The organism is Xanthomonas hawaiiensis, from assembly GCF_031834635.1.
GTDB classification, from domain to species: Bacteria; Pseudomonadota; Gammaproteobacteria; order Xanthomonadales; family Xanthomonadaceae; genus Xanthomonas_A; species Xanthomonas_A sacchari.
In genome coordinates, this window is record NZ_CP115873.1 from 1 (window position 1) to 170,000 (window position 170,000).

The following is a 170,000-nucleotide window of genomic DNA, read 5'->3' on the forward strand; positions in this document are numbered from 1 at the left end:
ATGGATGCTTGGCCCCGTTGCCTGGAACGTCTGGAAGCCGAATTTCCAGCCGAGGACGTTCACACTTGGTTGAAACCGCTGCAAGCCGAACAGCGCCATGACAACAGCATGGTGCTGTACGCCCCGAACGCCTTCATCGTCGAGCAGGTGCGCGAGCGCTACCTGCCGCGCATCCGCGAACTGCTGACCTATTTCGCCGGCAGCGGCGAGGTGCTGCTGCAGGTCGGGTCGCGCCCGCGCGCACCGGAACCGGCCGCCGCACCGCCCAGCGAGACCGCGGCGGCGCGTACCCCGGCGCCGCCGTTGCTGGAGCCGTTCGCCGGCAACCTCGATTCGCACTACACCTTCGCCAACTTCGTCGAAGGCCGCAGCAACCAGCTCGGCCTGGCCGCGGCGGTGCAGGCCGCGCAGAAGCCCGGCGACCGCGCGCACAACCCGCTGCTGCTGTACGGCGGCACCGGCCTGGGCAAGACCCACCTGATGTTCGCCGCCGGCAACGCCATGCGCGAGCAGAATCCGAACGCGCGGGTGATGTACTTGCGCTCGGAGCAGTTCTTCAGCGCGATGATCCGTGCGCTGCAGGACAAGACCATGGACCAGTTCAAGCGCCAGTTCCAGCAGGTGGACGCGCTGCTGATCGACGACATCCAGTTCTTCGCCGGCAAGGACCGCACCCAGGAAGAGTTCTTCCACACCTTCAACGCGCTGTTCGACGGCCGCCAGCAGATCATCCTGACCTGCGACCGCTATCCGCGCGAGGTCGAGGGCCTGGAGCCGCGGCTGAAGTCGCGCCTGGCCTGGGGCCTGTCGGTGGCGATCGATCCGCCCGATTTCGAGACCCGCGCGGCGATCGTGCTGGCCAAGGCGCGCGAGCGCGGCGCGGAGATCCCCGACGACGTGGCGTTCCTGATCGCCAAGAAGATGCGCTCGAACGTGCGCGACCTGGAAGGCGCGCTCAACACGCTGGCGGCACGCGCCAACTTCACCGGCCGCGCGATCACCACCGAGTTCGCCCAGGAGACCCTGCGCGACCTGCTGCGCGCGCAGCAGCAGGCGATCGGCATCCCCAACATCCAGAAGACCGTGGCCGACTACTACGGCCTGCAGATCAAGGATCTGCTGTCCAAGCGGCGCACGCGCTCGCTGGCGCGGCCGCGGCAGGTGGCGATGGCACTGACCAAGGAACTGACCGAACACAGCCTGCCGGAGATCGGCGATGCGTTCGCCGGGCGCGACCACACCACCGTGCTGCACGCCTGCCGCCAGATCAAGCACCTGATGGAGACCGACGGCAAGCTCCGCGAAGACTGGGACAAGCTGATCCGCAAGTTGAGCGAGTGAGCACGGAGAGGAACGAGGAGACAAGCTGATCCGCAAGCTCAGCGAGTAGTGCGGCGGCCAAGGTGGAGGACGCCGGATAAATCGGTGCATGACTTCGCGACAAATCCGGGAGAAACTGTGGATAAAGCGTGACGCGGCGGCGACGGCAAAACTATCCACAGGTTTCCCCACCCGTTCCGGGACAGTAGTACACGGGATTGGGAGCGTTAAAAACGCTTTGTATTCAGTGGCTTGCGCTACATTTGCACCGAATTTCGCTCTACCATCACCACCAAGCTTTTGATTTATTCCACATCTTTTAAAGCATAGGGGCACGGAACCACATGCGTTTCACACTGCAGCGCGAAGCCTTCCTCAAGCCATTGGCGCAAGTCGTCAATGTGGTCGAACGCCGCCAGACCTTGCCGGTTCTGGCCAACTTCCTGGTGCAGGTGCAGGGCGGCCAGCTGTCGCTGACCGGTACCGATCTGGAAGTGGAAATGGTCTCGCGCATTGCGGTCGACGATGCCCAGGACGGCGAAACCACGATCCCGGCGCGCAAGCTGTTCGAGATCGTGCGTGCGCTGCCTGACGGCAGCAAGGTCACCGTGTCCCAGTCCGGTGACAAGATCACCGTGCAGGCCGGGCGCAGTCGCTTCACTCTGGCCACGTTGCCGGCCAACGACTTCCCCTCGGTCGACGAAGTGGAAGCCACCGAGCGCGTGGTGGTGCCGGAAGCGGCGTTGAAGGAGCTGATCGAGCGCACCGCGTTCGCGATGGCGCAGCAGGACGTGCGTTATTACCTCAATGGCCTGCTGTTCGACCTGCGCGACCAGACCCTGCGCTGCGTGGCCACCGACGGCCATCGCCTGGCGCTATGCGAGACCGAGCTGGAGAACGCCGGCGGCGCCAAGCGCCAGATCATCGTGCCGCGCAAGGGCGTGACCGAGCTGCAGCGCCTGCTGGAAGGCGGCGAGCGCGAAGTCGAGCTGGAGGTCGGCCGCGCCCACGTGCGGGTCAAGCGCGACGATGTCACCTTCACTTCCAAGCTGATCGACGGCCGCTTCCCCGATTACGAAGCGGTGATCCCGATCGGTGCGGACCGCGAGGTCAAGCTGGATCGCGAAACCCTGCGCGCGGCGCTGCAGCGTGCGGCGATCCTGTCCAACGAGAAGTACCGCGGCGTGCGCGTGGAAGTCTCGCCGGGCCAGCTGAAGATCAGCGCGCACAACCCGGAGCAGGAAGAGGCGCAGGAAGAAGTCGAAGCCGACACCAAGGTCAGCGACCTGGCGATCGGCTTCAACGTGAACTACCTGCTCGACGCGCTGTCCGCGCTGCGCGAGGAGTTCGTGGTGATCCAGCTGCGCGACGCCAACTCGTCGGCGCTGGTCCGCGAAGCCAGCAGCGCCCGCTCGCGTCACGTGGTGATGCCGCTGCGTCTCTGACGTCCCCGCTTCGTGTTCCACGTGGAACACGTGCGAAAGCAACCCGGCCTTGTGCCGGGTTTTCTTTTTGGGGCGTTGGACGACCGGTTCTGTTCCTGCGAAGGCGCCTAATGCTTGCTTCCGGGCACGTCGCCCGTCGAACGACAGGTGGTGTCGGAGCGTCTGCACCGCCGCGCATAGCCAGATCGGTAGCGCAGGCGTATCGCGGTGCAGCTTGGTGGTGGTGGCCCGCCCGCTTCGTACTGCGTCGCAGCGGGAACCACAGATCGGCATAGGAGCTTGCTTCGCTGGGAACGCCCTTCTGTTCTCCGGTCAGGCCTACTCCGCATCATCCCATGGTGGCTCCCACGCGGCGCCTTGCCCGGTCCAGTGAGACGGCACTCGCGCCGCCCTGACAGTGGTGCCTGCCCATGCCCCGGCACCCGCAGACCGTTTTGGGTATGCTGCCGCCCTGCCCCGACTTCGATCTGCGTGCGCCCGGTGCGAGCGCCTTCGCCTCCTATCCCCGCATGCATGTCTCCCGTCTCGATTTCCACCATCTGCGCCGGTTCGCGACGCTCGAGCTGGCGCCCGCGCCCGGGCTGAACCTGATCACCGGCGACAACGGCGCCGGCAAGACCACCGTGCTCGAGGCGATGCACTTGATGGCCTACGGCCGCAGCTTCCGTGGCCGCGTGCGCGATGGACTGGTCCGGCAGGGGCAGGATGCGTTGGACGTCTTCGTCGAATGGCAGGAACAGGCGGGCGACCCTGGCATGACCCGTCGGCGCCGTGCCGGGCTGCGCCACAGTGGCCAGGAATGGCGTGGCCGCCTCGACGGCCAGGACGTCGCCCATCTCGGTACGCTGTGCGCGGCCTTGGCGGTGGTCACCTTCGAGCCAGGCAGCCATCTCCTGGTCAGCGGGGGCGGCGAGCCCAGGCGTCGCTTCGTCGATTGGGGCTTGTTCCACGTGGAACCTGATTTCCTGTCCCTCTGGCGGCGCTACGCTCGCGCGCTCAAACAGCGCAATGCCCTGCTCAAGAGCGGTGGCAGCGGCGCGGCGCTGGATGCCTGGGACCACGAGCTGGCCGAGTCCGGCGAGCCGCTGACCTCGCGTCGCCAGGACTACCTGGACCGCCTGCTGCAGCGTCTGCTCGCCCTCGCCCCGGATCTTGCGCCAGCGCTGGGTATCGCGCATTTGCAGTTCGCGCCCGGCTGGCGGCGCCAGGAGGTGTCGCTGGCCGACGCGCTGCTGCTCAACCGCGAACGCGACCGCCAGCTCGGCTACACCTCGGCCGGTCCGCACCGGGCCGACTGGAGCCTGAGCTTTGCCGAAATTCCCGGCCGCGACGCGCTTTCCCGCGGCCAGGCCAAACTCACCGCCCTGGCCTGCCTGCTGGCCCAGGCCGAGGACTACGCCGAGCAGCGTGGCGAGTGGCCGGTGATCGCCCTGGACGACCTGGCCTCGGAACTGGACCGCCACCATCAGGCCCGCGTGCTGGAGCGGCTGCGTGCCGGGCCGGCGCAAGTCTTCGTCACCGCCACCGAAACCCCGCAGGCGCTGGCCGGTGCCGACCTGCCGATCGCGCGGTTCCACGTGGAACATGGGCAGATCCTGGCCGTCTCCTAGGCTGCCGCGGGTCCGGTGGCCCGGGCTGCTATAATTTCCGCCAATCCCCTATCCAGCGGCGCGAACCGGCCCCCGCCTGTCTTCGCCGCCTCGTGGAGCCTACGGCACCCGCATGACCGACGAACAGAACACCCCGCCCAGCAACGGCAACTACGACGCCAACAGCATCACCGCCCTGGAAGGGCTGGAGGCGGTCCGCAAGCGGCCCGGCATGTACATCGGCGACGTCCATGACGGCACCGGCCTGCATCACATGGTGTTCGAGGTCGTCGACAACTCCATCGACGAAGCCCTGGCCGGGCACGCGGACCATGTCGCCGTGACCATTCACGCCGATGGCTCGGTCTCGGTGTCCGACAACGGCCGTGGCATCCCGGTCGGCAAGCACGCGCAGATGAGCGCCAAGCTCGGTCGCGAGGTTTCGGCGGCCGAGGTGGTGATGACCGTGCTGCACGCCGGCGGCAAGTTCGACGACAACAGCTACAAGGTGTCCGGCGGCCTGCATGGCGTGGGCGTCAGCGTGGTCAATGCGCTGTCGGAGAAGCTGCTGCTGGACGTGTTCCAGGGCGGTTCCCACTACCAGCAGGAATTCAGCAACGGCGCGGCCGTCGCCCCGCTGGTCAAGCTCGGCGAGACCACCAAGCGCGGCACCACCGTGCGCTTCTGGCCGTCGGTGGTGGCCTTCCACAACAACGTGGAATTCCACTACGACATCCTGGCCCGCCGACTGCGCGAGCTGTCCTTCCTCAATTCCGGGGTCAAGATTGTGCTCGCCGACGAGCGCGGCGAGGGCCGGCGCGACGACTTCCACTACGAGGGCGGCATCCGCAGCTTCGTCGAGCACCTGGCGCAGCTGAAGACCCCGCTGCACCCGAACGTGATCTCGGTCACCGGCGAGCACAACGGCATCACTGTGGACGTGGCGCTGCAGTGGACCGACTCCTACCAGGAGACGATGTACTGCTTCACCAACAACATCCCGCAGAAGGACGGCGGCACCCACCTGGCCGGCTTCCGCGGCGCGCTCACCCGCGTGCTCAACACCTACATCGAGCAGAACGGCATCGCCAAGCAGGCCAAGATCAACCTGACCGGCGACGACATGCGCGAAGGCATGATCGCGGTGCTGTCGGTGAAGGTGCCGGACCCGAGCTTCTCCAGCCAGACCAAGGAAAAGCTGGTCAGTTCCGACGTGCGCCCGGCGGTGGAGAACGCCTTCGGCGCGCGCCTGGAAGAGTTCCTGCAGGAAAACCCGAACGAGGCCAAGGCGATCGCCGGCAAGATCGTCGATGCCGCCCGCGCCCGCGAGGCCGCGCGCAAGGCAAGGGACCTCACCCGTCGCAAGGGCGCGCTGGACATCGCCGGCCTGCCCGGCAAGCTGGCCGACTGCCAGGAAAAGGATCCGGCGCTGTCGGAGCTGTTCATCGTCGAGGGTGACTCGGCAGGCGGCTCGGCCAAGCAGGGCCGCAACCGCAAGAACCAGGCGGTGCTGCCGCTGCGCGGCAAGATCCTCAACGTCGAGCGCGCGCGTTTCGACCGGATGCTGTCCTCCGACCAGGTCGGCACGCTGATCACCGCGCTGGGTACCGGCATCGGCCGCGACGAGTACAACCCGGACAAGCTGCGCTACCACCGCATCATCATCATGACCGACGCCGACGTCGACGGCGCGCACATCCGCACCCTGCTGCTGACCTTCTTCTACCGGCAGATGCCGGAGCTGATCGAGCGCGGCTACGTCTACATCGGCCTGCCGCCGCTGTACCGGCTCAAGCAGGGCAAGCAGGAGCTGTACCTGAAGGACGACAACGCGCTCAACGCCTACCTGGCCAGCAGCGCGGTCGAAGGCGCGGCACTGGTCCCGGCCAGCAACGAGCCGCCGATCACCGGCGCGGCGCTGGAGAAGCTGCTGCTGCTGTTCGCCAGCGCCAACGAGGCGGTGGCGCGCAATGCGCACCGCTACGACCCGGCGCTGCTGAGCGCGCTGATCGACCTGCCGCCGCTGGACGTGGCCCAGCTGGAAAGCGAGGGCGACACGCATCCGAGCCTGGACGCGCTGCAGGCGGTGCTCAACCGCGGCAGCCTGGGCTCGGCGCGCTACGCGCTGTCCTTCGAACGCGGCAGCGAGCAGAAGCCGGCGATGTTGAAGGTAATCCGTCGCCACATGGGCGAAGAACTCACCAGCTGGGTGCCGATGGCCGCGTTCGAGAGCGGCGAACTGCGGGCCTTGCGCGAGGTCGCGCTGGCCCTGCACGGGCTGGTGCGCGAGGGTGCGCAGATCGTGCGCGGCAACAAGACCCAGGCCATCGCCAGCTTCGCCCAGGCGCATGCCTGGCTGTTCGAGGAAGCCAAGAAGGGCCGCCAGATCCAGCGCTTCAAGGGCCTGGGCGAAATGAACGCCGAGCAGTTGTGGGAGACCACGGTGAACCCGGACACGCGCCGTCTGTTGCAGGTGCGCATCGAGGATGCGGTCGCCGCCGACCAGATCTTCAGCACCCTGATGGGCGATGTGGTCGAACCGCGCCGCGACTTCATCGAAGAGAACGCGCTGAAGGTCGCCAATCTCGACATCTGACCGTGGCGGTGCCCGTCCCCGGCCCCCGTGCCGGGGCGGACGTCCCGCTGCGCCTTCCGCCTGCTTCCGCCCAGGACCGCGATGACCGCACCGCCGTTGCCCGCCGCCCCGCTGCCGTTGCCGTCCGCGCCGCCGGCCCGCCCGCGCCGGCCGATCCTCGGGTTCTTCCTCGACGTGCTGCTGGCGGCGGTGGTGCTGCTGGCGGTGAGCGTGCTGAGCGGCCTGGTCTGGGGCGTGATCCGCGGCGTCCAGCTGGCGATGGAACTGAAGGCGCACGGCATCCCCGCCGATCGTCTGGCATCGGTGGTGGCGCAGCGGGTCGGCCAGCCGGGCGCGCTGGCGCAGCTGCTGATCGCCCTGGTCAGCACGCTCTCCGCGGCGCTGCTGTTGTACTTCCTGCGCCGCCCGGCCAGCGCCGCCGAGCGCCGTGCCTCGTGGCAGGCGGCGAGCACGCGGTCGACCTGGGGCTGGGTGCTGCTGGTCGCGGTCGGGGTGTTCGTCGGCAGCGCGGTGATCTCCGCGCTGGCGGCGCAGATCGGCATCAAGCCGGTGCCGACCAACCTGCCGTTGATGCAGGACGCGATGGCGCAGATGCCGCTGTTCCTGATCGTGTTCGCCGTGGTGATCGCCCCGGCCTACGAGGAACTGCTGTTCCGCCGCGTGCTGTTCGGGCGGCTGTGGGACGCAGGCCGGCCGCGGTTGGGCATGCTGCTCAGCGGCGCCGCCTTCGCCCTGGTGCACGAAGTGCCGGGGACCACTGGCAACAGCCTGGCCGCGACTGCGCAGCTGTGGCTGGTCTACGGCGGCATGGGCGCGGCGTTCGCCTGGTTGTACAAGCGCACCGGCACCTTGTGGGCGCCGATCGCCGCACATGGCCTCAATAACGCCATCGCGGTCGCCGGGCTGTGGTTTGGCGCAACCTGAAGGTTTGTTTGACGAAATGTTAAGACACGGCCCTCCACACTGCGACGCGTGTCAGGAGGGGGGACCGTATGAAGCAAGTGGTACTTGGCGCGTCGCTCGCGATGCTGCTGGCAGCGTGTGCGACGACGACATCGCCAACCGGGCGTACCCAGGTCGTCGGCGGCATCTCGCAACAACAACTCGACCAGATGGGCGCGCAGGCGTTCGCCGAGGCCAAGGCCAAGGAACAGCTGGATACCGATCCCAAGCGCAACGCCTACGTGCGCTGTGTGGTCAACGCGCTGGTCGCGCAATTGCCTGACCAATGGCGCGGCACCGGCTGGGAAACCGCGCTGTTCAACGACAAGGAACCCAACGCCTTCGCCCTGCCCGGCGGCAAGGTCGGGGTCAACAGCGGCATCTTCAGCGTGGCCAAGAACCAGGACCAGCTCGCCGCCGTGCTCGGCCACGAGATCGGCCACGTCATCTCGCGTCATCACGAAGAACGCATCACCCGCCAACTCGGCGCGCAGGCGGGCCTGAGCGTGATCGGCGCGCTGGCCGGCGCGCGTTATGGCCAGGGCGCGGCCGACACCGTCGGCCAGGTCGGCGGCATGACCGCGCAGACGCTGTTCCTGCTGCCCGGCTCGCGCCAACAGGAAGCCGAAGCCGACGTCGTCGGCCAGCGCCTGATGGCGCAGGCCGGCTTCGATCCGGCGCAGGCGGTGGAACTGTGGAAGAACATGATGGCCGCCGGCGGCGAGCGTCCGCCGCAGTGGTTGTCCACCCACCCCGATCCCAGTGCCCGCATCGGCGAGCTGCAGCGCGACGTCGCTGCGCTGGAACCGGTGTACGCGCAGGCGCGCAGTGCCGGCAGGACGCCCAAGTGCGGCTGAGTCGGGCGTCGTCCCTGCGCCGGCCGCCGGCACTGTCACAGAAAACGCATCCAAAAACGTTTTCACGGCGTACAGGTTTCTGATAGGTTTGCTGGCTCGGCCGAGGAATGGCCGCTCCGTCTTCCGTGCCGCTCCGGGCGGTATCCACCGAGGTGACCCATGAAATTCCGCATTCGCAAGCAAGCGTTGTTGTCCCTGGTGATCGCCGCCGCCCTCGGTGGCGCGGTGGTGACCGATGCCGCTGCGCAGAGCGATCGCACCGATCACCGTTCCTCGCGCAATGCCAAGAACGAGAAGGCGGCGGTGCTGTTCCCCAATGCCGAGCGCAAGGAACCCAACGGCAAGCCCTCTTCCAAGCTCGGCAGTAAGCTGCAGAAGCTGATCGACACCTACAACAAGGGCGAGGACTACGCGTCGGTGCGCAGCCAGGCCGATGAGATCCTGGGCAACAGCGGCGCCAACGAATACGACAAGTCGGTCGCCGCGCAGCTGGCCGCGCAGGCCGCCTACAACCTCGACGACAGCAAGGCCGCGCAGGCGTACCTGAAGCAGGCGATCCAGTTCAACGGCCTGGACAACAACGGCCACTACCAGTCGATGCTGATGCTGGCGCAGTTGCAGCTGCAGGACGACCAGACCGCGGAAGGCCTGGCCACCCTGGACAAGTTCCTGGCCGAAACCAAGTCGACCCGCCCGGAAGACCTGATCCTCAAGGGCCAGGCCCTGTACCAGGCGCAGCGCTACCAGGAAGCGATCCCCGCGCTGAAGCAAGCCATCGCCGCGTCGCCGGAACCGAAGGACAGCTGGAACCAGCTGCTGATGGCGTCCTACGCCGAGGCCGGCCAGACCGGCGAGGCGGTCAAGGCCGCCGAGGCGCTGGCGGCCAAGTCGCCCAACGACAAGAAGGCCCAGCTCAACCTGGCCAGCATGTACATGCAGGCCGACCAGATGGACAAGGCCGCGGCGGTGATGGACAAGCTGCGTACCTCCGGTCAGCTGACCGACGAGAAGGAATACAAGCAGCTGTACTCGATCTACGCCAACACCGACGGCCATGAGAAGGACGTCATCGCGGTCATCAACGAAGGCATGCAGAAGGGCATTCTGAAGCCGGACTACCAGACCTACCTGGCGCTGGCGCAGTCGTACTACTACACCGACCAGCTGCCGCAGGCGATCGAGAACTGGCAGAAGGCCGCGCCGCTGTCCAAGGACGGCGAAACCTACCTCAACCTGGCCAAGGTGCTGCATTCGGAAGGCCGTGTGGCCGAGGCCAAGCAGGCGGCGCAGCAGGCGCTGGCCAAGGGCGTCAAAAAGCCGGAAGACGCCAAGAAGATCATCAACCTGAAGTAGCACGCAAAAAAAGCCCCCGATTGCCAGTGCTGAAAGTAGTGCAGGTAACAGGGATTGGTATAAGCTTGGAGGTTCCTGCGGTGTCATCGCCGCGTGAACTTGGGTCCCGCTCCACCGCGGAATCCGCCCCCCTTTAATCGAGTCATTGGCGCATGACGGAACAACTGGTCATCCATCGGCATTACGACAAAGATGACGCCTCCGGCCTCAGCTGGCCGCGCATCATCGGTATTGCCTTCGTAATCGCGCTGCACCTTGCAGCGCTGATGTTGCTGCTGATTCCGGCCGTTGCGCCCAAGGCGGTGGCGGAGAAGGAACGCAACATCATGGTCACCCTGGTGGACGCACCGCCGCCGCCTCCCCCGCCGCCGCCGCCGCCGCCGAAGCCGCCGGAAACCCCGCCGCCGCCGGTGAAGAACCTGGCGCCGCCGAAGCCGACCCCGCTGCCGCCGCCGCCGGAAGCCCCGGTGATCGACGTCCCGACGCCGCGCGACACGGACATCGCCACGCCGCCGTCGCCGCCTGCGCCGCCGGCCGCACCCTCCGACATCAGCGCTAGCGTCGACATCTCGTCGAAGAACATGAACCCGCCGAAGTACCCGCCGGCTGCATTCCGGTCGGGCGCGCAGGGCGAGGTGATCCTGATCATCGACGTCGACGCCAGTGGTAACGTCACGAACGTTGCCGTCGAGAAATCCAGCCGCAACCGCGACCTGGACCGCGCCGCCATGGAAGCAGCGCGCAAGTGGCGGTTCAATGCCGCTGTCGTCAATGGACAGAAGACCGCCGGCCGCGTCCGCGTCCCGGTCAACTTCGCGCTGAACTGATACAAAGGTTGCGCGGACCGGCGCACCGCCGGTCCGCAAGCCCTGTCTACTCTTTGCACCACCCTCATCACCACCACACACAACAAAGGTAAGCGTCATGCTGCAGGAAATTTTCATCGCCGCTGCTGCGGGGGGCAACAACGCATCGAACGCCCTGTCGCAGATGGGCTTCGAGCACCTGATCACCGAAATGACCTCCAAGCCGGGTGACTTCGCCGTCTCCTGGGTGGTGCTCATCACCCTGATCATCATGTCCGCCTCGTCCTGGTACTGGACGATCATCAACATCTTCCGCGCCACCCGTCTGAAGAGCCAGGCCGACCGCGTCACCAGCCTGTTCTGGGACACCCCGAACGCCCAGGACGCCATCCGTGCGATGGAAGAGCAGCCGGCCTCCGAGCCGTTCTCGAAGATCGCCCTGGACGCTGCGCAGGCCGCCGCGCACCACCAGCGCGCCGAAGCCGGCACCGGCACCGGCCTGGGCGAGACCCTGAGCCGTTCGGAGTTCGTCGACCGTGCCCTGCGTCAGGCCGTGACCCGCGAGAGCACCAAGCTGCAGTCGGGCATGACCCTGCTGGCGACCGTCGGTGCGACCGCGCCGTTCGTCGGTCTGCTGGGTACCGTGTGGGGCATCTACGGCGCGCTGATCAAGATCGGTGCCACCGGCTCGGCCTCGATCGACGCCGTCGCCGGCCCGGTCGGTGAAGCGCTGATCATGACCGCGATCGGTCTGTTCGTCGCGATCCCGGCCGTGTTCGCCTTCAACTTCTTCAGCAAGGTCAACAGCTCGGTGATCGCCAAGTTCGACACCTTCGCTCACGACCTGCACGACTTCTTCGCCACCGGTTCGCGCGTTCGCTGATCCCGGCTAAGTCGTCCACGCAACGTTAACGGAGCCCGTTATGGCTTTCAGTAGTGGTAACAGCGGCGGCCCCATGGCCGACATCAACGTCACGCCCCTCGTGGACGTGATGCTGGTGCTGCTGATCATCTTCATCATCACGGCACCGCTGATGTCCCACAAGGTCAAGGTGGAGCTGCCCCAAGCCAACTTGAAGCAGGATCCGGACAAGGACGACAAGCGTTCGAATCCGATCACCCTGGCGGTCAAGGAGGATGGGTCGCTGTACTGGAACGATGAGCCGATCTCCAAGGAAGCCCTGGAGTCGCGCTTCTCGACCGCTGCACAGCAGACCCCGCAGCCGCCGCTCAACCTGCGTGGCGACCGCACCACCAAGATGCGCACGATCAACGAGATCACCAAGATCGCGCAGAGTCAGGGCATGCTGGACGTCGGCTTCGTTGCGACCAAAGAGAAGGGGAACTGAGCCATGGCGTTCAGCTCAGGAGGCGGCCGTGGTCCCATGGCCGACATCAACGTCACGCCGCTGGTCGACGTGATGCTGGTGCTGTTGATCATCTTCATCGTGACCGCGCCGATCATGACGTACCCGATCGACGTGGATCTGCCGCAGCGGGTCATCAACCCGCCGCCGCAGTTGCGCGATCCGCCGCCGCCGATCGATCTGCGGATCGATGCGTCGAACCAGGTGTTCTGGAACAACAGCCCGGTGGCAGTGACTGCGCTCCCGCAGATGATGGAAAACGAAGTCCAGCGCGATCCGACCAACCAGCCGGAACTGCGCATCGATGCCAATCCGGATTCCGAGTACGAAGTGATGGCCAAGGTGCTGGCCGCCGCCAAGAACTCGGACATGAAGAAGATCGGCTTCGTGCAGCAATAAGCTTCACCGCAATCCGTTTCACCGCAACACCTCAGTCATGACGCGACTGCAAACGCCACCGGCAACGGTGGCGTTTTTTTTGTGCGTGCACGGTTGGCTGCCCGGCCTGTTTGCGACGATGCCGGTCCGCGGTCCGGCGTGTCGTCGGCCTGGTCGGACCCGCTTTGCGCTCGCCTGCCGGCCTGAGCAGTCCGATGCGGGACCACGCCGAACCCGCCCCGCCTGTCGGTGCCCCTCGCATCCCGCCGTGCCACGGGTGTAGGCTGCTGGCGCGACACCACCACACCCACAGGAGGCTGGCCATGGCGTTCAGTGCTGCAGGGAATCGGGGACCGCTGGCGGAGATCAATGTCACCCCGCTGGTCGATGTGATGCTGGTGCTGTTGATCATTTTCATCGTCACCGCGCCGATGCTGACGCGGACGATCACCATGGACCTGCCACAGCGGACGCCGGCACTCTCCAGGCCCTTGCCGCCGCCGGACCCGATCCAGTTGCGCCTGGACGCCAGTGGTCAGTTGTTCTGGAATGCCGCGCCGCTGGCCTTGCGCGATCTGCAGCCGCGGCTGCAGGAGGCGATGGCGCAGGCGGCCGGCAATCCGGCCGAGCTGCGCATCGATGCCAGCCCGGACGCCGACTACGAGGCCATGGCCAAGGTGCTGGCGGCGGCCAAGAATGCCGACGTCCAGCGCATCGGTTTCGTGCAGTAAGCAGCGGCCCGCTGGACCGCCATGTTGCGACGCCACCGACAAGGTGGCGGCGTGCGCCGCTCGTCGCCCCGTTTGAGGGCGGCAGTGCAAGACGCCCGATGACAAGCGTGCGCTGTTTGCGACAGCCTTGCGGAATGCGATCGCTGCGCCAGCAAAGCGCGCCTACTCCAGCACGGCGCCTGCCTCGCAGTGTCCGTCAGGCTCCGCGTGCGCCGGCCAGCACCGCCAGATACGCCTTCACCGTGGCGTCGAGCCCGGCGTAGAGCGCCTCGCCGATCAGCGCGTGGCCGATCGACACTTCCAGCACCTCCGGGACCGAGGCCAGGAACGCGCCGAGATTGGCTTGGGCCAGATCGTGGCCGGCGTTGACGCCCAGCCCGGCGGCCTGCGCGCGGCGTGCGGCGGCGGCGAACGGCGCTGCCGCGGCGCTGTCGCCCTGCTCCCACGCGGCGGCATAGGGACCGGTGTACAGCTCGATGCGGTCGGCGCCCAGTTCGGCCGCCACCGCCAGGTCGGGATTGTCGGCATCGACGAACAGGCTGACCCGGCAGCCCAGCGACTTCAGCTCAGCGATCAGCGGGTGCAGGCGGTCGCTGTCGCGGCCGAAGTCGAAGCCATGGTCGGAGGTGAGCTGGCCGTCGCCGTCGGGCACCAGGGTGGCCTGCGCCGGACGCGTCTGCGCGCACAGCGCGATCAGCCCGGGATAGCCTGGCCGCGGTGGCGCGAACGGGTTGCCCTCGATGTTGAATTCGACGCCGCGCTCGCGGGTCAGTTCGGCCAGCGCCAGCACGTCCTCGGCATGGATGTGGCGCCGGTCCGGGCGCGGGTGCACGGTGATGCCGTGCGCGCCGGCGTCCAGGCAGGCACGCGCGGCCTCGAGCACGCTGGGCAGGTCGCCGCCGCGCGAATTGCGCAGCACCGCGATCTTGTTGACGTTGACGCTGAGCTTGGTCATCGACGGCGTGCCGCTTACGGCGCCGCGGCGTCGTCGCTGGCGGCAGCCGCGGCGCGGCGCGCCTCGGCCTGCTCGCGCAGCCGGCGCAGTTCGGCCGGGTCGATCATCGGCATCGCGTCGCGCTGGCTGGCGTCGCCGATCTTGGCCACGTACCAGCCGCGTGCCCAGGCCAGCAGAAAGGCCAGCGCGGCCAGCAGGCTCACCACCAGCAACCACATGTGCGGCGTCGTGAACGCCAGAACGAAAGCACCCAGCGCGAGCGGCAGAAAGAGCCAGTACATGACGATCTCCCCAAGGATGGCGCAGTGTAGCGCCGCCGGGCGTGCCGGTTCCACGTGGTGCGGCGGTCGGCGCGCGCCGGCCCCGGCGCCGTGGTGCCGCGCTTACAGCAGCGGCGAGGTCAGCCGCGCCACCGCTTCCGGCAGCCGATAGCGCCACAGCGAGCGCTTGCGGTCGTCGCGCACGCGCACCGCATCGGCCATCTCCCCTTCCAGCAGCTCGGCCAGCTGCTTGGTCAGCCCGCGATCGCGGAACAGCGTGGCGACCTCGAAATTGAGCCGGAAACTGCGGTTGTCGAAGTTGGCGCTGCCGACCAGGCACAGGTCTTCGTCGGTGATCAGCGCCTTGGTGTGCAGCATGCGCGGGCCGTACTCGTAGATCCGCACGCCGGCCTGCAGCAGTTCGTCGAAGTACGAGCGCGCAGCCAGCGTTACCAGCCGCGAGTCGCTGCGCTTGGGCACCAGCAGGCGCACGTCCAGCCCGCCCAGCGCCGCCGAGGTCAGCGCCATGCGCGCGGCCTCGCCTGGCACGAAGTACGGCGTGACCAGCCACACCCGCCGCTGCGCCTCGTAGATCGAGGCGACCTGCAGGCGATGGATGCTCTCCCACGACGAATCCGGCCCCGACACCAGCACCTGCGCCTGGATGCCGCCGTCGTCGCGGCTGGGCATGTCGCTGGGCCAGATCCGCGCCATGTCGAAGGCATCGCGGCCCTGGCGGGTGGCGTACAGCCAGTCCTCCACGAACACCAGCTGCAGGCTGCGCACCACGTGGCCTTCGCAGCGCAGGTGCAGGTCGCGGTAGGCATCGGCGCGCAGCGCCTCGTTCTCCTCGTCGGTGACGTTGATGCCGCCGGTGAAAGCGATGCGGCCGTCGATCACCACGATCTTGCGGTGGGTGCGCAGGTTGACCCAGGGCCGCTTGAACTTGAACGGCCGCAGCAACTGGGTGGGATGGAACCAGGCGACCTCGGCACCGGCCTCCAGCAGCGGCCGCAGGAAGCGCTTGCGCACCTGCGAGGAGCCGACCGCATCCAGCAGCAGGCGCACCCGCACGCCGGCGCGGGCGCGCTCGACCAGCGCGTCGCGGATGCGCGTGCCGGTGCGGTCGGGATTGAAGATGTAGTACTCCAGGTGCACGTGGTGCTGCGCGTCGCCGATGTCGCGCACGATCGCGTCGTAGGTGGCGGCGCCGTCGACCAGCCACTGCACGGCGGTGGCCGAACTCGGCGCCAGGCCGGTGGTGGCCTGGGCGATCTTGGCCAGCTCGGTGCAGTCGGCATCCGGCGGACACACGCTGCTGTAGTGCTCCATGCCCGAGCGGGAGCGGCCGCGGCGCAGGCGCTGCCGCTTCACCTTCTGTGGGCCCAGCAGGTAGTAGATAACGAAGCCCAGATAGGGCAAGGCGGCCAGCGACAGTACCCAGCTCAGCGTCGCAGCCGGCTCGCGCTTCTGCAGCACGATCCAGCCGCTCAACCACAGGATGTACAGCAGGTAGGCGGCGGTGAGGTAGGCGCCGATGTGGGGGATGCCGGTCAGCCGGTCCCAGGTGTTCTGCAGAGTCGCGATCACGAGCATCGGCGGATTCTAGAGGGTGGCGCGGAGATTGCGGCGAAGGCGATGCCGGCTGGGCATGGAGGCGACCGGCCCGATCGCGTGCGGCGGCCGTCCGGCTCGCTGGCGGCACATCGTTCTGCGAACCGGCATCGCACTGCACGGTGTATGACACGCGCTCGCGGCAGCGGGATGACGCCTGCCGTGCCGCGTACGCGGGCGACGGCGTACCGGTTCGGCGGAAACCGGCGTCGACGCGCCGGGCCACCGTGAAGCGCGACCTGCGGCGCTGATAGCGTCTGCGATGCCTGACCACGCCTGGGACGCGGTCACGCGGCATGTGCCGGCCTGAAAGATTCAGCGCCGCGGCGGACGCCGTCGCATCCGCCGAGACCGCCGGCGCGTAGCCTATGCCGATGAGCACTGCCATCAAGGGCCGCGGCGCCGGCAGCCACCTGCCCGGTCGTTTCGAACGGACCATCAGCCAGGCCGAGGACGACGGCTGGCATCCCGACGACAGCGAGGAATTCGCCGCTCCGCGCCTGCGCACGCAGGTGAGCGAGGAGACCGCGCGCAGCATCATCAGCCGCAACCAGTCGCCGGACGTGGGATTCGCGCAGTCGGTCAATCCGTACCGTGGCTGCGAGCACGGCTGCAGCTACTGCTTCGCCCGGCCCAGCCATGCCTATCTGAACCTGTCGCCGGGGCTGGACTTCGAGACGCGGCTGTTCGCCAAGACCAATGCCCCGGAGCTGTTGCGCCGCGAGCTGGCCAAGCCTGGCTACGTGCCCAGCCCGATCGCGCTGGGCATCAACACCGACGCCTACCAGCCGATCGAGCGCAAGCTGCAGCTGACCCGGCGCCTGATCGAGGTCTTCGCCGAGACCCGCCATCCGTTCTCGCTGATCACCAAGAACGCGCTGGTCGAGCGCGACCTGGACCTGCTGGCGCCGCTGGCCCGCGACAACCTGGTCAGCGTGCACTTCTCGGTGACCTCGCTGGATCCGCGGCTGTCGGCCAGGCTGGAGCCGCGCGCCTCGGCGCCGCACGCGCGTCTGCGCGCGATGCGCGCCCTGCATGAGGCCGGGATTCCGGTCGGCGTGATGGTGGCGCCGGTGATCCCGTGGATCAACGACCACGCGCTGGAAGCGGTGCTGGAGGCGGCCCGCGACGCCGGTGCCGAGTCCGCCGGCTACGTGCTGCTGCGCCTGCCGCACGAGGTGGCGCCGCTGTTCCGCGACTGGCTGCAGGCGCACCATCCCGACCGCGCCGCGCACGTGATGAGCACGGTGCAGCAACTGCGCGGCGGCAAGGACTACGACAGCACCTTCGGCAAGCGCATGCGCGGCGAAGGCGTCTACGCCGACCTGCTGGCGCGGCGCTTCGCCCTGGCGCACAAGCGGCTGGGCTATACCGAGTCGCCGCGCCGCCGCCTGGACTGCAGCCACTTCGTCAAACCGCAGCCGCCGCGCCCGCCGTCGCCGCAGGGGGTGTTGTTTTGAGCGGGGATTGGGGATTCGGGATTGGGGATTCGCAAGAGCGGCATGGCGCGGCGCTGCGAGGCAGCCGTTGCAATTCAGCCCTCAGGAACGCCGCTTTTACGAATCCCCATTCCCCGTTTCCTATTCCCTGCCGTAAAGCGCCTGGGCCGACTGGAACAGGATCCAGCTCGTGGCGATGAACTTGTCGCCGCGCTGCGGGCGGTTGCCGCGGTGGGTGTGGGTGAAGGCGGTCGGGGCGATCAGCAGGCTGCCGGCGCGCGGGGCGATCTTGCGGCGCTGGAACAGGAATTCGGTCTCGCCCTCGTCGAAATCGTCGTTGAGGTACAGGGTCCACAGCAGGTGCCGGTGCAAGGTCTCGGCGCCGGGATCGCGCGGGTACAGCTCGCAGTGCCAATACGGGTAGCCGCCCTCGCCCGCTTCGTACCACTGCAGGTTGATCGCGCCCGGGCGCAGGCAGGTGCGCGCCAGGTTGGACAGCGCCGCGTCGTCGAGCAGGGCGAAGTCCTCGGCGCCGAGCCGGTGCGGCTGGCCGTCCGCGCCCGGCACCTGCAGCATCAGCGGCGAGATCAGGGTCTGCGGGTACTTGCGCAGATAGCCGAGCAAGCCGCCGAACACCGCCTGCTGCAGCCGCTGTTCCACGTCGCGCCATGGCTCCAGGCCGCTGATGCGCAGGTCGCGGCTGCGCTTGAGCTCGGGAAACACGCCGCTGCCGACCTCGCCGGGCCGCAACTGGGTGCTGCCGCGCAGGCGCCGCAGGATGGCCGCGCAGTCCTCGCGGGACATGGCGCCCTCGAACACTTCGATGAAATCGGGATGCGTGTCGGACATCGCGCGACCTTACCAGCGATTTCGCGCAGGTGCAGCCGCAGCGAAGCGGCCGCGAGCCGCGGATGTCGTCGCTGGTGGACCGCATCACCGCAGCGGCACCTCCGGATCGGGCTTGCGCGGTCGGCGACATCGGCGAGGACGGCGTCCATGCCACCCAGCCGCGCGGCCATGCGTGAGCGGGCCACGCGCTGCCGCGGCGGATGCCTAGCGCGTGTCAGCCGGCGCTGGATTGCCGCGGATCGCGATGCCCAGCAGCGCCAGCCACACTGCCAGCGCCAGCAGGGTGGGCAGTTCGAAGCGACTGGAGTTGTACAGGGTGAAACTCCGGGCGGCGAAGAACAACAGCGTCCACAGCGCCAGGTTGATCAGCACGATGCGCTTTCGCCAGCGGTGGCGCGTGAACAGCGCGATGACGGTGGGCATCAGCGCGACCGGTGCGGTGGCGAAGAAGAACAGCACGACGAGGGTCTGGTTCATGGGTTTCCTCCTGCCCGGTACGGCCAGGTGTATGCGACGACGGGCAGCGATCAGCGCACTCCGTGCATGCCCCGGACTGCCGCTACCCTAGCGCAGTCCAGCATTCGCGCAGGGTCTGCCGCCCTGCCCCACTCGCCATGGCGGCGCGATCGACGCAGATGGGCCGGGTCTCTTCGCATAGGGGCACGTACGGATGTGGGAATCGGCGCGGGCGGGTGCAACGGAGCGTCTTGGGCAGCGCTAGAAGTAGCCGCCCTGTGCTTCCTGCCAGATCCGGTAGCCCTCGAGCTCTTCCTCGGTCACCGAGGACTGTTGGACGAAATGAAGATCCCAACCGGCGAAAGAAGCTCTGGAAATTGGAAGGTGGCCCATGCCCAAGGGCTCGTCATCGCGTCGATTGTCGCCAGCGAGATACAGCGTGGACGTGTCGACCGCCCTGGGCGGCACTGGATAGATGTTGCTATAGACGCGCACATGCACGCCATCCGCGTCCAGCTTGAGAATCTTGAGCAGCACATAGCCCCCCTCCGGCCGACTGGTCGCGTAGAGACCTCCCTCCCGCCACGAGTCGGCCGCCACTGGCGAAGCAGCGACAAACAATGCGAACAGAGCGGCAAGCCATCGTTTGAACATGGTCGGTCTCCTGATACTTGAACGCCCGCAACTGCACGGAATGACGGTGTTCACTGCGCGATGGGGTCGCCCAGCGTCTCGCAAGTTTCGGTACCGCTGACGCAATCAATGGGTATCGAAGCCACGGCTCCGCTCACGCCTCGCCTGGATACCTCGATGCCGCCATGCATCAGGCAGAGCGCCGACGCGACGCCTTGCGCGAAGGAGAGCGAAGTCAGTTCATACGCCCCACCGATCCGAGGCGCGGGATGGGTCACTTCCTGCCCGCGCCATCGGCCGCTGTGCCGCTCAGCCGTTTGCCGCGTCGTGTTCCACGTGATACCGCACCGCCTCGGCCACCTCGTTCCTGGAGCCCAGGAACACCGGCACGCGCTGGTGCAGCTGTTCCGGCTGCAGGCCGAGGATGCGTGCGCGGCCGGTGCTTGCGGCGCCGCCGGCCTGCTCCACCAGCATGCCCATCGGGTTGGCTTCGTACATCAGCCGCAGCTTGCCGGCCTTGCCCGGGTCCTTCTTGTCCCAGGGATAGATGAAGATGCCGCCGCGGGTGAGGATGCGGTGCACGTCGGCGACCATGCTGGCGATCCAGCGCATGTTGAAGTTCTTGCCGCGCACGCCTTCGCTGCCGGCCAGCAGGTCGGCCACGTACTGCTGCATCGGCGCCTCCCAGTGGCGCTGGTTGGACATGTTGATCGCGAACTCGGCGGTGTCCTCGGGGATGCGCATGTCGGCCTGGGTCAGCAGGAAGCTGCCCTCCTCGCGCTCCAGGGTGAAGGCGTGGGTACCGTGGCCCAGGGTCAGCACCAGCATCGTGCTGGGGCCGTAGATGCAGTAGCCGGCGGCGACCTGCGCGGTGCCCGGCTGCAGGAAGTGCTCGTCGCCGGGTGTGTCGGTGCCTGGGGGCGCGCGCAGCACCGAGAAGATGGTGCCGACCGAGACGTTGACGTCGATGTTGGAACTGCCGTCCAGCGGATCGAACAGCAGCAGGAAATCGCCGCTGGGGTATTTGTCGGGCACCGGCTGGCAGTGATCCATTTCCTCCGAGGCGCAGGCGGCGAGGTGACCGCCCCAGGCGTTGGCTTCGAGCAGGATGTCGTTGCTGAGCACGTCCAGCTTCTTCTGCGCTTCGCCCTGCACGTTGCCGGTGCCGGCATCGCCGAGCACGCCGCCGAGGGCGCCCTTGCTGACCGCGATGGAGATGCGCTTGCAGGCGCGGGACACGATCGTGATGAGCTGGCGCAGTTCCGGGCCGATACGCCCGGCATGCTGTTCTTCGATCAGGAAGCGGGTCAGCGACGTTCGCGACATGGGCAGGACGGCCTTGCGTGAGAAAGGGGACCGCCATTGTCGCGGGTTGCGCGGTAGATTTCGATCAACGGCGTTCTGCGAGCCTGCCTGCGCGACCGACGCGGCCGCCCCGCAGGCACAAAAAAGCCGGAAGCGCAGGCGCTTCCGGCTCGATGCGGGACCGCGGGGACTCAGCCCTTGTGCACGGTCGCCACCGCCTGGGTCACGTAGTCCAGGTTCTTCTGGCTCAGCGCGGCCACGCAGATGCGGCCGGTGCCGACGGCGTAGATGCCGAACTCCTCGCGCAACCGGTCCACCTGCGCCTTGCTCAGGCCGGAGTAGGAGAACATGCCGGCCTGCTGCTGGATGAAGCCGAACTCCGGCGCGCCCAGGGCGGCCAGCTTCTGCACCATGCCGGCGCGCAGGGAGTGGATGCGCTCGCGCATCTCGGTCAGCTCCTGCTCCCACATCGCGCGCAGCTCCGGGCTGTTGAGCACCCCGGCGACCAGTGCGGCGCCATGCGTGGACGGGCTGGAGTAGATGGTGCGGATGATGCGCTTGACCTGCGACTGCACCGCCTTGCTCTCGGCGGCGTTGGCCGAGACCACCGACAGCGCGCCGACGCGCTCGCCGTACAGCGAGAACGACTTGGAGTAGGAACTGGCGACCACGTAGTTGTCGATGCCGACCTCGGCCAACAGGCGCACCGCGTAGGCGTCGGCGTCGATGCCCTTGTCGAAGCCCTGGTAGGCGATGTCCACGAACGGGAACAGGTTGCGTTCCTTCAGCAGCTCGGCCACGGTGCGCCACTGCGCCTGGCTCAGGTCGGCGCCGGTCGGGTTGTGGCAGCAGGCGTGCAGCAGCACCACGCTGCCGGGGGCGAGCGCGCGCAGGTCGGCGAGCATGCCGTCGAAGTTCAGGCCGTGGCTGGCCGGATCGAAATAGGTGTAGTCGACCACGTCGAAGCCGGCGGCGGTGAACACCGCGCGGTGGTTCTCCCAGCTCGGGTTGCTGATGGCGATGGTCGAGGTGGACAGCAGCTTCTTCAGCAGGTCCGCGCCCACGCGCAGCGCGCCGCTGCCGCCGACGGTCTGCGAGGTGGCGACGCGGCCGGCGGCCAGCAGTGGCGACTCGGCGCCGAACAGCAGTTTCTGCGTGGCCAGGTCGTAGGCGGGCAGGCCGTCGATCGGCAGGTAGCCGCGCGGCTTGGCCTCCTGCGCCAGCTGCTGTTCGATCTGCTGCACGGCGCGCAGCAGCGGGATGCGGCCGTTTTCGTCGTAGTAGATGCCCACGCCCAGGTTGACCTTGGTCGGGCGGGAGTCGGCGTTGTAGGCCTCGGTCAGGCCCAGGATCGGGTCGCCTGGGACCTGTTCCACGTTTGCAAAGAAGGACACGGCGGTACTCGTTCGGTGGCGGAGGTGGGGGCCGGAAGGACCGGAGCCGGCACGGTCAAACACCTCATCCTAACAAACGCTGCCGCGCTTGGCCGGTGCGGTCGGGCGGCAGTTGGGCGATGATGGGCCATGTCTTCTTCCCTGCCCTCCGCCCTGCTCTGCGGGGCCTGCGCCCTGGCGCTGTCGTCCCTGGTCCACGCCGCGCCCGGCGAGGAGCCGGCCACCACCCTGCCCGCGTTGCAGGTCCAGGCCGCCCGCGTCGGCGGCGTGGCCGATTTCGACCTGCCGGCGTCGCTGACTACCACCGGCCTGGGCGACAGCGACCGCCTCGGCATACAGGCGTCCGAGGCGCTGGTCGGGGTGCCCGGCCTGCTCGCGCGCGACCGCCAGAACTATGCGCAGGACACCCAGCTGTCGATCCGCGGCTTCGGCGCGCGCTCGGCGTTCGGCGTGCGCGGCGTGCGCCTGCTGCTGGACGGCATCCCGGCGACGATGCCGGACGGCCAGGGCCAGCTGTCCAACTTCAACCTGTTCGGCAGCGAGCGGGTCGAGGTGCTGCGCGGGCCGTTCTCGGCGCTGTACGGCAACTCCTCCGGCGGCGTGGTGCAGCTGTGGAGCGCCGAAGGCCAGCCGGACGATCCGTGGCGGCTGCGCAGCGCGATCGGCAGCCACGGCACCGCGGCGCTCAGCGCGCAGGCGCTGGGCCAGCAAGGCGAGGTCCACTACAACCTGGCCGCCACCCATTTCAGCACCGACGGCTACCGCGACCACAGCCACGCCCAGCGCACCACCTTCAACGCCAAGCTCGGCATCGACCTGGCGCCGGGGCGTCGCCTGGACCTGCTGCTCAACGCGCTGGAGGCGCCCGATGCGCAGGATCCGCTGGGCCTGAGCCGCGCCCAGGCCGCTGCCGACCCGCGCCAGGCCACCGCCGCGGCCAGCCAGTTCGACACCCGCAAGTCCACCCGCCAGGTGCAGGCCGGCGCCATCTTCACCCAGCAGGTGGACCAGCAGACCTGGCGCCTGATGGGCTACGCCGGGCGCCGCGACGTCACCCAGTACCTCTCGGTCCCGGTGGGCGCGCAGAGCAATCCGCTCAACGCCGGCGGGGTGATCGACCTGGACGGCGACTACGGCGGCCTCGACGCGCGCTGGGCCTGGCAGGGCCAGCTGGCCGGCCGCCCGTTCCAGTTCACCGTCGGCGCCAACGCCGACCGCCAGCAACAGCACCGCACCGGCTACGAGAACTTCGTCGGCAGCACGCTCGGGGTGAAGGGCCGGCTGCGCCGCGACCAGCAGGACCGCGTGGAGAACGTGGACCAGTTCGCCCAGGCCTGGTGGCAGTTCGCCGAGCGCTGGTCGCTGCTCGCTGGCCTGCGCCACAGCCAGGTGCGGTTCCGCTCGGACGATGCCTACATCGTCGGCCGCAATCCCGACGACAGCGGCCGCACCGACTATGCCGCGACCACCCCGGTGGCCGGGCTGGTGTTCCGCGTCGCCGACGACCTGCGCCTCTACGCTTCGGCCGGACGCGGGTTCGAGACCCCGACCTTCAACGAGCTGGGCTACCGCCGCGACGGCGGCGCCGGCCTGGCGCTGGACCTGGCCGCGGCGCGCAGCCAGAACCTGGAACTGGGCGCGAAGTGGCGCAACGCCGCCGGCGCCAGCTGGGACGCGGCGCTGTTCCGCGCCAGCACCGACGACGAACTGGCAGTGGCCAGCAACACCAATGGCCGCAGCACCTACCGCAATATCGGCCGCACCCGCCGCCAGGGCGCCGAGACCAGCCTGACCCTGCCGCTGGGCGACAGCGCACAACTGCAACTGGCCTACACCTGGCTGCAGGCGACGGTGCGCCAGGCCTACCTGACCTGCGCGAGCAGCGGCTGCGCGACGCCTACCGCGGTGGTGGCCGCCGGCACCCGCCTGCCCGGCGTGCCGCAGCAGCAACTGTTCGCGCGCTGGCAGTGGCAGCCGCGTGCCTGGCAGTTCGCGGTCGAGGGCGTGGCCGCCGGCGACACCGTGGTCAACGACCTGGCCAGCGAGGCCGCGCCCGGCTACGCCCTGCTCAACCTGGAAGCGGCGCGGCGCTGGACCACCGCGCACGGCACCCTGCGCACCTTCGCGCGCATCGACAACGCGTTCGATCGCCGCTACATCGGCTCGGTCATCGTCAACGACGGCAATGGCCGTTACTACGAGCCGGGGCCGGATCGCAGCTATACGGTTGGGTTGCAGTGGGACTTGCCGCACTGAGCCGGTCGTAGGAGAGAACATCTACCAGCTTCATCCCAGCGCGGAGCTGTGCTGGCATTTCCGTGATCGCCCCTACCAGGGGGCGGCACCATGCGACGCGGAGTTCCTGTTCGTCGGCCTCGATGCGAACTACGCGGCCGATATCGCATTGCGCCCGGTGTTTGCGCAGGTGCTGGACTATCACCGCGATGGCGTCGGCTTCTGGCAGCGGCAAGGCGTACACCATCCATTCCTGCTGCCGCAGTACCGTGGCGGCGGTCGCCGCTACCACCGCAATTTCGCACGCCTGGGCTTTCTTCCGCAGGAGGCGGCGCAGGTCAGCTTCGTCGAGTTGCTGCATGTGCCGACCGTCGGGCGCAGCAATCTGGTGGTGGCGGATCTGGATCTTGACCATTTGCGCATGATCGACGCCGCCATGCGTAGTGGTCGCGCACACCACGTGTTCATGCCGGCCACCGTCGTGCGCGTGCTGCGCGCAACCCGGCTGTTTTCCTGGCTGCCTGCGCGCCCGAGCGCAGGTGACCTGTTGCCGCTGCTGTTCGCCGATACGCAGCGACGGATCTACCAGTCTCTGCACCTGTCCAACTACGGCAAGTTCCAGGCTCAGCTCGATCGCGAGGCGGACGCGGTGGCACGCCTGCTGCGGCAGCGCCGGGAGCGCCTGCCCTGACCTGGCCGCGGATCCTGCCGCAAACCGTGGCATGCCCGCTTCACAAGCCGCCGTCGGCGACGCTTAGACGCAGGGAGGGCAGCGCCGCATGGATCGTCCATGCCGGCGTCGATGTCGCGGAGGGATTGCCGTGGAAGACAAGCTCGACCGGTTGCTGCGCGACGTCGCCCGCCTCAAGCAGGCGCTGCAGACGCAGAAGACCCCGTCCGAGCGCGCGTTCCGGCTCCTGGAGAAGATGCTGGCCCCATTGGCGATGGCGGTGTTGGCCTTCTACGGCAATGCCGCCGCGGACAAGATTTCCGCAGGCCAGTTGGCGCTGGCAAAGCTCAGCGTGGAAGACAAGAACCGTGAGTTTGCGCGCTCGTTGCAGAGCAAGTACGTGGAACTCTTCTACGCCGACATCACCTCGGACGATCCGCTGCGGCAAGGCCACGCGCTGGGCCTGCTGCGCCTGATGGATCCACCGCTGGCGCTGCAACTGGCGGCGTTCGTCGCGTCCAGCCCCGCGGCGCCGCCGGGGCTCAAGGCGCAGGCCGAAGCCACCGGCCGGCAACTCCGGCGCGAACCCCGCGCGCCGCCGCAGCCGCCGTCCACGGCGGCGGCTGCGCCGTCGGCACCGGCACGGCCGCGATGAGCCGGGCCGATGGCGGGTGCGCGCCGCTCAACGTTGAAGCCGATGTCCAGGCCGCCGAAGCGCGTGTTCGCCAGCGCGACCAACGCCTGCGCATCGGCCTCCTCGCGGACATCGCCGGCCAGCCGCGCGGCCAGGCCGCCCGTCCTCGATCTCTGCGGCGAGCGTGCAGCAGCGTACCGCGGCGCGCGCCCAGCACCACGCAGGCGCCTTCGCGCGCGAATAGGTGCGCCGTGGCATGTCCGGTGCGGTCGCGTCGCGGCTGAAGCCGCTCCTACGAGACGTGCGGCGCAGCCGGACGGCGAAACGCGATCTCAGCGCGTCCCCAACTGCAGCCGCCGGTACAGCGTGCTGCGGCTGATGCCGAGCCGGCGTGCGGCCTGCGAGACGTTGCCGTTGCAGGCATCCAGGGCCTGGCGCATGGCGCCGAGCGCGAGACTGTCGAGGTCGGCATCGGGCAACGGCGTCGCTGTGGCGTCGTTGCCGCCCTGCTCTGCCGCGCGCACGCCGGGCAGATAGGCAGGCAAGGCATCGGTATCGACCAGCGCGTCCGGCTCGCTCAACGCCACCAGCGTGCGCAGACAGGCCACCAGCTGGCGCAGGTTGCCCGGCCACGCATAGGCGCCCAGCGTCGCCAGGGCGGCCTCGGTCAGGCGCCTGCCCTGGCCAAGCCGCGTCCACAGCTCGGCGACCAGCGTGCGCCGGTCCGGATGCGCGCGCAGCGCAGGCACCTGCACGCAGTGGTGGGCGATGCGGTAGTACAGGTCGGGGCGGAAGCGCTGCTCGGCCATCGCCGCGTCCAGGTCGCGGTGGGTGGCGCAGATCAGCGCGAAATCCAGTTTCACCGGCTTGCCGCCGCCCAGCGGCAGCAATTCGCGTTCCTGCAGCACGCGCAGCAGCCGCGGCTGCAGGGCCAGCGGCATGTCGCCGATCTCGTCCAGGAACAGCACGCCGCCATCGGCCTGGCGCAGCAGACCCGGGTTGCCGTGCTTGCGCGCCCCGGTGAAGGCGCCGTCCTCGTAGCCGAACAGTTCCGCCTCGATCAGCCCTTCCGGCAGCGCCGCGCAGTTGACCGCCACGAACGGGCGCCCGGCGCGCGCGCTGCGCCGGTGCAGCTCGCGCGCGAACACTTCCTTGCCGGTGCCGGTCTCGCCCTGCACCAGCACCGGCAGTTGCGCGTCGAGCACGCGCCGCGCGCGTTCCAGCGCCAACTCCTGTGCGGCGTCGAACAGCGGTGCGTCGGACGCCGCCGCGGCCGAGGGCCGCGACGACGCAGTCACCGTGATCGGCGCCTGCTGCGGGCGTCGCCGCGGCCGGTCGTCGGCCGGGCTGTCGATGCGTCCATGCAGCGCCCGCCCCTGCAGATCGAACACGCTACCCTGCTGGCGCAGCCGCGACAGCGGCTCCTCGAACAGCGCTTCGTAGGGCGCGCGGCCGAGTTCGTGGCGTTCCAGTCCGAACAGCCGCAGCCCGGCCTGGTTGGCCGCCACCAGGCGGCCGTTGCGGAACGCCAGCAGCGCTTCGCGCGCGGTACCGAGCAGCGCCGGGTCGTGGTGCACGCGCAGCAGCTCGCAGCCGGCAATGCCGTCGTCGAAATAGCGGTGCTCGATGTTGGCCACGGCCATCCGCGCCAGCGCCAGCGCGTGCATGTGCTGCACGCTGGCGTCGCCGGAGATGTCGAGCACGCCGGCCAGGCGGCCGTAGGGATCGAAGATCGGCACCGCGGCGCAACTGAGGATCTGGTGCGGGGCGAAATAGTGCTCGCCACCGCGTACTTCCACCGAGCGGCTTTCGACGATCGCCGTGCCGATCGCATTGGTGCCGACCTGGGGTTCGCTCCAGCAGGCGCCCGGCATCAGCGCCACCCTGCCCGCCTTGTCGAGGAAGCGCGGGCTGCCTTCGGCGTCGAGGATCCAGCCGGCCTCGTCGGTGAGCAGCACGATGCTGCCGGTGGCCGCGGCGTCGCCGGCCAGGCCTTCCAGTTCGGCGCGGGCCAGCCGCCACAGCCGCTCGTGCGCCTCGCGCAGGGCGCGCAGGCGCGAGGCTTCCAACGGCTCGATCGCCGGCTTGGCGTCCGCGGCCAGGCCCAGGCGCTGGCAGCGCTGCCACGACTGCAGGATGGTGTCGGGCACCTGCCCGACCGGCGCGCCGCCGCGTTCGAAGAAGGCCCGGCGGGCCTGGCCGAGTTGGTGTTGCGAAGGGTGCTGCGCCATGTCCGGCTCCGCTGTCGCAGATTGCGACACCTGGTGATACGGGTGTTCCGATAAACAGCACATCCGCCGGCGCGGCGCAATCGACAGACGTGACGCGACGCAGCAAAACCGCATGGGGTGCGTCGATGCGTCGCGGTGCGACCGCGTGACGCGGCGCAGCACGCAAAACCTGGCATCGGACTTGCGCATGTGCAGCTACCCGGACGGGCCTGCCCGTCCTTCTCGACCGCCGAAGGAGAACACGATGAACGCCGTCAGCACCGCCAAGCCGCATGCCACCGATCCGCAGTCCATCTTCAAGTCGCGCTACGGCAACTTCATCGGCGGCAAGTGGGTGGAGCCGAAGAGCGGGCAGTACTTCGACAACAGCACGCCGATCACCGGCAAGGTGTTCACTGCGGTGGCGCGCTCCAACGCCGAGGACATCGAGGCCGCGCTGGACGCCGCGCATGCCGCCAAGGACGCCTGGGGCAAGACCTCCAGCACCGAGCGCAGCAACGTGCTGCTGAAGATCGCCGACCGCATCGAGCAGAACCTGGAGCTGCTGGCCTATGCCGAGACCTGGGACAACGGCAAGCCGGTGCGCGAGACGCTCAATGCCGACGTGCCGCTGTGCGTGGACCACTTCCGCTACTTCGCCGGTGCGGTGCGCGCGCAGGAAGGCGGCATCTCCGAGATCGACCACGACACCATCGCCTACCACTTCCACGAGCCGCTCGGCGTGGTCGGCCAGATCATTCCGTGGAACTTCCCGCTGCTGATGGCGTGCTGGAAGCTGGCGCCGGCGCTGGCCGCGGGCAACTGCGTGGTGATGAAGCCGGCCGAGCAGACCCCGGCCTCGATCCTGGTGCTGATGGAGGTGATCGGTGACCTGCTGCCGCCGGGCGTGCTCAACGTGGTCAACGGCTTCGGCCTGGAGGCGGGCAAGCCGCTGGCCAGCAATCCGCGCATCGCCAAGATCGCCTTCACCGGCGAGACCACCACCGGCCGGCTGATCATGCAGTACGCCAGCCAGAACCTGATCCCGGTGACGCTGGAGCTGGGCGGCAAGTCGCCGAACATCTTCTTCGCCGACGTGATGGCCGAGGACGACGATTTCCTCGACAAGGCGGTGGAAGGTTTCGTGCTGTTCGCCTTCAACCAGGGGGAGGTCTGCACCTGTCCGTCGCGCGCGCTGATCCAGGAATCGATCTACGAGAGGTTCATGGAGAAGGCGCTCAAGCGGGTGGCGGCGATCAAGCAGGGCAACCCGCTCGATCCCAACACCATGGTCGGCGCGCAGGCCTCCAGCGAGCAGTTGGAGAAGATCCTGTCCTATATCGACATCGGCAAGCAGGAGGGCGCCGAGGTGCTGATCGGCGGCGAGCGCAACGCGCTGGACGGCGAGCTGGCCGGCGGCTTCTACGTCCAGCCGACGGTGTTCAAGGGCCACAACAAGATGCGCGTGTTCCAGGAGGAGATCTTCGGCCCGGTGGTGTCGGTGACCACCTTCAAGGACGAGGCCGAGGCGCTGGCCATCGCCAACGACACGCTGTACGGACTGGGCGCCGGCGTGTGGAGCCGCGATGCGGCGCGGCTGTACCGCATGGGCCGCGCGATCCAGGCCGGACGGGTGTGGACCAACTGCTACCACGCCTATCCGGCGCATGCGGCGTTCGGCGGCTACAAGCAGTCGGGCATCGGCCGCGAGAACCACAAGATGATGCTCGACCACTACCAGCAGACCAAGAACCTGCTGGTCAGCTACTCGCCGAAGGCGCTGGGTTTCTTCTGACCCGCGGGGCCAGGGCGACGGCACGCTGCCGGCGTGCCGTCGCCCGCCTGCGAACTGATCTGGATCAAGGCACTCCGTCGCCGGTCGCGCGATGGTGACAGTACCCGTTTTTCTCAGGAGCGTTGCAATGGACAAGACGATGAAAGCCGCCGTGGTGCGGGAATTCGGCAAGCCGCTGGCGATCGAGGAAGTGGCGGTGCCGCGTCCGCAGGCAGGCGACATCCTGGTCAAGATCGAAGCCTGCGGCGTGTGCCACACCGACCTGCACGCGGCCGAAGGCGACTGGCCGGTGAAGCCGAACCCGCCGTTCATTCCCGGCCACGAGGGTGTAGGCCATGTGGTGGCGGTGGGCGCTGGCGTGGGCCACGTCAGGGAAGGCGATCGTGTCGGCATTCCGTGGCTGTACTCGGCCTGCGGCCATTGCGAGCACTGCCTGGGCGGCTGGGAAACCCTGTGCGAAACCCAGCAGAACACCGGCTACTCGGTCAACGGCGGCTTCGCCGAATACGCCCTGGCCAATGCCAACTACGTCGGCCACCTGCCGAAGAACATCGGCTTCGTCGAGGTCGCGCCGATCCTGTGCGCCGGCGTCACCGTGTACAAGGGCCTGAAGGTCACCGACACCCGGCCCGGCAACTGGGTGGTGATCTCCGGCATCGGCGGCCTCGGCCACATGGCGGTGCAGTACGCCAAGGCGATGGGCCTGAACGTGGCAGCGGTGGACGTGGACGACGCCAAGCTGGCGCTGGCCACGCGCCTGGGGGCGACGGTGACGGTGAATGCGCGCACCACCGATCCGGTGGCGTACCTGAAGAAGGAGATAGGCGGTGCGCACGGTGCGCTGGTCACCGCGGTCTCGCCCAAGGCGTTCGAGCAGGCGATCGGCATGGTCCGCCGCGGCGGCACCGTCTCGCTTAACGGGTTGCCGCCGGGCCAGTTCCCGCTGGACATCTTCGGCATGGTGCTCAATGGCGTGACCGTGCGCGGTTCGATCGTCGGCACGCGGCTGGACCTGCAGGAGTCGCTGGAGTTCGCCGAGCAGGGCAAGGTCGCCGCGACCGTGGCCACCGACACCCTGGACAACGTCAACGACGTGTTCGCACGCATGCATGCCGGCAAGATCGAAGGCCGCATCGTGCTGGACATGGCCGCCTGATGGACGCGTCCGCGCCCGCAGCCGATGCCGCGTTGCCGCCGCAGGTGCTGGCGACGCTGCCGGCGCTGCAGTTGATCGCGAAGCTGCGGGCGCGGCACGGCGCGCTGCTGTTCCACCAGTCCGGCGGTTGCTGCGACGGTTCCTCGCCGATGTGCTATCCGCAGGACGACTTCATCGTCGGCGACCGCGACGTGCTGCTGGGCGAGATCGGGCAGGCGCCGTTCTACATCAGCCCGTCGCAGTTCGCCTACTGGAAGCACACGCAGCTGATCATCGACGTCGTGCCCGGGCGCGGTGGCATGTTCTCGCTGGAGAACGGCGAGGGCGTGCGCTTCCTGGTGCGCTCGCGCCTGTTCACCGACAGCGAGTACGCCGCGCTGGAGGCGGCGGGGAAGGTGTAATGGACTGTGTAGGAGCGGCTTGAGCCGCGACGGGCGTTACCGGTATCGCCCGTCGCGGCTAAAAGCCGCTCCTACAGGTGTGATGCATCGCGTCGGCGGTGCCCTTGGCGGCCTAGGACGCCTTCGGCGCCTTCGCCGGCACGAATGGCGACACCGGGTCGCTGGCGGGGAAGGTTTCTTCCAGGGCTTCGTCCTGGTTGGCGTCGGCATGCCGTCCGTGCGCGCTGTCGGGCGTGGAATGCGCCGGCGTGTCGGGCGGGGCAGGACGGTCCTCGCCGGTGCGTGGCTCGTGTTCGACGATGGTCTCGGGGCGGTCGCCGGCACCGCGGTCTTCGCTGCGTTGCGTCTCGCGTTTGCCGCGCTGCTCGCCGGGGACGGGCGCGGCGTGGCGCAGCGGATCGGTGGGCGTGGACATGTCCGGTTCCTCCAGAGGAATGGCGGAGGCCCAGTTCACCGCCGCGGCGGTGAAGCCATTGCGAATCGCAGCCCTTGCACGCGTCGGTCACGAACCGCTAACGGGGCGGGCGCTACTGCTGCGCATCCCCCGCCGCCGTTGCCGCCCGGAGCCCTGCCATGCGCCCCAGCGACCGCCCCGATCCGCTGCTGTTCAACGCCCATCTCGACCCTCTGCCGAGCGTGCCGCCGCCGCGCCGCCGTGGTGCCGCGCTGCGCCCGCAGGATGCGCCGGACTACCGCCGCTACAGCCTGGCCGACTACCGCCAGCGCCGTGCCCGCCATCGCACCCCATGGCGCGACCTGTGCCCGGCCTATGCCTTCGCCCTGCAGACCCACGCCCGCGGCTGGCCGCGTGGGCCGGAGGCCGAGACCGATGGCGAACTGGCCGCGCATTGGGACCTGGTGCGCGGCGACTCGCGGCTGGACTGGCACCAGGCGCGGCAGGTGGTCGAGGACGCCTGGCAGGCGCTGGACCACTTGCCGGCGCAGGCGACCGGCATGGAGCCGCACTGATGCCGCGCCCGATCTGGACCGGCACGCTGTCCTTCGGCCTGCTCAACGTGCCGGTGTCGCTGATGTCCGGCGAACGGCGCATCGATCTGCACTTCCGCATGCTCGATGCGCGCGACAAGCGCCCGATCCGCTTCGAGCGGGTCAATGCCGACACCGGCGAGGAAGTGCCGTGGAAGGACATCGTCAAGGCCTACGAATACAGCAAGGGCAACTACGTGGTGGTCGAGCAGCAGGACATCGCCTCGGCCGCGCCGGAAAGCCACGAGACGGTGGAAGTGGAGGCCTTCGTCGATGCATCCGAGATCGACCTGCGCTACTTCGAGAAGCCCTACGTGCTGGTGCCCGGCAAGAAGGCCGAGAAGGGCTATGTGCTGCTGCGCGAGACCCTGCGCAATACCGGCAAGGTCGGCATTGCGCGGGTGGTGATCCGCACCCGCGAATACCTGTCGGCGGTGATGCCGCTGCAGGACGCGCTGGTGCTGATCCTGTTGCGCTATCCGCAGGAGCTGGTCGACCTGGACGACTACACGCTGCCCAGCGGCAAGGCCGCCGACTACCGGATCAGCGCCAAGGAAACCGAGATGGCGGCGCAGTTGATCGACTCGATGTCCGGGCGCTGGGATCCCGATTCCTACCACGACGAATTCCGCGAGCGGCTGCACGCGGTGATCCAGAAGCGGATCAAGGCGCAGGAGGGCACCACCCAGGTCGACGAGGATGCCGAGGCGCCGCAGCGCGAGGACGCCACCACCAACGTGGTCGACTTCATGTCGCTGCTGCAGAAGAGCCTGGATGCCAAGAAGCGCACGCCGGCAAGGCAGGACGAGCGCGTGCCGGTGCGCAAGACCGCGGCGAAGAAGAGCGGCAAGCCGGCCAAGAGCGCAGCCGGCAAGGCCAAGAAGGCGACGCGCGCCAAGCCGGCGGCGGCCAAGGCCAAGCCGGCCGCGCGCAAGGCGCCGGCGCGGCGCAAGGCCGGGTAGGGCAGGCCGGTCGCGGCGGCGCCAGGGCCGCCGCGACCGGCGCTACGCCGCGACCATCCCCTCGCGCGTCACCTGCGCCAGCGACTCGCGCGAGATCGCGGCGATCGACCTGGCGCCGGTCAGGGTCATCGCCACCTGCATCTCCTTCTCGATCAGGCCCAGCAGATGCTCCACGCCGGCCTGGCCGGCGGCGGCCAGCGCGTAGACGAAGGCGCGGCCGAGCAGCACGGTGTCTGCGCCCAGCGCCAGCATGCGCACCACGTCCAGGCCGTTGCGCACGCCGGAGTCGGCCAGGATCTTCAGCTCGCCCTTCACCGCATCGGCGATCGCCGGCAACGCCCGCGCGCTGGACAGCACGCCGTCGAGCTGGCGCCCGCCATGGTTGGAAACGACGATGCCGTCGGCGCCGAACCGCACCGCATCGCGCGCATCGTCCGGATCGAGAATGCCCTTGATCACCATCGGCCCGGTCCAGAACTCGCGGATCCACTCCAGGTCCTTCCACGAAATCGACGGATCGAAGTTGGCGCCGAGCCAGCCGATGTAGTCGGCCAGCCCGGTGGGGTGGCCGCGGTAGGTGGAGATGTTGCCCAGGTCGTGCGGGCGCCCGCGCAGGCCCACGTCCCACGCCCAGCGCGGATGGGTGACGGCCTGCAGCATGCGCCGTAGCGGCGCGTTGGGGCCGCTCATGCCCGAATGCGCGTCGCGGTAGCGCGCGCCCGGCACCGGCATGTCCACGGTGAACACCAGGGTGGTGACGCCCGCCGCCTTGGCCCGCTCCAGCGCGTTGCGCATGAAACCGCGGTCCTTGAGCACGTACAGCTGGAACCACATCGGCCGGTCGATCGCCGGCGCCACTTCCTCGATCGGGCACACCGACACCGTGGACAGGGTGAACGGCACGCCCTTGGCCGCTGCCGCCCTGGCCGCCTGCACCTCGCCGCGGCGCGCGTACATGCCGGTCAGGCCCACCGGCCCCAGCGCCACCGGCAAGGCCAGGCGTTCGCCGAACAGCTCGGTGTGCAGGTCCAGCGCCGACATGTCGCGCAGCACGCGCTGGCGCAGGGCGATGTCGCTCAGGTCGGACACGTTGCGGCGCAGGGTGTGCTCGGCATAGGCGCCGCCGTCGATGTAGTGGAACAGGAACGGCGGCAACTGGCGCTGCGCGGCGGCACGGTAGTCGGTGGCGGCGGAAATGATCATCGGGGCAGGGCGGTCAGGGAGAGGAGGGGAGGCGCGAGGCACGGGCGCGGCGCGCATCGTCCTCGTCGAGGGTGCGCAGCGCGCTGTGCACGAATTCCAGGTGGGCGTGCGCGGCGGCGCGGGCGCGTTCGGGGTCGCCGGCCAGGATCGCGTCGCGCAACGCGCGGTGCTGGGCGAGAAGGGCAGAGAAGATGCGCGGCGATTCGAAAAGCTGCTGCCGGCTCTGCGAGATGTTGGCCTGCAGCAGGTCGAACAGCCCGCGCATCACCTGCAGCAGCACCCGGTTGTGGGTGGCCTCGGCGATGGCCAGGTGGAAGTCGGCGTCGGCGTGCGCCTGGGCGGCGGCATCGGCCTGCGCATGGGTCTGCAGCAGCGCCTCGTAGGCCGCCTCGATGCGCGCGCGGTCGTCGTCGGTGGCGCGCAGCGCCGCATGCCAGGCGGTGGCGCCTTCCAGCGCATGGCGGGCTTCCAGCACGTCGAAGCGGTACTCCGGGTCGGCGTGCAGCAGCGGCAGGAACGGCTGCAGCGGCGCCACCACCTGGTCCTCCGGGGTCGGAGGCCGTTGCACGTAGGTGCCGCCGCCCACGCGCGCCCGCAACAGCCCCTGGCTGGCGAGCTGGGCGATGGCCTCGCGCAGCACCGGGCGGGACACGCCCAGTTCCGCGGCCAGGGCGCGCTCGGCGGGCAGGCGCGCATCGACCGCCAGGCCGCGTTGCGCGATCAGTGCGCGCAACTGGGCGGCGACCCGGTCGCTGAGCCGGGCAGGAGGCTCGGCCGCGGCGTCGGTGCTGGCGGCAACGGATGTATTGGTCATACCAATTGCATGAAGGCAGATCGCGTGGTCTGGCCATTAGGCGCCACGTTTCACGCAACGTCAATTACCACAGCAACATGTGGTGCATAATTGGTCATACCAATCAGAACATCCGATAGCGCGCCATCGCCGCGGCCAGCACCACCAGGACTGCCACCAGGGCCAGTTCCAGCCCGAGCAGACGCTGCAGCGTGCGCACCTGTGCGGGCGGCGGCGCCCAGTCCGGCTGCTGCCGCGCCTGCCGGCGCCAGCGAAGCAGGCGCAGCGTCGGCACCAGCGAGAGCAGGCCGATCGCCGCAAAGGTGCCGAGCTTGGCCCAGAACCAGGGGTTGTGCAGGTAGTTGTCGGCGCCCTTGAGTCCGTAGCGCACGCGCAGCGCGCCGATCGCCAGGATCAGCAGCGCGGCCACACCGTACGTGGCGTCGATGCGGACCAGCCGCGTCAGCTGGATGCGTTGCAGCGGCGTGCGCAGCAGGGCCCATTCCGCCACCAGCGCGGCGATCAGCAGCAGCATCGCCAGGTGGTGCAGGGCGGCCAGCAGCAGGTCAACGGTGCCCATAGGCGCGGCCTCACCACACCCACGGCAGCAGCCGCCAGCTGTGCGCGGCGTAGTCCGGGTAGTCCTCGGGGAAGGCCTGGGTCAGCATCGCTTCCTCCACCCGGATGCGGCGCAGGAATGCCCAGGTCACCGGCAGCACGATCGCCAGCAGCGACAGCACGTTGCCCATGCCCAGCGCCAGCCCGTAGAACGCCAGCAGCGCGCCGGTGTAGGAGGGGTGGCGCAGCCACCGATAGGGGCCGGCAGTGATCAGCGCATGGCCTGGCTGGATGCCCACGTCCACGGTGAACTGCCGGCCCAGCACCGCAATGGCCCACAGCCGGAACGCCAGCCCGCCGACAACCATCGCTGTCCCGATCCACAGCAGCGGCAGGCGCCAGCCGAACGGCCAGCGACCGACGCCCAGCACGCTCAGCATCACGGCCACGAAGATCGCCGCGTACAGCACTGTCCACAGCATGCGCAGCGTGCCGCCATCGCGCGCAGGATCGTCCTGGCTGCGGCGCCGACGGCCAATGAACACTTCCACCGCCCACCACGCGGCGCAGGCGATCCAGAACAGCAGGTGCGACAGGTCGAGGTTCAGCATCGCAGACTCCTTCACTCAATGCGGCAGAACGGCGGGCAACGCCGACAGGATGACCAACCAGTGCAGGATGAGCCCGGGCCACAGCCGCCGGCAGATCAAGAACAACACGCAGAACACCAGTCCCCACGTGAAGAACCACCCAAACTGGCTGAGGGACTTCAGCCCGTGCTGCGCAACGAACGCCAGGGAAGCCAGCAGGCACGCAACGACGATCCCCGCACCGCGGCGACGCAACCCTTGCAACGCGAAGCCGCGGTACACCAGCTCTTCGCACAGGCCGCCCAGCAGGCCCATCACCACGTAGATCAGCCGCGCCTGCAGCGTGCGCGGCGTCAGGTTCGCCAGATCGGACAGTTGTGCCGGATCGGCCGCGGGACCATGCGCCAGTGCCCACTCCACACCGCCGATCAGGGCGAAGGCCACCCCGAGGTATGCCGCGATCAACCACGCCGTGCCGCGACTGCCGAACGACCAGCCGATGTCCCGCCAGGACCAGCCCGCTTTCCTCAGCGCCAAGCGCAACAACGCGATTTGAACGGCGTACCAGCAAGCGGCGAGCAAGAAGACGACCGCCTGCGCGTCCCAGTGCGCCGCCTCCATTGCGGGGCGCTGCAACAGCAGCAGCGACACCAGGAACGAACCGAGCGGAAAGCCAAGCAGGACGGCAAGCAGCGCTGCGGTCGACATGGGGTGGCGGGGCATCGTGGCGGCCATGCGAGGCACTCGGGAAGGTCTGCAGGAGGACGCTCCCAGCATCCGCCGCCGATCGGATTGCTGGCATGGCCGGTCGTCATGATCATGACCTGCCGGAAGTCACGACCTGCCGCCAGCCCATTGCCACTTGCGTCAGGGCGGGCGAGCATCGCCCCATGCACCCGATCCTGCGCGAGTTCTTCGAGCCGCTCAATATCGCTGGCCTGATCACGATCGTGGCGGTGGCGCTATCGTTCGGCTTCGAAGCCGACGGCAGCGCGCTGCGGTGGTGGCTGCTGGGCGGCTTCGCCGGGCTGTTCATCGCCTACGACTGGCTCAAGGCACGTGCGGTGCTGCCGGACGCGGCGCTGTGCGTGCAGGCGGTGCTGGCGTTGTGGCTGGTCTACCTGGAGCCGCGCGCCGGTACGGCGCCGGTGCTGCTGGTCATGCTGGTGGCGCACGCGGCCATGCGCTGGCGGCCGGCGGTGGTGCTGACCTTCGGCCTGGCGATCAATGTCGGCCTGTACCTGATGCTGGACATGGTGGGCGTCAAGCGGCAGTGGCTGGTGGTCGCCATCTACGCGAGCTTCCAGGCATTTTCCGCGCTGGTCGCTTACTACGCGCGCAACGCCGAGCGCACGCGTGATGCGCTGGCCCTGGTCAATGCCGACCTGCTGGCCACGCGCGCGCTGCTCGCCGAGAGCGCGCGCGATGCCGAACGCCTGCGCGTGGCACGCGAACTGCACGATGTGGCCGGGCACAAGCTCACCGCGATGAAGCTCAACCTGCGCGTGCTGGCCGGCGACCCGGCCCTGGCCGCGCGCAACGAGGTGCATATCGCCCAGCAACTGTCCAGCGAGCTGCTGGACGACATTCGCAGTGTGGTCCAGGCGTTGCGCGATACGCGGGGGCTGGACCTGCACACCGCGCTGCGCGCGCTGGCCGCGCCGCTGCCGCGTCCCGCGTTGGCGCTGGACATCGCCGCCGATGCCACCGTCACCGATCCGGCCCTGGCCGAGACCCTGCTGCGCGTGGTGCAGGAAGCCTTGACCAATACCGCCCGGCACACCGACGCCGATACGCTGCACGTGCGCCTGGCACGCGACGGCCAGGCGTTGCTGCTGCGCATCGAGGACAACGGCCGGCACGCCGCGCGCCTGCGCGAAGGCAACGGCCTGTCCGGCATGCGCGAGCGCATCGCCGCCGCGCACGGCTGCCTGGACATCGGTTTCACCCCGCACGGCGCGCTGCGCCTGACCGCCAGGATCCCCGCATGACCCAACTCGCATCCATCACCGTCGCGCTGGCCGACGACCAGGCGCTGGTGCGCGCCGGGCTGCGCGCCCTGCTGCAGCAGCAGGGCATCGCGGTCGCATTCGAGGTCAGCGATGGCGCCGAGCTGATCGAACGGTTGGCAACCGAGCCGGTGGACGTGGTGCTCAGCGACATCCGCATGCCCGGCGTGGACGGTATCGAAGCCTTGACCCGGTTGCGCGCGAGCGGGAATGGCACGCCGCTGCTGCTGCTCACCACCTTCGACGACTCGGACCTGCTGCTGCGCGCCACCGCCGCCGGCGCACAGGGCTTCCTGCTCAAGGATGCCGCCCCCGAGGACCTGCGCGAGGCGATCGCGCGCGTGGCCGCCGGCGAGACCCTGCTGCAGCCGGTCAGCACCGACCCAGTGCGCGCGCGCTACCGCTACCGCGACGAGGACGCCCCGCGCGACACCTTCAGCGAACGCGAAGTGGCGATCCTGCGCCTGCTCGCCGGCGGCTACTCGAACAAGGAGATCGCGCGCAGCCTGTTCCTGGCCGAGGGCACGGTGAAGAACTACGTGTCCACCATCCTCGACAAGCTCGGCACCCGCGACCGCACCCGCGCCGTGCTCAAGGCGATCACCTTGCGCATCATCTGATGCGCGCATAGACGGTAGCGCGGCGACGGCCGGCGACAGCGCGTCGGGACTGAAGTCCCTCCCACACTGTCTCCATCCGACACAGCGGCGCCGTCGCCCGTCGTAGGAGTGGCTTCAGCCGCGACGCGACAGCACCCGAACCCGCCCGCCCACTGCCAACTCCATACCCCGCCGTCTGCTGCCACCGGGACTTCTGCACACCCGCCGCAGACATTAAGATGCCGCGGGCATTGTGCCGACGAGGAATTCACGTTGATCATCCATCCGAAAGTCCGCGGTTTCATCTGCACCACCACGCATCCGCTCGGCTGCGAGCGCAACGTGCTCGAGCAGATCGCCGCCACGCGCGCGCGCGGCGTGCGCCACGATGGCCCAAAGAACGTGCTGGTGATCGGCGCGTCCAGCGGCTACGGCCTGGCCTCGCGCATCACCGCCGCCTTCGGTTTCGGCGCCGCCACCCTCGGCGTGTTCTTCGAGAAGCCCGGCAGCGAGAAGAAGGCCGGTACCGCCGGCTGGTACAACGCCGCCGCCTTCGATAAGCAGGCAAAGGCCGCCGGCCTGTACAGCAAGTCGATCAATGGCGACGCCTTCTCCGACGAGGCGCGCGCCAAGGTCATCGAACTGATCAAGCAGGACATGGGCGGCCAGGTCGATCTGGTGGTCTATTCGCTGGCCTCGCCGGTGCGCAAGCTGCCGGGCACCGGCGAAGTGAAGCGCTCGGCGCTCAAGCCGATCGGCCAGACCTACACCGCCACCGCCATCGACACCAACAAGGACGCCATCATCGAGGCCTCGATCGAGCCGGCCACCGAGCAGGAGATCGAAGACACCGTCACCGTGATGGGTGGTCAGGACTGGGAACTGTGGATCGATGCGCTGGACGCGGCCGGCGTGCTCGCCCCGGGCGCGCGCACTGTCGCCTTCAGCTACATCGGCACCGAGATCACATGGCCGATCTACTGGCACGGCGCACTCGGCAAGGCCAAGGTCGACCTCGACCAGACCGCGCAGCGCCTGCACGCGCGCCTGCAGCCGCAGGGCGGCGCGGCCAACGTGGCGGTGCTGAAATCGGTGGTGACCCAGGCCAGCGCGGCGATCCCGGTGATGCCGCTGTACATCTCCATGGTCTACAAGATCATGAAGGAAAAGGGCCTGCACGAAGGCACCATCGAACAGGCCGACCGCCTGTTCCGCGAGCGCCTGTACCGCGAGGACGGCCAGCCGGCCGCCACCGACGACGAGAACCGCCTGCGCCTGGACGACTGGGAACTGCGCGACGACGTGCAGGACGCCTGCAAGGCGCTGTGGCCGCAGGTGACCACCGAGAACCTGTTCCAGCTCACCGACTACGCCGGCTACAAGCACGAGTTCCTCAAGCTGTTCGGCTTCGAACGCCAGGACGTGGACTACGACGCCGACGTCGACCCGGACGTCAAGTTCGATTGCGTGGAGCTCTGAGGGGCGGGGATTCGGGAGTGGGGATTCGGGAGTCGTCGTGATCCCGGATCCTGGAGAGAACATGCGGCCGGCAGCGATGTCGGCCGTTTTCTTTCGTACCTCGCATCGCCAACGTTCGATGCCGGTCGCGGCTGAAGCCGCTCCTACGAGAGCACGCGCTGCACCCGTAGGAGCGGCTTCAGCCGCGACAAGCGAAGCCGCGATGCCTGAACCGCCAGCACACCATCAAGCCTAAAAGCCGCCACATCGCAACGCTAATCCGGAAGCAGACCCCGCAGCGCCAGCGCCTCTACGATTCCCCACTCCCCATTCCCCACTCCCGGCTCTTCACCGCCTCACATCGAACCGCGTCGCCCCCACGCAGGCCCGCACCTCGGCCTCGCTCAGCGCCAGCACGTCGCCCGGCAGCGTGTGCTTGAGGCAGCCGGCGGCCAGGCCGAAGCGGATCGTCGCGCTGTCGTCCCAGCCCTGGCTCAAGCCGTGCAACACGCCGGCGGCGAAGGCGTCGCCGCCGCCGATGCGGTCGACGATGCCGCTCAGCTCCTCGGCCGGCGCCTGCGCCACGCTGCCGTCGCGGCGCAGCAGCATCGCGCCCAGGCTGTGCCGGTCGACGCTGTGCGCCACGCGCTGGGTGCAGGCCATCGCCTGCAGCTGCGGGAACGCGGCGAAGGCATCGCGCGCGCCCGCTTCCACCCGCGCCTGCACGCTGTCCTGCGGGTAGCGGTGACCCAGCACCACCTCCAGGTCGCGGTAGTCGGCGAACAGCACGTCCGCCTGGGCCAGCAGCTGCCGCAGGATGCCCGGCGCATCGCCGTTCCAGGCCTCCCACAGCTTGGGCCGGTAGTTGCCGTCGAACGACACCCGCACCCCGGCCGCGCGTGCGGCCTGCGCGGCCGCCAGCGCCGCCGCCGCACCGCGTTCGCCCAGCGCCGGGGTCACTCCGGACAGGTGCAGCCATTGCGCGCTCCCCAGCAGCGCAGGCCAGTCGTGCCGGTCGCCCGCGTCCAGCGCGAAGACCGAGCCGGCGCGGTCGTAGGTGACCTCGCTGGGCCGATGCCCGGCGCCGGTGCTGAGGAAGTACAGGCCCATGCGCCCGGGCGCGAAGCGCACGCCGCTGGTGTCCACGCCATGCCGGCGCAACTCGCCGGCGGCGGCCTGGCCCAGCGGGTTGTCCGGCAGCACGCTGACCACCGAGACGGCGTGGCCGAAATGCGCCAGCGCCACGCCCACGTTGGCCTCGGCGCCACCCACCTGCACCTCCAGGCGCGGGGTCTGCAGCAGGCGTTCGTGGCCGGGCGCGCCCAGGCGCAGCAACAGTTCGCCGAAGCAGACGATGCGGGAAGCGGTCATGGCGGGCGGGTCCGGCGGCCGAAGGGACGCCAAGCATGCCGCGAAACGCGGACCTCGGCCAGAAAAACTGACTAGCGGTGTCATTTTCGTGCGGCAACACGCGTTTCGGCACTGGCCGGCATCGCGATCCTGCGCTATCTCATTGACTCAAAAGACCCTGCAGCCGCCGGTCACTCTGTTGCGCTGCAAGATGCCGCAATGTTTCGCAACTGTTAACGTTGGTTTTGACTAGCGGTGTCATTCGCGACAACGCCCGTAGTTCAACGCCGTCATGGAACCCTTGGGAGGGGAGGACATGCAATCACGTACCGAACGCCGGAAGACACCGGTTACCTTGCTCGCGCTGTCGATCGGCCTGGCCCTGCAGGCCGGTGCGCTGCAGGCGCAGGAGGCGCCAGCGTCCGCGCCGCCCGCCACGGCCTCGGCCGATGCCACCACCGAGCTCGACACCGTCGTCGTCACCGGCTACCGCGCCAGCGTGGAGAAGGCGCTGGACATCAAGCGTGCCGAAAAGGGCATGGTCGACGCCATCGTCGCCGAGGACGTGGGCAAGTTCCCGGATACCAACCTGGCCGAATCGCTGCAGCGCATCCCCGGCGTGGTCATCACCCGCGACGCCGGCGAAGGCCGCAACATCTCCGTGCGCGGCCTCGGCCCGGACTTCACCCGCGTGCGCATCAACGGCATGGAAGCGCTGACCACGGTCGGCGCCAGCGACCAGAGCGGCGGCACCAACCGCGGCCGCGGCTTCGACTTCAACGTGTTCGCCTCGGACCTGTTCACCCAGATGGTGGTGCGCAAGACCGCCTCGGCCGACGTCGAGGAAGGCTCGCTGGGCGCCACGGTCGACCTGCGCACCGCGCGGCCGTTCGACTACGACGGCTTCACCTTCGCCGCCAACGGCCAGGCCACCTACAACGGCATGTCGCAGAAGGCCGATCCGCGCATCGCCGCGCTGGTCGCCAACACCTGGGCCGACGGCACCTTCGGCGCGCTGATGTCGGTGGCCTATTCCGAGCGCCAGGTGCTCGAGGAAGGCAGCGGCACCACGCGCTGGGCCAACGGCCCCAGCAACAACGGCTACAGCCCCACCTCGCCGTTCGCCGCGGCCAACAGCGCCAATGTGTTCAGCCCGCGCATCCCGCGCTACACGCAGATGGAGCACGAGCAGAACCGCCTGGGCGTGACCGGCTCGCTGCAGTGGAAGCCCAACGACAGCACCGAGTTCTCGCTGGACGGCCTGTACTCGAAGATCGACGCCAAGCGCGACGAGCACTACATCGAGGCGATCAGCTTCAGCCGCGGCCGCTCGCAGAACGGCAAGCCGGACATGATCGTGCGCGACGGCTACGTCGACCCGGCCTCCGGCGCGCTGCTATACGGCCGCTTCGACAACACCGACATCCGCTCGGAGAATCGCCACGACGAGTGGAACACGGTCTTCAAGCAGCTCACCCTCAACGGCGAGCACCGCTTCAGCGACACCTTCAAGATCACCGGCGAGATCGGCAGCTCCAGTTCCAAGCACCGGAACCCGATCCAGACCACGATCATCATGGACAAGAACAACGTCGCCGGCTACAGCTACGACTACCGCAACAGCTACACCTCGCCGGTGTTCAACTACGGCATCGACCCGACCGCCGCCAACGGCTGGACCCTGGCCGAAGTGCGCATGCGTCCGCAGTCGGCCAACAACAGCTTCGACACCGGCTCGCTGAACTTCGAGTGGAACCTGGGCACCAACTTCACCCTCAAGGGCGGCGTGCTGGCCAAGAACTACGGCTTCGACACCAAGGAGTTTCGCCGCGCGTCCGAGACCAGCGTGCCGACCTTCGCCACCGGCAACCGCATCGTGCCGGTCGACCTGGTGACGCTGGCCGGGCTCAAGGGCATCGAGGGCACGCCGTCGACCTGGGCGGTACCCGACCTCAACGGCATCGCCGATGCGCTGGGCATCTACAGCGGCACCGGCACCTGGACGCTGACCGAGCGCGCGGTCAACACCCGCAGCGTGGAAGAGAAGGACCGCGGCGCCTGGTTGATGGGCGACTTCGCCTTCGACATCGGCGTGATCCCGTTCTCCGGCAACGTCGGCGTGCGCTACGTGAAGACCAACCAGTCCTCCACCGGCTACGCCCTGGTCGGCTCCAACCTGATCAACACCACGGTCGAGCGCACCTACAACGACACCCTGCCGTCGTTGAACCTGGTCGCCGAGATCACCCCGGACTTCCTGGTCCGCTTCGGCGCTGCCAAGGTGATGACGCGGCCGGGCCTGGGCAGCCTGACCCCGGGCGTGACCGTCGCCGTCGCCGGCGGCGCGCGCACGGTCAGCGGCGGCAATCCGAACCTGGATCCGATCCGCGCCAAGACCGCCGACCTCGGCTTCGAGTGGTACCTGCAGGAAGGCGCGATGCTCGGCCTGGCGCTGTTCTACAAGGACATCGACAGCTTCGTGCAGACCGCGCGCACCATCGCCCCGTACTCCAGCAGCGGCCTGCCGGTCAGCCTGCTCGACGGCACCGGCGCGGCGGCCACCGACGACTTCGTCTTCAGCGTGCCGCTCAACACCCCGGGCGGCAAGCTGAAGGGCGCCGAGTTCAACTACATCCAGCCCTTCACCTTCCTGCCGGGCAAGTGGGCCAACTTCGGCACCCAGCTCAACTACACCTACGTGCAGTCGAAGATCCAGTACGTCACCGGCACCGGCGCGCTGTCGTTCAACACCGACCTTACCGGCCTGTCGAAGAACTCGTACAACGCCACGCTGTTCTACGAAGGCGAGCGCTTCAGCGGCCGTGTGTCGCTGACCCACCGCGACGGCTACCTGACCCAGGTGCCGGCCACGGAGACCGGCTTCGACATGCACGGCATGCGCGGCACCAACGTCGTCGACGCCAAGCTGACCTACAAGATCGACGAGAAGATCGACATCAGCCTGGAAGGCTCGAACCTGACCAATGTGCCGTACTACGAGTGGGTGCAGACCAGCGCGAATGGCGCGCAGTTGCCGCTGACCTACAGCGAGACCGGCCGCCAGTACGCGATCGGGGTGCGTTACAAGTTCTGATGTCTGCGTGCGCCGGTGCCGCGCTGCGGCATCGGCAACGCCCCGCTGCCCGCATACTCGCGGGCCGGGGAGGGAGGTCGTCGCGCGCTGCCATGGCGCGCGCCGATCGCAAAGGAGCGAGATGAAACAGGCAATTCGCAGTGGCGCCGTCGCCGACCACATCGTCGCGGCTGGAGCCGCTCCTACACGCGCACCGGCTCCTCGTAGGAGCGGCTTCAGCCGCGACAGCTGGCCTCGATCGACCACGGCACTCCCCGTGCGCCTGCGCGGCACGCTCCACCGTCTCGTACTGCTGTGCGGACTCGTCTGCCCCACCATCGCGGCCGCCGCCGCGGCTCCCGAACTCCTGTTCCGCGTCTCCGCCGACAAAGGCCTGGACGCCGACGTCGCCCATGGCGACCCCCAACCCAACTTCCGCGACAAGATCGTCCTGGTGCCGACTGGCGTCTCCGGCCAGGCGATCGAATGGGCCGACGACGGCGTGCTGTCCTGGAACGCACCGGGCAACGTCTACACCCAGCGCGGCACGCTGTCGTTCTTCTGGCGCTCGCGCTATCCGGTGGGCGAAGCGCCGTTCGTGATCTTCCGCGTCGGCTACGCCGACCACACCAGCTGGGACATGGCCTGGCTGCGCATCGACTGGAACGGCCACGGCTTCGATGCCTTCGTCACCGACGCCAACCTGGCGCGCACCCGCGTCTCCTTCAAGCTCGACAAGTACCCGTCGCCCAGCGCCTGGACCCACCTGGCCTTCGCCTGGGACGAGACCCGCGGCGTGCGCCTGTACGTGGACGGCAAGGAGGCCGCGCGCGTGGACTGCACGCAGGCCTGCGCCGATGGCGGCTCGCTCGACTTTGACGCCGCGCTCGACCAGCTCGGCCTGGCCGCGCGCGTGCTCGCCCCGCACCAGGTGCAGAGCCGCTACAACTTCCTGCGCGGCAGCGACTTCGACGAGATCCGCGTCTACGACCGCATGCTCGACGCCGCCGGCGTCGCTGCCCTCGCCAAGCAACAGGAACCGCGCAGCGCCGAGGTCGTGCCAGACAGCGCCGCGCGCAACGCCTGGCTGCACCGCTTCGGCTGGGACCACGGCCGCGCACCGCCGGCGCTGGATGCCCCGTCCACGCGCATCCGCAAGGTCGAGTTCGCCGACGCCAAGGATCTCAAGGAATGGATGTGGAAGGCGACAGACGGCATCGCCGAGACCACCTGGCCCGGCGTCTACAACCGCTCGCGCCTGCACGGCCGCAACGACTACTTCCAGCTGCCCGACTGGAACGTCTACGTCGAAGGCGGCAAGGCGCTGGACCTCGCGCTGCCCGACGAACCGTTCAACCGCATCGAACTGCGCGGCGCCGCCTATGGCCAGGCCACCTATGCCGCTGAGGGCGCGACGCCCTCGCCGCTGTTCGCGCGCGCGCAGGGCACCGTGCGCAGCGTCGATCAGTTCGAACGCCGCCGCGGCGGCCACCTGCGTTTCACCAACGTCGCCCAGGAAACCCCGATCCAGGAGATCTGGGCCTACGACGTCGGGGCCGGTGCCGAGCCGGCCAACCCCAGCGCCACGCTGCGCTACACCGTGCGCAGCGACATCGCCCCGGACTACGCCAACCTCGCCGCGCTGCGCGCCTACATCGCCGGGCGCTACCCGCCGGACGAGCGCAGCACCGTGGTCGCGCTGCCGACCAAGGCGCCCTCACGCAAGCGTGCCAACGAAAAGACCGCGGTGCCGCCGCTGCCCATCGTCCACGTGCTCATCCCCTCCAATCTCGGCGACGCACCGGCCGCGCAGCCGCTGATGCGCAGTTGGTCCTACGGATGGGAGAACATGCACGACGGCCTGGACGGCATCGCCATCGACCTGCCGGCACTGCAGCTGCCGGCCACGCACAACGGCCTGATCCCGCTCAACATCCGCGTCAAGGATCCGATCTGGCCCGGCCGCGACATGCTCGACGTGTCGGTGTCGGTCGCGCCCGGGCAGGCGCGCACCCTGTGGCTGGACCTGCGCGACCGCATCCTGACCGACGACAGCCTGATGCTCAGCATCGCCTCGGCGGCGCCCGGCTTCGACGCGCGCGCGCTGGACGGCGCGCAACTGCGCCTGCTGTTCAAGCCGCGCGAGCAGGCCAAGGCCGAGCACATCGCCGACCGCTTCAACCAGGTGAAGGACAACTGGGGCTTCCTGGTCGAGGAACACACCACCTCCAAGCGCCAGCGCCTGTACGCGCGCCTGGATGCCGACATCCACGACCTGCTGCGGGTGGACCCGGACAACGCGCTGGGCCGCCAGTACTGGGCCGACATCAGCTACGGCAACCAGGGCCCGCTGCCGGTGCAGTTGCCGCAGCCGCCCAAGGGCGTGCCGGGCTGGGCGTTCTGGCAACTGGAAGACCTCAAGGCCACGCGCCGCTACATCAACTGGTGGATCGACGAACGCCAGGTCGACTACGGCGATTTCGGCGGCGGCATCTCCGACGATTCCGACCTCACCCAGCAATGGCCCGGCGTCGCCCTGATGGGCGTGGACCCGGACAAGCTCAACGCCTCGCTCACCGCATTGTCCGACGCCAACTACCGCAACGGCATGTTCACCGACGGCCTCTCCACCATCGAGACCGACGAACTGCATTCATACGAGGACGGCATCAACATCAACAGCGAAATGCTCTACCTCAACTGGGGCGACCCGCTGACGGTGGAGCGGCTGATGCGCACGGTGAAGGCCTTCGACCGCATCATCCAGGTCAACCCGCAGGGCCACCTGCTGTTCGCCAGCAACTGGTTCGGCGGACGCAAGGTCTACCGCGAACCGAACTGGCAGTGGCAGAAGCCCTATTCGTTCCCGATCCTGCACCCGGCGCTGCTGCTGGGCGGCTACAACGCCGACCCCAACAGCCGCCGCATCGTCACCGGCCTGGCCGACGGCTACCTGGCCCACGCCTACACCGACGCCAAGGGCCAGTGGGCGCTGCCCAACGAGATCAACTGGGCCACCGGCAAGACCCGCGGCGGCAGCCTGTTCGACGGCAGCGGCGGCCCCGACACCCTGCACACTTTCTGGGCCGCCTACCGCTGGACCGGGGACGCGCGCTACCTCCAGGCCATCGACTACCGCGTCGCCAAGGCCGGCCCGGGCGGCCTGTCCCTGCTCAACGAGAACTTCCTCGACGTGCTCGGCAAGCGCGACAGCTGGGGCGCCAGCCTGGCCAAGACCGCGGCCGACGCCGAGGCCGACGACGCCCCGGACTTCGCCCACCATGTCGCCTGGGAACAGAGCGGCGACCCGCGCTGGCTGGAAACCCTGTACCGCGCCGAGACCCGCGACAAGCTGCAGACCTTCTACATGAACACCGAAGGCCACTGGTGGAGCGATCGCGTCGAATCGCCCACCGTGAACCTGCAGCGCGCCCGCCTCGGCGGCGTCGCCCTCAAGCGCAACCAGACCTACCCCGGCCACACCGTCAGCTGGCGCTTCGCCGATCCGGAAGGCGCGGTGCAGGTAGCGCTGCTGCTGCCGAAGCCGCGGCAGGATCGCTTTACCGTCATCGGCTACAACACCAGCGGCAAGGTGCAGCGGGCGCAGATGACGGGGTGGAATGTCGCGGCCGGGCAGTGGCGGATGCGTGCGGGTGTGGATCGCGATGGCGATGGGAAGATCGACGGCAAGGCCGCCTCACGCGAGTTCGCGTTCGAGAAGAGCGGGGCGGTGGATGTGGAATTCCCGGCCGGTAAGACGGTGGTGATGGAGTTCGAGTTGGTCACGCCGGCTGCGGTGCCGATCGAGCAGCGGCCGGATCTGGGGATTGGACGTGGGGATGTGCGGGTGACTGCGGACGCTATCGAGGTCACCGTGCATAGCCTGGGGCATGTGGATGCGCCGGCGGGGTTTGTGGTGTTGGAGGATGCGCGGGGTCGCGAATTGGCGCGGGCGGCGTTTCCGGCGCTAGTGGCGCCGCGCGATCTGGAACCCAAGACGGCGAATGTGCGGTTGGTGGTGCCGGGAGGAAAGAGCGCAAAGGGAGGACGGGTGCATGTCGTCACCGAGGGCGACGTGGCGGAACTGACCCAGCGGAATAATGTGGTGGATGTGCCCTGATCTAATCGGGCCCACATCAAGATGCGCCCTTGCCTAGCAGGGTGCGCATTCACCTCGGAATGTTCCCGACTGACGGCTGCATTTGTCTCCCCAAAAAGTGTGACGCTGTGCTAGAACAGGGTTGTCTGTGGGGGAGAACGGACTTCCATCGGACCTGATAGGACGGTTGCGCCTGGGGATACGCGGCGTAGCGCGTCCATGTGTAATGAGAGCGCTAGGACGCCACATTTTCTCAGGGGAAATCGATGTTTACCAAAGTCTCGATCATCGCGGCGCTAGCCGGGTTTGCCTTGTGCCTGTCTGCTGCATCTGCGGATGCACGTGTGCGCGCGGCGGGTTCACACCACACGACCAGTCATGGTGGGCATTACGCGTCGGGCCATGGCTCTTCGCATAAGGGTGGCAGCTATCGTAGCCCGGACACCGACAATCAATACCGCCGGCATAAGTACTAGCTCTATAGCTGCGACTTAGAGGCAAAAAGCGTAACCGAGGTCAGACTGAGGTTATCTGGCACTGAAACAACATAATCAACCATTATCGGCGCATGAATAATCCTTTATTGCGGCTTCCCTCACGATATGAAGACCTCGATCCAGCATTTAGAGGCCGCCTCCGACCGAATGCTGACCTTATCGCGCTAGTCCAGCGCTCCTTTCAAAGCATGCGAATGGGGGGCGGCATCCGATTTCTTCCCCTTTATGGAATTAGCGGAGCGGGAAAGAGTTCAGCAGCCTTGGAACTTGAGACCCATCTGCCTGAGTCGAAAGTTGTGCAGTTGAGTCGTGCAGCCATCCAAAGCAGGACTGTTTTGGAACAGGAGATTTCTGACGCACGCTCCCGCCTTCTGCCTGACCAGTTGCTTATAGCGGTGATCGATCAACATGAAGAATCGGTGGCTGAGCGAGGCAATATTCCAACTGCATTCGTAGAGTCTTTGGCGCTGCTGGATCGCGGCACGCTACGCATGACACCGGTGCTTTTCATTTGGCTAACCACCAGTCGAGAGTTTCAGTCTCACCTAGCTGATGCCACGAATCGAAATCAGCGGATCCTAGTTTCGCGAGATTTTTCGCTTTCCGGACCGGAAAGAGTAGAATGGCCGGCCATTATTGAAGATACGTTCCGCTTCCACAATGGTGGTAGAGACTTGGCCGACTATGAGGTCCTTACTTCAGATCTTATCGAAGTTGCTCATGCTGGTCACTCCCTAGGTGAAGCGATTGCGATCACTGGCGAACGGCTTTATGCCTTCAACCCCAGCTTGCACGATCTCTCGCAATACATGGTCGTAATGCTATGGCCGGTATGCGACGGACTTCGTATCCAGCGGGTCCAGCAATTTACAGACGCGCGCCAAGGTTACAAACTGGATTGGAACGCGTGGTATCGAGATCTCAACAACGAAGATAAGAAGCAGCTACCGCTACAAGCTCTAAATCGGGCTCGGCTGTACTTCGACTTACGGCTGGTGCCAATTGCCGCTGCCGATCTCTACCCTCTCTGCCAAGAGCTGGATAACGATTCTTTTCGCTTGCACCGTACGTATTTGGAGCGATTGGGAAATACACACTTTGTTACAATTTTGAAGGATGAATGGAATCCTGACGGGTATGCGCCACTTCGTGAACGTGAATCGCAACGAGCTACTCGCGCTAAGGAGTGGTACGAAACAGTAACTAGCTCGCCCACCCAGCTCGGGCAACGTATTGCGCGAGCGCTCAGAGATATTAACGTGCAAGCACAACATGAAAAAATGGTTGAATCACCGCACTCTCGTGTCCGAGCAGATGTCTTTGTTACTCGACAACCTACGCCTCCGAACGTAATCGTCGAGCTAAAGGCATTCTCGTCGGCAAACACGATGCCATCAACTATTAGCGACGCAATCAAGACCACACTCAGAAGGCATGCACAACTTGCTGGATTCCTTCCGCGGCAGTAGAGAAAACAGACAAGCAGGTGTCAAAGTGCAGTTTTGTTGTGTGCGATACCCGAGGAAGGTTACCTTAATCCTAAGTTCCACTTTTGAATGTGATGGCTTTGAAAGAGCATTACGGCTACAGTTCAGCCAGCAGCCGCGGTTGAGCTTTGTTCGTCGCGTATGAATATGTTCTTATATAAGTATCACTAAATAGTCCGCGCCTGACTCGACAAGCATAATGACTGTTAACCTGAAAATTAAAGATTTGCTTTGTGCCGCCAAGCGCTAAAAAAGGAACTATCATTGCAAACATTCCTTTGGTCATTGCTTCTAGCAGCTATCAGCGCAATAACATTTGTTGCGTACAAGCATCCTTTGAGTTTTCGAAAAAAAGTCAGCCCCGGACTACTGTGGATTATAAGTGGCGTTGCTCTATTTGTATCAGGCTTATTCCTTGGTAGTGTAAGTGCTCTTTCAGAGTCTCTTTTGCTGCATTCCGCCGATAAAGACGGAAAAATGTTGTCTTTCATAGCGGGTCAATTGGCGGGCGACGTAGTGTTCTACAAAACTTCGCTGATCGCGTGTGCCATCTCTTTTTCATATATTCTCTTCCTAAATTTCCTGCCTTTATTTTTAGACTTGCCCATAGAAGAAAAAAATTCAGACATCGGGTCTGGATCAGGAGGTTAGCAATGAAAAAAGTGAAATAAATGGAGAAAATAGCCCGCTGTTGCTGGAGGTGAATGCGAATGTCGGTGAGCAGTTCGTGTGTGATAGCTTCGGCGGTCACTCTGACACTGTTTTCACTCCTTCCAAGTTCTACCTAGGCGAACCAATAGCAGTTAGGCGCCACACACGAATTTCATGGCAACCCAAACCTGGACAGAGAAAGAGTACTTGGAGTACCTGAAGCACGAACGCCAAATGTTCGCGTGGGTTCTTCGCTCTTACGGGTCATACTTACCGGCGGACGCTGACGAAGCGGCAGTTGCACGCTATCCATACGAGGAGCCAAATGATCTACGCGGGCTCATCTTTCATGACGAGGCATGGCACTGGGCTATGCTTCGCATCCACGGAGAAGCCTACTGGCTTGCCAATCCTCAGCTTGAGTCTCCGTCGCAGGAATACCTTGATGCATCATCGTCGTTGGAATCTAATAGTGGCCCCTAATAATCTATTCAAGCCGACGCCGAAGCCACTGCGCGGGTCCGCGTAGCTCAGGCGCTAGGTGCCACATCAGATGCTTAGGCAGCTTTGGGAATCATGGCAGTTCAACCTCGGGCTCGGCTTGGCTAGCCTCGGCGCTGGGCTGCTGGTAGTGTCGCCGTGCCTGCTCGTCCCGTCTTGGCGTCGTAAGCTTCTTCGGTCGAATTTAGATATCGAGGGCGTCGGCATCATCGCGCTGACAGTCGTGTTGGTCGCCGCCGGTTGTTACAACTACTTCGGTGATGGCAATGACAACTGACAACTCATGCAGACTGAACCTGCTCCGCCAGCTGGCACAAATGAAGTGCTGGACGGCGTGAACAAGGTCGTCGCAAACCTGGTAATAGCGCTCGGCGCGCTAGTCGCGCTGGTGGGACTAGTCGGCACGCCGCTCATCTTGCATCAGCTTCCGATCGCCTTGATGTTGCCAAGCGACGGACGGGCTTCCCATCCGTTCCTTCGGGCGGTCCCTGCTGAGCTGCCCTGGCCGGACTATCTGCCTTACCTTTTTCTCCTCCTGGGGGGCGTCATGCTCATCGCTGGCATACTTTCGCGCAGGAGACCTCGCGGCATTGCGACGTAGCCATTCATGCAAAGATAAGCAGCATTGCAGCGACGCTCAAAGTCAGGTGTTAACCTTCATATGTTGAGTCACACCAACTGCCGGGAGATTTGGGAATCGGCACCAAATGGGGCGTCTCTTTGCGCTCTCATCAATGGCGACATCGGCTGGCTGATGTTCTTGCCCTCGCCCGAAGATCCGGGCTTCACTTCACGCAATCCGTCCTATTCCGGTCTGCTTGACGCAATGATCGAATACAAACTCTCCAATGGCCAAGTCGACTCATATCCAGCTTCATGGGCGCTGCCGCTCGCAACGATAGAGCGAGCCCTCGCCTGTTTCCGGGACACGGGCAAGCCACCAACATTCATTTGCTGGCACAACGACTCCGATGATGATTCAGAATCTTGAGTTGCCGCCTAGAGATGCGTTCAAGCGAACCTATGCCCGGAAGGCCGAACATTCAATCATGCGTTTCGGGCGCGAAGGCTGCTTAAATTAGCTGATTTCCCTAACGAATGCCGCCCATGCTGATCCACGCCATTCAAGCCGACATCACCAAGCTCGCGCTCGATGCAATCGTCAACGCCGAGAATTCGTCTTTGCTTGGCGGTGGTGGCGTTGACGGGGCGATCCATCGCGCCGCAGGTCCTGCGTTGGTCCACGAGTGCTGATTGCTCGGTGGATGCAAGACGGGAGAGGCGAAACTCACACGCGGGTATAAGCTGCCAGCACGGTACATCGTCCACACGGTCGGGCCAGTGTGGGGGGGCGGCTCGAACGCGGAGCCCGATCTCCTTGCGTCTTGCTATGGGCGTAGCCTGGAGGTTGCGGCAAGCGCTGGAATCCGTTATCGCGTTTCCCTCCATCAGCACCGGCATCTATGGCTACCCCATCGAAGCCGCCGCCGCAGTGGCAACGACGACAGTGAAGGCCGCTGCGCTTGCACTGGGCTTCGAAGCGGTTGTCTTCTGCTGCTTCTCGGAGTCTGATCTGTACGTATACGAGCGGCTCCTTGCGCAACGTGCGGCCTGACAACGCGCTCAACCCCGACGTACCACGGAAACGGGATCGAAGCGCACTTGTCTTGGAAATGCCCACTGATCCCTGTTCTACTGAACGCAAAGCCAGTAAACATGGTCCGGCCTGGATGAGACGCGGAAGACGCACACGTGACGACGACAGCTGACGACCTCAAAGCCCAACTCGCCCGCCCGGGTGTCATCCTGGAGATCGGCGGATTCCGGCCGCCCGACGATCCACTGGCGAGTTGGTTCGGTCGCGTGAATGTCTGCGCGCCGGGCGAGGCATGGCCGGAGACGGCGGGACGGCCGATGCACGCGCTATGTCAGATCAACGTCAGCGACCTGCCGCTGCGGCCGGCCCGCCTCGCGGATATCGCACTGATTGCGGTGTTCATCGGTCCCGATACGCTCCCGGTCGATACGCCCAACGGGGAAGGGTGGTGTCTGCGGGCCTACGAGCGGCTCGATGAACTGGTCCCGCTGGCGCCACGGAATACCGATTCGCCCATCAGCGCATTTCCGATGCGGCCGCATGTTTTTCATGACGACTACCCGTGCTGGGAGGATGCGCCGATGGATCTGCCGGCAGACATCGAAGCGCGCTACCACGATCTCTTCCGGAACCTGGACGGCTTCAAGCTGGGAGGATGGCCGACGCTGATCCAGGCCGAGATCTTCTGGGCGCCGTTCAAGCGCCATCCCGCGTCGCCGGAATTCGTCTTCCAGATCGACTCCACGGACAAGGGCCGCTGGATGTGGGGCGACGGCGGCGTCGGCTACTTCGGCCGCGGAACGGCGCCCGGCAAGGAGGACGAGTGGGCGCTTGCGTGGCAGTGCTACTAGCGACGCCCGGCGGAGAAGGCTGCGGGACCAGGTGCGCAGTTGATCGAGTGATGCATCAAGCTAGGTCCTAGCAAGACTGCGCGCTATTGTGCGCAGTGCGCCGACAGGTCTACTCTGATCCAGCTGTCTGGTCGATCACATTAGGGGGTGTGATATGAAGTGTGGACTGCTGTCGTTGATCCTGCTGGCGGGTCTTGTGGCGTGTCACTCCGCGCCGTCGCCGCGGCCGGCCATCGCACATGGGGATGGCGCGTCGCCGGACCATCCCGTCGATCTGTCCGCGGCGCATAGCGAAGACGCGGGCATCGCGGCGCAACGCACATGGCTCGATCAGCACTACCCCGGCGCACGCATCAAATCGCAGTCGCTGTTGTTCGAACCGTCGGCCATGGACCTCATCACGATCGTGCTGCCCTCCGGTGAGGAGCGCGAGGTCTATTTCGACATTTCGTCCTACTTTGGGAAGTGGTGAGTGCTGCGATCGTTAGCATGATGCGATGCGCCTGCGTTAGCGCATCCGCATCAAACCCCGTGCAATGATGAAATGCCAACCTCCCCGCTTTACAGATCGATTTAGGCTCCCGCGACATGCAGCGACGTATCCATGCGTTTGGAGCGGCGACCATCTTGGCGTGTGTCGCCGGGTTCATGCTCTTCGGCTATTCGCCGACGCCTTGTGCCTGCGAAATGCCATGGCAACTGGTGTATGCCGCGTCTGGTCTACCGTTCGAGCATCCGTATCGGGCCTATGACGAAGAGCAGTTGCAGCATGGCCTCGACCGCCATCTCGCGGGATCGGTTGTCGTCGGTTCGAGCGATTACTTCCTCGACGCTTGCAAGGAAACCGCGGCACGGCACCTACGGTGCGTCATCGTTACCCAGGAGTCGCTGTTCCGGAATTCGGGCTACGTGATCGAGATGGACACGGATGCGGATGGACGGCTCGAGCGGACGTATGTGACGACCTATTCGGCGTGGCGCTAGCTGTCCGCCGCGGACGAGGGATCGCATGCAGCGACGATTGTTGCCATCTGAGAAATCTTCGTGTCCGATGCCTTGAGAACCGCCATGGCAAAGTCGTGCAACAATGCGCCTCAGCCGCTGGAGAGACCATATGCAAAAGCATCTCGCCGTACTGCTGTTGATCCTGGGCCTTGTCTGCAGCGCGCCCGCGCTCGCCCAATCCTCCAGGTCGCCCTTGCTCGGCAAATGGGTGCTCGATGTCGCGAGCATGCCGGCGCCGCCCGCGCAGCGGCCGAAGAGCGCCTCGCTCACCTACAGTGATGTGGGCAAGGGCAAGTGGCAGACGAATGCCGACATCGTCGGTGGTGATGGGCATGACATCCATGCCGTCGCCATTTATCCGCTAGACGGAACCGCAGCCCCAAGCAAAGGCTACCCGACGGTCGACACCACGGCCGTATGGCTGCCGGCGCCGAACGTGATGGTCGCCGCCTTCTACTTGAAGGGAATGCCACGCACGACGCGCACTTACACCGTCGCCCCTGACGGCAAGACGATGACCGAGACCGTGGTCTGGTTGAACATCAACGGCCAGCCGGCGATCACGATGAACCGCTTCAACCGCGCGCAGTAGCCAGTGACGCGCCGGCAGCGCATGCCATCGCGCTACGCTGCCGGCTGCGGCCGTCAGGCCAAGCACCAATCCCGGCCATGTACGCGGCCGGCAGCGAGCTGAAAAAACGGCGAATACATGAGGACCGCTTGATCCGAGCCTAAGGCGCATCGCACTACAAAGCGACGCAGTCTTTGGATAGACAGGAGCGACATGCGCGTTTGAACGTTTCGTGCGGCGATCTCATCACGGACGAAAAGTCATGCTCCGCGTTCGAGCGCGTGCTCGAGGATCTGCCGGGCATCGAGGACGCAATCAAGCAGCAGATCCTGTCCGGCCTGGACGAAGAAGACTCGGGCCTCATCCAGCCGCCCGTCGCCAGGGACTTCGCTCCCGTCCTCTGCGCTTACCGGGACTAGTTGGTCGCTGACATCGGCCACGACGACCACCTCCAGGAAACGCGGCGCGAGGACGAGACTGGCCCGGATCCTGCCGCGCTCAAGTGGGGAGAAGGCCGTGGTTGGCGCCTCTACTGCGCCAAGAACCTGTTGGCGGCCTGCGAGCACTCGGCTGTCATCGACGAGCCGGTCGTGGTGAGCGTCGGCTAATTGGTACTCGAAGCTGCTTTTACCCTACGCTTGCGCTCGACGACCATGAATGAACTTCAGCGAGTTCATGACTGGTATCGCTCCCAACGAAAAGGGCAGGGCAGAGTGCGATTGTTCCCTGTCTGCGCCCAGACGTACATTCTCACTCTGGGTCCAACCCCGGTTCGCTCCGGTTCGATAACAATCCGGGACCGACCCGGCTTGCCGTCACATTCCAGCTTTCGGAGCGACCCCCTTACTCGGATCCCCGTTCTCCATTGCCATTGCCGCTTGCTGCCGCAGTGGTTCTTCCGCTTGTGACTGCCGGATGGCCTCCACTTGTTGATAGCGTTGTCCCGCGGGTTGCGCGAGCGCATCCGCTGTCGGCATTTCTGCGCGATTCCCATCCGGATCGGGCGATAGGTTGCCGCCGGTTCGCCGAACGAGCAGCATTTCGCCCGCTGCATGCTGTCTGCTTTGCTGATTCAGACCAACCCAGATGTCATCTTCGGCTTTGAAGTTGAAGTTCTTGTCGACCGCAAGCGTTAGCGCGCTAGCGCTCAGCCGATCGCTGTGATCGTCCCATGGCTTGCCGATTTGTCGATCGATCTCGCCAACGCCGGCACGCACTTTTTGTAAGAGGGCATGGTCGGCGTGCCCAGGGTCGGCCGGCGAAAGATAGCCCCCCCGTAGGTCGCTGGTCGACGGCGGTGCTTGCGTAGGCGGTTGCAGGCGTGGACTGGTATCGTCGAATCCCCTTGGTAACGCCAGGCCTTCGACACCGAGTTCCTTGAGATTGACATTGATCTTGGGGGCAGCATGCGTTGGATTGGCGATCCGTGCCGCGCTCAACGCCTGCTGCTCGGCCGTCTCGATGAAGCGTAGCGCGTTGCCGATCTTTTGCTCGGGGTAGCCGGCTGCCTTGTAAAAATATGTCCCCATCGCGTCGACGTTCGCTGGTGTCGGCGCCATCTTCAGGTCGCTACCAAGAGTGAGTCCCGCCTTCGGCGTATACGTTGCTGGGGTTTTGCTCAGATCGACGTCGACATACATCTGCATGTCGTTCGGCGAGGCGTCGTACATCTCCTTGAGGCCGGCGTTTGGATTCCTGCTTCTCACGTATCCAGCCAGCGTATTGAAACCGGCGATCTCCGCACCGACTTCGCGCGAACGTGCGCTTTCGTTATAGGCCTTCAGCACAGGGGTGTAATCATGTGGCGCTGCACCGCGCGCAATCTGTGCGACACTCGCTTGCAGCGTCCTATCCTCTGTCAGACGCGCGTCGCGTGTGACGGCATGGTCGATTTCGTGGCCGAGGGTAAATCGCAGCGAGTTGGCCGTTTGCACATTGCCGGCCGCGGCTGAATTGAGCTGATCGATGGAAACCGCCATGGTTTTGCCGTAGGCGTTATAGGTTCCCAGCGCGCCTGCGGTAGACAAGGGCTCAAACCCGTCCAGGCGATCTTTGGCGATCTGGTCCAGGAAGGTGGCTTTCAGGCCCGGCGTCGTATCGATCAACGTGCGCAGTTGCTTGCCTGGATCGGTCGTACTGGTCTTGTGCGCTGCCTGGTAAGCGTCCAGCATCGCATCCAGTTTTTCCTGTGGCGTCGGCATGTCCGTTCTGCCTTTTATGCGTAGACGTTGATGATCACCATCGACACGCAGGTCTGGCTATCCTTCGGGCTCTCCCGCCCACGCGGATAGACCGTCACCGTGACACTGCCGCGCGAGAAATCCCAGTACTCCTCGGTCCCCAGCCGGTTGCGCATGCGTTTACCGGTGTAACCAGCCGCAGCCAGGGCCTGACTGTAATCTTCGAACGGAACGCAGATCGGTCCCATGTCTGCCTGGGAGTGCGTCTGGTCGTTGAACTGGAACAATAATCGACTCGGCGAATGTCCCGGCTCTTCGGACATCGAGCGCAGTGCGTAGTACCACGTGTCGGTCAACCTGCCGCTGACGCCATAGTCATTGGGGTCGGCGGGATTGATGTCGATATGCAGGCCGGCGTGTTTTTTGATGGCATCGGGTGAGATGTCCTGGCGGCCGTGGATATTCTCGATCAGAACGAGTACGCGCTTGGCGATCTCGCTGGCGCTGTGCGTAGGCGCATTGGATGTGGTCGTCGCGTGGCTGGACATGACGGGATTCTCGGCCGAAACGGAAGTTGGAGAGGTCGTACATGCGGACACGCCGAGCGCGCAAAGAAGCGTCAGCGACCTGCAACCTGAAAACGGAGCGGTAAAGGCGCGCAAAGGTGACCTCTACGTGGAGGAAGCCGGCTTCACGCTAATGCAACGAGCGCCCATCCGCAATTGGCCGCAGTAGACAGCTTAAGTTCGAGTGCAGCGAGGCTGGGACAACGCCAGCGCTCCACGAACAACACTCCGCGGTTACGCATGTATAAACAAAGGCATAGCGAGTGATGAGTGTCAGCGCGATGGCCTTTCCGACGATTGACCTGTATCGCTTGGTGCAGCGAGCATTACGCGGCCGTCGCATGAGCGTTCGTGACACGATTTGGAGCCCCATGACCACATTCCAATTCCAACCCCGCTGGAAGGAAGAACTCGTCTGCACCGGCCCTGGTGGCGAGTTCGTGCTGGACTTCCCGATGGGCGTGCCGACGGTCTACGTACCCACCGAGCATGCCTGGGAGCAGAGTGCACCCGTTTGGGCGCGCGACCTGTGGCCGGTGTTCAGGGCCGAGCTGGAAGCTTGGTGCGGGGCGCGCGACGTACAGTTCTTTCTGGATGGATCGGCCAAGTGCTACTGAGCCATCGCCACGGCCGAGGTGAGAACCACGCCAGCAAGCGGAAGTGCGCGGCTTGATATCCTGGCGCGCCATCGCAGCAAGGTTTCCAATGAGCCAGAGTGCAGAGCGCGCCGACGCGACGAACGTCCCGCTTTACTACCTGATCGCGCCGGAATCGCACGAGGTCCTCGGCCCCTGGGCGGACGCGTTCCCGGCGTACACCGTCGTGGTCGGCTATTCGAGCCTCGGTCACTTCTTTCTGCATGACCCGGCCAGCCAGGATTACGCGGTGCTGCACCCGTTCAAGGCCGCCGGCAAGTCCTATGGCGCGCATGCGTCCACTGTGGCGTTCGAGGCAGCCATTTTGCGCGATCCGGGCTTCGAGGCGTACGTGTTGCGCGGCGACCACGTGCGGGCGATCGCGGCGCGTCTCGGCGCGTTGAAGCCGGGTCAGATCTACATCCCGCAGCCGTATCCGATGCTGGGCGGAACGGAAGCGCCCGAGACGTACGACAAGGGCGATGTGTGGGTGTTCGCGGATCTCGTCGCACAAAGCGTGGGCTTGTGACGTGAACCCGAGCGATTTCGCAAGGCATGGCTGATGGGGATGGCGCGCGCAAGTCGTCGATCGACACGTGTGTTGTGCTTGCTCGTCGGCGCGCTACTTGGTGTTGCCACGCTCTGCATGGGCGTTGATCCTGCGTCGCCGGTACGGTCGGGCGCGTGTGTGCTGCTTGCGATCGGCGCCGGCGTCAATGTGGTCTCCGCGTTCCTGGGCAGCGACGCCTGGCGGAGTCGCTTGATCGGGCTATGGCCGGGCATTTGAAGGCGCGCTTTCGAGAACCCGGACGGCACGACATCGCCGCCCGGATCACATGCAACGCGAAAGCCGCAGACGCTCGCCTCAGTGCTTCGCGGCCTTGCGCCGGTACACACCATTGAAGCTCACATTGGCGCCGCCGCACTGCAGGTTGTCCGAGACCACAAGCAGGTCGCCGACCAGCTGCAGGCGGACCTTGCAGTCGTCCTCGCTCAGCTCCAGCCGGTTGCCTTCCGGAAACCCCCGCGCGGTGACGGCGCCGATGTTCGGGCCGCCCGGCCGGTCTTCGGGGCTCGGGTTGGCGCTGGGCCAGTAGGCATCGCCGTTGGCGGTGATGGTGCCGTCGCCGTTGGCGATCAACTGCAATTCGTTGTCCCCGTCGTGCCATTGGCCGACCCAGGCCTGCGGCTTCGGTGCAGCCGTCGCCGGCAGTGGCTGCACGCTGGACGACGCGACCCAGCCGGCGCTGCCGCCGACCTTGTTGGGGTAGAACGCGCAGACGAAGCCGCCCTGGCGTTGCGCGAGGATCACCGTGTCGTCTTTGACCACATAGGCGCGCTGCCGGCACGCGGTCTCGCCCTTGGCCGGGCAGCCGTCGTCGTCGTTGAGCAGGTACAGGCGCGGCACCGCGACCTTGGCGAGCGAGAACCCGGCCGTGCTCATGGGGAAGCCGCCGTTGCGGCACATCGCCGCGTCCTCGTCCGGCGCCGCGTAGGCCAGTGCGGGAACCGCCAACAAGGCGAGCAGCCAGGTCTTGTGCATTAGAGTCGCTCCAAAGGTGGGGCGACAGTGTGGTCGATGGCGGGTGAACCTGTGGCGAGCGAACCGGCAGGCGCGGGCGTCGTGGCGCCTGCCGGGCATTGCCGCCACGGTGCGCAGTGGTCCAGCCGCACGCCATTCGCGTGGCGTCGCCGACGCGGAAGAACCTGGAAGCTCAAGCGCGGCGACTGGCAGATCGTCGGCCAGGCGCCGCTGCCTGGCGACATCGGAGACCTGCTGACCTTCCACATCGCCGGGGAACTGCACGAGGGCGACAGCTTCGTGCGGATGCTGTCGGTGGACGAGTACGCCCGCTATCGGTCGATGTCGGTGCTTGGATTCGAGCTGGTGCACCGGCTGCTCAGCGGCAGCCAGTGAGCCGTTGACGGCCACCGGCCGCTCGGCGAGCATCGCAGGCAGGCTCAACGCATGGGGCGTAGCCGGCGCCGTACATCACGCTGTTTGGATCAGGTGACACCATGCCCGCAAGCCTGTTGACCGAGGTCGTCCTGCGCCCGCTGCTGGAGATCGTGCTGTACGGGCTGTGCTATGTGGTCGGCATGATCGTGGTGCCGGCGTTCTCGTTCGGCTACTACAGCGTCGAACCGTGGAGCAGCAAGCAGCGCAGGAAATCCGGCAAGCGCAGTGCCTATCTGGCGCCTCGCGTGGTTTCGGCCGACACGGCGGCCTTCTGGGGCGGGTTCGCCCTGGTGGGCTTTGGGCTGTTGGGCTATGCGCTGTGGCAGGCGGCGGGGAGCTGACGCCAAGGCTGGGTGGGGCAAAAGGAGTAGTTGGATCGCCTAGCAGAACAGCCATGACACAGTCCGCGGCACCGTCCTCATCCATGCGCTACATGCGTCATGCAAACCGATTGAGTCCTGGCTGAGCAAGCGGCATCTAGAGTGCCCTTATCTTGCCTCGCCATGCCTCTGCTTCATCCATATCAACATCGCTCTATGAAGGTCTACGTGATGGCAAAGGATTTATACTGCTGGCGTTGCGACAAGGTGGTGGCAATGCTGGACGATGCAGAATGGGAAACCATGGATCCTGCATTGACCGAGTCGCTCTACGATATTCAGGAGCTCCGGCGGCAGAATGGAATCTCCTTGCATGAAGCGCTGGCAATGCCATACGGACAGCGGGCGCGCCAGCTCTATCACGAATTGACCGGGCGGACCGAGACCAATCCGGCCGTGATCTGGCATCATCGCCTGTCCATCTACGGCCCCCCGTGCCACGTCTGCGGAAAGCCATTGCGAACGCCGCGGGCGAAGCTCTGCGCCGCGTGTGGCAAGAGCAAACCCACTTGACCCGCCTGGCTGCACGCGATTGCATCGGGCTTGCCGGTATACGCTGGTGGATGTCGGCGACAAAGGAATACACATACGAGATCCAGAGAGAATCGATGGCGTCCTCGCCGGGGTGAAGGAGGCATGGCAGCGCGATCCTGATCTGCGTCTCGGCCAATTGATGATGATTGTGGTAAAGCCCGAGTTGCCGTGTCGCGAAATGTTCTACATCGAAGACGACGCATTACTGTGGTGTCTGCGGAACGATGCGGATGTGCGTCGCGTCGCATCTAAACGCCGTCGTGATGAAATGCTGACCTTGCGGTGCGCGGTCAGCGAGGCGCTGCACCACATCTGAGACCCAATCGGCATCGCAGGAACACCGCAGGCACGCGACGAGTACGATGGTTATGTCGTGCCGATCTGCAGTCTGCTCTGGCAGGGTGCTGACCATCCGGCGCTGGTCTGTCATCTGCTGCAGCTCAGCGAGCAGGGTATGGGTCTTCCCGCAATGCAAGAACAGGCCGCACGGGCGGTAGACAGATTGCTGGAGTGGCGTGAGATCGCGACAGCCTGAGTAAGGAGCGCTATCCGCGACCTTGGCTATACGGCGCGCCTGTGCCAACGTTGCATGGCGATGCTCGACTCCCTCGCAATCGACTGCACCTGACCCTTATGCCCCATTCCGGTACCTGCTTCATCACCCGACACACGCTGTCAGCGCTGCGCGATCAGATCGACGAACGCCCGGAACTGGAGATGGCGTTGGAGTGCATGATCGAGGTGGAAGAGGAACATTTCCCGGACCCTCCGACCTTTGCGGCGCTGTCGCATCTGGCGCAGTGCACGGCGTGCCAGGCCTGGAGAACCGCCTGGATGGACGCGCAGTTCCCGGAGCGTGTGGTGTGGCGCAAGCGAATCGCTAGCTACTGCTGCAGCAGCATGTTCGCCGCGGTGACCAAGCCGGACAGGACGGTACGGATCGGGTTCGAGCTGTTCCGTGGCGAGGATCCGACCTGGTACCTCAATGACGCGATCTGTGTGCGGTTCTGTCCGTGGTGCGGGCAGCGCCTGCCCGATCAGCCGTTCGAGCCGGATCTGGAGCCCGAGCCGGAGCAAACACCGTGACACTGTGCCGCCGCCGCGGCGCCATGACGGCTTCAGGGCTGCCGCGACGGTCGCTCGTCCTGTGTCTCCTCAACCGGCCTGCTGATCCGTCATACGACCACGCCGCCTGCCGCGTGGAGCCGTCGCCGCATGGCGGTGTGCGATGAAGCAGCGCCTGCTCGCCCTCGCGATCGCGCTGCTGTCCGCCGGTTGGGTGCTGCCGCTGTGGTGCGGTGTCGAGGCGTGGCTGACGTTCTGGCAACGCGGGGGCACGGCGTCGCTGCAGCGTGGTCCTCCTGATGACTCCTTTCCGTACCTGGCCTTCGCCTCGGCCTGCTGCAAGGTCGCCAGCGTCTGGCTTGCCGTTGCAATCGGCATCTGGGCGTATCTGGGCGCGCGTGCCTGTCTACGGCGGATGCGATGAGTTGTCATGCACGCGTGCTGCAATGGGTCCGGCCGGTCGCTGCACCACGGTGTCCGGCCCCGGTGGCCGGGCGTTGCGAGAGACGCCCATGTGCCGCAGGCGGCGGTGCCGGCCGCCACCGCGTTGCATGACGTGCCGCACCGCTGTCCACCTGGACGACCGTGCGTGCGTTACCCTCCTGGACCGCCCATCCGCGCCTGCTCGCCCTGACGCAGCTGCGCCGATGCGTGCGTCCGCCTTCCGATCGTTCGAGAGTCAAGCTGCCGCATGCATCCTGTCATCCACTTCCGCTCCCGCCTGCTCGAGGTGAGCGCCGAGCCGGAGAATCCGATCAATCCGATCCGCGGCAGCTCGCTGCTGGACTGGCTGCGCGTGCGCGTCGGCGACAGCATGGTGCTGTCCGAGCCGGATCCGGAAGATTGGGGTTGGGCCTCCGAAGCGGAATGCCAGGGGCGCACCTACCTGGTCGGCGCCTACGCCGAAGAAGAGGTCGATGGCAACCATACCTGGATGCTGCAGATCGAGAAGGAGCGCTCGTTCTGGGAGCGCCTGCTCGGCCGCCATGCGATGCGCGACGACGATCCGTGCTTTGCGCGGCTGCATGCGCTGATCGCCGCCGAACCGCGGTTCACCGACCTGGTGGTGGAACGCGAACCCTGACGGCCTCCGTTTCGATGGCGGCGCAGCACGCTGCGCGACAGTGGACGCCTGGCTGCAGCACGCCCGCCATCGTGCTTGGGTATGCTCGCAGGTCCGTCTACGTCCGCGTGCCCCGATGCCGAGTCGAACCCTGTCGCTGTTCCCGCTGCTGCTGATCGGCATCGCGCCCGCGCTGATGGCGGCGCCCAAGCACTGCCTGCCGTACGGGCCGACCCAGGTCACCCTGTCCGGCACGCTGGCGCCATCGCCCAACGAGTCCGCGGCGCCCACCGCGCCGCATGCCCATACGCATGCCGACGCCGCAGCGGCAGCGACCCAGGAAGAGGTGCTGATCCTGCCGCAGCCGCTGTGCGTGGCGGCGTCGGCGGACGGGCGCCAGCCGCGGCACGAGCAGGTGCGCCGGTTGCGGCTGGCGGTCACCGCGGACCAGGCGGCGCATCTGCGCGAGGAAGGGAGCGGCCAGGTGGTGCGGGTCACCGGAAGACTGGCGCATGCGCCGGCCGGCCCGGACGCACCGCCGCTGCGCCTGAGCGTGCTTGGGGTGGACAGCGACTGAAGGATGCCCTGGTGACGCGCTTTCGCTGCGATGTAGCGGCATGTGGCGTGGCCTTGTAGGAGCGGCTTCAGCCGCGACGAGCATGCCCGGTAAAAGCCTGTCGCGGCTGAAGCCGCTCCTACGTGGGTGGAGTCCCGGTGAAATCGGATGTCTCCTGTTCCTAGGCATCTGGTTGCTGCGGCCACGCCGGCCGCTGGCGCACGAGGCAGCGCTCGCATTGACGGCGCGCAGTGGCTGACCGAGGATCGCCATGCCGCACCTGGCGGCCCGAGGTGGCAGCGATCCATGAGGGGAATGCGCGTTCTATGTGCGATGAGTCTGTGGCTGAGCGCGTTCGTCGCCATCGCGGACGAGTCGCCGGCGCGCACGGTCCAAACGTTCTATAGCTGGGCGATCGCGCCCGAGCACGCCGACGGAGACGTTGCGCAGGTCCGGCAGCTGCTGGGGCGGGACTTGTTCGCGGCGCTGCAGGCGCAGCGCGCCTACGAGGCGGCCTGCGCCAAACGGGTGCCCGCAGACGTCAAGCCGCATATGCTCGACCAGAGCCCGTTCTTCCTGTGGCCGGACCAGCCGACTGCGCTGGTCTCGACGACCGCCCAAGTCACCGGCAACACCGCGCAGGTGCGCGCCCGCCTGGCCGTCGATAACCAGCAATGGACGGACACGGTGGTGCTCGGCCGCCAGGACGATCGCTGGGTGATCCTCGACATCGCCTGGCAGGAAGGAACGCTCACCCGACGCCTGGCCGAATTTGCCGCACAGCCATGCACGCAGTGACGTCACCAGCGTAAACGGACACAGCGTTCGGATCCCTATCGTTTCTCCGTGCCTGCCTCCACCACGCCAGGAATCGGCGTGACCGCGGGAAACGCATCGCGCAGCAGGTCCACGCCCTGTTGTGCAGCATCGGCTGCGCCAAGTCGATCGGCCGTGGCCGGGGTTCTGCACGGCGTCGTGACGTGCAGAGCCGACCATGTGGCGGGTGCATGCAGGTCCGCGGATGTCCGCTGCAGCGGCTTTGCGCGACGTCGGACGGTCACGCGCCGTCGCCTCGTGCGTCCTGCGCTGCCATTGCAATGGCGGTGCAACACAGACGACATATCGTGCCGCGCTGCGCCATCGTATGGCGCATGCCGTCGCGGGCTGCTGCGCAAGCCGAACGGACTCGATTCTGCGCGCTCACAAGGATCCGACATGCTGCTCTCCTCTCTCTCCCCGCGGCCGCTGACCGCGCGCGCCGCGCCGGCCCGTACCCGCCTGGCGCAGGCCTGCGCCGCCCTGGTGCTGGCCTCGGTCGCCGCCGCCGCCGCCGCGCAGGACAGCGCGCCGTCGCTGGCCGGCAGCGAGACCCGCCCGGCCAATGCCGCCGGCAATGGCGATGCGGCGACCTCGCTGGACACCATCATCGTCACCGCCGAGCACCGCGAGCAGAACCTGCAGGACGTGCCGGTGTCGGTGGGCGTGGTGCAGGGCGAGGCGATGCGCGACTTCACCGCCGGCGGCGACGACACCCTGCTGGCGCTGTCCGGCCGCGTGCCCAGCTTCTACGCCGAGACCACCACCGGCCGCATCTTCCCGCGCTTCTACATCCGCGGCCTGGGCAACATCGACTTCTACCTCGGCGCCTCGCAGCCGGTGTCGATCATCCAGGACGATGTGGTGCTGGAACACGTGGTGCTGAAGTCCAACCCGGTCTACGACGTGGACCAGGTGGAAGTGCTGCGCGGCCCGCAGGGCTCGCTGTTCGGCCGCAACACCACCGCCGGCATCGTCAAGTTCGACAGCATCAAGCCCAGCGACGACTACACCGGCCGGGTCACCGCCAGCTACGGCAGCTACAACACGGTCTCGGTCGACGGCGGCATCGGCGGCCCGATCAACGACGTGCTCTCGTTCCGCGTGTCCACCCTGTACCAGCACCGCGACGACTGGGTGGACAACACCTACAGCGGGCCCAGCGCCGATGGCACGGTCACCCCGAAGAAGGACGCGATGGGCGGCTACGACGACCGCAACGCGCGCCTGCAGCTGCTGCTGAAGCCGAGCGAGAACCTCTCGCTGCTGGGTTCGTTCCATACCCGCGACTACGACGGTACCTCCACCCTGTTCCTGCGCGGCGCGCTGACCAAGGGTTCCAACAAGGTCGACGTGCCGCGTGACCAGGTCGCCTACGACGAGGCCCACGACAACCCGCAGGCGTACAAGACCCACGGCGCCTCGCTGAAGGCGATCTACGACTTCGGCGGCGTGTCGCTGACCTCGATCAGCGCCTACGAGACCACCTCCGGCTACAGCCGCGGCGACACCGATGGCGGCGCTGCGGCCAACTTCCCGGTCAACGGCGTGCCCAACGGCTACGGCCAGTCGATGGGCCAGGTGCGCGACCTGGACCAGTACACCCAGGAACTGCGCCTGGCCAGCGAAGGCGACGCCCCGCTGCAGTGGCAGGCCGGCGCGTTCTACTTCGATGGCAAGGACACCACTGATTTCTACCAGCGCGCCTACTTCCTGCAGACCGCCGCGCGCAATCCCAACAACTGGGTACGCCTGCACAACAGCAACACCTCCTGGGCCGGCTTCGGCCAGCTGACCTACAAGGTCACCGACGCGCTGACCCTGACCGCCGGCGTGCGCCAGACCCGCGACAGCAAGGAGACCAAGCTGCTCAAGACCGCCGACACCGCAGCCGGCGTGGTCACCTACAAGGGCCGCCGCGACGTGCGCCTGGCCGACACCCAGCCGAGCTGGGACCTGAGCGCGATGTACGAGATCAACCCGAACGTCAACGTGTACGCGAAGGTCGCCCGCGGCTTCCGCGGCCCGACCATCCAGGGCCGTTCGGCGGTGTTCAATTCCGACTTCACCACCGCCGATTCGGAAACCATCCTGTCGTGGGAAGCGGGCATCAAGAGCAACCTGTTCGACAACCGTCTGCGCCTGAACGTCACCGGCTTCACCTACACCGTCGACGACATCCAGCTCAACGGCAACGACTCCAACGGCAACGGCGTGCTGTTCAATGCCGACAAGGCCAAGGCCTATGGCATGGAAGCGGACCTGGACTGGCGCCCGATCCCCAACCTGTCGCTGACCGCCGGCCTGAGCCTGCTGCACAGCGAGATCCAGGACAAGCGCGTGTACGCGCAGGTGTGCGGCCTGAACGGCGTGGTGGTGTGCACGGTGAAGGATCCGACCATCCGCATCGGCAGCAACACCTTCGCCCAGATCGACGGCAACCCGCTGCCGAACGCGCCCAAGTACAACGTCAATCTGGCCGCACGCTACGACATCCCGGTCAACGACGGCGGCGCCTTCTTCGTCGCCACCGACTGGAACAAGCAGGGCTACACCAGCTTCGTGCTGTACGACAGCACCGAGTTCACCTCCAACGGCAACTTCGAGGGCGGCCTCAAGCTGGGCTACACCGGCAATTACGGCGCATGGGAAGTGGCGGCGTTCGCCCGCAACATCACCAACGAGAAGAACCTCAAGGGCGTGATCGAGAACTACATGGCGGCCGTGTACAACGAACCGCGCATCGTCGGCGTCTCGTTCAACCTGCACTGGCACTGATCGCAGGCATTGCAGCATACGCGCCGGCAGCACACGCAGGCGCCAGCGGGCGGGAGGGCGAAAGCCCTTCCGCCCGTTTGCGTTTGGCAGCATAAGTTGCCGAGGCTGTAACCATAGCCATAGCCATAGCCGTTGCCGTTGCCGTTGCCGTTGCCGTTGCCGTTGCTTGGCCTTGGCTTTAGCTCTTGATTTACCGGGTCCCCTTCCGAAGCGGCGGCCATCGCGGGGATCCGCGGCAGGGGCAGGATGCCCCTTCCGCGGATCCCCGTGATGGACGCGGACCCGGAGCGCGCAGCGCGGAGGGCGCGAGGCAGGGCGCGCTTTCTTTTGGTTACCTTTTCTTTGCGCGAGCAAAGAAAAGTAACTCGCCGCCAGGCGAAAGCCTTTGCTCTTGCTTCAAGCCAGAGCGCTGGACAAGAACAACCGTAGGAGCGGCTTCAGCCGCGACCTTCGCGGTAAAGCCCGGTCGCGGCTAAAGCCGCTCCTACGACCGCCGCGACCGCCCGCGACCCAACCCCGCAGCCCGAGCAAACCCGCCACCCATCCCAAATCCCATAGCGCCCCCGCCCCCGCTCTGCTAAAGTCCGCGCCCAGCGCTGCCGCGTCCGGCAGCCGGGCACAGCCGCCGCCATGCCTTCAACCGTGCGTCTTTCGGGGGGAGTGGTGCATGCGCGTCGCGCGATCGGTGTTGTCCTTGTCTGTCGTGTCCATCCTGCTGGGCTGGGCGCCCACAACGCGCGCCACTAGCGCCGAGGCCGCGCCTCCCCCCGATCCCACCACCCTCGACCAGATCGTCGTCACCGGCGAGAAGAGCGGCCGCAGCGTGCAGGACACGACCAGCTCGGTCGCCGTCACCACCGAAGCGCGCATCGAGCAGGAGAACCTGCAGAACGCCTACGAGGTGTTCAACCGCACCGCCAACATGGCCCAGACCTATGGCGACGCCGGTTTCAGCATCCGCGGCATCCGCAACATCGACGGCGGCAGCGATGCGCCGCTGGCCACCATCTACCTGGACGGCGCCGCGCTGCCGTGGAAAGCGATCAGCTGGGCGCCGCTGAGCCTGTGGGACCTGCAGCAGGTGGAAGTCCTGCGCGGCCCGCAGTCCACCCTGCAGGGCGAGAATGCCCTGGCCGGCGCGATCGTCCTGCGCAGTGCCGAGCCGACCATGGACTGGCAGGGCAAGCTGCGGGTGCTGGCCTCCGATCCGTCCGACCGCAGCGTGGCCGGTGCGGTCGGCGGCCCGATCGTCGCTGACGAACTGGCGTTCCGCGCCTCGGTGGAGCAGCGCAGCTTCGACGGCTACACCTGGAACCTCACCCGTCAGGCCGCCGACGACGCACAGGTCTCGGCGATCTACCGCGGCAAGCTGCTGTGGACGCCGTCGGCGATCGCCGGGCTGAAGGTGCAACTGGGCTATACCCGCTCGCACCGCACCGGCCCGTACATGTACAGCTACGTGCGCACCGATCTGCCCGACTATTTCGCGCACGGCTATACCACCAACAACACCCCGGACCGCACCCGCAGCGACAGCGATATCGTCACTCTGCAGGCCGACTACGCGCTCTCCGCCGCCTGGTCGCTGTCCTCGGTCAGCGCCTGGAACAAGGTCACCTCGTCCAGCATCTGGGACATGGACCATGGCCCGGACAATGCCGGCTACGCGCGGCGCCAGCTCGACGACACCACCGCCTCGCAGGAACTGCGCCTGCACTACGCCGGCACCGCGGTGCAGGGCCTGCTCGGCGCGTACTGGGCAAGGCACGTGGAAGACAACGACGCGCAACTGCTGAACAACGTCGCCACGCCGACCACCACTATCGCCGGCCTGCTGCGCAGCGCCGGCTTTCCGGCCGCCACCGCCACCGCGATCGCCACCCGCTACGCGCAGGCGCTGCCGGTGATTCCGGTCGACTACGTCAGCGCCAGCCCGACCCGCTCCAGCAACCGCGCGCTGTTCGCCGATGGCCAGTGGCAGGTCGGCAGCGGCTTCTCGCTGCTCGGTGGCCTGCGCTACGACCGCCAGCGCTACGCCATGGCCTCCGACACCAGGGCTGCGTTCGCCGGCCGCTATCCCGACCCGGCCGCCTTCGCCGCCAGCGGCACCGCGTTGTATCGGGCCATCGTCGCGATCAACCAGGGCGTGGCCGGCATCGTGCGCTCGGCCAACGGCGAGGTGGCGTGGAACACGCGCGACTTCGACGCGCTGCTGCCCAAGCTCGGCGTGCGCTACGACTGGAGTCCGGACCTGTCGGCCAGCCTGGTGGTGCAGCGCGGCTACCGCTCCGGCGGCTCCAGCTTCAACTCGGCGCGCAGCCAGGCCTTCCCCTACGATCCGGAATACACCTGGAACTACGAGGCCGCGCTGCGCTCGCAGTGGCTGGACCGGCGCCTGACCCTCAACGCCAACGCCTACTACATCGATTGGAAGGACAAGCAGACCACCGCCTACTTCGGCCTCAACAGCTTCGACTTCAACACCGTCAACGCCGGCCGCGCGCATCTGTACGGCGCCGAGCTGGAGGCCAGTCACCGCCCCAGCGAAGCCTTCGACTGGTACGGCTCGCTGGGCTATGCGCGCACCCGCTACGACAGCTTCGCCACCATCGCCGGCGCCTCGGTCATCGACTACGCCGGCCGCGAGTTCGCCTACGCGCCGCACTGGACCGCGGCGCTGGGCGGCAACTGGCGCTTCGCCGACGGCTGGCTGGCCAACCTCAACGCCAGCTTCCGCGACCGCGTGTACACCGATATCGGCGCCGGCGCCGTGCAGCTGGCGTCGCGCACCGTGGTCAACGCCAAGTTCGGCTACGAGACCCTGGACTGGAGCGCGTGGATCTTCGCCAACAACCTGCTCGACCGGCAGTACGTGCAGTATCGATGGGCCACCGATCCGGTCGCGATCCTGGGCGCGCCGCGCGTGGTCGGCATCGGCTTCGAGGCACGCTGGTGATGGATGCCTTGGCCACCGCCGGCTATCTGCTGGCCGCCGCGCTGGCGGCGCTGGCGTTCTACCTGGCTACAGCACACCAGCGGCTGCGCCCGGCCTGGCGCCGGCACGCGCGCGCGCTGCGCGTGGCCGGCACGCTGCTGTGCGTGGCGGCACTGGGCGCGGCGATCGCGGCGCTGGGCGTGTGGGCCGGCGTCTTCGCTGCGCTGAGCGCGACGATGCTGGCGGCGGTGGCCTTGCCGTATCTGGATGCGTGGCGGCAACTGCATCGAGGGGCTGGCGATGTGGGCTAGGTGGCTGGCGGCGATCGTGCTGGGCCTGCCGCTGGCGGTGGGCGTCATCGGCTTGTGCGTGCTGCTGTGGCCGGGCAATCTGCAGGTGCATACGCTGCCCTGGCTGCTGCTGGTGTTCCCGGTATGGGTCGGCGCGATGTCGCTGGCCTTCGTGTTCCGCAGTGGCGCGCGCGCGTGGCTGTGGCTGGGCGGTGCGACCGTGCTGTGCTACGTGGCGCTGTTCCTGCTCAAGGCCGGCCATCTCGTGCAGGTGACGCCATGAAGGCCGCGACCTTGCGCCAGTTCCTGTCGGCGCACAGCTGGATGGGCCTGCTCGCCGGCATGGCTTTGTTCATCGCCTTCTACGCCGGGGCGATCAACGTGTTCACCCACGACCTGGAGCAGTGGCCGCGGCCGCCGGCGATGCATGCCCCGACGCTGCCGCCGGAGCAGGCCGCGCAGGCGCTGGCCGATGCGGTGCTGGCGCGGCATCCGGCGCTGGCCGAGTCCTACACGCTGATGCTGCCCGGCGAAGGCCGCGCGTTGCCGCAGCTCTATGCGTTCGGGCCGGCCGCACAGCAGGCCTTCGGCGGCATGGTGCAGTTCCAGCCCGGCGCCGATGGGCAACCGGTGCAACTGCCGCAGCGCAGCGGCTTCGTCGATTTCCTGTACGACCTGCATTTCACCGCCGGGCTGCCGCGCACCTTCGGCACCTATCTGTTCGGCGTGGTCTGCCTGCTGTACGGGCTGGCCTTGGTCAGCGGCGTGGTGCTGTACGCGCCGGTGCTGCTCAAGGACCTGTTCGCACTGCGCCGCGGCCGCAACGTCAAGCGCCTGTGGCAGGACGCGCACAACGCCATCGGCATGTTGTCGCTGCCGTTCCACGTGATCTTCGCCTGGTCCGGCGCGGTGCTGACCCTGGGCGTGCTGCTGCTGGCGCCGTTCCAGTACCTGGTGTTCGACGGCAAGCTGATGCAGGTGCTGCAGCCGGACTTCGAACTGGCCCCGCACGTGCAGCCCGCGCATGTGGCCGCACCGATGCTGCCGGTGGCCGAGCTGGTGGCGCGGGCGCGCGCGGCCAATCCCGGCTTCGTGCCGGAGAGCCTGTCCTTCCACGACGCCGGCGACGCCAACGCGCAGGTGGAACTCTACGGCCACCAGGACCAGCGCCAGCTCAACAACCTCGGCGGCGTGGCGCTGCGCGCGGCCGACGGCGCCGTGCTGCGGGTGCTGTCGCCGCAGACCATGTCGCCAGGTGTGGCCGCGCTGCGCGGCCTGCAGACCCTGCACTTCGGCAACTACGGGCGCTGGCCGCTGCAGTGGCTGTACTTCCTGCTCGGGCTGGGCGGCGCATTCCTGTTCTACAGCGGCAACCTGCTGTGGGTGGAAGCGCGGCGCAAGCGCCGCCAGGTCGCGCAGCCATTGCGTACCCACGTGATGGCGCGGTTGACCACTGGCGTGTGCCTGGGCTGCGTGGCCGGGGTGTCGGCGCTGTTCGTGGCCGCGCGCCTGTTGCCGCCGGGGATGGAGCGTGGCGCGTACTACGCGGTGTTCGCGCTCGGCGTGGCCTGGGCACTGTTGCGGCCGACCGCCCGCGGCGCCTACGAACTGCTGCTGGCCTGCGCGGCGCTGACCGCGCTGGTGCCGCTGGCCGGATTGCGCGGCGCCGCCGGCTGGGTAGCGCCGTGGAGCAGCGGCACGCTGCTTGCGATCGATGCCTGCGCGCTGGTGTTGGCCTGGGCCTATTGGCAGATGGCGCGCGCTGCGTACCGTCGTGGGCAGGGCGGCGATCCGTACAGCGTGTGGGCGTTTCCGCCGCCGCGCTGACGCGCCACAGGGCGCGCCATGCGGCGCAGTAGGGTGCCGCTGTCACGCAATCGATCGCTGCGAAAGTGGACAATCGCGCGCCGGTGCTTTTTCATGGTCTCGACGTGGGCACCGCAGCGTCCGCACGAAATGGAGTCGGGTTGCACGACCTGATGTGACCTGCTCCGCACTTCGCGCCGCGCTGCCGTCGACAGGGGACTGCATGCACGAGCGTTACCAGGAGCCACACGACACGCCGCCGGGCGAGGCCTACGCGGCGCAACTGCGCAAGGGATTCGCCGCGCTGCGTTTCGATCCTCCGCTGGAACGGGCGTACCGCCATTACACCGCCACCACGCTGGGCTTCGCGCAGCGCGTGGCGGCCTCGTTGGGCGTGTTGATCGCGCTGCTGCTGTTGGGCTGGGATGCGGTGCATTTCGGCTGGCGCGGCGGTGGCGGCCTGCTCGGCTATGCGATCGCGGTGCGCGCGGCGACCCTGCTGGCGCTGCTGTGGGTGGCGGCGGCGATCCACCGCGCCGACACGCACGGTCCCGGCCTCGCCGCGCTGCTGCTGCTGGTCGGCGGGACCGGGCTGGTGCTGTCGAGCATCGGCTACCCGCCGCAGGAACTGCGCTACGCGGCGGCGGTGATGACCCTGGTGCTGGTGGCCGGCTTCTTCCCGCTGGGCCTGGCGCTGTGGCAGAGCGTGGCGGTGGCCCTGCTGCTGTGCGCGATCAGCGCCGCCGCCGGCCACCTGCTGCTGGACGGCGCGGCCCGGGACGCCTACCTGCGGCTGCAATGGTTGCTGTGGACGGCGGTGCCGGTCGGCGCAGTCGGCGGCTACCTGCGCGAACACTCGCGCCGCGAAGGGTTCCTGCAGCGTCGCGTGCGCGACGACGAGGCCTTGCGCGATGCCCTCACCGGCCTGGGCGACCGCCGCCGTTTCGACGAACACCTGGCGGTGGCGCTGGCCGAGCGCGGGCGCCTGCAGCGCGGCCTGGCGCTGATCCTGGTCGAACTGGACGGATTCGCCGCCCTGGTGCAGCGCGCCGGTGCCGGCGCCGGCGACCGTGCGGTGCTGGAGGTGGCCGAGGCCATGCAATGCCTGCTGCGACCGCTGGACGTGGCCATGCGCATCGGCGCCAACCGCTTCGCGCTGGTGCTGTACGACGCCAGCGGCGCGCACCTGCGCCAGGTGGCGCCGGCGCTGCGCGACATGGTCGAGGTGATGGCGATCGCGCAGGACGCGGCGGATGCGCAGGCGCTGACGGTCAGCGTGGGTGCGCTGCTGGCCACGCCCGAGGACACGCCGGCCACGCTGATGCAGCGCGCCGAGGCCTTGCTGGACGCCGCGCGCGCCGTCGGCAACCGCGTGGTGCTGGCCGAGGACACCGGTTGGTAGCGCAGTGATCCGGCGCAGCAGCCCTCGCGACTGACGCCGCCGCAGCCGCCGCCATTGTGGGAGGGACTTCAGTCCCGACGCCGCACACCCACCGACCTGGGAAGCGCGCTTCTGCCTTCGACGGGCACGCACAGGTGTTTCGTCCACGGCCGCGAACGCAGCGAGCCGTGATCGGCTGGATAAGGCCTCAGAACGTCCCGCGCTGCACGAACGGCACCTGCGCATACAGCCGCCGTTCGCCCCCACGCGGGTCGTGCGCCAAGCGGCTGTCGGTATCGAACAGCATTGTTTCGCGCTGGCCCAGCGAATACGGTTCCCAGCGTGGCAGGCCGGCGTGGTTGGGGTCGCCGTGGCGGGCGAAGGCCAGCAGCGCCGCGCTCATCGCATCGGCCATGCGCTGTGCGTCGGCGCCGTCGCCGGTGCGCGAACCCGGCTGGCGGATGTTGTCGAACACCAGCGGGATGTCCAGGGTGTGGAAGGCGCCGAACTTGCCGCCGTCCAGCGGCGAGCCCCAGTCGAGCTGGTAGACCCAGGTCGGTGCGCCCTGCCGCGCGCGCGCTTCGGCTTCCTCCACCGCGCCGCGCCAGGAGCGGCCGGCGGTGGTGGCGGCGAAGAACACCTCGCTCGGCGTGTAGTGCGGATACAGCCGCCGGTACTCGGCGATCACTACCTGCGGCGACAGGTCCACGTACTGCTCCTGCGCCAGCTTGTCCGGCAAGGCGTCCCAGCTCAGTGCGAAGTTGGCCGGGTCGTGGCCGAGGAAGGCGCGGGTCTCGTCGTGGGTGTTGCCGATCACCATCGGGATGCGCGCCGACTGCGGCGGCGCGTCCGGCCAGAACGGATGCCGGTGCAGTACCTGCGCATCCAGCACCGGGCCCAGGTACAGCGCGGTGTCCTCGGCGCGCGATGGATCGCGGATGCGCGTGGCCTCGAGCACGCGTTGCAGCGGCAGCGTGCGCAGCGCGTCCAGTTGCGAGGGCGCCAGCTGCAGGGCCTGCAGCAGCAACTGCGTGCGCTGGCTGGCGGCACGTGGCCCGGCGGCGGTGACCTGCTGCCCGCTCATCGTCCAGGCGCGGTGGAACAGGCCCTGCGCGGCCGGCATCGCCATCAGCGTGGCGATCTTGGCGCCGCCGCCGGACTGGCCGAACACGGTGACGTTGCCGGCATCGCCGCCGAACTCGGCCGCGTGCGCGCGCACCCACTGCAGCGCCTGCACCAGGTCGAGCTGGCCGACGTTGCCGGAGGCGGCATAGGCCTCGCCCCCGAACGGCGCCAGGTACAGATAGCCGAAGGCGTTGAGGCGATGATTGACGCTGACCACCACCACGTCGCCGCGCTGGCACAGGCGCACGCCGTCGTACAGCGGGTCGCTGCCGGAGCCGTTGTTGTAGGCGCCGCCGTGGATGTAGAACAGGATCGGGCGACGCGCGCCGTCGCGCAGGCCGGGTGTCCAGACGTTGAGGAACAGGCAGTCCTCGCTGACCGGCTCGGAGCCGCGCTGTGGCGCCGATGCGCCGTAGGCGCTGCAGTCGCGCACGCCGTGCCAGGGCCGTTCCTGCAGTGCCGGCTGGAAACGCTGCGGCGCGGTGTCGGCGCCGTAGGGAATGCCCTTGAACGCGTACACGCCCTGCTCGCGCACGCCGCGGATGCGGCCGCTGCGGGTGCGCGCCAGCGGTGCCGCCGGCGTCGGCACCGCCGCGGTCGCGAGACCGGGCAGCGCGCCACTGACGGCCAACGCGCCGAGCGCACTGTCGCGCAGGAAACGGCGGCGACCCTGGTCGTCGGGTGCGGCCGTGGCGGGCGCGGTGGGATGCGGGGCGGGCAGGCGAGGGCGGGCGGTCATGCGTGGATGGACTCCGGATGAGGCGATCGGGGACGCGTGTGCGGCGTGGCAGTGCGATCGCCTGGCGCGGCAGCCCACGGCGCGCAGGCCGCGTGGCTCACTTTCCCCCCGCCGGCGGCGGGACCGGCGCGCGGGCACGTGGATCGTCCTGCACGTTGCGCATCCAGCTCAGTGCCAGTTGCGGCCACGCCGCCAGCGGCAGGCCGGCGATGCCGCGGACACCGAAGCCATGGCCGCCGTGTGCGAACAGGTGCAGTTCGGCCGGTATGCCCGCCTGGCGCAGCGCTTGGTAGAACAGCAGGCTGTTCTCCACCGACACCACCGGGTCGTCCTGCGCCTGCACCAGGAAGGTCGGCGGCATGCCGGCGTGCACGCGGTTCTGCAGCGAGTAGGCGGCCATGGTCGCCGCGTCCGGGTGGCGGCCGAGCAGCCGCAGCCGCGAGCCGGTGTGCGCTGCGGTGCCGCTGCCCATGTCGATGACCGGATACAGCAACAACAGGAAGTCCGGCCGCGCGCTGACGCCGTCGATCGCATCGCGCGCCGGATACACCACGTCGTCGTAGCGGGTGCCTAGGCTGGCGGCGACGTGGCCGCCAGCGGAAAAGCCGATCGCGCCGATGCGGTGCGGGTCCACGCCGTAGTCGGCGGCATGCGCGCGGATCAGGCGCAGCGCGCGCTGCGCATCGGCCAACGGCTGGTCGCGCGCCGCGGCGCCATCGGCGGCCGCATCGGGGAGACGGTAACGCAGCACGAATAGGGTAATGCCTGCCTGTTCGGCGAAGATCGGCACCAGTGCCGTGCCTTCCTTGTCCAGTACCACGCGCGCGTAGCCGCCGCCGGGCGCCACCAGCAGCGCGCTGCCGTTCGGGTGCTTCGGCCGGTACACCACCAGGTAGGGCTGGTAACGGCCGCTGAGCGCGCGGTCGGGCAGGGCCGGGTCGTCGCTGCGCTCGACCAGGTGCGCTTGCTCGGGCCCTGCCGTCGACCCCGGTGCCGGACCGGACCACAGCGGCAGCCGCGCCGCCAGCTCGGCGGCGCTCTCGCTGGCCGGCCGCTCGCCCGCCATGGCCGCGCCGGGAGAAAACGCACAGCACAGCGCGCCGGCCACGGCCAGCACTGCGGTCCAGGCGCGCGTTCCGGGACGGCGGGCAACAGCGACCGGCGGCCGCGCGCTTGCTGCGCGTTGCAGATCCGCGTGGCACGCCTCTTCGTGAAATGGCTGCAGTTTCATTGGTTCCTCGCCGGTCGTGGCATGGGCGCTCAGTCTGCGACACCGTGCGGCACCGCCGTTGCCGTTGTGGTTGCTATGGCCTTTGGCTTCTACCGATTCCCGATTCCCCGCTCTCGATTCCCAGCGCTTTGCCGCACCGCACATTGCCAATGACACCGGTTTACCATATACAACGGCGCAACGCGCTGTCGATGCGCGGCGCAGCAATTCCGATCCCCCACCTTCCATGCGGAGATGCCCTTGAGCCTTCCTTCCGGCCCGTCGCAGACGCCACCGCCCGCGTTGGCCGACATCGCGGCCCGCTTCGTCCAGGCCCGCCGCCAGGGCCGCGCGCTGCCCGATTTCCCCGGTGTCATCCCCGACGATCTGGAGACCGCCTACCGCGTGCAGGACCTGGCGATCGCGCAATGGCCGGACCGTGTGGTCGGCTGGAAGGTCGGCTACATCGCCCCCGAGCGCCGCGACCACTCCGGGGACGAGCGTCTGCTCGGCCCGATCTTCGCCGCTGCGCTGTGGAATGCCACCGGTGGAACAACCGACATTCCGGTGTTCGATGGCGGCTTCGGCGCGGTCGAGGCCGAGTACGTGCTGCGCCTGGACGCCGACGTGCCGGCCGACCAGTTGCACTGGACCGCGGAGCAGGCCGCACAGGTGCCGGCGACGCTGTTCGTCGGGGTCGAGGTGGCGAGCAGCCCGCTGGCCACGATCAACCAACTGGGGCCGCGCGTGGTGATCTCCGATTTCGGCAACAACAACGGCCTGCTGCTGGGGCCGCAGGTGCCGGACTGGACCGCGCTGGACGAGACCGCACTGCGCGCCGAGACCTGGATCGAGGGCCAGTGCGTGGGCACGGGCGGCGCCACCCTGCTGCCGGGCGGGCTGCGCGCGGCGTTCGCCTTCGCGCTGGCGCGCTCGGCCAGGCGCGGCCGGCCGCTGCGGCGCGGCGAGCTGATCGCCACCGGCAACGCCACCGGCATCCACGACATCGCCATCGGCCAGCAGGCGACGATCCGCTTCGACGGCTACGGCGAACTGCATTGCAGGGCGGTCGCAGCCTAGGCTGCGCGCCGACCACGACGCGCGGGAGGGCGCAGCATGATCACTCGTAGACGATTCCTGGGTGCGGGCCTGACCGCGGCGGCCGCGGCCGGCGTGCCGCTGGGCGCGCTGGCGCAGCGCGGCGACACCCGCCTGCTCACCGCCACCGACGTGCACGTGGCCGACTATCCCACCGTGGAGGCGGTGCGCTGGTTCGGGCAGACCCTGGAGCAGCAGACCGGCGGCCGCCTGCGCCTGCGCCAGTACCACTCCGGCCAGCTCGGCCGCGAGGCGGAGGCGATCGACATGGCGCGCTTCGGCGCCATCGACATCACCCGCGTGTATTCCGGCGCACTGAACAACACCTTCCCGCTGACCCAGGCGCTGTGCCTGCCGTACGTGTTCGACTCGGTGGCGCACCTGCGCCGCGCGATCGACGGCCACGTCGGCGACAGCATCCTGCGCAGTTTCGAACAGCGCGACCTGGTGGGGCTGGCGATCTACGACTCCGGCGCGCGCTGCTTCTACAACACCAAGCATCCGCTGCGGCAGCCCAAGGACCTGCATGGACTCAAGCTGCGCGTAGCGAACTCGGACATCTTCCTCAAGCTGATGCGCATGCTCGGCGCCAACCCGACGCCGATGTCGCTGGGCGAGACCTTCTCGGCGATGGAGACGCACATGATCGACGGCGCCGAGAACAATATGCGCAGCTTCCAGTCCAGCCGCCACTTCGAGGCCGCGCACTACTGGTCGCAGAGCGACCACTCCTACGCGCCGGACGTGCTGGTGATGTCGCGGCGCAGCTTCGAGTCGCTGGCGCCGGACGCGCGCGCGCTGGTGCTGGAGACCGCGCGGCAGTCGGTGACGGTGATGCGCCGGCTGTGGGACGCCTCCGAGGCGCAGGCGCGGCAGCAGGTGATCGACTACGGCGTGGCCATCAACGAAGTGGACATGCCGGCCTTCCGCAAGGCCGCCGCGCCGCTGCTGGCCGAGTACCGGCAGCAGCCGGAGATCGAAGCCCTGTACCGCCGCATCCGCGATTTCGCCTGAGCCCATGCCGATGACCGACCACGATCCCGCCCTCCCGGTGCCGCCGCTGCAGCGGCTGCTGGACCGCATCGCCAACCTCGCCATCGGCATCGCCGCCGCCGCCCTGCTCGGGCTGGTGGTGGTGCAGGGCTGGCAGGTGTTCACCCGCTACGTGCTGAACGACTCGCCGAGCTGGACCGAGCCGGTGACGCTGCTGCTGCTGAGCACGGCGATGAGCCTGGGCGCCGCCGCCGGCGTGCACACGCGCCGCCACTTCGGCTTCTTCCTGCTGGCCGAGACGCTGCACGCCACCCTGCGCCGCGTCATCGACCTGCTGCGCCCGCTGCTGGTGGCCGCCATCGGCGCGGTGATCGCGTGGTGGGGCGCGGTGCTGCTGCTGGACGGGCTGGACATCAAGATCGCCGGCGCGCAGATGCCGCAGAGCATCAACTACCTGCCGCTGTCGATCGGCGGCGCGCTGATGAGCGTGTTCGCGCTGTACCAGGCCTGGCGGGTGTTGCGCCCGGGCACCACCGTGGGGAGGAACTGAGCATGGCCATCGCCATCCTGTTGGGATTGTTCGTGGTGCTGCTGCTGATCGGCGTGCCGGTGGCGTATGCGCTGGGCGCGGCGGCGCTGGCCACGCTGCTGTATCTGGACCTGCCGGCGGTGGTGCTGGTGCAGCAGATCTCCGCCGGTAGTGGCTCGGCGTCGCTGATCGCGATCCCGTTGTTCATCTTCGCCGGCGAACTGATGCTGCGCGGCGGCATCTCCGACCGCCTGATCGCGCTGGCGTCCTCGCTGGTGGGGCGCATGCGCGGCGGCCTCGGCCAGGTCAGCGTGCTGTCCTCGCTGTTCTTCGGCGGCGTGTCCGGCTCGGCCATCGCCGACGTCTCGGCGGTCGGCGGCACCATGATTCCGCAGATGATCAACCGCGGCTACGACCGCGACTACGCGGTCAACGTGAGCATGACCGCGGCGCTGGTGGCGCTGTTGGTGCCGCCCTCGCACAACCTGATCCTGTTCTCGGCCGCGGCCGGCGGCGGGCTGTCGATCGCCGACCTGTTCGCCGCCGGCATCGTCCCGGCGCTGCTGATGACCGCGGCGATGATGCTCACCGGCTACGCGGTGGCGCGCTCGCGCGGCTACGGCACCGAGGCGTTCCCGGGCTGGCGCGCGGTGGCGCTGCGCCTGGTCGGCGCGCTGCCGGGCCTGGGCCTGGTCGCGCTGATCTTCGTCGGCATCCGCGCCGGCATCTTCACCGCGGTGGAGAGCGCGGCGATCGCAGTGGTGTACGCGCTGCTGGTCACCGCGCTGCTGTACCGGCAACTGCGCTGGGCCGAGTTCTTCGGCGCGGTGACGCATGCCGCGCGCACCACCGGGGTGATCCTGTTCGTGATCGCCACCGCGGCGGTGTTCGGCTGGCTGCTGGCCTACCTGCAGGTGCCGGCGGCGGCGGTGCACTTCCTGCAGTCCATCGCCCACAGCCAGCACACCGTGCTGCTGATGATCGTGGTGATGCTGCTGCTGCTGGGCATGTTCATGGACCTGGCGCCCAAGATCCTGATCTGCACGCCGATCTTCCTGCCGGTGGCCAAGGCCTACGGCATCGACCCGATCCATTTCGGCCTGGTGATGGTGCTGGCCGGCGGCATCGGCCTGATCACCCCGCCGGTGGGCTCGGTGCTGTTCATCGGCACCTCGATCGGGCAGATCACCGTGGCCCAGAGCATGCGCACCATCTGGCCGTTCTGGCTGGCGGCGCTGTGCGTGCTGCTGATCGTGGCGTTCTTCCCGGAACTGTCGCTGTGGCTGCCGCGCGCGCTGCGCGCCTGAGCCGGGCAGGCGGCGCCGGGTCGCGTCATGGCGGGCCGCCAGCGTGACACGCCTGCCGTTCCGGCCGCGGCAGGCGCCTGGCGTCGACACCGGCGCCAGGCCGGTCGGGTCGGCGCCGATGCGCTGCGTGTACGCCGGTTCCGTGACCGTACGCTGGAGCGAGCATGACACCCAGTAGAATCCCCTCTCTTTCGTCCGGTTTTCCGTCCATGGCGCCGAACAAGCCCCGCCCCGCCGATGCTCCCGCTTCCGCCCACGGCAAGGCCGCGACGATCAACGACATCGCGCGCCTGTCCGGGGTGTCGAAGAAGACCGTGTCGCGCATCATCAACAACTCGCCGCTGGTGCGCAAAGACACCCGCGAGAAGGTCGAGGCGCTGATGCGCGAGGTCGGCTACGCGCCGGATCCGCTGGCGCGCGGGCTGGCGTTCCGCCGCTCGTTCCTGATCGGCATGGTCTACGACAACCCCACCGCGCAGTACATCGTGGACATGCAGTACGGCGCGCTGGACGCGCTGCGCGGCTCCAGCTTCGAACTGGTGGTGCACCCCTGCGACAGCCGCAGCCCCGGCTACATCGAGGGCGTGCGCCGCTTCGTGCAGCAGCAGAAGCTGCACGGGGTGATCCTGGTGCCGCGCGCCTCCGAGGACCAGGCCCTGGCCGACATGCTCGCCGGTATCGGCGTGCGCTACACCCGCATCGCCTCGCTGCCGCTGGACGACACCTCGCAGATGGTGGTCACCCACGACCGCGACGGCGCCGCCGAGGCCGCCGACTACCTGCTGTCGCTGGGCCATCGCGACATCGCCCTGATCACCGGTCCCAGCGCCTACCGCTCCGCGCACGAGCGCACCGCCGGCTTCATCGACGCGCTGACCCGGCGCGGCATCGAACTGCCGCCGGCGCGCATCGTCGAGGCCGGCTACACCTTCGAATCGGGCGTGGCCGCGGCGGAAAAGCTGCTGCTGGGCAAGCAGCGGCCCAGCGCGATCTTCACCGGCAACGACGAAATGGCCGCCGGCGTGTACAAGGTCGCCCTGCGCGCCAACATCAACATCCCGCGCCAGCTCTCGATCATCGGCTACGACGACAGCCCGCTGGCCTCGCGGCTGTGGCCGTCGCTGACCTCGGTGCGCCGGCACACCCGCGACACCGGCCGCACCGCCGCGGCGATGCTGATCCAGCCCGAGGGCACGCCGTCGCTGGCGGTGGCCAGCGTGCGTCCGCACCTGATCGTGCGCGATTCCTGCCAGCCGCCGGAAGACTGAGCGCGGCGCCGCCGGTGTAGACTGCCCGGCGACCGTGCGGACACCGCTCCGCCCATCGAAGGCCCGCTCCGTTCCGGCACCGTCCGCGCGGATCCACGCGGCCTTCCTGCGAGGAACTGCGCCATGTCGTCCCCCGTCCCTGCCGCCGCCGCGGTCCGTTTCGGCCGCCTGGCGCCGACCGTGCCCGTCGCCGACATCCCCCGTGCCGTCGCCTTCTACACGGAACGGCTGGGCTTCCACAGCGTGTTCCAGAACGGCAGCCCGGTCGGCTTCGTGATCCTGAAGAAGGACGACGCCGAACTGCACCTGACACTGCGTCCCGACCACCGTGGCAGCACCAGCAACGTCGCCCACCTGATGGTCGACGACGCCGCGGCCCTGTACGACAGCCTGCAGGCGCAGGGCGTGCGCATCATCAAGGCGATCCGCGACGCCGACTTCGGCCTGCGCTGCTTCGTCTTCGCCGACCCCGACGGCAACCGCATCGACGTCGGCCAGCCGCTGCCGCGCTGAGCCGCTGCGCCGCCCCCGCGGCGCAGTGCCTTCATCCCGAATCCCCGCCCTTCGTGCACTGCGGAATGACACCGGTTTACCAGACCCGCTAGACTGTCCTCCGTGGCGGGCTGCCGCATGCCGTCGCCTGCATTGGAGAGGCCTATGTCCCTGTACTGCAAGACTCACTACGCCACCCATCCCGGCGCGATCAAGGGCGCCAGCAACGACCAGTTGCGCGACCTGTACCTGCTCGACGGCCTGTTCGTGGACGACGCGGTGACCCTGAAGTACACCCACTACGAGCGCTTCGTGCTCGGCGGCGCGGCCCCGCGCACGCGGGCGCTGACGCTGCCGGCGCAGACCGAGCCGGCCTCGGCCGCCTGTCACCCGTTCCTGGAGCGGCGCGAGCTGGGCGTGATCAACGTCGGCGCCGGCAGCGGCACCGTCACCGTCGACGGCACCGCGTATCCGCTGGGCCCGAAGGACGGGCTGTACGTGGCGATGGGCAGCGCCGAGGTGGTGTTCGCCTCCGACGACGCGGCCACGCCAGCGCAGTTCTACCTGGCTTCTACCCCGGCGCATGCGCGCTTTGCCACCAAGCGGCTGTCGATCGCCGAGGCGGTGGCGCTGGACCGCGGCGCACTGGAGACGAGCAACGAGCGCACCATCTACCAGTACATCGTGCCGGCCACCTGCCAGTCCTCGCAGCTGCTGCTGGGCCTGACCGTGCTCAAGCCGGGCAGCGTCTGGAACACCATGCCGCCGCACCTGCACGACCGCCGCAGCGAGGTCTATTTCTACTTCGACCTCGGCGCCAACGACCGCGTCTACCACTTCATGGGCGAGCCGGACGCGCAGCGCCACATCGTGGTGCAGAACAACGAGGCCGTGGTGTCGCCGCCGTGGTCGATCCACATGGGTGCCGGTACCGCCAACTACGCCTTCATCTGGGCGATGGGCGGCGAGAACCTCGACTACACCGACATGCAAGTGCTGGACATCTGCCAGCTCAAGTAGGCCGCCGTCCCGCGCGCCGCTCCCATTCCCGTCGTCCGCAGTCCCTCAAGGAGTCCATGCAATGACCCACCCGTTCAGTCTCGAAGGCAAGGTCGCCCTGGTCACCGGCGCCAACACCGGCCTCGGCCAGGGCATCGCCGTGGCGCTGGCGCAGGCCGGCGCCGACATCGCCGCCGCCGGCATCGCCGCGCCCACCGAGACCGAGGCCAAGGTCACCGCGCTGGGCCGGCGCTTCGTTGCCATCGAGGCCAACCTGATCAGCATCGAGCCGGTGCAGCGCATCCTCGACGAGACCCTGGCCGGCCTCGGCCGCCTCGACATCCTGGTCAACAACGCCGGGTTGATCCGCCGCGCCGATGCGGTGGACTTCAGCGAGCAGGACTGGGACGACGTCATGAACGTCAACATCAAGTCCGCGTTCTTCATGTGCCAGGCCGCCGGCCGCCACTTCATCGCCCAGGGCAGCGGCAAGATCATCAACATCGCCTCGATGCTGTCGTTCCAGGGCGGCATCCGCGTGCCCTCCTACACCGCCAGCAAGTCCGGCATCGCCGGCATCACCCGCCTGCTGGCCAACGAGTGGGGCGCCAAGGGCGTCAACATCAACGCCATCGCCCCGGGCTACATGGCCACCGACAACACCGCGCAGCTGCGCGCCGACGCCGCGCGCAACCAGGCGATCCTGGACCGCATCCCGGCCGGCCGCTGGGGCGTGCCGGAAGACCTGGGCGGCACCGCGGTGTTCCTGGCCAGCAGCGCCTCGGACTACGTCAACGGCACCGTGATCCCGGTCGATGGCGGCTGGCTCGCCCGCTAACCAGAGCGCGTGGCCAACTCCCTTCTCCCTCCGGGAGAAGGTGCCCGTAAGGGCGGATGAGGGTGCGACCACCGCCGAATTATCCCAACCAAACAAATCCCCACCCAAAGGACCCCCCATGAAAATCGCCCTAATGAACGAGTTCAGCCAGGCCGCCAAGAACCCGGTGATCCTGCAACAGCTCAACGACGTCGCCACCGCGCAGGGCCACAGCGTGTTCAACGTCGGCATGGACGGCGACGCCGACCACCGCCTGACCTACATCCACCTGGGCATCTGCGCCGGCCTGCTGCTCAATGCCGGCGCGGTGGACTTCGTGGTCGCCGGCTGCGGCACCGGCCAGGGCGCGATGATGTCGCTCAACGCGCACCCGGGCGTGTTCTGCGGCTACTGCATCGAGCCGACCGACGCCTACCTGTTCGCCCAGGTCAACAACGGCAACGCGCTGGCGCTGGCCTTCGCCAAGGGCTACGGCTGGGGCGCGGAGATCAACGTGCGCTATATCTTCGAGAAGGCCTTCAGCGGCGAGCGCGGCATGGGCTACCCGGCCGAGCGCCGCGAATCGCAGCAGGCCAACGCCGGCATCCTGACCCAGGTCAAGCAGGCCCTGGCCAAGTCCTACCTGGACGGCCTGCGCGCGCTGGACCCGGAACTGGTCAAGCAGGCCGTGGGCGGCCCGCGCTTCCAGCAGTGCTTCTTCGACAACGCCAAGGACGCCGAACTGCGCGCCTTCGTCGCCGGCGTGCTGGGCAAGGCCGACGCTGCGGCGGCCTGAGGTCGCCGAGATACCCGGGCGGGCGCGCCCCGGTTGCTTTCCCGTCAAACGCCCCGCACCTGCGGGGCGTTTGCACGCGGACCTACTGCACCAGCAGCAGGCCTTCCGCCAGCGGATAGTTCCGCTCCGGGCAGGCGATATGCATGCTGTCCACCACGTAGAACGTCTGGCCCAGCTTCTGCTCGGTGCGCACGAGGTAGGTCAGCGTGCCGCGCGGCGCGTACAGCTTGGCGAGGACGCCGTGGCCGACCAGCAAGCGCTTCAGGTCCTTGGCGAAGTTGTTGGCGATGGAGTTGGTCTGGCTCTGCGCGCCGACCTGGCAGGCCATCAGCACGATCTCCTCGAACGACTCCTTGCCCAGTCCCTTGGCCAGCAGTTGCTGCAGGAATGCCTCCGGTGCAAGCCCGGCGAAGACGTTGACGTTGCCGTGCGAATTGATCACCAGGCGCTTGCCGCGCGTCTTGTTGCTGGGCGATAGCGAGGCCGCGTCGAGCAGGGTCAGCGCATGCGATTGGGTTTCGCCGAAGTGGGATTGCAAGGCTTTCAGCTTGGCGCCGCGCTGATCCGCCTGATCGCCGTCCAGGCCGACATAAATGAGCATGAGGATTCTCCCGACGCACAGGAACGCCAACATGCGTTGGGCGGGAGCGTCCGGAAATCCGGGGTGGCCGCGTCGTGGCGCACCGATCTCGCTCGCTGTGCAGCGTAGGGTCGCCGTCGGTGGCCCCGGGATCGGCGCATTGCCGATTCTCCGCTGTGTACTGGCCGATCTCTGGCGGTGCAGTGTGCCGCAGCGCGATGGCGCAGCATCCAGGTCCGGCGACCGAGGCAACGCGGCCCGTGCACGCCTGCATTGCGATGCGCCCGCAAAAAAATCTCTAAAGTTTCACCTGGTGCCGCCGATACCCATCACCTAGCTGGGTCCCGCTGCGTCGCGGGACGACATGGATTTTTCTTTCCCTGCCCTGCGCAGGATGGTCATGGAGCGACATCACTTTTCTGCAGCGCCCGTTTTCCTGCTCTCGCCGATGGCCCGGATCGCGTGGTCCGCACGCACCGCGCATGCCTGTCGCATGCAGCGACGCTGGGCAAGGACGGAGCCGCCGGCGATTGGTTTTTTCGTAGCTGTATCAACAAGGGGTAATCGATGAAGGACAGTGTGATCAAGGGGACCATGGGGTTGGCGCTTGCGTTGGGCCTGGCGGCTTGCGCGACCGAAACCCACCAGAGCGTCAGGCCGCAGACAGTGGCAGCGGCGAGCGTTCCCTATGCCGGCGCGCGGGCGCCGATCGCGGTGGGCAAGTTCGACAACCGCTCGTCCTTCATGCGCGGCCTGTTTTCCGACGGCGCCGATCGTCTGGGCAGCCAGGCCAAGACCATCCTGATCACCCATCTGCAGCAGACCAATCGTTTCCGTGTGCTGGATCGCGACAACATGGGCGAGATCAAGCAGGAAGCGCAGATCAAGGGACAGTCGCAGCAACTCAAGGGCGCCGATTACGTGGTGACGGGCGATGTGACCGAGTTCGGCCGCAAGGAGACCGGCGATACGCAGCTGTTCGGCATTCTCGGCCGCGGCAAGCAGCAGCAGGCCTATGCCAAGGTCAGCCTGAACGTGGTCGATAGCGCGACGTCCGAAGTGGTGTATTCGGTGCAGGGCGGCGGCGAGTACACCTTGTCCAACCGCGAGGTGGTCGGTTTCGGCGGGACCTCCAGCTACGACTCCACGCTCAACGGCAAAGTCCTGGATCTGGCGATCCGCGAGGCTGTCAACAATCTCACCGCCGCGATCGACTCCGGCGCCTGGAAGCCGGTCAAGTGAGCCGCAACGGACCCTCGCACATGAACACCCTCAATGTCCGTACGCGGATCTGGCTCGGCGCCTGCGCGATGCTCGCGCTGGTCGGCTGCGCCCATCAGAGCGCCTCGCTCTACCAGTGGGGCAGCTACCAGGACCAGGTCTACAGCCACTTCAAGGGCGGCAGCCCGGAACAGCAGATCCAGGCGCTGGAAAAGGACCTGCAGGTGATGCAGGCCGCCAACCGCAGGCCGCCGCCGGGACTGCAGGCGCATCTGGGCATGCTGTACGCCGAAACCGGCAACGGTGCCAAAGCGCAGCAGGAGCTCCTCGCCGAGAAGGCGCAGTACCCCGAGTCCGGCACATACATCGATCTGTTGTTGAAGAACGCCAGCAACGCGAGGAGCGCGCAATGAAAAACGTCGCAAGAATGGCCTGCGTGGCCGTGCTCGGTCTGCTGCTGAGCGCCTGCGCGACGCAGCCGATGTCGCGCGATTACAGCGCGTACAAGGCCAGCAAGCCGCGGTCGATCCTGGTCCTGCCGCCGGTCAGTCATGCCCCGGACATCAACGCCAGCCTGAGCGTGCTGTCGGTGACCACGTTGCCGCTGGCCGAAGCGGGCTACTACGTGATGCCGGTGGCGCCGGTCTACGAGACCTTCAAGCAGAACGGCATCACGGTGGCTGACGAGGCGCAGGCGGTCGCGCCGGAGAAGCTGCGCGAGATCTTCGGAGCCGACGCGGCCCTGTACATCACCGTGGAAAAATACGGTGCCGTGTATCAGATCATCAACAGCGTGGTGGTGGTTTCAGCCAACGCCAAGCTGGTGGATCTGCGTACCGGGACGGTGCTGTGGCAGGGCCAGGCGCAGGCGTCGAGCGGCGAAAACCAGAGCAACGCCGGGGGCGGCCTGGTCGGGATGTTGGTGACGGCTGCGATCAATCAGGTCGTCAACCAGGTCACCGACCAAGGGCATCAGATGGGGAACGTGGCCAGCCAGCGTCTGCTGTCCGCCGGCCATCCTGGCGGCTTGTTGTACGGGCCCTACAACCCGAAGTACGGCACCGACTGACCCGGCGCCATGCCCCGTCTCCGTCAGGCGTGGCGGAGACGGGCACTGCCGCACCTCACACGTCGCCGCCGTCCGCCCAGCCTTCGCCGCTGCCGGCATGGAACACGCGGTCCTGCGCCTGCACCTGGCCGGCTGGCAGATGCGCCTGGTCGGCCAGTGCCGCATAGATCGGGGTGAAGTCCGGCGAGGTCGCCTGCATCAGCTGTTCGAAGCTGTCGATGACGAAGTAGGTCTTCTGGTAGGTGTCGATGCGGTAGCGTGTGCGCATGATCCGCTGCAGGTCGAAGCCGATGCGGTTGGGCGCGTCCGATTCCAGCGAGTACAGCGATTCGCCTTTGGAGGACACGATGCCGGCGCCGTAGATGCGCAGGCCGTCGGCCGTGTCGATCAGGCCGAACTCCACCGTGTACCAGTACAGCCGGGTCAGGTTCTGCAGCGCGTCCGGGCCGATGGCGTGCGCCTTCACCCCGCCTCGGCCGTAGGCCTGAATGTAGTCGGCGAACAACGGGTTCATCAGCAACGGCACGTGGCCGAACAGGTCGTGGAACAGGTCCGGCTCGGCGATGTAGTCGATCTGCTCGGGACGGCGGATCCACCAGGTCACCGGGAAGCGGCGGTTGGCCAGGTGGTCGAAGAAGTCCAGTTCCGGCAGCAGCCCTTCGACGCCGACCAGGGTCCAGCCGGTGGTCGCCTGCAGCACCGCGTTGAGGTCGTCGAAGCGCGGTATCGCGTGCGGGGTCATGCCCATCGCGTCCTGCGCCTGCAGGAATTCGTCGCAGGCGCGGCCGACCAGCAACTCGCGCTGGCGCGTGTACAGCGTGCCCCAGGTGGCGTGGTCGTCGGCGCTGTAGCTGTCCCATGGCTGAGTCACCACGGACGTGGTGTAGACCGGCACGTAGCCCTTGTCGGTCTGCTGGTGTTCGACGCGGCGCGGTGCGGTGTCCATGGTCGACGCTCCGGAAAAGGAATAGCCACGATGGTAGGCGCGCCGCCGCGCAATGGGCTTGCGAAGTTGCGCGGATTGGCGCGCTGCGCGCAAGATTGTTGCGTAAACGCCATGTTGCAGAGCAATAAATGACCGGATCGCCGACCTTCGACCGCACCGACCTGCGCCTGCTTGCCCTGCTGCAGCGGGAAGGCCGCGCCAGCAATGCCGAACTGGCCGCGCAGGTGAACCTGTCGCCCTCGGCCTGCCTGCGCCGGGTCCAGCGGCTGGAGGCCGAGGGCGTGGTCGCCGGTTACGCCGCGCGGTTGGTGCCGGCGGCGATCGGCCTGGGCCTGCAGGCCTTCGTCCGCGTGCAGTTGGAAAAGCACGGGCAGAGCGGCATCGCCCATTTCGCCGACAGCGTGCAGGGCTGGGACGAGGTCGTCGCCTGCCATGCGCTGACCGGCGACATGGACTACCTGCTGCACGTCTACGTCCGCGATCTGGCGCACTTCTCCGCGTTCCTGCTGGACAAGTTGCTCAATGCCGCCGGCGTCGCCGACGTCAATTCCAGCTTCGTGCTGCGCACGGTCAAGGACTTCGCCGGCCTGCCGTTGCCGCGCGGCTAGCGGGAGCGCGGCGGATGTGTCGCCACGTGTCGGCGCATGGCCGCCCTTGTTAAGTTGTTGCTAACGATTTACATTTGCGTTCTGCGACGGCCATCCACGGCCACAGCCTCTCCGCCAGCCCTGCCGGGCCAGCCACGCCGGTCTCCGCCGTGGAGTGCGGCTGCGCCTGTCCTTTTCCTGCCACCCGCGGCGCGACCGTGTTGTCCCGCGCCCAACCTTCGCGAGATCGATCCATGCTTTCCTCCGCTCCACGCCGCCTGCTGTCCCTCGCCGTGCTGTCCGTGCTCTCCGCCGCCTCGGCACCGCTGCTTGCCGCCGAAGCCGCGGCCGTCGACGCGGCCGACGTGCAGCCGACCACGCTGGACAAGGTGGAGGTCAGCGGCAGCCCGTCGCGTGCGCAGCCGTCCACCACCACCCGCCTGCCGCTGACGCTGCAGGAGACGCCGCAATCGGTGAGCGTGCTGGGCCAGCAGCGGCTGGAAGAGGAATCGCTGTTCAGCATCAACGACGTCATGCGCAACGTCACCGGCGTCAACGTGTCCTTCTACGACACCCAGCGCCCGCTGTACTTCGCGCGCGGCTTCCAGATCACCGACTTCCAGGTCGACGGCCTGCCCACCTACAGCGGTTCCACCAACCAGGAATACGACATGGTCTTCTACGACCGCGTCGAGGTGATCCGCGGCGCCAACGGCCTGCTCAGCGGCGCCGGCATTCCCTCGGCCACGGTCAACCTGCTGCGCAAGCGCCCCGGCAAGACCTTCGATGCGTCGTTCGCGGCCTCGCTCGGCACCTGGGATTTCCGCCGCACCCAGGCCGACGTCACCGCGCCGTTGAGCGCCGACGGCCGCTTCCGCAGCCGCTTCGTCGCCGCCTGGCAGGACCGCGGCTACTACTACGACCACTACACCGAGCAGAAGATGTCGGGCATGGCGGTGCTGGAAGGCGACCTGACCGACAGCACCACGGTCACCGTCGGCTACCAGCGCCAGGACAACGATCCGGTCGGCTCGACCTGGGGCACGGTGCCGTACTTCTTCGCCGACGGCAGCTTCGCCGACCTGCCGACCTCCACCAACCTGGCGCCGAAGTGGGCGCGCTGGCAGCGCAACACCCGCACCGCCTTCGCCAACCTGGAACAGCGCTTCGGCGACAACTGGTTGCTGAAGGTCAACCTGGCGCGCACCGAGGGCGAGGTCGAGAATCTGCGCGTCTACGGCAGCGGCTATCCCAAGCGCGACGGCAGCGGCATCTACCTGCGTGCCGCCGCCGGGCAGGCCACCGACACCCGCGACGGCCTGGACGTGTACCTGTCCGGCAGCTTCCCGTTGTTCGGCCGCGACCATGACCTGGTGATCGGCGGCAGCTGGCAGGACCTGCAGTCGAACACGCCGACCATGGCGCTGCGCTATCCGGGCGACTGGACCACCTGCGGCCGCGAGCGCTGCTACTACATCCCCAACGTCTACGACTGGCACGGCGACGTGGGCCAGATCACCGCCACCCGCACCGGCGCACGGCGCGAAGCGCGCACCACCCAGCGCGGCGTGTACGCCTCAACCCGGCTGCGCCTGGCCGAGCCGCTGTCGCTGATCGCCGGCGCGCGCCTGAGCTCGTGGCAGACCGGCACCCAGGCCTTCGCCGCCGACGGCAGCTACACCGGCACCAGCGGACGCTACCGGGTCAGCGACGAGGTCACGCCCTACGTCGGCCTGGTCTACGACCTCACCCCGGCCATCTCCACCTACGCCAGCTACACCGAGATCTTCAATCCGCAGAACTACAAGGACAAGGACAACAACCTGCTCGCGCCGGTGCAGGGCTCCAACCTGGAAGCGGGCATCAAGGCGCAGCTGGCCGATGGCCGCGCGCTGCTCAGCGCCGCGGTGTTCGAGGCCAAGCAGGACAACTACGCGGTGCGCGACATGACCCAGCCCGAGGCCTCGCTGCCCGACGGCAGCTCGGCCTACATCGGCGTCGACGGCACCAAGAGCCGCGGCTGGGAAGTGGAATACAACGGCGAACTGCGCCCGGGCTGGACGCTCAATGCCGGCTACACCCGCGCCAAGGTCACCCGCGCACCGACCGACGCGATCTACGCCAACCTGCCGGAGGACTACCTGCAGCTGTCCACCCAGGTGCGCCTGCCCGGCGCCTGGCAGCGCCTGAGCCTGGGCGGCGGCGTGAGCTGGCAGAGCGCGGTGCGCGGCTACAACATCCAGCGCCCGGTCGGCGACGGCAGCGCCGCCACGCGCCCGGTCACCGTGGTGCAGGATCCGTACGCACTGGTGCATTTCAACGCCAACTACCAGCTCAGCACGCAATGGACCGCGACCATGGCAGTGACCAACGCGCTGAACAAGAAGTACTGGGCCAACCTGGACTACCAGAACTACGGCGAGCCGCGCTTCGTCAGCTTCACGTTGCGCTGGCGGTACTGAGCGAAGGCGCATGGCGGGCAAGGACGCCCGTCGCGCAGCCTGACATGGCTGCGGCGGGTGGCCGCTGTGGCGATGCGTGCCGATGGCCGGCACCGCGCGTCTATACTGCCGCCGCCATCATCGGAGGATGCAGATGCGACCCGCTACGCGCCTGGCCCAGTGCTTGTTGCTTGCCGGCATCCTGCCCCTGGCAGGGTCCGCCCAGTCCGGCTCTGCCGACACGCCGGCGTCCACCTCCACCAATGCCCAGGGCTGCGTGCGAAAGCGCCAGCTCGGCCCACAGGATCCGTTCAAGACGCCGCCGCCACTGATGGAGGCATGCCTGGGTCCGTACAAGCTACGCATTCCGGCCAACTACTTCGGCGACCAGATGGGGCCGAACTTCGACGACAGTTTCGGCCTGTACCTGGAGTACCCGTCGCTGCAGCCGTTCGCACCGGGCGAACGCACGCATCTGCGCCTGGATGTGTCCACGCGGACGGTCGATATCGGATACCACTATCTGGATAGTGTGGATGTCCATGAGGCGCTACGCAGGCGCTATACCGGCTATTCCGCGGGCAAGGATAATCCGGCAGAGCATCTGGAGAGCCGTCTCAGGCAAGGCACGATGTATGGGCTGACGCCCTACTATGCGGATCTTCCGAAAGTGTTCGCCTACTACAAGGCAAAGGGATACCGGGCATCCGCGCCCGTGTTCAATGCGGAGGAACACGACGATTGGTACGTCGAACGGGATCCGAATGGCGAAATCCGTACCTTCATCAAATGCACTTCGCACGTGGTCGCCGAAACCGGGGTGGAGTATCGGGACGGAAAGCTGGTGCGTAGCAAGGACGCCGAACTTCCAGAGTGCCATCATATCTTCGCGCTTCCCGAGATCAGGACACTCGTGGAGGTGCGCTACGTGCGTGCTGCATTGCCGGACTGGAAGCGAATCGAGGGTGCGGCCCGCAGCTACCTAGAGAAGTTCATGGTGAGAAAGGATGGGGCGCAGGACAGGTAGTTCTGTAGGCGGACGACAAAGGAGCTCTGGAAATGAGTGGTCTGGACAAGCGCGATATCGAAGTTCTTGGTTACTACGCCGAGCAGGGAAATCGAGAACTTTATTGGAACTACCTCGCAAACAAACAAGGTAACGATGGCTATGGGTTGCTCGCGCTCGGCGTAGTCCGCAACGATAATGCGCCAGGCGCCACCGCAAACGCGTTCGCCGAAAGCCAGGCACGCAGCGACAGTGTCGCGATGAGCGAGCGGCAGTGGAACGAATTCGGCATTGATTTGATGAAGAGCGACTTCGAGAGCCGGCGAGGCTACTTCGACAATGACCAGCCCGCGCAGGCACTGAATCTTCCAGTCAAGGACGTCGAAGCCGTCCACGACGCTACCTTCCAGAAGCATCACATCAATCCCAATGGCTGGACGCCGCGCGAACTGCTCGACGCCGCGCGCCGCCATGGCGGTGAGCCGGAGGCGGAGAAGGTCTGGTCGATGATGCTCGACAACTCCGCGCTTGGCCTGAGCCGCGCCGGCTTCACCATGAACGACGTGCGCAAGTACGACGACGCGCAGCTGGATGCGATGTCCTACATCGGGCGCATGACCGCTGCGCGGGCGCTCGCGCACGAAGCGCGGCCGATCACCGATCCGGAGCGGATCGGTGCGCGGAGCTCCTACTACGAGCGCGATGCGCGGACCGGCGCATGGACCAACTGGATCGATGGCGGCGAGCAGACCATCGCCCATCCGGTGCGCGACCCGCAGCAGATCCGGGAACTCGACGAGACCCGCGCGCTGCGCCTGGAGCGCCAGCAGTTACGCGAGCAGTTCCACCCCGAGGATCCGTATCGCCACCAGCCGATCCTGCGCAGCCCGCAGACGCTGGCCGACGCCGATCCGGTGCAGGCCGGTCCGTCGACCGCCCAAGCTGCCAGCGCGGCCAATCCCACGCAGCCTGGCCATCCGCGCCATGCGCTCTATCAGCAGTGCGCAGCCGGCACGCAAGAACTGGATCGGCAGTTGGGTCGCAGCCCCGATGCGGACAGCGCCTGCATGGCGGCCAGCGTCACCGACCTGGCCGCACGCAACGGTCTGCAGCGGGTGGATCACGTGCTGTTGAGCGAGCACGGGCGCACGACGCAGCCGGGCGAGTTGGTGTTCGTCGTGCAGGGCGATCCGAAGGATCCGGCACACGTACGCGCCCACATGTCCACGGAAGAGGCGATCCGTACGCCGGTCGCGCAGTCCTTCGAGCGGCTTGCCGCGTTCGATCGGCAGCAGGCGTTGGTCCAGGCGCAGCAGGTCGCCCTGCAGCAGGATGTCCACCAGCAGGACGCGCAGCGGCAGAGTGCGACGGTGTCGCGGATCTGAGCGAAGCGAAGCCTGTGGCGCTGCGATCAGGTCCGCAGCGCGTATGGCTGAGGTACCTGCGGCCTCGGCACGAGCCCCAGGTTGGATGAGCCGGCGAGGGGCGTTCGTTTAGAGGCCCCTGGCGCCCGTACCCTCACCCCCCGGCCCCTCTCCCGCGGGGAGAGGGGAGCGAAGCGTCAGTCCTTCGGCTTGCAGGGATCCTCGCGGCGCAGCAGGCGGCCCAGGCGCGAGGGCGGTTCGCACGGTGGCGGCGCCGGTTGCGCGGCCTTTGCCGCCGCCGCCGCGGCGTCGCTGCGCTGCTGCTGCAGTTGCGCCAGCCTGGCCTTGATCTGCGGCATCGCCGCCAGCGCCGCCTTCTCGCCTTCCAGGATCGCGGCGTTGCGCTGGGCGAAGTCGGCGGCGCCGATGTCGTTGACCTTGGGCCGGATCACGATGTCGGCGCGGCCCAGTTCCTGCTGGCCGAGGCGCTGGCCCATGATCGCGATCGATTGGTTGACGGTGCCGAGCATGCTGCCCGGGTTCTTGCCGCTGGCCTTGCTGGAGATGTCCACGGCGACGACGAAGTCGGCGCCGAGCTGGCGTGCGGCGTCCACCGGCACCGGGCTGACCACGCCGCCGTCCACGTAATGGAACTTGCCGATGGCGACGGGTTCGAACACGCCAGGAATGCTGCTGGACGCGCGCACCGCCTGGCCGGCGTTGCCGCGCACGAACACGGTGCGCTCGCCGTCTTCCAGCCGGGTGGCGACCGCGGCGAACGGCTTGGCCAGCTTCTCGATCGGCTTGCCCTTGAGCTGGGCGTTGACGTAGTCCTGCAGCGCCTGGCCCTGCACCAGGCCACCGGAGAACAGGCGCATGTCGCGGATGCTGCTTTCGTCCAGCGCCACCGCCGCCTGCTGCATCTGGAACGCGTCCATGCCGCTGGCGTACAGCGCACCGACCACGCTGCCGGCGCTGGTGCCGGACACCACCGTCGGCTCCAGGCCGTTGGCCTGCAGCATCTTGATCACGCCGATGTGAGCGAAGCCCTTGGCCGCACCGCCGCCCAGGGCGATGCCGATGCGCAGCGGCCTGGCCGCCGGCGCGGGCGCCGATGCAGGCCCGGTCACCACCGGGGCCGGCGGCGCCGGCTTGGGCTCGCCGCCGCAGGCGGCAAGCAGGCCGAACAGGGACAGGGACAGCAGCAGGCGCGGGGAACGGAACACGGTCATGGAAGCGTCGCGGAAAGGAGGAAGGAGCCGGCGCGAGCATAGCGGCATCCTCCTGCACCGCCCACGACTGGAGGTCATGCCACCGGTGTTTCTCGCGCTTCAGCGGAGGTGAGGGTGCCTGTGCTCCTGATGCTGCGAGGCGCTTCGCGCCCGTACCCTCACCCAACCCCTCTCCGGGGGGGAGAGGGGCTGAAGCTCGGCGGCTCAGAAGTTGTTGTCGCCGTCCAGGATGCGGCCGAAGCCGCCCAGCACCGAGCCTTCGCCGCGGTTCTGCCCGCCGCCCTGCGGTGCGGCGGCGAGCATGCGTCCGGCCAGGCGCGAGAATGGCAGCGACTGCAGCCAGACCTTGCCGGGGCCGGTAAGGGTGGCCAGGAACATGCCTTCGCCGCCGAAGAACATGCTCTTGATGCCGCTGACCGGGCGCACGTCCATGTCCACCGAGGCGTGGAACGCGACCACGCAGCCGGTGTCCACGTCCAGGCGTTCGCCGGCGGCCAGTTCGCGCTCGACCACGCAGCCGCCGGCGTGCACGAACACCCAGCCGTCGCCCTCAAGCTTCTGCATGATGAAGCCTTCGCCGCCGAACAGGCCGGTCATGATCTTGCGCTGGAAGTGGATGCCCAGCGACACCCCGCGCGCGCCGGCCAGGAAGCTGTCCTTCTGGCAGATCAGGCGGCCGCCGTGCTGGTCCAGCTTCATCGCCAGCACCGTGCCGAGGTAGGGCGCGGCGAAGGCGACCTTGGCCTTGCCATGGCCCTGGTGGGTGAACACGGTGGTGAACAGGCTCTCGCCGGTGACTAGGCGCTTGCCGGCCGACAGCAGCTTGCCCATCAGCCCACCCTGGTCGGCGCCGGAGCCGTCGCCGAACACGGTGTCCATCCGCACCGCCGCGTCCTTGAACATCAGCGCGCCGGCTTCGGCCACCGCGCTCTCGCCCGGGTCCAGCTCGATCTCCACGAACTGCATCTCGTGGCCGACGATGCGGTAGTCGATCTGGTCGGCGCGGCTGGCGGTGGTGGGCAGCGGCGGCGGGCCCGGCGGCAGGAAGGACGCGCCGCCCTGCAGGGCGGGAATCTGCGCCACCGGCAGCCAGCCGTTCTGGCCCTGGCTCCAGGCCAGCGCCGTGGGATTGTTGCGGGCGAAGACGACCGCGTCGGCATCGTCGAACGGGCCGGAGCGGGTCTGTTCGCTGCCGGTCAGGAAATACCACTGGGTCATCGGTGCAGGTCCTTGGCGGGAAGTCGCGCGAGTCTAGCCTGCCGTCCCGGACCGTTCGCATCTGCCCAAAGACAGGGGGCTGTGCAGGCGGTCCGCACGCCGTGCCTACAGCGCGCTGGCCGGGCGCACCTGCAGGACCCCGGCTTCCGCGGCGCAGTCGCTGGCCGGCACCCGCCCGGCGGCGCGCGCGGCGATGATCTCGCCGCGGGCCGCGGCCAGGTCGGCGCGGAAGGCCGGGTCGTCGTGCAACCGCGCCACCGTGGCCGCGCCAATGAAGCGGCCGGCGAGCACGTCGCTCTGCCAGTGCACGTTGCACACCAGCCGGCTCTCGCCGTAGTTGCGGCCGCGTGCGATCAGCGCGGTTGCGCGTTCCGGCGCGATCTCGCTCAGGGTCAGCGCCCAGGCCCAGCCGATGGCGCTGTGTCCGGACGGATAGGAACCGCTCTGGCGCAGGTCGTCCAGGTCGTCCGGCGTGCAGACCGCCTGCTGGTTGCGCAGGAACGGCCGCGCGCGCTGGTACTGGCGCTTGGCGGCCTTGGTGGCGGCGCTGGCATCGATGCGGCTGCGCTCCAGCAGGGTGTACAGGTGCGGGGTGTGCTGTGCGTCGATCGCCACGCCCAGCGCGCAGGCGAACTGGCTGGCGCCATTGGGAAAGCTCAGATCGGCATCGCGCGCGGCCTGCTGCCAGCGCGCGCTGCCGCGCAGGGCCAGTGCCTCGCGACTGACCCCCAGGTCCAGCGCCTCGCCGGGCGACCCGGCCGCCGGTGGCGCCGGCAGCAGCTGCAGGCTGTCCGGCACCGCCGCGGCCGGCAGATAACCCACCGCCTTGGTGGAGGCCGGCGCCGGCGCACGCAGCGCGGGGCCGCTGCAGGCGGCCAGGGCGAGCGCCAGCACGGCGGCGGCGGAGCGAAAACGACAGGCGGGCGACACGGACATGCGAACTCGGACAGCGACGGCGGACCGGTCAGTGTACGGCGTGGCGCAGGGACAGGTCGCCCGAGGCGGCATGCCGCGGCGTGCGATTGCGCGTAGGAGCGGCTTCAGCCGCGACCGGCCTTCCCGGTAACGCCTGTCGCGGCTGAAGCCGCTCCTACGGATGCAGATTGGCGCATTCTGGAAGCACCCTTCCCGCCTCAGCCCCCGTCACGCTCCTCGCGCGGCGGAAAGCGCAGCACCACCCCGCGCGGCACCGACGGCGGCTGCCACAGCACCGGCACCTGGGCCGGCGGCGGCGGTTCCAGTTCGTCGTCGGCGACGAGGAGGTCGTCGGTGTCTTCCTCGTCCTCCCAGCTGTAGCGCTTGCGCGGCGGCAAAGGATCGCGGTGGCGCAGCAGCAGCGCCGCGACCACCCCGCCCACGGCGCCGCCCAGGTGCGACTGCCAGGACACCCCGTCCTCGTGCGGCAGCACCGTCACCAGCATGCCGCCGTAGAACAGGAAGGCGATCATGCTGGCGGCGATCGCCGCGCGGTCGCGTCGCAACAGCGCCAGCACGAACACCAGGAACAGCAGGCCGTGGGCCACGCCGCTGGCGCCCAGGTGATGGCTGCCGGGATCGCCGAGCCACCAGGCGCCCAGGCCCGAGCCCAGCCACAGCAAGGGCAGACCGGCCAGGGTGGCGCGCGGGTACACGCTGCCGGCCAGGGTACCCAGGATCAGCAGGGCGCCGGCGTTGGCCCCCAGATGCTCAAGCGAGCCGTGCAGCAGCGGTGCGGTGAGTACGCCGAGCAGGCCGGCGGCCGTGTGCGGCGCGACCGCCCAGGGCCGCCAGTCGAACAAGCCCTGGCTGGCGAACACCGCCACCAGCACCGCCACGAAGGCCAGGCTGACATTGAACGCGCGCAGGATCCGCGCGCGGTCGAAGCGGCCCTGCGCCTCGTGCTCGGGCGGGGGCGAAGGGAGCGAAGAGGTGTCCATGTTCCCTGGATGGCGGCGCCCTGCGTCCAAGGCAAGGCGCCGCCGATGGGAGGGACTGGCCGCGGCCGCGGGACAATCCGCGGCCGCGGTGCCAGCGCCGGGTCAGTGCGCCGGCTTGGCCGGGCGCAGCAGGCTCAGCACCACGGTGGCGCCGATCACCACCGCCACCGCCAGCAGCGACACCAGCACCGGGATCTTGTACAGGTCGATGATCAGCATCTTGGTGCCGATGAAGACCAGCACGATCGCCAGGCCGTAGGGCAGCAGGTGGAAGCGGTCGGCCATGCCCGCCAGCAGGAAGAACATCGCGCGCAGGCCCAGCACCGCGAACACGTTGGAGGTCAGCACGATGAACGGGTCGGTGGTGATCGCGAAGATCGCCGGGATGCTGTCCACCGCGAAGATCACGTCGGTGATCGCGATCAGCATCAGCACCGCGAACAGCGGGGTGAACCAGCGCTTGCCTTCCTGGGTCACGCTCAGCGCGTTGCCGTGGTACTGCGGGGTCAGGCGCAGGTGCTTGCGCATGAAGCGCAGCACCGGGTTGGCCTCCAGGTCGGGCTCCTTGCCCGCCGAGAACCACATCTTGATGCCGGTCAGCAGCAGGAACGCGCCGAACACGTACAGCAGCCAGTGGAACTTGGTCAGCAGCACCGAGCCGGCGAAGATCATCACCGCGCGCAGCACGATCGCGCCGAGCACGCCGATCACCAGCACGCGCTGGCGCTGCTCCTCCGGCACCGCGAAGTAGCTCATGATCATCAGGAACACGAAGATGTTGTCGACCGCCAGCGACTTCTCGACCAGGTAGCCGGTCAGGAACTCAAGGCCCAGGCGGTTGCCGGTGGCCACGTCGATGGTCTCGCGCAGGTACCACCACAGGCCCGCGTTGAACGCCAGCGCCAGCGCGATCCAGCCGATGCTCCACCACAGCGCTTCCTTGAAGGTGACCTTGTGCGGACCGCCGTGGCGCATCAGCACCAGGTCCGCCAGCAGCGCCACGACCACCACGATCGCGAAACCGCCCCACAACCACACGTTGCCTATCGTTTCCATTGGGAATTTTCCGTCAGTGAACAGGGAACCTCGGGGCCGCGGTGGCGGAGGCGTTCCGGACGGAGACGACGGATGTCGTCCAGAGGGTGCCTTCGCCACTGCGGCGAAGGTCTCGCTCGCAACCGGCGAACCGGTTGCCGTTGCACCGGAGCCCGCGGGCTCGAATTGACGGCGACAACGTCGGGAGCTACTCCCCTTCTGCGCGCATTCTTGCCGTTGCCGGCGGTGCCGTCAATCGGGGCGGCTACAATGGCATTCATGAATAGTCCCCTGCCCGTTGTCCGCCTCAAGAACGCCTGGCGCTCCAGCCATCCTTGGATCTTCCAGAAACTGGTCGAAAAACCTGCCGCCAAGCCCAAGCCGGGCGCGCTGGTGGACGTGGTCGGGGTGGACGGCGCGTGGGTCGGCCGCGGCTTCTACAACGGCCACTCGCGCATCGCCGTGCGCATCCTCGAGACCCACCCCGACATCGCGGTCGACGAATCGTGGTTCGCGCGCAAGATCGCCGAGGCGGTGTCGCTGCGCCGTGACGTGCTCAAGCTCGACGCGGTCAGCGATGCCTGGCGCGTGGTGCATGCCGAGGGCGACGGCCTGTCCGGCCTGGTGGTGGACCGCTACGGCGACCTGCTGGTGGTGGAGTTCTTCAGCGCCGGCATGTTCCGCCACCGCGAGTGGATCTACGCCGCGCTGCGCGCGCAGTTCCCCGGCGCGCGCTTCTACAGCTTCGCCGAGGAGCACGTGCAGAAGCAGGAGAGCTTCGACTACCGGCCGGTGTCCAGCAGCGGCGAGCGCCCGGAGCCGGCGATCATCAGCGAATACGGCGTGCGCTTCCGCGCCGACCCGGCCGGCGCGCACAAGACCGGCTTCTTCGCTGACCAGCGCGAGAACCGGCAGTGGCTGAGCCAGCAGGTGGAGGGCAAGCGCGTGCTCGACCTGTGCTGCAACACCGGCGGCTTCGCGGTGTACGCCAAGGTCCGCGGCGCCACCGAGGTGGTCGGCGTGGACATCGACGAGGACGTGATCGAGATCGCCAAGGGCAACGCCCGCCTCAACGACGTGCGGCCCAAGTTCGTGCAGGCCGACATCTTCCCGTACCTGCGCGATGCCGCCGCCCGCGGTGACCAGTACGACGTGGTGATCCTGGACCCGGCCAAGATGACCCGCGACCGCGACCAGGTGATCCCGGCGCTGAAGAAGTACCTGGACATGAACAAGCTGGCGCTGGGCGTGGTCGCCCCGGGCGGGCTGTTCGCCACCTTCTCCTGCACTGGCCTGGTCGCCGAGCACGAGTTCCTGGACATGCTGCGCCGCGCCGCCTATTTCTCCGGCCGCACCATCCAGATCCTGAAGGTGGCCGGCGCCGGCGCCGACCACCCGTTCATGGCCCACGTGCAGGAATCGCGCTACCTCAAGGCGGTGTTCTGCCGCGTGCTGGACTAGCGCGCCACGCATGCGCAAGGCCGAGCGGCTGTTCCAGCTGGTCAACCTGATCCGGGTGCGCCAGCCGGTGACGGCCGCCGTGCTCGCCGCCGAGCTGGGCCTGTCGGTGCGCAGCATCTACCGCTACCTCGACGATCTCTCGCTCGGCGGCATCCCGCTCTACGGCGAGGCCGGCATCGGCTATCGCCTGGATCCGGCCTTCGAACTGCCGCCGCTGGCGCTGTCGCGCGAGGAGGTCGAGGCCTTGCACCTGGCGGTGGAGATGCTCGCCTGCAGCGGCGGCGGTCATCTGCAGCCGGCCGCGCGCGCCTTGTTGCACAAGCTGCAGGCCGCCATGCCCGCGCCGGCGCCCACGCCGCGGGTGGCGAGGGCCTTGCGAGCCGTGCCGGTGGCCTTGCCGTGCTGGCAGGCGCTGCACGCCGCCACCGCGCAGCGCCGGAGCGTGCGCCTGCGCTATCGCAGCCTGCAGGGCGAGACCAGCGAGCGCGCGGTGCTGCCGCTGGGGCTGTTCCATTGGGGACAGCACTGGACGCTGGGCAGTTGGTGCGGCCTGCGCGCCGCGTATCGCGATTTCCGCCTGGATCGGATCGAGGCGGTGCAGTCCTGCGCGGCACCGTTGCCGGTCCCGGCACACGTGGCGCTGGACGCGTATCTCCAGCACCAACGCGCGCCCTGGGCGCAGCGCGGGCACTGACACCCCGGTGTCAGCAGGGCCTCCGCAGACTGCCGGCTCCTTCACTCCGGAATGCCCGCATGTCCAACCCCCACTGCGTCCTCGAACTGGCCGTGTTCACCGTCAAGCCCGCTGCGCGCGAGCGCATGCCGGCGCTGCGCCAGCAGCTGCGCGCGGTGCTCGCCGATTTTCCCGGCCTGCTCGATTACCGTGCGTATGCGCCGCTGGACGGCGACGACCAGTTCGTCGACATCGCCTATTGGCGCGACCTGGCCAGCGCGCAGGCGGCTGCCGAGGCCTTCGCCAACGGCGATGCCCGCTTCGCGCCCTATGCCGCGGCCATCGCCGAACTGCAGGTGATGCGGCACCTGGCGCCAGCCTGAGCGTGCGGAGTGCGCCATCATGCCGGCCGCGACTAAGATCGGCCGATGGTTCTCTCGAACGCGCGCATGAAGCGACCCGCCTCGCCCGGTGCGAGGGTGTGGTCGGTCGCCGCACTCGCTGCATGAAGATCGTCATCGCCCCGGACGCGTTCAAGGAAAGCCTGTCCGCGGCGGAGGCGGCCGCGCAGATCGCGGCCGGCTTCCGCAGCGTGTTCCCGGAGGCGCAGTACGTGCTGCTGCCGTTCGCCGACGGCGGCGAGGGCACGGTGGACGCCCTGGTCGCCGCTGGCGGTGGGCGCCGGGTCGCCTGCACCGTGACCGGGCCACTGGGCGCGCCTGTCGCCGCGCAGTTCGGCCTGAGCGAGGACGGCGGCACCGCCCTGATCGAGATGGCCGCGGCCAGCGGGCTGATGCTGGTGCCGCCGCAACAGCGCGATCCACGCCTGACCGGCACCCGCGGGGTCGGCGACCTGATCCTGGCCGCGCTGGATGCCGGCGCGCGCCGCGTGCTGATCGGCATCGGCGGCAGCGCCAGCAACGACGGCGGCGCCGGCATGGTGCAGGCGCTGGGCGTGCGCCTGCTGGACGCGCATGGCCGGGACCTGGTCGCCGGTGGCGCCGCGCTGGGCGCGCTGGCGCGCATCGAGGTGGACGGGCTGGACCCGCGGCTGCGCGACTGTGTCATCGAGGTCGCCTGCGATGTCGACAACCCGCTGACCGGGCCGAGCGGGGCCTCGGCGGTGTTCGGGCCGCAGAAGGGCGCTACGCCGGCGATGGTCGCCCAGCTCGACGCCGGGTTGCAGCACTACGCCGAGGCGATCGAACGCACCTTGGGCGTGGCCGTGGCGCAGCTGCCCGGGGCTGGCGCGGGCGGCGGCATCGGCGCGGCCCTGGTCGCGTTCCTCGGCGCGCGGCTGCGGCCCGGCGTGGAGATCGTCGCGCAGGTGCTGGAGCTGGAGGCGCATCTGGCTGGCGCCGACCTGCTGGTCACCGGCGAGGGCCGCCTGGACGGGCAGAGCGCGCAGGGCAAGGTGCCGGTCGGCCTCGCCCGCATCGCCCGGCGCCACGGCGTGGCGGTGCTGGCCATCGCCGGCGGCCTGGGCGAGGGCGCGGCGGAGCTGCAGGCGCAGGGCATCGACGCGCTGTTCGGCGCGGTGCAGCGGGTGTCCACGCGCGAGGCCGCACTGGCCGACGCCGCCGACGCCCTGCGCCAGGCGGCGCGCAACGTGGCCGCAGCGATCGCGCTGGGCCAGCGCCTGGGCGTCTGCCGGGCGCAATAGCGGCCTTCGCGGTCGCCACGGCGTGGCGGCGCGCTGCAAGCCGCGGTGTTGGCAAGCCTGTGTGGAAGGGACTTCGGTCCCGATGCGATGACCCGTGGTTGCCGTAGGCCCCGCGAGGCCGCTGCCCCGCGCGTCGCGGCTGAAAGCCGCTCCCACTGGTGGGCATGTCGCCAGCGGATGCGCCACGCGCAGGCAAGCCTTGTGGGAGGGACTTCCGTCCCGACGCGATGGCCGGTGGTTACCGCGGGCCCCGGCGAGGCCGCTGCCCCGCGCGTCGCGGCTGAAGCCGCTCCCACAAGTGGGCATGTCGCCAGCGGATGCGCCACGCGCAGGCAAGCCATGTGGGAGGGACTTCAGTCCCGACGTGATGGCCGGCGGCGGTCGCAATGCGGGGAAGGAAGTCCGGCCCAAGCCAGGCGTGGCGTCGGCGCCGGGCCCGCTTTGCCAATCCCGAATCCCCACTCCCAAATCCCGGCTCCCGCACCAAATTGGTGCTCCAGCCCGCGCCCATTTGGCGCACGCCACCCCATTCAGGTAAACTGAAAACGTTTACAACACGGATGCTCCCGCCATGGAAACCCCTAATCTCCCGCAACGCGCGCCACTCAGCCCCAAGTGGCAGTTCCGCTTCGACTTCTTCGACCGCTACGGCGCCCCCTCCACGCCCGAGTACAAGGCCGCGTTCAAGGCGCTACCGTTCATGGAGCGGTTGAAGATCAACATGAACTTCTTCGCCCTGTTCTTCGGCTTCATCTACTTCTTCATCCTCGGCATGTGGCGCAAGGCGCTGGGGCTGATCGGCATCTCGCTGGTGCTGGGCATCGTCGCGGCGTTCCTGCCCGACGTGCTCGGCCGCGGCCTGGGTATCGCCTACTCGCTGCTGGTCGGTATGGCCGCCAACTACGCCTACTACCTGGACCAGCGCAAGGGCAGCGTCAGCTGGAACCCGTTCGAAGGCGTGCGTTGGTGGTAATGGCCGGGCGCAGCGGTGCGGCGCGGGTACGCCGCGCCGCCGCGCTCAGCGCCTGCGCTTCCAGAATTGCCAGGCAGGCGCCGGCTTCGGCGTGACCGCCGCGGCGGTGGCCTGCGCCGCGGCCAGTTGCCCCTGCACGCCGGTCAGCCGCTCCTGCGCATCGAACGCCAGGACGATGCGGGTGTTGCCGCGGGTCGCCACGGTCTGCGCGGATTCGCGCTGCAGCGCAAAGCCCTGGTCGGCCAGGAAGCCGTCGGTCATGGCCCGGTGGTCGAGTTCGAACTGCATCGGCAATTCGCCGAGCAGGCGCAGCACGCGGGCGTCGTCGCAAGGCGCGAAGACCGCGGCCGGCACCTCATCGAGCAGGAAGAACAGCGCGCCGCCGTCGTACGGCGCGCGGTAGTAGCAGCGCCCGCGCAGGGCGCCGGCGAGCAGGGCGACATGGTGGCCGGCATCCTCGCCCATTGCCCAGGACGGGGCGACCAGTTCTTCGATGCCCTCGTGTTCGCCGTACGCGCGCAGCGCGGCCGCGTCGGCCAGCAGCGCCGGCGGCAGGTGGCTGGCGGTGTTGGCCCAGGCCCATAGCCAACTGGCGCTGGCCTCGGCGGCGGTGCCCAGCAACTGCAGCGGAAACGACAGATCCTCGCCGAAGTGCACCCGGCCTTCGCCCAGGTCCACCTGCCAGCGACGCTCGGCCAGTACGTCGGCCAGCGCCAGCTGGCGTGCATAGGCACTGCCGATGTGCCGTGCCAACGCCGCCCGGAATGCCGGACTCATTGCGGGGTCTGCGCGCGCTGCAGCAGGCTGTTGCGGCGGCCGTACAGCAGGTAGGCGACCACGCCCAGCGCGTTCCACAGCCCGAACCAGATCTGCGTGGTATGCGGCAGGCTCCAGAACAGGTACAGGCAGCCGCCGATCGCCAGCGGCCCGACCAGCCACGCCAGCGGCGTGCGGAAGGTGCGGGTGCGGCCGGGTTCGCGGCGGCGCAGGACCAGCATGCACGCGGCCACGGCGATGAAGGCGGCCAGGGTGCCGGCATTGGCCAGTGCGGCGATCTCGTCCAGCCGCGCTACGCCGGCCAGCGCCGCCACCAGCGCCGCGGTGAACAGGGTGGTCGCCACCGGCGTGCCGGTACGCGCGTTGACCTTGGACAGCCCGCGCGGCAGCAGGCCGTCGCGCGACATCACGAAGAAGATCCGGCTCTGCCCGTACAGGAAGGCCAGCAGCACGGTGGGCAGCGCGATCACCGCGACTGCGCCGATCACCGCCGCCGCATCGGGCTGGCCCAACTGGCGCAGGATCAGCGCCAGCGGCTCGGCGCTCGCGCCGAACACGTCGTAGCGCATCGCGCCGACCGCGGCCAGCGCCACCAGGATGTAGATCAAGGTGCAGCCGATCATCGAGCCGACGATGCCGATGGCCAGGTCGCGCTTGGGATTCTTGGTTTCCTCGGCGGCGGTGGAGATCGCATCGAAGCCGTAGAAGGCGAAGAAGATGATCGCCGCCGCGGCCATCACCCCATGCACAGCACCGTCGGCGCTCACCGTCTTGGGGAAGCCGTAGGGCATGAACGGGTGCAGGTTGGCGCTCTGGAACGCCGGCAGCGCCACCGCCACGAAGATGCCCAGCGCGATCAGCTTCAGCACCACCAGCACCGCGTTGAGCGTGGCGCTCTCCTTGGTGCCGGCCATCAGCAGGCCGGCCACGGCGAAGGTGATCAGCACCGCGGGCAGGTTGACGATGCCGCCGGCATGCGGCCCGGCGGTCAGCACCGCCGGCAGGTTCAGGTCCATGCCGGTCTGCGCACTGGCCCAGTGCAGGAAGCCGACGAAATACCCGGACCAGCCCACCGCCACCGTGCTGACCACCAGCGAGTACTCCAGGATCAGGCTCCAGCCCACCACCCAGGCGATCGCCTCGCCGAGCGCGACGTAGCTGTAGGTGTAGGCGCTGCCGGCGGCCGGCATCATCGTCGCCATCTCCGCATAGGCCAGCGCGGCGCAGGCGCAGATCGCCCCGGCCACCGCGAACGACACCAGCACCGCCGGCCCGGCCAGCTGCGCGCCAGTCCCGATCAGGGTGTAGATGCCCGTGCCGACGATCGCGCCGATGCCCAGCGCCACCAGATGCGGCCAGCTCAGCGAGGGGACCAGCCGGCGGCCGGCCTCGTGGACGGTGACCAGATCGAGCGACTTGCGCCGGAACAGGAACGACATGCGGGCCTCGGGGTGCGGAAGTGACAAGCCCGGCAGTGTCGCCGAATGCGGTGCAGCAAAGCTACGCCTGCGGCGCGGCGCTTACGCTGGTGGGAGCAGGGCTGCCGAAAGCTTGCGTTTGGCGTAGTCGAGCTGGAAAGCAAAGGCTTTCGCCTGGCGGCGAGTCACTTTTCTTTGCTTGTGCAAAGAAAAGTAACCAAAAGAAAGCACACCCTGCCTCGCGCCCTCCGCGCTGCGCGCTCCGGGTTCGCGTCCATCCCGGGGATCCGCGGAAGGGGCATCCTGCCCCTGCCGCGGACGGCGCACATCCATGTGCGCCGCCCCTTCGGGGTTTTTCCCCGCGATGGCCGCCGCTTCGGAAGGGAACCCGAACAAGTCAACAGCAACAGCAAGAGCAGAAGCAAAGCTTGCGGGAGCAAACACTGCCTCGTAGGAGTGGCTCCTGTCCCCATTTTGGGATCTGCCCCGACGGGCGTTCGCGATAGCACTTGGCCGCGGCGGACTCCGAAAGGGGACAAGAGCTGTACCGACCGGACGCCAACGCATCCGACTCAGCCGCGGCAAAGGCGAGCGGTCAGCGTTGCCTTACAGCCCCAGCCGCTCCGCCAGCCGCACCAGCTCCGCCAGCGAGCCGACCTCCAGCTTGCGCATCGCATTGCCACGACGCACCTTCACCGTGATCTCGCTGAGCTGCAACCGCGCCGCCACCTGCTTGTTCAACAGGCCCTGCACCACCAGTTCCACCACCTCGCGTTCGCCGGCGCTGAGCCGCGCCCAGCGCGCCTGCAGGTCGGCCTGCGCGGCCTCGGCGGCGCGGCGCGCGCGGTCGCGGGCGATGCCCTGGCCGATCGCATCGAGCAGGTCCTGGTCGCGGAACGGCTTGGTCAGGAACTCGATCGCGCCGTTCTTCATCGCCTCCACGCTCATCGGGATATCGCCGTGGCCGGTGATGAAGATGGTCGGCAGCGCTAGCCCGGCCTCGTGCATGGTGCGGTGGAAGTCCATGCCGCTCTGCCCGGGCATGCGGATGTCCAGCACCAGGCAGCTCGGTGCGTCGGCACGTGGGTGCGCCAGGAATTCGCGGGTGGAGGCGAAGGCATGCACCTGCAGGTCCACCGAGGCGAACAGGTCTTCCAGCGCGGCGCGGATCGAGGCGTCGTCGTCGATCAGGTACACCACCGGGCGGGCAGTCGCGTCGGTGGTCATGGCCGCACTCCGTTGGCGGTGGGCAGGCACACATGGAACACCGCGCCGCAGGGCCGGCCGGGTTCGGCCCAGATGCGCCCGCCGCCGGCCTCGACGATGCTGCGGCTGATGCTCAGGCCGATGCCGATGCCGCCCTGCTTGGTGGTCCAGAACGCATCGAACAGGTGCGCCTGCGCCTGTGCGGACAGGCCTTCGCCGCTGTCGGCCACGCTCAGCCGCACCGAGCGTGCGTCCTCGCGTTCGGTGACGATGCGTAGCGTGCGCTGCGCCGGCGGCGTGGCGGCCATCGCCTCGATCGCGTTGAGCAGCAGGTTGCCGATCACCTGCTGGATCTGCACCGGGTCGGCGGATACCGGCGGCAGTAGCGCCGACAGTTCCGTGTGCGCGCTGACCGCGCTGCGTTCCAGTTCGCCCTGCGATAGCGCCAGCACCTCGTTGACCGCAGCGTTGAGATCGAAGGCGCGCTGCTGCGGCGCCTCGCCGCGGGTCAGGCTGCGCACCCGCGCGATCACCTCGCCAGCGCGTTCGGCGTCGGCGAGGATGCGCGCCAGCGCCGCGCGCGCCTTGTCCAGGTTCGGCGGCTGCTGGTCGAGCCAGCGCTGGCAGGCGTTGCCGCTGGTGACGATGGCCGCCAGCGGCTGGTTGACCTCGTGCGCGATCGAGGCGGTCAGGCTGCCCAGGCTGCGCACCCGCGCCAGCCGCAGCAACTGCGCCTGCGCGGCGTGCGCGGCGGCCTTGGCCCGTTCCATGCGCACCGCGATGGAGGCGGTGACCGCGACCACCACGATGCTGATCGCCGAGTTGATCACGCCGACCCGATAGGCGCCGGCATGGGTGAGATGGAAGCTGAGCACGATCAGCACCACGCACAGCCCGGCCAGCACGCCCAACCCGGCCGGCGCCAGCAGCCGCACCGCGCCGAGGATCGCGACCGTGTAGAACAGCGGCGCGGCCACCGCATAGTCGGTGACCGTGTCGGCGACGAAGATCGCGCCCAGCACCAGGCCCAGCGCGGCCAGGCCGAGCAGGCGGCGATGCGGTGGCAGCGGCTTGAACCAGGCGATCATCGGCGGCGTGGCATCGGAGGGTCGAGGTTAGGCACGGCGGCTCAGGCTTCGGTGCCGGCGTTCCAGAACGCCTGTTGTACACCCGGTTCGCCCTCCAGGCGCTGCACCACCGCATCCAGTTCCTCGGCGCGCACCGCCGTGGCGTACAGCGTGGCGGCGATCTCCACGTCCTGCTGCCCGAACGGATGCTGCTCGACCTCGCGCGCCGGGTAGTGCGCTTCTTCCAGCAGTTCGATCAGCCGCTCGCGCACGTCGCCGTGCACCTCGCGCGCGCAGATCGCATAGAACATGTAGGTGGCTTCCAGCGAGGACTCCTTCAGCGGATGCCGGTTGATCCGGTTCACCATCGGCCGCAGCAGGGTGTTGCTGAGCAGCACGAACATGGCCGCCAGCACCGCCTCGGCGACCAGCCCGGCACCGGCGCAGGCGCCGACCGCGCCCGATCCCCACAGGGTGGCCGCGGTGTTGAGTCCGGTGACGTTGGCGCCTTCCTTCATGATCGCGCCGGCGCCGAGGAAGCCGATGCCGGAGACCACGTAGGCCACCACCTGCACCGCACCCTGGGTACCGCCGTGGATCTCGAACAGGCGGTCGCCGAGCGAGACGAAGATCGCCGCGCCCACCGCGACCAGGGTGTTGGTCCGCAGCCCGGCGGTGCGCTGGCGCACCTGGCGCTCGAAACCGATGATCGCGCCGAGCACGAAGGCGGCGGTGAGGCTCACCAGGGTGTCGAGCAGCGAGCCGAGATTGAACAGGCGCAGGGCTTCCATCAGGGCGCGTTCCGGTAGGCGTGGGGAGCGAGCATGGCGGCTCCGGGGAAGGGTGTGGGCAGGGACAGGGGGCCGATGATGCCGCGGCGAGATGGCAACTCGTGCCGTGGCGGCACGCGCATGCGCCTCAGCGCATGCCGGGCCACCAGGCCAGCGCGGCAAGCCGCCAGTGCGCAGCCGGCGCGTTCGCCCCGGCGTCGTGCAGGCGCCGCTGCGCCGCATGCGGCAAGCGCGCGCGGACCCGGATGCGGTCGGCGACGGACAGCAGCGACAGCGCATCGGCCATGACCCGCGGCGACTGCGCGGACAGGGCCAGGGCGAAGGCGCGCGCGCCGTGGGCGGCGAGCAGGTGGCGCAGCGCCTCGGTGCGGCGCATGGCGACCGCGGCGCGCAGCGCGCGCTGCAGGCAGTGTTGCAGGCGGACACGGCGGGAAAACAGCGAGAACACGAACATGACGACCTCCTTGCGGCGCGTGGCCGGAAAGGACGTCGCAGCGCGCGGGCAACGGGCGTCTTCCGGCTCAGCGCCGGGCAGCGACCAGGCGAGGGGAGCGGTGGGGGACTGCGGCATTGACGCCGCGTCGATGCGGATCGGGGTCCATGCTCGCCTCCGGTGTCAGGGGGAACGGATCGCGCGGCGCGCGACGGTCTGGCGCGGTCGGATGCCGCGGTGCCGCTCACTGGCCGGGCCAGGAGCAGGTGGCGCAAAGCTTGGCATGCGGCCCAGGTGCGCACCAGCCTGCATGAGGCCATGACGGCGATACCAAGGTATATCCGGTCTGGTGCGCCTGCCGGCGCGTGGCGCAGCGATTGAGACGCGGCCGGCTACACTGGCCGCATGCAGAACGATGCCCATTTCCTGATCCTCGCCGGCCTGTTGTGCGCCGTCATCGCCCTGTTGCTGGCCGTGTTGCTGCGCCGGGGCAACCACGCCGCGCTGGAGGCGGCCCTGCGCGAGGAACAGCGCAGCGGCCGCGGCGAACTGCGCGAGCAGCTCGACAGCCTGGCGCGCCAGCAGGACGCGCGCAGCGAAGGCTTCGCCCGCAATCTGGCCGATCTTTCCACCCGCACCGACCAACGCCTGGACCTGCTGCGCGAAGCCCTGACCGAAGACGCACGGCGCGGCCGGGTCGAGGCCGGCGCCGCGCAGCAGCGCATGGCCGAACTGCTGAGCCAGCGCCTGGTCGAGATCCGCGGCCAGCTCGATGCCTTCGGCCAGCAGCAGGACGCGCGCATGGCCCAGTTCGGCCAGCAGCAGGCCGAGTTGATCGCACGCATCGACGCGCAACTGGGCGCGTTGCGCGAGGCGCTGATCGAGGACGCGCGCAAGGGCCGCCAGGAAGGCGCGGAGGCGCAGCAGCGCTTCGCCGACACGCTCGGCCAGCGGCTGGGTGACCTGGTCCAGCGCAACGAGCAGCGGATGGGCGAGATGCGCGCCACTCTGGAAGAGCGACTGAAGGAACTGCAGGCCGACAACGCGGCCAAGCTCGAGCAGATGCGCGGCACCGTCGACGAAAAGTTGCAGACCACCCTCAACACGCGCCTGGATGCCTCGTTCAAGCTGGTGTCCGAGCGGCTCGAGCAGGTCCAGCGCGGCCTGGGCGAGATGCAGCAGCTGGCCACCGGCGTCGGCGACCTCAAGCGCGTGCTGAGCAACGTCAAGAACCGCGGCGGTTGGGGCGAGGTGCAGCTGGAGAACATCCTCGAGCAGACCCTGACCCAGGAGCAGTACGCGCGTGGCGTACGGGTGCGCCCGGAGCGCAACGAGATGGTCGACTTCGCGGTGCGCCTGCCGGGCCGTGGCCACGAGGACACGCCGGTGTGGCTGCCGATCGACGCCAAGTTCCCGCGCGAGGACTACGAGCGCCTGCTCGACGCGCAGGAGCAGGGCGATCCGGAGCTGGTGCAGGCGACGGGCGCGCAACTGGAGCGCGCGATCCGGGTGCAGGCCAAGTCGATCGGCGACAAGTACATCGCCCCGCCGCACACCACCGATTTCGCGGTGATGTTCCTGCCCACCGAGGGCCTGTACGCCGAGACCCTGCGCCGCCCCGGCTTGGCCGACCTGCTGCAGCGCGAGCACCGCATCGTCGTCGCCGGGCCGACCACGATCACCGCCCTGCTCAACAGCCTGCAGATGGGCTTCCGCACGCTCGCCATCGAAAAGCGCTCCAGCGAAGTGTGGGGCGTGCTGGCAGCGGTGAAGAGCGAGTTCGGCAAGTTCGCCGGCATCCTGGAAAAGGCCGAGAAGCAGATCAGCACCGTCGGCAAGAGCCTGGGCGAGGCCAGCCGCAAGACCCGCACCATCGAACGCCGCCTGCGCGGCGTCGAGACCCTGGCCGATGCGCAGGCCGCGCCATTGCTGGAACTGTCCTTGCCCCTGGACGATGCGGAGACCGACGCCGACGCGGAGGAGTCGGCGCGCGACGAACAAGGGTGAGGCCGCGCGGCGAGTGCTCGGGGATCGGGAACTGGGACACAAAGGCCGGCATGCCGTCGGCTGTCGGCGCGCTGAGCAGAGGGCGCGTGGGGGGCGGTCACGTGACACCGGCAGCGACTATGCTGGCGCTTCCTTTCGACCGAGGTAATGCCCCATGTCCGCATCGCTGAGCGCTATTCCGCTGACCCGCATCGATGGCCAGCCGGCCACCCTGGCCGAGTTCGCGGGCAAGGTGTTGCTGATCGTCAACGTCGCCTCCAAGTGTGGCCTCACCGCGCAGTACGCGGGCCTGGAAGCGCTGTACCGCGAGAAGCAGGCCGCGGGGCTGGAAGTGCTCGGTTTCCCGGCCAACGACTTCAAGGGTCAGGAGCCGGGCAGCGAGGCGGAGATCCAGCAGTTCTGCCAGCTCACCTACGATGTGACCTTCCCGATGTTCTCCAAGATCGCGGTCACCGGCGAGGACACCCATCCGCTGTATCGCGCGCTGATCGCCGCGCAGCCGCAGACCGAGGGCGAGGGCCCGATGCGCGAGAAGCTGGCCGGCTACGGCATCGAACCGAATCCGGCGCCGGGCGTGCTGTGGAACTTCGAGAAATTCCTGATCGGCCGCGACGGCCAGGTCCGCGGGCGCTTCGCTCCGGATGTCACCGCCGAGGATCCGCGCCTGCGCGCGGCGATCGACGCGGCGCTGGGGTGACGGTCTGCGGTGTTCGACGCCAAGAGGCGCCGCCTGTGAGCTGGATGCGTCGTTCGGGTTTGCAGATCGTTGTTGGCCGAGCCGAAACGTTGTCGGTGCTCCAGTGATTTTCGGCATCGTCCATCGCGGCTGAAGCTGAGGGCTTCGCCCCGCACCCTCACCCCAACCCCTCTCCCGAGGGGAGAGGGGCCAATGTCCCATGCGAGGCTTGCAGTTCCATCCTTGCCGCTGCCGCTGCCGCTGCCGCTGCTTTTGCTTTGGCCTTGGCTGTTGCTTTTGACTTACCGGGTTCCCTTCCGTAGCGGCGGCCATCGCGGGGAAAAACCCGAAGGGCGGCGTACATGGATGTACGCCGTCCGCGGCAGGGGCAGGATGCCCCTTCCGCGGATCCCCGTGATGGACGCGGACCCGGAGCGCGCAGCGCGGAGGGCGCGGAGGCAGGGCGCGCTTTCTTTTGGTTACCTTTTCTTTGCGCGAGCAAAGAAAAGTAACTCGCCCGAAAGGGCGAAAGCTCTTGCCGTTGCTTGATGTGTTTGTGTCGGACAAGAAGGACCGTAGGAGCGGCTTCAGCCGCGACCCACATGATCGGTAGTGCCTGCCGTGGCTGAAGCCGCCCCTACGCGGTTCAATCAAGAGCAAAGCTTTCGCCTGGCGGCGAGTCACTTTTCTTTGCTTGTGCAAAGAAAAGTAACCAAAAGAAGAGCTTTACCACAGCCGAAGGCTGGTCAAGCACACCCCGCAGCGCGCCCTCCGCGCTTCGCGCTCCAGGTTCGCAGCCACGACGGGCATTTTTCGACGGCACATCCATGTGCCGGCGAAAAACGACGCGCATCCTGCGCGTCGCCCTTCGGGTATTCGCCCGCCGCGGCTGCCGCGCCGAGGGGACCCGATAAATCAGCAGCAACAGCAACAGCAGGAGCAACAGCAGGAGCAACAGCAAAGCCGGTTGCACCCTGTAGTTCGCCGCGACACCGGATCACCTACTGCAAACCGAGCACTCATTCCCGCATCGCGCGGCCCCCACAGACGATGCCAGCAAAAGATGCAGACACAAAAAAAAAACCCGGCCGAGGCCGGGCTTTTCACAGGTGCGAGGTGCGCCGGACTCAGCGACCGCCGCGCCACTCCGGGACCGGCATCGCATCCACCGGCACCGTCGGATTGGTCTCTTCCTCGCGCAGATAGGCCGGCAGATCGTCGTCCTGACGCTTGTGCCCGCGCATGTCGCTCTCGATCTGATAGTTGCGGCGTTGCAGCCACGCATCGCGGGTCAGTTGGTACTCGTCCGGCGCCTGGTCGCGCATGCTGTCCAGCGACAGCAGCTGCGCACGCGTGTCGACCAATTGCAGGCCCTGCAGGCCGACGCGTACCCGGTCCTCCTCGATCTGCTGCAGCGGCGACAGCGGCGCGTCGCCGACCAGGCCGAACGCATCGCGCACCGTGCGCGGGCCGAACAGCGGCAGTTCCAGGTAGCGCGAGCGGCGCCAGCCCCACACGCCCAGGGTCTGGCCGAAGTCCTCGCTGCGGCGCGGCAGGTTGGCGTCGGTGGCCGGGTCGAAGATGCCGCCGATGCCCAGCGTGCTGTTGATCAGGAACCGGCTCAGCGTCTGCCCCGCCTGCAGCGGCCGACCCTGCAGCAACTGGTTGACCATTGTGAGTGGCGAACTGAGGTTGTCGAAGAAGTTAGTCACGCCCAGCCGTACCGGCCGCGGCACCACGTTGACGTAGGCCCGCGCCAGCGGCCGCGCCACACCACGATCGACCACGTTGTTGAAGGCATGCACCTTGCGGTTGAACTTCTCCCACGGATCGTAGCTCTGGGGTGCGGGCACGCCCGCCGGCAGGGTCGGATCGGCGACCGGGTTGTACGGGTCGCCGCCGTACAGCGCGGCGTAGTCGTCCTCGGCGGACGTCGGCGTGCCGTTGGCCGGCGCAGTGCCCGTGGCGTTCGCCGGGGGCGCCGCCGTCGGCGCACTCGCCGAAGCGGCCGGAGCGCCGGCGTCCATGCCCGTGGTGCCGTCCGCGGTGGCCGCCATGGCATTCGCATCGGCAGGCGCGACGCTGTCGCTGGCGGCCGGTGCGGTCTGCGCCACCGGCGGCGGAGGCGGAGGCGGCGTGCGCTTGGGGGCGCCGGCGCAGGCGCCCAGGGCGGCGGCCAGAGTGAGGGAAGTGAGGATACGCAGCACGTTCATGTGTCAGCTCGCCGCAGGGGGAGAGTGGAAATCCAGGGTCGAGGCCAGCCGGTAGGCGGCGCTCAGGTCGGTCAGGCCGGCCGGGGCGCCATGAATGGCGACCTCGGCCTGGCCCTGGGCGCGCAGGCGCGCGGCAAGTTCGGCGAGCAGCGCCAGGCCGGCGCTGTCCACCCGTGACACCGCCCGCAGGTCCAGCGCGCGTGCGCCCGGCAGCGCGCGCAGCGCCGCCGGCCACAACGCGGTGGCGGCGGCACGGTCGAGCACGCCGCTCAGCGCGAGCGTGTCGCCGTCGCGGCGCAGCTGCGGCGCATCACTTGCCACTGTTGCCCGCCGGCGCCGCCTGCAGCGTGCCGTTGCGCAGCTCGGCCGCGACCTCGGCGATCGACTTGTTGCGCAGCGGGGTGTCGAACTGGTTGCGGAAAGTCTGCACGTAGGAGACGCCCTCGACCATCACGTCGAAGATCTTCCAGCCCGCGCCGGTGTTGCGCAGCAGGTAGTCCACCGGCACCGGGTCGCCGCCGCTGCGCAGCAGCTCGGTGGAGACCTTGACACCGCGGCCGCCGGGCAGCGGGGTTTCCGCCTTCACCCGCACCTGCGGCTTGCCTTCGAAGGTCAGCAGCGAGGTGCCGTAGCGCTGCATCAGGTTGTCGGCCATCGCGTCGCCGAACAGCTTGACGTCGGCGTCGGAGGCGCCGCGGCCGTGCACGCCCAGCACCAGGCGGGCGGCGTAGTCGCGGTCGAAGGACTTGTTCATCTCGCTGTCGATGAACTGGCGCAGCGCGGTGGGGTTGCTCTTGAACTCGCTGCGGCGCTGCTCCAGCGTGGTCAGGATGCGCGTGCTGTTCTCCAGCACCACCTTGCTGGCCGAACCGGCCTGGGTGGCGGCGGCGGCCGGCGCGGCGGCCTGGGCCAGGGCGGCGGAGGGCGCGGCCACGGCCAGCGCGGCAGCAAGAGCGGCGGAAAGCAGTTTGATCGTCATGGCTTGGGTTCCGTTGCGGGCGTGGTGGGGTCGGCCGAGGGTGCGGCAGCGGGTGTTGCGTTCTTGTCGCCGCCGGCGCTGCCGCCGCCGAACATGTACTTGCCGACCAGCTGGATCAGGTCCACTGCCGGCTGGGTGAAGGCGATTTCCTGGCCGGGCTTGAGCGTGTCGGGGTCGCCGCCGGGTTGCAGGCCGACATAGCTCTCGCCGAGCAGGCCGCTGGTCAGGATCGCCGCCGAGGTGTCGGCGGGCAGGTCCTTGTACTTGTCGTCGATGGACAGGGTCACCACCGAGTCGAACTTGGTCGGGTCCAGGTCGATCTTGGCGACCTGTCCGATGATGACGCCGCCGATCTTCACCGGCGCCTGCGCGCGCAGCTGGCCGATCTGCGAGAAGCGCGCGACCAGGTCGTAGCGGTGGCCGCCGAAGCCCCACTGGCGGTTGGTGGAAGCCAGCGCCAGCACCAGCAGCGAGGCCAGGCCCAGCAGCAGGAAGGCGCCGACGGCGAACTCGAGACGGGGACCACGGAGAGCCATAACGTGTCTACCTTGTTGATTCAGCGTGGTCGCGGCGCCAGTGCCGCGACCGGGATGTTGCCGCGGGGCCCGCCGTCGCCGGCCGGCTCCGCGTTGGCGCCGCTCAGCGGAACAGCAGCGCCGACATGACGAAATTGAACATCAGCACCAGCAGCGAGGCGTTGACCACGGCGCGGGTGGTGGCCACCGAGGTGCCCTCGATGGTCGGCTCGGCGTGGAAGCCGACATAGGCCGCCACCAGCGCCGCCGTGCCGCCGAACACCGCCGACTTCAGCATCGCCACGCCGAAGTCGTCCCAGAAATCCACGCTGCTCGACAGCGCCGACCAGAACGTGCCGCGGTCCAGGCCGAGCGCGCCGACGGCCTCGAAGTAGCTGGCGCTGATCGCCAGCGAGCAGAAGATGCCGGTCAGCAGCGGCACGGTCAGCACCGCCGCCCAGAAGCGCGGCGCCACCGCCTTGGCCACCGGATCGATCGCCATCAGCTCCAGCGCCTTGATCTGGTCGGTGGCGCGCATCAGGCCGAGCTCGGCGGCGATGGAGCTGCCGGCGCGGCCGATGAACAGCAATGCGGTCAGCACCGGCGCCAGTTCGCGGTACAGCGACAGGCCGAGCAGGGTCGACAGCGCATCGGAGGCGCCGTAGGTCTGCAGCGTGCGGTAGCCCTGCAGGGTCAGCACCAGGCCCACGAAGGCGCCGCCCACCGCGATGATCGGCAGCGAGCGCGCACCGACTTTGTAGATCTCGCGGATCAGCTCGGCGAGCAGGTCGCGGGTCGGCAGCGAGCCGCGCAGCACGGTCAGGAAGAACAGCCCGGCGCGGCCCAGGGAGCGGATCGGGGCAACGATGGCCATCAGGCGGCGCTCCGCGCGCGCTGCGGCGCATCGAACGGGATCGGGCCGTCGGGACGGCCGTGCAGGAACTGCTGCAGCAACGGATCGGTGCTGGCCTGCAGATCCTGCGGAGTGCCGGCAAAGACCACACCGCCGTTGGCGATGGCCACGGCCTGGTCGCAGATCGGCAGGGTCTCGTGGACGTGGTGGCTGACGATGATGCTGGTCAGGCCCAGGGTGTGGTTGAGGCGCTGGATCAGGCTCATGATCATGCCGGAGGCGATCGGATCCAGGCCGGTCAGGGGTTCGTCGTAGATCATCAGCGGCGGGTCCAGGGCCAGCGCCCGCGCCAGCGCCACGCGCCGCGCCATGCCGCCGGACAGCTCGCGCGGCCAGGCATCGGCGGCGGCCAGCAGGCCCACCGCGTGCAGCTTCAATGCGACCAGCCGCTGCAGCACCGGTTCGGGCAGACGGGTGTGGGCGCGCAACGGCAGCGCCACGTTCTCCGCCACGCTGAGGTCGGTCAGCAGGCCGTTGCCCTGCAGCAGCACGCCGATGCTCTTGCGGGTCTCGCGCAGCGCGCGGCTGCCGCGCGGCAATGGCTTGCCGAATACCTCGAGCGTTCCCGCGGCGGGCACCAGTTCGCCGGTCAGGGCGGCCAGCAGCGTGGACTTGCCGCTGCCGGATGGCCCGAGCACGGCGGTGATGCTGCCGCGCGGCACGCTCAGCGAGACGTCGCGCAGGATGGCGCGGCCGCCGCGGTCGATGCGCACGCCCGACAACTGCACCAGATTGGATTCGGAAGACGCCATTGCGGCCTTTAACGAAAATACAACATAGGATCGATCGGTTCGGCTGAACTTAACCGAACTGGCCCGTGCAGTATTGTGGCACCGCGCGGGCCAATGTGCGCGCCCGCTTCGCCCTGTTCATGCAACAGCGTGTCATGCCGCCGCGTCGGTGTGCCACCCGGTAGCGCGCTGGGTGCGCCGCCGCTGCACGCCCGCTGTGGACAAATGCCGGCACAGCGCTTGTGCACGTCGTCACGGCACGCGACGATGCCGGCATGGCGACCGTGCCGAATCACACCTGGAGTCAAGGATGGAGCTGTTGAGCTTGGAGCACTTCGCCGGAAGCGTGAACGAGACGTTCTCGGCGCAGTTGAACGAAGGCGAGGTCGCGTTCGTGCTGGTCGAAGCGCGGCCGCTGCCGACGCCGCCCGCGGCGCGGCGCGCGCCGTTCTCGCTGCTGTTCCGCAACGGCTCGGCGTTCCTGTTTCCGCAGCAGACCTACCAGATGCGCCACCCGCGCCTGGGCGAGATCGGGATCTTCCTGGTGCCGGTCGCGCGCGAACGCGACGGTTTCCTGTATCAGGCCGTGTTCAACTGACCCGCGTGTCCGGCTTCGTGCCGGGGCCATCCCAGCGCATGGCCAGATGGGTCTGGCCGGCCGCGCCGGCAACGAAGCCCAGCCGCGCATAAAGCCGCTGCGCCGCGGGGTTGGCGTGGAGCACGTGCAGTGTCAGTGCGCGCCCGTCCGCATCCGCGAGCGCCTGTGCCTGTGCGATCAACGCACCGCCGATGCCTTGGCCGCGGCAGTCCGGCAGCAGGCTGATATCGACCAGCACGTGCGGATCCGCGCTGCGGTCCAGATACAGCCGGCCCAGCCGCGCGCGTGCGTCTTCCACGATCAGGAAGTCGGCGCCCGCGAAATGCTGCAGATAGTGCGCATGCTGCAGCGCGAACTGCTGGTCGAGGAAGGCGCGCTTGGCCGGTTCCGGCCAGGGCACCGCGGCCAACTCGTCGCGGCGCGTGCTGGCGTACAGCGCGCGCAGCCAGTCCAGGTCCTCTGCCTGCGCAGGACGCAGGACGATGCCGCGCGCCCGCAATGCGGGCGGCGCGGCGAGCCCGGCGTCGCGCTGCGGAAAACCGGGCGACGCGGCGATCGACATCACCCCCTGTCTCAGTTGAAGACCGGATAGTCGCCCTGCAGCGCGATACAGAAGTTCACCGCCAGATACGGCTGCCGGTTCTCGTGCGCCTGGCCGATGCCGGTGGGCATCAACATGGTCGGGGAGAACTGCTTGTCCGGCGCGACCGCCAGGAATGGCCGCTCGCTGGTGAGGTTCAGCGACGACAGCGTCACGCCGCTGGCGGGTGTGCCGGTTTTCTTGGTCGGATCGGACTGCGAAAACGCGTTGACGCCGTGCTGGTGCAGGGGGATCTGCGAACTCTGCAGGCTCACCGAGGCGGAGCCGACGTTGCTGCCCAGCGTATGCGGAGACAGGCCCGGTCCCTGGCCCTGTTGGAAGCCGGCGCGCGCGCAGAAGTTCGGCAGCTGGAACGTGCTGCTGCCGTTGCCGCCGTAGGCGACCCCCAGCAGCGAGAACAGGGTGGTGTTCTGCGCGATCGGCAGCACGGCGCCGTTGCACAAGGCCCAGCCATAGGGGTTGTAGTCGAAGCCGAACAGCTGGATTTCGCCGATGTAAGGTTCGGTCATGAGCGGGTTCCTCCGATGGAGCGGATGCGTGCCGCAGCCGGGTCGGCGCGGCGCATGGATCAGGCCTGCTGCGGGAAGATGCCGGTGGTAGCGATGCAGTACTGCACCGTCAACGTCGGCATGACGTTCTGGTGCGGCTGGCTGCCGCCGGCGTACGACGTGCTCTGCCCGGACATCGCCAACGCGGTGGCACCGTTACTGTCGCTGACGTAGAACAGAGCACCGTTGACTGCTCCCGGGACCAGCCCAGCGGGCGCAGGCGCGGTCGCCGCCGCAGTGGTGGCCTGGGCAGTGTGCGTGTGGGATGGCATCTGCAGGTCGACCAACGTCACCGTCTCGGTGCCGGCGCGCTGGCCGAGCACGTAGTTGTTCAAGCCCGGTCCCTGGCCCTGGTGGATCGGCAGACGGCCGCGCAGGTCCGGCACGCCGAAGGTGCTGGTGCCGTTGCCGCCGTAGGTGGTGCCCAGCAGCAGGTACAGCGGCTCGTATTCGGAGATCTGCAGCAGCGAGCCATCGCATGCCTGCCAGCCCTGGGGGGTGCGGCCGAAGCCGAACATGCGGATTTCGCCGATGAATGGAGTGCCCATGAGGTCCTTCCTGGTCGATGAAGCGCCGCGCGCCGACAGCGCGCCTTGCGCCCGGATGCGGAGACGCCTAGTTGCGCGAAGGGAAGATGCCGGACAGTGCGATGCAGAAATTCAGCGTGGTGTACGGCTGCAGGTTCGGATGCGCCTGGCCGCCGCCGCTGTCGGCGATGGTGGACTGCGCCAGCGGCACCATCGTGCCGGGCGCGGCATACAGCATATGCGGCGTTCCACTACTGGCGATGTTAGTTGCGAACAGGCGTCCGGTCGGTACGCGGTTGTCGCCATTGGCGCTGCTGCAGTCCATGAGGTGCAGATGCGCCGGCAGGTTGTCGCCCACCAGCGTCACCGTCTCCGCACCCGCGGCTTGGCCCATCGGCACCGCGGCAGGTTGCCACGCGGGGTCGACCGACGGTCCATAGCCCATGGGCGTACGCCCGCGCATGTCCGGCAAGCCGAAGGTGGTCTTGCCGTCGCCGCCGTAGCGCGTGCTGAGCAGACTGAACAACGCCTGGTTCTGATTGATCGGCAGCAATTGCCCGTTGCATTGCGCAAAATACTTCGGCGCAAACGCGAAACCGGTCAGCATGATCTGACCGATGAAGAACTCGCTCATGCGGATCTCCCCCCGGAGTTGGTGGCGCCGGACCTCGTGTCGGGCGCCACACTACTTAATCACGACTTGCGCCACATGCAAGCGACGATTTTGCTGAACCAGACAGACGTGACGCATTTATTGCTTTACGCGGTGGCCGACTTGTTGTTCCAATAGACGCGCAACGCGCGTGGCCGATGCTTGTCCGGCCGATATTCCGCGAAGTCCGAGGCACCAGGATGGCTGCCAGCGCCCATGGGGTGGCGCGTTTTGGGGGAATCGAAATATGTCTACGAAATACGCCAATTTTGGTGGTGCGCGTCTGGCTGTGCGTTGCTTGATGGCGTTTGTGCTTCTGGCGGCATCACAGGTCTGCTTGGCCGCCACGTCGACCATCTGTCCGACACCGTTCACCGCCACGATCAATTCGGGCGGCTCGGTGACGTTCGACGTCAGCAACTGCGATGGTCCGTCCAACGGAGGAATGGGGGACGACCCGAGAAACCCTCTTCCGAACAACCAGGGTTCGAGCCCTCACGGGTTCATCAATCTAAGTCCCCAGAGTGGCCAAGGCACACAGACCGTTACGTACACGAACAACGGGGACAACGCGACCTCGGATGTTTTCTACCTGCACGACGAAAATGAAGACGTCGTCACTTTCAATATCACCATCAACCCAACGCGCACCGCCAGCATCGCGGTGTCGCCGTCCAGCGCCAACGAGGACAGCGGTACGGCCTTCGTCTACACGGTGACGCTGAGCCAGACCAACAGTTCGCCGACCACGGTGAACCTGACCCGCAGCGGCACCGCCACCAGCGGGACCGATTACACCGGCGCGGTCAGCAGCGTCGTGGTGCCGGCCAACGCCACCTCCGCCAGTTTCAGCATCACCCCCGTCGCCGACACGACGGTGGAACCCGATGAGACGGCGATCTTCAGCGTGGCCAGCGGCACCGACTATTCTGTCGGCAGCCCGTCCAGCGCCACCGCCACCATCGTCAACGACGATTTCCCGGTCGCCAGCATCACGGTCTCGCCGGCCAGCGTGTACGAAGACGGCGCACCCAACCTGGTCTACACTGTCGCGCTGAGCCAGCCGTCGCCGTCGGCGCTGTCGATCGGCTTCAACGTCGGCGGGACCGCCACCAACGGCACCGACTACGCCACGATCAATTCGCCCTTGGTGATCGCGGCCGGCCAGACCAGCGGCACCATCACCGTCAACCCAACGCCCGACACGACCGTCGAACCCGACGAGACCGTGGTGATCAGCCTCAATGCGGGCAGCGGCTATACGGTGGGCTCGCCGAACAGCGCCACCGGCACCATCCTCAACGACGACCAGCCGGCGCTGTCGATCAACGACGTGTCGCAGAACGAAGGCAATTCCGGCACCACCGCGTTCACCTTCACCGTGTCGCTCAGCCAGCCGGCCGGCACCGGCGGGGTCAGCTTCGACCTCGCCACCGCCGATGGGACCGCGACCGCGGGCACCGATTACATCTCTTCCAGCGTGAACGGGCTGACCATCCCGGCCGGCAGCAGCAGCGCCACCTTCACCGTGCAGGTGATCGGCGACACGCTCAACGAACCCAACGAAACCTTCTACGTCAACGTCACCAATCCCAATGGCGCCACGATCAACCGTGGGCAGGGAGTGGGCACGATCAACAACGACGACGCGCAGCCGTCCCTCTCGATCGGCGACGTCAGCGTCGCCGAAGGCAACAGCGGCACCACCACGGCGACGTTCATCGTCACCCTCAGTGGGGCCAGCGGCCAGACCGTCACGGTCAACTTTGCGACCGCCGACGGCAGCGCCAACGCCGGCAGCGACTATGTCGCCCACTCCGGTACGCTGACCTTCTTGCCCGGCACCACCACGCAGAACGTGGCGGTGACCATCAACGGCGATACCACCGTCGAGCCAGACGAGACGTTCACGGTGAACCTGTCCGGCGCCAGCAACGCCACCATCGCCCGCGCCACCGCGACCGGCACCATCCTCAACGACGATGCGGTGGTGACGATCGCGCCGGCGTCGCTGCCGGCGGCCACCGCCGGCACCAGCTACAGCCAGACCTTGACGGCCAGTGGTGGGACCGCGCCGTATGGCTTCGCGATCACCACCGGCACATTGCCGGTGGGCATGCTGCTGAGTTCCGCCGGCGTGCTGTCCGGCACGCCCAGCGGCAGCGGCAGCTTCAATTTCACCGTGTCCGCGACCGACAGCGGCTCGTCGCCCATCAGCGGTAGCCGTGCCTACACGTTGACGGTGGCGTCGCCGACCGTGACGCTGCCGGCGACGACCCTGCCCAACGGCACCGCCGGTCAGGCCTACAGCGCATCGATCAACCAGGCCAGCGGCGGCATCGCGCCGTACACCTATGCGGTCACTGCCGGCGCTTTACCGGCAGGCGTGACCGTCAACAGTGCGACCGGTGCGCTCAGCGGCACGCCCACCGTGACCGGCAATTTCAGCTTCACCCTGGTCGCGACCGACAGCACCTCCGGAACCCCGGGCCAGGCGGCGCGCAGCTATACGCTGGCGATCGTGGCGCCGACCCTGACCGTCGCCCCGTCCACCCTGCCGTCCGGAACCGCGGGAACCGCCTACAGCCAGACGCTGAGCACCAGTGGCGGGACGGCCCCCTACACCTATGCGCTCAGTTCCGGCGCCTTGCCCACGGGCCTGACCTTGAGCAACGCCGGCATCTTGTCCGGCACCCCGACCGTGGCCGGCAGTTTCACCTTCGTCGTCGGCGTCACCGATGCCGGCAGTTTCGGCGGCTCGCACGCCTACACCCTGTCCATCGTCGCGCCGACCCTGGCCATCACCCCGCCGACCCTGCCGACGGCGGCGATCGGCGCCAGCTACAGCCAGGCGCTGAGCACCAGCGGCGGCACCGCGCCGTACAGCTATGTGCTCAATGCCGGCGCCTTGCCGAGCGGGATGAGCCTGAGCGCAGGTGGCGTGCTGTCCGGTACGCCGACCACGGCCGGCAACTTCGCGTTCACCGTGGGCGTGACCGATGCCAACGCCTTCACGGCGGCGCAGGCGTTCACCCTGACGGTGGCCTCGCCGACGCTGACGCTGTCGCCGCCCGCGCTGCCGGCCGGCACTGCGGGCAGCGCCTACAGCCAGGCACTCAGCGCCACCGGCGGTACCGCGCCCTACAGCTACAGCCTAGCCACCGGCGTACTGCCGGCCGGGCTGAGCCTGAGCGCCGCCGGCGTACTGTCCGGTACCCCGACCCAGGCCGGCAGCTTCGTCTTCACCGCCACCGTCACCGACAGCACCGCCGGCGTCCCCGGCCAGTCCAGCCGCAGCTACACGTTGAGCATCGCCGCGCCGACCCTGACTCCGGGTCAACCGACGCTGCCTGCCGGCACCGCGGGCACGGCGTACAACCAGACCCTGAGCACCAGCGGCGGCACTGCGCCATACAGCTACAGCGTGGTCAGCGGCGCCTTGCCGACCGGGTTGAGCCTGACCTCGGCGGGCGTGCTGTCCGGCACGCCGGGCGCGGCCGGCAGCTTCGCCTTCAGCATCAAAGTCAGCGACGCCAACGGCTTCTCGGCCACGCAGGCCTACACGCTGACCATCGCCTCGGCGGTGCCGGCGCCGGTGGCGGCGAACGACACTGGCGCCACCCTCGTGGATACCGCGCTGACCCTGGCGGTCACCGGCAACGACACCGGCAGCATCGACAGCATCGCCATCGCCACCGCGCCCAGCCACGGCACCGCAACCGTCGATGGGGTGCGCCTGGTGTACACGCCGGCGCCCGGCTACGTGGGCGTGGACAGCGTGCATTACACCGCCATCGGCGCCGGCGGCAGTTCGGCGCCGGCCGTGGTCACCATCACCGTCAACGCCCGCCCCATCGCGGTGTCGGTGACGGTGCCGGCGGTGACCGGGCAGGCGCAGACCCTGGACGTCACCCGTGACGCCTCCGGTGGCCCGTTCGTGGCCGCTGCCGTGGTCGCCGTGCTGCCGGCCAACGCCGGCACCGCGACGATCACCCGGGCAGCGGCCAAGGCCGCCGGCGTGCCGACGGCGGCGGCCGACGACGGCCCGGGCTTCATGCTGACGTTCGTGCCGAACCCGGCCTTCTCCGGCAACGCCACGGTGCGCTTCACCCTGTCCAACGCGTATGCGACCTCGGCCGAGGCGGATATCGTGTTCATGATCGCGCCGCGCCCGGATCCGACCCAGGATGCGCAGGTGCGCGGCCTGATCGACGCGCAGGCCGAATCGACCCGGCGCTTCGCCAAGGCGCAGATCGACAACTTCCAGCGCCGCCTGGAGGCGACCCACCGGGGTGCGCGCGGCTTCGACAACGGCGTGAGCTTCCAGGCCAGCTCGCAGTGCCGCCAGCGCGACCGCACGCTGCAGAGCGATCGCAACCTGGACGCGCAGGCGTGCGACCCGGCCAACCGCGACCTGCGCGACGGCGCCGTGGACGGCGGTGCCGACACCGTGTCGGCAGCGCAGCGCGACACCGCCACCGCAGGCGACCTCGGCCTGTGGGTGGGCGGCGCGATCCGCTCCGGCAGCCTGGACAAGCAATCGCAGCGCGCCGGCGTGGATTTCCAGACCGATGGCCTGAGCCTGGGCGCCGATTACCGCGTCTCCTCGTCCTTTGCATTGGGCGCGGGCGTGGGCTTCGGCCGCGACGACAGCGACGTCGGCCGCGACGGCAGCCATAGCAAGTCGACTGCGTACACGCTGGCGCTGTATGCCAGCTATCACCCGGGCCAGACGCTGTTCTTCGACACCCTGGTCGGCTACCAGCTCCTGTCCTATGACCTGCGCCGCTACGTCACCGACAACGGCGCGCTGGCCGAAGGCGATCGCAGCGGCCACCAGTGGATCGCGTCGCTGTCGGCCGGTGCCGACCTGCAGCGCGGCGATTGGCAGATCACCCCGTACGCGCGGGTGGATGCCGCGCGCGCCACGCTCGATGCCTACAGCGAAGCGGCGATGGCGCCGTATGCGCTGCGCTACGAGGACATGGACGTGGCCACCACCACCGGCAACCTCGGCCTGCGCCTGGAATGGCGCCGGCAGATGTCCTGGGGACGGCTGACGCCGCAGTTCCGGCTCGAGTACCAGCACGACTTCCAGGGCCGTGGCGACGCCACGCTGGGCTATGCCGACATCGTCGGCGGCACCCTGTACCGCACCGGGCAGACCGTGTACGACCACAACCGGCTGATGCTGGGCGTGGGCGTGATGTTCAGCACCGACCAGGGCCTGTCCACGCGCGTGGAATACCGCGGCGTGACCGACGGCGACAGCGGCAGCGACCAGACCTGGATGTTCAACGTAGAGAAGAAGTACTGATGCTTTAAGCCCCTCTCCCGCCGGGAGAGGGGCCGGCGCGAAGCGACTCGCGATGTCTGGGCGCACGAGGCTGCGTCCGTACCCTCATCCGGCCCTGCGGGCCACCTTCTCCCGGTGGGAGAAGGGAACGACTAGCCCCTCTCCCCCCGGGAGAGGGGTTGGGGTGAGGGTCCGGCGCGAAACGACTCGCGATGTCTGGCGCACGAGGCTGCGCCCGTACCCTCATCCGGCCCTGCGGGCCACCTTCTCCCGGCGGGAGAAGGGAACAGCTAGCCCCTCTTCCCCGGGGAGAGGGGTTGGGGTGAGGGTCCGGCGCGAAGCGACTCGCGATGTCTGGGCGCACGAGGCTGCGCCCGTACCCTCATCCGGCCCTGCGGGCCACCTTCTCCCAATGGGAGAAGGGAACAGCTAACCCCTCTCCCCCCGGGAGAGGGGTTGGGGTGAGGGTCCGGCGCGAAGCGACTCGCGATGTCTGGGCGCACGAGGCTGCGCCCGTACCCTCATCCGCCCCTGCGGGCCACCTTCTCCCGGTGGGAGCAGGGAGCGGCTAGCCCCTCTCCCGCCGGGAGAGGGGTTGGGGTGAGGGTCCGGCGCGAAGCGCCTCGCGATGTTTGGGCGCACGAGGCTGAGCCCGTACCCTCATCCGGCCCCGCGGGCCACCTTCTCCCGGCGGGAGAAGGGAAGAGCCTCGCGCAAAAGCGCCGCCTGCCCGCATCCGGCACAATGCCCGGCACATGCCTGCCCCATCCGCGCCCGATTTCCGGCTGTATCCGTCCAACGCGCTGGATACCCTGGCCGCCCTGCTCGCCGAAGAACTGCGCCGGCCGCCGCCGGGGCAGCCCTTGCTGGCGCCGGAGGTGGTGCTGATTCCGCAGGTGGCGATGCGGCGCTGGCTGCAATCCACCCTGGCCGCGGTGCACGGGGTGGCGGCGAACCTGGAATTCCTCACCCCCGGCGAGTTCGTCGCGCGCGCGCTGGAGCGCAACCTCGGCGCGGCGGCCGACGACCTGGATATGGCGACCATGCATTGGCGCCTGTACGCGGCGCTGCAGGGCGAGCTGGGCAGCGACGCGGCGCTGGCGCCGTTGGCCGGCTATCTGGCCGATGGCGATGCGCTCAAGCCATGGAGCCTGGCCGGCGAGCTGAGCAACGTGTTCGAGAAGTACCAGGCCTGGCGTCGCGACTGGCTGCTGCGCTGGGAAGGCGGCGCCGACCCGGACGATCCGCAGGCGCGGCTGTGGCGACGCATCGCCAGCGGCCGCGCGTACCGCGCACGCCGCATCGGCCAATACCTGGACCGCTACGCGCGCCCGGACGGGCCGCTGCCGCAGGGCCTGCCGCGGCGCCTGTTCGCCTTCGCCGTGCTCAACATCTCCCCGGACGTGCTGCGCGTGCTGGCCACGCAGGCGCGCGCCGGCACACTGCACTTCTACCTGCCGACGCCGGCGCAAGGGTACTGGGGCGATCTGCAGACACTGTGGCAGCGCCGCCGCGAGGGTGGGGCGGTGGACCTGTTCGCCGACCACGTGCAGGAGAATCCGCTGCTGCAGGCCTGGGGCGCGGCGGGGCGCGACTTCATGGCGCTGATCGGCGACTACGAAGTGGTGCATCCGCTGGCCGAGATCGCGGTCTACGCCGATCCGCTGGAGTCGGGCCGGCGCGCGCTGGCCGATGGCGGCCTCGGCGACAGCCTGCTGCGGCGCATGCAGAGCGACCTGTTCCACCGCCGCGCGCCGGCGCGGCCGGCGCTGCTGGCCGCGGTGGATCCGCACGATCCCAGCCTGCAGGTGCATGCCTGCCACACCCGCCTGCGCGAACTGCAGGTGTTGCACGATCAATTGCGCGCGCTGCTGGACGACCCGCGCTTCGAGCCGCCGCTGCAGCCGCGCGAGATCGCGGTGCTGTCGCCGGACATCGATCCCTACGTGCCCTACCTGGATGCGGTGTTCGGCGGCCACGCCGGCGACGACGCGCTGCCTTACGCGCTGGCCGACGCCAGCCCGCTGGCCAGCGAGCCGCTGGCCGAGGTGTTCCTGGCGCTGCTCGGCCTGCCGATCGCCCGCTTCGGCCTGCACGAGATCCTGGACCTGCTCGCCAGCGCGCCGATCGCCGAGGCTGCCGGCCTCGACGAGGCCGGGCTGGAACGCCTGCGCGCCTGGCTGCATGCCGCCGGTGCGCGCTGGGGCCTGGACGCGGCGCACCGGCAGCGTCATCAGGCGCCGGCCGACGACGCCTATACCTGGCGCTTCGCCCTGGACCGGCTGCTGCTCGGCCACGCCAGCGGTGCCGAGGACGACATCGACGGCGTGGCGCCGTGGCCGCAGCTGGAAGGCAGTGCGCTGGCCGCGCTGGACACGCTGCTGCGCCTGCTGCGCGTGCTCGATCGCCACCAGGCCGCGCTGGCCGAGCCGATGCCGCCGACGCAGTGGCGCGAAGTGCTGTTAGGCCTGCTCGAGGCGCTGCTGCCGCAGAGTCCGTCGGCGCCGCGCCAGCAGCGCGCGCTGGAGCGGCTGCGCGCGCTGATCGACCAGTTCGCGCGCGACGCCACCCGCGCCGACTACACCGACGCGGTACCGGCCGAGGTGGTGCGCGCGCACTTCGCCGCGGTGCTGGGCGAATCGGACACGCGCGCGCCGCTGCTCACCGGCGGCATCAGCTTCGGCCGCATGGTGCCGATGCGGCTGCTGCCGTTCCGGGTCATCTGCCTGCTGGGCATGAACGACGGCGACTTCCCGCGCCGCGATCCCGCCGCCGGGCTCAACCGCCTCACCGCCGAACTGGGCACCACGCGCCGCCGCCACGGCGACCGTTCGACGCGCGAGGACGATCGCTTCCTGTTCCTCCAACTGTTCGCCTCGGCGCAGGACGTGTTCTACCTGAGCTACCTGGGCGCCGACGCGCGCGACGGCAGCGTGCGTGAACCTTCGCCGCTGGTCGGCGAACTGCTGGCCTGCGCCGCGCAGTACCACGCCGACCCGGCCGCGGCCGCGGCGCTGGTGGTGCGGCATCCGCTGCAGCCGTTCGCTGCCGCTGCGTTCGGCGCCACCAGTGCCGAGGATGCCGACCCGCGCCGTTTCAGTTACCGCCGGCAGTGGCGGCCGGCGGTGGACAGCCTGGTCGGCCAGCGCCAGCCGCTGGCGCCTTGGATCGATGATCTGCCGGCCGCGGCCGACGACGCGCTGCCGGCGCAGCTGTCCATCGACGATGTGCGCCGGTTGCTGGTCGATCCGGCCGGGCAGTTCCTGCGCCAGCGCCTGGGCCTGCGCCTGCCCGATCCGGCGCAGGCCGACAGCGATCTGGAACCGCTGCTGGCGCCCAGCCGCGGGCTCGATCAGTACGGCCTGCAGCAACAGGTGTTCGAGGCGGTGCTGCGCGAGGACACCGACGCCCTGTACGAGCGCCTGCGCGCCCGCGCGCTGCTGCCGTCCGGGCCATTGGGCCGGCGCCAGCTCGACGAGCGGGTGCGCCAGTTGCGCCCGTACGCCGAGGCATTCCGGCAGTGGCGCGGCAGCGCCGACGCGCCGCTGGCGCCGCGGCTGCAGGTGGACCTCGACGGCACCGCGCTGCACGGCCGCCTGCCGGGCTGGTACGCGCCCGGCGTGGCGCGCGTGCAGGTGGGCGCCTTGAGCGGGCGCAGCGCGATCCGCCACGGGCTGGAATGGCTGCTGCTGCGCGCCGCCGGCGAACGCGTGCCCTACGTGCGTTTCTTCGACCACGACGACAGCCTCGGCCCGCATCCGATGGACCGCGAACCGCTGCCCGCCGCGCAGGCGCAACAGGCGCTGGGCGAACTGTTGCAGCTGTATCGCCACGGCCGCCAGGCGCCACTGGCGTTCGCGCCGTACAGCAGCTGGAAGTACTACCAGGCCGCGCGCGCCGACGATCTGGACAAGGCGATCAAGGACGCCGCCGCGCAATGGCAGGCCAGCTTCGGCTGGAGCGAGGCGGACAGCCCGGAACTGCGCCTGGTCGGCCGCGGCCGCGACCCGTTCGCCGATGCGCAGCGCTTCGCCGACTTCGCCGCCACCAGCCAGCGCGTGTTCGGCCTGCTCGAACAGGGCGACGCCGGCCCCGCACTCGATCCCGAGCGGCTGAGCGAGAGCTGGCAACGCTGGCGCGGCACGCAGGAGGACGCCGAATGAGCGCCGCGCCCGACCGCGACCCCTACCTGCAGCTGCCGCTGCACGGCGTGCGCCTGATCGAGGCCAGCGCCGGCACCGGCAAGACCTTCACCCTGGCCACGCTGTTCACCCGCCTGGTGGTCGAACGCGGCCTGCGCCTGGGCCAACTCCTCGCCGTCACCTTCACCGAGGCCGCCACCCAGGAGCTGCGCCGCCGCATCCGCGAGCGCCTGGCGCTGGCGGCGACACTGGTCCCGGACGCCGACGGAAGCCTCGTAGGAGCGGCTTTAGCCGCGACCGACCTGTCGCAACAAACGCCGCACCAAGACCCACCCGACGTCGCCCTCACCCGCGCCATCCTCGCCGCGCACCTGGCCGCCAGCACCGAAACCCCGACCGCCCTGCGCCGGCGCCTGCAGCAGGCCGCCGAGGACATCGACCTCGCCGCCATCTTCACCATCCACGGCTTCTGCGCGCGCGTACTGCGCGAGCATGCGCTGGAAAGCGGCCAGGCCTTCGCCGCGCCGCAATTGCTCACCGACGACCGCGAACTGCTGCGCGACGTCGCCGCCGACCTGTGGCGGCAACGCGCCGCGGATGCGGCGATGGCCGAGGATCTGGTGGCGCTGTGGCCGGGCGGTCCGGACGGCATGGCCATCGATCTGCGCGAACTGGTGCGGCATCCGACCCTGTTGCCGGCGGCGATCGCGCCTGCCCCCGATCCATCGGCCGCACGTAACACCGCTGCACGTGAGTTGGTCGCCGCACTGGGGGCTCACGCGGACCAGGCTTACGATGCCATTGCCGCCGCTTTCGACAACAAGGTATTCGACGGACGCCGTGCGCGTCGCCCAAGTTTCGACAAGGCCTTCGAGCAATTGTGGGAAGGCAGCGCAGAAGCGCATTGGGTGTTCGACGAACGGAGCCATCTCGACAAGCTGTTGCCGTCGCGTTTGCGCGAATTCTGCAAGGACGGAATGCAAGATCGCGTGCCTTCCTCGCCGTTGTTCGCCGCATTGGATGCTTGGCAACAGGCAGATGCACAGGTACGCCATTGGTACATGCAACGTCGCATTTGTCTCTTGCACGCACTGCGCGCCGACGCAGCCGAACGCCTGGCCTATCTCAAGCGCCAGCGCCGCGTGCAGACCTATGACGACCTGGTCGAGGGCGTGGCGCGCGCGCTAGAAGGCCCGCACGGCGACGCCTTGGCGCAGAGGCTGCGCGCGCAGTACGCGGTGGCCCTGGTCGACGAGTTTCAGGACACCGACGACCGCCAGTGGACGATCTTCCGCAAGGTGTTCGCGCCGGACACGGCCAATCCCGCTCCGGCGCAGGACGACGCGGCGATCGCGCCATCGCTGTCCACAGCGGACGACACGCCGCCGCTGCTCGCCCTGATCGGCGATCCCAAGCAGGCCATCTACGGCTTCCGCGGCGGCGACGTGCGCACCTACCTGGCCGCCGCCGCGGACGCCGAACGCGCGCCGCCGCTGGCGCACAACTTCCGCTCGCGCCCCGCGCTGCTGGCGGCGATCGACGCGCTGTACGCGCAGGCCGGCTATGCCGAGGCCTTCCTCACCGACGGCATCGCCTTCCACCCGGTGCAGCCGGGCAGCAAGCGCGTCGATGCCGATCTGCAACGCGGCGGCGCGCCGGCCCCGGCGCTGACCGTGTGGCGCGCGCCGGAACCGCCACCGCCACCGGCCACCGCCAAGGGGCCGGGCAAGCCCAAGCCGTGGAGCGCCGGGCGCGCCCGCGAGCTGTGCACCGTTGCCTGCGTCGCGGCCATCCGCAGCTGGCTGGCCGATGCGCGCGATGGCACTGCGACGTTGCTCGGCCGCCCCGTGCAGGCCGGCGATATCGCGGTGCTGGTGCGCAGCCACGGCGAGGCCACGCGCATCCAGCAGGCGCTGGCCGTTGCCGGCATTCCCGCGGTCGCCGCCGGCCGCCGCAGCCTGTTCGCCACCGACGAGGCGCTGGAACTGCTGGCGCTGCTGCAGGCGCTGCTCGACCCCGGCGACGACGGCCGCCTGCGCGCCGCACTGGCCACCGTGCTGATCGGCGAGGACGCCGCCGCCATTGCCGCACTCGACCACGACGGCGAGCGCCACCGCCGCTGGCAGCAGCAGGCGCTGGACTGGCGCGAGCGCTGGCAGCGCGGCGGCCCGCTGGCGCTGATCGGCGACCTCGGTGCCGCGCACGGGCAACGCCTGCTGGCGCTGGTCGACGGCGAACGCCGCCTCACCAACTACCTGCAACTGGCCGAACTGCTGCAGGAAGCCGACACCCGCGCGCTCGGCCCACATGGCCTGGTCGACTGGCTGGCGCGACGCATCGCCAATGCCGACGACAGCGACGAGGCGCAGCAACTGCGGCTTGAGTCGGATGCGCGCCGCGTGCAGATCGTCACCCTGCACAAGAGCAAGGGCCTGGAATATCCGCTGGTGTTCCTGCCGTACGCCGGCATCGGCCGCAACGAGCGCACCCCCGGTCGCCACTGCGTGGTCCCGGCGCCGCAGGGCGGGCGCCAACTGCAGTGGAACACCGGCCGCAGCGGCGGCGAGTCCGATCCGGCCTGGGACACCGCCGAAGCCGCCTGGAAGCAGGAACAGCGCGCCGAGGACGCGCGCCTGCTCTACGTCGGCCTGACCCGTGCCGAACACGCGCTGTGGATCGCCACCGGTGCGTTCCCACAGCACGAGCGGACAGCGCTGGCGCCGATGCTGCGCGACCTCGACGCCTTGCAGGCCGCCGCTGCTCCCGGCGCCATCGTTATTGACACCACGCCGCCGCCGGCACAACTGCCGCGGCTGCCGCCCGAGCCGGCGCCGCCGGTGCCGCCGGCACGGGTGCCGCAGCGGCGCGTGCTGCCGGAGTGGTGGGTATACAGCTTCACCCAGTTGGCCAACGCCGACGCCGGCAGCGACCCGATGGCCAGCGCCACCGTGCCCAGCAGCGGCGGCAGCGACGAACCCGCCGCCAGCGAGCCGGTCAGCGCCGCGGTGGAGGTGGACATGGTCGATCGCCGCTTCGTCGGCAACCGCTTCGGCGTGGCCATGCACGACGTGTTCGAGCGCTGCGACTTCGCCGCCTGGCGCACCTGGCAGCCTGGCCAGCCGGCGCCGGCCGGCCAGGCCACCGCCATCGTCGAAGCGCTGCAGCGCGGCGGCTATGCCGAGGACGAACTGGAAGACGGCACCGCCATGCTCACCGCGCTGGTCGGCAACACCCTCACCGTGGCCCTGCCGGAAGGCACCTGCCTGGCCGCGGTGCCGGAGGAGCAGCGGCGCAACGAAATGGAATTCCACTTCGCCATGCGCCCGACGCGGGTGGACGCGCTGCTGGTGCTGCTGCACCGCTTCGGCGTGGCCGGCGAGCGCCAGGCGTTCGGCGCGCGGCAGCGCCTGGAGGGACTGATGACCGGCCTGATCGACCTCACCTACCAGCACGACGGCCGCTGGTACGTGCTCGACTACAAGTCCAACCGCCTGCCGGCCTACGACCCCGACGCGCTGGCGCGGGCGATGGCGCACAGCGAATACACCCTGCAGGCGCTGATCTACACCGTGGCCCTGCACCGCTGGCTGCGCTTCCGCCTGGGCGAGGGCTACGACTACGCCCGCGACTTCGGCGGCGTGCGCTACCTGTTCTGCCGCGGCCTGGACGCCGCGCGCGACCCGTCGCCGGGCGTACACGCCTGGCGCTTCGACCCAGACCTGATCGAAGGCGTCGACGCCCTGTTCGCCGGCGCCCCGCTCAAGCCCCTCTCCCCCCGGGAGAGGGGTTGGGGTGAGGGTCCGTCCGCCCACGGAGCCCCAACCCCGTGAGCCACCCCACCCACCTCCTGGCCGCCCGCCACCGCACCGTCGCCCCGCGCACGCTCAAGCCCCTCTCCCCCCGGGAGAGGGGTTGGGGTGAGGGTCCGTCCGCTCACGGAGCAACCACCCCGTGAGCCAATCCAACCTCCTAGCCGCCCTCCACCGCAGCGGCACCCTGCGCACGCTGGACCACGCCTTCGCCCACAGCCTGGCCCGCCTCGACCCGAACACCCCCGATCTGGTGCTGGCCGGCGCCGCCCTGGCCTCGCTGGCAGTGGCCAGCGGCCACGCCGGTCTCGACCCGGCACGCGCCAGCCTCCTGCTCGACAGCCGCGACGGCGCTGCCCCCACGCTGCCCACCGCGGACGACTGGACACGCGCCCTGGCTGCCTCGCGCTGGGTCGCACACCCCGCTGCCGAGGACCCTGCCAGCGCCGACTGCCCACTCGTACTCGAACATGGCCTGCTGTACCTGCGCCGCTACCGCGAGTACGAGCGGCGCCTGGCCCTGGGCCTGCGCCGCCTCGCCGCGCAGCCGCTGCCGCACAGCGACCTCGCCGCCCTCGCGCCCCTGTTCGCCCAGCTCTTCCCTCTCCCCCCGGGAGAGGGTGCCCGCAGGGCGGGTGAGGGTACGACCGCCGCCGACCCATCAGACCGCCAAGCCCAAGCCGCCGCCCTCGCCCTGCGCCGCGCCCTGCTGCTGGTCACCGGCGGCCCCGGCACCGGCAAGACCACCACCATCGCCCGCCTGCTGCTGCTGCGCCTCGCCCAGGCCCGCGCCACCGGCCTGCCACCGCCGCGCATCGCCCTGGCCGCGCCCACCGGTCGCGCTGCCGAGCGCATGGCAGAGAGCCTGCGCGCCGCGGTGGCGCGCGCACTCGCCGACGGCGTCGACCCGCTCCTGGCCGAGGCCCTGCCGGCCGGCGCCAGCACCTTGCATCGCCTGCTCGGCGTCATCCCCGACCTGCCGCGCTTCCGCCACGACGCCGACAACCCGCTGCCGTTCGACCTGATCGTGATCGACGAAGCGTCCATGGTCGACCTGCCGCTGATGTGCAAACTCGTGGAAGCCGTGGCCGACGGCGCGCAACTGATCCTGCTCGGCGATGCCGACCAGTTGCCTTCGGTGGAAGCCGGCGACGTGCTCGCTGCGATCCTGCAGGCCGCCGGCCCGGGCGACGCGTTGCAGCCGGACGACGCGCAGGCGCTGCAGCCGCTGCTCGGCCACAGCGCGGTCGCGCACGACCACGGCGGTCTGGCCGGACACCGCGTGCACCTGCTGCGCGGCTACCGCCAGGCCCAGGATTTCGCCCTGGCACCGCTGGCCGATGCGGTGCGCAGCGGCGACGCCGACGGCACGCTGCGCCTGCTGCGCGACGGCCAGCTCGCCGGCGTGCACTTCCACGATGCCGTCGACGACCCGCTCGCCGCCGGCGGCGACGCCCTGCTCGCGCACTGGCGCGCCCTCGGCGACGCCGACGATCCGGCGCAGGCCCTGCGCGCCGCCGGGCGCCTGCGCCTGCTCACCGCCGTGCGCGCCGGCCCGCAGGGCGCACGCGGACTCAACGCGCGCATCGAACAACTGCTGGCCGAGACCGCCAGTGGCGCGCGCCGCCTCGGCGCCGCCTCGCCCTGGTTCCACGGCCGCCTGCTGCTCATCACCGAGAACAGCTACCGCCACGGCCTGTTCAACGGCGACGTCGGCATCTGCCTGAAGGACGCGCAGGGCACCCTGGTCGCCTGGTTCGACGGCGCCGGCGACGGCCAGGTCCGCGGCTTCCACCCGGCCGCGCTGCCCGCGCACGAGAGCGCCTTCGCCATGACCGTGCACAAGGCCCAGGGCAGCGAGTTCGACGAAGTCTGGCTGCAGTTGCCGGCGCGCGACGCCCGCGTGCTCAGCCGCGAACTGGTCTACACCGGCATCACCCGCGCCCGCCGCGCGCTGCACATCGCCGCCAGCGAACCGGTGCTGCGCGCCGCGCTGGCCCGGCATGCGGCGCGGATCTCGGGGTTGGCGTGGCGGTTGGGTGGGGAGCGCATCGCGGCGTCGCCGGAAGTGGCCCCGCCGGCCGCAGCGCCGATACAGGGGTCGCTGTTCTAGCCATCGGTGCGTCATGCGATGATCCGGCCACCGTCTCGTGTCCGGCCCGCATGCTCAGGATCGTCTTCGCGCTTGTCGCCTTGCTTGCGTCATTCGCTGGCGTTGCCGGCGAGGCGACCCAGGTACCCGCCAGCGCCCGTCCGGTCGCCGTCCTGCTCATCACCGATCCATGGGCAATGGTCATTGGCGCTGACACGCCCTGGTTCGCGCTCTACGACGATGGCCGCGTCATCTTCGTCGAGAAGAACACCGCGGGCGCGTACGCCCACATGACCGCGCGTTTGAGCCCGGCGCAGTTGGCCGACGTCGAGGCCACGCTGCGTGCCTTCATCGCGGAACCGGTTCCGAAGAAGATCGACCTGCGGCCCAATTGGACAGATCAACCCACGTCGCATCTGTTCCTGGATGTGGATGGACGCAAGCTCGTGACCGCCGTACACGGCCTTGGCCATGCCACCGCGGGCGTCGCCTGGCGCCACGCGGGCGAGACGCAGCCCGACGTGTTGCCGGCCAACATCGCCGGCCTGCATCGGTATCTCGCCGACTTCCACGTGGCGAGCGCCACCAAGTGGATCCCCGATCGGCTGGAGGTCATGTTCTGGGACTACAACTACGCACCGGGCGCCTCCATCGTCTGGCCGGCCAGTTGGCCAGGCCTGGAGGACCCCACCACGCTGAAGCGTGGCGATGACTATTCGATCTTCCTGCCAGGCACGCAAGAGCCGGCGCTGATCGCCTTCCTTGCGACCCGCAAGAAGAAGGGCGCGATCGCACTTGGCGGCAGGAAGTGGGCGGTGGACTACCGGCCCGTGTTTCCGCAGTGGCGGGACGCGTTTCGCGAACCATAGCGGCATCCACCAGGCGGCCGGATCGTGCTGGCCGCCACAGGCTCCCAGGCAGGCTAGATGGCCATGACCCCGCCATCGACGAACAGTTCGTGCCCCGCGATGAAGCTGGACGCGTCCGAGGCCAGGAACAGCACCGCCTCCGCGATCTCCTCCGCGTCGCCGAGCCGCCCGAACGGGATCATCTGCTTGAACGCCGCCTCGGCATCGGCATTGGCTTCCAGGTAGGCCTGCATGGCCGGCGTGTGGACCATGCCGGGCGACACCACGTTCACCCGGATGCCGCGGTGCTTCAGGTCGGTGGTCCAGGTGCGCGCAAAGGAGCGGATCGCCGCCTTCGTGGCGCTGTACACGGAGAGCGCGCCGATCCCCTTGCTGCCGGCCACCGAGCCGGCCAGGATCACCGTGCCACCGGTCGTCATCAGCGGCAGCGCCTTCTGCACGGTGAAGACCGTGCCCTTGATGTTGGTCGCCAGCAGGCGCTCCAGGTGCGCGACGTCGATCTCGCCCAACGCCGCCGACTCGGAAACGCCCGCGTTGGCGAACACCACATCCAGCCGGCCATGGTCCTGCCGGATACGCGCATAGAGCCGGTCCATGTCCTCCGCCTCGCCGACATCGCCCTGCACGCCCACCGCGCTGCCGCCGATCTCCGCCACGGCGGCATCCAACCGGTCCTGCCGCCGCCCGGTGATGTAGACCTGCGCGCCTTCCCGCGCAAACGCCTTCGCCGCCACCAGGCCGATGCCGTCGGTGCCGCCGGTGATCGCGACCACCTTGCCGTCGAATCGCTTGTCCATCTCGCTTCCTTTTATAAGTGGAGGATTGCTCCACTTACTATACGGAGGTAGCCTCCGTTTCCACAAGCCACGCCGGAAAGCCCCGTTGACCGCCGACACTCCCCTACGCGCCGATGCCCAGCGAAACCGCGAGCGCCTGCTCGCCGCGGCCGAGGAGGTGTTCCTGGAGCGCGGCGCCGAAGCGTCGATGGAAGACGTCGCCAAGCGCGCCGGCGTGGGCATCGGCACGCTCTATCGGCGTTTCCCCACGCGCGAGTCCTTGTTCGCCGCGGCCTACAGCGGCCGCTTCCTGTCGCTGGCGGCGGCCAGCCACGCACGCGCCAGCACACTCGATGCGCTGGCCGCACTGCGTGCGTATCTTGAGGACTTGGCGCTGCACACGAGCGTCTACCGCGGGCTGGCCATTTCGCTCGGCGCGGTACTGCAGAGCGGCACACCGGGCTGCGAGGCCGTCAGCAAGGAAGGAAAGGAGCTGTTGCGGCGCGCGCAGAAGACCGGCGTCGTCCGCCGGGACGTCTCGTTCGACGATCTCGTCGTCGTCGCCACCGCGACCTCGTTGGCCACCGAGCAACTCCGCTCGCCGAAAACGCGCATCGCACACCTGATCGGGCTGTTCGTCGACGGCATCGCCGCGCCCACGCCGCGTGCCTAGCCGGTAGACCCGCGGCGCGCGGGCGGGGCTTCAGCGATGCTGCGGGTGTGAAGCGTGAGGTCTATCCGCAAGCCGGCAAGAATCTCAGAGATCCGCACCCGTGCGCGTCAGACGCTGCCCGAGCGCAAGCAAGACGATGCTACGCGCCGCGCTAGCGCGACACGCAGTGTGGACTTCAGGCCGGGCGTAGCGTCATCCGAGACGCCGCACGCCGGCGACGCGTTTACTTGGCCGGAACGCGCTGATACTCGTCGCTGCCGGTGTTGAGATGCCCATCGGCCTCGTCGATGGCGAAGTTCACCGTCTCGCCGTCGTTGGTCACCTGCAGCACGCCGTCCTTGTAGATGGCTGGGTAGCTCTCGGTCTTGGGCTTGCGGGTGAAGAAGCGCGGGGTGGTGTTGCGCACCATGAACGACTCCCCGTTGCGCTCGATGTCCATCGTGTCGTCCTTCGACTCCACGTTGACCCAGTGCCCGACGAACTTCTCGCCCTCCACCCTGGCGCAGCCGGTCACCAGCATCGCCGCGGCCAGCGCCGCTCCCATCCACTTCGTCATGTCCCCGCCTCCGGTGTTGGAATCGGGGCGAGGATGCGGTGGGCTGGATGTATGGGAGGTCAAGAATGGGGAGGAGATCACGCCGGGTGCCGGTTGGCGCGAATCCCCCCTCCGCACGCCATTCCGCGTACTGCCGAGGCTGGAGCAGCGTGGAGTTCGGCGCCTGTCACTATGACGGGTTGCGTCATATGACGAGTGCCGTTATGGTGGCTGTGTGATCAGGAGCTTTATCGACAAGGAAGCCGAAAAGATCTGGCGTGGCGAGCGCTCGCGCAGGCTGCCGGCCGATATCCAGCCGGTCGCCCGACGCAAGCTGCGCATGCTCAATGCCGCTGCCAGTCTCGAGGATCTGCGTGTCCCGCCGGCCAATCGGCTGGAAGCGCTGAAAGGCGATCGGCGTGGTCAGCACAGCATCCGCATCAACGACCAATGGCGCATCTGCTTCCGCTGGCACGACGGCGATGTTGCCGAGGTCGCCATCGTCGACTACCACTGATTTCAGGCAACTCATTATGGCATCCCTGCCCAATATCCATCCCGGCGAAGTGCTGCGCGACGAGTTCCTCGTCCCGCTCGGTATCAGCCAGAACGCCCTCGCCCGCGCCACCGGCGTACCGCCGCGTCGCATCAACGAAATCGTGCTGGGCAAGCGCGGCATCACCGCCGACACCGCCGTACGCCTGGCCGCGGCGCTCGGCACGACCGAACGCTTCTGGCTGAGCCTGCAGGCGGACTACGAACTGGAAGAGGCGCATCGCCTGCTTGGCGATCTGCCGGCGAGGATCAAGCGATTGGCGGCTTGAGGCAAGATATTGGACCTGCTGGAAAACCGGGGTCAGAGTGCACTTCTCCTACAGCAGCTTCAGGCATCGTCCGATGGGTCGGCCCCCTTTGGACAAGGTCAGGCTGGTAAAAAAGTGCACTCTGACCCCTGTTTCTTCTTAACCGCGCAGAACGAAAGCTAGCACGCGAACGCAGTACCCATGTAACTCGCCTTCGTCGATGGTAGTGACGTCCGGTGGTGATCCATCATCAGCATGATGGAAGCGTTTTGCGTAATCGTTTAGAGCTCGAAGCTCAGGGACAGTCGGATGAAGAGATGCGAGAGGACTAGGTGCTGTCGATTTCTCGATGCTCGTAATCACTTGGCCAAGCATGGCGTTACGCGGAATCAGAGAAGGGAATTGCTGGTGCAGGCTGGTCTCAAGTACGACGCGTAAACATTTCGCAACATGGCCTCGGTCTAGCCCTTGCTTCGCATCGGCATAATTCGTGAGTACCGCCAGGTCATTCTCGTATTGGCTAGAGCACTCTTTGGCGAGGACAAGGTCTGCGAAGGTGGAGTAATCATTGGTGGCGGGCACGATCTTGCAATAACTCAGTGCGCCGGAATTTTTCGCGAGCGGAAGTTTTTTAAGTTCGTCGTCCAGCGCTTGCAGAAAATAGGGGTCGTGAGCAAGGACGATTAGCTGCTTGCACTTTGTAGCTAAGGCCTTGAGCACTCGAATCGTCGCCGTACGCCGCCGTCGATCCAAACTGCACATTGGATCATCAATTACTATGATTCGATCAGCTAGCTGAGGATCTTGATGCAAGCGAGCGATGAAGAAAGCAAAAGCAAGAGCTCGCTTATCCCCCTCACTTAGTGCATTTCCAAATGCCGCAATCTTGTCGCCAGCGAGCTTTACATCCAATCCTCTCACTTTGAGTTGATAGTTGCTTCTTGGAAGGCCAACGCCACCGCGATAATCAAAGCTGAGAGCTTCAATACGAACTTGCGTTCCGAACCCAGCGAGAAGAGTGTTGATCTCGGTTTGGTAGGTCGAGAGGATGGTCGTCATTAGTATATCGAGAGCTTTGCGTGTCTCCTCCTTTTCATCCGATCTCGCTTTTTTTTCAGCAGAAAGCTGATTAAATTTTTGAAATTCTGCAACAACCATTGGTGTATGGCGAAGTTTGCGGAGTTTCAAATCATCAATCATATTGCGCAGACTCTTGACATCCTCGGTAGCCAACGATCCCTTGTAGGCTTCAATGGCGGTGGCCGCATCTAAGACTCTGCTATTAGCCGTCGATACCAAATCAATTGCCGATGCCCATAGCGTAGCAGCCTGATTTAATTCGTCGGCTGATCCGACAGATTCAAGCGGCTGAAGACCCTTGGACTTTGCGAGAGGCTCTATGAGTGTGCGCAATTGGGCTAATATCGCTCTCATTTCTTGAGCGCAAAACGCAATAGAGGGTGCTTCCACAAATCCTTCCCATCCGTCTATGTGAGCCTGTACTGTTTCAAAAGCTTGCTCAAGCCTAACTGCTACGGCATCTCCTAAGCGAAGGTTAACGTGATCTTCTAGACGAGCTGCTTCGACTTTTAAATCTTCATAAGCCTTGTTGAAGTGTGTGCGATAAGCCTTGATTAGATTGTTATCTTTTATGCTTGATCCGCAGTAGGGACATTCATAGCCTATGTCGAACGCACTGCCCTGCATAAGCCATTGTTCGAATTTTGGATGAGTGCATCTCTTAATTTGGTTTCGAACCTCTTGCTCAGCGGTAGATTCGACCTCGGGCAAACTCTTGGCGAGAATACTGAATAGACTAGTAGCATTGAACACAGGAAGCGCAACCTGAACTGGGACTTTCTTTTTGAATATTTCTTCACGCGCATTTGCGGCTGCAATCCGTTTTTCTAGTAGCGCTATTTGTTCATCAGCGTTCGGCGGCACAGTCAAATTGCTGAATGCGTCGATCGCCATTGCTCCTGCATGTGCTTTCAGCACAGCCATCTGGGTGTTCATCTTTCCCGTGGCATCGGTGAGTTTCTGAGCTGCGTCGTCAACTTTTTTACGCAGCGTGACAGAATTTTCTCCGAGTGCAAACTCCAGGAGACTTGCACGTTGGTCTGTGCTGATCTCGCCGCCAGCGTATACGTTCTTACTAACGAAATCAGCGTCAAAAACCTGCAGATTCGGCATTGGCTTCGACCAAGCTGCCGAGATCAAGCTAACCATGTCACTCGCACCAGCGGTGTTGACAAATTCGAGTTGAACGCTTTGAGCTAGTGTGCCGCCTAGCGTCGCTCTAGCAGAAAGAGCGGCAGCTTGACCGTCTCCGCACGAACGCAAAATGGTAGCCAGCGTCGATTTACCTCGACCATTCTCACCAAAAATCATTGCCACCTGACCAAATGGAGGTGAAGCCCCGGAATCGTGGAATAGGCCAACTCCTTTTACTGTGACAATTTTCTTGAGCATTTTGGTGCCTTCCTTGATATTGAATTAATCGAGCGCTGGACAATAGCTATTGTCTAGGAGAGCTAGTAAGTTTCTTAAGATTTCTTACCCGGCTATCATCTCGCGTACGACGTTGACGCCGACCTGCTGCCGCTTCCAATGTTTGCATTGCGCCCGCGTGCGGCGGCCGTCTTTGCACAGGACTAGGCCGGTCTCTTCGATGGCGTAGCCCTCGCGGCGGAAGGCTTCGCCGACCAGGAGTTCGAATTGGCGCCAGCCCCCGGCGGCCAGGCTTTCCAGGGTGGTGCGCGTGTCCAGCAGGCGGCGGCGATGCCGCGCTTTGAGGAATGAGGTAAGCGCCGCCAGCCAGCAGAGCAGCAGCAGAATCCACGCCATCGGAGCGAATGCGCCTTCCGCTTGCTGGGCGATGGCCTGCGACAGCGCGCCGTCGTGGCGGGAGAACCACCAGGGGATGCCGTCGCGCACTGCGAAGAAGCCGGCGACGCCGGCCATGATTCCCATTGGCCACGGCAACGCCGCCAGCGCATCGAATCCGGTTTTCCCCTGTCTGCGTCCCATGCGACCCCCGTCCCCGGATCGACCATAGACCTGTGCGCGGCAGATGTCTGTACTGTTAACTGTGTCGTCTACAAAACGAGACGCAATTTGCATTTAAGACTGGGTGGTGGCGTCGCGATCGGTAGCCGGATCGCCTGTGCCGATCGGCGAAGCGACGTGTGCGGCAGCGTTCTCGGACGCGCCTGTCCGCCGCCCGTCGCCGCCTTCCGTGGCGCCGAGACGTCCATGCTAGCGTCGCGCTGCCGAGGGTCCGGCGCAGCGTGGGGCAGGGGATGAGCAGCGAGTCGACGCGCCGCCAACTGGCGCCACCACGCACCACGCCAATCGTCCGCCTGGCCTGGTGGCTGCTGTGGCTCGCCCTGGCCCTGTTCGCCGTGGAGTTCGTCCATTCGGTCTATCTGAAGTACGCGTCGCTGCAGTCGCCGGCCTATGCGATGTTCCTGACCCGCCGCGGGTGGCTGTGGTGCCATCTCGGTGGCGGGGCGGTCGGTCTGTTGCTGGGAGCGCTGCAGTTCGCGACGCAGCGGTGGCGGCGTTGGCCGCAGCTGCACCGTTGGGTGGGGCGGGCGTATTTCGCAGGGATGGCGGTGGCGATGATCGGAGTGGTGGGGCTGATCGCCACCTCGCCGGCGCCGCCTTCGATCCGGGTGGCGTTCGCGGCCACGGCGCTGGCGTGGCTGGTCACCGGGTCGGTCGGCTTGGTGGCGATCTGGCGTGGGCAGGTGCTGCGGCACCAGCGCTGGATGGTGCGCGCCTATCTGGCGACGCTTGCGCCGGTGGTGTTCCGGGTGGCGTTGCCGTCGGCGATCAGCCTGGGCCTGACGCCGTCGCCGTGCTTGATCGCGCTGCTGCTGTGGGCGAGTTGGGTGGTGCCGCTGTCGGTGTATGGCGTGGGCCGCGCGGTTGCCGATGCACGGGGCCGACGCAAGCAATCGGCGATGCTGCGGCGTGGCGCCGGCCTCGGCGCGGGGTGATGGCCGGGCGTATGGGATCGTGTGCCGGCCGGTGATTGCCGCGGCCGGTACCGCCAGGCCGATCTGCTGTCATTCCAATCCTGCGTCTGGTGTGCCGGCACTCGCGCACGTGCTGTCGCGCAGCTGCGCACAATGCGCGGTCATCGTCGTCCCAGCATCAGCGCCCACATCGTGCAGCGCCTGCACCGCGCAGAAAAACACTGCCACGCCTGCGCCCAGGCGTGGCAGCCAGCGGGACGGACGATCGCAGGCGCCGGGGGAGGGAGTGCGCTTGCGTTATCGCCCGCCGCGACCTCAGCGGAGCGTGTCGAACAGTTGCTGGCGCACGGCGATGGTGCAGGCGTCTTCGGTGAACAGATGCTCCAGTGCACTGTTGTCGCTGGGCTTGCCGGTACCCAGGTCGAGCACGGTCGCCTGGTTGCTGCCGCGCGCCTTGAACGCGGCGATGGCGGTGGTGGCGTTCTTCAGCGGCACGGTGGCGTCGTTGTCCGAGCCGCACAGCAGGGTCGGGGTGCGCGGCGCCCAGTCGAGCAGGTCGTTGCGCTCCAGGTCGCGCAGGAACGGGTCGTTGGCGTTGCTGGCGAAGTCCTTGTAGAAGCCGGGCTGGAAGTACTGGCGGATCTTGTCCACGCCCGGCAGGGTGTCGCCGAGCACCAGGTCGGTCAGGCTCTGGTTGCCGGGGAACAGCTTCTCCACCTGCTTCGCCCACGGGTCCTGGAACACCTGCGACGGGTCGAGATAGAGGTTCTTGTAGGTGTGCTGCATGCCGACGATGGCGTAGCTGGCCAGGACGATGCCGAAGGTGTTCTCGCCCACGGCGTTGCGGCCGCTCCAGCTGTCGCGGAAGGTCTGGCTGAGCGCATATGGGCCGGAGATCGGCGCGCTGGCGACGAGGTTGAACTCGTTGGACAGGTGCGCTTCGATCTCGCGCTGGGTGGCCATGGCGGCATGCCCGCCCTGCGAGAAGCCGGTCAGCATGACCTTGCCCGACAACGGGGTGTTGAGCCGCTGCAGCACCTGGCGCGCGGCGCGCATCGCATCGATGGTGGCACTGGCCTCGGACGCGGCGTGCAGGTAGGGGTGGAACGCATAGGTGGACTGGCCGATGCCGAGATAGTCGCTGCTCACCACCACATAGCCCTGGGTGGCGAGGTGGGTGACCATGGTGTCGTCGCCCTTGGCGTCGCGGATCTCCTTGGCCTGCTCGGCGCGGCGTTGCGACTCGGTGCCCTGGCTGTAGCTCACCAGCGGGAACGGACCGGGGCACTGGTTGCCGCCGGGCACCAGCAGCGCCGCCGAGGCGGTGGTGGGTTCGCCCTCGACGCCGATGGTGGCGTAGGTGAACTCGGCCACGCGCACGTCGCACCTGGCCTGGTCGGGAGATTGATCGTTGGCCAGCAGCGTGGCGATCGCCTGGCGGGTATAGCTGGTCAGGACATTGCTCTTGAGTACGGTGCCGCGCGCCGGCGCCGCCGTGGCGGCGATGGGCAACAACGCGCCCGCGATGCCGATGAGGGAAAGTGCGTGCAGCGCCAGCCGATTCCGCTGTGTGGCCATGGAAACATCCTCGCAGTGATGCCCGGTCGCCCGGGGTGGGGGAGGGCGCAGACGCTACTATGTCGTCTGCATTATTTTCGCGACACAACGAGATAATGTTTATCTGCGGTATTGATTTGCGTGGCATCCGGTCGCAGGAATCGGCATGCGATGCCGGAAAATCCGGCCGCATGTCAGGGCGATGGCGTGCGATGCGCCACAGTGACGCTGAGGAAATGATGAAACATCCGCTGGTTTTCGCGCGAATTCAGCCGAATCCGGATGTTGTGCGCAGGCGGGGCCTGTGTGGCCGCATTTGTCTACGATTCGCGCACGTGACGTTTCAGGAGTTAATAATCTTGGTTTTAAATATAATCTTAGATTGGCGCGAGATAATCGGGGATATTGTCGTGCGATGTCCTGTGTCGAGGAAGGCTTGGACGGTGACAGGACACGGGCACGACAGTTCGCTGGGTCTGTACGACATGGCGCAACACGGCTGCTTCCGCGATGGCGATCGCTGCGCCGGCAGCACGACCGGCGCGCTGCGGCGAGATGGGGCCGTCCTGCGGCACAAAAAAAGCCGGCGGGCCCATTGGGGCCGCACCGGCTGCATTGCCGGCCCGTGCACGCACGGGCGGCAGCAGTGCCTCAACGCACCTGATACAGCACGGTGGCGCCGGGCTTGGGTTCGAACGCGGGCACGGTCTGCTGCTTCAGCGCGGTGCCCTTGGCGTCCCACACCAGGGTTTCGGACGGGTACTCGTCCTTGCGGGTCATCGCGTCGATCTGTTTGACGATCACGCTGGAGCCGGCGGCGACCTCCGGGTTCCAGGCGAACACGCCGAGCCTGCCGTAGAACACGGCCGGGGCGGTGGCGTCCAGGCGACGGTCCGGGCACATCACCAGGCCGCGGTCGAGCATCACCCGCAGCGCGCCCACCGGCACGGCCTTCACCGTGGGGGATGTGCGCTCGGTGCTGTGGCCGGGGCAGACGTTGGCCGAGCGGGTCAGCATGTCCTCGACCACCTGCCGGTCGGACTGGGCCAGCGCGGGCAGGGCGACGGCGGCGAGGGCGAGCGTTGCGAGGGGGGATTTCCAGGGCATGTCGAGACTCCTTCAATGGAGGAAAGACGCCGAACCGGGCGGTCCGTGCAAGGCAGCGACAGGCGGCCGCGGCGGCGCGGGCAGACTCTAGCAACCGCGCCGGCGGCGAATGCAAAGCGGGCGTGAGGGCCCGGGGAGTGTGGCTGCTTCGAGCGCGGGGCGCTGTGCAGGCTCCGCTTCGCATCGCCTGGGTCGCGGTTGAAACCGCTCCTACAGTCGGCGTATCGCTTTTTGCCTTGTTCAAATGCTGGCATCCCGGTAGGAGCGGCTTCAGCCGCGACGGGCGTTACCGGGAATGCCCATCGTGGCCGAAGCAACTCCTACGGGGGGCGGGTCGCTTGTCCGCTATGCAAGTGCTGTCGGGAGCGCTGACAGATGGTCCCTCCTTGTGAGAGGGACTTCAGTCCCGACTGCAGCGAGGCTGGACGCACCACTCTCCCGCGCGCGCCGGCTCAGCGATATGGCCCTGGCCCGCGCCAGACCAGTTCGCCCTGGTGATAGACCTGCAGCATGGTGATGACCTGGCGGGCATCGCCGATGTCCTTCAACTCTGGCGAGTCCGGCGGCAATGCGCGGCATTTGCCGGAGCCGCGGGTCAGGGCGATCTCCAGCGGGCAGACCATGCGGTACTCGGTGCCGGGCAGCAGGATGAACATCTCCTTCATGCCCTGCTGCTGCCAGGTGCGCAGCTGGCTCTCGCTGCCCAGGTCGTAATAGACCAGGTAGCCGCCGACCTCGAGGCTGGGCTGGGCCGCGTCCATGTCGTGGCGGTTGCCGCGGTTGCCGGGGCCGGCGGCCAGGCCGCTGTTGTCCGGGGCGGTGTCGGTGTCGAGCGCGCCGGGCGGGCGCCCGGTCCAGGTCTGCGGGCGGCGCTCGGTCGGCGGCGGCGGATTGCTGTCGGCGGTCTGCGCCGGGCTCGGTGCCGGGGCGTCCGCGGGCGGGGTGGGCGCCGGCGGTGCCGGGCGCGGTTGCGGCACCGGGGCGGGCGCGGGCGTGTCCGCCGCTTTCGGCGTGTCGACGCGATCGGGCGGCGGCACCGGGTCGTCGGATTGCGCGACCAGGGTGGATTGCACGGTGGTGGTGGCCCGCGTGCGCTTGGGCGCGGCGGACGCCGGCGGCGGGCTGGGCTTGGGCGGCAGCGGCTTCACTGGCTTGTCGCTGTCGCCCAGGAAGTCCACGCGGATCCGGCTGCCGCCGGCCGCGCCCTGCGGCGTGGACATGGTGGGCTTGGCCGCGTACAGCAGGGCGAGCGCCATCAGCACGTGCAGCAGCGCGCTGAGCAGCCAGGCGATCCAGCGCTGCCAGCGTTCGCTGCGGGTCTCGGCCGCGGCGCGCGCGCGGTGCGACGCGCGGCTCATGCCGTCGCGGCGGCGTCGGGGAGGCCAGCCTTCATGCGGTTCCGGGGAGGGGGCGAACGTGGGAGGCCGCCATCGTACCGCCTGCGCCGACTCCGGCCATGACAACCGATGCGATGGCCGGCATCACCCGACACCTGGCGTTCACGCGCTGGGGGCGGCCAGCCCCGCGTCGCCCGCCTGGGCGCACGGCGCGGCCGCCCGCGCGTGGTCAGACGTAGGCGCCGACCTTGAACACTTCCACCGCCTGGGTCAGCTGCGCCGACTGCTCCTCCAGCGATCGCGCCGCGGTGCTGGCTTCTTCGACCAGCGCCACGTTCTGCTGGGTGGTCTCGTCCATGCGCGCGATGGTCTGGTTGACCTGGGCGATGCCGTTGGCCTGTTCGTGCGAGGCGGCGGAGATCTGGCCCATCAGGTCGGTGACGTGCTGCACGCTGGCCACCACCTGGTCCATGGTGGCGCCGGCCTGGTGCACCAGCGTGGCGCCGTGGGCCACACGCTGCACCGAGTCGTCGATCAGGGTCTTGATCTCCTTGGCGGCGCCGGCCGAGCGATGCGCGAGGGTGCCGACTTCCGCGGCCACTACCGCGAAGCCCTTGCCCTGCTCGCCGGCGCGCGCGGCTTCCACCGCGGCGTTGAGGGCGAGGATGTTGGTCTGGAAGGCGATGCCGTCGATCACCGCGATGATGTCGGCGATGCGCCGGGAGGCGGCCTGGATGCCATCCATGGTCTCCACCACCTGGCCGACCACGTCGCGGCCTTCGCCGGCCACGCCGGCCGCGCCCAGCGCCAACTGGTTGGCGCGCTGGGCGTGCTCGGCGTTCTGCTTGACCGTGGACGTCAACTCTTCCATCGAGGCGGCGGTCTCTTCCAGGCTGGCCGCCTGCTGCTCGCTGCGCTTGGCCAGTTCCTGGTTGCCGCTGGCGATGTCCTCGGCGGCGAAGCCGATGCTGTTGGTGGTGCGCTGGATGTGCGCGACGATGTCGGTGAGGCGGTGCACGGTGCTGTTGGCGTCGTCGCGCATGGCGGCGAACACGCCATGGAAGTTGCCGCTCATGCGCACGGTGAGGTCGCCGTCGGCGATGCAGCGCAGCAGCGCGGAGAACTTGGCCAGGTTGGCGTCGGCGGTGGCCATCATGGTGTCGAGGTTCTCGACCATGGTGCGGAAGGCGTGCTCGAACTTCTCCGGTTGGCCGCGGTGGGCGAAGTCGCCGGCGCAGGCGGCTTCGGCCAGGGTCTGGATCTGCACGTTGATCGCGTGCAGGTTCTGCTTGACCTGCTGCATCGCCGCGGTGATCGCGGCCTTCTCGCCGGGGTACTGGGCGATGTCCTGGCTGAGGTCGCCGATGGCGTAGCGGCCCATCACCTCGGTGATGCGCAGCTGGGTCTGCACGTGCGCATCGACCAGGGCATTGGTGTCGGCGACCATGCGCCCGTACTCGCCGGGGAAGCGCTGCACGTCCATGCGGTAGCTGATGGCGCCGGCGTCGTGGCGCGCGGCCATCTCGCGTTGCGCGGAAATCACCTCGTGCAGGCGCCGCTGCATCTGCTGCATGGCGCGCAGCAACTGCCCGGCCTCGTCGTGGGTGGTGGCGGTGTCCGGGCTGCTCAGGTCGCCGGCGCCGATGCGCTCGGCCAGGCCCAGCGCCTGCCGCAGCGGGCGGACCACGCGGCGGGTCAGCAGCAGGGCGATCAGCGTGCCCAGCAGCAGCGCCAGCACGGTGCAGCCGACCATCAGCAGGGCGAAGCCGCGTGCGGTGGCCATCGCCTCCTTGGCGGCCTGGCGGTTCTTGGCTTCCTGCAGGTCGATGAAGGCGTTGATGCTGGCCAGCCAGTCGACGAAGGCCGGGCGCGCCTGCTGCAGCAGCAGCGCCTGCGCCTGCATGTTGTCGCCGGCATCGCGCAGTTGCCGCACCTGCGCGATCAGCGGCATGGTGCGCGCTTCGATGCCCTGGATGCGCTGCAGGATCGCTTTCTCCTGGGCGTCGCTGGAGGCGGCGAGCAGGGCGTCCAGCGGCTGCGCGGCGCGCGCGTAGTCGCCGGCCAGCTTGTCGATGGTCTGTTCGGTCGCCTGGCGGCTGGCCGCATCGTCCAGCAGCACCACGTCGCGCAGGGCGATGGCGCGGTCGTGCACGCTGCCGCGGAAGTTGATCGCGTAGCGCTGCTTGACGCTGTTGACTTCGTTGATGGCGGTGAGCCGCCGGTCGATGCTGTGGACGCGCTGGATGCCGACCACGGTGAGCAGGACCATCAGCACGATGATCGTGAGGAAGCCGAGCGCGAGGCGCTGGCCGATGCGCAGATGCGAAAGGACGTGCATGGGATCGGGGGAGTGGGGGAAGGAAGAGGGATCGACGGTGGGTGACGGCGGACGGGCAGGCAGGTTGCCTGCGCCCGCGTGACGCGCGCATCGCGCTGGTCCCGGGCCGGCGCATGGATAGCGGCGATGCCGGGTCGAACTGAAGGGAAGGCGCCCGGGTGTCTGCGGCGCGGTACGGGGAACGTGACGCGGTGCCTGTCTGCAGCGCCGATGGCGGCGCCCGCATCGGGCAGGGCGCTGGGTTTGCTGCCCGGCAAGACCCGTGTCGTGCGGCGCCACCGCCGCGCGCAGGTGCAGCATGGCCAGGCCATGCCCGGTGCTATGGTCCGCGCATGACCGGCTCCGCCGACCCGATCCGCTTCCAGGCGACCTTGCTGCGTCCGGCCGCACCGCCGGACGCGTCCTGGTGTTTCCTGCTGCTGCCTGCGGCGGCCAGCGCTGCCCTGCCCACACGTGGCCTGGCCAGCGTGGAGGGCCGGCTCGCCGGACACCCGTTCCAGGCCACGTTGCAGCCGGACGGGCGTGGCGGCCACTGGCTGCAGGTCGAGGAGGCGTTGCGGGCGGCCGCGGCGGTCGACGCCGGCACCACGGTGACCCTGGAGATCGCGCCGGTGGCGGTGGAGCCGGAACCCGCGGTGCCCGACGACCTGGCGCGCGCCCTCGCCGCGCATCCGCCCGCACGCGCGGCCTGGCACACGCTGACCGCGGTGGCGCGGCGCGACTGGATCTTCTGGATCGGCGCGGGCAAGCAGGCGCAGACGCGGGTCAAGCGCATCGCCAGCACCTGCGACATGCTCGCCGCGGGCAAGCGGCGGGTCTGCTGCTTCGATCGCTCGGGCATGTACAGCAAGGCCTTCGCCGCGCCGCAGGCGCAGTGAGCTGGATGGTGCGCACGCCCGGCGTGGCCGCCGTCGCGACAGGATCCTCGCACGCGCCTGCCTATACTCCCGCACGTCCATCCATGAGGCCCACCGCATGAGTGCATCCACCTCTTCGTCCGCCGCCGCCGCACCGGGCAGCCTGCGCCGCTCGGTGTCCAACACGCTCAAGGGCTCGGCCGGCAACCTGGTGGAGTGGTACGACGTCTACGTCTATTCGGTGTTCGCCACCTACTTCGAGTCGCAGTTCTTCTCCAAGGAGGACAAGAACGCCACCTTGTACGTGTGGGCCATCTTCGCGGTGACCTTCCTGATGCGGCCGATCGGCGCCTGGTACTTCGGCCGCTTCGCCGACCGCTACGGCCGGCGCATGGCGTTGACGGTGTCGGTGTCGGTGATGGCGGCGTGCTCGTTCCTGATCGCGGTGACGCCCACCGTGGCCAGCATCGGCGGCGCCGCGGCGGTGGTGCTGCTGCTGGCGCGCCTGCTTCAGGGCTTCGCCACCGGTGGCGAGTACGGCACCAGCGCCACCTACATGTCCGAGGCGGCGATCCCGGGGCGGCGCGGCTTCCTGTCCTCGTTCCACTACGTCACCCTGGTCGGTGGTCATGTGCTGGCGCAGGCGGTGCTGTTCGGGATGCTGCACTTCTTCGACAAGGGCCAGATTTCCGAATGGGGCTGGCGCGTGGCCTTCGGCCTGGGCGGCATCGGCGCGCTGGTGGTGTTCTGGCTGCGGCGCACGATGGACGAGTCGCTGACCTCCGAGTCCATCGCCGCGGCCAAGCAGGGCAAGGACACGGCCTCCGGCTCGCTGCGCGAGCTGTTCGTGCACCAGTGGCGCCCGCTGCTGCTGTGCTTCCTGATCACCGCCGGCGGCACCGTGGCGTTCTACACCTACTCGGTGACCGGGCCGAAGATGATCCAGACCGCCTTCGCCGGCGACGACGTCATGGCCGGCACCATCATCAACCTGGCCGCGCTGATCGTGCTGATGCTGATGCAGCCGGTGGGCGGCTGGCTCTCGGACATCATCGGGCGCAAGACCCTGCTGGTGTTCTTCGGCATCGGCGGCGTGCTCTACACCTGGTTCCTGGTGCTGGAACTGCCCAGGCAGAGCGACTGGCTGAGCGCCTTCGCCATCCTCACCGCCGGCTTCGTCATCCTCACCGGCTACACCTCGATCAACGCGGTGGTGAAGGCCGAGCTGTTCCCCACCCACATCCGCGCGCTGGGCGTGGGCCTGGGCTATGCGCTGGCCAATTCGGCCTTCGGCGGCACCGCGCCGCTGCTGTACCAGGCCTCGCTGAAGACCGGCCACGTCACCACCTTCGTCTGGTACGCCACGGCGGTGATCGCGGTGTCGCTGCTGGTGTACGTGTTCTTCCTGACCAACAAGGGCAGCAACTGGCTGGATCACGAAGGCGAGATGCACGCGCGCCGGCGCTGACCGGCGCGGCGCCGGCCCGGGCGATGCGCATGCCGCCCGGGCGCGGAGCAGGCGGACGCTGAACGGCGCACCCGGTATCGGCTGGGTCGCCCCGCCGCGCGGAGGCCGCGCATGCGGCGGCTGCCAGGCGACTCGGGTACCATGCAGCCCCCTCACGGGCGTTCCCCCCATGGCCGATCCAGACAACAGCTCCACTCCCCCGGTGACCCAGGCGCAGGCCGAAGACGCGGTGCGCACCCTGCTGCGCTGGGCCGGCGAGGACCCGACCCGCGAGGGCCTGCTGGACACCCCGCGGCGCGTGGCCGAGGCCTATGGCGACTGGTTCAGCGGCTACCGCGCCGACCCGCGCGAGTACCTGCTGCGCACCTTCGAGGAAGTGGCCGGCTACGACGAGCTGATCGTGCTGCGCGACATCGAGTACGAAAGCCACTGCGAACACCACATGGCGCCGATCATCGGCAAGGTCCACGTCGGCTACCTGCCGCGCGGCAAGGTGGTGGGCATCAGCAAGCTGGCGCGCGTGGTCGAGGCCTATGCACGGCGCTTCCAGGTGCAGGAGAAGATGACCGCGCAGATCGCCCAGTGCATCCAGGACGTGCTGCAGCCGCTGGGCGTGGGCGTGGTGGTGGAGGGCGCGCACGAGTGCATGACCACCCGCGGCATCCACAAGCGCGGCGTCAGCATGGTCACCTCGAAGATGCTCGGCACCTTCCGCGAGGACGCGCGCACCCGCGCCGAGTTCCTGCGCTTCATCGAGCGCGTGCGCTGAATCTGCGGATGCGGTGGCGGTCGGTTCCTGCATGAAGCCGCATGTCCGGATTGCCGGCTATCGCCAGTTGCGCGAACAGCCATTGTGGAAACTGCTCGCCGCCGACCATGCCCCGGAGCTGATCGGCCTGCTGCAGACCCTGCTCGGCGATGCCCAGCGGCGTCTGCCGGCGGACGTGCTGCACGAGCGCCTGCAGCGCCAGCTCGATGCGTTGAAGGACGACCAGCTCTCGCGCGAACTGCCGCGCACCGCGCAGGCCTACGTGGCGCACTGGCTGGCGCAGGGCTGGCTGGAGCGGCGCCTGCCCGAGGGCGATGCGCAGGAAGAATACGAACTGTCGCGGCAGGCGGCGCAGGCCATCCGCTTCATCGCCGGCGTGCGCGACAGTGCCAGCGTGGCTACCGAGAGCCGGCTGTCGCTGGTGATCCAGCAGCTGGTGCAACTGGCCGGGCAGACCGAGACCGATCCGGACGCGCGCCTGGCCGCGCTGCGCGCCGAGCGCGCGCGCCTGGACGCGGAGATCGAGCGCGTGGCCGCGGGCAAGCTGGCCGCGCTGGACGGCAAGCGCGCGCTGGAACGCACCCGCGACATCATCCGCCTGTCCGACGACCTGACCGAGGATTTCCGCCGCGTCCGCGACGATTTCGAGCGGCTCAACCGCGAGTTCCGCGAGCGCATCATCGACGACGAGGGCGCGCGCGGCGACGTGCTGGAGAAGTTGTTCGCTGGCATCGACGTGATCGGCGAGAGCGAGGCCGGGCGCAGTTTCCAGGCGTTCTGGAGCCTGCTCAACGACGCCGAGCAGAGCGTGCAGCTGGATGCGGCGCTGGAGGCGCTGCTGGCGCGCGGTTTCGCCCGCCGCCTGGACCGCCACGAACGCGCCTTCCTGCGCGGGCTCACCGGCACCCTGCTCGAGCGTGGTGGCCAGGTGCACGAGGTGATGCAGCATTTCGCGCGCAGCCTGCGTGGCTTCGTGCAGAGCCGCGGCTACTTGGAACAGCGCCGGCTCAACCAGTTGCTGAAGCAGGCGCAGGGCGAGGCGCTGCAGTTGCGCGACCACCTGCATGCCACCGCTGCCACCGGCTACGTGCTGCCGCTGAGCAGCGCGCGGCTGCGCTCGCCGTCGCAGTGGCGCCTGCACGATCCGCGCAGCCAGCAGGTGGACGGGCGGGTGCAGGCGGCCGAAGCGGCGACGATCTCGCTGGACAGCGTCGGCGACCTGGTGGCGCAGTCGGAGATCGACCTGCGCGGCCTGCGCAACGACCTGCACGACCTGCTCGGCCGGCAGCCGCAACTGAGCATCGGCGACGCGTTGCGGCAGCGCCCGGCGGCGCAGGGCCTGGGCAGCGTGATCGGCTACCTGGCGCTGGGCACCCGCCACGGCGTGGTGGTCGACGGCGAATGGGAAGCGGTGCAATGGGAGGGCGGCGACGGCCAGGTCCGGCGCGCACGCATCCCGCTGGTGTGGTTCACCAAGGAAAAACGCAATGAGCTGGTCTGACGAATTCCACGGCCACGACGCAGACGCCGGCGACGCCGCTGCGGCCACTGCCACTTCCGCTGCGGCCGATGCCGGCGCCGCGTTGTTCGCCGGCGACAGCGGCAGCCTGCCGCTGGAGGCGCGGCGCGCGCTGTGCCAGTTGCTGTCCGGCCCCAGCGTCGATGCCTACCGGCACGGCCCGCTGTGGCAGGCGCTGCTGCGCCACGAGGCCGCGATCCGCCGCGTGCTGAGCGAGCTGTTCCTGGAGCTGGTGCTGGACCGCGACGGCGGCGTGGCGTTCGCGCGCCAGGCCGACATGGGCGAGCTGGAGACCCCGGCGCTGCTGCGCACCGCGCCATTGACCTTCATCGAGTCGGTGCTGCTGCTGTTCCTGCGCCAGCAACTGGCCGAGGCCGACACCCGCGGTGAGCGCGCCGTGGTCGACGAGGCGCAGCTGCTGGAAGTGCTGTCGGTGTACGAGAAGAACGTCTCCACCGACCGCGCCGGTTTCGCGCGGCGGGTGCTGGCGGCGATCGCCAAGATGCGCGACAACCACCTGCTGTCCAAGCTGCGCGGCAGCGAGGATCGCTACGAAGTCTCGCCCGCGCTGAAGCTGCTGTTCTCGGCCGAGGACGTGCAGGCGTTGTCAGCCGCCTACCGCGGTCTGCGCGACGGCGCGGCCGAGGCGGCGCCGTGAGCAGCGTGCACGGCTAGCGGCCGTGTTCGCGCCTGCCGGCGGATGCGCGCCGGCCCTGCGGCCTGCCCTGGGGCCGCTTCCGTTTCCCCGATGAGTTCCCGATGACGTCCCTGTCCGAATCGTCCACCGTCCCCGTCGCTCCGTCCCTGTTCGCCGAGACCCTGGCCGAGCAACGCGCGCAGCAGTACCGCATGCGCCGCCTGCAGGTGCACAACTGGGGCACCTTCAACGGCCTGACCGACGTGCCGATCGCCGAGAAAGGTTTCCTGTTCGTCGGCCGCTCCGGTTCGGGCAAGTCGACCCTGCTCGATGCGATGTCGGCACTGCTGACGCCGCCGAGCATCGTCGACTTCAACGCCGCCGCGCGCGAGGCCGAGCGCAGCGGCCGCGACCGCAGCCTGGTGTCCTACGTGCGTGGCGCCTGGGCCGACCAGCAGGACAGCGCCTCCGGCGAGATCGCCACCCAGTACCTGCGCAAGGGCGCGACCTGGTCGGCGCTGGCGCTGGAGTACCGCAACGCGCAGGGCCAGGCGGTGAGCCTGGTGCGGCTGTTCTGGATCGCCGGCAGCGGCACTGCCGCGGCCGACGTGCGCAAGCATTACATGGTGGTGCCGCGCGGCTTCGACGTGGCCGCCGAGCTTGACGGCTTCGACCTGGATCTGCGCCGGCTCAAGCTGCGCCTGGGCGAGGACGTGCACCACTTCGACAGCTTCGCCGGCTACGCCGAGCGCTTCCGCCACCTGCTCGGCATCGGCAACGAGATGGCGCTGCGGCTGCTGCACAAGACCCAGTCGGCGAAGAACCTGGGCGACCTCAACGCCTTCCTGCGCAGCTTCATGCTCGACGAGCCGCGCACCTTCGAGGCGGCCGACCGCCTGGTCGAGGACTTCGCCGAACTCGACGGCGCCCACCACGCCGTGGTGACCGCGCGGCGCCAGGTCGAAACCCTGACCCCGGCGCGCGACTACCACGCCGAACTGCTGGCGCTGCGGCGCGGCGTCGGCGAACTGCGCGAACTGCAGCTGGGTATCGACGGCTACCGCGAACAGCGCCGCCTGGCCCTGCTGGACGCGCGCCTGCAGGAACTGGACACCCAGGACCGCGGCCTGGCCGGCGAGGAAGGGCAGCGCCGCGAGGCGCTGGACAACCACGAGCAGACCCTGGCCGAGCTGGAGACGCAGCAGCGCGCGCAGGGCGGCGAACAGGTCGAGGCGCTGGAGCGCGAACGCGGCCGCGTCGAGCGCGAGCGCGAAGAGCGCATGCGCCGCCGCAGCCAGGTCGAACAGGCCTGCCGCCAGCTCGGCATGGGCCTGGCAGGCAGCGCCAGCGGCTTCGCCGAGCAGGTGGCGCAGGCGCGCGCGCTGCGCGACGGCGTCGCCGGCGAGGCCAGCAGCCTGGACGAGGCGATCGCCGAGCGCATGGCCGAGCGCCGCGAGGACGAGCGCCGCTTCGCGGTCATCCGTACCGAGATCGAGGCGCTGCTGAAGGCGCCCTCGAGCATTCCCGCGCCGATGCAGGCGTTGCGCGCGCGGTTATGCGCCGAGACCGGGCTGTCCGAAGCGGCCCTGCCGTTCGTCGGCGAGCTGGTGCAGGTGGAGGCCGACCAGGCCGTTTGGCGCGGCGCGATCGAGCGCGTGCTGCACGGTTTTGCGCAGTCGCTGCTGGTCGACGAACGCCACTACGCCAGCGTCGCCGACTGGGTCAACAGGACCCAGCTCGGCACCCGCCTGGTGTACTTCCGGGTCCGCCACAACGCGCCGTTGCAGCAGCGCGAGCCCGATGCCAAGTCGCTGCTGCGCAAGCTGGAGCTGCGCGACCATGCCTATGCGCCGTGGCTGCGCCAGGAACTGGCGCGACGCTTCGACTACACCTGCGTCGATACCGTGGCGCAGCTGCGCGACGCCGAGCGCGCGATTACCCGCGAGGGCCAGGTCAAGCATCCGGGCGATCGCTACGAGAAGGACGACCGCCACGCGGTCGGCGACCGCAAGCGCTGGCTGCTCGGCTACGACAACCGCGACAAGCTCAAGGTGTTCGAGCGCGAGGGCCAGACCCTGGCGCAGCGCATCGCCGCCTGCGATGCCGACGTCGCCGCCCTGCGCAAGCAGCGCGAACAGGACCAGGGCCGGCAACTGGCCGCGCACACCTTGGCCGAGCGCGAGTGGGACGAGATCGACGTCGCGCCCAAGCTGCAGCGCCTGAGCGACATCGCCGAGCAACTGCTGCAGTTGCGCGAGGGCGATACCGCACTGCGCGCGCTGGGCGAGCAGATCGCCACCGTCCGCGCGCGCCGCGACCAGGCGCGCCGTACCTACGAGGACGTGCGCCTGGAGCGCGCGCAGGTGAGCCGCGAGCGCGCGCGGCTGGAAGCGCAGCGCGAGACCTGCGCCGCGCGCGTGGCCACCGCGGTGATCGGCCCGGCGCAGATGGCGGGCCTGGACGCGCGGCTGGCGGCGCTTCCACCGCTGAGCCTAGACAACCTGGAAGCGCATCTGCGCAGCGTCGAGCGCGGCCTCGGCGAACAGCTGGCGCAGAGCCAGGCGCAGGACGCGCGGCTGAGCCAGCAGGTGCTGGACTGCTTCCGCCGTTACTGCCAGCAGTGGCCGGAGGACAGCGGCGATTTCACCGTCAGCCTGGCCAGCGCCGACGATTTCCTGGCGCGCCTGCAGCGCCTGGAGAGCGACGGCCTGCCGCGCCACGAAGGCCGCTTCTTCGACCTGCTGCAGACCCAGAGCAAGAACAACCTGCTGGCCCTGCAGCGCTACACCGCCGAAGCGCACAAGGCGATCAAGCAGCGCATGGACGAGGTCAATGCCAGCCTGGAACAGGTGCCGTTCAACCGAGGCACCCTGCTGACCATCGAGGTCAGCGACCGGCGCCTGCTTGAGGTGCAGGAGTTCCAGCAGCAGTTGCGCGCCGTGCTCGGCCATCAGCAGACCGAGGACCGCGCGTTGGCCGAGGCGCAGTTCGCCATGTTGCGCGGGCTGGTGCAGCGGCTCGGCGCGCAGGAGCCGGAGCTGCGGCGCTGGCGCGAGCAGGTGTTGGACGTGCGCCAGCACGTGGAGTTCGTCGGCGTGGAACTGGACGCGGACAGCCGCGCGCAGGTGGAGATCTACCGCAGCGGCGCCGGCAAGTCCGGCGGCCAGCGGCAGAAGCTGGCCACCACCTGCCTGGCCGCGGCGCTGCGCTACCAGCTCGGCGGCGAGGACGGCGAACTGCCGCGCTACGCCGCGGTGGTGCTGGACGAGGCCTTCGACAAGGCCGACAACGAGTTCACCGCGCTGGCGATGAACATCTTCGAGAACTTCGGCTTCCAGATGGTGGTGGCCACGCCGCTGAAGTCGGTGATGACGCTGGAACCGTTCATCGGCGGCGCCTGCTTCGTCGAGATCAGCGGCCGCCACAACTCCGGCGTGCTGCTGATCGAATACGACGAACAGGCGCACCGGCTGAAGCTGCCCGAGCGCAGCCGCAACGAGGCGGCGGCGCCTGCGGTGGAGCCGGCCGCGGCGGTCGATCAGGCCGACGCCGAACTGCCGCCGCCACTGGTCGCTGACGCAGCGGATGCAACCACGGATGCCGTCGCGGACGCCGTTGCCGCGCCGGCGCGTGCATCCGGCAAGGCGCGCGCTGGCCGCAGTAACAGCGTGCAACAGCCGACCACGCTCAAGACGCCGTCGGCGACGTCAGGCAAACGTGCACGCACTGCTGGCGCGACGCCTGCGGTCAAGGCCCCATCGGCAAAGGCACCACGCAAGTCCGCTGCGGCCGCGGTTGCTGCACTTCCCCCCACGGCAACGCGGTCGGCCGTGCGGTCGCCTTCGGCGAAGACCGCAAAAGCCGCCACAGCCAGCAAACCTGCGAAACCGGTCAAGGTTGCGGCGCGCAAGACGCCTCCGACCGCCAAGCGCCGCGACGGCTGAGCGGTGCTGGCTGCCACGCGCGTGCCCACGGGCATGCGCGCGGCAGCCGCGTTGGGAGGACAGGCACGCCGCAATCGCGCCGCGCCGCGTACTGCATTCAGTGCAACAAGTCCCAACCCATCTTGCCGATCAGCACCACCACCAGCACCAGGAACAACCGCCGGATCAGCGGCGTGCCGCCGCGCAGCGCCAGCCGCGTGCCGGTCACCGCGCCGGCCACGTTGGCCACCGCCATCGGCACCGCCGCAGCCAGCAGGATCTTGCCGCTGGGCACGAAGAAGCACAGCGCCGCCAGGTTGGTGGCCAGGTTCACCACCTTCGACGCAGCCGAAGCGCGCAGGAAATCCAGGCCGAAGAAGCGGATGAACAGGAAGATCAGGAAGCTGCCGGTGCCCGGGCCGAAGAAGCCGTCGTAGAAGCCGATCGCCGCGCCGATCGCCAGCGCGATCGCCAGTTCGCGGCGGCCGATGTGGCGCGGCCGGTGCAGCGCGCCGAAGTCCTTCTTGACCAGCGTGTAGCCCAGCATCGCGATCAGCAGCACCAGGATCAGCGGCCGCACCGCCTGTTTCGGCAACAGGCTCACCGCGGTGGCGCCGAGGAAGGCGAACACGAACGCCGTCGCGGTCGCGTACAGCACCGGCCGCCATGGCAGGCGCACGTGGCGCGCGTAGCGCCAGGCGGCGGTGCCGGTGCCGGCCATGGCGCTGAACTTGTTGGTGCCCAGGACCACCGCCGGCGTCTGTTGCGGCAAGGTCGCGAACAACCCGGGCAACTGGATCAGGCCGCCGCCGCCCACCGCCGCGTCCACCAGCCCGGCGACGAAGGCGATGCACAGCAGCCAGGGCAGTTCGGTGGGGATCGACTCGAGCACGCCGGCGCTCCGTGCAAGGGGCCGCAAGCATAGCCGCCGTCGGCCGCGGCGTGCGCAGCGGCGCGTCAGCCGGCACAATCGGCACATGCCACCGTCTACGCCGCGCCTTGCCGATCCCTGCCCCTGCGGCCGTCCGCGCGACTACGCGCAGTGCTGCGGGCCGTACCACGCCGGTGTCGCGGCGCCGGATGCCGAATCCTTGATGCGCTCGCGCTACAGCGCCTACGTGCGCCAGGACGCCGACTACCTGCGCGCGAGCTGGCATCCTTCGACCTGCCCGGCGGATCTTGCTCTGGATACGCATACCACCTGGCTCGGCCTGACCGTGCAGCGGGTCGTCGACACCGGCGCAGACACCGCCGAGGTCGCCTTCCTGGCGCGCTATCGCATCGGCGGCGGCAGCGCCGTGCGCATGACCGAACACAGCCGTTTCGTACGCGAAGACGGGCGCTGGTACTACCTCGACGCGCTGGACTGAACCGGCGCCCGTCGCGCCAGCGGTGCGTACGACCGCGTTCCGCCCGTTCGTTCGCAAGGCTGTCGTCGGTCCTCTTGCGTTTGGAACGCGCGCTGCGGATAGCGAACGCCATGCCTGCCGCGACCGCGCGTCGCGCGATCTGCCGACAAAGTCACACGCAGACCACTCAGCCGGTCGTGTGCCGTCTTCCGGCCGCACCGCGTGAGCGGGGTGCACACGCGGCGGTTGTTTATGATGTCGGCCCTGCCGTTGGCGAGGATGTTGCGATGATGCGTTTGGCCTGGATCCTGTTGCTGGCGGCCCCGTGCGCGCTCGCGCAGACCCCACCCGCGGCGGTGCCGTCCATGCCCGATCCGGCCTTCGCCAGCTGCGTGGCCGGCCTGCGCACGGCCGCGGCGAAGGCGGGCGTCGCCGAGGCGTCGTTCGATCGCTTCACCGCCGGCCTGCAGCCGGACCCGAGCGTGCTGCCGCTGCTCGACGCCCAGCCCGAGTTCACCACGCCGATCTGGGATTACCTGGCCGGCCTGGTCGACAGCCAGCGCATCGACGATGGCCGCGCCATGCTGGCCGCGCATCGCGACCTGCTCGCGCAGGTGGCGCAGCAGTACGGCGTGGACCCGGAGACCGTGGTCGCGGTGTGGGGCGTGGAGAGCGACTACGGCCGCATCTCCGGCAAGCGCCCGCTGCTGGTGTCGCTGCTGACCCTGTCGTGCGAAGGCCGCCGCCAGCCGTTCTTCCGCAGCGAACTGTTCGCCCTGCTGAAGCTGCTGCAGGCCGGCGACCTGCGGCCCGAGGGCCTGACCGGCTCCTGGGCCGGCGCCTTCGGCCACACCCAGTTCATGCCCAGCACCTACGCCCGCGTCGCCGTGGACGGCGATGGCGATGGCCGTCGCGACCTGGTCGCCAGCATTCCCGATGCGCTGGCCTCCACCGCCAACTACCTCAAGCTGGCCGGCTGGCAGAGCGGTCAGCCGTGGGGGCTGGAGGTGAAGCTGCCGGACGGCTTCGATCCGGCGCTGGCCGGGCGCACCCAGCGTCGGCCGCTGTCGGACTGGCGCGCGCGCGGCCTGACTGCCGCCGATGGCAGCGCGCTGCCGGCGCTGGCCGCGCAGACGCCGGCAGCGGTGCTGATCCCGGCCGGCGTGCATGGCCCGGCGTTCCTGGTGTTCCGCAACTACGACGCGATCTACGCCTACAACGCCGCCGAAAGCTATGCGCTGGCGATCGCGTTGCTGTCCGACCGGCTGCGCGGCAAGCCCGGGCTGGTCGCCGCCTGGCCGACCGACGATCCGGGCCTGGGCCGCCCCGAGCGGCGCGAACTGCAGACCCTGCTGCTGGCGCGCGGCCACGCCATCGGCCAGGCCGACGGCGCCATCGGCACCGCCACCCGCCGCGCGATCCAGGCCGAGCAGCAGCGTCTGGGCCTGCAGCCGGCCGACGGCCGTGCCGGGCAACGCATCCTCGACGCGCTGCGCCGCGAGGCTGGCGGCGCGCCCGCGACCCCCGCGCCGACACCGGCCACGCCGCCGTCGTCGCCGCAATCGCCTGCACCGGCATCGTCGCCCGCACCCGCACCGACGCCGACACCTACAAAGACGCCGTTCGGCGGCACGCCGCCCACCGCGTTCCGGCTGCCGGCCGGCTACCCGGCCTTCGCCCAATCCCCCGCGCCACGGAGCATCCATCCCATGTCCGACGTCCCCGGCCTGAGCACAGGCGACTTCCACGGCTATCCCTCGCTGCTGGTGGAGACCCCGCAGTCCACCGCCGCGATCAGCCTGTTCGGCGGCCAGGTGCTGTCGTTCGTGCCCAAGGGCGGCACCGACGCGCTGTGGCTGTCGCCGGACGCGCAGCCCACGCCGACCCCGATCCGCGGCGGCACCCCGGTGTGCTGGCCGTACTTCGGCCGCCAGGGCCAGGGCGACGCCGTGCCCGCGCACGGCTTCGTGCGCACCGTGCCGTGGCAGCTGCAGGACGCGCGGCGCGAGGCCGACGGCAGCCTGGTGCTGACCCTGGCGCCGCCGGACTTCGACGACCTGCCGCTGCGCCTGCGCATGCAACTGCGCATCGGCGCCACCCTGGAGCAGCGCCTGGTCACCGACAACGTCGGCACCGCGCCGGCCCGCTTCACCCAGGCGCTGCACAACTATTTCCGCGTCGCCGACGCCACCCAGGTGCGCGTGCAGGGCCTGGACGGCCTGGAGTACCTGGACAAGTTCGAGAACTACGCCACCGCGCATCGCCAGCACGGCGACTGGAGCCTGCAGGATCCGCGCGACCCCGGCCGCAGCGACCGCATCTACACCGGCGCCGGCGGCCGCTACACCCTGCTGGACCCGGGCCTGCAGCGCCGCATCGAGATCGCCACCACCGGCAGCCGCACGCTGGTGGCCTGGAACCCGGGCGAGGCCGGCGCGCAGAAGATGGCCGACGTCGGCCCGCACTGGCGTCAGTTCGTGTGCCTGGAAGCGGCCAACGCCGGGCCCGAGGTGATCGAACTGGCCCCGGGTGCCCAGCATGTGCTGCAGCAGACCATCTCCGTCGTGGCGTTGTGACCCCTGGTGGATGGCGGCACCGCGTGCGGCGGACCGGCGGTCGGCATTGGTGACGGCCCCGCCGTGACCGCGGCGCCGGCGCGCCTTGCTGGCGTGCGTCGCGCCGCTGCCTCCGCCGGACCCTCGCCCCCGACCCCTCTCCCGGCGGGAGAGGGGAGTGGCTCGGTGTAGCCGGACGTGCTGCCGACCCAATTGGGCCAGCGCGCAGACGTCAGGGCACCTCCAATCACCGCAGGAAGTATCCCGTAGGAGCGGCTTCAGCCGCGACGGGGCCATCCCGGTAAAGCCCGGTCGCGGCTGAAGCCGCTCCTACCGTGCAATCCGTAGCCGGCCCCGATGGCGCCGGATGCAGGTTATTGGAGGTGCCGTTCAGTCCCAACGCGATGGCCTCTGCGGCGCGGCTTAACCGGCTCGTCGCCTTCCGCCTCCGCGGTGATGCGAGAGAGGCTTCAGCCCGGCGCGCGATCGGCCAGCCTCCCATCGTGGGAGGGACTTCAGTCCCGACGCGATGATCCCGGCCGGTCGCAGTCGGCGCCACGCCTGCGGCGAGCGGTGCAATTGGACTGGCGATGCAAGAGGGGATCGGCCTCCACCTGCAACCGGCCAAGCCGCAGACCCATTGTTTTAGTCCCGACGCGACGATCTCCGCCGTTCGCGATCGGAATCGCGCCGGCCGCACCCAGCCCAGCCACCGCGCTGCGGCAGGCAGGCGGCGCTGTCCACTCCGGCCTCCCGCACCCGCAGCGGCGCCGATTACACTGCCGCGTCCGCCAGGAGGCCTGCCGTGCACGCTCCGACTCCCGCTGTCCGCTCACGCCGCGCCGCGGTCGCCTTCATCTTCGTCACCCTGCTGATCGACGTGCTGTCCTTCGGCGTCATCATTCCGGTGCTGCCCACGCTGGTGCGCGGCTTCACCGGCGGCGATTTCGCCGCCGCGGCCCGCTGGGTCGGCTGGTTCGGCTTCCTGTTCGCCGCCCTGCAGTTCGTCAGTTCGCCGCTGCAGGGCGCGCTGTCCGACCGCTACGGCCGGCGCCCGGTGATCCTGGCCTCGTGCCTGGGGCTGGGCGTGGACTTCATGGTGATGGCGCTGGCGCAGAGCCTGCCGGTGCTGCTGCTGGCGCGCATGGTCTCCGGCGTGTTCTCGGCCAGCTTCACCTCGGCCAACGCCTACATCGCCGACATCACCCCGGCCGACAAGCGCGCCCAGGCCTACGGCATCATCGGCGCCGCGTTCGGCGTCGGCTTCGTGGTCGGTCCGCTGCTCGGCGGCTGGCTCGGCAGCCTGCACCTGCGTGCGCCGTTCTGGTTCGCCGCCGGGCTGGCCCTGCTCAACTTCCTCTACGGTCTGTGGGTGCTGCCCGAGTCGCTGGCGCCGGAGCGGCGCACTGCGCAGGTGGACTGGGCGCACGCCAACCCGTTCGGCGCGCTGCGCCTGCTGCGGCGCTATCCGCAGGTGTTCGCGCTGGCCGCGGTGATCTTCCTGGCCAACCTGGCGCACTACGTCTACCCGAGCATCTTCGTGCTGTTCGCCGACTACCGCTTCGGCTGGGGGCCGAAACAGGTCAGCTGGGTGCTGGCCCTGGTCGGCGTGTGCAGCATCGTGGTCAACGCCGTGCTGGTGGCGCGGGTGGTGCGCCGCTTCGGCGAGCGCGGCGCGCTGCTGTTCGGCCTGGGCTGCGGCGTGATCGGGTTCGCCATCTACAGCGTGGCCGGCAGCGGTGCGCTGTTCCTGCTCGGCGTGCCGATCAGCGCATTGTGGGCGGTGGCCGGGCCGGCCGCGCAGGCGATCGTCACCCGCCACGTCGGCGCCGACGCGCAGGGGCGCATCCAGGGCGCACTGATGAGCCTGGTCAGCCTGGCCGGGGTGATCGGGCCGCTGCTGTACGCATGGGTGTTCGCCGCCTTCATCGGCCCGCATGCGCTGCTGCACTTCCCTGGCGTGCCGTGGTTGCTGGCGGCGCTGCTGCTGGGCGGCGGCTGGATCGTGGCCTGGCGCCGCGCCCGGGTACCCGACGCCGCGGTGGCCGGCGGCTGAGGCGCAGCGCAGGCGGCGCGTCCGGCATGAACGGCTCAGTTTGCGGCATGGACGTCGTCGTCTCCCGCGCGGCCTCGCCTGGCACCGCGCGGTCGCGATTGTTACGCTGTGTCCTCTCTTTCGTCGCGGCCGGCCGGCTGCTGTACCAGTCGCCTGCATGATGTCCCCTCCCGACGGAACCGCCCTGCCGTTGACCGCTGCGCGCCTGCTGCGCGAGGCCACTGCGCAGCAGCACCAGGCCGTGGAAGACCTGCCGGCGATGCGCGCGCTGATGGATCCGGCACTGTCGCTGTCCGCCTACGTGGAGGTGCTGCGTCGCCATCACGCGGTGCTGGCCGGCTGGGAACGGCGCGAAGCGGCCTGGCTGCGCGACTGCGGCGATGCGCCGTGGCGGTACCAGCCGCGCACCCCGTTGCTGGCGCAGGATCTGCATGCCCTGCAGGCAACGCCGCCAGCGCCGCAACCGCCGCCGCCGGCCGCCGACGACGGTACCCGTTGGGGCATGCTCTACGTGGTCGAAGGCTCGCGCCTGGGCGGGCGGGTGATCGCCCGGCACCTGCGGCAGACCCTGTGTGCCGCAGCGCCGGCGCTGTCCTATTTCGAACTCGGCCATGCCGATCCGGCCGCCTGGCGACATTTCCAGCAGCGCCTGGAGCGGGCCTTGCCGAGCGCGCCGCGGCGACAGGCCGCGGTCGACGGCGCCCGTGCCATGTTCGCGCACTTCCATACCCACTTCGCCCTGGAGATCGCCGCATGAGCGACATCGTCGTGCCCCTGGACATGGACGCCTGCGCACGCGAGCCCATCCATATTCCTGGATCGGTGCAGCCGCACGGCGTGCTGTTGGTGATCGAGCCGCAGGACGGGCGCATCGTCCAGGCCAGCGCCAGCGCCGCCGACCTGTTCGGCCGGCCGCTGGACGCCGTGCTCGGACAGCGCTACGACAGCCTGCTCGTGCTGGAGGATCCGCGCACGCGTTTGTTGCCGGACGCAGCCGAACGCAGCGACCTGGCCTATGTCGAAGTGGGCTTCAAGGACGCGGCCGCGACGCAGCGCTGGGTCGGCGCCTGGCATCTGTACCCGGAGCAGTGGCTGCTGGAACTGGAACCGCGCGATGCGCCGCTGGCCGACGCCACCCTGCGCGAAGCGCTGCCGGCGCTGCGCCGGCTGGAGGCCGACCACAGCATCGAGGACGCCTGCCAGCGCGCCGCCAAGAGCCTGCGCAGCCTGATCGGCTACGACCGGGTGATGATCTACCGCTTCGACGACGACTGGAACGGCGACGTGGTCGCCGAGGCGCGCGCGGCGGAGCTGGAGCCGTATCTCGGCCTGCACTATCCGGCCAGCGATATTCCGGCGCAGGCCCGCGCGCTGTACCTGCGCAACCGCGTGCGCCAGATCGCCAACGTCGGCTACGTGCCGTCGCCGATCCAGCCCACCCTGCATCCGCGCCTGCGCGCGCCGGTGGACCTGAGCGACGTCAGCCTGCGCAGCGTCTCGCCGGTGCACCTGGAATACCTGGCCAACATGGGCGTCACCGCCACCCTGGTGGCCTCGATCGTGGTCAACGACGCGCTGTGGGGGCTGATCGCCTGCCACCACTACCGCCCGTATTTCTGCAACCACGAGATGCGCGATGTCGCCGATGCGCTGAGCCGCGCCTTGGCCGGGCGCATCGGCGCGATCACCGCGGTGGCGCGCGCGCGCACCGAGTCGGTGCTGCTGACCGTGCGCGAGAAGTTGATCACCAACTTCAACGACGCCGAGATGCTGACCGCGCCCATGCTCGACGAGATGGCCTCGGACCTGCTCGACGTGGTCGATGCCGACGGCGTGGCGGTGTTCCATGGCGACCACGTCACCCGCCACGGCATGCTCCCGTCGACCGAGGACCTGGCGCGGATCCGCGAACAGATCGAGTCCACCCATCACGAGGCGCTGCGCCACGACGCGGTCGGCGCGCTGCATTCGGATCAGATCGGCGAGACGTTCCCGGCGCTGGCCGATCTGGCGCCGCTGGCGGCCGGCTTCATCTTCGTGCCACTGATGCCGCAGGCGCGTAGCGCCCTGCTGTGGACCCGCCGCGAGCAGGTACGCACGGTCAACTGGGCCGGCAATCCGCAGCTGGCCAAGCTGCAGGACATCGCCGGTTCGCGGCTGTCGCCGCGCAAGAGCTTCGACCTGTGGCAGGAGACCGTGCGCGGCCGCGCATTGCCGTGGTCGCCGATCAGCCTGGAATCGGCGCGCAGCCTGCGGGTGCTGATCGAACTGATGGAACGCAAGCGCTTCCAGCAGGATTTCGCCCTGCTGGAGGCCTCGCTGTCGCGGCTGCGCGAACCGGTGGCGATCGTCGAGCGCGGCGACGGCCCGCGGCCCAGCCGCCTGGCCTTCGTCAACGAGGCCTTCGCCGCGCTGTACGAGCGCGAGGTCGCCGACCTGATCGGTTGCGACCTGGAGCGCCTGTACGCCAGCGATGCCGTGCTGGTCGAGACCCAGCGCATCGACACCCTGCTGCGGCAGGGGCGCGCGGCCTACGTCACCCTGCCGCTGCGCGTGGACGGCAGCACGGCCGTGCACCGCCAGTTCGACTTCGAACCGCTGCCCGATCACTCCGGCGTCGCCAGTCACTGGCTGCTGCAGCTTCGCGACCCGCGCTGAATCCCGACCGGCGGCCGCCCCTCAGCGGGTGCGCCGCCACAGCGCCAGCGTCGCCGCGCCGGCCAGCAGGCCCCACAAGGCCGCGCCGATGCCGAACAACGACAGGCCCGAGGCGGTGACCAGGAACGCGATCAGTGCCGGCTCGCGCTCGTGTTCCTCGCGCAAGGCCGCCGCCAGGCTGTTGCCGATGGTGCCGAACAGCGCGATGCCGGCGATCGCCATCACCAACTCCCGCGGGAAGGCCGCGAACAGCGCGGCCACGGTGGCGCCGAACACGCCGATCAGCACATAGAAGACCCCGGCGAA

Annotated in this window: 150 protein-coding genes and 3 pseudogenes (1 of these 153 running past the window's edge); 98 read left to right on the top strand and 55 right to left on the bottom strand. The window is 68.5% G+C overall.

The features are described from left to right. The 12 genes from dnaA to PG878_RS00060 all read left to right on the top strand — a co-directional run bounded on the left by dnaA (nucleotide 1) and on the right by PG878_RS00060 (nucleotide 13,384). On the top strand, nucleotides 1-1,341 hold the full coding sequence (dnaA, locus tag PG878_RS00005; RefSeq protein ID WP_026144198.1) for a chromosomal replication initiator protein DnaA: 1,341 nt from the start codon (nucleotides 1-3) through the stop codon (nucleotides 1,339-1,341). Nucleotides 1,342-1,664: 323 nt separating this feature from the next. Next, nucleotides 1,665-2,765, top strand: coding sequence for a DNA polymerase III subunit beta (gene dnaN / locus PG878_RS00010; RefSeq protein ID WP_010340416.1), 1,101 nt, complete (start codon nucleotides 1,665-1,667; stop codon nucleotides 2,763-2,765). Between the two features lie 509 nt (nucleotides 2,766-3,274). Then, the gene (recF, locus tag PG878_RS00015; RefSeq protein WP_209030004.1) at nucleotides 3,275-4,375 is read left to right on the top strand and encodes a DNA replication/repair protein RecF; all 1,101 of its coding nucleotides are present in this window, start codon (nucleotides 3,275-3,277) and stop codon (nucleotides 4,373-4,375) included. Nucleotides 4,376-4,487: 112 nt separating this feature from the next. Then, nucleotides 4,488-6,950 carry a DNA topoisomerase (ATP-hydrolyzing) subunit B gene (gene gyrB, locus PG878_RS00020; protein ID WP_209030003.1) on the top strand — a complete coding sequence of 821 codons (2,463 nt, stop codon included), beginning with the start codon at nucleotides 4,488-4,490 and terminating at the stop codon, nucleotides 6,948-6,950. A gap of 81 nt (nucleotides 6,951-7,031) precedes the next feature. Further along, nucleotides 7,032-7,874, top strand: a complete 843-nt coding sequence (locus tag PG878_RS00025; RefSeq protein ID WP_209030002.1) for a CPBP family intramembrane glutamic endopeptidase — start codon at nucleotides 7,032-7,034, stop codon at nucleotides 7,872-7,874. A 68-nt stretch (nucleotides 7,875-7,942) separates the two neighbouring features. Continuing rightward, nucleotides 7,943-8,749, top strand: coding sequence for a M48 family metallopeptidase (locus PG878_RS00030; protein WP_209030001.1), 807 nt, complete (start codon nucleotides 7,943-7,945; stop codon nucleotides 8,747-8,749). Between the two features lie 159 nt (nucleotides 8,750-8,908). Next, on the top strand, nucleotides 8,909-10,102 hold the full coding sequence (locus PG878_RS00035) for a tetratricopeptide repeat protein (protein ID WP_010340411.1): 1,194 nt from the start codon (nucleotides 8,909-8,911) through the stop codon (nucleotides 10,100-10,102). A 152-nt stretch (nucleotides 10,103-10,254) separates the two neighbouring features. Further along, entirely contained in the window at nucleotides 10,255-10,929 is a 675-nt protein-coding gene (locus tag PG878_RS00040) for an energy transducer TonB (protein ID WP_010340410.1), read from the top strand. A 97-nt stretch (nucleotides 10,930-11,026) separates the two neighbouring features. Next, nucleotides 11,027-11,791 (top strand): TonB-system energizer ExbB, encoded by a 765-nt coding sequence (gene exbB / locus PG878_RS00045; RefSeq protein WP_010340667.1) that lies wholly within the window; start codon nucleotides 11,027-11,029, stop codon nucleotides 11,789-11,791. Between the two features lie 40 nt (nucleotides 11,792-11,831). Continuing rightward, nucleotides 11,832-12,257 (top strand): ExbD/TolR family protein, encoded by a 426-nt coding sequence (locus tag PG878_RS00050; protein WP_010340666.1) that lies wholly within the window; start codon nucleotides 11,832-11,834, stop codon nucleotides 12,255-12,257. A 3-nt stretch (nucleotides 12,258-12,260) separates the two neighbouring features. Beyond that, nucleotides 12,261-12,674, top strand: coding sequence for an ExbD/TolR family protein (locus tag PG878_RS00055; RefSeq protein WP_026143210.1), 414 nt, complete (start codon nucleotides 12,261-12,263; stop codon nucleotides 12,672-12,674). 302 nt (nucleotides 12,675-12,976) lie between these two features. Beyond that, nucleotides 12,977-13,384, top strand: coding sequence for an ExbD/TolR family protein (locus PG878_RS00060; RefSeq protein ID WP_209030000.1), 408 nt, complete (start codon nucleotides 12,977-12,979; stop codon nucleotides 13,382-13,384). 196 nt (nucleotides 13,385-13,580) lie between these two features. Here the strand turns inward: PG878_RS00060 and PG878_RS00065 are convergent, their stop codons facing one another. From PG878_RS00065 to cls, 3 genes are all read right to left on the bottom strand, one after another. Continuing rightward, nucleotides 13,581-14,339, bottom strand: a complete 759-nt coding sequence (locus PG878_RS00065; RefSeq protein ID WP_209029999.1) for a pyridoxine 5'-phosphate synthase — start codon at nucleotides 14,337-14,339, stop codon at nucleotides 13,581-13,583. A gap of 14 nt (nucleotides 14,340-14,353) precedes the next feature. After that, a complete protein-coding gene (locus PG878_RS00070; protein WP_010340662.1) occupies nucleotides 14,354-14,620 on the bottom strand; it encodes a hypothetical protein in 267 nt (88 codons plus the stop codon). Nucleotides 14,621-14,722: 102 nt separating this feature from the next. Next, complete coding sequence (gene cls / locus PG878_RS00075) at nucleotides 14,723-16,195, bottom strand: cardiolipin synthase (protein ID WP_209029998.1); 1,473 nt, start codon at nucleotides 16,193-16,195, stop codon at nucleotides 14,723-14,725. A 392-nt stretch (nucleotides 16,196-16,587) separates the two neighbouring features. Here cls and PG878_RS00080 point away from each other — a divergent pair, with 392 nt between their 5' ends. Next, nucleotides 16,588-17,673, top strand: a complete 1,086-nt coding sequence (locus PG878_RS00080) for a PA0069 family radical SAM protein (RefSeq protein WP_209029997.1) — start codon at nucleotides 16,588-16,590, stop codon at nucleotides 17,671-17,673. Nucleotides 17,674-17,793: 120 nt separating this feature from the next. On the opposite strand, the gene PG878_RS00085 is transcribed toward PG878_RS00080, so the two are convergent. From PG878_RS00085 to PG878_RS00105, 5 genes are all read right to left on the bottom strand, one after another. Further along, a complete protein-coding gene (locus PG878_RS00085; protein ID WP_209029996.1) occupies nucleotides 17,794-18,501 on the bottom strand; it encodes a 2OG-Fe(II) oxygenase in 708 nt (235 codons plus the stop codon). Nucleotides 18,502-18,705: 204 nt separating this feature from the next. Further along, nucleotides 18,706-18,978 carry a hypothetical protein gene (locus PG878_RS00090; protein WP_019799074.1) on the bottom strand — a complete coding sequence of 91 codons (273 nt, stop codon included), beginning with the start codon at nucleotides 18,976-18,978 and terminating at the stop codon, nucleotides 18,706-18,708. 240 nt (nucleotides 18,979-19,218) lie between these two features. Next, the gene (locus PG878_RS00095) at nucleotides 19,219-19,611 is read right to left on the bottom strand and encodes a hypothetical protein (protein WP_209029995.1); all 393 of its coding nucleotides are present in this window, start codon (nucleotides 19,609-19,611) and stop codon (nucleotides 19,219-19,221) included. A 288-nt stretch (nucleotides 19,612-19,899) separates the two neighbouring features. After that, nucleotides 19,900-20,916, bottom strand: a complete 1,017-nt coding sequence (locus PG878_RS00100; RefSeq protein ID WP_209029994.1) for a class 1 fructose-bisphosphatase — start codon at nucleotides 20,914-20,916, stop codon at nucleotides 19,900-19,902. A gap of 170 nt (nucleotides 20,917-21,086) precedes the next feature. Continuing rightward, nucleotides 21,087-22,289 (bottom strand): amino acid aminotransferase, encoded by a 1,203-nt coding sequence (locus tag PG878_RS00105; RefSeq protein ID WP_209029993.1) that lies wholly within the window; start codon nucleotides 22,287-22,289, stop codon nucleotides 21,087-21,089. A 129-nt stretch (nucleotides 22,290-22,418) separates the two neighbouring features. Here PG878_RS00105 and PG878_RS00110 point away from each other — a divergent pair, with 129 nt between their 5' ends. The 3 genes from PG878_RS00110 (at nucleotide 22,419) to PG878_RS00120 (ending at nucleotide 25,849) form a co-directional block, all read left to right on the top strand. Then, a complete protein-coding gene (locus PG878_RS00110) occupies nucleotides 22,419-24,545 on the top strand; it encodes a TonB-dependent receptor family protein (RefSeq protein ID WP_209029992.1) in 2,127 nt (708 codons plus the stop codon). Then, a complete protein-coding gene (locus PG878_RS00115; protein WP_209029991.1) occupies nucleotides 24,517-25,215 on the top strand; it encodes a hypothetical protein in 699 nt (232 codons plus the stop codon). The genes PG878_RS00110 and PG878_RS00115 overlap by 29 nt, the downstream gene beginning before the upstream one ends. Before the next feature lie 130 nt (nucleotides 25,216-25,345). Further along, nucleotides 25,346-25,849 carry a hypothetical protein gene (locus PG878_RS00120; protein ID WP_209029990.1) on the top strand — a complete coding sequence of 168 codons (504 nt, stop codon included), beginning with the start codon at nucleotides 25,346-25,348 and terminating at the stop codon, nucleotides 25,847-25,849. Nucleotides 25,850-26,160: 311 nt separating this feature from the next. On the opposite strand, the gene PG878_RS00125 is transcribed toward PG878_RS00120, so the two are convergent. Then, on the bottom strand, nucleotides 26,161-28,059 hold the full coding sequence (locus PG878_RS00125) for a sigma-54-dependent Fis family transcriptional regulator (protein ID WP_209029989.1): 1,899 nt from the start codon (nucleotides 28,057-28,059) through the stop codon (nucleotides 26,161-26,163). A 244-nt stretch (nucleotides 28,060-28,303) separates the two neighbouring features. On the opposite strand from PG878_RS00125, the gene adh reads away from it, so the two are divergent. The 3 genes from adh to PG878_RS00140 all read left to right on the top strand — a co-directional run bounded on the left by adh (nucleotide 28,304) and on the right by PG878_RS00140 (nucleotide 31,390). Further along, entirely contained in the window at nucleotides 28,304-29,833 is a 1,530-nt protein-coding gene (adh, locus tag PG878_RS00130; protein ID WP_209029988.1) for an aldehyde dehydrogenase, read from the top strand. Between the two features lie 127 nt (nucleotides 29,834-29,960). Beyond that, on the top strand, nucleotides 29,961-30,989 hold the full coding sequence (adhP, locus tag PG878_RS00135) for an alcohol dehydrogenase AdhP (protein WP_209029987.1): 1,029 nt from the start codon (nucleotides 29,961-29,963) through the stop codon (nucleotides 30,987-30,989). Then, on the top strand, nucleotides 30,989-31,390 hold the full coding sequence (locus PG878_RS00140; RefSeq protein WP_209029986.1) for a DUF779 domain-containing protein: 402 nt from the start codon (nucleotides 30,989-30,991) through the stop codon (nucleotides 31,388-31,390). The genes adhP and PG878_RS00140 overlap by 1 nt, the downstream gene beginning before the upstream one ends. A 112-nt stretch (nucleotides 31,391-31,502) precedes the next feature. Here the strand turns inward: PG878_RS00140 and PG878_RS00145 are convergent, their stop codons facing one another. After that, nucleotides 31,503-31,805, bottom strand: a complete 303-nt coding sequence (locus tag PG878_RS00145; RefSeq protein WP_209029985.1) for a hypothetical protein — start codon at nucleotides 31,803-31,805, stop codon at nucleotides 31,503-31,505. Nucleotides 31,806-31,963: 158 nt separating this feature from the next. On the opposite strand from PG878_RS00145, the gene PG878_RS00150 reads away from it, so the two are divergent. Further along, nucleotides 31,964-32,359, top strand: a complete 396-nt coding sequence (locus PG878_RS00150; RefSeq protein WP_209029984.1) for a hypothetical protein — start codon at nucleotides 31,964-31,966, stop codon at nucleotides 32,357-32,359. Further along, on the top strand, nucleotides 32,359-33,339 hold the full coding sequence (gene ku / locus PG878_RS00155) for a non-homologous end joining protein Ku (RefSeq protein WP_209029983.1): 981 nt from the start codon (nucleotides 32,359-32,361) through the stop codon (nucleotides 33,337-33,339). The genes PG878_RS00150 and ku overlap by 1 nt, the downstream gene beginning before the upstream one ends. Nucleotides 33,340-33,381: 42 nt before the next feature. On the opposite strand, the gene lldD is transcribed toward ku, so the two are convergent. The 5 genes from lldD to PG878_RS00180 all read right to left on the bottom strand — a co-directional run bounded on the left by lldD (nucleotide 33,382) and on the right by PG878_RS00180 (nucleotide 37,218). Then, on the bottom strand, nucleotides 33,382-34,542 hold the full coding sequence (gene lldD / locus PG878_RS00160; RefSeq protein ID WP_209029982.1) for an FMN-dependent L-lactate dehydrogenase LldD: 1,161 nt from the start codon (nucleotides 34,540-34,542) through the stop codon (nucleotides 33,382-33,384). A 13-nt stretch (nucleotides 34,543-34,555) separates the two neighbouring features. After that, complete coding sequence (gene lldR / locus PG878_RS00165; protein ID WP_209029981.1) at nucleotides 34,556-35,356, bottom strand: transcriptional regulator LldR; 801 nt, start codon at nucleotides 35,354-35,356, stop codon at nucleotides 34,556-34,558. Between the two features lie 103 nt (nucleotides 35,357-35,459). Continuing rightward, nucleotides 35,460-35,915, bottom strand: a complete 456-nt coding sequence (locus tag PG878_RS00170) for a DUF2214 family protein (protein ID WP_209029980.1) — start codon at nucleotides 35,913-35,915, stop codon at nucleotides 35,460-35,462. 10 nt (nucleotides 35,916-35,925) lie between these two features. Beyond that, on the bottom strand, nucleotides 35,926-36,504 hold the full coding sequence (locus PG878_RS00175; RefSeq protein ID WP_209029979.1) for a methyltransferase family protein: 579 nt from the start codon (nucleotides 36,502-36,504) through the stop codon (nucleotides 35,926-35,928). A 15-nt stretch (nucleotides 36,505-36,519) separates the two neighbouring features. After that, nucleotides 36,520-37,218, bottom strand: coding sequence for a CPBP family intramembrane glutamic endopeptidase (locus PG878_RS00180; protein ID WP_244663615.1), 699 nt, complete (start codon nucleotides 37,216-37,218; stop codon nucleotides 36,520-36,522). A 56-nt stretch (nucleotides 37,219-37,274) separates the two neighbouring features. Between PG878_RS00180 and PG878_RS00185 the strand changes: the two genes are divergently transcribed. From PG878_RS00185 to fabV, 3 genes are all read left to right on the top strand, one after another. Further along, entirely contained in the window at nucleotides 37,275-38,474 is a 1,200-nt protein-coding gene (locus tag PG878_RS00185; RefSeq protein WP_425611793.1) for a sensor histidine kinase, read from the top strand. Continuing rightward, the gene (locus PG878_RS00190) at nucleotides 38,471-39,112 is read left to right on the top strand and encodes a response regulator transcription factor (RefSeq protein ID WP_209029977.1); all 642 of its coding nucleotides are present in this window, start codon (nucleotides 38,471-38,473) and stop codon (nucleotides 39,110-39,112) included. Before PG878_RS00185 ends, PG878_RS00190 begins: the two co-directional genes overlap by 4 nt. Nucleotides 39,113-39,364: 252 nt before the next feature. After that, complete coding sequence (gene fabV / locus PG878_RS00195) at nucleotides 39,365-40,570, top strand: enoyl-ACP reductase FabV (protein ID WP_209029976.1); 1,206 nt, start codon at nucleotides 39,365-39,367, stop codon at nucleotides 40,568-40,570. Between the two features lie 327 nt (nucleotides 40,571-40,897). On the opposite strand, the gene PG878_RS00200 is transcribed toward fabV, so the two are convergent. Continuing rightward, complete coding sequence (locus PG878_RS00200; RefSeq protein WP_209029975.1) at nucleotides 40,898-41,920, bottom strand: sugar kinase; 1,023 nt, start codon at nucleotides 41,918-41,920, stop codon at nucleotides 40,898-40,900. Between the two features lie 295 nt (nucleotides 41,921-42,215). On the opposite strand from PG878_RS00200, the gene PG878_RS00205 reads away from it, so the two are divergent. The 13 genes and pseudogenes from PG878_RS00205 to PG878_RS00265 all read left to right on the top strand — a co-directional run bounded on the left by PG878_RS00205 (nucleotide 42,216) and on the right by PG878_RS00265 (nucleotide 56,839). Continuing rightward, nucleotides 42,216-44,993, top strand: a complete 2,778-nt coding sequence (locus tag PG878_RS00205; protein WP_209029974.1) for a TonB-dependent receptor — start codon at nucleotides 42,216-42,218, stop codon at nucleotides 44,991-44,993. A 262-nt stretch (nucleotides 44,994-45,255) separates the two neighbouring features. Next, a complete protein-coding gene (locus tag PG878_RS00210) occupies nucleotides 45,256-49,092 on the top strand; it encodes a LamG-like jellyroll fold domain-containing protein (protein WP_425611794.1) in 3,837 nt (1,278 codons plus the stop codon). 245 nt (nucleotides 49,093-49,337) lie between these two features. Continuing rightward, nucleotides 49,338-49,547 (top strand): hypothetical protein, encoded by a 210-nt coding sequence (locus PG878_RS00215; protein WP_209029973.1) that lies wholly within the window; start codon nucleotides 49,338-49,340, stop codon nucleotides 49,545-49,547. Nucleotides 49,548-49,639: 92 nt separating this feature from the next. Next, nucleotides 49,640-51,037, top strand: a complete 1,398-nt coding sequence (locus PG878_RS00220; RefSeq protein WP_209029972.1) for an ATP-binding protein — start codon at nucleotides 49,640-49,642, stop codon at nucleotides 51,035-51,037. Between the two features lie 282 nt (nucleotides 51,038-51,319). After that, nucleotides 51,320-51,706, top strand: coding sequence for a hypothetical protein (locus PG878_RS00225; RefSeq protein WP_209029971.1), 387 nt, complete (start codon nucleotides 51,320-51,322; stop codon nucleotides 51,704-51,706). A gap of 1,162 nt (nucleotides 51,707-52,868) precedes the next feature. Next, on the top strand, nucleotides 52,869-53,198 hold the full coding sequence (locus PG878_RS00230) for a hypothetical protein (protein ID WP_209029969.1): 330 nt from the start codon (nucleotides 52,869-52,871) through the stop codon (nucleotides 53,196-53,198). Between the two features lie 116 nt (nucleotides 53,199-53,314). After that, a pseudogene (locus tag PG878_RS00235) lies at nucleotides 53,315-53,822 on the top strand (O-acetyl-ADP-ribose deacetylase). Between the two features lie 137 nt (nucleotides 53,823-53,959). Next, nucleotides 53,960-54,655, top strand: coding sequence for a DUF1963 domain-containing protein (locus tag PG878_RS00240; protein WP_311186000.1), 696 nt, complete (start codon nucleotides 53,960-53,962; stop codon nucleotides 54,653-54,655). A 175-nt stretch (nucleotides 54,656-54,830) separates the two neighbouring features. Further along, nucleotides 54,831-55,127 (top strand): hypothetical protein, encoded by a 297-nt coding sequence (locus PG878_RS00245; protein WP_209029968.1) that lies wholly within the window; start codon nucleotides 54,831-54,833, stop codon nucleotides 55,125-55,127. A gap of 116 nt (nucleotides 55,128-55,243) precedes the next feature. Continuing rightward, nucleotides 55,244-55,639 carry a hypothetical protein gene (locus tag PG878_RS00250; RefSeq protein WP_209029967.1) on the top strand — a complete coding sequence of 132 codons (396 nt, stop codon included), beginning with the start codon at nucleotides 55,244-55,246 and terminating at the stop codon, nucleotides 55,637-55,639. 130 nt (nucleotides 55,640-55,769) lie between these two features. Beyond that, nucleotides 55,770-56,252, top strand: a complete 483-nt coding sequence (locus PG878_RS00255) for a hypothetical protein (RefSeq protein ID WP_209029966.1) — start codon at nucleotides 55,770-55,772, stop codon at nucleotides 56,250-56,252. A 200-nt stretch (nucleotides 56,253-56,452) separates the two neighbouring features. Further along, the gene (locus tag PG878_RS00260) at nucleotides 56,453-56,650 is read left to right on the top strand and encodes a hypothetical protein (RefSeq protein WP_209029965.1); all 198 of its coding nucleotides are present in this window, start codon (nucleotides 56,453-56,455) and stop codon (nucleotides 56,648-56,650) included. Continuing rightward, nucleotides 56,651-56,839: a hypothetical protein gene (locus PG878_RS00265; protein WP_311186001.1), complete on the top strand. Its 189-nt coding sequence runs from the start codon at nucleotides 56,651-56,653 to the stop codon at nucleotides 56,837-56,839. It begins immediately after the preceding gene. 207 nt (nucleotides 56,840-57,046) lie between these two features. Here the strand turns inward: PG878_RS00265 and PG878_RS00270 are convergent, their stop codons facing one another. Both PG878_RS00270 and PG878_RS00275 read right to left on the bottom strand, forming a co-directional pair. Next, nucleotides 57,047-58,432: an XVIPCD domain-containing protein gene (locus PG878_RS00270; RefSeq protein ID WP_209029964.1), complete on the bottom strand. Its 1,386-nt coding sequence runs from the start codon at nucleotides 58,430-58,432 to the stop codon at nucleotides 57,047-57,049. A 14-nt stretch (nucleotides 58,433-58,446) separates the two neighbouring features. Next, nucleotides 58,447-58,959 carry a hypothetical protein gene (locus PG878_RS00275; RefSeq protein WP_209029963.1) on the bottom strand — a complete coding sequence of 171 codons (513 nt, stop codon included), beginning with the start codon at nucleotides 58,957-58,959 and terminating at the stop codon, nucleotides 58,447-58,449. A 389-nt stretch (nucleotides 58,960-59,348) separates the two neighbouring features. Between PG878_RS00275 and PG878_RS00280 the strand changes: the two genes are divergently transcribed. Next, nucleotides 59,349-59,594, top strand: coding sequence for a hypothetical protein (locus PG878_RS00280; protein WP_209029962.1), 246 nt, complete (start codon nucleotides 59,349-59,351; stop codon nucleotides 59,592-59,594). An 88-nt stretch (nucleotides 59,595-59,682) separates the two neighbouring features. Then, on the top strand, nucleotides 59,683-60,141 hold the full coding sequence (locus PG878_RS00285) for a T6SS immunity protein Tdi1 domain-containing protein (protein ID WP_244672484.1): 459 nt from the start codon (nucleotides 59,683-59,685) through the stop codon (nucleotides 60,139-60,141). Nucleotides 60,142-60,477: 336 nt separating this feature from the next. Here PG878_RS00285 and PG878_RS00290 read toward each other — a convergent pair whose 3' ends face one another. Continuing rightward, the gene (locus PG878_RS00290) at nucleotides 60,478-61,155 is read right to left on the bottom strand and encodes a hypothetical protein (RefSeq protein WP_209029961.1); all 678 of its coding nucleotides are present in this window, start codon (nucleotides 61,153-61,155) and stop codon (nucleotides 60,478-60,480) included. An 81-nt stretch (nucleotides 61,156-61,236) separates the two neighbouring features. Here PG878_RS00290 and PG878_RS00295 point away from each other — a divergent pair, with 81 nt between their 5' ends. From PG878_RS00295 to PG878_RS00365, 15 genes are all read left to right on the top strand, one after another. After that, entirely contained in the window at nucleotides 61,237-61,530 is a 294-nt protein-coding gene (locus tag PG878_RS00295; protein WP_244672483.1) for a hypothetical protein, read from the top strand. A gap of 101 nt (nucleotides 61,531-61,631) precedes the next feature. Continuing rightward, nucleotides 61,632-61,913, top strand: coding sequence for a hypothetical protein (locus PG878_RS00300; protein WP_209029960.1), 282 nt, complete (start codon nucleotides 61,632-61,634; stop codon nucleotides 61,911-61,913). Between the two features lie 195 nt (nucleotides 61,914-62,108). Then, on the top strand, nucleotides 62,109-62,465 hold the full coding sequence (locus PG878_RS00305; RefSeq protein ID WP_209029959.1) for a hypothetical protein: 357 nt from the start codon (nucleotides 62,109-62,111) through the stop codon (nucleotides 62,463-62,465). Between the two features lie 46 nt (nucleotides 62,466-62,511). Next, on the top strand, nucleotides 62,512-62,802 hold the full coding sequence (locus tag PG878_RS00310; protein ID WP_209029958.1) for a hypothetical protein: 291 nt from the start codon (nucleotides 62,512-62,514) through the stop codon (nucleotides 62,800-62,802). Nucleotides 62,803-63,062: 260 nt separating this feature from the next. Continuing rightward, nucleotides 63,063-63,572 (top strand): hypothetical protein, encoded by a 510-nt coding sequence (locus PG878_RS00315; protein ID WP_311186002.1) that lies wholly within the window; start codon nucleotides 63,063-63,065, stop codon nucleotides 63,570-63,572. Nucleotides 63,573-63,714: 142 nt separating this feature from the next. After that, complete coding sequence (locus tag PG878_RS00320) at nucleotides 63,715-63,975, top strand: hypothetical protein (protein WP_209029957.1); 261 nt, start codon at nucleotides 63,715-63,717, stop codon at nucleotides 63,973-63,975. A 267-nt stretch (nucleotides 63,976-64,242) separates the two neighbouring features. After that, nucleotides 64,243-64,635 carry a hypothetical protein gene (locus tag PG878_RS00325; RefSeq protein WP_209029956.1) on the top strand — a complete coding sequence of 131 codons (393 nt, stop codon included), beginning with the start codon at nucleotides 64,243-64,245 and terminating at the stop codon, nucleotides 64,633-64,635. Between the two features lie 115 nt (nucleotides 64,636-64,750). Further along, a complete protein-coding gene (locus PG878_RS00330; RefSeq protein WP_209029955.1) occupies nucleotides 64,751-65,191 on the top strand; it encodes a hypothetical protein in 441 nt (146 codons plus the stop codon). 312 nt (nucleotides 65,192-65,503) lie between these two features. Further along, a complete protein-coding gene (locus PG878_RS00335) occupies nucleotides 65,504-65,968 on the top strand; it encodes a DUF3828 domain-containing protein (protein ID WP_244672482.1) in 465 nt (154 codons plus the stop codon). Nucleotides 65,969-66,385: 417 nt separating this feature from the next. Beyond that, nucleotides 66,386-68,764: a TonB-dependent receptor gene (locus PG878_RS00340; protein WP_209029954.1), complete on the top strand. Its 2,379-nt coding sequence runs from the start codon at nucleotides 66,386-66,388 to the stop codon at nucleotides 68,762-68,764. Nucleotides 68,765-69,467: 703 nt separating this feature from the next. Continuing rightward, entirely contained in the window at nucleotides 69,468-71,720 is a 2,253-nt protein-coding gene (locus PG878_RS00345; RefSeq protein WP_311186055.1) for a TonB-dependent receptor, read from the top strand. Continuing rightward, on the top strand, nucleotides 71,720-72,010 hold the full coding sequence (locus PG878_RS00350) for a hypothetical protein (protein WP_209029953.1): 291 nt from the start codon (nucleotides 71,720-71,722) through the stop codon (nucleotides 72,008-72,010). The genes PG878_RS00345 and PG878_RS00350 overlap by 1 nt, the downstream gene beginning before the upstream one ends. Further along, nucleotides 72,000-72,272, top strand: a complete 273-nt coding sequence (locus tag PG878_RS00355; RefSeq protein ID WP_209029952.1) for a hypothetical protein — start codon at nucleotides 72,000-72,002, stop codon at nucleotides 72,270-72,272. Before PG878_RS00350 ends, PG878_RS00355 begins: the two co-directional genes overlap by 11 nt. Continuing rightward, on the top strand, nucleotides 72,269-73,816 hold the full coding sequence (locus tag PG878_RS00360) for a PepSY-associated TM helix domain-containing protein (RefSeq protein WP_209029951.1): 1,548 nt from the start codon (nucleotides 72,269-72,271) through the stop codon (nucleotides 73,814-73,816). Before PG878_RS00355 ends, PG878_RS00360 begins: the two co-directional genes overlap by 4 nt. 202 nt (nucleotides 73,817-74,018) lie before the next feature. Further along, entirely contained in the window at nucleotides 74,019-75,197 is a 1,179-nt protein-coding gene (locus tag PG878_RS00365) for a GGDEF domain-containing protein (protein WP_209029950.1), read from the top strand. 187 nt (nucleotides 75,198-75,384) lie between these two features. Here PG878_RS00365 and PG878_RS00370 read toward each other — a convergent pair whose 3' ends face one another. Together PG878_RS00370 and PG878_RS00375 are read right to left on the bottom strand one after the other, a co-directional pair. Then, nucleotides 75,385-77,040 (bottom strand): carboxylesterase/lipase family protein, encoded by a 1,656-nt coding sequence (locus tag PG878_RS00370; RefSeq protein ID WP_209029949.1) that lies wholly within the window; start codon nucleotides 77,038-77,040, stop codon nucleotides 75,385-75,387. A 97-nt stretch (nucleotides 77,041-77,137) separates the two neighbouring features. Next, nucleotides 77,138-78,157, bottom strand: coding sequence for an alpha/beta hydrolase (locus PG878_RS00375; protein ID WP_425611753.1), 1,020 nt, complete (start codon nucleotides 78,155-78,157; stop codon nucleotides 77,138-77,140). Nucleotides 78,158-78,505: 348 nt separating this feature from the next. On the opposite strand from PG878_RS00375, the gene PG878_RS00380 reads away from it, so the two are divergent. The 9 genes from PG878_RS00380 (at nucleotide 78,506) to PG878_RS00420 (ending at nucleotide 86,549) form a co-directional block, all read left to right on the top strand. Further along, nucleotides 78,506-79,330, top strand: coding sequence for a 2-keto-4-pentenoate hydratase (locus PG878_RS00380; RefSeq protein ID WP_209029948.1), 825 nt, complete (start codon nucleotides 78,506-78,508; stop codon nucleotides 79,328-79,330). A 36-nt stretch (nucleotides 79,331-79,366) separates the two neighbouring features. Next, nucleotides 79,367-80,362 carry a TRAP transporter substrate-binding protein gene (locus PG878_RS00385; protein WP_209029947.1) on the top strand — a complete coding sequence of 332 codons (996 nt, stop codon included), beginning with the start codon at nucleotides 79,367-79,369 and terminating at the stop codon, nucleotides 80,360-80,362. 10 nt (nucleotides 80,363-80,372) lie between these two features. Then, on the top strand, nucleotides 80,373-80,891 hold the full coding sequence (locus PG878_RS00390; RefSeq protein ID WP_209029946.1) for a TRAP transporter small permease: 519 nt from the start codon (nucleotides 80,373-80,375) through the stop codon (nucleotides 80,889-80,891). 2 nt (nucleotides 80,892-80,893) lie between these two features. Continuing rightward, complete coding sequence (locus PG878_RS00395) at nucleotides 80,894-82,177, top strand: TRAP transporter large permease (RefSeq protein ID WP_209029945.1); 1,284 nt, start codon at nucleotides 80,894-80,896, stop codon at nucleotides 82,175-82,177. 209 nt (nucleotides 82,178-82,386) lie between these two features. Continuing rightward, entirely contained in the window at nucleotides 82,387-83,445 is a 1,059-nt protein-coding gene (locus tag PG878_RS00400) for a LacI family DNA-binding transcriptional regulator (RefSeq protein ID WP_010343057.1), read from the top strand. 123 nt (nucleotides 83,446-83,568) lie between these two features. After that, nucleotides 83,569-83,958: a VOC family protein gene (locus tag PG878_RS00405; protein WP_209029944.1), complete on the top strand. Its 390-nt coding sequence runs from the start codon at nucleotides 83,569-83,571 to the stop codon at nucleotides 83,956-83,958. 144 nt (nucleotides 83,959-84,102) lie between these two features. After that, nucleotides 84,103-84,957 (top strand): 5-dehydro-4-deoxy-D-glucuronate isomerase, encoded by an 855-nt coding sequence (gene kduI / locus PG878_RS00410; protein ID WP_209029943.1) that lies wholly within the window; start codon nucleotides 84,103-84,105, stop codon nucleotides 84,955-84,957. Nucleotides 84,958-85,018: 61 nt separating this feature from the next. Then, nucleotides 85,019-85,774: a 2-dehydro-3-deoxy-D-gluconate 5-dehydrogenase KduD gene (gene kduD / locus PG878_RS00415; protein ID WP_010343054.1), complete on the top strand. Its 756-nt coding sequence runs from the start codon at nucleotides 85,019-85,021 to the stop codon at nucleotides 85,772-85,774. A gap of 118 nt (nucleotides 85,775-85,892) precedes the next feature. Next, nucleotides 85,893-86,549 (top strand): RpiB/LacA/LacB family sugar-phosphate isomerase, encoded by a 657-nt coding sequence (locus PG878_RS00420; protein ID WP_209029942.1) that lies wholly within the window; start codon nucleotides 85,893-85,895, stop codon nucleotides 86,547-86,549. An 82-nt stretch (nucleotides 86,550-86,631) separates the two neighbouring features. Here the strand turns inward: PG878_RS00420 and PG878_RS00425 are convergent, their stop codons facing one another. Next, nucleotides 86,632-87,150: a hypothetical protein gene (locus PG878_RS00425; RefSeq protein ID WP_209029941.1), complete on the bottom strand. Its 519-nt coding sequence runs from the start codon at nucleotides 87,148-87,150 to the stop codon at nucleotides 86,632-86,634. 546 nt (nucleotides 87,151-87,696) lie between these two features. Between PG878_RS00425 and PG878_RS00430 the strand changes: the two genes are divergently transcribed. Genes PG878_RS00430 through PG878_RS00440 form a run of 3 tightly spaced genes read left to right on the top strand, consistent with a single transcriptional unit; the run spans nucleotide 87,697 to nucleotide 89,419 of the window. Next, on the top strand, nucleotides 87,697-88,371 hold the full coding sequence (locus tag PG878_RS00430; protein ID WP_209029940.1) for a CsgG/HfaB family protein: 675 nt from the start codon (nucleotides 87,697-87,699) through the stop codon (nucleotides 88,369-88,371). Nucleotides 88,372-88,391: 20 nt separating this feature from the next. Next, nucleotides 88,392-88,763 carry a DUF4810 domain-containing protein gene (locus PG878_RS00435; RefSeq protein ID WP_209029939.1) on the top strand — a complete coding sequence of 124 codons (372 nt, stop codon included), beginning with the start codon at nucleotides 88,392-88,394 and terminating at the stop codon, nucleotides 88,761-88,763. Next, on the top strand, nucleotides 88,760-89,419 hold the full coding sequence (locus PG878_RS00440; protein ID WP_311186005.1) for a DUF799 domain-containing protein: 660 nt from the start codon (nucleotides 88,760-88,762) through the stop codon (nucleotides 89,417-89,419). Before PG878_RS00435 ends, PG878_RS00440 begins: the two co-directional genes overlap by 4 nt. A gap of 55 nt (nucleotides 89,420-89,474) precedes the next feature. On the opposite strand, the gene phhA is transcribed toward PG878_RS00440, so the two are convergent. Next, nucleotides 89,475-90,365 (bottom strand): phenylalanine 4-monooxygenase, encoded by an 891-nt coding sequence (gene phhA, locus PG878_RS00445; protein ID WP_209029937.1) that lies wholly within the window; start codon nucleotides 90,363-90,365, stop codon nucleotides 89,475-89,477. A gap of 128 nt (nucleotides 90,366-90,493) precedes the next feature. Here phhA and PG878_RS00450 point away from each other — a divergent pair, with 128 nt between their 5' ends. The 4 genes from PG878_RS00450 to PG878_RS00465 all read left to right on the top strand — a co-directional run bounded on the left by PG878_RS00450 (nucleotide 90,494) and on the right by PG878_RS00465 (nucleotide 95,784). Then, complete coding sequence (locus PG878_RS00450; protein WP_010343045.1) at nucleotides 90,494-90,973, top strand: Lrp/AsnC family transcriptional regulator; 480 nt, start codon at nucleotides 90,494-90,496, stop codon at nucleotides 90,971-90,973. Nucleotides 90,974-91,206: 233 nt separating this feature from the next. Continuing rightward, a complete protein-coding gene (locus tag PG878_RS00455) occupies nucleotides 91,207-93,414 on the top strand; it encodes a TonB-dependent siderophore receptor (protein WP_209029936.1) in 2,208 nt (735 codons plus the stop codon). Between the two features lie 133 nt (nucleotides 93,415-93,547). Further along, on the top strand, nucleotides 93,548-94,420 hold the full coding sequence (locus tag PG878_RS00460) for a hypothetical protein (protein WP_209030271.1): 873 nt from the start codon (nucleotides 93,548-93,550) through the stop codon (nucleotides 94,418-94,420). A gap of 32 nt (nucleotides 94,421-94,452) precedes the next feature. After that, the gene (locus tag PG878_RS00465; RefSeq protein WP_244672479.1) at nucleotides 94,453-95,784 is read left to right on the top strand and encodes an XVIPCD domain-containing protein; all 1,332 of its coding nucleotides are present in this window, start codon (nucleotides 94,453-94,455) and stop codon (nucleotides 95,782-95,784) included. Between the two features lie 176 nt (nucleotides 95,785-95,960). Here the strand turns inward: PG878_RS00465 and PG878_RS00470 are convergent, their stop codons facing one another. The 5 genes from PG878_RS00470 to PG878_RS00490 form a co-directional block, all read right to left on the bottom strand. Continuing rightward, a complete protein-coding gene (locus PG878_RS00470; protein ID WP_209029935.1) occupies nucleotides 95,961-96,995 on the bottom strand; it encodes a patatin-like phospholipase family protein in 1,035 nt (344 codons plus the stop codon). A 204-nt stretch (nucleotides 96,996-97,199) separates the two neighbouring features. Then, nucleotides 97,200-98,213: a TIGR00266 family protein gene (locus PG878_RS00475; RefSeq protein WP_209029934.1), complete on the bottom strand. Its 1,014-nt coding sequence runs from the start codon at nucleotides 98,211-98,213 to the stop codon at nucleotides 97,200-97,202. A gap of 105 nt (nucleotides 98,214-98,318) precedes the next feature. Then, nucleotides 98,319-99,149 carry an acid phosphatase gene (locus PG878_RS00480; RefSeq protein WP_209029933.1) on the bottom strand — a complete coding sequence of 277 codons (831 nt, stop codon included), beginning with the start codon at nucleotides 99,147-99,149 and terminating at the stop codon, nucleotides 98,319-98,321. A 197-nt stretch (nucleotides 99,150-99,346) separates the two neighbouring features. Then, nucleotides 99,347-100,129, bottom strand: coding sequence for a rhomboid family intramembrane serine protease (locus PG878_RS00485; RefSeq protein ID WP_209029932.1), 783 nt, complete (start codon nucleotides 100,127-100,129; stop codon nucleotides 99,347-99,349). A gap of 102 nt (nucleotides 100,130-100,231) precedes the next feature. Then, nucleotides 100,232-101,185: a TerC family protein gene (locus PG878_RS00490; RefSeq protein WP_010343036.1), complete on the bottom strand. Its 954-nt coding sequence runs from the start codon at nucleotides 101,183-101,185 to the stop codon at nucleotides 100,232-100,234. Nucleotides 101,186-101,443: 258 nt separating this feature from the next. Between PG878_RS00490 and PG878_RS00495 the strand changes: the two genes are divergently transcribed. The 5 genes from PG878_RS00495 (at nucleotide 101,444) to PG878_RS00515 (ending at nucleotide 105,934) form a co-directional block, all read left to right on the top strand. Beyond that, the gene (locus PG878_RS00495) at nucleotides 101,444-102,625 is read left to right on the top strand and encodes a class I SAM-dependent rRNA methyltransferase (protein ID WP_048491948.1); all 1,182 of its coding nucleotides are present in this window, start codon (nucleotides 101,444-101,446) and stop codon (nucleotides 102,623-102,625) included. 10 nt (nucleotides 102,626-102,635) lie between these two features. Further along, the gene (locus PG878_RS00500) at nucleotides 102,636-103,319 is read left to right on the top strand and encodes a helix-turn-helix transcriptional regulator (RefSeq protein ID WP_209029931.1); all 684 of its coding nucleotides are present in this window, start codon (nucleotides 102,636-102,638) and stop codon (nucleotides 103,317-103,319) included. Between the two features lie 59 nt (nucleotides 103,320-103,378). Further along, nucleotides 103,379-103,681, top strand: coding sequence for an antibiotic biosynthesis monooxygenase family protein (locus tag PG878_RS00505; RefSeq protein WP_209029930.1), 303 nt, complete (start codon nucleotides 103,379-103,381; stop codon nucleotides 103,679-103,681). Between the two features lie 122 nt (nucleotides 103,682-103,803). Beyond that, nucleotides 103,804-104,961, top strand: coding sequence for a glycerate kinase (locus PG878_RS00510; RefSeq protein ID WP_209029929.1), 1,158 nt, complete (start codon nucleotides 103,804-103,806; stop codon nucleotides 104,959-104,961). Nucleotides 104,962-105,532: 571 nt separating this feature from the next. Further along, a complete protein-coding gene (locus PG878_RS00515; RefSeq protein WP_209029928.1) occupies nucleotides 105,533-105,934 on the top strand; it encodes a DUF2628 domain-containing protein in 402 nt (133 codons plus the stop codon). Between the two features lie 45 nt (nucleotides 105,935-105,979). On the opposite strand, the gene PG878_RS00520 is transcribed toward PG878_RS00515, so the two are convergent. The 6 genes from PG878_RS00520 to PG878_RS00545 all read right to left on the bottom strand — a co-directional run bounded on the left by PG878_RS00520 (nucleotide 105,980) and on the right by PG878_RS00545 (nucleotide 111,647). Next, nucleotides 105,980-106,711, bottom strand: coding sequence for a DUF6882 domain-containing protein (locus PG878_RS00520; protein ID WP_209029927.1), 732 nt, complete (start codon nucleotides 106,709-106,711; stop codon nucleotides 105,980-105,982). Further along, nucleotides 106,708-108,150, bottom strand: a complete 1,443-nt coding sequence (locus PG878_RS00525; RefSeq protein ID WP_209029926.1) for an amino acid permease — start codon at nucleotides 108,148-108,150, stop codon at nucleotides 106,708-106,710. Before PG878_RS00525 ends, PG878_RS00520 begins: the two co-directional genes overlap by 4 nt. Before the next feature lie 585 nt (nucleotides 108,151-108,735). Continuing rightward, a complete protein-coding gene (locus tag PG878_RS00530) occupies nucleotides 108,736-109,356 on the bottom strand; it encodes a response regulator transcription factor (RefSeq protein ID WP_209029925.1) in 621 nt (206 codons plus the stop codon). Beyond that, the gene (locus PG878_RS00535) at nucleotides 109,353-110,423 is read right to left on the bottom strand and encodes a sensor histidine kinase (RefSeq protein ID WP_209029924.1); all 1,071 of its coding nucleotides are present in this window, start codon (nucleotides 110,421-110,423) and stop codon (nucleotides 109,353-109,355) included. The genes PG878_RS00530 and PG878_RS00535 overlap by 4 nt, the downstream gene beginning before the upstream one ends. 41 nt (nucleotides 110,424-110,464) lie before the next feature. Continuing rightward, on the bottom strand, nucleotides 110,465-111,193 hold the full coding sequence (locus PG878_RS00540) for an MgtC/SapB family protein (protein ID WP_209029923.1): 729 nt from the start codon (nucleotides 111,191-111,193) through the stop codon (nucleotides 110,465-110,467). A gap of 127 nt (nucleotides 111,194-111,320) precedes the next feature. Then, nucleotides 111,321-111,647 (bottom strand): hypothetical protein, encoded by a 327-nt coding sequence (locus tag PG878_RS00545; protein WP_209029922.1) that lies wholly within the window; start codon nucleotides 111,645-111,647, stop codon nucleotides 111,321-111,323. 384 nt (nucleotides 111,648-112,031) lie between these two features. Here PG878_RS00545 and PG878_RS00550 point away from each other — a divergent pair, with 384 nt between their 5' ends. Together PG878_RS00550 and PG878_RS00555 are read left to right on the top strand one after the other, a co-directional pair. Then, a complete protein-coding gene (locus PG878_RS00550) occupies nucleotides 112,032-113,633 on the top strand; it encodes a DNA recombination protein RmuC (protein WP_209029921.1) in 1,602 nt (533 codons plus the stop codon). Between the two features lie 154 nt (nucleotides 113,634-113,787). After that, nucleotides 113,788-114,330: a glutathione peroxidase gene (locus tag PG878_RS00555; protein WP_209029920.1), complete on the top strand. Its 543-nt coding sequence runs from the start codon at nucleotides 113,788-113,790 to the stop codon at nucleotides 114,328-114,330. Nucleotides 114,331-114,955: 625 nt separating this feature from the next. Here the strand turns inward: PG878_RS00555 and PG878_RS00560 are convergent. The 7 genes from PG878_RS00560 to PG878_RS00590 form a co-directional block, all read right to left on the bottom strand. Then, the gene (locus PG878_RS00560; protein ID WP_209029919.1) at nucleotides 114,956-115,264 is read right to left on the bottom strand and encodes a hypothetical protein; all 309 of its coding nucleotides are present in this window, start codon (nucleotides 115,262-115,264) and stop codon (nucleotides 114,956-114,958) included. A 172-nt stretch (nucleotides 115,265-115,436) separates the two neighbouring features. Beyond that, nucleotides 115,437-116,522 (bottom strand): MlaA family lipoprotein, encoded by a 1,086-nt coding sequence (locus tag PG878_RS00565; protein ID WP_209029918.1) that lies wholly within the window; start codon nucleotides 116,520-116,522, stop codon nucleotides 115,437-115,439. Nucleotides 116,523-116,525: 3 nt separating this feature from the next. Continuing rightward, on the bottom strand, nucleotides 116,526-116,843 hold the full coding sequence (locus PG878_RS00570; RefSeq protein WP_010341093.1) for an STAS domain-containing protein: 318 nt from the start codon (nucleotides 116,841-116,843) through the stop codon (nucleotides 116,526-116,528). After that, the gene (locus PG878_RS00575; RefSeq protein ID WP_209029917.1) at nucleotides 116,833-117,501 is read right to left on the bottom strand and encodes an MlaC/ttg2D family ABC transporter substrate-binding protein; all 669 of its coding nucleotides are present in this window, start codon (nucleotides 117,499-117,501) and stop codon (nucleotides 116,833-116,835) included. Before PG878_RS00575 ends, PG878_RS00570 begins: the two co-directional genes overlap by 11 nt. After that, entirely contained in the window at nucleotides 117,498-118,037 is a 540-nt protein-coding gene (gene mlaD, locus PG878_RS00580) for an outer membrane lipid asymmetry maintenance protein MlaD (protein WP_017909944.1), read from the bottom strand. Before mlaD ends, PG878_RS00575 begins: the two co-directional genes overlap by 4 nt. A gap of 103 nt (nucleotides 118,038-118,140) precedes the next feature. After that, the gene (locus PG878_RS00585; protein ID WP_010341089.1) at nucleotides 118,141-118,890 is read right to left on the bottom strand and encodes an MlaE family lipid ABC transporter permease subunit; all 750 of its coding nucleotides are present in this window, start codon (nucleotides 118,888-118,890) and stop codon (nucleotides 118,141-118,143) included. Continuing rightward, the gene (locus PG878_RS00590; protein ID WP_209029916.1) at nucleotides 118,890-119,681 is read right to left on the bottom strand and encodes an ABC transporter ATP-binding protein; all 792 of its coding nucleotides are present in this window, start codon (nucleotides 119,679-119,681) and stop codon (nucleotides 118,890-118,892) included. The genes PG878_RS00585 and PG878_RS00590 overlap by 1 nt, the downstream gene beginning before the upstream one ends. A gap of 289 nt (nucleotides 119,682-119,970) precedes the next feature. On the opposite strand from PG878_RS00590, the gene PG878_RS00595 reads away from it, so the two are divergent. Then, nucleotides 119,971-120,258, top strand: coding sequence for a DUF6916 family protein (locus PG878_RS00595; protein WP_017909947.1), 288 nt, complete (start codon nucleotides 119,971-119,973; stop codon nucleotides 120,256-120,258). Here the strand turns inward: PG878_RS00595 and PG878_RS00600 are convergent. From PG878_RS00600 to PG878_RS00615, 4 genes are all read right to left on the bottom strand, one after another. After that, complete coding sequence (locus PG878_RS00600; protein WP_209029915.1) at nucleotides 120,251-120,820, bottom strand: GNAT family N-acetyltransferase; 570 nt, start codon at nucleotides 120,818-120,820, stop codon at nucleotides 120,251-120,253. The two genes, PG878_RS00595 and PG878_RS00600, sit on opposite strands and share 8 nt — an antisense overlap. An 11-nt stretch (nucleotides 120,821-120,831) precedes the next feature. Beyond that, complete coding sequence (locus tag PG878_RS00605; protein ID WP_209029914.1) at nucleotides 120,832-121,368, bottom strand: phage tail protein; 537 nt, start codon at nucleotides 121,366-121,368, stop codon at nucleotides 120,832-120,834. Nucleotides 121,369-121,427: 59 nt separating this feature from the next. Next, nucleotides 121,428-121,955, bottom strand: coding sequence for a phage tail protein (locus PG878_RS00610; protein WP_209029913.1), 528 nt, complete (start codon nucleotides 121,953-121,955; stop codon nucleotides 121,428-121,430). Between the two features lie 67 nt (nucleotides 121,956-122,022). Beyond that, entirely contained in the window at nucleotides 122,023-122,568 is a 546-nt protein-coding gene (locus tag PG878_RS00615) for a phage tail protein (RefSeq protein ID WP_209029912.1), read from the bottom strand. A gap of 301 nt (nucleotides 122,569-122,869) precedes the next feature. On the opposite strand from PG878_RS00615, the gene PG878_RS00620 reads away from it, so the two are divergent. From PG878_RS00620 to PG878_RS00640, 5 genes are all read left to right on the top strand, one after another. Then, a complete protein-coding gene (locus PG878_RS00620; protein WP_425611795.1) occupies nucleotides 122,870-127,903 on the top strand; it encodes a putative Ig domain-containing protein in 5,034 nt (1,677 codons plus the stop codon). 734 nt (nucleotides 127,904-128,637) lie between these two features. After that, nucleotides 128,638-132,045, top strand: a complete 3,408-nt coding sequence (recC, locus tag PG878_RS00625) for an exodeoxyribonuclease V subunit gamma (RefSeq protein ID WP_209029911.1) — start codon at nucleotides 128,638-128,640, stop codon at nucleotides 132,043-132,045. Next, nucleotides 132,042-135,854 (top strand): exodeoxyribonuclease V subunit beta, encoded by a 3,813-nt coding sequence (recB, locus tag PG878_RS00630; protein WP_311186006.1) that lies wholly within the window; start codon nucleotides 132,042-132,044, stop codon nucleotides 135,852-135,854. Before recC ends, recB begins: the two co-directional genes overlap by 4 nt. A 121-nt stretch (nucleotides 135,855-135,975) precedes the next feature. Continuing rightward, nucleotides 135,976-137,946 (top strand): exodeoxyribonuclease V subunit alpha, encoded by a 1,971-nt coding sequence (gene recD, locus PG878_RS00635; protein ID WP_209029909.1) that lies wholly within the window; start codon nucleotides 135,976-135,978, stop codon nucleotides 137,944-137,946. A gap of 50 nt (nucleotides 137,947-137,996) precedes the next feature. Continuing rightward, nucleotides 137,997-138,794 (top strand): hypothetical protein, encoded by a 798-nt coding sequence (locus PG878_RS00640; protein WP_209029908.1) that lies wholly within the window; start codon nucleotides 137,997-137,999, stop codon nucleotides 138,792-138,794. Nucleotides 138,795-138,847: 53 nt separating this feature from the next. Here the strand turns inward: PG878_RS00640 and PG878_RS00645 are convergent, their stop codons facing one another. Further along, the gene (locus tag PG878_RS00645) at nucleotides 138,848-139,591 is read right to left on the bottom strand and encodes a glucose 1-dehydrogenase (RefSeq protein ID WP_209029907.1); all 744 of its coding nucleotides are present in this window, start codon (nucleotides 139,589-139,591) and stop codon (nucleotides 138,848-138,850) included. 85 nt (nucleotides 139,592-139,676) lie between these two features. Here PG878_RS00645 and PG878_RS00650 point away from each other — a divergent pair, with 85 nt between their 5' ends. Further along, a complete protein-coding gene (locus PG878_RS00650; protein ID WP_209029906.1) occupies nucleotides 139,677-140,243 on the top strand; it encodes a TetR/AcrR family transcriptional regulator in 567 nt (188 codons plus the stop codon). A 223-nt stretch (nucleotides 140,244-140,466) separates the two neighbouring features. Here PG878_RS00650 and PG878_RS00655 read toward each other — a convergent pair whose 3' ends face one another. After that, nucleotides 140,467-140,799 (bottom strand): hypothetical protein, encoded by a 333-nt coding sequence (locus tag PG878_RS00655; protein WP_209029905.1) that lies wholly within the window; start codon nucleotides 140,797-140,799, stop codon nucleotides 140,467-140,469. 214 nt (nucleotides 140,800-141,013) lie between these two features. On the opposite strand from PG878_RS00655, the gene PG878_RS00660 reads away from it, so the two are divergent. Together PG878_RS00660 and PG878_RS00665 are read left to right on the top strand one after the other, a co-directional pair. Next, nucleotides 141,014-141,295, top strand: coding sequence for a type II toxin-antitoxin system RelE/ParE family toxin (locus PG878_RS00660; RefSeq protein ID WP_048492359.1), 282 nt, complete (start codon nucleotides 141,014-141,016; stop codon nucleotides 141,293-141,295). A gap of 16 nt (nucleotides 141,296-141,311) precedes the next feature. Then, nucleotides 141,312-141,602, top strand: a complete 291-nt coding sequence (locus PG878_RS00665; RefSeq protein WP_017911477.1) for a HigA family addiction module antitoxin — start codon at nucleotides 141,312-141,314, stop codon at nucleotides 141,600-141,602. A gap of 138 nt (nucleotides 141,603-141,740) precedes the next feature. Here PG878_RS00665 and PG878_RS00670 read toward each other — a convergent pair whose 3' ends face one another. Together PG878_RS00670 and PG878_RS00675 are read right to left on the bottom strand one after the other, a co-directional pair. Then, nucleotides 141,741-144,053, bottom strand: coding sequence for an AAA family ATPase (locus tag PG878_RS00670; RefSeq protein WP_209029904.1), 2,313 nt, complete (start codon nucleotides 144,051-144,053; stop codon nucleotides 141,741-141,743). Nucleotides 144,054-144,149: 96 nt separating this feature from the next. Then, nucleotides 144,150-144,611: pseudogene (locus tag PG878_RS00675) on the bottom strand (restriction endonuclease); the annotation flags it as partial. 272 nt (nucleotides 144,612-144,883) lie between these two features. Between PG878_RS00675 and PG878_RS00680 the strand changes: the two are divergent. Continuing rightward, nucleotides 144,884-145,585: a DUF2306 domain-containing protein gene (locus PG878_RS00680; protein WP_209029903.1), complete on the top strand. Its 702-nt coding sequence runs from the start codon at nucleotides 144,884-144,886 to the stop codon at nucleotides 145,583-145,585. Nucleotides 145,586-145,879: 294 nt separating this feature from the next. On the opposite strand, the gene PG878_RS00685 is transcribed toward PG878_RS00680, so the two are convergent. The 4 genes from PG878_RS00685 to PG878_RS00700 form a co-directional block, all read right to left on the bottom strand. After that, nucleotides 145,880-147,142 (bottom strand): alpha/beta hydrolase, encoded by a 1,263-nt coding sequence (locus PG878_RS00685; protein ID WP_209029902.1) that lies wholly within the window; start codon nucleotides 147,140-147,142, stop codon nucleotides 145,880-145,882. A 630-nt stretch (nucleotides 147,143-147,772) separates the two neighbouring features. Continuing rightward, nucleotides 147,773-148,228 carry a hypothetical protein gene (locus tag PG878_RS00690; protein WP_010341483.1) on the bottom strand — a complete coding sequence of 152 codons (456 nt, stop codon included), beginning with the start codon at nucleotides 148,226-148,228 and terminating at the stop codon, nucleotides 147,773-147,775. A gap of 452 nt (nucleotides 148,229-148,680) precedes the next feature. Beyond that, nucleotides 148,681-149,586 (bottom strand): type II toxin-antitoxin system RelE/ParE family toxin, encoded by a 906-nt coding sequence (locus PG878_RS00695; RefSeq protein WP_209029901.1) that lies wholly within the window; start codon nucleotides 149,584-149,586, stop codon nucleotides 148,681-148,683. Nucleotides 149,587-149,794: 208 nt separating this feature from the next. Continuing rightward, the gene (locus PG878_RS00700; protein ID WP_209029900.1) at nucleotides 149,795-151,903 is read right to left on the bottom strand and encodes a methyl-accepting chemotaxis protein; all 2,109 of its coding nucleotides are present in this window, start codon (nucleotides 151,901-151,903) and stop codon (nucleotides 149,795-149,797) included. A gap of 332 nt (nucleotides 151,904-152,235) precedes the next feature. Here PG878_RS00700 and PG878_RS00705 point away from each other — a divergent pair, with 332 nt between their 5' ends. From PG878_RS00705 to PG878_RS00730, 6 genes and pseudogenes are all read left to right on the top strand, one after another. After that, nucleotides 152,236-152,781, top strand: a complete 546-nt coding sequence (locus PG878_RS00705) for a YdeI/OmpD-associated family protein (protein WP_209029899.1) — start codon at nucleotides 152,236-152,238, stop codon at nucleotides 152,779-152,781. A gap of 97 nt (nucleotides 152,782-152,878) precedes the next feature. Beyond that, nucleotides 152,879-154,228 carry an MFS transporter gene (locus tag PG878_RS00710; RefSeq protein ID WP_209029898.1) on the top strand — a complete coding sequence of 450 codons (1,350 nt, stop codon included), beginning with the start codon at nucleotides 152,879-152,881 and terminating at the stop codon, nucleotides 154,226-154,228. 169 nt (nucleotides 154,229-154,397) lie between these two features. Next, nucleotides 154,398-154,997 carry a GTP cyclohydrolase I FolE gene (folE, locus tag PG878_RS00715; RefSeq protein WP_209029897.1) on the top strand — a complete coding sequence of 200 codons (600 nt, stop codon included), beginning with the start codon at nucleotides 154,398-154,400 and terminating at the stop codon, nucleotides 154,995-154,997. Nucleotides 154,998-155,028: 31 nt separating this feature from the next. Beyond that, the gene (locus tag PG878_RS00720) at nucleotides 155,029-156,498 is read left to right on the top strand and encodes a DUF3375 domain-containing protein (protein ID WP_209029896.1); all 1,470 of its coding nucleotides are present in this window, start codon (nucleotides 155,029-155,031) and stop codon (nucleotides 156,496-156,498) included. Beyond that, nucleotides 156,485-157,174 carry a DUF4194 domain-containing protein gene (locus PG878_RS00725; RefSeq protein ID WP_209029895.1) on the top strand — a complete coding sequence of 230 codons (690 nt, stop codon included), beginning with the start codon at nucleotides 156,485-156,487 and terminating at the stop codon, nucleotides 157,172-157,174. The genes PG878_RS00720 and PG878_RS00725 overlap by 14 nt, the downstream gene beginning before the upstream one ends. A 101-nt stretch (nucleotides 157,175-157,275) precedes the next feature. Continuing rightward, nucleotides 157,276-160,653, top strand: a pseudogene (locus PG878_RS00730) (ATP-binding protein); the annotation flags it as partial. A gap of 541 nt (nucleotides 160,654-161,194) precedes the next feature. Here the strand turns inward: PG878_RS00730 and PG878_RS00735 are convergent. Next, on the bottom strand, nucleotides 161,195-161,968 hold the full coding sequence (locus PG878_RS00735) for a sulfite exporter TauE/SafE family protein (RefSeq protein WP_209029893.1): 774 nt from the start codon (nucleotides 161,966-161,968) through the stop codon (nucleotides 161,195-161,197). A gap of 85 nt (nucleotides 161,969-162,053) precedes the next feature. On the opposite strand from PG878_RS00735, the gene PG878_RS00740 reads away from it, so the two are divergent. The 5 genes from PG878_RS00740 to bphP all read left to right on the top strand — a co-directional run bounded on the left by PG878_RS00740 (nucleotide 162,054) and on the right by bphP (nucleotide 169,694). Then, nucleotides 162,054-162,446 carry a YchJ family metal-binding protein gene (locus tag PG878_RS00740; RefSeq protein WP_209029892.1) on the top strand — a complete coding sequence of 131 codons (393 nt, stop codon included), beginning with the start codon at nucleotides 162,054-162,056 and terminating at the stop codon, nucleotides 162,444-162,446. A gap of 344 nt (nucleotides 162,447-162,790) precedes the next feature. Further along, complete coding sequence (locus PG878_RS20880) at nucleotides 162,791-165,001, top strand: lytic murein transglycosylase (RefSeq protein WP_244672506.1); 2,211 nt, start codon at nucleotides 162,791-162,793, stop codon at nucleotides 164,999-165,001. 784 nt (nucleotides 165,002-165,785) lie between these two features. Continuing rightward, entirely contained in the window at nucleotides 165,786-167,036 is a 1,251-nt protein-coding gene (locus PG878_RS00750) for a TCR/Tet family MFS transporter (protein WP_209029890.1), read from the top strand. 157 nt (nucleotides 167,037-167,193) lie between these two features. Further along, on the top strand, nucleotides 167,194-167,793 hold the full coding sequence (locus PG878_RS00755; protein ID WP_209029889.1) for a biliverdin-producing heme oxygenase: 600 nt from the start codon (nucleotides 167,194-167,196) through the stop codon (nucleotides 167,791-167,793). After that, the gene (gene bphP / locus PG878_RS00760) at nucleotides 167,790-169,694 is read left to right on the top strand and encodes a bacteriophytochrome BphP (RefSeq protein ID WP_209029888.1); all 1,905 of its coding nucleotides are present in this window, start codon (nucleotides 167,790-167,792) and stop codon (nucleotides 169,692-169,694) included. Before PG878_RS00755 ends, bphP begins: the two co-directional genes overlap by 4 nt. 21 nt (nucleotides 169,695-169,715) lie before the next feature. Here the strand turns inward: bphP and PG878_RS00765 are convergent, their stop codons facing one another. Continuing rightward, nucleotides 169,716-170,000: the final stretch of a benzoate/H(+) symporter BenE family transporter gene (locus PG878_RS00765; RefSeq protein WP_209029887.1), read on the bottom strand. 894 nt of this gene lie beyond the right edge of the window; 285 of the gene's 1,179 nt are visible here — the last part of the coding sequence; its start codon lies off the right edge, out of view; its stop codon occupies nucleotides 169,716-169,718.

Excerpts from the sequence above, each read along its gene's own strand:
- PG878_RS00340 (WP_209029954.1), top strand. The coding sequence starts at position 66,386 with ATGCTGCTCTCCTCTCTCTCCCCGCGGCCGCTGACCGCGCGCGCCGCG.
- PG878_RS00470 (WP_209029935.1), bottom strand. The coding sequence starts at position 96,995 with ATGACCGTGTTCCGTTCCCCGCGCCTGCTGCTGTCCCTGTCCCTGTTC.
- PG878_RS00085 (WP_209029996.1), bottom strand. The coding sequence starts at position 18,501 with ATGTCCGACACGCATCCCGATTTCATCGAAGTGTTCGAGGGCGCCATG.
- PG878_RS00215 (WP_209029973.1), top strand. The coding sequence starts at position 49,338 with ATGTTTACCAAAGTCTCGATCATCGCGGCGCTAGCCGGGTTTGCCTTG.
- PG878_RS00055 (WP_026143210.1), top strand. The coding sequence starts at position 12,261 with ATGGCGTTCAGCTCAGGAGGCGGCCGTGGTCCCATGGCCGACATCAAC.
- PG878_RS00255 (WP_209029966.1), top strand. The coding sequence starts at position 55,770 with ATGCAAAAGCATCTCGCCGTACTGCTGTTGATCCTGGGCCTTGTCTGC.
- PG878_RS00140 (WP_209029986.1), top strand. The coding sequence starts at position 30,989 with ATGGACGCGTCCGCGCCCGCAGCCGATGCCGCGTTGCCGCCGCAGGTG.
- PG878_RS00685 (WP_209029902.1), bottom strand. The coding sequence starts at position 147,142 with ATGGCCACACAGCGGAATCGGCTGGCGCTGCACGCACTTTCCCTCATC.
- PG878_RS00600 (WP_209029915.1), bottom strand. The coding sequence starts at position 120,820 with ATGTCGATCGCCGCGTCGCCCGGTTTTCCGCAGCGCGACGCCGGGCTC.
- PG878_RS00590 (WP_209029916.1), bottom strand. The coding sequence starts at position 119,681 with ATGGCGTCTTCCGAATCCAATCTGGTGCAGTTGTCGGGCGTGCGCATC.
- PG878_RS00645 (WP_209029907.1), bottom strand. The coding sequence starts at position 139,591 with ATGGACAAGCGATTCGACGGCAAGGTGGTCGCGATCACCGGCGGCACC.
- lldD (WP_209029982.1), bottom strand. The coding sequence starts at position 34,542 with ATGATCATTTCCGCCGCCACCGACTACCGTGCCGCCGCGCAGCGCCAG.
- PG878_RS00385 (WP_209029947.1), top strand. The coding sequence starts at position 79,367 with ATGATCACTCGTAGACGATTCCTGGGTGCGGGCCTGACCGCGGCGGCC.
- PG878_RS00720 (WP_209029896.1), top strand. The coding sequence starts at position 155,029 with ATGAAGCCGCATGTCCGGATTGCCGGCTATCGCCAGTTGCGCGAACAG.
- PG878_RS00565 (WP_209029918.1), bottom strand. The coding sequence starts at position 116,522 with ATGAACGTGCTGCGTATCCTCACTTCCCTCACTCTGGCCGCCGCCCTG.
- PG878_RS00520 (WP_209029927.1), bottom strand. The coding sequence starts at position 106,711 with ATGAGTCCGGCATTCCGGGCGGCGTTGGCACGGCACATCGGCAGTGCC.
- dnaA (WP_026144198.1), top strand. The coding sequence starts at position 1 with ATGGATGCTTGGCCCCGTTGCCTGGAACGTCTGGAAGCCGAATTTCCA.
- folE (WP_209029897.1), top strand. The coding sequence starts at position 154,398 with ATGGCCGATCCAGACAACAGCTCCACTCCCCCGGTGACCCAGGCGCAG.
- mlaD (WP_017909944.1), bottom strand. The coding sequence starts at position 118,037 with ATGGCTCTCCGTGGTCCCCGTCTCGAGTTCGCCGTCGGCGCCTTCCTG.
- PG878_RS00505 (WP_209029930.1), top strand. The coding sequence starts at position 103,379 with ATGTCCAACCCCCACTGCGTCCTCGAACTGGCCGTGTTCACCGTCAAG.
- PG878_RS00275 (WP_209029963.1), bottom strand. The coding sequence starts at position 58,959 with ATGTCCAGCCACGCGACGACCACATCCAATGCGCCTACGCACAGCGCC.
- adh (WP_209029988.1), top strand. The coding sequence starts at position 28,304 with ATGAACGCCGTCAGCACCGCCAAGCCGCATGCCACCGATCCGCAGTCC.
- PG878_RS00425 (WP_209029941.1), bottom strand. The coding sequence starts at position 87,150 with ATGCTCATTTATGTCGGCCTGGACGGCGATCAGGCGGATCAGCGCGGC.
- PG878_RS00420 (WP_209029942.1), top strand. The coding sequence starts at position 85,893 with ATGAAAATCGCCCTAATGAACGAGTTCAGCCAGGCCGCCAAGAACCCG.
- PG878_RS00690 (WP_010341483.1), bottom strand. The coding sequence starts at position 148,228 with ATGCCCTGGAAATCCCCCCTCGCAACGCTCGCCCTCGCCGCCGTCGCC.
- PG878_RS00095 (WP_209029995.1), bottom strand. The coding sequence starts at position 19,611 with ATGTTCAAACGATGGCTTGCCGCTCTGTTCGCATTGTTTGTCGCTGCT.
- kduD (WP_010343054.1), top strand. The coding sequence starts at position 85,019 with ATGACCCACCCGTTCAGTCTCGAAGGCAAGGTCGCCCTGGTCACCGGC.
- PG878_RS00040 (WP_010340410.1), top strand. The coding sequence starts at position 10,255 with ATGACGGAACAACTGGTCATCCATCGGCATTACGACAAAGATGACGCC.
- PG878_RS00110 (WP_209029992.1), top strand. The coding sequence starts at position 22,419 with ATGTCTTCTTCCCTGCCCTCCGCCCTGCTCTGCGGGGCCTGCGCCCTG.
- PG878_RS00070 (WP_010340662.1), bottom strand. The coding sequence starts at position 14,620 with ATGTACTGGCTCTTTCTGCCGCTCGCGCTGGGTGCTTTCGTTCTGGCG.
- PG878_RS00500 (WP_209029931.1), top strand. The coding sequence starts at position 102,636 with ATGCGCAAGGCCGAGCGGCTGTTCCAGCTGGTCAACCTGATCCGGGTG.
- PG878_RS00550 (WP_209029921.1), top strand. The coding sequence starts at position 112,032 with ATGCAGAACGATGCCCATTTCCTGATCCTCGCCGGCCTGTTGTGCGCC.
- PG878_RS00605 (WP_209029914.1), bottom strand. The coding sequence starts at position 121,368 with ATGACCGAACCTTACATCGGCGAAATCCAGCTGTTCGGCTTCGACTAC.
- PG878_RS00755 (WP_209029889.1), top strand. The coding sequence starts at position 167,194 with ATGATGTCCCCTCCCGACGGAACCGCCCTGCCGTTGACCGCTGCGCGC.
- PG878_RS00150 (WP_209029984.1), top strand. The coding sequence starts at position 31,964 with ATGCGCCCCAGCGACCGCCCCGATCCGCTGCTGTTCAACGCCCATCTC.
- PG878_RS00390 (WP_209029946.1), top strand. The coding sequence starts at position 80,373 with ATGACCGACCACGATCCCGCCCTCCCGGTGCCGCCGCTGCAGCGGCTG.
- PG878_RS00555 (WP_209029920.1), top strand. The coding sequence starts at position 113,788 with ATGTCCGCATCGCTGAGCGCTATTCCGCTGACCCGCATCGATGGCCAG.
- PG878_RS00700 (WP_209029900.1), bottom strand. The coding sequence starts at position 151,903 with ATGCACGTCCTTTCGCATCTGCGCATCGGCCAGCGCCTCGCGCTCGGC.
- PG878_RS00170 (WP_209029980.1), bottom strand. The coding sequence starts at position 35,915 with ATGGGCACCGTTGACCTGCTGCTGGCCGCCCTGCACCACCTGGCGATG.
- PG878_RS00205 (WP_209029974.1), top strand. The coding sequence starts at position 42,216 with ATGCAATCACGTACCGAACGCCGGAAGACACCGGTTACCTTGCTCGCG.
- PG878_RS00655 (WP_209029905.1), bottom strand. The coding sequence starts at position 140,799 with ATGACGAAGTGGATGGGAGCGGCGCTGGCCGCGGCGATGCTGGTGACC.
- PG878_RS00435 (WP_209029939.1), top strand. The coding sequence starts at position 88,392 with ATGAACACCCTCAATGTCCGTACGCGGATCTGGCTCGGCGCCTGCGCG.
- PG878_RS00030 (WP_209030001.1), top strand. The coding sequence starts at position 7,943 with ATGAAGCAAGTGGTACTTGGCGCGTCGCTCGCGATGCTGCTGGCAGCG.
- PG878_RS00175 (WP_209029979.1), bottom strand. The coding sequence starts at position 36,504 with ATGCTGAACCTCGACCTGTCGCACCTGCTGTTCTGGATCGCCTGCGCC.
- adhP (WP_209029987.1), top strand. The coding sequence starts at position 29,961 with ATGGACAAGACGATGAAAGCCGCCGTGGTGCGGGAATTCGGCAAGCCG.
- PG878_RS00405 (WP_209029944.1), top strand. The coding sequence starts at position 83,569 with ATGTCGTCCCCCGTCCCTGCCGCCGCCGCGGTCCGTTTCGGCCGCCTG.
- PG878_RS00595 (WP_017909947.1), top strand. The coding sequence starts at position 119,971 with ATGGAGCTGTTGAGCTTGGAGCACTTCGCCGGAAGCGTGAACGAGACG.
- PG878_RS00300 (WP_209029960.1), top strand. The coding sequence starts at position 61,632 with ATGCCCGCAAGCCTGTTGACCGAGGTCGTCCTGCGCCCGCTGCTGGAG.
- PG878_RS00490 (WP_010343036.1), bottom strand. The coding sequence starts at position 101,185 with ATGGAAACGATAGGCAACGTGTGGTTGTGGGGCGGTTTCGCGATCGTG.
- PG878_RS00740 (WP_209029892.1), top strand. The coding sequence starts at position 162,054 with ATGCCACCGTCTACGCCGCGCCTTGCCGATCCCTGCCCCTGCGGCCGT.
- PG878_RS00025 (WP_209030002.1), top strand. The coding sequence starts at position 7,032 with ATGACCGCACCGCCGTTGCCCGCCGCCCCGCTGCCGTTGCCGTCCGCG.
- PG878_RS00090 (WP_019799074.1), bottom strand. The coding sequence starts at position 18,978 with ATGAACCAGACCCTCGTCGTGCTGTTCTTCTTCGCCACCGCACCGGTC.
- PG878_RS00680 (WP_209029903.1), top strand. The coding sequence starts at position 144,884 with ATGAGCAGCGAGTCGACGCGCCGCCAACTGGCGCCACCACGCACCACG.
- PG878_RS00370 (WP_209029949.1), bottom strand. The coding sequence starts at position 77,040 with ATGACCGCCCGCCCTCGCCTGCCCGCCCCGCATCCCACCGCGCCCGCC.
- recC (WP_209029911.1), top strand. The coding sequence starts at position 128,638 with ATGCCTGCCCCATCCGCGCCCGATTTCCGGCTGTATCCGTCCAACGCG.
- recB (WP_311186006.1), top strand. The coding sequence starts at position 132,042 with ATGAGCGCCGCGCCCGACCGCGACCCCTACCTGCAGCTGCCGCTGCAC.
- PG878_RS00060 (WP_209030000.1), top strand. The coding sequence starts at position 12,977 with ATGGCGTTCAGTGCTGCAGGGAATCGGGGACCGCTGGCGGAGATCAAT.
- PG878_RS00725 (WP_209029895.1), top strand. The coding sequence starts at position 156,485 with ATGAGCTGGTCTGACGAATTCCACGGCCACGACGCAGACGCCGGCGAC.
- PG878_RS00305 (WP_209029959.1), top strand. The coding sequence starts at position 62,109 with ATGAAGGTCTACGTGATGGCAAAGGATTTATACTGCTGGCGTTGCGAC.
- PG878_RS20880 (WP_244672506.1), top strand. The coding sequence starts at position 162,791 with ATGCCCGATCCGGCCTTCGCCAGCTGCGTGGCCGGCCTGCGCACGGCC.
- PG878_RS00455 (WP_209029936.1), top strand. The coding sequence starts at position 91,207 with ATGCTTTCCTCCGCTCCACGCCGCCTGCTGTCCCTCGCCGTGCTGTCC.
- PG878_RS00705 (WP_209029899.1), top strand. The coding sequence starts at position 152,236 with ATGACCGGCTCCGCCGACCCGATCCGCTTCCAGGCGACCTTGCTGCGT.
- PG878_RS00220 (WP_209029972.1), top strand. The coding sequence starts at position 49,640 with ATGAATAATCCTTTATTGCGGCTTCCCTCACGATATGAAGACCTCGAT.
- PG878_RS00380 (WP_209029948.1), top strand. The coding sequence starts at position 78,506 with ATGCCCTTGAGCCTTCCTTCCGGCCCGTCGCAGACGCCACCGCCCGCG.
- PG878_RS00585 (WP_010341089.1), bottom strand. The coding sequence starts at position 118,890 with ATGGCCATCGTTGCCCCGATCCGCTCCCTGGGCCGCGCCGGGCTGTTC.
- PG878_RS00100 (WP_209029994.1), bottom strand. The coding sequence starts at position 20,916 with ATGTCGCGAACGTCGCTGACCCGCTTCCTGATCGAAGAACAGCATGCC.
- PG878_RS00460 (WP_209030271.1), top strand. The coding sequence starts at position 93,548 with ATGCGACCCGCTACGCGCCTGGCCCAGTGCTTGTTGCTTGCCGGCATC.
- exbB (WP_010340667.1), top strand. The coding sequence starts at position 11,027 with ATGCTGCAGGAAATTTTCATCGCCGCTGCTGCGGGGGGCAACAACGCA.
- cls (WP_209029998.1), bottom strand. The coding sequence starts at position 16,195 with ATGCTCGTGATCGCGACTCTGCAGAACACCTGGGACCGGCTGACCGGC.
- PG878_RS00230 (WP_209029969.1), top strand. The coding sequence starts at position 52,869 with ATGTTGAGTCACACCAACTGCCGGGAGATTTGGGAATCGGCACCAAAT.
- dnaN (WP_010340416.1), top strand. The coding sequence starts at position 1,665 with ATGCGTTTCACACTGCAGCGCGAAGCCTTCCTCAAGCCATTGGCGCAA.
- PG878_RS00335 (WP_244672482.1), top strand. The coding sequence starts at position 65,504 with ATGAGTCTGTGGCTGAGCGCGTTCGTCGCCATCGCGGACGAGTCGCCG.
- PG878_RS00285 (WP_244672484.1), top strand. The coding sequence starts at position 59,683 with ATGAGCCAGAGTGCAGAGCGCGCCGACGCGACGAACGTCCCGCTTTAC.
- PG878_RS00430 (WP_209029940.1), top strand. The coding sequence starts at position 87,697 with ATGAAGGACAGTGTGATCAAGGGGACCATGGGGTTGGCGCTTGCGTTG.
- PG878_RS00365 (WP_209029950.1), top strand. The coding sequence starts at position 74,019 with ATGCACGAGCGTTACCAGGAGCCACACGACACGCCGCCGGGCGAGGCC.
- PG878_RS00035 (WP_010340411.1), top strand. The coding sequence starts at position 8,909 with ATGAAATTCCGCATTCGCAAGCAAGCGTTGTTGTCCCTGGTGATCGCC.
- PG878_RS00280 (WP_209029962.1), top strand. The coding sequence starts at position 59,349 with ATGACCACATTCCAATTCCAACCCCGCTGGAAGGAAGAACTCGTCTGC.
- PG878_RS00615 (WP_209029912.1), bottom strand. The coding sequence starts at position 122,568 with ATGAGCGAGTTCTTCATCGGTCAGATCATGCTGACCGGTTTCGCGTTT.
- PG878_RS00400 (WP_010343057.1), top strand. The coding sequence starts at position 82,387 with ATGGCGCCGAACAAGCCCCGCCCCGCCGATGCTCCCGCTTCCGCCCAC.
- PG878_RS00270 (WP_209029964.1), bottom strand. The coding sequence starts at position 58,432 with ATGCCGACGCCACAGGAAAAACTGGATGCGATGCTGGACGCTTACCAG.
- PG878_RS00050 (WP_010340666.1), top strand. The coding sequence starts at position 11,832 with ATGGCTTTCAGTAGTGGTAACAGCGGCGGCCCCATGGCCGACATCAAC.
- phhA (WP_209029937.1), bottom strand. The coding sequence starts at position 90,365 with ATGGACACCGCACCGCGCCGCGTCGAACACCAGCAGACCGACAAGGGC.
- PG878_RS00465 (WP_244672479.1), top strand. The coding sequence starts at position 94,453 with ATGAGTGGTCTGGACAAGCGCGATATCGAAGTTCTTGGTTACTACGCC.
- PG878_RS00320 (WP_209029957.1), top strand. The coding sequence starts at position 63,715 with ATGAAGCAGCGCCTGCTCGCCCTCGCGATCGCGCTGCTGTCCGCCGGT.
- PG878_RS00695 (WP_209029901.1), bottom strand. The coding sequence starts at position 149,586 with ATGAGCCGCGCGTCGCACCGCGCGCGCGCCGCGGCCGAGACCCGCAGC.
- PG878_RS00330 (WP_209029955.1), top strand. The coding sequence starts at position 64,751 with ATGCCGAGTCGAACCCTGTCGCTGTTCCCGCTGCTGCTGATCGGCATC.
- PG878_RS00575 (WP_209029917.1), bottom strand. The coding sequence starts at position 117,501 with ATGACGATCAAACTGCTTTCCGCCGCTCTTGCTGCCGCGCTGGCCGTG.
- PG878_RS00545 (WP_209029922.1), bottom strand. The coding sequence starts at position 111,647 with ATGTTCGTGTTCTCGCTGTTTTCCCGCCGTGTCCGCCTGCAACACTGC.
- PG878_RS00180 (WP_244663615.1), bottom strand. The coding sequence starts at position 37,218 with ATGGCCGCCACGATGCCCCGCCACCCCATGTCGACCGCAGCGCTGCTT.
- PG878_RS00200 (WP_209029975.1), bottom strand. The coding sequence starts at position 41,920 with ATGACCGCTTCCCGCATCGTCTGCTTCGGCGAACTGTTGCTGCGCCTG.
- PG878_RS00665 (WP_017911477.1), top strand. The coding sequence starts at position 141,312 with ATGGCATCCCTGCCCAATATCCATCCCGGCGAAGTGCTGCGCGACGAG.
- PG878_RS00540 (WP_209029923.1), bottom strand. The coding sequence starts at position 111,193 with ATGGAAGCCCTGCGCCTGTTCAATCTCGGCTCGCTGCTCGACACCCTG.
- PG878_RS00670 (WP_209029904.1), bottom strand. The coding sequence starts at position 144,053 with ATGCTCAAGAAAATTGTCACAGTAAAAGGAGTTGGCCTATTCCACGAT.
- ku (WP_209029983.1), top strand. The coding sequence starts at position 32,359 with ATGCCGCGCCCGATCTGGACCGGCACGCTGTCCTTCGGCCTGCTCAAC.
- bphP (WP_209029888.1), top strand. The coding sequence starts at position 167,790 with ATGAGCGACATCGTCGTGCCCCTGGACATGGACGCCTGCGCACGCGAG.
- PG878_RS00450 (WP_010343045.1), top strand. The coding sequence starts at position 90,494 with ATGACCGGATCGCCGACCTTCGACCGCACCGACCTGCGCCTGCTTGCC.
- PG878_RS00290 (WP_209029961.1), bottom strand. The coding sequence starts at position 61,155 with ATGCACAAGACCTGGCTGCTCGCCTTGTTGGCGGTTCCCGCACTGGCC.
- PG878_RS00065 (WP_209029999.1), bottom strand. The coding sequence starts at position 14,339 with ATGACCAAGCTCAGCGTCAACGTCAACAAGATCGCGGTGCTGCGCAAT.
- PG878_RS00125 (WP_209029989.1), bottom strand. The coding sequence starts at position 28,059 with ATGGCGCAGCACCCTTCGCAACACCAACTCGGCCAGGCCCGCCGGGCC.
- PG878_RS00250 (WP_209029967.1), top strand. The coding sequence starts at position 55,244 with ATGCAGCGACGTATCCATGCGTTTGGAGCGGCGACCATCTTGGCGTGT.
- PG878_RS00495 (WP_048491948.1), top strand. The coding sequence starts at position 101,444 with ATGAATAGTCCCCTGCCCGTTGTCCGCCTCAAGAACGCCTGGCGCTCC.
- PG878_RS00535 (WP_209029924.1), bottom strand. The coding sequence starts at position 110,423 with ATGATCGCCTGGTTCAAGCCGCTGCCACCGCATCGCCGCCTGCTCGGC.
- PG878_RS00395 (WP_209029945.1), top strand. The coding sequence starts at position 80,894 with ATGGCCATCGCCATCCTGTTGGGATTGTTCGTGGTGCTGCTGCTGATC.
- PG878_RS00510 (WP_209029929.1), top strand. The coding sequence starts at position 103,804 with ATGAAGATCGTCATCGCCCCGGACGCGTTCAAGGAAAGCCTGTCCGCG.
- PG878_RS00525 (WP_209029926.1), bottom strand. The coding sequence starts at position 108,150 with ATGTCGTTCCTGTTCCGGCGCAAGTCGCTCGATCTGGTCACCGTCCAC.
- lldR (WP_209029981.1), bottom strand. The coding sequence starts at position 35,356 with ATGACCAATACATCCGTTGCCGCCAGCACCGACGCCGCGGCCGAGCCT.
- PG878_RS00475 (WP_209029934.1), bottom strand. The coding sequence starts at position 98,213 with ATGACCCAGTGGTATTTCCTGACCGGCAGCGAACAGACCCGCTCCGGC.
- PG878_RS00515 (WP_209029928.1), top strand. The coding sequence starts at position 105,533 with ATGGAAACCCCTAATCTCCCGCAACGCGCGCCACTCAGCCCCAAGTGG.
- PG878_RS00350 (WP_209029953.1), top strand. The coding sequence starts at position 71,720 with ATGGATGCCTTGGCCACCGCCGGCTATCTGCTGGCCGCCGCGCTGGCG.
- PG878_RS00355 (WP_209029952.1), top strand. The coding sequence starts at position 72,000 with ATGTGGGCTAGGTGGCTGGCGGCGATCGTGCTGGGCCTGCCGCTGGCG.
- PG878_RS00190 (WP_209029977.1), top strand. The coding sequence starts at position 38,471 with ATGACCCAACTCGCATCCATCACCGTCGCGCTGGCCGACGACCAGGCG.
- PG878_RS00480 (WP_209029933.1), bottom strand. The coding sequence starts at position 99,149 with ATGTCCGTGTCGCCCGCCTGTCGTTTTCGCTCCGCCGCCGCCGTGCTG.
- PG878_RS00640 (WP_209029908.1), top strand. The coding sequence starts at position 137,997 with ATGCTCAGGATCGTCTTCGCGCTTGTCGCCTTGCTTGCGTCATTCGCT.
- PG878_RS00325 (WP_209029956.1), top strand. The coding sequence starts at position 64,243 with ATGCATCCTGTCATCCACTTCCGCTCCCGCCTGCTCGAGGTGAGCGCC.
- gyrB (WP_209030003.1), top strand. The coding sequence starts at position 4,488 with ATGACCGACGAACAGAACACCCCGCCCAGCAACGGCAACTACGACGCC.
- PG878_RS00710 (WP_209029898.1), top strand. The coding sequence starts at position 152,879 with ATGAGTGCATCCACCTCTTCGTCCGCCGCCGCCGCACCGGGCAGCCTG.
- kduI (WP_209029943.1), top strand. The coding sequence starts at position 84,103 with ATGTCCCTGTACTGCAAGACTCACTACGCCACCCATCCCGGCGCGATC.
- recF (WP_209030004.1), top strand. The coding sequence starts at position 3,275 with ATGCATGTCTCCCGTCTCGATTTCCACCATCTGCGCCGGTTCGCGACG.
- PG878_RS00485 (WP_209029932.1), bottom strand. The coding sequence starts at position 100,129 with ATGGACACCTCTTCGCTCCCTTCGCCCCCGCCCGAGCACGAGGCGCAG.
- PG878_RS00145 (WP_209029985.1), bottom strand. The coding sequence starts at position 31,805 with ATGTCCACGCCCACCGATCCGCTGCGCCACGCCGCGCCCGTCCCCGGC.
- PG878_RS00080 (WP_209029997.1), top strand. The coding sequence starts at position 16,588 with ATGAGCACTGCCATCAAGGGCCGCGGCGCCGGCAGCCACCTGCCCGGT.
- PG878_RS00610 (WP_209029913.1), bottom strand. The coding sequence starts at position 121,955 with ATGGGCACTCCATTCATCGGCGAAATCCGCATGTTCGGCTTCGGCCGC.
- PG878_RS00440 (WP_311186005.1), top strand. The coding sequence starts at position 88,760 with ATGAAAAACGTCGCAAGAATGGCCTGCGTGGCCGTGCTCGGTCTGCTG.
- PG878_RS00360 (WP_209029951.1), top strand. The coding sequence starts at position 72,269 with ATGAAGGCCGCGACCTTGCGCCAGTTCCTGTCGGCGCACAGCTGGATG.
- PG878_RS00530 (WP_209029925.1), bottom strand. The coding sequence starts at position 109,356 with ATGACCACCGACGCGACTGCCCGCCCGGTGGTGTACCTGATCGACGAC.